This window comes from Bacillus sp. ISO11, from assembly GCF_003458115.1.
Classification (GTDB): domain Bacteria; phylum Bacillota; class Bacilli; order Bacillales; family Bacillaceae_G; genus Bacillus_A; species Bacillus_A cereus.
Genome location: NZ_QXCO01000006.1, coordinates 57,672 through 237,589 on the forward strand (window position 1 = coordinate 57,672; position 179,918 = coordinate 237,589).

A 179,918-nucleotide genomic window follows, 5' to 3' on the forward strand; every position below is an offset into this window, starting at 1 on the left:
TTTCATTCGGTTTACCGATGTAGCAAATTACAGTACCAGGCGGCACTCCTTCATCTTCACTTACAGCTATATCAAGTACCGTACCATCAGCTGGCGCTTCAATTTCCGTTTCAATTTTTTCTGAATTAATACTAGCAATCAGTTCTCCTTTTGCTACATTATCGCCTGCTTTAATATTCCAGCTCGTAATAATACCTTCTTTCATCGCCATACCTAACTTCGGCATTACAACTTCTACAGCCATGTGTCTCTCTCCCTTCTCATCGTTTTATTACACATGTAATAAAGATTGGTCTCCAATCATTTCTGATACAGTTTCAATTACTTTTTCTGGCGTTGGCAAATACAACTTTTCAAGTGGTGGTGAGAACGGAACAGGTGTATGTGGTGCTGTAATTCGTTTAATAGGTGCATCTAACAAATCAAAACCTTTATCCGCTACAATTGCCGCAATATCTGTTGCGATACTACATCTTGGATTCGCTTCGTCAATAACGATAAGACGATTTGTTTTTTCAACAGATGATAAAATAGTATCTTCATCAAGCGGTGATAAAGATCGTGGATCAATTACTTCTACTTCAAGCCCCTTTTTCGATAATTGCTTTGCAGCTGCAAGTGCTGTATGAACTTGTTTTCCGATTGCGACAATTGTTACATCAGAACCTTCTCGTTTAATATCTGCTTTTCCTAAAGGAATTGTATAATACCCTTCCGGCACTTCACCTTTCATATTGTAAAGTGTTTTATCTTCAAAGAAGATTACTGGATCATCATCTTCAATTGCTGCTAATAATAAGCCTTTTGCATCATACGGCGTGGAAGGAACAACAACTTTAATACCTGGTATGCTCGTAAATAATGCGTACAAACTTTGTGAATGCTGAGCTGCTGCACTAAAACCAGCACCATGCATCGTACGTACTGTAACGGGTACTTTTGCTTTACCTCCAAACATATAACGGAATTTCGCACCTTGGTTTAATACTTGGTCAAGACAACTACCAATAAAATCATTAAACATTAACTCAGCTATCGGACGTAACCCAGTTGCAGCAGCTGCCATCGCAGCTCCCATATAACCCGCTTCAGAAATTGGTGTATCCAATATACGATTTCGGCCAAACTCTTGTACAAGTCCTTTCGTAACACCAAGAACACCACCCCAAGCTTCATCATCTTGCAGATGATCAACTTGTGCACCGCCTGCAACATCTTCACCTATTAAAATTACATTTTCATCACGACGCATTGAGATTTTCATCGCTTCATTAATTGCAGTTGACATACTTACTGTTCTAGTCATAATTTTTCACCCTCCTCTTATTTGTAAGAAACGTATACATCTTTTAATAATTCTTCATCGTCTGGGTATGGACTATTTTCACTAAATTCAATGGATCTTTGTACTGCATCATCTACTGCTTTTTCCATATCAACAAGTTCAGATTCCGTTAATAAACCTTCATGAATTAAATGCTTACGGAAATTCACAATCGCATCTTTTTCATTTAAATGTTCTTCTTTTTCTTCTGATGTTTTATATGTTTGCGCTTCACCTTCAAAATGACCGTAATTACGATATGTCATACATTCAATAATTGTTGGACCATCACCATTACGCGCACGTTCCACTGCTTCTGCAGCAGCTTTATATACAGCTAGAAGATCTTTTCCATCTACTTGAACGCCTGGAATATTATAAGCTTTTGCACGATCCGCAATAGAATCACAACTTGAAGCATATTCAAATGTAGTTGCTTCACCGTAACCGTTATTTTCTGCAATAAAAATAACTGGTAACTTCCAAATCGCCGCTAAATTAACCCCTTCATGGAATGTTCCTTCATTATTTGCTCCGTCACCGAAGAAACAAACACTTACATCTTTTGTTCCTTTATATTTAGCTGTCAATGCTGAACCGCAAGCAAGTGGGAAACCCCCGCCTACAATGCCATTAGCACCAAGCATTCCTTTATCTAAATCCGCAATATGCATGGAACCGCCTTTACCTTTACATAATCCTGTCGCTTTCCCGAAAAGTTCAGCCATCATACCATTTAAATCACAACCTTTTGCGATACAATGTCCATGACCTCTATGTGTACTTGTAATACTGTCACTATCCGTTAAGTGGGCACATACACCAACTGCTACCGCTTCTTCACCTGCGTATAAATGAACGAAACCTGGCAAAACGCCTTGCGCGAACAATTCATGTACCTTATCTTCAAACTTACGAATCTCTAACATTTTTTCATACATCCAACGAGCTTGTTCTTTCGTAATTTCATTCCCTTTACTTTCAGTTGTTTTTAACATGTCCAGCCCTCCTATTTTCTTGTTCGTCTGTTATATTGCAAGTACCGTGCCAAATTCTAATCCTTGATTTAATAGGTTTTCTCTTTTCTTTCATAATAAAAAAGTGGACAAAATGAGACATCTGTCTCGTTTTGTCCACTTTTGTTCAACTAATTTGAGAACTATTATCTTATTCATTATCAAAGCTATGCTGTAATTTTCGGATGTAAATAATTTGCCCAATATGATATGCATTATGAGTTGTTACATTCGCTAACACTTCCCACCACTTTGCAGAAACAGGAAGTCCTACTACATCACTTTCAACCTTTTCTTCATTTATAAGATTTTGCCATTGTAACAGTTTTTCTAGTAGTTTTTCCCGTAATTCATCGAAAGTTTGATTATCTGAAAGCATAAAACTTTTGTTATTATCTCCAATAGCGGGTACTGCATTCACATTTGATTCTTTATACCTAGTTTGCCACGTTGAGTTCCAATACAGTAAATGTTGTACAATTTCAGCTATACTATTACTCTCTTCATTCGGTTTCCAGAAAGCTTCTCTCTCAGATAGATCTTTCACTGCATCTGAAAATGGAATATACCAACTGGGATCGTTTGCATTCGCCAACAATTGATCTGCTAATACATCCTTCACATGGACCATTTTTCTTCCCTCATTTCATTATCATATTAATATACACTACTCTATATACGCTCATTCCCTATAATCCCCTTTTTTACATACAAATTGATTTCATACTGAATGTAAGAATAATAGATTTTCTTATCATAACTCGTTATGATAAAAGAAAAAGAAAGCTGGCGGAAAATGAATAAAAAAATCGCAATAATTACAGGAGCCTCAAGTGGATTTGGACTATTAACTACACTCGAACTGGCAAAAAAAGATTATTTAGTTATCGCTACAATGCGGAACCTTGAAAAACAAGTGAACTTACTATCTCAAGCTACTCAACTCAACTTACAACAAAACATAAAAATTCAACAATTAGATGTAACCGATCAAAACTCTATACATAACTTCCAATTATTTTTAAAAGAAATACAAAAAGTAGACCTTCTTGTTAATAATGCAGGATATGCAAATGGCGGCTTTGTAGAAGAAATTCCAGTAGAGGAATACCGTAAACAATTTGAAACGAACCTATTTGGAGCTATATCAATTACCCGACTTGTCTTACCGTATATGAGAAAACAAAGAAGTGGAAAAATCATCAATATAAGCAGCATTAGCGGCCAAGTTGGATTCCCTGGTTTATCTCCTTATGTATTAGAAGGCTGGAGTGAATCGCTTCGCTTAGAAGTAAAACCTTTCGGAATAGATGTGGCTTTAATTGAACCAGGTTCTTATAACACAAACATATGGGAGGTTGGGAAACAACTCGCTGAAAACCAATCTGATACAACATCTCCTTACAAAGAGTATATGGATAAAATACAAAAACATATTAATAGCGGCAGTGATACATTTGGTAATCCGATAGATGTTGCTAATAAAATTGTAGAAATTGCTGAATCTAAGCGTACAAATTTACGATATCCAATCGGTAAAGGTGTGAAATTTATGATCTTTGCGAAGAAGATTCTTCCTTGGAGATTGTGGGAATATCTTGTTTTGAGGAGTTTTAGGAAGTTGTAAATAAAAAGAGTAACTATCAAGATAAATAATGGTAGCTACTCTTTTTAAATATTCATCATAAAAAAACAAAACGATATTAATATGTAGAAAGAGGATCAAAATAAAGTAACATTGAAACCATAAAAACAAATGCAAAGAATCCAATTATAGAAAGAATATATTCCTTTGTTTCTCTGTTATACTTCCATTCCATCCATACGCGTAATAAGGAAATTGCTCCAAAATAAGTAAGTACAGCAATTCCTATATTAGCATTTTCTACTTTGAACAGATAAATAAAACTTACTATAAGATATATGATAAAAAGACCTATTTCTAATTTTACATGTAAACCATTTATATGTTTATATATCCAAACATTCCCCTTTGGCATATTTAATTTTTTCCTTAAAAACTTTTCTAAAAAATATCCTCCAATTATCATACTAATAACTATAATCCAAATAGTAGAGTTGCCCATTGCATTCCCTCCTATTAAATTAATTATGTTTTCGTAACAAAGTGGACTATATAATTTTTTAATGTTTCGATAATATCTTCATTTTCTTTATGCTTACTTCTTTAGTAGTAGTTTTATCAAGACATGTTTTATGTATTGTACAACAACAATCTATTTCCCATCCTTTTCTTCGGGATGTATAACCTTTTTCTTGCTATTTTTTCAAAATGAATGTAGATAGTACTCATAAAATTAATAGAGTTATTTTTCTAATTGACAAAAAAAACTATCCTTTTATTTTCTTACTTTCATTTTCTCCGGCTGATCACTCGGATACGTAGCATTCCTTTTATTTTCTACGTCCCAACTAATAATTGTCGCACTATCACGTCCCAACTGATGATGCACGTGTTCTAAAACATTGTGAATATTTTCTTTAAGTGTTTTATCATTTCTGTTCATAGCATTATACAAATTTACAGGTATTTCATATCGGCGTTCCCCGCATTCTAATACTCCATCTGTCACCATTACAATTCGGTTCTTTCCAGTACGTAATTCACGAATACCTGATGAATAGCAAGGAACAGGTAAATCAAATGTGTTTACATTTCCAATCCATTCGTAAAAATGACGTTGATTTAGTGCATATTGTCCTAACTTATGTAACTCTTCATGAAATACATACACTAAACAATCACCGATAGAAAGCCACCATAAATAATTTTCTTTCCTTACACATAGTAAGCAAGCTGTTTCACCTTTAATTTTTTTGCACTTTTCCTTAAATGAAGATGACTGAAAAATTGTAAGTATATGATTTTCAACAGACTGAAATACTGAATTAATTGGTTCATTCAAAATTACTTTTATATTTTCATATTCTTTTTGGATTGTATTTACTACTAACTCAACACTTTCCGCACTATTATGTCCATCTAGAATAGCTGCAAATTCCCATTCACCATTTGACCAAACTAATGCACCATCTTCATTCTTTTTCGCTCCAGCACTTTTATTCCCGCCATATTTACCAAGTACAATATCACCATATTGTTTAACTGAAATTTCTCCTAAACACATTTCTATATTTCCAACCCATGAATATTGTGTATTATTTGTTGTATGCATACTCATTTACCATATACTTTCGTATTCTTTCACATAGTTTTTTTATTTTCTCTTCGTCACCATATGGTGCGCCAGTCCATTTCGCTATCTCGGTTGGTGACCAAAACTCTTTTGGTGTATTCGGATAACGCGGAATAATGTGCATATGCATATGTGGTACACCATTTCCTAAAACAAAAGTGTAAATATGCTCTGCACCTTCGCTTTCTTTTAGCGCTTTACTTACTCTACTTGTTATAAGTCCGAACGCTTTCGCTTCTTCATCTGTTAGTTCAGCAAGGCCAGGTACATGTCTTTTTATATCTATCATTACATAACCCAGGTATGTTTCTTCACTATCCCAGTGGACATGTCCAACGTAAACGAGTTCATCTTCGTAAATAGCTCCACCTGGAACTATAATATTTCCTATATGTTTTTTGCAAATGAAACAGCTTTGTTCTATTTGATTGTTTGTTGACATATCCATCACCTTCCTTTTCATATATAATATCACAAAAAAAGGAAAAACAGGTTTCTTATTCCGAATTTTCATTCTTTTGATACAACAATTTTTGAAATGAATTTACATCTCATTATTTCTTCAAAAACGCAATCCCAATTATAATCCCAATCACAATTCCGATTACTAAATTATTTGTAAAGTGCCCTTGAAATACACCAATTACAACTCCTATACCGACACCTATTGCCAAAGCATCATTTCTTTTTTTATTTTTAGCCAAAATCACATCTCCTCCCACCATTTCTCCCTAAATAACATACATTTACTTGAATGTATTAATATACGCACTATCTCGCTTAAATATTTCCAAAAAATGTACTGTAACTTCACATATAATATTTTCCATTTTCTGTACATACTCCTTTTATATTGGAAAATTTTCAAGTAACTATTAATTATACATAGGCATTTACTATAAGAAAGCTTCGTAATTTATTGAAGGAGGAACGATTCAAATGTATCCTCATTGGAATCCAAATATAAATCAACAGTATGTTTATTCCCCTCATCCCGCAAGGAATACATTGCATCATGATTCACAATATATGATGCAGCGTATTGCAAGTCTTGAAAATCAATTAACTAAATTAATCTCATTAATCGAGGAAAATAATCAATTAATTAAATCAATGGAACAACAAAAAAACCAAGTTTGTGCACCAGCTGGAGGTTCTGTTATCGTTCGTATGTGATCTGGATGCAATAAAAAACACACTTTGTAATATAAAAGTGTGTTTTTTATTCACTATTTTCTTTTCGTATGGAACCCTTGTGTAATTCGATCTAATATAATTGCGATTACTACGATAGCTAATCCAGCTTCAAATCCCATTCCGATATTAACTTGTGTTACAGAGCGATATACATCAACTCCAAGTCCTGGAGCTCCTACAAGTGATGCTGTTACAACCATCGATAACGAAAGCATAATGCTTTGGTTCACACCAGCCATAATCGTTCCGGTTGCAAGTGGTAATTGTACTTTAAATAGTTTTTGTGATGCTGTGGATCCAAATGCATTCGCTGCTTCAATTAAATCTTCTGGAACTTGTCTAATTCCTAAGTCAGTAAAACGAATTGTCGGTGGCATTGCAAAGATTACTGATGCAATAATTCCAGGTACTACACCTACTCCGAAAAATGTAATCGCTGGAATAAGGTATACGAATGCAGGCATTGTTTGCATAAAATCTAATGTTGGTTTTAAAAATTTTGAGAAACGTTCATTTTGAGATGCTAATATACCAATTGGAATTCCGACAATAATTGAAATAATAACAGACGTAAGTACGAGTGCCAATGTTTGCATCGTTTGTGCCCAGTAGTTAATATTCAAAATAAATAATAATCCAATAAGCGTAAAAATGACTAAAGATAATTTCCTCGTTGTGTACCAAATGAGGAAACATAAGATAATAATCATCAATATGGCAGGTATTATTGTTAAAAAATTAGTGAGTAAATCAACGAATCCGCCAATAATATAAGAGAATCCTCGGAATAAGCCTTCAAAGTGCTCATATAAACTTGCAACAAATGAGTCGACCCATTCCCCTAATGGAATCCGCGGTATACTATTCATCGTCTTTCACCTCTTCCTCAATGTTTCCTGCAAGAGCTTGAATGACACTTTCACGTTTAATAATTCCTCTTAGCCTTTTCTTCTCATCGATTACTGGCAACGGATATTTCATCTCTGCCATTTTTGCATATGTCTCTTCCAGTAAAGTATCCAAATACACATGCGGAATATCATTAAGTAATAAATCAGCAATCGGCCACTGTTTTTGTACTGCTTTACTCGCATCATCCGCAGTTAATATACCTAAAAACTCATACTTTTTGTTTACAACATATACAGTTGAGACACCTGCATTCCTCATAATTTGAAGGGCTACACGAGGTCCACGATCAATTAATAAAGTTTCTGGTCGTTTTAAAATAGACTCAGCCGTAATTACTTTTCCTAAATTCACGTCCGCAACAAACTTTTCTACAAATTCATTAGCGGGGCTCATCATAATTTCTTCTGGTGTTCCAATTTGGACAATTTCTCCATCTTTCATTAATGCGATACGATCTCCAATTCGAAGCGCTTCATCTAAATCATGCGTAATAAATATAATCGTTTTTTCCATTTTATCTTGTAACTCTAACAATTCATCTTGCATTTCTTTTCGAATAAGTGGATCTAATGCACTGAATGACTCGTCCATTAGTAATACATCTGGATTATTCGTTAGTGCCCTTGCGATTCCAACGCGCTGCTGCATACCACCACTAAGTTGACTTGGGTAATTATCTTTATGATGATCGAGTCCTACTAACTGTAGCGATTCTAACGCTTTTTTCTCTCGCTCTTCAACCGGAACTCCTTGTATTTCTAAACCATATGCAACATTTTGTATAACTGTACGATGCGGAAATAGAGCGAATTTCTGAAATACCATACTCATTTTCGTTCTTCTTACTCTCCGTAACTCTTCTTTTCCCATCGTTGCGATGTCTTCACCATCTATGTATATATGACCTGCAGTTGGTTTAATCAATTGATTTAACATACGAACTAGCGTAGATTTCCCGCTACCAGACAAACCCATAATAACGAAAATCTCTCCAGAGTAAACTTCAAACGTTGCTTTTTTCACCCCAACGTTCATTCCTGTCTCTTTTAAAATTTCCGATTTACTTTTTCCTTCTTTTAATAAGGAAAGAGCTCTTTGCGGATGTTTCCCGAATACTTTTGTTACGTTTTCAACACGCACCTTTGTATTATCCATGTCACTACTCCTTTTCTACCCATCTATTCACATAGTGTTGCGATTTTACAAAGAAATATTACATAAAAATGACATTCATAAGATTTCTTTAAAATTCTCGTTTCCGTTCATAATAAGAATGCTTACTTATACATTTATTTTATAAGGCAAACGTTACTTAGGAGGTTTTCGATGCGAAAGAAAATTTGGTTTATATGCCTTGCATTATTTATTACTATGATTTTCACTTCATGTAATGCAACAAATGCAAATTCGAAAGGAAAAATTAAACTTGGTGTAACAAGTTGGAAAGAAAATATTGCAACCGCAAACATGTGGAAAGTTTTATTAGAAGAAAAAGGCTACAAAGTTGAACTTATGTATTTAGAAAAAGCCGCAATTTGGACTGGTGTCGCTCGTGGTGATGTTGATGCTAATTTAGAAGTATGGCTACCCGTTACGGATAAGCCGCTAAACAATCGTTATAAAGATGATATTGTCTTAAAATCAAAATGGTACGAAGGTACTGGACTTGGTTTAGTCGTACCTTCTTATATGAAAAACATAAACAGTATCGAAGATTTAAATGCTCATAAAGATGAACTAGATAACAAAATTGTCGGAATCGAACCTGGCAGCAGTCTAATGAATTTAACAAATAAGGCAATGAAGGAATATGATATAAAACTAAAACTTGTCCAATCTTCTGAAGCTGCGATGATGAGTGAACTAAAGAAAGCATATACGAAAAAGAAACCAATCGCTGTTACGCTTTGGAATCCGCATTGGGGCTTTTCAGAATTTGACTTAAAATATTTAAAAGACCCTAAGAAAGTATATGGTGAAAAAGATGACATTTATTACTCTGTTCGTAAAGGTTTCGAAAAAGACCATCCGGATATCATAAAATACTTTGACAAATGGAAAATGAACGATGAACAGCTTGGTACGTTAATGGTCGAGTTAAATAAAACGAAAGATCCCGAAGAAGCGGCGCGAAAATGGATTAAGAAGAATCAAGCGCTAGTTGATGAATGGATAAAAGATTAATAAAAATAGGCTAGAGAGTTAGCATATCCTCTAGCCTGTTTTTAACTTATTTTTTCGTAACAACATCATCTACAATCCCATATGCCTTCGCTTCTTCTGCAGTCATAAAATAATCTCTTTCTGTATCATGCGCTACTCTTTCAATCGGTTGCCCCGTTTTTTCTGCAATCATTTTATTAATATCATGCTTTAACTTTAATATTCTTTTCGCAGTTATTTCAATTTCTGTTGCTTGCCCTTGTGCACCACCAAGCGGCTGATGAATCATAATTTCACTGTTAGGGAGAGCGAACCGTTTTCCTTTTGCTCCTGATAATAATAACAATGCACCGAATGATGCCGCAAAGCCCATGCATAGCGTTTGCACATCTGGTTTAATTAAATTCATCGTATCTAATATTGCAAAACCTGCTGTCGTTGAACCGCCAGGGCTATTGATGTATAAGAATATATCTTTCTCTGCATCTTCTGCTTCTAAAAATAATAATTGGGCTACGACACTACTCGCTACTTGATCATTAATTTCTGAGCCGATAATAATAATGCGATCTTTTAATAACCTTGAATATATATCATAGGAACGTTCTCCTAATTTTGTTTGTTCTACTACATATGGAATTGCATTCATTTTAAATCCCTCCAATACTTGTTATGCTGCGTAAAGCATATAACTGTAGGAAGAAGGGTTTTTCACATTAAATAATAAGACTGGCTGTTTAGATGGTAACTTAGTAAAATCTATTGTCGGAAGAAGCTTCGTTAATAATTCCGGTCTTTCCTCACGAATAGATGTTACAACAACTTCAATATCCTCTGTGAATTCGACTATCTCAATCCCTTCTTCACTTACAGTTTTCAGCCTATTTCTACTCCGAAATAAAGAAGCTTTCACTGCACCTTCTGATACAGAACACACTTTAGCAATATCAGCGATACTATATTGAAAAACATCTTTTAATAATAAAATTGCGGATTGCTGTACATTTAATGAAGACAATACTTTCCCTACCATTTCATGCAAATCTGCAATGTTCTCATGTGGTTCTTCAAATGTGATTTGTTCTCTTATTTTTTCATAAACAGACTTAGACTTCATCTGATCTAACCAACGATTTCTTGCTATTTTATAGACGAGTGTCATACAAATATCTTTATTTCTATATTTTTGAAGCACTTTACACACTGTTTCTTGGGCGAGATCTTCCCCATCCCATTTGTTTTTCGTTAAAAAAGTACAGTATCTTTTTAACTCTCCATATTGTTCAATTAAAAAGTTTATATTTGAATGATTCATATCGATATGATTCTTTAAAACATGAGTTACTTTTGTGCACAAAATAACCACTCCTTTTCAGCGCTTACTTAATAAACGATTCAACATTAAAAAAAGTTACGGGGATATAAAAAAATAATGTTTATGTTCAATAATTCGCGGTCATAAATATGTTATGTACAATTTTACGTGAGGAGGAACAAATTTGCCAAAATTAACAATTGAAGGTGCGGGAACTTTTGATGTGAAAGAAGGAACAAAGTTAGTATTAGCAATTGAAGATAGCGGTGTCAACATTCTTCATCGTTGCGGCGGGAATGCACGTTGTACAACTTGTAGAGTAGAAATACTAGCAGGTGATTTCTGTGAAGCGAGTGCGAATGAGAAACATGCAATGACGGAAAAAGGAATTGAAGATCATTTACGATTATCTTGTCAAATGCGTGTACATAAAGATATAGTCGTTCGTCCGGTACTTACAGTTGAAAATTCAGGTCTTGATGCTGGGCCACGCCCGGCGGAGTAAAGTGATGAATTTAAAACAGCTCGCTGGCGAATATGCTGCTAACTTTGTAAATGATGGCATGAAAATTGGGCTTGGTACAGGTTCTACTGTATATTGGACAATACAAAAATTAGGTGAACGTGTAAAAGAAGGATTATCATTTCAAGCTGTACCGACATCAAAGGAAACTGAAGCATTAGCACAGCAACTAAATATCCCCCTAATTTCGTTAAACGACGTACAAAGCCTTGATCTTACAATTGATGGAGCGGATGAAATTGATTCAAATTTACAACTTATAAAAGGCGGTGGTGGTGCATTACTTCGTGAAAAAATCGTTGCCTCTTCCTCTAAAGAACTAATTATCATTGCTGATGAATCGAAATTTGTAACACATTTAGGTAATTTTCCATTACCTGTTGAAATCATCCCTTTTTCATGGAAACAAACCGAAAATAAAATTCAGTCTTTAGGGTGTCAAACCACATTACGTTTGAAAAATGATGAAACTTATATAACCGATAACAATAACATGATTATCGATTGTATATTCCCTAATCATATTTCTAATCCTGCCCATTTACACACCCAATTAAAAATGATTACTGGTGTAGTTGAAACAGGGTTGTTTATAAGTATGACGAGTACAGCAATTATTGGTACTAAAAATGGGATAAAGAAATTGTAATAAAAGCTAACTTTTTAAAGTTGGCTTTTTAGTATGTTCTTCTTCTCTTAATAGTGCTTTATTATGATATACTAGGAAAACGCAAACTGATTACACTAGAAAGGACTGAACATTTTGCAATCCAAACTTATAACAGAACTTACTGATTTAGAAACTGCCTTTCATATTCGAAAAGAAGTATTTGTAAAAGAACAAGGAGTTCCTCTTACAGATGAATTCGATACATTCGATGAAATCGGAGAGCAATGTAAACATATTTTAGTTTATTATCATGATCTTCCTGTAGGCACAGGGCGTATACGATTTGTTGATGGTGTCGGAAAATTAGAACGTATTTGTATTTTAAAAGATTATCGTACATATGGATTAGGTAAAGTCATCATTCAAACGTTAGAAGAAATTGCTCGTAACGAACAAGCTACAAAAGTGAAGCTACACGGTCAAACACAAGCTGAAGGATTTTATAAAAAATTAGACTATCAAACTTCTTCTGATATATTTATGGAAGATGGCATTCCGCACATACTTATGACGAAAGTGTTATCATAATAAAAAGGGTAGTATATGAATCTTATGTATTCATACACTACCCTGTTTTATTAATAGAAAAGTGAATTCTCAAAATTACCTTTTGCATCAAAGCCCATCATCTTTTAGTTCATACCTAGGTAAAACTTACACTGTTTTCCATAATGATAATGCATAAATCCAGTTTGGATCACCATTTCCTTGATAACTCTGGACTGCTTCATATACTTTTCCTTCGTGTAGAACTCTATCTCCCTTTTTATATGCTTTTTTTGCATCCCACGCTTCATGTGAAGCGCTTTCAGTTTTTGTAGTAATTGTGAATATATCACTCTGTACGGATTCATTTCCAGCTACATCAACAGCTTTCACTACATATTTATAAGTAGTATTAGCGAGCAGATTTTTATCCAAATAAGAAGTTGTATTGGATGTTGCAATCTTTTTCATTGACCCTTCTGTTTCTCTATAAATATCATAATGGTCTACACCAATATTATCGTCAGATGGACTCCACATTAAATCCACACTTGACGCTGTCGTTCCCATACTATGTAATCCTTTTGGTTGTGTTGGTGCTTCTGTATCAGGAGTCTCAACTGTCGTTTTTACTGTAAGCGCTGTACTTTCTTTCGATACATTGCCAGCTGCGTCAATTGCTTTTACAGTATAAGAGTATTCTGTACTTGGTTGTAACTTCTTATCAATAAAATGAGTCCCTGGTACTGTATCAATCATCTCTCCGTTACGGAAGATTTGATATCCTTTTACCCCTACATTATCCGTAGAAGCGTTCCATGTTAGTTCTACACTATTCGCTGTTACTTTTTGCGTCTGAAGTCCATTTGGAATACTTGGCGCTTCTATGTCTGGTTTCACATCATTAATAAGATTAACATCAATTACATTATAGAATGCATTTGCTGTATCAGCTACATCCCATACTGCTAAAATCACATGATATCCACTACGATCAGTAGGTACATTGATTTTATGAGTTAAATTATTTGAAGCTGCAGAACCATCATGTTGTACAGTTCCAATTGGTTCGAAATCTGCTCTTGTTAGCGCTTTATTTGGATTCCATCCTTTTTTAGTAATATAGTAATGCCACTTACTCGTTAAGTGAGGCGCAGTATACTTCCAAGTAAATGTATTTTCCCCACCAGTGATTGTATTTTTAAACCAACGATTTGCTGTTTGTTGATCTAAAATACCACCAAATTTTCCGCCTGCTGAAGCAATTTGTCCATCTACTGGACCACCTTGTGGGAACCCTTTTGGAGCTTCTAAACTTTGTGGTTCATACATAACACTTCCACAGTTTACATTTAGCGCACCATAAGTTGGACTACATAAAGCGGATCGGCTACCGGGCTTTTCAACAAAACCGTGCGCATAAGCATTTTGAGGAATAAGTGTCGTACTAATAATTCCAGCTGTTAATGCTACAGCTCCTAAACTTTTTTTGTTCATTTTCATATTCTGTAGTTGTTTTAAAAATCGATTATTCATGCTCATGTCTCCTTCTTGTTATACTTTGTAGTGGAATGTGGGCTTTGATGTAAAAGAATAACAAGAGACAAACTTGTACCGATGTATGTATTAATTATGCATACACCGCAGTGAAAATATATTTTTTCCTTGTGAAACATTTCACTTTATGAATATATCATGACATAGAACTCGCCTAAGCATGTGCAGAAGTTGTGCAGAAACAGTGAAATTATTACTAACATATAAAACCACATCCTGAAATCATAAATTAAAACTTTAATTAGTTGGGGTTTTACGGTCGGTTAATACGGGATAAAATAAAAGTGTGCAGCAGAAATTGTAGACTTAGTTCTCAAAATTCACATTTAGTATTTTCATTTTTTCCATTTAAACAATTCTTCTCTTCCTACAACAGAAAAGTGTCTATATCATTTAATATAAACACTTTTTTCATGTATAACTTTATATTTATTACTGACCTACAAATGTAAAAATTTCATCAACAGCTTCCTTATATCCACCCGATGTTCGGAATGATTCCTTCAAATTCAAAGCAGCCTCTTTATATGAAGGGTTATTTAAAATTAACTCCACACTTTCACGCAATTTCTCCACGGTTAATTCATTCATATGTAATTGAACTCCTGCTCCAAGACTCTCCACTTGCTTTGCAATTGCTGGCTGATCTGCACTTTGCGGTATTACAACGAGCGGAACCCCGTTATATAATCCTTCATGCGTACTGTTCATCCCGCCGTGTGTAATAAATAGTTTCGTATAAGTAAGCAGTTCGGTTTGAGGCACATAGTTTTTCACAATGAAGTTTTTAGGGATTTCGCCTAGATCACTTATTTTTGTTTTATTACCAATAGACATAACAATTGTATGCTCACTATTCTCAAAGGCCTTCATACACAGTTTATAAAAGTCAATCGCTTCATTAAAAACAGTACCTAATGAAATATAAATCGGACTTTTTTCTTCAATTGAAGTAAAATCAACGTCTCTGTTTTTCATTTGTGCAGAGATAGATGGTCCTACAAATTTATATGTTTCATCAAACGTATCACCAAAAGGCTGAAACTCCTTAATTGTATACACAATAGTAAGGGGTGCAGGATTACAGAAAACTTCATACGATGATTTTATTTCAACACCATATTTTTCAGCAATTCCCTTCGTTAAGTTTTGAAAATCATTCTGTATTTTATCATGAATTTCTACTGGGATATTTTTTGACAGATGACCTAACATTTGCTCAAAGGATTTTTCATCCTGCGCAAAAGATGTGCATGAATTTATGGCTGGAAGTTTAAGAATTTGAGCAATTAAATGGCCACAACCAAACATAGAATCATGAATCATGTAATCAAAATGTTCACCTTCAATTTGTTCTAGAACGCTAGATATTACAATATCCGCTGTATGTAGAAGGCCGTTTATTCTTTCCTGTAAATAATTTCTGCCTCCAGATAGAAACGCTTTTATAAATTTTTGATCATCAATCGTTCGTACAGTAGCACCTGTCTTCTCAATCCGATCCCTGAAAGCTTCTATTGAAAAATAAACGACCTCTTCACCACGAGAAATCAATCCTTCTACAACTTGTAAAGTTGGATTTATATGTCCTTCTGATCCAGCGTTAATAAATAAAACACGCGCCATAATAAACACTCCTTACGTTAAATCGTTTCTATGTTGGCAAGAGTACGGATTTTCTCCATACTCTTTTCTTAGTTGTTCGTAGCATGTTCCTACTAAATTGACCTAGCGAGTCTAAAACCGAGATCATCTATATGAAATGTAGGATGGCTTCGACGACGACAAGTAGCGCCGCACCCTCTCGCTGTTTCAGCCCAACTACCACCACGAAAAATGCGATATGATCCGTACACTGTTTCATCATACAAATCATAACACCATTCCCAAACGTTCCCTAGCATATCATAAAGTCCCCATGCATTCGGTTCTTTTTGGCCAACGTCATGAATCTCTCCATTTGAATTTTCATTATACCACGCTATATCATGAAGTTTCCCGTATGTATATCCGGTTGTACTTGCTTTACATGCATATTGCCACTCTGCCTCACATGGTAATCGGTAGCCATTTGAATCTAAATTACATTTCACAATTTGACCACCATCACTAATAGAATAATATTCTTTTAATCCCGCTTTTTTTGAAAGTACATTACAAAACGCAATGGCATCGTTCCATGAAATATTGACAACTGGTTTATGATTTTTATCAAAATTATTTAATGGACTATTTGTAATAGCATCATATAGTTCCATTGTTACAGCATACTTCGCAAGAAGAAATGGTTGAATTTGCACTAGCCATTCTTTTTTTATTCGATCATCTCTTAATACTACCTCTCCAGCTGGAATATTTACCATTAATGAATCGATTGTTTGAATTAAATCATTAGTCATTTTCTATTCCTCCAAACGTTCATTTTATATGAATTTATAGTCATATACTCATTACAAAATACAATTTTCAAAAAGCGTTAAATTTTTCATAATAAAAAACGATTAGTTTAATTAAACTAATCGGTAAGATCCAAAAAGAATTGTTGTGTCACATTGTATTATTATATGTGCTCTAAAAATTTCCGAACCTCATTTGGAGATTTTAAAACAATAACCTTTTTCTCTTCGGACAATTGCTCTAACCCTTTTAAAATTGTAGGTCGTTTAGCATTAGGATATTTCCATATCCATTTAAAAAATTGCAAATCAAATCTTTCTTCACATCCCGCGCCCATATCTGGCCTTGTTTTATTCCGGTATTTTATAATTCTTTTAAAAGCACGATAAATACAAATTGTTCTATGAATATCAAGGAAGATAATTGTATCAGCTGCATTCAGTCTGATATCCATCGTCCCGCCATAATTCCCATCAATAATCCACTTCTCATCTTTAATTAAGTTATTTTGAACTGTTATTTGTTCTTCTCTCGGAACCCCTTCCCAATTCGGTTTCCAAAATAATGCATCAAGATGATGCACCTTAATATTTAATTTATTTCCTAACTGCCTTGCTAATGTAGATTTTCCTGAACCACCAGAACCAATTAATATTATTTTTTTCATACCTTTACGATACCTTCTATAACTTCTTCAATAGCTTTCTTATTAGCAAAAATCCAGAAGAACATTTCTTCATTTAAATTTAATAAATCTGGTAACTGGACAAAATAAGCAATAAAGATAATTTGAATTGAAAGCATAACATACCAAATGGCTTTTAGTTCTTCTTTCGTTAAATCATTTTGTTTATAATAACCTTCAAAGACTTTGCTAACGATATGTAACCATTTCCCTCTTAATCTTTCATCACTAAATAGCTCGCTTAATATACTTGTACAGCAATAACATACATCAAATATTTTTACATTATTTTCTAAAATCTCGAAATCTATAAAACCTTCCAGTTTATCATCTTTAAAGATTACATTTGATAGATGCATATCACGATGAATAATTTGTCTCGGTAATGGATGGACCGTTTCCTTGAAATCTGTGTGCATTCGCTCCATCTTTTGAATTACCTCTCGATGAACATGCTCATTCTTTTCTAAAATCGGTATAGCCCATTCAAATACCATCTTATATAAATCTCTTTTTATTAACTCATGGTCACTATTCACCGAATGTAATGCTTTGTGCAGATTAGCTATTTCTTCTCCAATTGTACTTGCTAGCCTTTCCAGCTTATCCGTATCTTTTATTTCTAAAACACTTCCGGCAACATACTCATATAAGCAATAACATTTTTCTTTATATAATACATATTGTTCATCATTTACTGTCTTTACTACTCTCTGTACTTTAATTCCCTTTTCATACAGTTGCTTCAAAACATCGAATTCAACTAGAAGTTGCTTTATCGATCCCGTTCTCTTTAAAATGTACTCTTTATTCTTGCATAAAACCTTCGCTACTTTTGGTTGCATTACAGTAGCTGTGACATGTTCATTTCGAAACCAAAGCTTTGCAATTTCCATTGCTTGTTCCATTTACAAATACCCCTTTTACAATTCTTATTTCTTCCGAAAAATAACCTCACACAGTATTCCCACTCCAACACCAATTGTATAAGCCACTACATCACTCCACAAAAAACCGTATCCCAACACGAGTCCGCCCAAAGTCGTTGCACGAATGCTATCTATCCATTCCGCATGATACAATTGGCTCGCTTCAATCCCGTAGCAAAACATTAAACTAGTAAAAGCCAACTTCTTCGTCTCTGTTTTAGGAAACAAAAATCCAAAGCCAGTGAAAATCATTAATGCCCATAATGCATCACCTAAATAATCATTTAATAGATGTGGTAGTGCAAAAGCAAACTTTCTTGAGCTAAGACCTAAAATAATAACAACTATAGTAAATAGTGCATATACTACTCTATTTCGTTTCGTATTCATTTTAAAGTCTCCTAATATGTAATGTAAAACTGTAAATAGCTAGTAAAACAAAGTTATTTTACTAGCTATTTATTGATTGCTTTTATGATAAGAAAATGTGGATTCATATTTAAATAATGATATGATTTTTCGCTTACTTCTTTCATTTTTTCAATTGCCTTCGGTTCCACTATCTCTTCTAATACAAAATAATTTGTAGTTTCATTTAGTATGTCTTGTAATGATCTTCTAAAAAACTTGACTTCAATAGTAATATTCGGTTTAACCCAAGTATCTATTAATAACTGTTTTTCAAAATAATTTTCACATGGAAACTTTGTGAAATCCATAAAAGGATGATGAATAGAATAAATCAGTTCTCCACCTGGCTTCAATACACGACGAAATTCTTGAAATACTTGATTCCAATTTTCTATATAATGAAGAGTTAATGAACTTACAATCACATCATACGTATTATCTTCAAATGGCAATGTTTCTTGCAGATCATGACAAAGGAACGTCGCTTCTTCTCCTATATTTTCTTTTGCTGCTTTTACCATTTCAGGACTTACATCAATTGCTGTAACATTTGCTCCTCTTCCTATGAATTGAGAAGTATACCATCCAGCTGCACATCCAGCATCTAATATCTTTTTTCCTTCTAGTTCCTTTGGAATAAGCTCCATTATCGCCGGTCTTTCATAATAACTGTTATATGGATTTGCGAAATCTAGATTTTCTTTATATGTACTCGCTAATTTATCATACGTATCTTTAATCGAATCTTTCATTACACACACTCCTAATACATATTAATCCATTAACTCCTGCTGCTTTTTCTTTGAAAATGATTGTAGTACTAAATCATACGACCAATCAATCATTTTATTAATTTGCTCCTGCTCTATACCCTTATGAATATAAACGGTATTCCAATGTTTTTTATTCATATGATACCCTGGAATAATTGTTTCTGGATAATCTTCTCTTATTCTTAATGCGACTTCTGGATCACACTTCAATGTAATCGCAGCCTTTTCACCTTCTTCATGATTTACTATCGCAAATATTTTATTATTAAGCCTCATACATGTTGCACTCCAGCCATCTGGAGAATCTTCTGTCGCTTTTCTTTTCGATAAACAGTACGCTCTTGTTGCATTCATTTTAATTGGTACCTCTTATTCTTTCCCTGTTTGATTACGATGCATCACAATTTGCTTCGTTGCTTGAAATTGCTGCTCACCGTAAAACTTTATTAGCTTCTCTCCGCAAAATAGACTAACAATATCAATATGAGATATTTCTCGAAGTAATATTGTAAGCATTTTCTCTCCAATACCTTTATTTCTTACATTCTCATGTACGACAACATCTTCAATGTATGCTCGAAAAACACCATCAGAAACGACTCTAGCAAATCCAACTAATTCATTTTCTTCCCATACTCCAATGGCTATACTATTCTTTAACATTTTTTTAATATCGACTTCTTTTCTTTCTGGCCACCAACCGACAGAATCATAAAGCTTCTTAATTTTTTCTGCACAGATTGGTTGTTCTTGTTGCAATTTATACGTGTACATATGCTTTCTCCCATCAATCAGTATACATAATATTATTATAATCTCTTTTCAAAAAAGTGCTGACTATGACCTTTTGGATGATCTTCAACGATACCATACTCTCGGTAACCGTGCTTTTTATAAAATTCTGGCGCTTGAAAACTAAATGAATCTAGCAATATTAATCTGCACCCTTTTTCCTTCGCAATTTCTTCAATTTTATGTAACAGTTGACTACCATAACCGTCATGACGAACTGATTTATCAACCCATAAAAAGTCGATATGAAGATGATAAAAATACATCGTACCTGTTACACCACCAAATATTTTTCCTTCTTCATTTTTTACTACGAGGCTTACTTTTTCCATCGGCTGTTTTACTTCATCTGTTAAGATGGACATATTATATTGAATGACTTTATTTTTAATGTATTCTCCTTCAATACGTGTACCGTTCTCTATATGTTTCATATACATTGCTTCCTTTCAGCTTAGTAAGCTACATTTTATTTTTCCTCTTTAAAATACTAATCAAAACGAATCCACCATATGTAACAAAGCATGAAAAGCCAATTATCCCTGGTACAGAGACATAGCCTAACCTTATGTAACTTATAACTGCAAAACAAGCGGTAGACAATAAAATAGATGGCCAAAATATAACAGCTATTTTTCTTGGTCTTCGTTTCGATGTACTTTCTTTCTCTTCAGAAACACGTGTGCCAAAAAGCAATACAATACAAATAAGGATCGCTGCAAAGTAAATTGTATTTAATGACAAATTGTGATCATATAGTGCGATTCCAACTTCAAGAGCAATAATCGTTAAAATTAAAATAATGATTGTTGAAGTCTTTAAGTTTCTTTTCAATCGCTCACTCCTAGCATGCTTTCACTATATTCTTTGTATATGTACTTTAAAACTACTGCAAAAGCTTCATCTACCTCTTTATTTTCACGGCGATTCGGTAAATCTTTTCCCCCAATCACATAAAGAAGTGGAAATTCGTTAAACATTCCTATTATACCAATAAATTCAATATCGAATATAAAAAACCTTTTCAGCAGCTCATATGAGCTATTAAAATAAGAAAAAGGTAGCATGAATTTTTTCTTGCTACCGAAAAATATTTATTCTTCTATAGGATTTTCAGGACCGTTAAGTTCCAGCTGATAAAAAGCTAAATCTAGCCATTTATTAAACTTATAACCAGCTTTTTTTATTGTTCCTGCATGAACAAATCCATAGTTTTGATGCAAGGCAATACTTTTCTCATTCTCTGCATCAATTCCAGCAATTAAGGTCATATACCCTCTTTCCTTTGCAATTTTGATTAATTCTTTCATTAATGAAGACCCAATGCCATTTTTTCTATATGCCTTATCTACATACACAGAATGTTCAACTGAATATTTATAAGCAGGCCACGCTCTAAATGGGCCGAATGTCACAAATCCTACTACTTTATTATCTAATTCATATACGATAATTGGATACTCTTCAGCCTTTTTTTGTTCATACCAATCTATTCTATTTTCAAGGGTTACAGGTTTATACGCATATACAGCTGTTGTATAAAGTATCGCATCGTTATAAATATCTAAAATGTATGCTAAATCTTTTTTCGTTGCTTCCCTTATCATTATTTTCTTCCTTTCATCATGTTCACCTTATTTTACTATCTTTTTAATAGTTTTATTTTATTGAAATTTCCGATTTTCATCTACATACGAATACTAGCTTTTCGGAAACCATCAAATATATTTATTGCAGCAGATAACATGTAGAAGAAAATTCCTCCCCCAATGAGCCACATTTTAAACTCCTCTGAGGAAATAGTAAATGCATTTGCCAAATACGTAATAAACCCTGCGTTAAATACATGTGGATTTACTACAATCACAATGAATACTATCGTCCCAGCTATTTGAAGAATAGCATTCCCAATCGCCAATCTTTGAGTCCATTGTCCCTGCACTAATTTATAAAGGGATATACATATTTCAAAAACGATCATAATTACAACGATTGGCCAGTACTGCAATAAAACATCTTGATTAAAAGTTGGCGAGACAAACTTCAGTCCATTTGCCGTACCATTATATACACCAACAAGATGATTCGCATAAAAGTAAAGTGTAGCCCAAACTGCTGTCCACATTAAACCTCCAAAAACTTCAAACTTCGAGATTACTTTTTTCTTTGGGATATACGAGATGTTTTTCAAATCATCTGGTGTCCATTTTTTTAAACTTGTCGTCAACGGCTCGATACCTTTGTCTTTATCTGTTCTTTCTAAAATAACAAACACAAGTGTCAACCAGAAAAATACATGGAGGCCCACTTCAAAAATTCCCCCAATGCCTTTACCTATCAATTGTAAAATAACATTTAATACCGCTTGATCACCACTATAGCCTATAAAATTTTCTGCAACCATTGATATGAGTGCAATGACAGCTGCGATTGGTATAATCATTTTTAACAACGTTGTATATACATCAAAATAACGTGGTCCAATTAAATGCATCGGTCTATCCAAATAACCATTAGCCAATGAAACCGGACTCCCCAATTTTTCGAGAACGCTCTTTACATCTTTCTCATTATAATCTTCAGGTAACATATCATCTATAGTTGACCTTAGTTCAAGTGTAATATCTTCACGATTTTTTTCAGGTAATCTCTTCGCAACCTCTTGGATATAGAGATCAATTAAATTCATTCTCTTCCTCCTCCTTTAATAAGTTATAAAGTTCTTTCGAATCCTTTATCCATTCTTTTTTCAACTGCAAAAATATTTCTAATCCATAATCACTTAAAACATAATACTTACGAGGTCTACTCTCCGTTTTATCCCAACTACTCGTCACTAATTCCTGCTTTTCTAATCGGCGAAGTAGTGGATATAAAGTACTTTGATCAATTGTAACCCCTGATTGCTCTAATAACTGGACAAGTGAATATCCGTACTGCGGCGTTCTTAATTGACTTAAAACAGCTAACGTTAATGTCCCTCTTCTTAACTCAGTAATTAACGAATTTAATAAAGTATCCATTCACTCACCTCATTTCCATTACTATATGTCATACAGTATGTGTTTTATACTATGTATCGTACAGTATTAATGTGACAAAAACTATAATTTTTTACCAAAAAACAGATAATGAACAGCTCAAATTATATGATTTGTGCTTTTTTAGCTAAGTTATATATAACACTCTATAAGGTAACAACCTTAACTACTAATTTTGAAGTTCCAGTAATGCTATATTAAGTTACAAATATCGTATACATATGATGTGAACATAACATCTCACTATAGGAAGCTATAAAAACGGCGAATTACCATGCTTGAATGAATTCCCGTTTTCAGCACCTAATCAACGTTATTTCCTTCATAAACTTCATCTTGTTCAAAATCTCAATTTTTGTTTGGTTTATTAGAGGAAAATAAAAAAACAATTAAATTAGGTTAATTGTTTTTCAAATACAAAATCTTTATTTTTTTAAATAACCTATGATATTCGAAAAGACAAATTCTCCAAATGCAAGTGGTATATAAATAAACCATAACTTTAATATTGCCTGTGTTTCTTTGTGATCAGAATCCCCCATTAAAACCAACCCTATCCTTTATTTTCAAATATTTTGATTTTAATTCCAATAATAAGAAGATTATACCATTTACAAATTTAATAGTCTATGTTTTCTAAAAATTAAATAAACACATTCCCTCAATATTCAGATAAACATAATAACTTTTTTACGTTTCATCTTCAAATTCAATAATGAGTCCTGTTAGAACCGCTACATTACCAATCGATTGGATCCCGTGACCAATAAAATCCATCTTAAATTCTTCCTACTTTAATTTCTGTAATGATATAATAACACTAAATTTTCAACACGTGCTTAATAGATTGGGGACTTATAGTGGATAAACCTCTCACTGCATTACAAACTATTATTATACATATGAATACAACTGAGCATTGGCATGATTTTATTTGTTACTGTCAGCATCGCGAAGCGGGACTTCGAAAATTAGCTTTTAAACATTTAGAGACATTTATTACAAATGCAAAGAAATGGGAATCAAAAGATCAAGAAGAGTTTGCCATTTCGCTGTTTACTATTTTAGATGCATTAAACGAAAAAGATGAGGTCTTAACTTTCTCACTAAATAGTTTTCTAATTGACATTCTATATAGATGGACAGAAAACAACCCATTTGATTCAAGACCTTTTAGATGGATAGGAATTTATATGGACTCTAGCAATAAAGAAGACGATTTAGAAAAATCCCTTCGAAAAGCGATTGAATTAGGTGGTGATACCGAACAAGAAGCCTTGATATACCTAGTTTCTAATTACATCAATACTTTAGAATTTGGTACACATGAATTCCCTTCAGGTTATTGCGGAGATTTAAGTGAATGTATAGAAAAACTTCCCTATATGCTTCAATTAATTGATAGAATTCAGAATAAGAACATAAAGGAGCAAAACATTGGGCAAATACAAGAACAACTACACCTTATTCTAGATTGGTTAAAACATACACAAACTCCAGTAGATGCCGTTCTTGTACGGGAAAAAGAACAAACTCAGGAATTAGAAAAGGTCATTGTATATTATTTACACAACAGCTCAAGTCGTTAATTCATCGTGTACAGAGATAATAAAGTTGTTTAAAAAACGCCAGTCATGTTATTCAACAATCGGGCTATATAACGGAATAAATCCTTGTAAAAATTAAAAATATTTGAAATAATCGTCATTACGTTGAAGTAGAGCGATTGCAGAAAAAGGTGATACGATTTTTTCTTACTTAATAATCGTACGATAGTTAAAAAATTCAACTAATTATATTCCGAAAGGGGGTGTGTAGTATCTTATCAACTAATGTTTTTACTTATAAATCTAAGGATGGAAAAACAATAATAATTAGAGAAGCTAAAGAACGGGATGCAGAAAGAATACTAGATTCTGCTTCAAAAGCTTTAATAAACGCTCCATACATGCTAAGTACGGTTGAGGATGTAAAAAAGGTGCGTATCGATGCTATTCAAAAAACGTTAAAAGCTTATTATGAAAATCCAAATTATGTACAGTTTATTGCTGAAGTTGATGGTAAGTTAGTCGGTGCAATAGATTTTAAGAACGGAAACAAAGAAAAAATTAGTCATCAAGGGGCTTTTGCGATGACCATACTACCCGAATATCGAAATTATGGTATTGGAAGAGCTCTTCTAGAAACGTTAATCAATTGGGCTAAAAATAACAGTAAGATTGAAAAAGTTTGTCTTGAGGTAATGGAAGATAATCTAGGTGCAATCCAGTTATATAAGAATCTAGGCTTCTTTGAAGAGGGTAGAAAAGCAAAGGGTGTAAAATTGGATGGTAGCTATCAAGATTTAATATTAATGGCTTTATTCGTTTAAAATTGAACATTAATTTCAATATAAAAAGAGGGTCTTCATAGTCATTTCCCTGTTAAGTAGACAGTAATAGAAACCCTCTTTTTATATTTATCCCACATTAGCTTGCAGTAAAACTCCCCACTGATTATAGTTTCACTTTATTTTAATCCTTTAATTAAAGGTGACGCTTCCCCACTATGGAAAATCCATAAGTCATGAAGTGATCTCGTACATCCGACATATAGTAACTTTGCATCATGTTTTGTGTTTTTGTAATGTTCCTCATCCACATCAATTAAAAGCACCGCATCAAATTCTAAACCTTTCGCTAAATAGACAGGTACTACTGATATACCACCTTCATATTTACTTTGGTTTGCTTCAATTACGTTTACCGTTAATCCTGCATTTGTTAATTTCACATATATATCACGGCATTCATCTTCTGTTCTTCCGATTACCGCAATTGTTTTCACATCTGCATTTTGCAAATGTTTTACCGTCTTCACAATTTCAGTAAATTGATTTTCCGCATGAATTACTTTCACATCTTCTCCACTGCGGAAGACTGGTGTTGCGAGTCCTACTGGGATTTCTGCATTTTTAATTATTTCATTTGCAAATTCAATAATTTCTTTTGTAGAACGATAACTTCTTGTCAATTCATAATAACCGGTTTCTTGGAATACTTCCTTAAAAGCATTCCAATCTTCAATTCCTTGGTAATCATAAATCGCTTGCGATAAATCACCTAATATAGTGAAAGAATTACCTAATGTAATTTCTTTTAATACATAAACTTGGAAAGGCGAAAAATCTTGCGCTTCATCAATAACAACGTGATGAAACTTCTGCCCGATTTCAATCCCTGTTATACGATGATGTATGTATATTAAAGCTGGTAAATCTTCTACATACACTTCTTTTTTACGACAACTCTTTTCTGTTTCTTTAACAAGTTCTTCAGGTAATACCTCGAGTATTTCTTTACTTTTTACTATTGAACTATACAGTGAAAGAGCACTCATTTTCGGCCAAAACTTCATATATGCGTTCAGTCTCTTAGTCGCTTCTTTTTTAAGTAATTTTTTCTCGTTTGTTTCCCCGAATTTTTTAAGTTCAATTTCAATCCAGCGCTTCATTCGTCCTACTAATCGTTCTCTTCTTTTCTGTAAAGGATAATGTTTATATTCAACTTGCATCCATTTTTTAATATCTTCTACTGGAATAATCACTCTATCCCACGCCTCAAAATCTTTTGTCGGAACTAACTCATTTTCAAATTGGATCATTCTCTCTTCAATAAACGTCTTAAATTCCAACGTACCCTTTAATTTACCTAGCATTATCTTCTTTTCATCACGATTAATTGAAAATGCTTCTTTCAATTTTTCTTCTGTCTGCTTTAGTTTCACTGAATCATCTAACGTACGTAATGCCCAATCCAGAAACGTTGTTTGACTAATATTCCCTACACCTAATTCAGGAAGTACACTCGAAATGTAGTCTAAAAACAGACTATTCGGCGCAAATACGATCATTCTTTCTGCTTCTAGTTGTTCACGATATTCATAAATTAAAAAAGCAAGGCGATGTAAAGCAATTGTTGTCTTTCCGCTCCCTGCAACCCCTTGAATAAGTAATGGTAAATTTCTTTCCGCTCGAATAATATCATTTTGTTCCGATTGAATCGTTGAAACAATATCCTTTAGCTTATTATCTTTATTCTCACCTAATCGATATAGAAGAAAATCATCGGCATGCGATACATCTTCATTTCCTTTTACATATGTATCAACAACACGTTCAAGTTCTCTTTTTCGAATGGAAATGTTTCGTTTTAAATACACATCACCTTCTACTAACCCATCTGGTGATTGATAAAATGCTAATTCTTCTCCACCGGTAAATGAATAAAACATACTTGCGACAGGCGCCCGCCAATCAATAATGATTGGCTTCATCGTGTCCATATCCGAAACCCCTACTTTTCCGATATAAATCGGCATAACTTCTTCTTTTCCATCTTCCTGAAAATCTAACCTTCCAAAGTACGGCTCTTGCACACCAATACGTAAGTTTTGTCTATTAGACTCCCTCATACTTTCAAGAATTTGCTCTTTAAAATCTTCTCCATAATAAACCGGGGTTTTTTCAAGCTTATCCAATTGCTCATCCATCGTATGTAAAGTATCCTTCATTTTTTGTAACTCATCTTCAAATATGTTGCTCATTTCGACGATTCCCTCCTGTCCGTTCTAATTTTTCAGTCGAAGTATCATTGTATTAAAAACCCAATCATAAAGTCAATAGTTTCCATTTAAATTTTCCGAAAAAACTTACTTTTCATCTTTCTAATTTAAAAAGAATATGCAACATCTAAATCACACAAATACACATATAGTATAGTGATGCATACAAAAGATACTACTTTCTATTTGTCTCCTATTTAATTTATCTATTAAAAAACATTGTAAAAATGAAAGACTTTAATCAATGGGCGTTTTACTGCCCATAAATAGTAGGATAAATAAAAGTAAAGGAGGCTCTTCGAATGAATATTTTTAATATTTTGAATCCATCTCAAGATTAAATATGCTTTTATCTGGCTGTATCCTTATGGTTTGTTGGTCAATTATGTATGTTGAAATATATAGACTTACAAAATCCGTCTGGCCATGTGTTATCATGCATGCAATCGAGGCTGCTGTTCCTACTGTTTTAGTTACAATAACAGGGATTATTACTTTTACAAACGGTAGTGATTTTTGGTTAAATCCTACTAGCGGGGTCGCTGCTACTGTTTTATTTCTCGGAATTGGAATCGTACTAAGAACTATAAGAATAAAAAGAGAACGCCAATTATTCACACAATAAAAAGCAGATAATGAATTCGTCATTATCTGCTTTCCAATTTTTAAAACTACCTTATTATATTTTTTGATACATAAGCCAGTCACCAGAGTCTATCACTTTCTTTAACATCTTTTTATTCTGAGCGATATACACATATGCCTCAATTTCCCTATCAGCAACATATACTGTTTGCGTGATTCGATCATATAAATCAGTCTCCGCATTACCTGTATATTCTTCTAGTTCATCTAACTTACACAATATCTCATCATTTACTACATAAACTTCTCCATACACCTGTTCTTCAATCGAATAAGTCATGGCCGGATATCCTTCATTCGTATCAAATAATTTTCCATATGTCCAAGCTCTGTCTGCGATGCATGTTGCACCTTGCATATAATGAGCATTCGTTTGTCCTCTTCTTAATGTGCCATAAACGAACACATGATACATAAATTCTTATCCCCTTTATATGTCTCTACTTTCTTATTTGTAAATAAGCACGAATCATAAAGTAACTCACTTCATTCGGAAGCTGTTCTTTAATAGATTTCAGCCCACCCTCTGCATTTTGAACGGCAGTTTCAATAAGAGATTCATACTCTGCTGGAACAAAGCTTTGCCAATCTACTTCCATTCCATCCTCATAGCAGCGAATTAAATGGTTTTCAATTGTTTGTCTTGATAAGTTACGTTCTTTTGCAATCTCATTCAAATCAATACCTTGTTTATACATTTCATATGTTTCTAAATGAGAATTTGCGGACGCTTTTCCTGACTTTTTACGCTCTGAAACTACTTCTGTCTTAATCGTTTCAGCATAATTTGGATTTTCCTCAATAAAATGCTGAACTGCTTGTAAGAAGTGCGAGCCATATTTCACAAGTTTGTGTTCTCCGATACCTTTTACCGTCAACAATTCAGAATCATTTTGCGGCATTTTCACACACATATCTTTTAATGTTTGGTCAGAGAAAATAACGAACGGAGGTACACCTTCTCCTTGTGCAATTTCTTTACGTACTTCACGAAGCACTTCAAATAAAGGATGGTCTTGAACAATTTGTCTTGTCTCTACTCGTTCTTTTCGTAAAACATTCTCTTTACCAAGTAATACTTCTTTCCCTTTTTCAGTTACTTTTAACGTCGGATAAGTGCCATGTTCAACTGCAATTAACTCGTCTGAAATTAAAAACTCAATAAACTCACTGACCTCTTTTACACTACGGTTCGATAAAAGCCCATACGTTGGTAAAGTATGAAAATTAAATTCAATAACTTTCTTATTCTTCGACCCAGTTAATACTTGCGCTATCATTTGCTTTCCAAAGCGTTGGTTCGTTCTAATCATGCATGATAAAACCATTTGTGATTCTCTTGTCACATCGATGCTCTCGCGATTGTCTGTACAATTACCACAGCGTCCACAATCTTCTTTCGGTTCTTCTCCAAAGTATTGCAAAATGAATGATTGTAAACATTGTTCTGTATGACAGTAATCGGTCATATTTTGCAATTTTTCAAGTTCATTTGAAAAACGTGATTCTCCAGTTGATTGATCAATTAAAAAACGCTGTACTTGTACATCTTGAGAAGAATATAACAATATACATGTACTATCTAATCCATCACGACCAGCACGTCCTGCTTCTTGATAGTAACTTTCCATATTTTTTGGAAGCTGATAATGAATTACGTAACGAATATTCGATTTATCAATACCCATCCCGAATGCAGATGTTGCTACCATTACACTTACTTCATCTCGTAAAAAGAGTTCTTGTTGCTCATTTCGATCACTATCACTCATACCAGCATGATATTTTGATACAGAAACACCTGCCTTCATCAAATCTTCATATAACTGATCGACTACTTTTCTAGTAGCTGCATATATAATCCCGGATTCCTTTTGATTTTGACGAATATAATCCGCCAAATATGCATTTCGATCTTGCCCTTTAATGACAGAAAACGATAAGTTCTCACGCTCAAACGTTGTCATAATTGTATTTTCTTGATTAATTTCAAGTGTGTTACAAATATCATCACGTACTTGCGGTGTTGCTGTTGCTGTTAATGCTAATACGAGCGGCTTTTCTGGAAGATAATCTAATATGCGATGTATATGTAAATAACTTGGACGGAAATCATGTCCCCACTGTGAAATACAGTGTGCTTCATCAATCGCAATCATAGGGATTTTCATATCGATAAGTTGATCAACAAACTCCATCGAATCAAGACGCTCAGGCGCCACATAAAGTAACTTGTAATGTCCTTGTTTCGCTAATTGAATTCGCTGATTTGCTTCTGCAATAGATATAGAACTATTAATATATGTAGCTGAAATGCCATTCTGTACCAATGTATCTACTTGATCCTTCATAAGTGATATTAGAGGCGATATAACCAACGTCGTTCCTTCAAATACTAATGCCGGAATTTGATAACAAATCGACTTACCGCCACCCGTTGGCATAATACAAACCGTATCTTTCCCATCTAGTACATTTTTAATTGTTTCATCTTGTCCTCTTCGAAACGAAGAATAACCAAAGTAGGACGCTAAAAGTTCTTGTGCTTTAGTAAACAAAAAAGAGTCACCCGCTTTTCTTTATCTTTCATCTACTTCTATTATATCAATCACTTATGCGACTTGAAAGGGATGATTAGATGCTTATTGTTTTTTCATTATTCTATGTTTCTTCACTTATTTAATATGAATTAGCATCATTATTTTATATGTTTTACAACATTTATAACGTAAATCCAGTACACAAGAAGAAAGAGTTTCAATTTAAATGTTCATTTTATTTCCCTTTCTTGAATACTACTAATCGTATACATATAAATTCAGGAGGTTACTATATGAAACATCGTAATATGAGTTCCATCAAGGCAAAAACGAAAACACAAAAACTCCAATTCTCTAATAATGATGCGTGGAAATATGAATCATACTATAAGTACCAGCCATTATTCTCTTATAAAAAGCTTTTTAATTTTCTTTCTCAACTTTTTAGACGTTAATATATGTGCAAAAAATATATCATTCACAGAATTTTTCTCAATATTAAATGTATAGACTTACTACAATTCAGTTGTTACCATATATAATAATCTGTTGGATAAACCCCTTAAGTTGACCTGCTTATATTAGCAGGTCTTTTTCATGATTACATACTTCTGTGTACCTCGATCTCACTTCCAAGTCTTTTCTCCATTTTATAACCATATTTAGATCCCAACAATTAATGATAATCATAAATTGTTGGGATTTAAATTGTTCACATATAATTATGCAATTCTTCTTTCTCAATACACAAAACACATTTTACTTGTTACTATAAAAGTACTCCAGATGAGTTTTTTGCTCATCGACATTATCTAGTTATTGGGGCCTGCCGCGGGAAGCAGGTCCCTTTGACTGTATGAAGGTCCCAATTTCATTTGGACACATTTACCAGGTTTTTTCAAAAGAATTTTATGATAACATTACGTAGTCGAGTCCGACATCTCGGCAATACCCTTTTGAGGGTCTGCAACTTCCCTTACAGACCCTCTTTTACTTTATATTCAATTTATTCATATATACCACAACACCATTCATTGAATTTCTCCATTTCAAATTCCCTAAAAATAATCTAGGACACGTAACTAAAAATAAATCTTCATCATACTTTGAGTTATACATGTTCAAAGGAGTGTTACTATTTATGTATTCTTATTGGCAATCGTATTACTCCCCCTACCATAACCCTTATGTAAACTATGATTTATCCGTACGGAACTACCGAATTAGTAAAAATGAGAATTTTTTAAAAGGGTATATGCGTTCTTTATGGGAACAACACGTCGCTTGGACGAGATTGGCTATTATAAGTATAGTATTTAATTTACCAGATGTTAATGTTACTGTTGGACGACTTCTACAAAACGCAACACATATGGGACTATCACTTGAACCATTTTACGGTGAGGATGCAGTGAAAAAATATAGTGCATTAATTAAAGATCACTTAGTAATTGCAGCGGATCTTGTTAAAGCCGCAAAAGCGGGTAATCAAAATGCAGCGGCCGCTATAGAGAAAAAATGGTACGCTAATGGTGACGCAATTATTGAATTTCTTAACAGTATCAACCCATATATAGATAAAGAAGAATTTAGAAAAATGTTTTATGAACATTTAGCACTAACGAAAGCAGAAGCACTTGCCTTCCTAAATAAAGATTATGAAGCAGGAGTAAAACTTTACGATAAAATTGAAAAAGAAGCATTAGAAATGGCTGACATGATAACAAACGCAATCGTAAAACAATTCCCGCAAGTCTTTCAATAAAGTGAAACTTTAATCAGTGAGGGGTTTGTTCATCCCCCACTGATTATCAGCTCTCACCAATCGGCTTATTTAGTTTTCTCTCCATGATATTTCACCTCTCCTCTTTACATTTAGCTTATATCGATATATTTTATTAATATCCGTTTTTTATAGGAGGAAATAGTTTGATTAACGCGATTGGTCTCGTTTTTATACTTACAAATAAACACGAAAAAAAAAAGAAAGTTTACTTAAATGAAAAATTTGCACTAATAGATATTATTGATTCTAAAGAAGTATTTGATGATGAAGGGAATCCTTTAGTAGAACTAACATGTAAATACAGTATATATTTAGATGAAAAATATTACTGTAAATCTCTCGATGATTATACCGGACAAGTCTTTCCTTTCTTAAGTGCAAAAATAGGAAAAGGTCTTCTAAGAAACTTAAACTACTACTTTTCTTACGTTGATGCCTATGATAAGAAACCACCAGTTAAAGAAATAAGATCACTTATGAAACAAGTAACTAACAGATAGCCAAAAATACCAAAAAAAGAAAGCATCTAACCCTGGATGTTTTCTTTTTTATTAAAAACTCATTAACTTTCATCCTCTTCTAAAAGTATGTATCCAAGCATATTTTAAATTAAAAACATTGGAGGATTAGAGTGAATGAAATACTCAGAAACAATTATAAGCAAACGACTTCGAATACTTAAAATGACGGGTATGTTTTTCATGCTAGTGTTAATAGCATGGATTGGCTATACAAAATTACTTTATGAAAACGGCTTTCTTCAAGAAAAAAAGAATTCAGTAGAAGTAATGAACACTAGCATTACAGGAGAAATAGAGCAGCTTTTTCATATAAACTTGCAAGGTTATCGAAAAACAACCCTTGATGCTGTTATAGAAGCCAGTAAAACCGATCCAAGTGAACTATCCTTAATTGAACTAGTCAACAAATCCTGCTCGCGAGATTGCATAGGTGAACCAGTTACATATGTAAACTCAAACAATGGATATATCTTTTATAAGGAATCTAATGGAACTAATGTAGCTATAACGGTTAAAAAGAAAGACACATGGGTAATTGTAAAGAAATCTGTTCAAGATGGAATATAATCACCCCAAAAAAGAGTACACATCGTACTCTTTTTTATTATTAATACCCTTCCTCTTCATGCCTACAATGGCATTTCGCTTTTGTTTTACAATGACATTTTTCACACTCACACCTCGGTTTCTCTTTGCAACAACACTCGTGAAAATCATTGCGCTTACATCTACATCTCCCAAACATTAAATCATCCCAAAATTTATTACAATCTTGAAAATGTCCACAATGACAAGTATTTCTCATAAATATGCTTCCTCCTTGATAGAATTCATCATATTCTATGTTTGAAAGTATACAAAGGCTTGTTTATTAGTCTATTTTCTCCATATTATAAGTAGAGTTAAAAGATTAAATAAAAATAAAAACCGTCACATGACGGCTCTTTATTTAGCACACTACTCTTTTGTATAAAAATATTTAATTCCTTTCGTATCTAACCAAGCAGTTGCTTTGTCCAGTTCGTTCCCTTGACGATAATCTGTTTCGAAATACACAAGCCCTTGGTTATCTCCACGAGATATTATTTTAGAAGTATATCCAAGCTTATCCATCATTTGAATCATGTCAGAAATTAAATTTACACCAAATTCATAAGTAACTACTTTGTTATATTTATTCACTATAATTCCAACCCCTTCTTGTTTTTTTATCGGCTCAACAATTTGATTTGTAAACCAAGCTAACGGCTTATTTCCAATCAGCTTATTTAAATCACATTTGCCGATACCAGCCACATTGCCTGTCTCTGTGTATTGCCAAATATCACATGGATACGCCGGTTTGTTACCACCATAACGAGGAATCCATACAAAATCACAATTGACATTTGCCATTCCAAATGGAGCATACATATGATGAGCAATATATAAACCGACTTTCTTAGCTCCTAATCTGCGTAATTCATCAATAAAAGCTTGTGCACCCGCTCTCATATCGTTCATTGTTCTTACTTCTACGTCAGCTACCCAAACTGTTGCATTTTTATCACCACGGTTCCAAAAGTCTCTTGCTTCTATCCGTGCATCCTCTACTGAAACGAAACGACAGAACGCATAATTACCAAACGGAATATTCCTTGCTTTCATTGCTTGTACATAATTTTTATATAAAGGATCTACATAGTTTGAACCATCTTGCACACGTGCAATTACGAAATCTAATTGTGGTGCTGCGATATCCCAGTTAATGTCGCCATTCCATTTCGAAATATCTACAATATAACCCATTATTTAACATATCCTTTTTCATTATTATATTCAAAGCTTGTTTTTTTGTTATTATCAACTAATAAATAGTATGAGAGGTATTATATTATTGGGTAATAATTTAAAATTCGGCTTATGTATTGAGAAAACAAAATATTATTACGGGTTTAATAAGTAAAGATTTACAAAACTCTAAACTATATAAAGTGAAACGATAATTAGTAGGAGGCTACGAGCAGTGTAATTCCCACCTAATTTCTTAGCTTCATCCGAATTTTGAGGTGAGAATTTTACTTCCCGCAAATAGCTTGATAAATAAAACCACCTTTCTGACAGGTGGTTTTGTGTACTAATTTACATATAAATTGTCCATATTTTTATAGTTACTTAATATACTTGTTAACTAAAAATAAGACAATTTTTAGTTTTTAATCAAACCAATTTTCGTTTTATCTCACGTACTCATAGTACCATTTACGTGCATCTAACCAAGCTGTAAATTTATCGATATTCCCGGACGGATAGCCATTCGTTATAGCATAACCAATGCCATCTTTTTGAACGACAATTTGTCCATCAATACCCGCATCAACCATAGCTTGAGCCAAAGCTTGTAAATTACTAAATGCTACACCACCAGTTTTTACTTTGAGCAAATTCGCTGCACCTCCTCCAGTTTGTCCTGTAAGAGCAAATACAATAGAATTAGCGATTTTATCAACATTCCATTTTGCCATGTCGGATTCATTATCAATAAACCCTAATTCAATAAGAATAGCCGGTGCCTTCGTTCCATTTAATACTGCTAAATCTGTACGTTGTTTCGCACCTCGATCACGCCATCCAATATCTTTTGCTAGTTGAGCTGAGATTTTAGCCGCCAAATCTTTCTGATCATAATATAAAACCTCAACACCCTGTCCATTTCCATCACTTGCATTAAGATGAAAAGAAATAACTAAATCCACAGCATGGGAATTGCTATTCCGAATGATATTATTTAAATTTTGTGATTGAGTTGCCCCTACCTCGTCCGTATCGTCATAAACCGTGTGTCCTAGGGCTCTTAACTTAGCCGTCACGGCATCTTTAACTTGCCTATCTAGAACGTGTTCTTTCCGATTCCCGAAATTAGCACCTTGAACAATACTATTGTGTCCTCCGTGCAAACTATATCTAGCCATTATTCATCAACATCTCCTTTCTTAATATCTTATTCAAAACTTGTCTTATTGCTATTCCCACTTACAATCTTAACTGTGCCCATACGTCCTATATTTTCTAAAAGTGACGCAATTTGTTTTCGATATAAAAAAGCTATCGCTTCATAAATCGAATGATTTATTCTCTAAATTACTTTTACATGAATGACGACACGAACAAAAAAGCATCACCCTTTCGGCGATGCCTAAAAACTCTATTTTACTTTTCAGCTCCCTAAATAAATAGAGTTTAAAATCACTGAAACTACACCTATATTTCCTCCCCTTCCTTCACAGCTTCTTTCAACCTCTGCAACATATACCCAATTCCTTTACACCCCTCTAGCGGATATGTAATCATTTCTTCTGGATATAACTTTGTCACTACTTTTTTATGCTTCTTCCCTGCTAGTAAGACGATTTCGTCAAACTGCAGTAAACTTTTATCTACCATCTGTTTTTGTAATTGCTCTATACTTATTACCTCATCGCTTTTTGAATCAAATGCAAGATCATAGTTTTCTAATACAATATCACTTGGTCTTAAAAATCCATGTTTCGCTGATAATATAACCCAGTTTTCGAAAAACATAGTTGCGTATGCCTGACATGCTTTTCCGAACGGACTAATATATACATCTTTTGCTTCCATCGGTCCGTAGTCTGAATGTTTATCCCAAATTTTCTTTTTTCCGCATGGAATTATACATAGCCTTTTCATATATATTTCTACTCCCTTTACTTTGGTAAATAAAATTCGTTATTTTGTACATTTTTTTCTCGAGATACTATATAATAATTCTAAAAGTTAAAATTACACATTTTACCATATGTGTACTATAGATTACTCTCATTGCAAATATTATAATACCATAAAAATTTTTTCATTTTTTCTTCAAAATAATGAAACTAAATTATAATACAAGTATGTATTGATAAAACAATAAAGGAGGTTCATAAAAATGAAAAATATTATCCCTGCACTATTAGTCTATTTTATCGTTTGCGTTATTTCCGTTATCATCCCAGCATCTGAAGGCTATAATTATGTCGGCTGGAAGTTATTTGTTGGACAAGTGTATGCGATACCTATTTTCTTCATTACTACGATAATCACATTTTATATAAACAAGAAAAAATCTTACGAATAAACGATTATAAGGATAGCTAACGCTATCCTTATTTTAATTCGTTAATCAAAACTTTATATCCTTTCTTCTAAAAAGTTAAACGCAACATCTGTATTTCAGCGTTTAAACGCAGTTCCTCCGAAATCCAGCTCTCTAATTTTGAAACAGATGCAATATTTTTTCAAAAAGCCCCTGTAATTTACTTTTCAATACTTCCATATCATTAAGCATACACAATGCGACTGTTTAAAAGTTAAAAATTTCTGCTTATTATAAATAAAAAAGGACAAGTAGCCAATCTGACTACTTGTCCTTACTGTTCATCTGTACGCAATACGATTAAGCTTGGAATGCTTCTGTTAATACTGGTACGATTTGTTTTTTACGAGATACAACACCTTTTAAAGTAGCTGTATTGTTTTCTAGTGATACGTTGTATGCTTTCTCAACAACGTTTGCTGCTTTACCGATCGCAAGACCGACAGAATCGTTAGTTAAGATATCAGTTACAACGAATAAGAATAGGTCTAAACCTTTTTCTTCTACTACTGCAGAAATTACTTTTTCAAGTTCCGCTTGGTGTACAAGAACGTCGTTTGTATCAACAGCGTTTACTTGTGCGATTTCAACTTTCGCATTATCCATTTGGAATTCTTTAGCGTCAAGAGAGATTAATTGCTCCATTGTTTTTCCGCTTAAGTCAGCACCAGCTTTTAACATTTCTAAGCCGTAGTTATCTGCATCTACACCAGCGATTTCCGCTAATTCACGAGCAGCTGCTACGTCTTGTTCTGTGCAAGTTGGAGATTTGAATAGTAAAGAATCTGAAATGATTGCAGATAACATTAAACCTGCAACTTCTTTACGAATTGTTACGCCATTTTCTTTGTACATTTTGTTTAAGATTGTAGCTGTACAGCCAACTGGCTCACAACGATAGTATATAGGATCGCTTGTTTCAAAGTTAGCAATACGGTGATGGTCAATAACTTCTAACACACGAACTGATTCGATATCGTTAGCACTTTGTTGACGCTCGTTATGGTCAACTAAAATAACGTTGTCCACTTCGCTTGCTACTGTCTCAACAAAACGCGGTCCTTCTACTTTAAAATAGTCTAACGCAAATTGAGTTTCACCGCTGATTTCGCCTAAACGTACAGGCTCAGCATTCATTCCTAATTCTTTTTTCAATTCTGCATAAGCAATTGCAGAACAAATTGCATCTGTATCTGGGTTTTTATGCCCGAAAACTAGTACTTTTTCCATGTTTTCCACCTCTTCATGAAAAGGATATCTTAAAGAAGCAAATATGACAATATTTAAAGCATATTTTTTTATAAATAATTGCACTTTCTTCTATATTTTTCATCATTTTCATAAAAAAAATCATCTAAAATGAATTAGATGATCGAAATGTATGTTTCAATTAAAATAGTGTAGGAGCTTGCACTACATTGTTAAAAGCGAAATTTGAGGATAAGCCATTATTCAAAAGGTTTACATCTATAACTTGATAAAACGCATTTCCAGTGTCTGCAATTTCCCAAACAGCTAAAATAAGATGGTATCCACTACGGTCAGTTGGTACATTTGCTTCGTGCGTTACTGTTGTCCCTGGTCTAGCTCCACCGTCATTTTTCACATAGAATGGCACTAAATCTAAATCTGATCGCGTCAAAGGTTTATTGGGATTCCAACCTTTTTTCGTAATATAGTATTTCCACTCTTTCGTACTATGAGGAGCCGTTAGTTTCCACTTGAATGTATTCGTCCCGCCATTTAACGTAACTTTCTTCCACCTATCTACAGTTTGAACATCTAAAGCGGGAAAATGACCAGCCCCTGCAATTTGTCCATCAGAAGGTCCTAGTTGTGGAAATCCACCTATCCCTTCTACACTTTGTGGTTCATATTGAATTGGTCCACAATTTACATTTACACCTTGCTTACATAAATAAGATCGGCTCGCTGGTGATTCTACATATCCATGAGCTGAAGCCTTTTCTGAAAATCCAAATGTTAATAATCCCGTAAGTAATACGCCACCACTTAAAATAACTTTCTTCATCTTTTGTAAACTATTCTTTTTCATACTTTCATCCCCTTCCCATAATAAAGCGAAAATAACTATAGTTGGCTAGTCATCTTCTCTACATTTATTATAAGACGAGAATCATTACTAAAAGAACCCTCTAAAAACTTTCTCAAATTCATTTAGTGTGTTAATTAGATTATAATTAACTATTTTAACACCGCCAGAAAAATATAGACGGTGTTAAAAATAGTCGTTTATTATTCACTTACTAATAATTAAGCACTCTCCCCGTTTGATTATAACTTAAATGTTTTTATAATAAATAACCGTAGCATCTAACTTTCCATTCGTAGAAATTGCATACCCTGGTATTGTTCCAACTTCTTGGTAGTCTAGTGATTTGTACAATTTATTGGAAGGATCTCCTTCTCTTGTATCTAATACTAAAAGAGACCTGTTTTCTTGCTTTGCTCGTTCCTCAGCTTTTTTCATAAGCGATCGTCCAATACCGTTACGTCTAAAGTTTGGATGAGTCATTAATTTGCAAATCTCAGCTCTATGAATTCCGTTAGGCTTTGTAACTAACTGTAATTGAATACTCCCTGCTACTTCGTTGTTTATTTTAGCCACATACAATATCACTTCTGGCGCTAATACTGTTTGCCAATACTTTGTTGCGTCTTTTTGTTCCAGTGGAGGCAAAAAACCAATTGATGCCCCATCATTTACAACCATTTTTAAAAGTTTCGAAAGTTCTTCCATATCATTTTCTAGTTGCTTAATTTCTTCAATTACTAAATTTCGCATTACTTTTCCCCCTTTTGTTTCATTGTAACAATTTTTAAAGAAGGAATAATGAAATAATAAGAGGAATTTATAGTAAGATATGATTTTTTGTGAAAGGATAACGATATGAAATATATATTAGATAGAACGTACGCAAAAGAATTACTCGAATGGGCATATGAACAAAACCCGGGCCCTTGGTTTGAACATTCACTACATGTTGCTCATGCAACTGAAAACATAATTATAGAACTTATAAAAAAAGGGTACAAGCTAGATGCTGACATAGCATATAATGCTGCCCTTTTGCATGATATCGGAAGATACAAAGGTTTTACCAAATCGGTCATTCATTCCTATGATGGTTATATGTATATGAATGATTTAGGGTATACAGGAAACGCTGTTATTTGTGTAACACACTCATTCCCATGCAAAAATGAACATATAGATATTGCAGCGGAATGGAGTCTCGTTCCTGACCATATGAGAAGTCGGTTAGTTGAAATATTAAATGAACATTGTAACTACGACTTATACAATAAAGTAATTACTCTTTGTGACGCTCTTGCTGATGCGGATGGCTTTACTACGCTGGAAAGAAGATTAATTTCTGTTGGTTTGCGTCATGGTACAACATCTCATACATCTTTACATTGGAAAGGGTTTTATGCGATTAAGAAAGAATTAGAAGCTTTAATCGGTAAGAGTATATACACAGTTCTTCCTGATGTAGAAAAATCTATTTATGAAGATATAGAATATTAAAGTGAATACAAATTGAAAACGATAAAATTTGTATGTATGTTTCTAAAAGACTCTTTCAAAAGTGGAGGGATTTCTTATTAGTAAAATAGGATTTGACTTGATAAACCTTGAGAGGAATTTTGATTTTGGATATGAAGATATAAAAGAGATTTCTATGAGATGTAAATTTTCTAACTGTTCACATACAAATGAACCAAACTGCGCGGTTAAAAGAGCTATATCTGACGGTGCTCTTTCTGAAGAAGTAGTTAACAGTTACTATAGAGATTTTAATGAGGCACATTATGTTTCTAAACAGAAAAACAAAACAAAAGCTATTGATTATATGAAACAATTGAAGCTTTTTACAAAACCTTAAAACTAAATAAATAGTTTTTATTTCTCATTCCTACTAAATTTAAAATTCTCCATTATTGTATAACCATAAATTGAACCCATCCTAGATAATTTTTATACTTAAATTTAATTTCACATAAAAAACGTTTTAAACATAAAGTTTAAAACGTTTTTTTATTCAATGCTTTTGATTTTTCAATTCTGTTAAACACTCTTGCACTAAAGTTACCGCTTGACTCATCGCAGCTCCGCCAGCAAATGCTGCTGAAACACCACATGCTTCTAGAATCTCTTTATCCGAACATCCTTGATCAAGACAACCTTTTGTATGATAAATTGTACAATACTCATCTTGCGTTGCTAAACTAATTCCTAATGCAATAAGTTGTTTTTCTCTTTTTGTTAAAGAACCCTCTTGAAAACAAGCTTGCGTGAACGCATTATATGTCTCAGCGATTTCAGGAATTTGATTTGTAAAACTACCTATACCTTCTTTATAATGATGTAGAATATCATTTATCGAACTATGTTGCTCATGTTCCATCTTATTCCCTCCAGTCATATTATCCATACTTATTGTAGTATGTGATGAAATGGAGGCAATATACCTTCTTTTAAATTAAGAATTTTCAATTAATTTTAGTTATAATTTTAAATTATCATCGACAATAACTTTTTCTCTAGAACTTTTTCTTTCAACCTCTTTACTTCTTTCTTCCCAAAATGTTAATCCTTCAATCCCCACATTTTTAGGATTAAATACTGGATCTTTCCCTTCTTTTTTCTGCGTTTCATAATCTTTTAACACTTTTAATGCGGTTTTACTTAAAAGTAAGATTGCGATTAAGTTTAACCATGCCATACTACCGATTCCTAAATCTCCAAGATTCCATAAAAGCGACGCTGATTCAACGCTACCGATGTAAACCATAATTAAAAATCCAAATTTCAAAACTGGTTTTAACCAGCCATACTTCAGTTGACGATCTAAATAAGTAAGTGTCGTTTCAGCGATATAGTAATAAGCGAGTAACGTTGTAAATGCAAAAAAGAAAATCGCAATTGAAATAAATATTGGACCAAACCCTGTTATCACAGTTTCAACTGCTTGTTGTGTATAAATTGGACCAGCTTCCACATTTCCTATGTTTTGTACAATGGCGGTTTTCCCTTCAGGTATAACATTATACATACCTGTTATTAAAATCATAAGAGCTGTCGCTGTACATACGACAATTGTATCGATATATACGGAAAACGCTTGAACTAATCCTTGTTTTGCGGGATGCGATACTTCAGCAGCCGCCGAACTATACGTCGCTTCTCCGACACCAGCAACGTTTGAAAATACAGCGCGTTTTACGCCCCATGCAATAGCTGCACCAACAATTCCACCAAACATTTCATTTACACCAAATGCGCTAGAGAAAATTAAAGCAAACATACTTGGAATCTCCGTTACATTCGCAATTAATATGATACATGTAACAATTACATAACCAATTGCCATAAATGGAACAAGCATTTGAGAAACGCCAGCAATTCTCTTTACACCACCAAAAATAATTGCTGCTAGTAACACGACTAAAAATATACCAGTTATATATTTGCTAATACCATTAGAGTTTTCAAATCCAACTGCGATACTACTAGATTGAATACCTGGTAATAACACGCCATATGAAAGTGTTACAACTACTGCTACAATGACTGCAAACCATTTCATTTTCAAACCTTTCTCAATGAAATATGGAGTACCGCCGCGATATTCATTCCCTACTTTACTTTTGTATACTTGAGATAATGTTGATTCTACAAACGCGCTCGCTGCCCCTAACAAAGCCATTACCCACATCCAAAATACAGCTCCAGGACCGCCGAAAGCAATTGCTGTCGCTACCCCTGCAATATTACCAATTCCAACTCTTCCTGATAAGGCTAAACAAAATGCCTGAAAAGATGATATTCCCGTCTCTGAACTCTTTCCTTCAAATAATAGTTTAATCATCTCTTTAAAATAACGGATTTGCAAAAAGCGTGTTGCAATCGTGAAATATACGCCTGCCCCTAATGCAAAAACAACTAAACCGATACTCCACACTTGCCCTACTAACCATTCTACTAAATTCTCCATCCAAATCCCCCTTATCATTCTTTGGAAAAGCAATTTTGTATATAAAAAAAACGGACAACTATTATCAAACTTTCTAGTTGTCCGCATCTTTCATTATTTCATCCCTCAATTTTTATCAGTAAAACGCCCTATTACTTTATATTTACCCAAACACTTTTCACTTCTGTATAATTATCAAGCGCATATGAACCTAATTCGCGGCCAATACCAGATTGTTTATATCCACCAAATGGTGTAGCTGCATTTTCTAAGTTATAATCATTAATCCACACTGTTCCTGCTTTTAATTTATTTGCTACTTGATGACCCGTTTTGATATTTTGCGTCCATACACCCGCAGCAAGGCCATAGGATGAGTTGTTCGCTCGTTCAATTACTTCTTCTGTCGAATCAAATGGAAGTACGACAACAACTGGTCCAAATATTTCTTCCTTAACGATTGTCATATTGTCTGTAACATCTGTGAATACCGTTGGCTTAACGAAATAACCTTTTTCAAGCGCACGTTCGCCACCAGCCGCAACTGTAGCACCTTCTTTCTTCCCTTGCTCAATATAATTTAACACACGCTCTTGTTGTTTTTTAGATACGAGTGGACCCATTTCCGTTCCTTTCTCCATACCTGCTCCAAGTTTTACGTTGTTCGCCATTTTCACAAGTGCATCTACTACAGTTTCATAATGTTTACGATGAACAAATACACGTGATCCTGCGCTACAATTTTGACCGTGATTATACATAATACCTTGGAATGCACCATTTATCGCTTCTTCCAAGTCCGCATCTTCTAAAATGATATTTGGTGATTTTCCGCCAAGCTCTAACGTTACATGCTTAATCATTTCTGCAGATTGACGCATAATATACTTTCCTGTAACAGTAGATCCTGTAAAAGCAACTTTATCAATGTCATGATGATTTACAATTGCAGCCCCTGCTTCAGGACCAAAGCCTGATACAATGTTTACAACGCCGTTTGGAAATCCAGCCTCTTTAAAGAGTTTCGCTGTATATAGTAAAGATAAAGGCGTTTGCTCTGCTGGCTTTAATACAATCGTACAACCTGTCGCCAGTGCAGCTCCCATTTTCCAAGAAGACATAACAAGCGGAAAATTCCACGGAATAATTTGTCCTACAACACCAACAGGTTCATGTCTCGTATAATTCAAGTAATCTTTTGAAATCGGGATTGTTTGCCCAATAATTTTTGTAGCCCATCCTGCGTAATAACGATAATTTTCTACAGTCGCTGAAATATCATCATCAAGTGCTACTTGATATGGCTTTCCATTATCTAAAGCTTCTAGTTGCGCTAATTCTTCTCTATGTTCTTCAATTAAATCTGCTAATTTATAAATAAGATGCGCTCTTTCAGCAGTAGTCATTTCTGCCCACGGGCCAGATTCAAATGCAGATCTTGCCGCTTTTACTGCGGCATCAATATCCTCTTCTTGCGCTTCACATACGACTGCTAGAACCTCTTCTGTTGCTGGATTGTACGTTTCAAACGTCTTTCCGCCAATAGCAGAAACAAATTCGCCATTAATAAACATTTTAATTTCTTCATTTAAAAACGCTTCCACTTTTGGTTTCAGCTCAATATTTGTCTTTAACATTATGTTCTCCTCCTTATTTAAACAGCTGCATGAGCTGCAATATTTGATAAAATCGTTTGAAGCTTTTGATCTTCTTCTACAGTTAACCCTAGTCTTGGATAGCGAGAAGGTCCTCCCGCTTGCCCATGTAATTCCATAGAACGTTTAACGATTTGAACATATTTCCCTGATCCTTCAAGAAACTCGCAAAGTGGTAAAATAGCATCGTTTATTTCCCACGCCTTTTCTAATTCACCATTTTGAAAATGCTCATACATTTTTGTAACGAGACCGGGAACAATATTTCCTGCTACTGAAACCCATCCCGAGGCACCAACTAAATATGATTCCATAACTAAATCTTCAGAACCACAGAAGACTTGGAAAGCCCCTTCACTTTGTCTTACTAAATCTCTCGCTTTTCGAATATCTCCGCTAGATTCTTTAATATGTGTAACATTTTCACACTCTTTTCCAATACGGAGCATTAGCTCTGTACTCATATCAACACCAGAAGTAAATGGATTATTGTATAACATAATTGGTATATTTACAGAGTTTGAGATTTCTTTAAAATGAAAATAAATCTCCTCTTCCTTTGGTTTACAATAGTAAGAGTTTATAATTAATGCACAATCCGCTCCGTGCGCTTCTGCATGTTTCGTATATTCAATTGTTTCTTTCGTCGTCTCTGCTGCAGTTCCAACAATAACTGGAATACGGCCATCAATTTCTTTCAACACGGTTGCTATCATTTTAAATCGTTCTTCTTTTGATAAACTTACAAATTCTCCTGTACTTCCATTAATGATGATACCTGCAACGTTTTGTTCGATAAAGTAATTTACATTTTGCTTTACCCCATCCCAATTAATTTCCTGAAATTCATCCATCGGTGTTATTAATACTGGAAATGCCCCTTTAATTTTTTGCATATTTATCTCTCCTTATCACATTTTATTTTAATAAGAAACCTGCCGGAAACGGATCCGTAGGGTCTAATAGAAACGTCTGCATCCCTGTAATAAACCCTCTACTTTCAAAACGGAAAATGTATCCTAGTTCCTCCTTCTTCACTTTCTCCACAGTTATAAAACTATTAAATATACTTTCATTTTTAAAAGGTTTATCCGCCATATAATCATTTTTAAATAACGCATGAACATAGGAAACAATAGTAGAAACAAAACCTGGCGAATGTACGATAAAGTTATCTTCATGAAATGTAATCGATTTTATATGGTTCTTTTCTTTTTGCGAAGGATCTACTAAAATAAGCCTTTTTATTAGCGACTGTTTTTGTATAGTCTGTAGTGTAGCTTCTCCCCATCTTTTCAATTCAGAAATGTTTTCCATGTGAATTTCTGGCGAATACGCACCTTTCTCTACAACTGCATATACTTTATCTGCTTGTATGAGAGAATAACTTACATTACCAACCTGTAAATTTCCCTCAATCATATAGCATAGTTTGCTTTCAAACGAAACCGATATAACTTCATCATTCTCTACATACGCATGAACTAAAAATATTCCACATAACGTTTCAATTTTGTATTGATTGGACTCTCTCTTTTTTAAATACCCACTTTCGAGTAACATCGTTATTACTGCAACAATGCCTCCATAATGAAGCGGAACCGAACCTTCATGATTAAAAAATAATACAGCTGCATCCACTTCGTTATAGATAGATGGAACGACAATACACCCATTCAAACCGATAAAACCACGTGGTTCATTTAATAAAAGCTTCATCTCTTCTGCTAATTCACCTGAAAATTGTTCATTTAATTGCTCCAAACTGTAGTAGTATTTGCATGGTACGTCTTTCATTACACGAAATGCCTCGCCATTTACATGTACGTCTACTGCTGTATACATTTTTTGAATGTTCATTTTATATCCTCCGTTTCATGTTCCATCGGCGGAATTAGCAAAAATCCTTCTTTAAGTGGATCCATTTCATTGTAAAAAAATCTATGCATACCCATAAGCCAAGCTGATCCCGTAATTTTCGTTATGACAGCTTCAATATTTTCAACATGTGTCGTATTCATGACATATCCTTTAAATAAAGAACCAACGATACTCTCATGAATGAACTCTTCACCAATTTCGATTTCTTTCTGAGCGTATAATACAGCTAGCTTCGCAGATGTTCCTGTACCGCATGGAGATCGATCTATTCCGCCTGGTGGTACAACAACTGTATTTTTCACATGCGCACATTCATGAGTAGGATCTGTATAAAATTCAACATGTGTTAATCCTCTTATAAACGAATACTCTGGATGAGTGATTTCAAACTTCTCATTAATTGTGTTTCTTATATGAATCGCCTTATCGATGATTGTAGATGCATTTTCTGGTACTAATTCTAGATCTACTGATTTCGCATCAATAATGGCATAAAAATTCCCTCCATACGCAATATCAGCCTCTATAGTCCCAATGTCTTTCACTTGTACAGTAATATTTTTCAATAAAAAAGCTGGTATGTTACAGAAAGATACTTCTTTTGCTTTTCCATCTTGAACAGCAATATCTACTTCAACTAAGCCAGCCGGTGTATCTAGTTTTAAAGAAGTAATCGGTTCAACTACCGGAATTAAACCTGATTCAACTAACGCTGTACATACACCGATTGTATCGTGACCACACATCGGTAAATATCCACCTGTCTCTATGTATATAACACCTATATCAGCCTCAGGATGACATGGGTCTGTTAATAATGCTCCTGACATTACATCATGACCACGCGGTTCATTCATTAACAATTTTCGAATCCAATCATACTCCTTTTTCATATGTAACATCTTCTCTGCCATCGTCTCTCCAATCAACTTTGGAAGTCCACTAATTAATGTCCTCGTTGGATTCCCACCTGTGTGTGTATCAATCGTCGTAAAGACTCTTTGTGACCTCATCCGTTTAACACCCTTTCTGTAAAACGACTCAAACGAAGTGGTTCAATAGGAATAATTGTCTCTTTTTCATTTAATAACTCTTCAATTACTTTTCCAGTAACTGCTGCAAGACTAATCCCATCACCTTCATGTCCAGCGGCAATGAAATAATTCGGAATATGTTCCACTCGTGAAATAATCGGTAAATGATCTTCTGTCCACGGACGTAAACCAGCGTAAGAACGAATTACCATCATATCTGCCATTTTCGGATAAAAGCGAATTGCTCTATTTGCGATACATTTAATGACTTCATTATTTATCCTCGTATGAAATCCTACAAATTCACGACTACTACCAATTAAGAAATTTTGACTTTCAGTAGGCTCAAATACGAGAGCAACCCCGTATTTTTCAGTTAAAGCATCCACTTTTCGTTTTCCGCCAAATTTAGAAATTAAATAACCGAATTCCATTACTTTACGGCATCCTACGTGTTGTTGCCTTGAAGCTACAATAATATGCCCTTTTCTCGGTTCAATTGGTATATTTATATTTAACATCTGACCAATCTTAGGAGCCCACACACCGGCTGCATTTACAACTTGTTGTGCTGTAAAAGTTCCATTCGTAGTTTCTACAACAAATGAACCATCCGTCTCTATTTCCATACTCTTTACTTCCGTCTGCTTAAAAGCTTTTGCGCCAAACTTTTGTGCCTCTGACAGAAGCGAGAAAGCAAGGAGATATGGATTCACAGTTGAATCCGTCGCACATTCTAAACCGCCTAATAAATCATCAGCAAAAAAAGGCGACTCTTCCCTTATATCTTGCCTATCAAGCATTCGAAACGGTAATCCAGCTTCTTTTTGCCGATTTACCCATTGCTGCGCAGCTTCCATCTCTTCGTCTGACTCACATACGAGAATACTTCCTGGTGCCCTATATTCAAATGAATGCTCTAATTCTTCACTTAAATCAGTTACTAATTTTTGACTTACTAAAGACATTTGACTATCAAATCCCGGGTCTTTATCAATGGCCAAAATATTCCCATCACACCGTGAAGACGTCCCGCTGACAAATTCCCCTTTTTCAATGATTGTTACGTCTCTTCCGTATTTTGAAGTGTAATAAGCGATAGAACACCCTATTATTCCACCACCTATAATTAAAACGTCGCAGTGCCTCACAATATACTCCTCCTTTCCTAGCCCTCTCACTTTCTTTTTATGCAATTGACGTGCCAATTCTGTACATATACAATTTTTATAAATAATATTTTTATTTGTAAAAATATTTTAAATTCATAGTAAATAGGTGTATTATTTTTTTATCACTGTCAAAATTTTTATACATAACAGGAGGACATTATGGAATTCTCATTTCCGACTATACAAGAATTTTTGGAAAGCGTTTTAATCAATCATACATGTAGCCTTGATCGCATTAAGAAAATAAACGAAAGGTTTTATTACCTCCCTTCTACTACAGAAGAATATAATTGCGCAATTATTTATGTAGATGACTCATTCACTGCATTAATTGACGCTTTTTCTTATGAATTAGCTGTTATCATCCTTAACGAAAACGATGAGCCGATATGCTGTATAACTTCTCAGCAAATGATTCCATTTCTTTATAAGTCCTACAATGAACTACAGTCATTTTATGACACTGTAATACAAACAACTGACTCTTCTGTTACAGTAATTGATAGTAAAGAATGCGTTCGAACTTGGACAGATGGTGCTGAAAAAATATTTTCAGTCAACCATAATGAGATTATTGGGCAACCGATTACTCGTTTTTTTGATTATAAAGACTTGGAAATTTTACAATCTTTACATGATGGAAAAAGCATAGTCGCTCAGTTCCATCAGCCTCGCCCCGATTTATTCGTATTAATTAATTCAAATCCAGTTTATTGTAATGATGAAATTATAGGAGCAGTCGTTTCAGAAACAGATGTTACAAATCAAGTCGCTTTAAATGAAAAACTATTTAATATGTCACATGAAATGCACCGTTTAGAACAAGAAGTGGCAAAGTATAAAGATGAATCCGATCCATTCCTTGCGATGAATGGAAAAAGTCCTGTTATACAAAGAACGATACAATTAGCTAGAAAAGTTTGTTCGGTGAAATCAACTGTTTTAATACTTGGGGAAAGCGGAGTTGGAAAAGAAGTATTTGCGAAAGCAATTCATGAAGCAAGTGAAGCAGCGAAGGCGCCTTTCATTTCGATTAACTGCGGGGCAATTCCAGAAGCATTATTTGAAAGTGAATTATTCGGTTACGAGCGTGGGGCGTTTTCTGGAGCAAATAGTAAAGGAAAAAAAGGTAAAATTGAACTCGCGCAAAGCGGTACTTTATTTCTTGATGAAATAGGTGAAATGCCACTTGATATGCAAGTAAAACTGTTACGTGTACTGCAAGAGCGAAAGTATTACCGAGTTGGTGGTGAAAAAGAAATTAATATTGATTTCCGTATTATCGCTGCTACAAATCGTGATTTACAAGAAGAAATGAGAAAAGGAACTTTCCGAGAAGATTTATATTACCGCTTAAATGTAGTTAGCTTGCAGATTCCACCGCTGCGCGAAAGACGCGAGGATATTATTGAATTAACCTATTCTTTCTTAAACGATTTTTCAATCAACTATAACAGACCAATTCGTGACTTACCTTCAAGCATTATGCATGAACTGCTTCATTACAATTGGCCAGGTAATATTCGCGAACTTCGAAACGTTGTTGAACGGCTTGTGGTATTCGCAACAGACGGAATTATAAAACAAGAATATTTACCATTTCATACGACTGAAACTTTAGACAACCATACAGCCCATTCCCTATTACTCAGCAACAATAATACAATCCTTTCTTTACAAGAAGAGATGGATGAGCATGAGAAAAAAGTTATTGAAAGGGCTTTACGAATTTTAAATGGGAATAAATTAGAATGCGCAAAACAACTTGGTGTAACAAGGGCTACTTTATATAACCGTTTAAAGAAACTTGGACTTCAATAAAGAATCAGTATGCACCGATCAGGCGTTTACAGGTAGCCCTCTCTCCCTCCTCTATATTGGCATGATTTTTGCATATATAATTTGTGAAAACCGAACTAGAGGAGGAATACACATGACAAATAAAAACAACTTAATCGTTTGTCGTTGTGAAGAGGTTACATATGGGCAACTTCAATCGACAATTGCTGAATATAACTGCTCGGCAAGAGAATTAAAACTAAGAACACGTGCTGGCATGGGATTTTGCGGTGGTCGCACATGCAGAATAATGATAGATCGAATGATTGAAAATGCGAAGCCTGACGTAACTCTTAATGAACTACCGTTAAAATATCAACCACCAATACGTGCAGTTACTTTTGGATCAGTAGGTGAAAGTAAATGAGTAGAATTACACATCACCCTATTTTAGGTACTTTACAAAGTAGTGAGCGTATTACCTTTCAATTTAACGGTCATCAATACGAAGCATATGAACATGAAACGATAGCTGCTGCCCTGTTAGCAAATGGAATTAGGACATTAAGAGTTCATGAAGATAGCGGAACACCGCGAGGTATTTATTGTAATATCGGGCACTGTTCCGAATGCCGCATGACAGTAAATAATCAAACAAATGTACGCGCATGCTTAACTGTTGTAGAAGAAAACATGGTTGTTGAAAGCGGGAAACAGCATCCGAATATCGTGAGAGAGATGGTGAAAAAACGATGAGTGATGTAATTATTATTGGTGCAGGGCCAGCGGGATTATCTGCTTCTATTTCTTGTGCTCGTTTCGGACTAAAAGTGCTCGTTATTGATGAATTTATGAAGCCGGGCGGGAGATTGTTAGGACAGTTGCATCAAGAGCCTACTGGAGAATGGTGGAACGGAATAAAAGAATCGAAGCGACTTCATGAAGAAGCAGAATCACTTTCAGTACATATCAGGTGCGGTGTTTCGGTCTATAATTTAGATAGAGATGAAAACAATTGGTTTGTACATACTAATATCGGTACGTTAGAAGCACCTTTCGTACTACTTGCTACTGGAGCTGCGGAATATTCTATTCCCCTTCCTGGCTGGACACTTCCAGGAGTGATGTCAATTGGAGCAGCTCAAGTTATGACAAATGTTCATCGCGTGCAAGTTGGAAAAAAAGGAATTATTATTGGTGCTAACATTTTGTCTTTCGCCATTTTAAGTGAATTGCAATTAGCGGGAATTACAGTAGATCATATTGTACTCCCTGAGAAAAGCGAGTTAAGTCAAAAAGCTGGTGAACCTGAAGAAGTTTTAAACTCTCTTTTAAATGCAGCTCACCTCGCTCCTTCTGCTTTCTTACGAATAGGTAGTCACTTTATGAAATTTGATTGGATTCGAAAAGCTGGATTAACATTCTATCCAAACAACGGAATGAAAATAAACGGAACGCCACTTCACCTTCGGAAAGCAGCTCTTGAAATTATCGGAACAGATCAAGTTGAAGGTGTACGTATTGCTAATATTGACTCTAAAGGAAATGTTATCAATGGAACAGAGAAAATATATGAAGCAGATTTTGTATGTATTGCCGGGGGATTATACCCACTTGCCGAACTTGCAGCTGTAGCTGGTTGTCCCTTCCATTACATTTCAGAATTAGGCGGACACGTTCCTCTCCATTCCGAAACAATGGAAACCCCTCTTCCTGGTTTATTTGTAGCCGGCAATATTACAGGCATTGAAAGCGGAAAAATTGCGATGGCGCAAGGAACAGTTGCAGGTCTATCTATTGCTAAATATGCAAGCAAAAAACGTGATATAGTCGACCAACAATTATCTCACGCCATTCAAAACGTTCACTTTGTTCGTCAGAAATCTGCAATTCAGTTTAATCCGATGGTAGATATCGGTAGACGAAAGATGAATGAAATTTGGCGTGATTACTCTTCTACATATGCACATACTAAAAAGAGCTGCTGAGATTATTCTCGACAGCTCTTTTCTCTATTCATCTGAGTTATTAAATTTCGCTAATGCGTAAATGCCTTCTTCATCATCTAATTCAAGTTGTAACCTCGCTGCGAATGGATTGACATTATATTCTCTGTCAAGCAATAAGCGTAAAGCTTCGATTAAGTTTGCTTGAATTAAAATTTGCTGGCGACCATTTACCTCTACTTCCGCAGAGAAACCGTAGTCGTCATCATACATGAGTTCAACTAATACTTCTTCTGGACCCACTTGTCTTTTTTCAGCGATATATATACAAAGCGCATTTATAAGCTCTTGTTCAGAAATTTTTATTGTTTCCATGCTACTTCATCTGCTTTCTTCTTACGTTGGTCTTTGAAGTATTTAAATGCACGAACTGCTAACATTACGATACCAGCCATTACTAACATATTTACCATAAACGCTAATACAGAACCAAGAGCTCCCATATTTGCAAATAAGCTACCCATTAGTAAACCACCAAGACCACCTAGTAATAAACCTTTCATAAAGCTTCCTTTATTACTTTTTGGTGCCGTGTTTGTTGCTTTCGTTTTTGAATCTGGAGTCGTTTTTTGAGAATTTACATTTGAGTCTTTTTTGTTTAAATCAACTTTTGACTTTTGACCTGAACTTGGTGTAAATGATTTTTTACCAGATTTGTAACTTTTCGCTGCTGCATGATCTACGAACATAAAGCTGCTAGCCCCAAAGATAACCATGAATGCTGTCATTACTGCTACAAGTTTTTTCAACATATTATATCCATTCTCCTTTTATATAGATATATGTGAAATCTATCTTTCTAGTAAATTCAGAATGATAGATTTGTTTTTAAGAACATTTTAAAGGTTCTTATGAACTTATTATATGAACTTTTATCGAAATATGCAAGTATTATTTACTTTCAACAGTTTGGTCACAAAGGAAAAATTAAGCAAAACAGAATTGACTTTAAATGAAACAAAACATATTATAAGTTCATAAGAACTTTTTATTATTTTGGAGGTGAAAAGATGGAAACATTTCATCTCACACGAAACGAAATGGCTACCCTTCTTCTATCACTAAGAGGATGGAATACGAAAAAGCCTCTCGGTATTTTACAAGAAGCTTGGGCAAAGTCACATAAAAAAGATATTGAAAGCGGACAAAGCGTTACAGCTTTTATTACTACCGCACTTTCACCTATTTTTGAAAAGCTGATTAAAATTGACGATACTGATGTCGGTTTTTCTTTAAATGAAATAGTTGCGCTTGGCAATCAGATTGAAAACACAAGTTTCTCTGTAACTGCTATGCAAAACTGGGTGAAACGAGATATAAAAGAAATGATTGGCTCTCCTCAAAAAGGGAAAAAATATTCAATCGAACAAGCAGCCTTACTATTTATTGTCGAAGATTTAAAAACAGCACTTGATTTTGAATCCATTCGTAAGCTATTACGCCTTATTGTAAATGACCCAGCCGATCGAAGTGATGATTTAATCAATCCTGTTCATTTATATGTAGCATACTCTTCTTTATTTGAAGAACTCAATCAAGGGAATTGCTTACAATTAAATGCAACAGATACCGTTCATACAATTGAAAACATCGTAAAAGAAAAAGCTGATAAAATCGCAAGTAAGTTCGATCAAATTAATAACGAACAACGCGAAGCAATTCGTAACGCTATTATTATTGCGACCCTTTCTGTACATACCGCTTATGTACAAATGTTAGCAAAGCGTTACGTAACAGCAACTTTATTTTTACAGAACTTAGATGTGAAGCCTTAAAAAAACAAGCATCCCCCCCGTCATATACCTAGGACAGGGGGATGCTTGTTTTCAATCAATATAAAATACAAAAATCATTTTACATCTAAGTTTCATTATAAAATAACTCTTGATTATGTATTATGTAAAAAACATTACTAACCTAACATTCAACAATGTTCATTTCTTTCTATTAAATTCCTATCACATTTTCTCGATAAACTTAATTACTTCATCTTTATAATTATATTTGTCATTAATTTCTTGTAATAATTCAATATCATGCGTATGAGTTTTTCCTGTCTCTAACAGCTCACGATATAAATCAATGTAAGGAAGATTTTTATTCATGGCATTTTTATATTCCTTTTCTACATCGTAAAAAACCTTTTTAAACCTCACATCAGTAATCCCTGCCTCATCAATTTCAAGACTTGCATACTGAGCACGCAAGTCAGAGTTTAGCTTATTCCACTTGTAAAAAGGTTGTCCAACTGTTCCTGGGTTAATAATTAATTGATCATTGCTACTATAGCGCAACAATTGATGGTGGGTATGAGCGTAAATCGCAATATCATAATCACGATCAAATAGCCGATCAAACTGTTCCTGATTATTAGTGGGCCACAAATCTCCTCCGTAATTTTTATTTTGTAGATTATGACTAATACTGATTGATAAATCATTAAACTGTTTTGTTATATGTAATGGTAAATTTTTAACATGCTTAATATAGTTTTCATCCAGGTTTTCACATTGATACTAAACTAATCTAGAAACATAAATATCAGTTGCGTTATCAATATCAATATTTTTATTAAGAACGTCAAGAAAACTATCTTCCCAGTTTCCTTGTACATAAGTATCAACGTTAATACTTTCTAATATTTCAAACAAATCATTCGATCCAGGACCAGGCATAATTAAATCTCCTAAAAACCAATAATCAGTCACACCTTCTTTCATAGAATCTTCGATAACTGCTTTTAAAGCAGTTGCATTTCCATGTACATCTGCCAGTACAGCAATTTTATGTTTCATGTATTTTATTCCCTCCTCTAAATTTACGTTTCCATCTCATTCATTTTTTATTTTCGAACCAAATCAAATTGAATAGGCATATTCTTTTTTAGGCAATTTTACTATCTCTTGAATGAAATTTGATTTCTCTAAAATGTCCTCTAACTGCCCCTCACTATGGACGTAAATACCACCTGCATATGAACTGTACGCCTTTTTCTCAGTTATTATCGCTAAATTGTTATTTTCCTTTTTAAAATCACCCTCCACTCCTTTTTCCACTCCTTTTTGAAATGATAAACTTTTAGTTGGTGAAACATAAAGTTGAATTAAAGATACTATTTCAACATCATCTGATTTTGCAAAGCACTGTATTTCATTTAAAATCATTTCATCTTGTAACGGAAGAAAGTCTTCTACTTCTAACTTCTCTCCTTTATGAAAGAAGTTTTGAAGTTCAGGAGTATAGAACGAAAGATTTTTCTCCTCTATCATTTTAAAAATTGTTTGCAGCAATATGTCTTTTCCTATCACAAACGGGTGGCCAAATCCATTATTGTAAAGCCCTTCTTTCATTTTCATTAATTGTTCGATGAAGGGGATTCCCGATTCTTCAATAACAAGTTTACCGTCAATTAAACGCATGTTAGCAATCAATCCTTCTATCTGTAAACCTTCTAATTCAAGCGACGAGTAATATAAATCTCTATTCCAAAAATCTAATTGATCCATTCCTAATGAATTAAATAAGAGCTCATCTATAATTGGAAAAACTCCATCTTCTGTTAAAGCTTTCGTTACATCATCTAATAATCTAGGTGTTTGATTTAAAATCGTACGTATTTCTTCGTCCTCTTGAATGATTCGTACCGTCCACTCACTATGATCTTCACCCGATATTTGCTGAAAACAATGTGAATATGGCCCATGTCCAACATCATGTAGAAGGGCTACAGTAGATACTAGCTTTCGTTCATATTTCGATAAATGTATGTCACCAATCTCAGTAAGATGTTCTATCACTTTATTTACTAGCACATATACACCTATCGAATGTTCTTTCCTCGTATGTATTGCGTTCTCATGTAAAAAATAAGTATGTCCTTGTTGTTTAATATTCGCCAACCTTTGAAATGCTTTTGTATCTATCAATCGAAGGATATCTCTATCACGAATAGAGATTGGTCCATAAATCGGATCTGTAATATACATACGTTCTCCTCCTATTTTTGTAAATGAAAGACCTATATCATTATACTTAATTTTCAGTCTATTATCATTGATATATGAGAAATTTTTAATAATCTTTTCATTAACCCTTCATGAAAACGTAGCTTATATACTTTACTATAATACTTATGAGAGACATAAAAGAATTGAAATAGCAATCCCCTATGTAAATAAGGTATAATCTACATATAGTGAACCTTTTACGTAATTAAATAAAAGGTTCTTATACTCAAAAATTCATAAACTAGAAGGTGCAACAATGTTAAGTAGTTTTATTCATTCAGTATTAACGTTTTTTGAAGGATTAGGTTATTGGGGCATTATGCTTGGACTTATGATTGAAATTATCCCAAGTGAAATTGTCCTTGCTTATGCAGGATACTTAGTATTCAATGGAAGTATCTCATTTATAGGCGCAGTTGTATTCGGTACAATTGGCGGTGTTATTGCCCAAATCTTTATTTATTGGCTTGGACGATACGGCGGACGCCCTATATTAGAACGTTATGGAAAATATATTTTCATACATAAAAAACAAATAGATGCTGCAGAAGATTGGTTTAATCGTTACGGAACTGGCGTCATTTTTACAGCACGCTTCATTCCAGTAGTGCGTCATGCGATTTCAATTCCTGCTGGTATTACAAAAATGCCTTTACTACGTTTCACTACATTAACAGCACTTGCGATTATCCCTTGGTCTATTATTTTCATTTATTTAGGTGAAAAACTAGGTGAAAATTGGGAAAATATTAACGATATTGCTGGTCCTTATGTGAAATCATTCGCAATTGGTGGCGTCGTACTTATACTTTTATACTTCGTTATAAAAAAATGGACAAAAAAGCGTAAAAATCTTGCTTAAGAATATAACAAAAACCGCTATAAATTCATTCGGAGTTATAGCGGTTTTTTATTTATATATGAATTAATCTTCAAGAATTATATAACACCTTTCCATCTACATTTACATGGATAAGCAACCGTTTGATCATTTCTTTCGTATATTATCTCAAAAAGGGGGGATTCCCCTATGCATTGGCAGCAAAAAATACCATACTTAATCGGACGCCCTATCGGTATTTCCTTCATAAATGGGCAAGGAACTTCTAGTGTATTATGTTCAGCTCATGATGGTCAATTATATGTGTATGAATACCTTTATCAAGCCCAGTTCGCAATGAAACATTATGATCATAGACAGATTCAAGATATACATGCATTCCCAAATTGTCCTCACCAAAATCCTCTATACTAAAAAAATCGGAACGGCTCATAGCCATTCCGATTTCTATACTTTATTTCTCAGAATTAAATTTCTGCACTGCTTCATCAAAATAAATCCAACCTTTCCAGCCCAAATGAATCGTATCTTTTAAGAAATACTTATCATATTCATGACCAGAGAAATCAACTACTGGATATCCTGCTTTCTCAACCTGTTCTCGAACTTTTTTATAATACACTTCACGGCGTTCTTTCGGGAATCCAGTATAATCATACCAAGGTCCATTGACAGGTACAGAAATAAAGAGTGGTTTGACATTTTTCTCTTTAAATAAATCTAAAATAATTTTTAAATCATCGTATTCTGGTGATTCATCATATGTTTCATTTGCTCTAAAGTTTTTTAAACCTTTTAGTTTTTTCTTCAGATTATTCTTATGATAATACGGATTTTCAATTCCGAATGTATTTGTAGTAGACTCTGCTTTACCTTCTTGTTCTGCGTGTTTACGTGCGTCTTCCCAAGAAATTGAACGAAGTCCGATATTTGTTTTCTCTTTCATCGGTTCGATTTTAAATAAAGAGTTAAATAAATCTCTATGATCTAAAATATTTCGATGCATATAAGCAAGTGGTTTAACTAAACCTGCTTTTATGTTATGTTTCGTATCATTATATACAATACCTTCTAATGAATTTTTTAATATATCATCTTCTTGAACAACTTTATAATCTAATAGCCGTTTCGCGATTTGCTTCTTCATTCCTGGATTTATCTCATCATTAAAAATAAAATGATATGCTTGTTGTTTGGAGAAATTATTAGTGAAATCCCCTTGTGATACACCAGTCTTTGTAAACCATTGTGGTGAAAGAACAAAGACTACTTTTTTACCTTCTAATTCATCCATAGTAGATGTCATATTTAAAATATGAGCTAAACTTTGTGTACCACCAGTTCCAATTAAAAACGGTGTAAAACCAGCTGGATTTACTTTGAAATAATTAGACGGATGATATGCATCCATTCGTAAAAATTCTGATGAACCGTACATCGGTAAATACTGTGAATTCTCTAACATTTTTTGCTGTAAGAAAACACTTTGTAATTTCTCTTTTTGTAAAGAAGTTGCCGCATCTTCTACCTTCTTATCACTAATAAGCGATACTAAACTTTTCGATGGGATTAGAATGATAATGAAAAAAAGCACACACGCTAAAATTATAGGACCAAAAGCATGCTTCATTTTCATCTTCTGTCCCTCTTTCTATCGTTATTAAATTGTAACCCTTGTTTTTGACACGTCATCTTTTCTCTCCTTTGTCTCTATACATGTTCCATTCTATTTATCTATTATATACATGTATGTATTTCCTTCCTTGTTCTATTAAGCCCTATATAAATAGCGCAAGAAAATGTTTCCATAGAAACATTTTAATTATACAAGATTCTACATAAATTTCACACTGGAATTTTAGTAATAATTTTATTTTTTAACAATGAAAAAATATATGAAATGTCTAGAATTCTTTGGATGATGTATGGAGTTCAAAATATGATAATAAGCGCCCGCTATGATCAACTTCATGAGTATATATAAACCCGAGCTTTCGTAAAAGTTTTTTCGAGCTCTCATTTGCTACTTTAACTCTAGCAATTATTCTTGTTACATTCAAAGTCTCTATTGCATATTTAATGGAAGCCTCTGCTGCTTCTAATGCATACCCATTCCTCCAATGTTCTGGGTCAAGAAGATACATAATTTCTATTTCACCTGTTTCATCTACCTTTCTTAAACCACAATGTCCTAAAAGCTTTCCTGTTTCACTATTAAATAACAACCATACCCCGAAGTCATACTGTTCCCAATGTAAGATAAGTTGCCCAATATAATCATTTGTTTCTTCCTTCGACATTCCTCTTGATTTAGCCAGCCATTTGCCAACAGTATCTTTTTTTAATATGTTATAAAACTGATCAATATCTTCTACAATTGGTTTCCTCATAAATAATCTTTTTGTATAAATTACTTTCTCTTCTTCAAACATAGACATCATTTTCCCTCCAAATACTGTTTACAGACTAATAAATTATACTATCAACTATTTTTCTAACTTTAAATAAGAAAAAACAGACTATCACATACGTGAAGTCTGTTTCCCCATTCTTTTATTTTTGTAAATCTGCCCATTTTAAACTTGTAGCTGGACCAAATTGATGTACATATAAATCTTTCACATATGGTTTTTGTAAGTAAGATAATCCACGCTGGAATACCGGTGCAATTACTGCATCATCAAGTAGCATTTTTTCAGCATCTTGCATTGCTTTCCAGCGAGCCTTTTCATCATTACCTAATTCTGTTTTAATCTTCTTAATTAATGCATCATATTCTGGATTTGCATATTCTGTATTATTAACACTGCTTCCAGAAAGGAATACTTCTAAGTAAGTCATTGGATCTGGATAATCTGGTAACCAGCGTGATAACGACATTTCATATTCTTTCTTCTTCTCAAGTGCTAATTTTTGCGTATGCGGCTGTAATTTCACATTCACTTTTAATCCTGATAAGTTTTTCTCAAGCTGCTCTTTAATGTACTCTCCAACTTTTTTAAAGTTTTCTAAGTCATAATTTAATAATTCTAAAGTCACTTCATTTGTACCTGTCTCTTGTTTTGCTTTCTCCCAATATTCCTTCGCCTGTTTTACATTTGTCTTATTAAACTCACCAGACGTACTTCTAAAATCTTTCTTATCTGGGCCCTTTAAAAATCCTTTTGGTACGTAATAGTTCGCTGCAACCGATCCATCATTTAAAAATGAATCTGCGAGTCCCTTCTTATCAAAAACTGTACTTAGCGCAAGACGTGCATTTTTATTTTTAAGAATCGGTACATTTTCATTAAATCGGAAGAAGTACATAACTGGATCTGTATATTGTTTTAGCTCTTTATTATTTTTATATTTATCTACGAATTCTGTAGAAATAACAGCTCTATCAACTTTATCTGTTTCATATAAATTTACCGCAGTTGAAATTTCTTTTACAATTTGATAGTTTACTTCATCTAACTTCACTTCTTTTTTATCCCAATACTTATCGTTTTTCTTCATTGTAAAGCTAGCTTCATGCTTCCACTCTGATAATGTAAACGGTCCATTATATACCGTTTTATTTGCTTCTAATCCATATTTATCACCTTGCTCTTTCGCATATTTTTCGTTAATTGGATAGAAGGATGGTAAAATTAATAATTTCGTAAAATACGGTACAGGATGTTCTAGCTCTACGACGAATGTTTTATCATCCTTCGCTTTTACTCCTAATTCATCTAGACCTAGTTGTTTTTTATTTATCTTCTCAGCATTTTTTACATCGTACGCAATGTATGCATATTGAGAAGCTGTATCTGGATTAATCAATTGCTTCCAAGCGTATACGTAATCATGGGCGGTTACTGGATCTCCGTTAGACCATTTCGCATCACGCAATTGGAATGTATATGTCTTTCCATCTTTACTCACTTCATATTTTTGTGCGCCGGCTTCAATTACTTCATCATTTTTCGATAGACGAAATAGTCCTTCCATTACGTTATTCAAAACGTTAAACGAGACTGCATCTGTTACTTTCCCTGAATTTAACGACGGAATTTCACCCGTTTCTAGTAACTGTAATACTTTCTTCTCATCTTTGGGCTTTGTTGCAGTTTTTTCTTTTGCGCAGCCAACTAAAAATGAAGAAACTAATAGAGTACTAACTAATGAGTAACGAACAACTTTTTTCATTTAAAAACCCCCTCTATTTTTAAGGTAAGTAACGACGAGCACCAGCGTATTCTTCTATATATCCTGGTGTATTTAGCGGTATAATCTCTACCGATCTTTCAGCTCTTGGTGAGTGAATCATATTGCCATCACCAATATACATTGCGACGTGATGGACACTACCTTTCCCTTGATCATGTGCAAAGAAAATTAAATCTCCTTTTTGTAGATTTTCTTTATCAACTGCAACTCCTGCTCTTGATTGCGGTCCAGAATCTCGCGGAATTGTAATGCCGTGCGATTTATAGATCGTATGCGTGAAGCCAGAGCAATCAAATCCAAAACCACTTGTACCAGCCCATATATACGGTAATCCTAAAAACATTTTCCCTGTGTTAATTAAATCATCAGCGGTCGGTTTTGGAATATCAGTTTGAGAACGGTAAACTGTTCCATCATTTTTTCGTAGCCATGCTTTCTGACCATTTGGCAACAATACACGGTATGAAATTGTGTCTTCACTTAATAGCGGCAGTCTTGTATTATAACTGACTTCAAGTGATTTATGTTTTTCAGAAGGATTTATATATAAAATCGCTGTTGGCTTTGTTATTAACACAAAAGGTTCATTTGTTTTATCTGCAAATTCTTGATTATATGTTAATTGCTTTTCAGGCATCCAGCCCGGATAACCTTCTTCATTTCGTGGTGTTGGCTGTCCATGCACTAATACCTTCACCCATTCGCCTTTCTTATCAATAACAGTTACTTCTTGACCGAGTAACGCTTGTGTTTCTAATTTATTTGCATTTGTTAACCATAGTTTCTCGTCAAGTGTCATTGATTTCGTCCATTTCCATAGATCCACTGGATTTGTTGTACTCGGTGTATCGATTGGCCTTAATGAATCAGGTACTGTCCATAACGTTGCAGCAGATACATCTATAAATGCTTTATTATCCTTCTTTTCTTCAGCATTTGCCGATGTAAACGATGAAAATATAAATAAAGTTGTTAAAAATGCAGTTCCTACTTTTTTCATATTTATCCCCCTTAAAAGATAGTTTACTAGTCTCTTCTCCTAAGACTTACTATTCACTGTCGATTGAAGGTTTACCTTTGATCCAGAATAAGTCATTCCTTCTGGCTCTTCCATTAACCAAAGCGGTGCATCAAGATCAAAATAATGAATATTAGGATGCGCTGCCGCTAAATGCGCAACAGCACTAACGGAAAGTGAAGATTCCATCATGCTGCCCACCATACACTTCACACCAGCTGTTTCTGCGATATCTGCAATACGCCATGCTTCACGTATACCACCACATTTCATTAATTTAATATTAATGAAGTCTGCATATCTTCCTTGAACGAGCTTTAATGCGTCACTTGCTGAAAATATACTTTCATCGGCCATAATTGGCGTTTGCACACGATCTTTGACATACTTTAACCCATCCCAATCTTTCGCGTGTACTGGTTGTTCAATAAATTCTATATTTAAATTACGATTTTCCATTTCTTGAATAATAGAGACCGCTTCTTTTGGACTCCAACCTTGATTCGCATCTAAACGTAATATCGTATTTCTTGGTACCACATTTCGAATTGCCTCAATACGTTCCAAATCTAAATGCGCCTCTTTACCCACTTTAATCTTTAATGTTTGAAATCCTTTTTCTATATGTTTCTTCGCTTCTTTTGCCATTAATACAGGCTCATCCACACTCACTGTAATATCGGTATGAATTTCTTTCTTCCCGCCTAACAAGGCATATAACGGCACATTTTGATATTGGCAATATACATCATATAAAGCGATATCTACCGCTGCTTTGGCACTTGAATTTCCAATACAACTCATTTGAATGCCCTGTAGTAACTGCTGAAACTGAATGATATTTTGACCAATTAAACATGAACGCATCGGTCCTAAAATCGCTTCTTCCATTCCGCTGGTGAAATCCCCCGTAATAACTGGCGTTGCGGCTGCAGCCCCCTTACCAATCACTCCTTCGTCTGTATGAATATAAACATCTATACTTTCAATTTCTGTTACAGTACGAAGCGCGGTTTTAAACGGTGTATGCAGTTTTACACGTCTACGATTTACTTTTACATCTGTAATTTTCATTTTGTTCATCCTTTCATTCTCCAATGAAGTGAAATTTTAATCCACCGGAGATTTATACCCACGGATTATTAGGTAAACCTATTGGGCATTTACTCTTCTATCTCTCTACTTTGTTTTCGTTCACTTTTGATGTAGGACGATAATGTGAAATAAAAAAATCCAGCCATAAGAATGATTCTTACGGCTGGATTTTGTCTATGATTGAGTAGACAAAGCAGCAATCTGATTATATTTTTTCTGTGCATCTTTTAGCGCTACAAGTAACGCTTTTTGAGAAGAACCGAAATATCGGTTCTTTACTTCCATTACTAACGCCGGGTCATTTATATTTTTATGTAGAAATAAATATTTAACAAATTGAGATGTTAATGCAATTGTCGCTGAGCAGTCTGCATCTACAATTTCCCCTGTATCCTTAACAAGTATAAATGCTACGAAATAGCTTTTAAACTTTTCAGTAATGGGATTATTTTGAGGTGCTTTCGCATCCCCTACGATATAAATTGTATTTGAAGCGTACACAGCTATCTTCCTTTCTTATACGAGGATAACGGGTTTCTTAATAGTCGTATGAGCGAGGAACTCAACGTTGATTAAAAAATGTATCCGCTTACCTTGTATTATAATATAATTGACAGAATTTTAACAACATTTATTTTAGTGCATATTCCATATTTATGAAAATAGCTTAAACTCTTCATTTCTACAATATGTGATTGTTCCTTGTACCATGACATTCATACATAAAAAACTGCACCCCCAATTGTTAGACGGTGTCTAACAATTGGGGGTGCAGTTCAATGGCTAACTGTTTTTATTACTTTGGCATCACAAATATAGTTTCATTTGACTTAGAAAATTGATACTCTTTTCTCGCTAACTTCAAAATTTCTTCCTCATCGTCTGTTAAATTTTCTATGTTAGTCTTTAAAGAATCTTTATCTTTCTTTAAAGATACTAATTGCTTCTTTTGATCCGTAATCGTATCTTTCTTTTTATCAATTACTTCTTGTTGTTTCGTTAAAATATATTGAACATATAGAGTAGTTGCCGCAATAAAAAGGACCATTAAAATAAGTCGCCTTAACTTCTTTTTATTTATCCTACGCTTGTCACTAGGTTGTGATAATTGCTCTGGTATATTAGGAACATTTACTCGCTCGAGTTTCCTCATTCAAATCCCCCTAACCCATATTTTTCACTACCATCGGCACGTTTTCTTACTAAACTAAATTCTATTCTTATAAAATAAACTCCTTCACAAAAATATCCCATAAATTAACCAATTAAAGATAGCATTCGACGACATTTCCATATTTACACCGATTTTTTTTATACATGCTGCTATAAAATAGTAGTTTCTGTAATTCTTTTTCTACTATTGTAGAAGAGTTTTTTCACACACAAAATTCCTTCCCCACATATCCATGTTATAACATGCTTACAAGGAGGGGGAATATGCATTACCGCACATTAGGTAAAACTGGAATAACTGTTTCTGAAATAGGTTTTGGCGCATGGGCAATCGGTGGTGATGAATGGGGACCTGTTAACGATAAACAATCTATAACCGCTATAAAAAAAGCAATTGAGTGTGGTGTGAATTTTATTGATACTGCGGATGTGTATGGTTTAGGACATAGTGAAAAGTTGGTAGCTACCGCGATTAAAGGACATCGTAATGATATTATCCTATCAACGAAAGGTGGTTTAATCGGACATCACTACGACCCTAATGGAGTTCCTGTATATGATACTCCCGAAAAAATCATCGCCGTATTCGAAACAAGTTTACAACGTCTTCAAACAGATTATATTGATCTTTATTTTTGTCATATTTGGTGGCATAATCGTAGAGAAACAGAAGCATTTCTACGTGCATTTGACATATTAAAACGTGATGGCAAAGTAAGAGCAGTCGGTGTTTCGACTCATGATTTACAATACATTCATCATTTCAATAACAACAACGAAATTGATATCGTACAACTTGATTACAATATATTAAATCGAAAACCAGAAAAAGATATATTACCATTCTTACAAGAGAAAAATCTAGGAGCTGTTATTCGTGGTCCATTAAAAATGGGCATTTTAACTGGAAAATTCACAAATAAAACAATTTTTCCAGATGGAGATTTACGCAAAGATTGGCCAAATGAAACTTGGTTTCAAGAAGACTTACAAACCGTAGAGAAACTTCGGCTGCTCTCAAATAAAAATCAGACCCTAGGGCAACTTGCACTTCGCTATGTACTCTCTCATCCGGCAGTAAGTGTTGTAATTCCTGGTGCAAAAACAGGAACACAAGCACAAGAAAATGCAAATGCATCTGTTCGCCCTATTTTGAGTGATGAAGAGCTTAACTATATTCATTCAATATAAAAAGCCCAATCCGGGCTTTTTAATTTGGCAAACTAATATCATACTCCATTCGCTTCGCTGTGTCCTCCGCAACATGCACACCTAACAAGTTTTTCACAATATGAAATGCCATATTAATTCCAGCTGAAATTCCGGCAGATGTTATAATATGTCCTTCATCTACAAACTTTACATTTTCTATAACTTCAACATTTTGAAACTCATTTTTAAACTTTTCAATACTAGCCCAATGTGTTGTTGCTTTTAAACCTTCCAGTAAACCTGCTTTCGCCAGTAATAGCGCTCCTGTACAAACTGAAGTCATCAGCTTTACTTCTTTCATTTGTTGGCGAATCCATTTTATTACTATTTCATTTTTTATTTCATATTTTCTAGCACCTAGCCCACCCGGAATTATTAAAATATCCACTGGTGGTAAATTTTCAATACTATAATCTGGCTGTACCTTCAATCCATTCCTTGCTGTAATCATTTCCCCATTCTCGCTAACTGTATAAACAGTAAATGTTTTTTCTTCATTCACCTCAGTTACAGAAAAAACTTCAAATGGCCCTGCAAAGTCTAACACTTCTACTTCATTAAATAAAAATATACCAACACTCCATTTATTCATCATAAGTTCACTTCCTGTTTCAAATGATGTAAAAGGTGATTATATCCTTTTTCTAATGCAATATCATACGCTGTTTTCCCATCATTTTTCTTAATCATCTTATTAGCTCCATTTTTAAGGAGCAACATAATTATTTCTTCATTTCCTAATAATGCTGCTTCGTGGAGTCCTGTCCAGCCACCACTTTGCATAATATTTACATCTGATCCTTTTTCAATTAAGAAAGCGACAAGTTCACTTTGCTTGTTCGCAATTGCCGCTTGCAAAGGTGTATTTTCATTTTCGTTTTTCGCTCTACTATGTATATCTGCACCGCTTTCTAAAAGAAAACTCGCTATTTCTTTCTGTCCAAAATAAGCTGCTAAATGAAGTGGTGTCCAGCCATCTTCACTACATTCGTTAACAATACTTGGACTCGCCTTTATAAACTTCACTACTTTTTCCTTATTACCACTTATAACAGCTTGTGCTATTGATTGTAAATGCTCCATAATAATCTCCCATCCTTCAAAATATTTAAGCATCTCCTTCTACATGTTCTATTAATTATTATATTTTCCTTTTAAAATCTTAAGTTTACATAATAATATTATATATATTACTTTTTTGTGCTTAATGGCTGAATAGCAATAATGTTAAAAATACTGCCTTTAAACAATGAAGATCATGATTTCATTAGAGTTACTGAAAAAGCAAGCAAAAAACTATACACATAGTTTTCATCATATTTGTTCAGTTTCATGAACTAAAACAGGTAATGTTTATTCTGCTATTTATGCTTTCAACATATCAAATAATATTATTCCAATAAAAAAACAATCCCTTTTTAAAATGGATTGTTTTTTTATTTCTTTTTTATACTGTTTATTTTATTTTTGTATTTTCAATGATGAAATAATTACATTTACAAAAATGAAACGATACTATCTTAAACCCTCTTATAGTAAATTTTTCGTTTGAAAACAAAAAACACACTTCTACCTTACGATTGAAAAAAACATATGTAAAAGTCTCTAAAACAGCTGCCTTATCATACTAATCTATAGCAATTCTGTCTTCTTCCCTTACCTGTTTCCTTTAACACATACGATTTTAAAACTAGCGCCGTTAATGAATCTGTTAATGTTTTATATGATAAATTTGATAATGCCAATAGATCGTTCGTATATAGCATTCTATGCTTCTCTAATAATAATAGTACTAATCGTTCAGACGGTTTTAATGCCTCATCACTTTCTAGTATAAAGTCTATATTTTTCATTTCTCTAATTATTACTCCTTATATAAAAAAATACTTTAGACGCTTATTTAATATAAAAATAATACATAACAAAATTATAAATATATTAAAATAGCACCATCTAAAAACACTATTATACTATAACATAGAAGTAGTGTTTCCCCAAATAGGAAATGCTTTTTTATATCGCTTATAAGATTCTTGCAAACCTACATAATATTTTGTACCATTACCCGCCAAGTTTTCTTCTAATTTCGCTGCTCATCCTGATGTATTTGTAATCAATGAAGTTCTTCTAAATTTATAAACAAATAAAAAACGGTTCGTCTATCATGCCCTAAACATGAATGACAACCGTTTTCCAGCTTCTTCTTAATTAACATGTTCTATCTTAAATATTTCTTGCAATATGCGGCTTACTGTAATGACTTGTTCCACCGCCACCAACTACTACTTTACCGCCTTTTTCGAAAATTAATAATTTACTTGAACCATCTGCAAGAAGCACTATTACTTCAGCATTATTACTTGTTGCTACATAAATTACATAACCACTCTTTGATATACAAGTTTCCCAATTCGAATCAAATTCTGATCTTACTACACGATTTGAATACACTTGATTTTCAATTCTATCTTGTTCTACGTTTTCCAAATTGATTCCTCCCACTTCACTAAAATAGCATTTATAGGAAAATAACAGCCCTATATAAAATAGTAGCCGACTTTAACATAAATAGTATATGTAATTAGTAGGAGAATGCTTGGGCAACGAAAACGAAATAGACTTCAAAAATTTCACAATTGAAACTTCTCTTTAATCATTTCCGCTACTTCTTTTGCACTCAAATACGTATTATTAATTTTTATATACTCTTCTTTTTCAATTTCACCATGAAGAGAGTTTAATCTATGCTTTTTCATCGTTTCTTTCAAATTATTTTCAGACCACTCAATATCTCTTTTTTTCGGTTTATGTTCTAATCTATTCGGGCTTTTATTTCGTTCTAATCTTTCATCTAATTCCGCTTCCAGCTCTACAAAATACACTGTTCCACCTTTTGATTCAAAAATACTTTCTACATGATGTATATAATCCCAATCCGCTTGGAGGTCAAATGCCCATATATACGTAAAAATCATTCCAGATAAATCACTTTTAGATACTTCTTCAAATATTTCATTACGAAATAAACTTACTAGTCTTTTTGCTTCTTTCGTACTGTAATCAAAAATTGGACTTACTAAATCAATTGTCATGTGGTTATGAAAAAGTTTTAAACCGGTTAATGTTGCTAATTCTTGCCCCACTGTCATTTTTCCAACTGCTTGTGGGCCAAATATTAATATAAGTTTCATTTATTTCCCTCCAATCTTTCTCTATAAACCATTACATAAAATAAAAAATAAGGCAGCCGATTTTAAATCGATTGCCTTATTTTTTATTCATAGTTTTAGTTCTATTCTTTTCGCACAGCTTCAAAAGTAATCATTTGATTTGCATTTGACGGTTCTTTTTCATAATCATATTCAGCAGAGCACGTAATATTAGAGAAACCTATACTTTCTAAAAGAAGTTTAAACTCTTCTATTCCATACCAGCGCAGCGCAAAGCGTTGTAGTTCTGTTTGTACTAACTGTCCTTTACTCCACTTTTCATATTTCAAATATGATACAGTAACTTGGTTCAGCCAATCTATTTCAATTGATTTATTTTCTAATGTGATTCCGTCTCCACTCGGCAAAGAGAAAGTCGATGTATGAATTTCCCCAGTCTTCCAGTCATGCGGAAGCATAATATCTACGATTAATCGTCCATCTGGATTAAGATGTTCATAAAAACATTTCAATGCATTTATAGAATCCACACAATTTTCAATTAAACAAAAAGATCCAGTAGGAATGATAATTGTGTCATATTTATGCGGAAGTGAAAATTGTTGCAAGCTTCCTTCATATAAATTAGGATGTAAGCCTCTCTCTTTACAGCGCTTACGGCAAGAATCTAGCATTTCAGGTGAATAATCTATCCCATCCACTTTAAAACCAGCCTCTAGAAGCGGAATGATGACACGTCCTGAACCTACTGCGGCTTCGAGGATTCTTCCTCTACAATCTTTTAAACGTTTTTTGTAATACTCAATATCACCATTTAAAGAATAACCGACTGGTTTTGTGTAATCATACAGTTCTGTACAAAGTGTACTATAAAAGCTAAACATTTATTTTCTCCTCCGTTTTTACGTACGGAAGATTTCAATTCAACTAATCTTCCTGCACCTCTGATTTTAATGATATTTCCAAAGAGCTGACTGTCATAATATATCACTCACTTTCCATAGAATATAATGATATTGTATTACATAACCTTCCAATTTGAAATATAAAAATTAAAAATTCAGACTACAAATTAAAGAGCTTACTTTAGTAAGCTCTTTAGAAAAAATATTTATTTCACAATCGGCAATGTCACTTCACTTAATTTCACTGTAAGTTTCGTGCCAGCTTTCGGTCTAATTGTATAATCATAATCACTTGCAATTAAAACAACTCCGATTTGATGCCCCGCTTTAAATACATAATCATCTGGCTGCATGTCCCATGTAAATGTATAATCTTTGCCCGGTTGAATCGCTGTTGAATTTTCTATACTCTTTAAGTTTTGTGGATCCATCCAGCCTCTCGTTACGATTTCCGGCTTCGCTCCTCCATAGTCAACAAGTAATGCTGTTAAATTTGATACAGATCGATCAATATTTCCTGTAATTGAAATCTTTGGTGTACCACTTATACGCGTATCTTTTTGCAGTACAGGCATTGTATATACTAATCGATTTGCTACTTCTAATTCTGGGTTTGCTACTAATTGGTTTGATTTCATTTGTGCATCATCTAAGAATGAGAAAACTTTATTAGCCGATCCCATACTTAATGGCAAATTGACTAATTTATTACTTAAATACATACGGATTTTTGAAGGTACAGCTGATGGATCTGGCCAATTTTTTATCTTTTGCCACGTTTTATTTTCTCTTTGCACATCAACCATTGGTTCATCCATAATTCCATTTTCAATTCCGTATAACCAATAATCTAACCATTTATTTTGTGTTTGCTGCCAGTTATTACTTGATGTCCCACCATGACCACCTTGATGTAGCCACATTTTACGAGGAACATTATTTTCTCCAAGTGCTTCCCACCATTGCGCGAACTGTTTTGTTTTAACATTCCAATCGTTTAAACCATGAACAACAAATACACTCGCTTTTACATTTTTAGCATCTTTTACATAGTTACGTTTATCCCAAAAATCATTATAATTACCTGTTTTTCTGTCTTGTCCAGCCGTTAACTCTTTTATAACTTGTCCGCAAACTTCAGGGTTTTCCCTTGTCAGTACTGCTTCTGCCATATTATCTGTATCTTCCCCTTGATATCCGCCTGGAGCAATGACTGCACCATTTGCACGATAATAATCATACCAACTACTAATTGCTGCGATTGGAATAATTGTTTTTAAACCTTCGACTCCAGTAGTCGCAACAGCATTTGGTAAAGTACCATTATAGGAAACTCCAGTCATACCTACATTTCCTGTAGACCAATTTGCCTGAACTTCCTCACCCTGTTCTGTAAATGCTTTCGCGCGACCGTTTACCCAATCAATAACAGATTTTGTCCCGAGTATCTCTTGTTCATCTCCAGTTGTAGGGCATCCATCTGATTTTCCAGTACCGATACTTTCGCCTAGAATAACTGCATAACCTCTTGGCACGTAATAGTTCCCATACGAACCAAGATTAACCGCTCCATACGGTTTTCCTTCATACGCATACAATTCTTCATCTACATTATATACAGGAACATCTTTTAATCCAGATCGATATGGACTCATTTCATAAATAACAGGAACTTTCACATTCGGATCTGTCTTTGGACGCATAACTTTTATCGATACTCTGTCTTTCTTACCGTCTCGATCACTATCAACTTCTGTCTCTACATATAAATTTTCGATAATAGCTTCATCGAGAGAATAAATCGGTTTTGTCATCCCATTTTCTAATTCAATTTTCGTACTTTTAGTCTCTTCCTTCTTCTCTGCATGCACATCCATAGTAAAGCTAGGTATAATTGTTGCAGATAGCATTGCTGACAGTGTAATTGCCATTTTCTTTTTACTCAAAATGTTCCCTCCCCTTATTCGTTCTCTTTACTATATAACAAAATAACTGAAAATTCAGTTTTATTTTATATAAAAGTTGAGAAACTCAAAGATTTCTTATTAAGTAAAATTTAATGCAGGTATGAAAGTATTTTCCCACTTCCTCCTTCTTTATAAAGTGAAACTTTAATCAGCCCTCACCAATTGGGTGTTTACGATCAGCAGGGCCACTTCTTTGCTTTCGCTGAATTTTGAGGTGTGGTCTTACTGCCCGGCAAATAGCGGGATAAATAGAGAAAAAGACAACCGATATTTCTATCGCTTGCCTTACATTCCATTTATTATTTTTCTAACTCTTTAAAGGTATCTTTCAAGTCTTTATCAGATACCTTTATATCTGCATTTTTAAGCAGTTCTCTAGTAACTTGTTGATGGAATTGAGGATCTTGTATACGTTGCTGTTCTAATTCTTTACGAATATTCTCTTTCTCTTCCTCATACGGTTTAAGCTCTTTTTTATCCGTTAGCTTAATAATATGATATCCGAAAGAAGATTTAACAGGTTCACTCAATTGACCAACTTCTAACTTATACGCAGCATCCTCAAATTCTTTCACCATCATACCAGGTCCAAATTCAGATAGTTCCCCACCTTTTTCTTTAGAACCTGGATCCTCTGAATATTGTTTAGCCAATGCCGCGAAATCTTCGCCACTATTTAATTTTTCTTTAATTTCTTTTGCTGTCTTTTCATCTTTTACTAAAATATGGCTAACTTGAAGCTTTGGCTTATAATGATCTTTAATATCTTTTTCCGTTACGGTTGCTTTAATAGCTTTTTCAAAAGCAAAAGTAAGCTTTAATTTCTCTTTCAACTGATCTTCATTTTTCACACCATTAGATTCCATATATGTATTAAAATTATCGCCCATCTTGTCTTTTAATTCTTTTAGTTGTTTCGTTACCTCTTCATCCGTAACTTTATATTTATCATTTAATACTTTTTCTACTACCATTTCAGATAAATTCTGTTTCCCGTAGTTTTCTTTTAATTTTTTGTTAAAATCACTTTCTGAAATGCTTCCTGATTTTGTCGTTACAATATTATCTGATGAACCACATGCAGATAAAGATAACGTCATACCCATTAAAATGCTACCAATTACTAATTTCTTTCTTTTCAAATCTGAATACCTCACTTCATTAAATTCAAATATAACTATGTAAATATAACGTTTTCCTGTGAACTTCACGTGAATTTAATGAAAGTAGAACATTTGCTAATTCTCCATTTAATACATCAATTTTGAAAATTATGGTGATTCATCCTGTATCGCTAATCTCTAAAGCTGCAAAAAGGACTAATATTTTCATTAGTCCTTTTTCACATTTATATAAAATTGAATTTCTCCATCTATAGAGGAAACTCCATATTCAAAACCATGCCTTTCTAAAATACTTTTCACTATCGCTAAACCTAATCCTGTACCTGATTTTTCTTTACTACGAGAAGATTCTAGTACATAAAAAGGCTCCCAAATTTTCTCTATATCCTTAATTTTATCCGTAGGAATGCCATTTTTTATTTGGAAATATATACTTTTATTTCTATCTTCTAATGTAATTATTATGTTTTGATTTGCTGTATATTTTATCGCATTAGAAATTAAATTTTGAAACACCATTCTCATTTTATTTAAATCTGCATAAACGATTGTATCGCCCGCATTACAATTTACTTGCAAGTTAATTTCTTTCGAATCCAGTTCAATCTGATGCTTATCTAATATACTCTGGACCAGTGGTTCAATGGGGAATTCTTCTTTTTGTAAAATATCTCTTTCTAGTTTAGAAAATCGTAATAATTCTTCAATTAAGTTTGATATTTGATCTGTTTGTTTAATAATTGTATCTACATAAGTCCCATCATCTAATCCATCTTTAATCCCCATAGAGTATGCTTTTACTAATGCGATCGGTGTCTTTAATTCATGCGTTACATCACCCATAAATCGTTTTAAATGTTCATTACGATCAGTTAAGTCTTGATGTGCTTCATGTAGTTTTTCACTCATGATATTAATACTATTGGCCAACTCTCCTATTTCATCATTCGTTTTCACTTTCGTTCTTTTAAACTGCAAATGTGAAATATCCTGAGCCACATCACTTAACTCTTTCAGTGGTGTCGTTATTATTTTTGAAAGTATCCACACAAGTAAAATAATAAGAAGGAGCGAGAAACATAGGATATATAAGTAAAATGTATTTAACGTATTTATAATTTCATTTGAATTCGCAATGGAAGTCCCAATTAAAATTATCGTATCATCTTTCGCAATATATTTAGCAAAAAAACTCGCTTTTACCTTTCCTTGATCGTACAGTTTATTCGATTGCCCTTCCGTCTTCACTTTCATAACTTCGTCTTTCGTAATCCAAAGCTTATTTAACGTTACTTTCTTTTTCGTAAGTTGCATGCGTAACGCGTCGTTCATAGCATCTTCTGACTGATTAATTGGCGTATACGCAATTGTAACATTATTTTCACTTTCAATTGTATGAATAACATCTTCTAAATCATTGACTGGCGCATTTTGTATTTGAGTTGTAAATTCATTTAAGTTTTCACGTGTTTTATAAATATTATATTTCGGCAGGAGAAAGTTAATTAATAATAAAGAAATTGTAAATATAAGAATAACGGTTAAAGAAATGCTGAGAAATAGCTTTTTCCCAAGTTTATTCACTTTGTTCCTCCAAACTATAACCCAGCCCACGATGCGTCTTAATAATATTTTCTCCAATTTTTTTACGCAGCCTTCTTACATGTGTATCAACCGTTCTCTCTTCTCCAAAATAGTCAAATCCCCATACAATGTCTAACAATTTTTTACGAGTTAAAATAGTTCCTTTATGATTTAAAAAGCATTTTATTAATTCGAGCTCTGTTTTTGTAATTTCTAACTCTATATCATTTTTATATACTTTATTTTTGGCGAAATTTATCTTTACATCTTGTACTTGAATAATATCATCATGCTGAATAAGTTTTTTCGCTCGTGTAATTAGTACTCCTGGATGAAATGGTTTTTTTACGTACTCATCTGCCCCACTTTGAAGCGCTGCTAATTCATCTTCACTTTCACTTTTCGCCGTAAGCATTAATACTTTTACGCTTGAATTCTTTTTTATTTCCTGACAGACAGTAATACCACTATGTTTCGGCATCATCCAATCCAAAATAGCTAAATCAATTTTTTCATCATAAAATATTTGAAGTGCTTCCTCTCCGTCTTTCGCTAATAATACTTCAAAGCCTTCTTTTTCAAAATAAGCTTTTAAAATCCTTAACATATCTTGTTCGTCATCTGCAATTAAAACTTTCATATTTTTTCCTCCATTGCTTTTAAACAAAAACCAATTGTATCATACAACATCTTTGTTACATGAATGTGACAGAAAAATATTTAAAGCTTTTGAGGGGATAGTAATGGTGAGGTGTTGTACTATGATAAAAAAAATCGGGGTCATTTCTCTTCTTCTATTTCTATTATCAACAAATGCGTTCGCAAATACAAATCAACAAATTGAAGTATTTGATTGTCAAAAAGAAATGGTCATTCAAAAACAATCTTTAGATCCAGTAATCCAAAAAGAAGCAGTTCAATACGCTAAATCAATTACTGGTCCATTTAAAAACTTAAATGTCGTTCCAAAAGATGGCTATATGATAAAAATCCCTTTATCTAAGCCGGTTTCTATTACTAATCAATGGTTACACACTACAATAGACGAAGTACTTATACTACTCCCACTAAAAGAAAAGCCTTATATTATGCTTTATGATGATGAAAATAACCCGCATTTTTATTATGTAAAAGGTAAACCAGGATTATTATTGAAACAAATGAACGTTAAAACATAATTGACTGAAAAGGAGTCACCTTATAAGCTAAATTTTAAAAGCTAAGGTGCTCTTTTTTATAATAACAATTTAGTAAATGAAATTATAAAAGTTGTCTTTTAATATAAGGATCGCAACTTCATATATCAGCGATTTTTAAGATATATCGATTTACCAACAAAAAACCTGTTCGTAGCTATTATTTGGATAGCAATCTCTATAATAGTTTGTAGTGACTCGATCCCTTATATAATCCCCCTTTTACAAATCCATTCGCAGTATAAAACACATCCCCTTGCTTCGTGTCAGTATGTAAAACAATCACTTCAAAATATTTTTCCGCATGACATAATAGCTGGTTTAATAATAAGTTCCCTAACCCTATACGCCGATAATCCCTTAAAATATAAAATCTCCTTAACCGCCCAATCTTATTGTCTTTTGTGTACGGATCTTTATTTAAACCTCCAACTCCGACTAACATATCCCCTTGGAAAATACCATATAAACATTCTCCAGTTTTATTGAATACATTTATTTTGTTTTTATATTCATTTATTAGCCTTATAAGGAAATTAAAGCCCTCTTCTTCACTGTCTTGAACGAGATGACTGAATTCATATTCCATTAAATTTTCTATTTGTTAAATATGTATATCTTTCAAGTCCATTCCCCCTAAGTACGAAAATACATAAAAATGCTCGAGAATCATTTATTCTGAGCATTTTTATGCTTATTACTTTATTTAATTCATAGTATGCATATACTTCACTTCATATGTAAATCGATAATACAGTTGATTAATTTTATTATGAAAATATAAGAGCCTTGTTACAATCTAGTGTGTCGTAAGGCTCTTTAAAGTTTTTTAATTCTTATTGAACTAAAGCATCTGTTTGTTTAAGTGTATACATTCACCATTTATAATTTCTCTCAAATATACTATCAGTTTATATATTCCTCATTCTTCTCTAGCAGGTATACGTTAAATTATAATTTGTTAATTGATATGCTTGTGTAACCACTGTTCAAATATCTTTAACTGTTCTTCGGTATGAAAGTAATGTTCACCCGTCTCCATAACTTCTAATTCACAACGATGTTTTTCTGTAAAATAGTTAATAGTTTCAAGTTCACACAGTTCATCCTTAGCTCCGTACATAATATATGTATCTGTATTCCATGTATGAATAGGATGCTCTTTTACATAGCATAAATAATCCCAATATAACTTTTGACCAATAGGTGTCTCTATAGTCATTTCTTTTTGCAAAAGCTCCGGTGTTACATTAAACCATTTCATCATATTTTCAATAATTCGTTCCATATTAACTACTGGTGATAAAAATAATGCCTTTTCTAGCACATCATTTTGATAAGCTAAAAGACTAAAATACGCCCCCATACTACATGCAAATACGTTTATTTCTTTCCAATGTACTTTTCCGTAGTTCATAATTATAGATAATTCATTAACACAAAACTGTACTTTACAAGGAGTGTTATCATTTTTTCTCTCTCCATGCTCAGGTAAATCAAAGCTTAATACTTGATAACCTTTTCGATTGGCTTCTTCAGCTAATATTTGAATAACTGCATCTTCCTTATTTGACATATTTCCATGTACTGCAATAAAAACTTTTTCACTCTTCTCTCCCCACAAAACCGCAGGAATATTACTAATTTTAAAATTATTTTTAAGCATACTCCCTCCATAAAATAAGACATATAGGACTTGGAAAAAATGCACACACTTTATTTACCTCTGTACAGCAGGCAGTATCCACTTTAACTCTATTAAATCATCTATTACTATATCAGCGTGAGCAAGTTCATCTTCTTGCGCAAAATCAAAATTGCACCCAATTGCAAGTAAACCGTTGTCTTTCGCTGCATTTATATCAGATAGCCGGTCACCAACTACCGCTGCCTCTTTTATATCATATTGGTTCATAATACTTTTAACTAAGTCACCTTTATTTAGCGATTGTATTTGTTCAATACTAAACGTTTCTGTCACCCACTTGTCTAAAGCATAATAAGTTACGATTGCTCGTAAATATTCTTTCAAACCATTACTAGCAATGTAAATTGAACAATTATTTTCTTTTACATATGTAAATATTTCTTTTACATTTGGATATAAAGCGCCTTTTCCGCTTTTTATGTTTTCAATTAGTCTATCTAAAAAATATGCATCTGTTTGCTCTCTTATTTCAATAGAATGGTCCGGTAATAAAGCTTCCCAAACTTTCGGTAGCGGCACACCCATAATTTCACGGTATTTTTCAATCGGTGTTACCGTATCCCATAATTGAAGTGATCTTAAGTGATCAAAAGTATCATCTAACGATAATTCTAAAATTTTATCTGTTTGAAATAATGTTCCATCCATATCAAAAATTAATGCTTGTAACATTCCTATCTCTCCTTTTGGACTATAGTTTTACCAGATATATTTTTAAGCATCTCAATAATAATTTCTGAGCAATAATTCGCAGCAGTTTTCGCAAAGTCATCATAAGAAACTTGAGCTTCATCATCTGCGCTGTCAGAAATACATCGTATAACAAGAAACGGTATATCATTTATGTAGGCGACATGTCCAATTGCTGCCCCTTCCATTTCTGTACAATGAGGTGCATATTCATCTATTAATTTTGCATTTAACTTTGAATCTTCAACAAAACATTCACCACTTACAATTCTTCCTTCGTGAGCTTGAATATTTGAACTATTACTGTTACATGCTTTACGTGCTAACTCTATCAATTCCTTACTTGCAATAAACTCCTCTTGAAACGGGAATAATTTTTTCATTTGATTTTTACTTACATCATGATGGGTAACGTGAGTTGAAATAACTAAATCGCCAACTTTTACACTTGGATGTAATCCACCAGCAACGCCCGTATTGATGATAGAGTCTACATTAAATTTATGAATTAATGTTTGCACACATGCAGCAGCATTTACTTCCCTACACCAGAACGTGTAATAATTACTTCTGTTCCCATGAATTCTCCAATATAAAATGGCATTCCCGCAATTGTCTGTTCTTCTTGTATTACTAGCTTTTTTAAAAGTAAATCTATTTCAATTTGCATTGCTCCGATAATGCCGATTCTGTTTATGTATGTAGTCCCCTTTATTAATTAATCCCTTTAATCCGCTCAGACATAACCGATAATAAAAATTTCGGAAGTACAAGTTGTCGCTTTAATCTTTTCGGCTGTGAGAGTAACCTATACAGCCATTCAGTTCCAGTATCCCTCATTATTTTTGGTGCTCTTTTTACAGTACCAGATATTATATCAATCATGCCTCCGATACCAATAGATAGCGGAACGTTTAATGTTTGTATGTTTTCATAGATGAACTCTTCTTGTTTTGGTGAACCTAGTCCTACGAGTAGTAAATGCGGCTTGAACTGCTTAATTTTCATTTTTATTTCCTCTATTTCTTCACCATTTACAAATCCATGCTGTCCTTTAAATTGTGCTCCTGGGAACTGCTCATTTAATTTTTCTAATGCCTTTTTATTACTTTCTGGCGCAGCTCCAAAAAGAAAGACACGATATTCATTGTCGTTACAATATTTTATTAAATCGTGAGTTAAATCCGCCCCAGTAACACGTTCTTTCAAAGTTCCTTTTAATATTTTCGAGCCAATTATGACACCAATCCCATCCGCTGTTATTAAATCCGCAGATAGTAACATCTTTTTAAATTCCTTTGATTTTTCCGTATTTTCCTTTGCAGACATAACAATTTCAGGATTTGCAGTTACTACAAACCTTGGTTTCTCTTGTTGTTCATGTAGCCAACCTTTTAATAAACTTATAGCTTTTGCATATTCTAAAGTTGAAAAAGGTATACCTTTTATAAACTGCTGATCCACTGTACTCTCCCCTTACATAAGCTGCAAATATTCATCAATGTCTTTAGAAATTTGAATAAAAGCTTTATTCCAAAATTCATAATTTCTTATATCTATTTCAAAATGTTTTTTCATAAGCTCCTCTACTGGAGCCTTTCCTGTTTCTCGTAAGAACTCTTTATATTTCGAATGAAAAGTACTTTTACCTTCTTGAGCTATTTCTAATAAGCTAAAACTTACTAAATATCCAAATGTGTATGGATAATTGTAAAAAGGAACATCTGCTATATAAAATTGAATATATTTCATCCATACAAACGGCTGGTATTCACTTAAAGCTTTTCCATAAGCTTCTTTTTGTGCAATTATAGATAATTTCTCAATTTCATCAGCACTTAAAGGACCCTCTTTACATTTTTCATAAAATGTTTTTTCAAACTGATACGATGCTCGTATTGCCATTACATAATTAAAACTATTTCTTATTTTCCAGCTAAGTAATGACTTTTTCATATCTTTACTATCCGTTGTTTCAATTAGATAATTTAAGAGTACCGTTTCAAAGAAAATAGATGCTGATTCAGCCGTACTCATTGGCAAATAATCATCTAAAAAAGATGTAGATTGTTCAAAACTCATATTATAAAAATGCCAAGCATGTCCTAATTCATGAGCGAGCACTCTTACACTATCTATACTCCCATCATAACGAATGGAAATTCGCGATTCTTTCTCACTGAAAAATGGAGCACAAAACCCACCTGGTGGTTTATTCTCTCTCGGTTCAGCATCTACCCAACCACTTTCTATCGCATTACGTGCAAATTCTGCTAATTCTTCATCAATATTCTTACATGCATCATAAACGTTTTGTATTGCTACTGAAAAAGGAATCATGATCTCATTACTTTCCTTTACCGTCATAAGTTCATGCCATGTAATTGAAGCTTTTCCTTTCTTATACACGTTTAAAGCACTTACTAATTTATCAAGGTTTTCTTCTGTCGCATTCCACATTGGAATAATACAGTTTCTGAAATGCCATTCGCATGAAAAGATTGTGTTAAAATCTCTCTATCTTCTATTTCATTACTCTTTGCATTACGCAATCTCCCTATTTGATTTAATACAGTAGCAAAGATTTCTTTTTCCTTATGTAAAGTACTTGTAAGTAACTCGAATACTTCTAATCTTTCCTTTTCATTATCACTATTCATTGCAATAGTATTTGCTTGTCCAAAGGATAATTGTTTATTATTGTGCTCTATTTCTATCCTATCCCGTAATTGTATGTACATATTTTCCCACGTATTAAGCTCATCTTTTATTAACTTAGTATTATCTGAAGTTTCCACTTCATTATGTTTTATTACTTGCTGTAATTCATTTTTTAGTTCCTTCACTTTCACGGTCAATTTAGTAAGGTAAGATGGTACACTTTCTTCAACTGATCTACAGTACAAATAGTATTCTGTTTTCTCAATAGCTTGTATTAGCTTTGAAAGAACCTCTACATCTTTTGTTACAAAATATTTCTCTTTCAACTCCAAAATTGGAAATAGAATATCCTCATTCAAATACAAGCGATTTAAATCCCATCTAGCAATTTCTTGCATTTTTATAGTCGCCTCCTATTTTTACAAATAGTTACAGATATTTCTCCCCACACAATTATATATGAAATGGCAAAATTTTGATATCTTCAAATATTTAAATTCCTACAAATACATTCTTATTTATACTCTTTTCTTCTACCATTAAGTATCATTCCACATATAAAAAATACTCCCTCTACAAAAGAGCAATTCATATAGGAAAACTTCAAAGATTTTATCTTCACCAATACCATATCGACCGGTAATCACAGATTAAAGAAAAAAGGATTGATCAAATGATCAATCCTTTACTCTACTTCATTTAAGAAAAATAACGTTATAACGCCAGGTCCTGTATGTGCTCCGATTGCTGCACCAATTGTATTTACGATAAATACTTCACAACCGAATCTTTCCGTAATTAATAATTTTAATGCTTCCGCTGTTTCTAAGTCATCACCATGAGTGATACCGATTGTTTGACCTTTAAGGTCTTTACCACGCTCTTCCATAATATCAACAATTCGGCTTAATACTTTCTTTTTCCCTCTTACCTTTTCAAGTGGTACAAGTTTTCCTTCTTCCACGTTTAAGATAGGCTTAATGTTTAGTAAACCACCGATAAAACCAGCTACTTTACTTAAACGTCCACCTCTAACAAGGTACTGTAAGTCAGCTACAGTGAAGATGTGCTCCATATGGTTCATTAGAAAAGCGACACGGTTTAAAATATCTTCTTTTGATGCGCCGTCTTTTGCCATTTTAGCAGCTTCTAAAACGACAAGACCTTGACCAAGCGAAGCACATTTCGTATCAATAATTTCTAAATCTAAATCTGCATATGTTTCTTTTACTTCCTCTTTAATGACAACTGATGATTGATATGTACCAGACAGTTCAGATGAAAAAGCTAAATATATACAAGGATTACCTTCTTTTGCATAAGAAACAAATTTTTCTTGGAAAGTTTCAAGTGAAGGCAATGACGTTCTATAAACAGCGCCTTCTCTCATTTTTTGCAATAATGTAACTGACTCTAATGTTACTCCATCTAAATACTCTGTTTCTGCTTCATCATATACACGGAGTGGAATTAAATCAATATCATATGCTTGCAGCAATTCTACTGGTAAATCCGCCGCACTATCCGTAATGATTTTAACACTCATTTTTAAACCTCTATTCTGTTATAAATATAAAATAATAAAATAAAAATAGTACTTTTAAATTATATACGTAAAACTTAAATGAAGAAAGGAAAACACTTTATATTGTATGCACTATTCTTCAAAACTTGAACTATTAATGAAAATGATTCTATTTTAAACACCTTTTTCTTATTATTTTTCTATAACACAAGTAATTTTATAAGTATTTTGTATCAGTATATTTTACTTCTTTAACTTAATATTATCTTTTCAAATTTATACTGTTTAAAATTTAAAAGCCAAATCCAATAAAGGAAATGGCTTTTAAATTTTCATAAAATAACCAAACTTTATTTTCCATCACATTGTTTGTTTACATTCATACTTTGGTGATGTTGAATATTAGTCCAGTTATGATAAATATTTATAGCCTGTACTATAATTAAAACAGTGAATATTTACCTGTAAGATGCACTATATCTAAAGAAGGTTAAACATTTTATAAAATATTTAATTTTACTAGTAAAGCTAATAAAATTTGGAGAAGAATTTGAACATTTACTGCTATGTCTGTATCTGTAGTCGTAACTGTAACATTTCTAGAATTTCTAATAACAGTTTCTTGTTTATTAATTTGTTTAATAGATGATTTTTGAAACAATTCTTGTGCTACACGGTCAGCTTTTTCACTATCTGCTATAGAAATACTTATTATAACCACGATAGCTGCTTGTAATGCAGCTTGAATAGATAACGCAGCTTTTGTATCTGTAGTCGTAACTTCTACATCTGCTGAATCTACAATTGTAATAGATTCTTCAGAAATTTGGTAAGTTTTACTTTCTTGTACTGCAGCTTCTGAAACGGTAGCATTTTTAAAAGATGGATGAGGATTTGAGGAGTCTAATGCACTCCACTTTTTATTTTCATCTGAATGACATGTTTTTTTCATACATTCACCCCCTTTCAATCTAAATAATTATTAACTTGTGATTGTATTTCAGAAACAATACTTTTAATTTGCTGCTTTTTTTCTGGCGATAAATTTTTTAGTTTTTCTTCATTTATCCCATGCCTATTAAAAATATCTGAGAGTAAAAGGTCTATAATTATATTCTTTTGATCCTTATCAAACTTAAAGGAAGAAAATTTATTTAAATCATCCATTTACAATATTCACTCCTATCAGTTTTCTATAAAAATTTAGATTAACTACCAGCATTATATGTATTTAAATAAAAAATGCTTGGACAAGTAACTTAATCTTTTATTTTCACGGCTTTTTACTAATAAAATCAAAAAGCTGTCTTCTAATACGAAGACAGCTTTCCTTTACTTCACATATATAAGTTTTATTCACTGTTAAATAATAGGTCCACCTTTGTTATTGTGTAGTTTTCCATACTTAATTTCCCATCAATTTTGAATATTAATTCAGTCATAATGAGAAAGTCCAAGCTTGTACCACATATTACAACAAAAAATATTTACTTAGAGTGAACCCTTATAGCTAAATATAAATAGGATAGACACTTTATAAAATGTTTAGTTTAACTAGTAACGCTAATAAAATTTGAAGAAGAATTTGAATATTCACTGCAATATCTGTATCAGTAGTTGTTACGGTTACGTTTCTGGAATTTTTAATAAATGTTTTTTGTCTATTAATTTGTTTAATAGATGATTTTTGAAACAATTCTTGTGTTATTTTATCTGCCTTTTCACTATCTGCTATAGAAATACTTACTACAACCACAATAGCTGCTTGTAACGCGGCTTGGATAGATAGTGCAGCTTTTGTATCTGTAGTAGTAACTTGTACATCTGCTGAATCTACTATTTCAATATATTCCTCAGAAACTTGATCGATTTCATCTGTTTGTATAGCTTCTTCTAAAAAATTTGCATTTTTACTAAATGAATAAGAATTTACTGATTCGGAATCCTGTTTTTTTGGTTCAGAACCCCGATTTAATGGATCACGTTTTTTCTTTCTTCTACAAACTTCACAATCACACATAAAATCACCCCTTTTAGTCTAAAAAATTAGCAATATAAAAATATTGGCTAACTACTAGCATTTTATGTATTTTCAAAAAAATTGTTTGGACAAGTAACTGAATTTATATTTTATTTCTAATTCTTTTTTGTAATAACAAAAAGCTGCCTTCTAATAAGAAGACAACCCTCTTTTATTTCACATTTATATAAAAGACCCATACTTAAATACACTTAACTTCATATGATATATTGCATCCTTTCTTTTTAGAATGAGTAGTCGTTACTGAAGGGCACTTTTCGAAGTGCTCTTATCTTTAATCCCCCTCTTTTTCAGGAAGAATTTTTTTTACTAAATCCTAATATGATTTGTATCACTAGGGCTGGCGATTACCACATTTCCTTAATAGCTTCAATGAATACAGTAGCTACTAATTAAAATAACCCTATGATTTTCTCTACACTTAAACAATCGTGCGTTACCGAACACATAAACTAATTTTTATTTTGACTATGTAACACTAAATTCACAAGATTATTATCCTATGTTTGGTGAAGCCATCATTTCAATGCCAGCAATCCCACACTTTTAACTAATAACTTAAACAAATGTGCTATCTCAAGGTTCTTTTGATATAGTATCTTATGTTCTATATAATGAAGAGAGCGCTAGTATTCCGAAGGAGGATGTATATGAGTATTCAATTGGCCACATCTAACGATTTAGAATGGATTAATAACCAATATGACTCAATAGGATTTGTACGGAGTGATTTAAAGAGAGATAAAGTTGCAATTATTACATATAACAACGAGTATGCAGGTGTTGGCCGATTAGTCCAAATAGATGAAGATACTTTAGAAATGGGCGGAATTTTTATTCTGCCTCAATTTAGAGGGCTACAATTAGCTGGTAAGCTTGTTTCATTTTTAGTAGAAACTGCAAAAAAATCACAAATACAAAATGTATATTGTCTTCCTTTTGAGGAATTAGAAAACTTTTATAAGAAATATGGATATACTGAAGTCGATACTACGAAAGAAGCAGTCCATCCAATCATTCTAAAAAAATATAATTGGTGTTTGGAGAATTACGATAAACACGTTCTACTCTTCAAATTGTAAATGTAATAAAAAAATATATTCTCAATCGTTTTTCTATCAGTACTCCTAATCGGAGCTAAGGATTAATCAAAGATATTTTATCTCTCCTTTTATAAATGGCTGATTAAAACTCAATGTTCTGTCAATACTATAGGTAACATGATTGTATTTCTCCAAGGGGGAATGGAGAAGAGCAGTTAGCTTTTGCTAACTGCTCTTTTATTTTTTCAAAAAGTCACATAAATATCTTTAATTCCAAACATTCAAAAGATAAAATGTGATAAAATTGTTATGAAGATATTTACCAACTAATACATGCGCCCTAGACTTACGTACTAGGGCGCATGTATTTTTTAGTATGTAACTCCTTCACTCATCTATTATCTACAAAATAAGTATCATATGCCTTATCAAATTCATATCCTAACTTTTCTGCTAGTTTAGCAGATGTAGTATTCGCTGCGTCCCAGTTTGGATACTTTCCATTTTCTAAGCAATCCAATATAATAGCTGCACTAACTACAGTTGCCAAGCCCTCTCTTCTATGATTGTGATCAGTCGCAACTTCAATTTCAATCCCATCATTATAAATACTATAGGAGGATGCACCGCATACAACTTCTCCATTATATAAAATGCTATAACCTATACCACGGTTTATATAATCTTCTATCGAATGAAATTGACTTGTAAAATCTTCAGATATCTTATGTAATTTGGGGCTATTTGCGATATGCTCATCTATTCTTCTTAACTCATATTCTTTTGGAAGTGCTGATATAAAAGATTGTAATTTTGAACGATTAAAAACTTCTGGATTTCGTTTGAATTTATAACGTAAAAACTTATCTATTTTTCTTTCATGGAATGTTTCTAAGCGTTGTTTCCACTCTTCACTATTTACGATAACTAAAATTCTTTCTGGAATATTACGTAATAACTCTTCTGTTTCTTTCGTATTTGGGTCTCCAGCGTAAAATGTAAAAATTCCTACCGTAACTTGTGCTACTGTTGGATTTTCAAGATCATTTACCCAAGCAGTACCCATATGCCCTTGTAAATAAGAAAGTAAAACAACGTTATTGAAATCCTCAAACATAGAAACTAGTTTTTTTCTTGTATGTATATTCGCTTCATATATCATTTACATTCCCGCCTTCTTTAGAATCAACCACTCTTAACATTTTCATGAGCGCTCCATAATTCGTATTCATATACACACCCACCTGTTCATCATAAAAGCAATTGACTATTAAATTGAAACTTCGAATATTTATAAAATATCAGTAAACATAAAATGATTATAACATCTACTAACTATGAAATGATCAACCTATAAAATAAGTCAACAATAAATATATTTCTTACTCGTTAACAAATGGCTTAAAGGACCAACATAATTAATTATGTAACAACCCTCAACAATAGTTTGAGGGTGCATTTAAATACATGTATTATAACTCATTTTTATAAATAAAAGATTCCGTCTCACCGTTCTTATATACTTTAGTCAATTTAACAACTGACTTGTACGTATTATCGTCATCCTCTATCATTTTTTCATCTCTTCTATTTCGGCATCACCAGTTCCGCCCTCTATTTTTAAACAGTTCGAAATGGCAAGGTATCCGCTTGATGCCAATATAAAAATAAAAATCGTATCAGGAAAATTAATAAATAATAATCCGTAGTTTAAAGGGTCTCCAGCTGGATGTGATAAAAGTAATCGAAAACCTACCAGTTCAGGTACTTGAACAAAATCTCTAGAAACTCTCGGTTCACAACCCACTTACACTCCATCCCTTCTCTATATAGAATTGCTACTACATATATATATGAGAAGAAAATAAGACAAGCTTGGACAATATAACTTTAACGTAACATTATCGTTACCTACTTGTACATTTATATGGAAATTACACCAATTTTGAGTAATGACACATAATTTTTACTATAAATACATATAACAATTTCATCTTTCATAAAAAAAACGTTATAATGAGGTGTAGCCTCTACGATTACGTTATAAAGGAGATTAAAATTATGGCTAAAATTAAAGTGTACCAAGCAAAAGAAGAAAATATGGATGCAGTAAAAAATATCATTGATGTTGAGGAACAAAACCCAACTACTGAAAATTTACAAAATCTATATGCGTGTGTATTAGATACTGAAGATATGGCATTGCCTGAATCATATATTGAAGAAGATATCTTAATTGATTCTATTGAAGTTATGGTTAACGCTTCTCAAAGCAAAGTAAGAGACTTAGGCGCATACGATGTAATCGAAGTTCAAAACAAAGGCAAGAAAACGCAAATTTTATTACTTGCAGACGAAGAATACGAAATTATCGAAGGCTAATCTAACACCGTACATACGAAAAATCTCCTTTCCAATTGGAAAGGAGATTTTTCATTACGCTTTTGATGTTTCACTCTTTTTATTCATTTGTTCTTTCTTAATTACCATACGCTCATTTCCCATAAAGAAAATGAATATGAATGCTAATCCAGCTGGTACCAATGCCCACATGAATGTTTGAACAATTGAACTAGAAAGAGCGTCAATAATCTTATCTAATATTTGCGGAGGGATTTGAGATCTTGCCGATTCTGATAAAATGGCTCTTGAATCCCCTAATTTTGTATTCATTCCCCCGCTCATCCCTTTAAATGCTTCTTCTAATTGATCTTGGAAACCTGTTCTTTGGATCATTCCGAAGATTGTAATACCTAGTGTCATTCCTAATGAACGAATGAAGTTACTCGTTGAAGTCGCAGATCCACGCTGTTCCATACCGAAGTTATGAATTGAAGCCATACTTAGTACAGAGAATGAGAAACCTACTCCAAATCCGATAATAATCATATAAACCGTTAATAATGCACGACTTGTTTCTGGCGTTAATGTACTTAATAAGAATAATCCGATTAACATAATAACAGCAGAAATAATCATAATGTTTCGGTAGCTCAGCTTAGTCGTTAAAAATCCACCTAACTGCGCTGTTACGACTGATCCTAGCATCATAGGTAAAAGTAATAATCCTGAGTTTGTTGCAGTCCCGCCGTATACACCTTGAATGAATAACGGAATGTAAACAGTTGCTGACATAAATGCAGCACCGTAACATAATGCAATAATTGTACTCATTCCGAATAAGCGCTGCTTAAACATCTCAAATGAAATAATTGGTTCTTCTACTTTTCGTTCAATAAAAATGAATGCGATGATTAAAATAGCGAATCCACCAAATAAACTTAAAATAAAGCTAGAATCCCAATCATATTTTTGTCCGCCTAGTTCAAGCGCAAACATTAAAGAAACTACTGCACCAACTAAAGTAATTGCGCCAAACCAATCAATCTTTTGCTTTCTATGAACGCGTGATTCTTTATAAAAGAATGTAATAAAAATAAGTGCTAAAATGCCAAGTGGTAAGTTAATATAAAATACCCAGTGCCAGCTAATATAATCGGTAATATATGCGCCAAGTAATGGCCCGAAAATACTAGATAATCCAAATACAGCTCCGAATAAACCACCCATTTTCCCGCGTTTTTCAGGTGGAAAAATATCAAAAACGATAGTAAACGCGATCGGCACTAATGCCCCGCCGCCAATACCTTGAATGGCACGATAAATACCTAACTGTGTAATATTTTCAGCAGTACCACAAAGTGCCGAACCAATCATAAAGACAATTAAACCGAAAATAAAGAATCTCTTTCTACCATACATATCTGATAGCTTACCGAAAATAGGCATGCCTGCCATTTCTGCGACCATATAGGCAGAAACGACCCATACAAAGTTTTCGAGGCCTCCTAAGTCACCAACGATTGTTCCCATCGCCGTTACGACAATGGTATTATCCATCGATGCCATTAAAATACCTAGCAATAAGCCCGCCACAACAAAGCCGAGCTTATTATTCTTCTCAACCATATCTCTTGCTCTCCCTCATACTACTTATATTTGTTTATGTTCTTTTACGACTGCATTACCTTTTTGATTAAAACTAGTATGATATTCTACAACACTAATTTCACATCCAGGACCAATTGTGACGTTGTTGCCTCTTACAACTTCAGCAATCGTATGTTCTAAATAGATATCATCTCCTTCAACAATTGAAGTTTGGAGGTTTCCAGCATGACTAGTAAAAGGAATAAATCTCGCTTTTTTACGAACGGTAATTTTTTTACCACCAATTTCTCTTACCTTACTGCCTTCATAACGAAGTGAGATTTGAATATTTTCAGCATTAAGTAATCCATCACTTTCAAGACCACCAGTTAATGATAAATCTTCTACTTCAATATCTCCCTTTACATTTAAAGCACCTTTTACATCTACGAAATCACCTGAAAACTTTCCTTCAATATCTATCATACCTCTAACTTTTGTTTTTTCAATATGAGCATCACCATGAATTTGTGTATTACCATATACTTTTACATATTCCGCATCTACATTTCCTTGTACTTCGTTATCTCCATACACGACATAGTTTTTCACTTTCACATTACCGCGTACATCACTCGTTCCGTACGTTTTAAACTCATTGCAACTCATATCATTCGTAATTGTTCCTTCACCGCGAATCTTCACTTTATTATAATCTCCGCCTGCTGAATTACCAGAACCATTTACTGTGAGACTATGTGGATGTTCCATACTGATTTCTCCCTTCCGTTAAACCTGCTTAATTTCTTTTACATTTGCATTTTTATCAACAGTAAGAACACCGGTATATTCAATCAGTTCAATCTCACAGTTTGCTCCTACTGTAACATTGTTTCCTCTTACCGTTCTTATGTGAGCATAATCAATATCGATATTGTCACCTTCTAATAGTTCAGCTTCTAACTGCAAGCCAAATACTGTTTTAAATAGCCTACTAAATGTACCTGATCTATGTCTTACTTTAATCGTTTGACCACCAATTTCTTTCGCTCGACATGTACCGTGAATATTTATATTAATTTCATCTGCGCTTAATAAACCACCGATTGTAAATTGTCCTTCTGAAGAAAAAGTATCCACTTCACAATTACCGTCAATTGTAGCTTGACCATTGACTTTAAATTCTTCACCAGTGACATTTCCACCTATCGTACCTTTTCCTGCAATTTTCAAACTGTTTGCTTTTACATTTTGCGTAATTGTTGCTTTTCCATCAATTCGCATCGTTTCAGCATGAACTGTGCCATCAACTTTACCAGATCCGCTAATTCGTGCACTGCTACTTTTCAAATTGCCAGTAACTGCACCGTAACCGTTACATTCAAATTGCTCACATTCAACATTTCCATTCACAGTTCCTTTTCCGTTTAATTGCACTTTATGAAACTCGCCGCCATTCGATGAACCGTAACCATTTATAATCAAATTATCTGTACGCATACTTTCTCCTCCACTACAACAATTTAGTTTTTAATGCTTCGGTATATTTCATAATCGCTTCGCGTAAAACGATTTTGGTGCCTTTTTCAAAAATTAAATCGTCCACGTTTGAAACTAATAAACATGTAGAAATCCCTAACTTTCGGACAATGATTAAGTCACAAGTTTTATGTTTAATTGCTTCATAATTTTCACGTAAAACTTGCAAGACCATTTTTCCTTCTTCTAAACTAATCTCTCCTGATTGTAGTAATTCTTCTAACATGTACACATAAAGAATATCTACAAATTGAAAATCTGCTCTTTTATTCGTTTGTTCTATGAAAAATTGTAAAACTGGTTCTGATGCAATCCCCTTGCGTAAAATGTCTTCCTTTGTTAAAAGAATTTCTCTCACACTCGGTGAAAACATGTTAGCTAGTTCATCAAGTGATAAATCCTCTTTCATCGTTTGGATTTTATCGATACGCTCTAATATCTTTTCTTTCGGAAAAAATGTCTCTTGACCTGTAAACGTTGATTTTCGTACAAACCAATCTTCCGGAATTAAATTTTTTCTTTTCCACCTATATAACTGTCCATATGAAATACCAGTTAGTTCTAATAAATCTTTTTTTGAAATTAAATCTGTACTCAACTGTATAACACTCCTTCCCGATAACAATGTAACATAACACTGTTACGCTGTAAATAGACTTTTATCACAAGTAGCGTAACAATGTGTAAAACAAACCTATTCCTACATACAAAAAAGGCTCTTACACACCTTATGAAAATGTGCAAAAGCCCTTATATATCAAGACTTAAACCAAATATTATAAAAATCAATCCAACCTTGTGAATTAATCATTATATTTTGAACTTTTTCATGTGTACTTACCTCTTGTTTATTACGATATAAAGGAATAATATGAATTTGACGTAACAAAGTATCCTCGATATCGCGTAACAGTGTAACTCTTTTCTCTAATTCTTCTTGTCTAAAATAAGGAGACAACTTTTCATGAAAGTCCATGCTGCTTTGTCCATGAATAAAACTATTTTTTGTAAGAAACATATATAATAGACTATCTTCTATTCGTTCACTGATTGTGGCACTATCATGCATCATATCGGCCTTTTGTATCGTACTTACTTCCAATAGCTCTTCTATATCAAGAAAATTATTTTCTACACGAATCCCATATTTCGCACACTCTTTTTGTATCCACTGTGCATCTTCAACATGATCTCGTCCTGTAAATGTGTAGAGTTGTAGCACTTCATTATGATAAGTACTCCTTTTAATTAAACTTTCTACATCTTCCTCAATCTCTACAATGCTTTCACCTGCTAATATTAGTTTTTTTGCCACTTCTTCACGTTCTCCGCCGAGTTCTTGAACGATTGTATAACCATGAATGATGTTATATAACGCTTTCCGAAATAACTCATCTTGCATTGGTCCTTCTTTCGTAAGATTACATGTTATATATGTCACGTTCGACTCAAGCCGAGACAATTCTTTATTATGTTTTTCTTTATCTTTATACTGCGCCTTTACTAAAACATCGTATGTACCTACACCTTGTTCTACATTCCACAACTCAACACGATCTAAAAAAGGTCTTTCACGAAAATATAAAGGATGTCCTTCTAAAATGAACAGATTTTCATTACTTTTATATAATTGAAAAGGCCCGGTTCCAATTAGCCCTCCTGCTTCATCTTCATTCACGATAGAACACTGTTCTGCACTTAGCATATGTAAAAACATTCGATTTTCTGTATGTAATTGAATTTCGAAAACGTAGTCATCCACTGAACGGATACTTTCAACGTGTTGTAACATCCATGCGTGTGCATTATTTTCCAGCTTTATAAATCGATTCAACGAGTATATAACATCATGTGCAGTAAGTTGTTTTCCATTATGAAAGTGAACTCCTTTTCGTAAGTAAAACGTCCATATTTTTTCAGCGTCATTATATTCCCAGTGAAATGCAAGTCTTGGCTCTATAATGTTTGTATTACCGTCTACATACACGAGTGTGTCGAATATATGTTTTACCATATGGCATTCTGAGCGCATTGTAGCGTATACAGGATTTAATGTGATATCTAAATTCATTTGTACTTGCAACCGGAGTACATCTCTTCTCCCTTCAGATGTCATTTCAACCTTATGACCAAATATTGAATCCACCCAGGAATGATATTCTCCCTTTACTGATGGAAAATGTGAGCTATAGCGTTCCACAAATATACTTCCGCTTTTCACATCCCCTTTTTTCGTTATTTCTTTTCCTCTATCTAAAATTAAAGATATCGGGTGCTTTTGAAATATTAACTTAGACCGATTTCCTCTGCCGCGACCTGGAAACCACTTGATCCAATTTAACTCATCTAATTTTTTTATAATTAATTTACTATTGCGCTCTGTACAAAATAATGTACCAGATATATTTTGCACTGTTACTTCCAATCGTTCTCCCTCTTTTTTTCCTTTTCCATAAGCAATCCATAGTTCAATGTATTGATCTAAAATAAACATCATACTCCCCCTAAAAGGTGAAAAATCCTCCCTATAGTCTCTACCCTTTTTCCAACTCTCCTTTCATCTTATCATTTCAATATAGAAAGGAGGAATTAATATTGAATTATCTCTTACTTCGTTACAATAAACCTATTTTTATTAGATTGTGTGGTGAATTATTAACCCGAACGACTGAATCTATGTTAGCTCTCATTATGATTATTTACGTCAATAAAATGTTAAACGGCAATGTAATTATAACTATGCTAATTTTCGGATTACAGCCACTTTCAGACATTTTATTTACACTTATTGCTGGAGGAATTACTGATAAATATGGCCGAAAAAAGATTATGTTACTCGGATTATTACTACAAGGTGTTGCAATCGGCAGTTTCGTTTTCGCTCAATCTGTTTATATATTTGCACTGTTATATGTCATTAATGGTATTGGCCGTTCCTTATACATTCCAGCTCAGCGTGCACAAATTGCTGATTTAACAAAACAAGAGCAGCAAGCAGAAATTTTTGCTCTCCTACAAACGATGGGAGCAATTGGATCCGTAGTCGGCCCTTTAATCGGTGCATGTTTTTATAATACTCACCCAGAATATTTATTTATCGTGCAAAGTGTAACCCTTACGATATATGCCGTTGTTGTTTGGACCCAGCTCCCAGAAACCGTTCCACCTATGAGTAAGTCGAAACAAACAGTTGAGGCAAGTTCACCAAAGCAATTTATTTTTAAACATTATGCTATATTCGGTCTTATGGTTTCTACACTTCCTATTAGCTTTTTTTATGCACAAACTGAGACGAATTATCGTATTTTTGCAGAACATGTATTTCCTAATCTCGTATTCATACTCGCATTTATTTCAACATGCAAAGCCATTTTGGAAATCATACTACAAATCTTCCTCGTAAAATGGTCTGAACGATTTTCTATGGCGAAAATCATCCTTATTTCTTACGCCTGCTATACAATAGCTGCAGTTGGCTTTAGTTATTCAACGACGTTATTGTCGTTATTCTTCACCTTACTCTTTTTAGTCATTGGAGAAAGTATTGCTCTAAACCACTTATTACGATTCGTTTCAGAAATTGCACCTCACAATAAACGTGGTTTATATTTTTCAATTTACGGTATACACTGGGATATATCTCGAACGTGCGGACCAGTTATTGGTGCAGTTTTATTAAGTAAGTTAAATGGAAGTATGCTGTTTTATATTTGTGCTAGTTTCTTATTAATTGGAGGTATTGTTCAAGCACTGTTTGTTCAAAATTTAGAACGTAAAAAAATCATGAACCAGCCTACACATAATTTATAGGTTACTACTTTTTCAGTAGATCAATATTTCTTATTGGATGAATATTAAAAAACAAAAGTGAAGTATTTCGCGTATGAAAGTATGTTTTATATGGCAGGAGACGTTCCTTATTTACAACTAAAAACACCTCACTTAAGGAAAGTGAGGTGTTTTTGAAATCACTTAATTTCTTATCCTGCCATTTTATTAATACTATCCTCTGGTGAAAATACAGAAATATGATCTACCTTACCAGTCGATTTTGGAATGACAAATTTCAGCTCATACTGGTTATTTACTTTGTATACATATATTTTATCTTCACCATTCTCTTTAACTGAAGATGGTTTTCCTAATGCTTTTTCAATTTCTTGTAATGTAATCAATTTTAGTTCTGCATGATATGAGCGTACATCAAAAACTTGTGACCCTTTATTAAATCCGAAAACAATATTTTTATTTGTAAAAGTTGCGTACATTCCGTTCCCTGCATATTCGGTTTTATTTGCTTTCCCCCACGCTTTTTCAATTTCTTCAATATCCCCTGTATGGGCTCCAAATGGTACATTAGGTACTTTTCCTTCTTTTGCGAGTTCAAACAAATCTTTAACGTGGTTAATTGATTTTTGATTAAGTGTTCTATTTTTCGAATCTGGGTCAGGCGATGGTTTTGTTGTTTTTTCATTGCTTGGTTTTGCTTCAGGATTTTTCTGTTCTTCTGAAAAATTACTTTGTTCATTTTTATTATTTTCCGAGGTTGGATTTGTTTCCTTTTTTTCGTCTGTCCCTTTACATGCGACTAGCGCAAACATACATGTAAACACCAAAAATAACATAACTATTTTTAAATATATTTTCATCATTTTTACCCCCTATTGCATCTTATTCATTTCGTTAACCAACCCATTACATTACTTTTCAAATTATGTTTGTTCCAAAAAGTCAGTGCTTCACTCTCTCCAAAAGCTTGTACAAAATATATTACAAAAGCTGTTTCTAAAAAGTAACCAAGTCTGTTATATCCGAAGTAACTACCTCTTGATAAACGAAACCATTTTCATCTCCTTATTTAAACCTTCTCTTCTCAATGATAATATCCTCTATCTATAACTTAAAACATGCTCTCACAACAGCTCCTTGAAACAGAAAAAAACCAGTAGGAAGTGATTACTCTTTTCCTACTGATTGAAATAAAATTATACGGTAAATCTTAGCTTCTTAAAAAATGTAGCGATAGTATTTTTTACAGTTTCAAAATTATAAGCAAACGTGTTATCTCCACTTAATGATGAAATACATGTTAAACCTGCAGCTTTAATAAAAGCTTTTACATCTACAAGCATAGAATTAGCCTCCATGAATTTAATTACAATCATTATAACAGGTGTTTTACGATGCTAACATGAAAGTAATAAATAAATTTCTATTATTAATTTATCCCGCTATTTACCGGGCAGTAAGATCCCCACCTCAAAATTCAGCGGAAACAAAGAAGTTAGGTGGGGGCCCTGCTGTCCGTAAAAGCCCGATTGGTGAGGGCTGATAATCAGTGGGGATGAACAAAACCCCCACTGATTAAAGTTTCACTTTATTTAGCTCACAGTACACCATTCTAATGTCATATAAAAAAGCTGCCCAAAAAGGGCAGCTTCAAATATGTATATTACACTTCGATTGATTTACCATCTTCAACAATATGATAAAGTAAATGCGCTAAATGATGAATTGGACCGTATTCTTCCTCTTCCTCATCTGTTTCACCTTGGAACTCAAGATCGTTTAAGTACAGTGCTAAAAATTGATAGTATAGTTTTAAATCAAATCCGTAGCACGCAGTTGGCTCTTCATGATCACCTTCGTATTGTAACATTAAGTATTGATCGTTTCCTTCTGCATCTTCTGCGTCAAAGAATACGAAGAATCCAACGTTTGTATCTAAATCAAATAGATGACGAGTGCCTTTTTCTGTTGCTTTGTTGAAGTCCTCTTCACTTAATTTATGTACTGTTGTCGCTTTAGCATTATCTTCTTGATGGAAATTTACTGTAAATGTTTTCAATGCTGACACCTCCTGATTGTATAATACTAGCATAACATATAAAAAGGACTGCTTACAAATGTAAACAGTCCTTACATTCATTTTCGCATTGCTCGTAATAAGAAGCTTACAATGAAAATTAAAATGATCGCACCGATTAAAGCTGGAATAATTGCATATCCGCCAATGACTGGACCAAAACTACCAAGTAATTTCGAACCAACCCAAGAACCGATAATACCAGCAATAATATTACCAATGACACCACCAGGTACGTCCTTTCCAGTAATTAAGCTCGCAAGCCATCCTAATATACCACCGACGATTAAAGACCAAATCATATAATAACCTCCTTTACATTTCACCAATCAAAATATAATTAGAAACAATTGCTTACCATTAGTTATGTGACATTTTTCATAAGTTATTCATGTTGTTCAACTTTAAGATTTTTGAGAATAATACACACAGATTAAACCTTTTTTTTAAACTAACGATTTATCCGACTTGTTATTACACACATTAAGGACAATCTGGCTTCAATATTGTTCGCATAAACTCTTCTTTAAAAGCTGCATAGTTAAAACCAACAGCAATTCTTTGAATCGGCCGATTATCAAACCTTGTTGGCTCAGCTATTTTTCTAAAGTCTGCTACACTTTGGCCCCTAGTCACATCATTTGTCGTACTAATCCACACTGCCGATTTTTTATATTCGAAAATACTGTCATCTATAAACGAGATAAACGGTAGTAAATCGTGTATAGGACTTCCACCAATACCCGGATATTCTTTTTTATAAAAGTTCTCATAATAAAAATCAATCATTGGTTTAATAAGTTTCGCCTGTCCAGTTCCTTGTTTATCTATTATATTGGCCATTTCAGGCGTAATAAGCGCGCCCTGTGTTACATTTAACGGGTATATGCTAGCGTTTTTCGCATATTTCATAACAATATTTGCTGCAATTGGATCACCATAAAAATTCGCTTCAGATACTGGTGTGACATTACCTGGAAATAGGAAAGCGCCGCCCATTATATAATACGAACAAATACGATCCATTATATTTGGATACAATAAAAATAACGTAGCAAGCGTCGTTAGTCTCCCTGTCGCCACAATTATAATATCTTCTGGACAAGGTTCGATTAATTTGATTAATTCACAAAAATTTTCTCGTTTACAAATTCTCATCTCAGGTGGAATAATAGGACCTAAACCGTGATCCCCGTGGATTTCAGGGAAAAACAAAGGCTCTTCAGCTGTCATCGGTCTACTCGCACCTTCAATAATTTTCACTTGTGTAGCATAATACCTTTCTAAAAAATAAACATTTTCCGTAACGATATCTCGTGATACATTCCCGTACTCAGCAACAATACCTAGAATATCTAATTTACATGTTTTATTTGCATAAATTAACGCTACGGCGTCATCAATACCAAAGTCTCCAAAAAAGATAATTTTCTTATTAACTATTCTCACCCCTCTTCAGCATAATCTACTATTATTATTATGTGAAAAAGACAAGGCGGTGAAACAGCGCAAACTAAAAAAGCCGCCTATTTATTGGCGACTTCAATCTTTTTATAAGACAAATATGCAAGTACATTTTTACTTGAATCGTATTTCGGGTTATTTCCTTTTCTCGGCTCTCTCATATGTGTCTTTTCAAATCCAGGAATGTCTGGCATTTTCCCCATAAATTCAAGCATTTCTTCCTCAGTACCTTCAATGCGTACACGAATCATTATAACTATTCCTCAATTCTCAGTTTCTCTGTACTAAGTATATCGTACTTCAGAAAGACTGCAACACATTTATCTTTTTAACGTTGTACTTTTTTTACATATAAACATAGCCATTTCAGTATAGAACGATTCTACTTTATTATTTTTAAATTGAATATTAAAATATCCCTTCATTTCGTTTGGTGCTTTCATCATACATTCTGTTAATTTTTCACGCTTTTGTAAAGGGACATCCATCATATTACACCACCAGTCAAAATCAAACTTCTTATCAAAAGTAAGACATGACTGCATTTGCAAACCGTTTTTTTCTAATAAAGTAAGCCATTCTGTCTTTTTTAGAGCTCGTTCATGACTTGGGTCACGCTTTTTTTCTATAAAATTATAAAATGTATCATATTCATTATTTTCTGGCGAAACATTATCTATTAAGATGAATAATCCATTATCCTCCAACGTACGATTTACTTCATAAATAAATTGAGCCGGACTCGTAAAATGATGGGCTGCAATCCGGCATGTAATTGTATCAAAAAAATGGGCTGCAAATGGTAAATTCTCTGCATTTCCTGCTACAAAAGATACATTTTCATGACCATTCTGCTTTATAAAAACTTTTGCTTTTTCTAACATCTGTTCTGTTAAATCAAGTGCAACTACTTCTTCAAACATAGGTGCTAACATATTTGCCACATGCCCGCCACCAGTAGCAACATCAAGAAGACGATTATTATGACGAGACTCAACTTGTTGAACTACATATTGTAAATCCAGTCCTTTAGCATGTATTTTACTATTTACATATTTATCTGCATTGCTGCCAAACTGTTTTTTCACAAGCTCTTCTTTACTCATATTATCATCTTCTTTCTATTGTTATTTACATATACGACTCATATAATTATTACAATTCTCTTAATGTATTTTCAAATCCTCTTTTCATCTCACTTCTTATCATATTTACCTTTCATTAAAATAATATAATTTTGCATTTTATTATTAAACAAAAAAAAGGCTATGGGAACTTCCCCCCTAACCTGAATAAATATTTACTACATTTTTATTTCTTCGTATATATCTATATAATATAAATCCTCTTTCAACTTCATAATAACATCTACTTCGTTATAAGTAGCCTCACGAGCATGTAAACCAAATTGATCCATACCAATCCATATCCACCCAGGTGTAAGATATAAAACATCTATATTAAAATAATCTAACTTAGTAAGCTCCGATGTAATAAATTTATCTTTATTAGCGATTTGTTTATCTATTAAACCGTATTCTTTCCCATTTTCAAATAGCGATATAAATTTCCCTACAATCGGATGTTCACGAACAATAAAATGATATTCTTTTTCTTCTATATTTACCACAATCAAACGAGAAACAGATAAATCAGGCCCTGAATTCGACATATTTGTTTATTCACCTCCTTATATAGGCTTCTTAAATATGATAACAAATGAATATTCAAATTAAGTTAATATAATGTAAAAAATAAAAAAGCTGATTTCCCTTTAGAAATCAGCCTTTATAATTTGATCAACTTTATTCTTTTACAAATTATTATAATGTTTCTTTTTCCTCATCATTTCCAGAAACTAAATTTCCTATAGCATCCGCTGTTACTTCCACTACAAATTCACAAATACCAGCCACAACTTCTCCAATTATTTCATCCATCTTTTTACCCCCTTATTTTATGTAACCTATTTGCATTATAGAAGAGACTGGTAAATACAAACTATCGAAAAAGGTGACATAAACCTTACAGAATTGTAAGCTCTTTCATCTCTTTACTTATCCCCTTTGAAACTCCAAGTATTTTTAGCAGACATATAGGCCATCATAATATGAAGCAAGTAATAATCTAGTGTCAGGAGGCGTTTAATATGTATTACGTAAAATTAATTAAAGGTCAATCTTTCTACGCTTTTGATCATCGTTTCTTAGTGTCTGAAGAAGAAGAGGTTTCAGAGAAAATTTATAATTACTTACGACGTAATGAATTTTTTGAAGTACGTAAAGAAGAATATTCTGCTTAATTACAAAAAGCATTAAGAAAAATATCATCTTATTGTGATATATTCTTAATGCTTTTATGTGAATTTCTTCTTTTCAATAATTATTGTTGACTCTATTAAATAATCTAGTATTTGTCCAAACTAATTATTCACTATTTTCATATTCTAGTATATGAGGAGGTGAAGAATATGACTCATATCATTGATTACCAAGCTACTCAACCTATTAGTAAAACTGGTGAAACAACTTTTGCAATCCCAGCTTCTCCAAATAAAGCAATTTTAGCAAATTTGAAATTGCGAATTTCAAGTAGAGATTCACGTAATAATCGAGTAGAATTAATCGCTACAATTGGTGTAGAAGGTATAACTGAGACTTCACAAGTTTTATTCCGAATTTTCCGTGATAATATTGAAATTTTTAATGCACAAGTAGGTATTGAATCTACAGATTCTGAACAATTCTATGTACAAACATTTCAAGCTATAGATCAAAACGTTAGCAGTGGAACACACGAATATTCATTAACTGTAGAAAACCTTACTAGTGGTGCAAGCGCAGAAGTTGTTGGCCCACTATCTTTTAGCGCTTTAGCTATTGGACAAGAGCGTAAATGTTGCTAAGTGAATCTAATATTTAATTTTGTACTTGAGAAAAGCGAGGCGTAGTTATACGTTCTTGCTTTTTTATATGTCCCCTTACTTTCTATTAGCTTTAATCATAAATTTTTTACGTTTTGATTCACTTATTTCATCAATTAACACATCAAGTTTTTGACAAATCAAAAAGATTGAAATCCAATTATGAAACACGTAATATAGACTCTGACTCTAAAAAAGTTCGTATAAAAATACTACATAAATAAGGAGGTTTTATATACGCGTTTTTCATTTTAAAAGACGGAGAGGTTTTATGTTATGTGGCGTAATAAAAACGTTTGGATTGTTCTAATTGGGGAGTTTATTGCAGGTCTAGGATTATGGCTTGGTATTCTTGGCAACCTTGAATTTATGCAAAAATATGTCCCTTCTGATTTCATGAAATCAGTTATATTATTTATCGGACTATTAGCCGGTGTTCTAGTTGGACCTATGGCTGGCCGTGTCATCGATCAGTATGAAAAGAAAAAAGTTCTTCTTTACGCTGGGTTTGGTCGAGTTTTAAGTGTTATTTTCATGTTTTTTGCTATTCAATTTGAAAGTATCGCATTTATGATCGCATTTATGGTTGCTCTTCAAATTTCAGCAGCATTTTATTTCCCTGCATTACAATCTGTAATTCCACTCATCGTACGTGAGCATGAGTTATTACAAATGAACGGTGTACATATGAATGTTGGTACAATTGCTCGTATTGCAGGCACTTCACTAGGTGGAATTCTTTTAGTTGTGATGAGTTTACAGTACATGTATGCCTTCTCAATGGCAGCATACGCCTTATTATTCCTCTCGACTTTCTTCCTACAATTCGAAGACAAGAAATCAACAACACCAAGTAAACAAGCTGCAAAAGATAATAGCTTTATGGAAGTATTTCGTATTTTAAAAGGAATTCCTATTGCTTTTACAGCACTTATATTAAGTATCATCCCTCTATTATTTATAGCTGGGTTTAATTTAATGGTTATTAACATTAGCGAAATGCAACATGATCCTACGATTAAAGGGTTCATATATACAATTGAAGGTGTCGCATTTATGTTAGGTGCCTTCGTAATTAAACGTCTATCTGATCATTTCAAACCTGAAAAATTACTATATTTCTTCGCAGTTTGTACTGCTTTTGCACATCTGTCATTGTTCTTTAGCGATATAAAATGGATGGCTCTTACATCATTTGGTTTGTTTGGGTTTAGTGTTGGCTGCTTCTTCCCTATTATGTCGACGATTTTCCAAACGAAAGTGGAAAAAAGTTATCACGGTCGCCTCTTCTCATTCCGTAATATGTTTGAGAGGGTTATGTTCCAAATCGTCTTACTTGGCACAGGCTTCTTCTTAGATACAATTGGGTTACAATATATGGTTCTCATCTTTGGAGTCGTTTCATTATTGATTATTTCTATTTCCCTTTCTAAGCAGAAACATTATGAAAAACAGCATTCGCAACCTGCAAATTTATAAAATAAACAAAGAAGTATGGGTCTAAAATATTGAATCCATACTTCTTTGTTTTATAATACGCCTATTTATTACGTTTATTCAAATTACCTAAAGGAGTATCCCCCTTTTATTTCGAATAGATTATAAAAAGTACTCTTTATAAAAGGAGTGGTAAAATGTCTGATGGCATCCAAGTATTTATTGTCCTGCTCTTTGCAATTGCTCTGTTTAGCATCCTAAACTTTTTAGCCATTTCCTTATCTGGACATAGTTTTAAAAAAAGAATCGTGGCAGGTTTCATATTTTTACTACTGACTCCCATTATCTTTTTGACTATCGCAACATTTGCTTCTATATTCGATAAAGCAGGATTTGGCGCAGGTACGTTAGCCTTTATGATCGCAAGCGTATATATATTAAATGGAATAGTAATTCTGCTTTCCTCTTTATTTATCCTCAAAAAAGACATAACATAGGCTATAGTACTAGCATGAATCTCACTTTACACTAGATTCATGCTTATTTAATTTCTCCTAAATTTTTATATGAAATTAAATAATTCTTTAAAAAAATTTAAACTTTATTTATTATAATATCCCTATCGTATTCGCACGTTTATTCAAATTTAAAAGAAAGGAGCACAAAATGAAAAAGGTTCTACTTACAATTCCTATACTAATCATCCTACTTAGTGGATGCAGCAATAACAATATATACGGTTCTTGGGAAGTCGTTGACAATAAAAAAGGTGAATGCCCTGTATATTATAAATTTGAAACAGTTGTCAAAAAAGAAAATAAAGAGGAAATTGTGCAAAATTTAGTAGAAATGCAAACAACAAAGAATAAAGACGATTTATACAAAGGCTCATTTGTCAAAAATTCTAATATATATCACATTGATTATGGTAATTCATTTACATCGGACCAAACTTTAAAAGTTGCCGACGGTACATTAAATGTATACTTTTTGACAGCCGAAAAATTATGCACATATAAAAAGAAATGATTACATTTCAGAGGAGACGCAGAAAATATTTTCTGCGTTATTTCACTTTAGAAATCGTCCACAAAAATAGCCCTTGTTTTCGTATTCTTTTTCATTCAAAACATGAGAAATATACTTAATAAAAACTAGAAAATATCTTAAGTTATATAAAATGAATCCTATAATAGACATTTCAATTAACACATCTACGCTATTTACATCGTTACTTTTCAAAATAGGCTAATCCTTCCTCTAAATTTGTCAATCGTTTTAATTTTCATAAAAAAATGATAAAATGTAAACATGTGTTTTCAGAATAATTAAAAACGCAGAATGAAAGCACTGTTTTTAGGAGGGGTTTTGATGACTTACACGTTAGCAACTAGAATGAAAGCATTCCAATCTTCTATATTTAGTGAATTAGGAGCCTATAAAAAAGAAAAAATTGCAGCAGGTCATAACATGATTGATTTGAGCATCGGAAATCCTGATATGCCGCCCGCTGATTTTGTAAGAGAAACAATGGTACATACAGCGAGTGAAAAAGAGAGCTATGGGTATACATTATCAGGTATTCAAGAATTTCACGAAGCTGTAACTGAATATTACAACAACGCTCATAACGTTTTATTAAATGCGGATAAAGAAGTTTTATTATTAATGGGTTCACAAGACGGGCTCGTTCATTTACCTATGGTTTATGCAAATCCAGGTGATATTATATTAGTTCCTGATCCAGGATATACAGCTTATGAAACAGGTATTCAAATGGCTGGTGCAACATCTTACTACATGCCTTTAAAGAAAGAGAATGATTTCTTACCAGACTTAGAAGTCATCCCTGAAGAAATTGCCGATCAAGCGAAGATGATGATTTTAAACTTCCCAGGGAATCCCGTTCCAGCAATGGCTCATGAAGATTTCTTTAAAGAAGTAATCGCATTCGCGAAAAAGCATAATATTATCGTTGTCCATGATTTTGCTTATGCTGAATTTTATTTCGATGGTAATAAGCCAATTAGCTTTCTCTCTGTACCTGGTGCTAAAGAAGTTGGTGTAGAAATCAATTCTTTGTCAAAAAGTTATAGTTTAGCAGGTAGCCGTATTGGATATATGATTGGAAACGAAGAAATTGTTCGTGCACTTACTCAATTTAAATCTAATACCGATTACGGTGTATTTTTACCAATTCAAAAAGCGGCATCTGTAGCACTAAGAAATGGCGCTGCATTTTGTGAGAAAAACCGCGATATTTATCAAGAACGGAGAGATACTTTAGTCGATGGATTCCGAACATTTGGCTGGAATGTCGATAAGCCAGCTGGTAGTATGTTTGTCTGGGCTGAAATTCCACAAGGATGGACTTCTCTAGACTTCGCTTATGCATTAATGGATCGTGCGAATGTCGTTGTTACACCTGGTCATGCATTTGGACCTCATGGAGAAGGCTTCGTACGTATTGCACTCGTTCAAGATAAAGAAGTATTGCAACAAGTTGTTGAAAATATTAGAAATAGCGGCATTTTCGTCCTTGAAAAAGTAGATGAATTAGTTAAAAATTAGTTCCCACTCCCCTGCTTAACTTTAGCAGGGGTATTATTAATTGGAGGTACTTTCATATGCATATTAAAGACACGCTTCCCCATCGTTATCCATTTTTAATGATTGATAAAGTAACAAATGTAAAACAAGGTGAATCCGTTACAGGATATAAACTCATTACAAATAACGAATGGTTTATAAATGATAGTCAAAAACATATGCCTCATATGTTAATTGTAGAATCACTTGCCCAGCTTAGTGCATTTGTACATACAAGTGATTCTGAAGGACTAGGATTTCTCTCCTCTTTAGATGGAGTTGAATTCCACGGAAAAGCATATCCCGGTGATAAACTTGATTTACATTATGAGCTAACGCGCAATCGCCGAGGTTTTATTCTTAGTAAAGGTATTGCAACTGTAAACGACCAGCCTATTGTAACTATAGAAAAACTATTAATATATCAAGCAGATTAAAGTGTTCCTTATATCAGTTGGAAATATCTATTCTCAACCAATTAAGTAAATAGGAAAACATATTACGTAGTTAGGAGCAGGAAAATGGAACGTACTATCGGTATCGATGCTGGAGGCACATTAACGAAAATAGCTTATTTTAACGAAAAAAAGCTATTAACTTTTGAAAAATTTTATTCACATGAACAACATAAAATAATAGATTGGATTAAAAACAACAATGGCATAAAACAAATATGTATTACGGGTGGTAAATCGAAACTATTACAGCATCTGCTTACAGGTTCATATAAAATAATAGAGCTAAACGAATTTGAATCTACTCTTGCAGGTGTCCAATACATATTAAAAGAAGAAAAGCACACTATAAACAATTTTATTTTAACCAATATCGGTACAGGTACTTCTATCCATTATGTTTATAATGAACAATATATTCGCGCTGGTGGAACCGGAGTTGGCGGTGGGACTATTATGGGACTTTCAAAATTGTTAACAAATATAGATCATTTTGAAGATGTAATCCCTCTAACAAAAGTAGGATCTAGAAAAGAACTAGATATTACGGTTGGAGATATTTATAGTGGTATTCTCTCACCTATTGATAATAGCTTAACTGCTAGCAATTTTGGTAAAGCCGCTATTTTAGAATCGAAATATAATAGCTCAGACATACTTGCTACTATACAAGGACTTGTCGGTGAAGTCGTTACTGCATTAAGCCTTCAATTCGCTGAAACAAAAAACATTGAACATATTATTTATATTGGTTCGACTTTATGTAATAACGTACAACTTCAACATATTATTAGTAGCTACACCGAATATCAAAATAAAACACCAATCTTTTTACAAGATGGTGGTAATAGCGGTGCAATTGGTGCATTACTTCATGCTACGAAATAAAAAGCTGACTTTTGTCAGCTTTTTAAAAATGGCACTTCAAATTCAATAATTGATTCCCCATTCTCTCCAATTCGCTCCACGCTTATTCTATCAATTACACAATTTAACTTCCCATGAAAACTAGGAATCTCCTTCACTACTTCAGCAGCTAATTCGGCACTTTCTTTTCTTCCGACTGTTACATGTGGGATGTACGGAATGTCTTCTTTCAAAAATTGTAATAAAGGTCCTGTATTCTATGATAAAAAATTTTGTATACTAACTCCATCTTCTCCCCTCCATTATTTCAACTGGCTCACTGGATATTTAGCAAATAAAGATTTCCGAAAATCTTTATCTTCCACAAGCATTTTAATTTTTTCTTCATTGCCGTTAAAGAACTTTATAACTTTATTTTTATCCCATATATCTTTTTCTTTTGGAAAATCATCGAATATTCTATGCAAAATTGATAACATTTCTTCCCTCATTATCTTAAAGTTTTTATTCTCTACCTGAAACTCATAAATTTTTGCATTTGGCACTAAAATCACTAAATATATAGCATTAAAGAAAAAATTCTTCTTCATCGTATCCTTCTCATCAAACCAATACGTCTCAATCATTTCTTCTGTAAGAGCCCCACTTTCTTTTGCGCCATAGTTCACTTTTATATTTTCATTTTCTAAACTTATACTTTGAACTGTTCCACCACCGGGTAAATGATTAACAATTGCAACCACATCTGAATTATTACCAACGTATGTCCCAGTATATTTCTTAAAATCATCTGACCTAATATCATATATATCTTTTATTCTTTCTCCATTAGAACAAGCCGCAATGAATAAAAAAATTGTTAGCATAACGATCATGTTATGATGCATATATTTCATTTAGCATCCCCCATTTTTATCGATATTTCGTTAATTACAATATTTACTTTCAAATCCCTTTTAAATATACGCATTTTAATCAAAATTAAAAATTTTCATTTTTTATGTTTACAATTATCCATTAATTGTATATACTTACTAACGTAAGAAAAAAATTCTAAAAGGAGGTCGAAGGAAATGATGAAATTACAATTACATGCATTAACTTTAGCGTTAACTGCACCTGTGTTTTCTGGACAATTAAATATGAATTCGACCACCCTAATGGAGAATTGAAAATCGTACTTTATTTCATTTAATTCATAAATTCGCCACAGGAGGCCGTATACTTTCCTGTGGCTTTTTCACGCCCAGCCATAGGAGAACTGTATCTTCCTGTGGTTTTTTTGCGCGATTTTTTAGTCTCTTACATTATTTTTCTAAGAAAGGAGCAACATTCAATGACTATTAGCGTATTGTTTTTAAGTATTACGATTCAAAGAAATATAATTTCCAAAGATGAACTTCTTCATAATGAGCAAATTGAAAAAGCTATGAATGATGTTAAGGAGCGCCAAGCACTTTACTGTGACCACCTGTAATTCCTTTTCGAAAGGAGGAATTCATTTATGACTTTTCATATTTTCTTTTTTACGACTGTACTTCAAAAAAATACTTTATCTGAAAATGAAATTAATCGTAAACAACAGTTAAAACAACTGACTGATAAAATAACTGACATTAAAAGTTCATACTACACTCAAATGTATTAAAAATATATTTTAAAGGGGTAATATATTCATGAAATTTAAAGCATTCTTTTTAACAATCACTATTCAAAAACGTAAGCTCTCACAGAAAGAGATTTTACGTGAACAACACATTCAAAACATTATGGACGAAGTAAAAGAGCTTCAATCTTCTTATTACACTCGTCTTTTCTAAACCACTTATAAAGGGGTAATTATCCTATGAAATTTAAAGTATTCTTTTTAACCATTACCATTCAAAAAAATAAATTTTCCGAGTCTGAAATGCTTCATGAGCGACAAATTAATCAGGCTATGGATTCTGTAAAAGAAAGACAAAGTCATTACTGTAGTCACCTGTAATTTCTTATTACACTCGTTTTTTCTAAATCACTTATAAAGGGGCAATTATTTTATGAAATTTAAAGTATTCTTTTTAACCATTACCATTCAAAAAAATAAATTTTCTGAGTCTGAAATGCTTCATGAACGACAAATTAATCAGGCTATGGATTCTGTAAAAGAAAGACAAAGTCATTACTGTAGTCATCTGTAATTCCAATTCGAAAGGAGGAATTCACATATGAAGTTTCACCTATTCTTTTTAACGATTACGATTCAAAAAGAAACAATATCTCAAAATGAATTAAAACAAGAAAGACAATATAAACAAGTTATTGATGAAATTCGAGATCGTAGAAGCAAATACTACACTCACCTTTAATCGTTTAACTATATAGAATTGAAAGGAGTCGATTATGATGATGATAGCACGCTGTAAGGAAATGATTTGGATAGTTCAGAGGGATTCCACATAGTTTTATAGAGCTTATATCACACAAGTTCATCGCTGAATTTGATGTATAAAAAATATATAATAAAATCAAATCAACCCGCTTTTAATTATTTTTTTATAAACAAAAGATACACCACTTAAAAAGAGGTGTATCTTTCTCAGGTTTTACTATTTCCGATTACTTCTCTTCGTTTTAAACAATCTCACTAAGTTTGAAACAACTGTTTTTGTTACTGCATAAACTGGTACTGCTAAAATCATTCCGATGATTCCAGCAAAGTTACCTACCCCTAAAATTAGGATAATAATTGTTAATGGGTGGATGTTTAATTTCGAGCTCATAATACGTGGTGAAATAATATTACTTTCAAACTGTTGTACAATTGTTACGATAATAATTACGTATAAGGCTTGCATCGGAGATACGAACAGTCCTACAATAACAGCTGGTGCTGCTCCGATAAATGGACCTAAGTTAGGAATGATGTTTGTAAATGCTGCAATAATTCCTAAAACGAAAGCGTACGGTAAATCGATAATTAAATAACCGATAAAAGTAAACGCACCTACAAATATACAAACGAGCGCTTGCCCTTGAATATATGCAGATAATGTTTCGTTCGTTTCCTTAATGATACGAAGCCCCTCTTCACGGTAAGACTCTGGTAATAAACTTACCGCTTTTCCTGGAAAGGCATGTCCATCTTTAAACATGTAAAATAAAATGAACGGTACAGTAAATACAACTAATGCAACGTTCGTGATAATACCAAATAAAGCCGTTGCACTCGACGTAATTGTATTTGGTATATCTCTTAAGTATTCAATCGCATTTTTTTCAATTGTTTCAATGGAAACGTAGTTTTGTGTAGATAACCATTCAAACAACCTATGATGTGATAATTCTTGTATGTATACTTTTCCTTCTTTTATGTAGCCTGGCATATTTTTTACCAAGTCCATTAGCTGTTGTGAAATCGTAGGAACAACTACTCCAACGCCAACCGCAGTTAATGTTATGATAAAAAGATATAACAGCAATATCGCTAAATTTCTAGGTACTTTTTTATTCTCCAAAAAGATTAATACAGGATTAAATATAAAGTATAAAAAAAGCGCGATTAAGATTGGGAAAAATAATGTTGATATGAAGATACCAATCGGTTGAAATAAAAATGATATTTTTGTGCAAATAAATATGATTCCTACAACCATTAGCACTTCTAATGTCCAAAAGTGCACTTTTGATTTCAAAAAAATGGCCTCCTTTAAACTAGCACTTCTCTTCATTGTACCAAAATAAGTATGAATTTCACATATTATTTTCCTTTACAATATTCCAAAATACCAATAAATACACTACAATGAGATTACATACAAATTTGCAGGTAAAGGTGATAAAAATGACACAATGCATCATTTGCAGAAAAGATACGAAAGAACTTAGTGAACAATATGTCATTCCAGAAATATTATGTGGATATTATTTCACAAACTCAATTTGTGATACTTGTCATGAACAAATGACAACAAATATTGATCGTCCTTTAATTAGGCATAAATTGAGTCAATTTAAGATTGAACAAATGAAAAGACAAATTGATTCCCCACTCTATACGAATGAGCACGGTGAGGAACTTGCGGCTGCTGAGACTGATGTTGTCGAAGTAAGCGACGAAATTCTTTATTCTAATGCATTAATTATGAAACTATGTAAAAAGCACGATATTTCCTTACATAATGAAATTTGGAAAGAGGAACGTGTAACGAAAGTAGCCAGTTCTATTCAACGTGAATTGCTATTGGATAACCGTAAATATAAAATGAGTATATTAAAAATGGCTTATACATTCGCTGTACAAACAGTTGATGGCTACTTTGAAGATCAAGATGCGATTGATATCTCTACCATTCTCTCAAATGCAGATTTCGTGGAACTAAAAGAAAAAAGCATTGTACGTGATTTAAGCAAAAGTTCTTTATGGAATACGCTAAATACAAGTAGTGAAAATCATTACTTTATTTTACTTAGCGATAAAGACGGTCTGTTTTGCTTCATTCGTTTGTTTGACATTTTTGATGTTGTCGTTCATTTATCAGAAAAAAGATTTGACCTTCCATCACCCATTGTCGGTGTAAATAATGTGAATACACAGAAATTTTATGTCCAAAGTTTAAAACAGTATATGGATGGGCTGTTTAAAGAAAAAGCACCTACTATATAACAGAGACCAGAACATACGGTCTCCTTTCTTGATGAAAAGACACTGTGTTATAATGAGTATGAAAAGAACAATACAATCACATAAACCAATTATAAATTGTATATAAATAAAAAAGACTAGTGTGCGGCTACACACTAGTCCACGTAACTTAGCAGATTGGATTGTTCATTTATCCTATTTGTTTCTTACAAACAAAACAACCCACATTCTATAGGCATAGGTGGGTTGTTATTTTTTGAGCTTGTCTATTAAAACGACGACAAACGTTAACAATGCAACGAGAAACAGTCCACCCTGCAGTAGCAACGCTATTTCACTCACGTATTATCACCCCCCTCCTACTCGGAGAAGTGATAATTGAACAACCAACCGCACCTTAAGTTACCCTTTAATTTTACCATATTTTCTAATAATTTACGATGAAAACCCGCAAGCGAATAACTTGCGGGTTTTTTATCCTGTGTTAACAGGCAGTAAACAAAATGAAGCAATAAATAAGTGAAACTTTATTTCTCACTATTTTTTTAATGCATATGCATCAGCAATCATTTCACCAACAATTTTATTTTCTTCTTTCTTCTCGTCTTTCAATAATGGGAATAACAATTCTGCCACTTCATACGCTTCTTCTAAATGCGGATATCCTGATAAAACAAACGTATCAATTCCTAACGATTCATATTCTTTTATCCTTTCTGCTACTGTATGCGGATCGCCTACAAGTGCAGTACCTGCCCCACCTCTTACAAGTCCGATTCCAGCCCATAAATTAGGGCTTATCTCTAACGACTCTCTCGTACCTTTATTTAAATGGGTCATCCGTTTTTGACCAACCGAATCATATCTTGCAAATGTCTTTTGAGCAAGCTCAATTGTTTCATTATCCACATATTGAATTAAACGTTCTGCCTCTTCCCATGCTTCTTCTTCTGTTTCTCTTACAATTACGTGTAATCTAATGCCAAATCGCACTGTACGCCCCTTCTCTTCTGCAAGTTTTCTTACTTCTTCTATTTTCTCTTTCACTTGCTCTGGCGGCTCTCCCCACGTTAAATATACATCACTATGTTCAGCTGCTACTTCTTTTCCAGCAGCTGACGATCCTCCGAAATATATAGGAGGATATGGTATTTGAACTGGTGGGAATACAACTTTACTATCTGTAACTTTAATATGTTTTCCTTCTAAAGAGATCGTTTCACCTTGCAATGTCGATTTCCAAACTTTTAAAAATTCATCCGCTGCTTCATATCTTTCATCATGATCAAGATATAATCCATCTCCTTGTAGTTCAACTGGATCTCCTCCAGCTACTACATTAATAAGCAGCCTCCCATGTGAAATTCTATCAAATGTAGATGCCATCCTCGCTGCAACTGTAGGGGACATTAGTCCTGGTCTCACTGCTACTAAAAATTTTAGTTTTTCTGTTTCAGCAGCAAGAGCTGAAGCTAACACCCAAGGGTCTTCACATCCTTGACCAGTTGGAAGTAAAACACCCGTATATCCTAAATAATCAGCTGCCGCAGCAACTTGCTTATAATAACCATATTCAGCTGCTCTTCCTCGTTTTGTCGTTCCTAAATATCGACCATCTCCATAAGCCGGAATAAACCATAATAATTCCATACCTTTACACACCCCTTATTTATTTTGAATCGTATACTAACACATTCTATATAAATTACCCCTAATAATTTATATGTTAATTCCCTGTCTCACCTTTAAAGTTATCTCGCCATCTTAAAAACTTCACTTCTAGTAAACGTACTAGAGAGTCAGAAAACTTCCCAACAAATGCAAATATAATTATGCCGACAAATACGATATCTGTATTTGAAAATTGCCTTGCATCCATAATCATATAGCCAATACCTTCTGTAGACCCCATAAGTTCTGCTACTACTAAACTCACCCATGCAACACCTAACGATAACCTTGCTCCTAGTAAAAGGTTAGGCAATGCAGCTGGTAAAATTAGTTTCGTAATTAATTTTCTTTTACTAAACTCTAACACTCTCGCAACATCAAATAACTTTGAATCCACACCTCTAATACCTAAAAATGCGTTTACGTATAAAGGAAAAAATGCACCATCTGCAATTAATAACACTTTCGATGTTTCACCAAAACCGAACCATAATACGAAAAGCGGTGCAACAGCTAAATGAGGTACAGTTCTTAACATTTGCACAGATGGATCTAAATATTGCTCACTTCTCGTTGAAAATCCAACAATCGTTCCTAAAATGATTCCTAAGCCCCCACCAATAAAGAAACCAGCCGCAGCCCTGAATACACTAATACTTAAATGGCCGAATAACTCTCCTGTTTTAATAAGCTCTTGGAAAGCTAGAAAAATATCTAATGGTGTTGGTAAAACTGTTTTAGAAACAAGACCGAATACACCAGCTAACTGCCAAATTATTAATATAATAACCGGTATAGTAATCGCCCTTACTAAAACTTTTACATTTAACTTTCGCACCTTCTTGACGCTGTTTTTCTCAATCGTTATACTCGCTGGTTTAATAACAGCTTTCGTATTTTCCACTTTACAAAACCTCTTTTCACTTCGCTTTCAATGCTTTTCTACGAAAGAATTATCTACAACTTTTTCCGTCTTAATTTCTTTCTTTATAGAACCGAGCTTATATTGAAAATCCGCTGTCTTTTGTTGTTCTGCTATTATTTCCTTCGTTACTGGAACTAAAATTGGTTTGTCGTGATTAAACACTTCTTTTACGATCTTCGCATCTATCTTTTTTACAGAAGTATATACTTTTATTGCTTCATCTAAGTTAGCATCTTGCCATACACGTGCTTTCTCATAAACTTTGAGGAATTTCTCAACTAATTCTGGATGTTCTTTCGCAAATTTTGTTCTCGTAATTAAAAATTCTGGTGAAGAGACATTTAATGTTTCACCGTCTGCAATCACCTTCGCACCTTTATTTAACGTATGTAATGATATGAAAGGGTCCCAAATCACCCATGCATCTACTGATCCTGATTCGAATGCAGGCTGCGCTTCATCTGGTTGTAATTGAATGACATCTACATCTTTTGAATCAATCCCTTCTTTATCAAGTGCTCGATATAATAAATTAAAAGCACTACTTCCTTTTGCTACTGCAATTTTTTTACCTTTCAACTCTTTTACACTCGCAATTTTGCTATCTTTTTGAACGAGAATTCCAGTTCCTTTTCTCGCATAACTTGTATTGGCGATTTCGGTAAATCCAATACCTGCTGCTTGCGCTGAAATGACTGGAGAATTCCCTACTTCACCAAAGTCTAATCGGTTTGATGCGATTGCTTCAAAATAAGGAGGTCCACTTTGGAACTCTGTCCATTTCACTTTAACTCCTTCTTTTTTAAACTCCTCTTCAAACCACCCCTTTTTCTTTGCTAGTAATAGCGGGCTTAATCCTTGTTGTATACCAATTTGTATTGTTACATCTTCTTTTTTTCTACTTGCTTTACTTTTTTCACATCCTAACAAACATACTGATATAGCTAAAGCAAAAGAAAGAATTTTTAATTTTTTATACATATAAAATCACCCCTTTCCTATATACTTGTTTGAATCAACCCTCCATATTCAAACTGCTGTAATACTTTCGTTCGAAGTTGTTGGAACGATTGAGAAGTTTTATTTCGCGGATAAGGCAAATTATTTTCAATCACTTTATGTATTTTCCCTGGTTTTGCACTCATAATGATGATTCGGTTTGAAAGATATATCGCTTCGTCTATATCATGTGTAACGAATATCATTGTTGTTTTCTTCTGCTCCCAAATATCTAGCAATACTTCTTGTAAATGACTTCGAGTAAAAGCATCCAGCGCTCCAAAAGGTTCATCAAGTAATAATACATTTGGATCTCTTAATAACGCTCTCACTATCGCAACACGTTGTGACATCCCGCCTGAAATTTCTTTTGGATACGATTTTTCAAAGCCATCTAACCGAACGATTTCAACCCATTCTCTTACCTTATCTTTCACATACTTATCTTTTAACGATAAATCTGCCGCTATATTTTCTTCAACTGTTAACCATGGAAAAAGCCTATGTTCTTGAAAAATAAAACCTTGTTTCTTGCTCGTTTTTAAGATAGGCTCCCCGTCAATAACAACTTCACCTTCAAAATCATTATCTAGACCTGCAACAATTTTTAGTAATGTACTTTTTCCGCACCCACTCGGACCAATTACTGTAACAAAATCCCCTTTCTCTAATTGAAAATTAATATTCTCTAGCACTTGAACCGTACCAGTTTGTTTCAAAAAATATTTTGATACCCCATCAATTGAAACAGTCATTTCTTCCCCTCCTTAAAATGATTCATATAAATGAACAGATTCAGTATTTGTGCAATAAAAAAACCAAAGGCATTTTATCTGTTGATAAAATGCCTTTGGTTTCTCCAATCAGCAATACGTTATGGAATTAAGTACATATTATACAAATATTTCCGATAAGTCAACTGGGTTTTATTAAAACATACATATGATTTGTTTGAACATTTTACTTTTGTTTATTTAAACGATATCGTTTACTTACTATTTTTTCTGATCTTTAATCCACTGTAACCAATAAGAAAACTCACACGCTAAATGCATTTGATGGGATTTAATAACTAAGCGACGAAATTTCTACAAAAAAAAGAGTAATTTCAAGAAATATGCTACTAACCTTAGATTTATTAAAAAAGTTAGATCATATAACTTGAGACTACTCATTCCCATTCAAAATATTTATGTAATTAAAGTTTATTTCCTCTGCACCCTGGCTGTCTCCAAAACTATTGGTGGCAGCTCTTTTTGAATGATTTCTTTTAATCCATAAAGAGCTTTCCTCACATACCCACCTTCGAAATTTCCTAATGGTTCTGGTAATTCATCTTCATCCAATATGAAGTATTCTCCATTTGGAAATACCATAATATCGATGATTAAATCTTCAAAGGAAACCACTTCATCTTTTATTTGTGTGTTTTTTACGATATTAAAATAGGAACCTAAATACTTTCCTTTTATATCTCTCCATACGTATAAATTGTACGGACGATCTTTCCAGTAATATGCGATTGTATAACTTCCTTTTGGGATTGTTAACTTAGTATCATTTGCAGTCATTGTAAATGAATACTGCACCTCGTGAAATAAAACGATACTTTGTGATTGCTTTTCAAGTAATAAGCAATTGTGATCTACTATTGTTGAGTTATACCGGATTTTTCTTTCTATAATTTCAATTTTCGATGTAAGTAACTTATTCATTATTTTGTTTCCCCTTATGCTAGTTCTATCCTCAATTATATCCATTTATGTAGTGATAAAGAAGTGTATAGTTTTTTATATAATGATTTATAAAAGTACATAATAAAAACTCCTTCTTATTTAGAAAGAGTTTTTCACTATCCATGTTTCATATTTTTTCACTTCTAACGGAAGCTCATTTGTTTTTATGTAACTAACAGCACTATTACTCATGTTTTAACTTTTCCTTAACCGCATCATAAAATTTTCGTTCTTCATCAACATTTAAGTAAACACGACTTACTGTTTTAGAAAAGCCGTATAACAACTGCGCTTTCACTGGCTCTTTTAATGTTATTTCAAAAGTAGCAGGTTCTTTTATGAACTCCATAACAGTTGCATCCAATACCTGTTTCCTTTCTTTTGCCGTTAGCAATTCACCCTTGTAGAACGCAATATTATCAATTTGTGTAAATGGCATAACAATTTTCTTTCCTAATCCGATTTGAATGACTACTTGTTCTTCTGTTACGACAAGGGGATTTTTGCGCATCGCTTGTATTTCAGCTATAAAATAAATCATCGCGTATACATTTAAAATAAGTAAAATCCATGCTATTACTGGATTCCACTGATGTAGTAAATAATGAAAACCAATGCTTTCAATTATTGTTGCATGAATAATCATGATATACACACCTATAGCACCAGTCTTTTTATGATATGAGTATACAGATTTACCTGTTGGTACTTTTTCACGCCACGATAAAAACGCATAATAGATTAACTTACACTCTGTTAGAATGACATCTACTAACTTACTTCTTTTCATAGTGGCGTCAAACGCTGCATCAATTGCATAAGAAAAGGAATAATTTTCTCTTCTATATTCTTTATATTTTTTTATTATTTTAGGAAGCACTCTAACAATTTTATAGAGAAGGAATAATTCTAGACCTACAAATGCAATTTCAGCCGCAACAATAATATAAGAGATGAATGAAAAAGCTTGTAAATAGTCACTTGGAATAATAAATCTTGCAAAAATATAACCAGCTATTACAACAGGAACTATATACGTTAACGAGTATCTTTTTCGAATAATGAAGAAATACGTGATGATTGGAATGACAAACATGCAATCTAATAATGACCCAAGCACAACTTCTTTCGGCGCAACTGGTACAATTGGAAGGGCATACAATAAATAGTTTAATAGCATAATTAAAGATACGAGTCCAATCCAAACACCTTTTCGCCTTCGTGATAGTGTAACCTCCATACGTTCACTCCTTTATTTAAAAACCTCATTTAAATGGTCTTTATAAAATGAAATGGCACGTTCAAATTCTTTTACTTCCTCTACTTTCACGACAGTTTCAAGTAATAATTTCATCGCTGATTCGTGATCGTTTACGTTATATTTTGCTAATGATAAAAATACTTTCATCGGAGCGTTCTCTGGGAATTTTTTCACCCCAGCTTCTAATACTGTAATTGCCTTTTCATATTCCCCTATACAACGATATGTACTTCCTAAACCAATATAAGCACCGCAAAGCGATTCGCCATCAAGTCCATTTGCGATTGCCTGCTCATAATACGGAACTGCTTCTGTTTCTAGCCCCATTACATCATGTATCCACGCACACTGATACAGTACTTCTGCATCCTTTGTAAAGTTTGTTAATCCTATAAGCATCTCTTTAGACTGCGCATATTTCTTTTCGTTTCTAAGTTTAATAGCTTGCTTTAATAAATGTTCCATAGAATCCACTCCTCACCAATTATTCTGTGTATAGCTCTTGATTGGTATACGCTTCACATTCGTGTAAAAGTAAAATTCCCACCAATTAAAGTTTCGCTTACTTATTACTATGCGGATTCATTCTCATCTAAAAACTTAATTTTAAAAAGCAGTGACACGATTACATAATACCTCTAAGCTTTTGACAATTTCTTTCGCTGTTTCATCTTTCCCATTACACAACTTCCCTTTACCATCCTGTCCAATTACATAATGCACAGCTCCGCGCGAATATAAAGAATGTGGTGAATTCGCAATCATTACATTCGCCCTTGCTTCTTTCATTCTATTTTTTGCTCTTTCAAACAGTTCTTCTTCATTTAAATCACTTTCAAGTTTAAAACCAACAAGTACTGTTTCTGGGTCCCATTCTTTTATTTGTTTTAATACTTTTGGAGCCTTTTGAAAGTGAATAATCGGTGCTATATCACTTGAAATTTTTCCGTTCATATTAAGAACATTACCATCTTGATCACAAATTTTCTCCACAATCCAATCTGATCCAGCCGCTGCCATAATGACTGCATCAATCTTTTCATGTGATATGATACTTTTCATTTTATCTTGTAAATCAACGATTCCTTCAAATGGATGTAATTCTAACCCTCTATGTACACCACTCGGTTTCTCCGCAAAATAACCGTGTAAATATATAACATGTGCCCCTTTAGCTAGAAGTTCTTCTGCGATTATCCTTCCGATTGTACCTTTGGCCATATTCGTATGCCCGCGTACTTGATCCCATTTTTCTAGACAACCACCGCTCGTAATTAATACCTTTTTCCCCTTCATTGTAACCATCCCTTACTAATTTTTCTTACGAAACCATTCTGTTCCAAAGTCAACTATATCACGCTGTTTCATTAGACGACACGTTGCATTCCCTATCTTCCCAATTTTTACAGTTCCTTTTCGCTCAAACTCCACACCAATTTCTACAAACTTCTCAGATTCATAATCCATTTCAACAAACTCTTTCCACACTCTTTCACCGTTTTCTATAATAGGTGCTCCTACTTGTATTAACTCACATGCACCAGAACGCACCTCGGATAAATGAACAGACGTATTGGAATCATATCCAACACCAATTAATAATACGTACCCGTCTAAATCATATATTTTTCTTAATGGAGATTCTTCTCCAAAGCTCATTGATAACGAATGGTTCATTGTTATTTCTACTGCATGTTTTCCCCATGCAGCAAAACTTCCTAACGGATGATTACTACGTACTACATTCGGATATGTACGAAAACATTCAACTATTTCACCCATTCCCCTTGTTGGGGTTATACGTGAATCAAATGCTGGGACGTTATCTCGGATAATTTGCCACCAGTCTTCCGGTACAGGTGGTCTTGACCAATGTTTCGGATCGGACAAATCCGAAGATTGCGTTGGCATTATTATCGTTCCTTCTTCCGTAACAACTTTCATTAATGCTTCTACTACAGCAACCGCACCACCAGATATCCACCCGATAGAACTTAGTGATGAATGAACGATAATTGTCATTCCTTTTTCGACTCCTAATGCTTTTAAATCTTTTGTTATTGTTTCGATTGTATTTGGAAATTGTGTACTTGCTACTATTTCATTCATTTTCATATTGGTTCCCCCACTAGCTACGTAAATTTAAACTTTTATATAAATATATTATCATATTTTTCTTAATTTTTAACTTAATCATTTTTCACATCTATAAAAAATAGTAATATTATTACACAAAAAAATATTCGAATTATAATATTCAGATTTAAAACACAAAAAGAAAGTGAAGATTTTACATCCAACCATAAAAAGCTGTTTTATACATAGACGAAAGAGCTCATCACAAATGATGAGCTCTTTGTTTACTTTATCCTTCAATTGTAACCCCAGTAAACATTGATAAGTTTCCCGTTATTTTCTCACCTACACGTAAAAATAAGCCTGCTGCTCTTCCACTTATACAGTGAGAGCCAATTAATAGTTTACCAGTATATGGACCATCCCATGTGTCAATGGTATAGTCAGGCATTTCTATGTATTGCTGGTATATCTTCCTTTGTTCAAAGTAATACTCTGTTTTATCTTCAGCTAATAATTCATCATTTTCGTATATAGATACTCCGCCACCTTCACGACCAAATACAGGTTTGGAAACGTATGATTCATGTCTTTCTAGAAATCGCTTATTTGAAAAATATGTTGGTAGAAAGTATTTATAAATAATGTCTTGCTCTTCTTCTGTAAAGAAAACACTTTCTTCATAAAGCTTCCAAATTAGTGCGAGTACACTTTTGTTTTGCATAACAAATGCGGCTGGCGGATTAATAATTTTCACTCTTTCTTGCGCAATATGATCTAAAAATTGTAAACCAATCCTTTTTCCATTCTTATCAACGTCCGTTACTAAATACTCTATTGGATACAGTCTATATAAATATTTTATTTTTTCTCCACTCGGCGTATATATACCATCTTCCGCAACGACAATGTCTTGTATTCCTACATAGTCCGTTGACTGATTTAAGCAATACGTTCTTAAAAACTGAACCGTTTGACTATCTTCATCGTGCCAATCATAACTAGTAAAATATATCGTCTCTTCAGGGCCTATATGATAGTCATGTTTAATTTGTTCCCATGCCTGCACAATATGCTCTTCTATATGGTTTGGGTGATTTACATCATGATAACGGCATAACACTTCATTTGCGACAGACGGTTCTAAATAGCCTGTTGGCGTATCACAATTTACTTCTATTAATTTTATATCGTCACCATTTACGATAAAATCAAACCTTGTAAAATATGAAAATAAACCATTATGTTTCATTCTCGCCATTTCCCACGCTTCAGCTGGGAATCCAAGTTTTTGAAAATCTTCTGTCGTATTTACAATATATTGATACGTTCTATATAACACATACATGATTTCTTCTGTCGCTTTTGAGATAGCAGTATAAGTTTTTGCTGGCATGCGATACATCCCTGTTGCCATATATTGATTCCATTCTTCATTCTCTAACAGACTAGGCCAAGTGAAACCATTCCTACTAGCCTCTTCTGCAAGTGAAAACCATACTTTCATATACTCTTCTTGCTCTCGTTCTGTATACATTACTCCATTACCCTTTCGTTTTAGGATCCTGCTGGCGCTTTTGCGTTTCCAATTCCACTTGAACCAGAGTTTACTTTCGGTGTTTGCGTAGTAGATGATTTTGGCGTATTTGTATCTGGTGTTACTTTATTGGATGGATTTGGCTGCTGTTTATTTAAATCTACTTTATTGGAAGTATTATTGTTACCGTTAGAACCACCAGTATAACCACCGCTACTACCGCCACCTGTTCTACGCTCATCTTTTTCACGATATGGAATAACATTATTTGCATACGGTTTCTTCATTAAATTTGGTTTTGCTGTATAATTCATATTTGAAGTTCTACTCGCTAATAAATATCCTGCTACAAATGGAAGTATCGGTAAATGAGAGTTTTCATGATAAGATGAAAATGACGGATTATTTTCCTTGCATAACTCATCTTTCTCTACATTTTCATTGGTTGGGGCTTTATCATCACAATTTAATGTTTCTTGCTCATTTCTTTGTTTTGCACCATCTGTTTTAACAGCTGTACTTTCTTGCTGAGCAGTTTCTTCTTCATAATCACCACAACCTGTTAATAAAAAAGATGACACCCCTATTGAAGTAGCTATTTTTATAAACTTACTTTTATCCATTCTCACTTGTTATACACCTATCTTCTTTTATCTATATTTTTCCAGATACCTATATTATATAATGAAATTATTATTTTTTTCAAACTATATTCAATATGTACAATTGTATATTTTCATGCTATTTTTCCATGTAACAATGAAATCTTTCTATCCCTGGATATTTTTCTCCTAAACTTTTAACTTGAAAACCAATTCTTTTATAAAATTCTACCGCCCCATCGTCTGTCTCTGCTTCTATATAAGTCAATTGATATATCCTTACCACTTCTTTAATCATTTGCAGTGCAATTCCTTTTTGACGATAATCTGGAGCCACTGCTATATGACATACTCGTGCTTTAGTTGCTCCGATTACTTCAATACCTAGACAAGCTTTTTCTTCATATTTGTACAAAGTCCCTTTATTACTTTGATAAAATAATACTGCTTTCTTTAAGCTTATTTCATTTGGACCGACGGCATATTGTAGCACATTTAATATTGAATCTTTTTCAATTTGTTCAACACGCTGTAAATTCATATTTTCATCCCTTTCTATGAAAAAAAGACTAACTCTTAATAAAAAGAGCTAATCTCATTACGCCGTTATTTTTTCTTCTTTTTTTACAACGACAGCCACATAACTATGAAGTATCATTCCAATAATAACGAGACTCATACCAATCCAAGATAATGATGACGGAATTGGTGCAGATAACCAGATCAGCTCTCCTACTAGCGCAAATAAAACTTCACCAGACTGCGTCGCTTCCACTGTTGCTAATTTTTGCGGATCATCTTTCACAAGATCTGTTGCAAAGAAAAATAATACTGTCGCGATTAACCCAGAGCTAACTGCTACAATAAAACATTGAAAAACTTGGCTACTTGACGGTAATCCGCCTGTTGATACTTCGTAACCAGATAATAAAAACCAAAATGGTAAACTTGCTAATGTCATACCAAGTACTCGCTGAAATACATCTAATTCCCCTTTACAAACTTGCATCATTTTTCTATTTCCAAGAGGATACGCAAATGCTGCAATAAGTACAGGAACTACACATAACACGGTTTCACGAATACCTAATGAAGAAGCATGCTCTACTTGCATGAGAACAACACCGAATAAAATAATGCCCGACATAACTAATTCCTTCATCGGAAGTTTTTTATGTAGTGGATCCACCGCAAAAAATGGTGTTAACAAAATTCCTGCAACGATTGTAATTTGCCATGTTGATGCAACGAGCCAACCTGGTCCGAACGCTCCAGCAAAACTAAGCGGTGCATAAAAGAGACCAAATCCAACGATACTCCATACTAACCATTCTTTCGCATTGTTTTTCATATATTGAAAGAGTTGCTTTAAGTCCCCTCTATACATAACAATAAGTAATAGCATTGGAACCATAAAATAATACCGTAATGATGCACTCCAAATCCAGCTTCCACCTTCTAAGTCCATTGCCCGGTTTAAAACAAAGGTAAAGGCAAAGAAAAATGATGCCAGTATCCCTATAACAATTGCTTTCATTGTAAAACCCCTTGTATTTAATTTTTAATCTCTATAACATATATTTTAGTATACGCGATGAAAAATCTACATACAAACTTACATTTCACTTTGGGATGATGAAGGAATTGTAGTAGATTTACATGGGAATAAAGTGCATTGGTATGAAATCGAGGCCATTACATATCAAAATTTTCAAGGGTCAAAATCTACTTTAATCTCGACCCACTATACTCACCATGAAAATATACGCATCCGCTATAAAAGATGGCTACCAACTATTGCACATTCAATTTACTGGTTTTCTATTGAGAAACCAAAAGATTATCATAAAAATTTAATGATAGCTTGGGAAGAAAAGCGAACAAATAAAAACAAACGCCTCCTTTAATTATTATTTAGGGGCGTTCGTTCATTCAAAAATTAAAGAATATGTAGTTTATATTCTCTGTATAATTTCCTCAAACGACTGATATGAGCTTGATGATACCGATTATGATCTGCTATATGCCATATTCCCCATCTTATTGTCGCAGTTTCGTCTTTTTCATACAAAACTTCCTCTCTTAAAAGAACAACACCATATGTTCATCATCACTATACACACCATTTATTTTTATAGCCCTTTTTTCAATTCCGTATGTTTTAAATCCCATCGATTCATATAAGTGTTTGGCTGGTTCGTTCGTTGACACAACCCCTAAATTCAATTGCTCTAGCTTCATCTCTTTTGCCCTTTCAATTGCTTTACGTATTAAATCACGTGCAAGACCACTTCTTCGATTTTCAGTATCTACATACATTGCAACAATATGTCCTTTATGCTTATATGCGTCCTTTTCTTCTGTTAATAAAGTAACAATCCCAACTAAACGATTTTCATTATTAAAAGCACCAAATGTAAAACTACTGTTGGATGAAAGATTACTAGCAACTCGTTCAAGAGGGTTTTCTTGACGTACTGCTTCTTCATAAGTCGTTATAAATGCTTCTGGATTTACTTGTAATGCTTGTAAACGTAACTCCCAATATTGTTTTGCATCCGCTTTTGTAAGTAATCGAATCATTTTATCTTCCCCTTTTTAATTTACATAATATTTTTATAGGCTACTTTTTTTGATTCATACTCTTCTTTTAATATACTGTAACGATTGCGATGAATGAACTTCCCCTGTCTCAATCGATCATTTCTCATTAACCCTTCGCATACAAATCCGGCACTTTCATAACTCTTTTTAGCTTTTGTATTATCTTCATCTACACGTAACCAAATTTTCTCCAATTCAAACTGAGAAAAACCTATTTGTAACATGCTGTTTAGAGCTGCCATTCCAAATCCTTTACCCCAATAGTCTTTATTTCCAATCGCAATTCCTAGTTCAGCATTTTTATTTGTTTTATCAAAATTTTTAAGGTCTACCCATCCAATATGTATACCTGCCTCAGTAACGATTGCCCTTTGTTCATAACCATTTTTTCGGCTTATACAAGCTTCAATCCAGTTTCTCGTATCTCCACGAGTGAACGGAGGATATTGATCTGGTACGACTAAATGGTTTGTTACATCTCTATCTAATGACCATTGATAGCGATCTTCTACATCATCTAGTGTCAATTCTCTTAATTGAACATATGGTACATTCATTTTTCTCGCCCCTTTTTATTTACCAATAGAAAATCCTTCGAACACTCTTCCACCATACTGTTCTAACGTCTTTTCTATAAAATGAATTAATTCATTTTTCTCTCCCGTTTTATAAAAATGATCAAAAGCGGCTACAAATTTGTTTGCATATTGCTCATCATATCTTCTTAGCACTCTAATAAACCATTTTGAACTCCCAAGCCACTTACCATTTACTCTTAATACATATTCATGTACTAAATCCGCTAATAAATTAGCGATAAACAATTCTTCTTCTCTTTTTGTTGCACCAATAAAGTCATCTAAAGTATCCGTAATAAAATATCGCTTCTGCTTAATCGTTTCTTCGGTCCATTTAGCTGGTCCTTTATGTAGTAAATCATTCGCTTCTTTTTTTAATTTCTCAACAATTTCCTTTTCCCCTTTTAATGCAATCCCTTCCGAAACTAATTGTGGTAACGACGGTCTCCCTCGATCACAATCCATTTTGAAAAAGGTTTTATATGTTCCAAAATTATGAACAAACACCTCAACAGGCCATCCATTACTATAGAAAGATTCCCTATAGCAAGAAGTTAAACTTTGGTCAACTATTACAATATCAAGGTCAGATGTTTTTGTCGCTTCTCCTCGTGCAACGCTTCCGCCGAGTAAAGCTACATCACAATTCGGAAATTGTGATGTAATTATGTTTTGTGCTGCGTCAATTGCTTTCATAACCGATCCTCTTTTCTTATTTCACTTTCTTTTTTTCAGCTCTTTCTCTCGCTTTTTTTATATAGCTTTCTGCATCTGGTGTTTTACATGATGTTGCACCGTGATCAACCTCTACTTTTCCAATTTCACGTGCAATTTCAATCGCTTGTCGCTCTAAGTCTTCATTACGAATTCCTATTGCGATTAAAGCACTATTCATCGCTTCTTTTTTTCTATTTTTTTCATTATGTATATTTTCTTTAATCTCTTCTAAGTACGGAGAGAAGAAATCATCATGTAACGTTTTATTTTTAATCGCTATATTTGCTAATAAAGACCAGCCAGCTCTTCCAATCCATTCATCATTAGACTTTGTCCACTCTTCCATTCTTTCTATTGCAATTGGCGAAGTACATATAGATGTCATAAGAACATCCATCAAACAGTAATAATCAACATCCTGAATCCAACTATTAAGCTGTTCTGTCGTTATTTTTTTCGGGTCTAAAATATAAGTTGCTAATGTCATTGCGTCCATATTTTTCGTTTCCCACAATCCAACTGCTAAATCATGATCTTTTTTTATCTTCTTTTTTAACAATTTTAAATTCGCAAAACTAACTCCAAATAACGGCTCTTTCGCTCCGTGGTTTTTATACGTTTTTCGATTTTGTTCTGTTCCATATTCCTCTAGTTGCTGCATTACTTCCTCAAGTAACATATACCCACCTCTTTATCTTTTATGTTGACTGTATATATGTATGTACGATATATTCTACATTACTTTTTGGTTTTCCTATATTTATTTTTAAAATACGGTATGTGAAATTTTTAAACATTGCACAGCTACACCATCAAAAAACTATACATGTTAAACATACAGTTTTTTGATGGTATCACTTTTCCGTAGAATAAGATATAAACTACGAAAGAACTTTTAGTAATCCTCTCTATTATTTGATTTATCCCCTATTTGTTTTAACTAATTTTTTTACATCTGACCACTCTTCTATTGACCCTGCATCCGGAAAAACTGTAACTACATTAAACTTCGCACCTTTTTCTTTCCCAATTTGTTTAGCAGCTAATAAGTTTGCTGCCGCAGACGTTCCTATTTTCATACCAGTATCCTTATAAAAACGGGCCATTTCATACAAGGTTTCTTCATATGAATAAGTCCATTGCTTTTCTATCAAATTTTCTTCCTTTTCTATGAAATGTTGTTTCCGTCCTAGGCCGAATCCACCTGATCCAGCATATTTCTTTAAATCATTTGGTGGTTGTTCCGAGCCATAAGGTAATTCAGCAGGCATTACTAAATGTAGTTCAACATTTTTTGTATAATTCTTTATTGCTGTATAGACCCCCATTAGAGTTCCACCAGTACCAGCAGATGCTACCCATGCATGTATTCGTTTTCCAATCATTTGTGCAATAATTTCTCGCCCTGTACCTTCTATATGACTTACTAGATTTGCATTATTATAATGTTGGAATAAAAAGTATAATTCTGGCTTTTGTTTGCTAATCTCTATTGTTTTCTCCATTACTGCGTAGAAACCTTTACATTTATCAACTAGGATTACGTTAGCACCATAACGATTAAGTTCATTTAATAGAGATTTACCGATTCCAGAACTTAAAACTAACGTGCATTGAATCCCTAAATAATTACAAATACACCCAATTGACCTCGCTAAACTTCCACCACTATACTCTAAAATATTTTGTTTTTCGTCCGCTTCTTGTAAATATTTATTAATCATTCCAAGTGCTGCCCTATCCTTAATTGATCCTGTAGGGTTATGCCATTCACATTTAGCATAGATAGAAAGGTTCTTCGTTTCTTCGCATTCTAATTTAATGAGAGGTGTATTCCCGACATTTTTAGAAAACTCATACAAATGTTTTAATGTCATACTTCTATACCTCCTGCATAAATGATATTGATTACATTTATTCTTAACCAAAATACTTTCTACATTTTAATAATTCTCTCAATAAGATTTTCTTATATAAAAATCCCTACAAACGCTGTAGGGATTTATGTCTAAATCATTTTGCTACACTCTATTTCATATGAAAATAGTTTCCTTATTCAGATGCATTCATAAGCACAATTCTCCAACCATCTGGATCCTCTATTGTGGTTCCTTTCTCTATCCAATACGGGTTTTCTGGTTCCACCTCATGATAGCCCATATTACTTAATCGATTCACTATCTTTTCAATTTCATCTTTATTAGGCATATAAAAAACTAGTAAATTATCTTTTGTCGGTGCCGGACATGGACTTCCATTAACATGTGTAGTAAACTCCAAATGATACTCTTCATCTGGTAATCCAAACATAACCCCGTCATATCCTTCATGATTGTGAAATTCCCCTATACGTTTTAGTCCTAATCCTGTTTCATAAAAACTGATCACTTCTTCAAATTTATCTGTTGGTCTTGCAATTCTAAATTGAACCCAATTCTTCATGCAATTCTCCTCCTTTTCATTTTTCAAAGCTTTATAGTAATTAGTATAAGTTACATATATTCCCTTTAACATCCCTCATTAGTGTGAGCTTCCTAAGTTGAAAGACCTATTAGTTAATAAACAATAGGACTTTAGTATAAATTGCTATTTTGCATTGTTTCTAATGTTATCCATGACTGCCCAATTTGATTAACATATGGCCTTTCCTCATTACAAATTTTACAGCGAGAAGGTGCTTCTTCATTTTCGGGATACTGTACTCCACATGTAGTGCCAATATAATTATTCATATTCCCGCTCCTTTTTTCATGTAATTGTTTCTTTATCAATATTTGGAACGAAAACGAAGTGATACGAAAGTATGATTTGGTGATTGAAAGTTTAAATAATAAAGTTTCAATTCATTCTATTTTTCAAAACTGCAATTGATATAAAATCTTGCATACTTTTGAGTAAACTTTTTTACACTTGTAAAAAAGTTTTTTTGCATTTCCCTACCTATAATTGCTAATATAGTAGAGTAGAACTTTTATAGAGAGAAGGAAAATTATGCACAATGGAATTCGAATGACAACTTTAGTAAAAAGGGCTATGTTAGTTTGTGCGGGGGTATTATTCACATACGAAGTGGCTTTTGGATCAGTACATACTGCTCTAGCTAGTACAGAGGATGAAGCAAAATCTGTTCAACTTGTAAGTGAGATTCAAACATCTCTTGCTCCGAAAGAAGCTCCAAAACATTATAACGGGCAAGTTAGAAAAGTCGCTTATTTAACATTTGATGACGGTCCTGGAAAATACACAGCTGAGCTTTTAGATATGTTAAAGAAAGAAAATGCAAAAGCAACATTCTTCCTAATTGGTTCAAACGTAAAAGCTTTCCCTGATCTTGTAAAACGCGAAGATGCTGAAGGCCACTACGTTGGGATGCACAGTATGACTCATAACTACAAGAAACTTTACACTGAAGGTCATTACGTAGATGAAATGAAGGAAGACCAAGGCTTAATCGCTGGTGTTTTAGGTAAATCACCAGTATTAACTCGTCCATCTTACGGCTCTATGCCAGGATTAAACGAAGCTCTTCGCAACAAAGTTGTAGAAAATGGCTTAAAAGTTTGGGATTGGACAATTGATTCTTTAGACTGGAAATATAACAAAATGCAAGTTGATGCTGCATCTGCTAAAATTGTAGAAAACGTGTTACATGGTGCTACAAATCCAACAGAAGTTATCCTTATGCATGATATTCATCCACAATCAGTAAAAGCAGTTCCTGGAATTATTAAAGGACTGAAAGAAAAAGGATATGAATTAGAAGCATATAATGAGAACGAACACTTCCCATTAAACTTCTGGCATGATAATCGTATGTAATGAAAAGACTTGATTCCCTCTAGTAGGTTATCAAGTCTTTTTTATCGTTTTTAGAATTTCCTTATAGAGAAAACCTATACACGCTTGCACCATATCAATATTATACGTCCCTTCCCTTTTATCAAATAAATTTAACTTTGAAATATCACATGCTATCTTTAACCTAGTTTAAATAAGTAGATGTTATATAATCGTATTTATAGTGCAAACTGAAGAAGCTTGGAATCAATTTAAGAAAGAAACGCGATAAGTAAAAAACTACAAAAGCGACTTATTCAAAATAAAAACATACATATCAGAATACAGTCAAAAAAGGATTGAATATACAATTTCAATCCTTTTTTTATATTATCAACACTTTAGCACATATTACTCTTAAGGAGTGATATGTATATGGATTTTCTTTCATCTGAATATTTGTCTGCCTTGCTTGCCATTATTGTAATCGATTTAGTGTTAGCCGGAGATAACGCCATTGTAATTGGATTAGCAGCAAGAAGATTACCGAAAGACCAACAAAAGAAAGTTATCATTTGGGGAACCATTGGAGCAATCGCTATTAGGGCCCTCGCTACCTTAGTTGTCGTTTGGTTATTAAAAATACCTGGATTACTCCTAATTGGTGGTGTACTTCTTATTTGGATCGCTTACAAGCTGATCGCTGAGGGCAAAAATCATGATATTAAAGCCGAAGAAGGATTTTGGTCTGCTATTAAAACCATTATTATCGCTGATGCGTTAATGGGCATTGATAATGTACTCGCTGTTGCAGGAGCTGCCCATGGTAACTTTTCTTTAGTAATCATCGGACTATTAGTGTCTATTCCAGTAGTCGTATGGGGCAGTACATTAATTTTAAAATGGGTGGATCGTTTTCCTGTCATCATTACGATCGGAGCAGCCGTTTTAGCTTATACTGCCGCGAAAATGATTGTAGATGAGAAGTGGTTCGCTGGATTTTTCGAAAGTAACCCTTTCGTTAAATGGGCATTTATCATTATTATCATCGTCGGTGTAGTTTTCTACGGAAAGGCAAAACAAAAAGCAACAACTGGTTCTGTCTCATAATGATGGTATATTTACAAATAAAAGGCGCTATTCATATGAATAGCGCCTTTTATTATTTAGCTTCCCCTTCCGGAGTCGTTTTTACCTTTGTTTTGTTTTTATCACGGTTGTTATAGTTATACTTCGAACGATCTACTGGAGTGAATCCTTCCGGTGTGTAGAATCGTAATAAGTCACCATTTACGACTTGGTCAGAGTATTTTAGTGAGTTTTGAACCATTTGTTCATTTTTCTTTATTTCATCTGTAAATTCTACAGGTTTTCCAGTAGTTGTATCATAGTATTTGCCGTTTAGTGCAGTAACTGTTGGGCTTACGTAGTTACCGTTACGGAACGCAACGACTTGTTTATGATCTGGTGATAATAAATCAGAACCGAATTGAACATAATTCTTTGTATCTGTACCTAGTAAGTGTAATAGCGTTGGAAGAACGTCAATTTCACCACCATATTGATGTTGTACGCCACCTTTCACTCCTGGTACACGAACGATTAATGGTACACGTTGTAACTGTGCATTTTCAAATGAGTTCATTTCTTTACCCATTACTTTTGACATTGCTGCGTTATGATTATCTGAAATGCCGTAATGGTCTCCGTACATAACAATAATTGAGTTATCATATAAACCAGATTGTTTCAAGTAATCGATGAAGCCTTTTACAGATTCGTCTAAATAGCGTGCTGTTTGGAAGTACGTATCTACTGATGAATCACCTGTTGTTGCTGGTTCAATCGTTGCTTCTGCCTTATCGATTGGATAAGGGAAATGGTTCGATAACGTAATAAACTTCGTATAGAACGGTTGTTTCAACGTTTGTAATAACGGAATAGATTCATTAAAGAACGGTTTATCTTTTAATCCGTAGTTTACTACGTCTTTTTCATTCATATCGTAGTATGACGCATCAAAGAATTTATTAAAACCAAATGATTTATAAATATCATCACGGTTCCAGAATGTTTTGTAGTTACCGTGGAATACTGCTGATGTGTATCCTTGTTGTCCTAAAATAGCTGGTGCTGATTGATACGTATTATGAGATTTCGTTGTAAAGACAGAACCTTGCGGTAAACCAAACATTGAATTCTCTAACATAAACTCCGCATCAGATGTTTTCCCTTGTCCTGTTTGATGGAAGAAGTTATCAAAATAAAGTGTATTCGCATCTTTTGTAAATGAGTTTAAGAACGGTGTAACTTCTTGACCATTTAATTTGTAATCAATTAAGAAGTTTTGGAATGACTCTAAATGAATGTAAATTACGTTCATTCCCTTTCCTTTACCGAAATACTCAGGATTTGGACTTGCATAAGTTGATGTTAAATAATTTCGTACTTCTGTCATATTATCACCATCAGCTAATGCTCGTTCTGTCGATGCTTTCGCACTTTGAATTCCATCATAAATTGTGTAGTTGTATGCACCTAAATATTTCACAATATAATTACGGTCAAACGTTCTTGTTAATAATTCAGGACGGTCAGACTCTGCAAGACCTAAGTTAACACTGAATAATAAAATACCTGCTACAAATACTAGAGATAATTTATGCTTCGCAACACGAATTGGTTTTGGATTTGCAAATTTTGTTGCGACTAACACAATTAATATAATCGTGTCTAAGAAGTATAATGGATCATAAAGATGTAGCAATGCAAGAATACTACCACCTAAATCTCCAAAGTTATTCGTTTGTGTTAATGTCGGGAACGTAATAAAGTCACTGAAAAAGCGATAGTATACTACGTTTGCGTATAAAAGGATCGACAATAACAAATTAATGATAATTAACCAAATATAAGATCGTTTCCCTTTTGCAAATAATGCTAGTCCTAAAAATAGAACTGCTGAACTAAGCGGGTTAAAAAACAGCAAGAATTTTTGGATTGTGTTTGAAATTCCTAAATTGAATTCTGTTACATAAGCTGCATATGTTTTGAGCCACAATAAAATAACGGCAAACAGAAAGAATCCAAAATGATTGCTTAACACACTTTTGCTCTTTAATAAGAACTGTTTCATTTCTCCACCTCTTTTGATCATCCAAGGCTTATTTTTTTATAAGTCTGTCTCTCTATTCAAATTTTCTTCTTCAAATAGATTATCTTTATTTAACTATATGAAGAATATTAGTAATTATAATTTGAAGCTAGTATTTATTCAACTATTTCTTTCTAGACATTTTGACCTTGGTTTCTATTTAACAAAATAAATTTGTAACATTTCCTGTTTTCTCCCAAGATTCATCCACTAATTATGACACCCCATACTATATACCTTTATAAACTCATTCGCAAACTATTCTATCTCCAAATTTGGTACATATTTCACATGACAAAATAATACGATTTGATTATATTACTCCACTTATATTTCCCTTCTTCAACTAACTCTTTAAATCTTAAAGTCATTACATCCCTTCCATACATGAAAGAATTCTCCTGTTCATTAATATTATATTTGAATAATTATTCATTTGACCGACCAGCGATGTTACATTTTCTCGACAAAAAAACTCGCTCTTTTTAGAGCGAGTTTTTTCATTATATATTATTGACCTTTGTACATTGCATCTACTTGTTTTTGAAGTTCCTCATTTTCTAAGAACTCATCATAAGTAGCCTCTTTATCGATTACACCGTTTGGTGTTACTTCGATAATGCGGTTTGCAATTGTTTGCACGAACTGATGGTCATGAGATGTGAATAAGATTGTACCTTTGAATGCAATTAAACCGTTGTTTAATGCTGTAATTGACTCAAGGTCTAAGTGGTTCGTTGGATCGTCAAGTGTGATTACGTTCGCACCACTTAACATCATTTTAGATAACATACAACGAACTTTTTCGCCTCCAGATAATACAGAAACGTTCTTCTTAACTTCTTCACCTGAGAATAACATACGGCCTAAGAAACCACGTAAGAAGCTTTCAGACTCATCTTGTGGAGAGAATTGACGTAACCATTCAACTAAGTTGTAATCACTGTTCTCAAAGTACTTAGAGTTATCTCTTGGGAAGTAAGATTGAGAGGTTGTAACACCCCATTTGAATGAACCGCTATCCGGCTCCATTTCACCCATAAGAATTTTAAATAATGTTGTCATCGCAATATCGTTACGGCCGATAAATGCAACTTTATCACCTTTATTTAAAGTGAAGTACACATTATCTAACACTTTTTCACCATCAATTGTTTTAGAAAGACCTTCAACAGTTAATAAGTCATTTCCTACTTCACGCTCAGGTGTGAAGCCAACGAATGGGTAACGACGTGATGACGGTCTAATATCATCTAATGTAATTTTGTCTAATAATTTTTTACGAGAAGTTGCTTGTTTCGCTTTAGAAGCGTTTGAACTAAAGCGTGCAATGAAGTTTTGTAACTCTTTTACTTTCTCTTCTTTTTTCTTATTAGCATCTTGTGTTAATTTTAAAGCTAATTGGCTTGACTCATACCAGAAGTCATAGTTACCAACATAAAGTTGAATTTTACCGAAATCAAGGTCAGCCATGTGCGTACATACTTTATTTAAGAAGTGACGGTCATGGGATACTACGATAACTGTGTTTTCAAAGTTCATTAAGAAGTTTTCTAACCATTGAATCGCTTTTAAGTCCAAGTGGTTGGTAGGCTCATCTAATAATAGAATGTCAGGTTGACCGAATAAAGCTTGAGCAAGTAATACTTTTACTTTCTCTGCCCCAGTTAATTCTGACAATTTCTTATCATGAAGGTCTTCACCAATACCTAAACCTTTAAGAAGAATTGCAGCTTCTGACTCAGCTTCCCAACCGTTAAGCTCAGCGAACTCACCTTCAAGTTCAGCAGCGCGCATTCCATCTTCATCACTAAAGTCTTCTTTCATGTAAATAGCATTTTTCTCTTGCATTACTTTGTAAAGTTGCGTGTGACCCATAATTACTGTTTCTAATACTGGGAACTCTTCATATTCGAAGTGGTTCTGTTTTAATACTGCTAGACGCTCACCTGGCGTAATATGTATGTCACCTGTTGATGGTTCAATTTCTCCAGATAAAATCTTTAGGAATGTAGATTTACCAGCACCGTTTGCTCCGATTAAACCGTAGCAGTTACCTGGCGTGAATTTTATGTTAACATCTTCAAATAATTTGCGATCCGCGAAACGCAAACTAACGTTACTTACTGTAATCATTTGTGTCCTCCTACTAATACCGCTTATTTCAGCGTTTTCTCACCGATTGTCTTAAAAAATCGCATATTGCGACTCAATTATTGTAGACTATAGCTATTATATAGTAGAAGCTGGATGAATAGCAACGGTTGATTACCTTTCTACAATGAAATCGGATAGTTTTTGTCCATTCCCCTAGCTATTGTATGTATATCATCGACCTCTTTCTCATATAACCTTTCACTGCTCATTCTGTAATATATCGGATTCATTTTCATCTGAAATATTATATACTGAAAAAACTGTAGAGAAATCATTCCCTACAGTCTCTTCTTATTTCGTATTTATTATTTTTTCTTTGTAACTCTTCATTTTACTCGTTAACCCTATTAACGCCGGTAATAATATCGGCATCACAATTAAAGCTAATAGAAGAAGTGCAACACCAACTACTGACGCAACTTGTATAAGTGTTAATACACCTGATGGAATTAATGCTGCAAATGTCCCGCCTAAAATTAGCGCAGCTGATAATACAACTCCTCCTATATGACGAGATGCAGTTACAATTTTCGTTACCGAATCCCCTTCTATCTCGTTATAGCGCATCATTACGAAAATACTATAATCCACTCCTAAAGCGACAATCATAATGAAGCTAAAGAATGGAACATTCCAGCTTAATGACTCTACATGTAATACATGTGCACTAATTTGTTCGCTTATACCGAGTGATGCAAAGTACGCCAATAGTAATGAGCCAATAATAAATATTGTGTTTAGTAATGAGCGTGTAATTACGATTAATACAATCGCAATGCCAATCAACATAATCGTAGCTGTACGTAAGAAATCTTGCCCTGTTACTTCTTTTAAATCAACGTTTCTAGCTGTTGTTCCGCCAATTGCTGTTTTCGCATCATGTAATTCCGTTCCCTTTACAGTGCCATCGATTGTTTTATTGATTTCTTGAATAATTGGCATCGCTTCTTTTGAATACGGATTTACATCTAAAATGATAGTCATTTTAGCAATTTTTCTATCCTGTGACATGTACGTGTTCAATGCTTTTTGGAAATCTTCTCCCTCTAGCACTTCTTTTGGAATATAAAACTTCTCAGAGCTCTTCGATTCATTGAGCTCCCCTAAATATTTCTGTGCGTCATGCAGGCCATTACTTACTTTTCCAAGCCCTTCTGTACTTTTAGATAAACCGGATTGTAATTGGCCCATCTTTTCCTGCAGGTCTTTAAGGCCCGTTAAAAGTTGTCCCTGCCCATCGTTTATTTTCGTTAATCCAGATTGTAACTCAACTGATTTATTTGCAATTTGTTTTGAACCTGAAGAACCTTCATTTAATCCATTTTTAAGATCGGCTGCTCCCTTTTGTAACTTATTAACTCCATTGCTCATTTCTTTTAAGCCGTTATCCACTTTCAGTAACGATTGATTCGCTTCTTTAAATGAACTCATCGCCGTTTTGTGCTGCGTTGCTAATTGATTTAATTCATTTGAAAGTACGCTTAATTTTCTTTGAGCCTCTTTAGCAATTCCTATCGTTTGTTGTATGTTTGGATTATTCGCTAATTCTGGTTTCGTTTGAACGAAATTGGTCATTAACATTTCAATTTGTTCATATCCCTTTTTCGCACCATCAATCGCTTGAGAAATACTTCCGAAGTATTGATCGTAAGAGTTTAAACCTTTTTCTAACTGTGCATAACCAGCATGCAGCTGCGACGTTGCATTAGATAGAACATTTATATTTTCGTTTACTGAAGCTAAACCACTCTCAATTTGCTGTGCTCCTTGTGCACCGTCGTTTATGCCATTTGATAATTGATGTAAAGCTGTTCCTAATGCTGATACCCCGTTTTTCGCCTCGTTCGTTCCATCAATTAATTTTTGAACATTCGCAAGACTATTTGAATCATTACTTCCCATTTTATTTTTCGCATCTGTTAATCCATCATTAATTTCCTTTATGCCACCATCGGCATCTCCTAATCCTGTATTCAATTCTCCCGCTTGCTTATTTAAATATAATTCTTTTATCTTCTCACCAGTTGGACGTGTTGGTGCATATACTTCTGACACACCTTTAACTTTCGAAATTTTATCAGTTAATTCGTCTAAAATTTGTAGAGAAGTTCCTTCATCCAGCTTTTTATCAGATTGAATGACTAATGTACTCGGTGAAGAGAAACCAGGCGGAAAATGATCCTCTATTACGTTAATACCCATCTTGGATTCATACTTATTATCCACTTCAAATAAATCATTGTAATTAAGTGTATTAGAGTATTTTAATACGAAAGGAATCGATATTACGAATACGATGATTAAAGCGACAAATGGCCTTGCTACTGAGTTCTTCGCAAAGAATCCCCATAAGCGACTATCCTCATGACCTTTAAATGTTTTAACTGGATAAAACATTCCTTTTCCTAAAAGCACCATGAAAAATGGATTTAAAGTCGTTAATACGAGTAATAATACTAAAACACCAATTGCTACCGCTGAAGTAGATTGATATAATTTAAAACTTGCTAAAGCAAGTGATGCAAAACCAATTAACACCGCTATTCCGCTATATAATACAGTTTTACCTGCTGATTTGAATGTTTCTTTCGTAGCTAAAAATGCATTTTCTTGTTTACTTAATTCTTCTTTAAACCTCGTATATAATAAAATGTTATAATCTGTTCCTACCCCAAACAGGACGACGACTACGAACACTTGTGTAAAGTTTGAGAATGGAAAATTAAATTGATCTACAAGCTGGGCAATAATCCCCATTGAAACTAAATACGATATACCAACTGTAAGAAGAGAAACAATTGGAACAACTGGTGAACGGAATACGAGGATTAATACTACAAGAATGAAAATGATTGAAATAACTTCTGTCTTTTTCACTCCCTCTTGAGAGGATTTAAGAAAATCACCCGCTATTAAGTCACTTCCTGTTAAATACGTTTTTACCCCTTTCGTTTGCACTTTTTCATGAAGATTATTTGAAACTTTTGATATTTCACCATGTTTTTTATCTATCGATATTTGCGTTAAAATAGTCGTATTATCTTTAGAAACTAATTGTTTCTCCAAGTCTTTATTGTCTAAATGTGAAACAACTTCCTTAATTCCTAATTGCTCTTTTTCATTTTGCAGGGCGTTGATTGTTTTTGTTATTTCCTTTTTTTGTTCATCTGTTAAAGCTGCCTTATTGCCACTATTAAAAACGGCTATAATTTCATACTTTTCAACCCCTTCTTTATCCATCTCTTTCAGCATCTTGTCAGCAATACTGCTTTGCTTTGTATTAGGGATTGTAATTTTCCCTTTTTCTTTCACTAATTGATCCATATTAGGCATCGTTACGACCATTGTAATAGTAATAACTATCCATAATAGAAAAGATAAACTTCTCCAACTTTTTAACTTGCTCATTTGAATCATCTCCCGTTTTGAAAGTTTCACGTTAGTAACGGAATGAACGTTCATTCCTATTATTCTATTACATTATTTTGTAAATTCTATTAAACTAGTCTTTCCGGAATGAATGTTCATTCCCTTAGTTACACAAACATCCTTTCCTACTCTCATTTTTTAAATCTATTTAGGAATGAATATTCATTCCTTTCCTTATAAAGCTATAGAATCAAATGATTCTAATAGCGTTCCAAGAGCTTTCTTCTAATTCTTTTACTAACTCTTTCGAGTATTCTAATTGCCCTGTTGCAATTACTTTCGTTAATTTTTCTAGCGGTTGATATACAATAATAATTAAAGCAACTGGAGGCAATGGACGAAGAAAACCTTTTGCGATTCCATCTTCAATAATATTCATAAAGAAGCCTATAAAATCATCAAATATTTTCTTACTCTGTTCATCAAGAAAGTAACTATCACAGTGAGAATTTGTAAATAAAAAAGCATCTACATTGTTTCTCGCAAATTCAAATAAACGGTTGTACGTATGACTAAACTGTTCACGAATATTTGCTTCAACAGGAAAATCCGTTTTTATCATTTCAGAAAGCTGTAACATACTTTTTGAAAATAATGAGTTAACAAGTGCCTCTTTATTGGCAAAATAGCGATAAATAGTACCCGCACCGACATTTGCTTTTTCAGCGATCATTGGAATTGTCGTACCATCGTAACCACGCTCTGCAAAAAGTTGCATCGCAGCATCAAAAATATCCTCTTGTTTGTTTTTAGCCATTTTTTCCACCTCTATTTCCAGGAATGAAAATTCATTCCGTTTTTAATTATAAATTACATGGATTAAAAGTCAAGTGCGTGACAAAGTATAGTTGCGTTTTAGTGAAAAAATTATATCAACGATTATTAGAATATATCAGCGCAAGTCTAATTATATCAGCGATTTTCAGGATATATCTACTTACCGACAACCAAAGAGAAAGCTGTCCCAAAAATTGTTTTTGGGCAGCCCGATTTTCTATTGAAAACTTAAAAGAAATCATAAATAAATGCTTCTCGTACCGGAACTATTTTCTCAAACGCTTGTATTTCCTCTTCACTTCCGCTAATTAATTCTAATTCATTCAGTTGTAACGGACGTTTATAGCCGAACATTATTGTAGATAACTCGTTTATATCCAGTTTGATGCCTTTATCTATTGTTTCCTCTTTTATTATTGTTATTTCATGATTTGCAAACCTCACTGATACGTTATTCCACGGTGCAAATGAATCTGTAATATGTAAAATTAGTTCTTGTTGTACATTGTTCCAGTTTAATTCATATTGTTTAAAGAACTGCTCCACATCTACAATTCTTCCCATAAAATATGGTTTTATTTCTGTCTTCACGCGCGGCTCTTGCAATGAATATAATAACGGTTCGCTTTCACTTACTGTCATTTCAATTTCTTTAATCATAGAATCATGCTGACAAATAAAGTTCCACAGACCATTTCGTGCTTCATTATGCAGTGGTACAAATTCTTCTACTGTCATTTTATAGTTTTCTATTTTGTATAACATGTAACCTGCTGCCTTTTTATTTTCATCATAGTAAATCGCTAATGTTAAATCATCATAAACCGCTTGTAACCACCAGTTCTTCTCTCGAACTAACATACATGAAAAACGTTCTGCAAATGCTTCATAGAGCTTCTCGACTTCTTCTGGATGATTTTCTTTATTAAAACGTTTCACAGTACCATTTACTTGTTTTTTCATCACTAAATCGCTCTTACTTATATGACATTTGAGTAGATTCGCACAAAGTTCCCAGCCGTATTTACGATAAAATGAAACAGCAAATGGATGTAACATAGAGACTGTATAGCCATCTTTTTTCATTGTTTGAAGTGAATGTTGAAGTAGCTCTTTTACATACCCACTTCTTCTGTACTCTGGATACGTCGCTACTCCTGCAACGCCACCCATTTTAAATTTTTCTTTACCTATGTAAATATGAAACGGAATGAGGTGTAGTTTTGCAGCTAAGTCTTCCCCTTCCATAATGCCGTATATTTCATGACTTTCCTTCATCTTTGTAAGTTGCTGCTGTAATCGTTCCTCATCTACTTTATATTGAAAAGCGTATTCTGATAAACGTAATGCTTCTCTGAACTTATCTTCTTTTAATTGTATGACATTCATATAATTCTCCTCCATTCCCTGTTTGAATTGTATCATAATTCTTACTATTATAGTTCGGTAAGTGAAACTACAAGGACGTTTTAACAAAAAAAGCAGATACATCACGTATCTGCTTTCCATCCTTTTTATTTAGCTAATTTTTGAAGTTCGTCAAAGAATGTAGGATATGATACACCTACTGCTTCTGCATCTTCAATAATTGTTTTTCCTTCTGCCAGGCAACCAGCAATTGCAAGCATCATTCCGATACGGTGATCACCATAACTATTTACTGTATTGCCCTTTAAAGCTGATTTTCCGTAAATGATCATACCGTCATCAGTTGCTTCTATGCGAGCTCCTAGTTTCGTTAATTCAGCAACGACTGTATCAATACGGTTTGTTTCTTTTACTTTCAATTCATGTGCATCTTTAATTACTGTAATTCCTTCTGCTTGCGTTGCCGCTAATGCGATTACAGGAATCTCATCGATTAATCTAGGGATAATATCTCCGCCAATTTCAATTCCTTTTAATGAAGATGTTTCGATTGTAATATTTGCAGCTGGTTCCGATGCCCCTTCGTTAATTAGATCTACAGTGAACGTAGCACCCATTTTTTCTAAAACATCAATAATACCTGTACGGGTTGGATTCATCCCTACATTTTGTAATACTAGTTTACTATTTGGGATGATTGCACCTGCTACTAAGAAAAATGCTGCTGATGATACGTCACCTGGCACTTGAATGTCTGTTGCTGTTAATTTTTGTCCACCTGACAGCTTCACTGTTTTCCCTTCGCGAGTTACTTTAACACCAAATGCTTCGAGCATTCTTTCTGTATGGTCGCGTGAAATATGTGGTTCTGTAACAGCTGTTACACCTTCTGCACGAAGACCTGCAAGTAAAATAGCCGACTTTACTTGTGCACTTGCAACAGGAGAAATATATTCAATTGCTTTTAAATCTCCGCCACGTATTGTTAACGGTGTAAATGTTCCTTCTTCTCGGCCGTCTATGTTTGCGCCCATTTGTTTTAATGGGTTTGTTACACGCTTCATCGGTCTTTTTGCGATAGATTCATCACCTTGTACGCAAGAGAAAAATGGTGTGTTAGCTAATATACCTGACATTAATCGGATTGTTGTACCAGAATTACCAACATCTAATACAGCTTTCGGTTCTTGTAAACCTTCTAATCCTTTACCAACTACAGTAACCTCATCACCGTTTTGCGTAATTTCTACTCCCATTTCTTTAAAACATGAAATCGTACTTAAACAGTCTGCACCGGGCAAGAAACCTTTAATTGTTGTTTTCCCTTCTGCAATAGAACCGAACATAACAGCACGGTGTGAAATGGATTTATCACCTGGGATTGTAATATTGCCATTCAATCCGTTATTAACAGGTTGTATTGTTCTTTCTTTCACGTTTTTCACCTTCTCATTTAAATTGTTTCATAAGTTTGGTATTCTTCTTCTCCAAGCGCTAGCTTTGCTTTCATACGATCTTCTTCCCTTTGGAAGCTAATACGTAATACCCCAAGCAGTCCTTCACGCGCTTCTAATATTTGCAAGTTTGTAATACTAATTTCCTCGCGCGCCAAAATACTCGTAATATGAGCCAATGCCCCCACCTTATCTAATACATCGACGTATAAGTCATGATAGGCAGGAATTGCCCCTCTCTTTCTTACTGGTAAAGAATCACGGTATTCTTTCGCATCTGCAAAATAGTTTTGAATCTCGCATGCATCTCCGGTAGAAACTGTTTTATATAAATCTTCCATTTCAGAGATCCACTCTTTTAATAATACCATTAAATGCTCTCGATTTTGCTTTACAATATCACTCCACATTTTTGGACTACTAGATGCGATACGTGTAATGTCTTTGAAACCTCCAGCAGCTAGTTGATGAATGAGCGGATTATCTCCTGCATGTTTCTCAACTTGCTTTACTAAACCTGCTGCGATAAGGTGTGGAAAATGACTAACGATCCCTGTTACATAATCATGTTCTTCCGTATTTAAAACAAGAAAATGTGACCCTGTTCCTTTTAACCATACTTTAAGGTCTTCCACTTGTTTATTTGGCACGTGATTCATCGGTGTTAAAATGTAAAATGCATTTTCAAATAAATGTGCCTTTGCACTTTCAACTCCCGTTTTATGAGAACCCGCCATCGGATGTCCACCAATGAAAGAAACATCCTTTGAAAATAAAGCTTCCGCTTCGTTCATAATAGACCCTTTTGTACTACCAACATCAGTCACTATAACATCTTCTCGTAAACGGAATGACGCAAGTTTGTGTAATAGCTTCTTCGTTTCTTCAACTGGAGAAGCAAAAACAATTAAATGTGCCTCTTCACATGCACGCTGTAAATCAACTCCTATTTCATCTACTACGTGTAATTCTTTTGCACGCTCTACTTGCTCTTTAAATATATCGTACCCTGTTATCGTTACATCGTGCTCTTTCTTAATTGCTAATGCGAGAGAGCCTCCTATTAAACCTGTTCCAATTAATACTACCTTTTTACGCATTTGCCTCATCTCGAGACTTATTTTTTTTATTTTCAAAGTGTTGTTTTAACACTGAAATCACTCCTTCATTTTGCTCCCTTGTTCCAACTGTAATACGGACACCCTTTGGGAATGGACGAATAATAAATCCTGCATGTGCACAAGCTTCATAAATCTCTCCAGCATTATCTACCGGTAAGAAGATGAAATTAGTTTGTGACGAATAAAATGGTATACCGTTTTCCTTACAGAAACTCTCGTATTGCTGTAATCCTTCTGTATTCATGTGAACTATTTCTTTAATAAACTCGTCATCACCAAAAGCAATCGTCGCTGCTTTTTGCGCTAATGAAGATACGTTAAATGGTAAACGTACGACATTTAATTTCCCAATTAGCTCTTCCTGTCCGATCGCATATCCAACGCGGAAAGAAGCTAATCCGTATGCTTTAGAAAACGTTCTAAGTACAAGAATGTTTTTATGTTTTTCTAAAAGCGGTAATGTCTCAGGGAAATCTTTTGCTGTTACGTATTCATAGTACGCTTCATCAATGACAATTAACATATTTTCACTAATGCCTTCAATAAATTGAGTTAATTTTTGCTCATTCACATATGTGCCCGTCGGGTTGTTCGGATTACAAATCCATACGATTTTCGTATTATTATTTACCGCTGACGAAATTTCGTCTAAATCGTATACACCTTTATTTAAAGGAATTTCTTTCACTTCACACCCTTCAATAATCGCATGATGGCGGTACTGCGGGAATGTTGCACCTGCTGTTACAATGTTATCTCCCGCTCGTAATACGGCGCGGCTTATCATTTGAATGATTTCATCTAAACCACTACCACAAAGTACTTGTTCCATTTGCACATGCAACTTATCTGCGATTGTTTGACGGAGCGTTGTAGCACCTCCGTCAGGATATAAAGCATGTTCCAACCAAGAGTTTTGCAACTCTTCTAAAACTCTCGGTGAACAACCAAATGGATTTTCATTCGATGCTAATTTCACAAACGAATGATCTCCGTACACTTCTTTCATTTGTTCTGGTGATTTACCTGGTTTATATGGTTGTAATGATGATAGTTGATCTTTTACTTGCACGTTAAACCCACCTTTTTATTAAAATTCTTTTGCGTAGTTATTGTGTTGCATAATGTTTTGTTTTAATAATTCCATACGATCTTTTCCGAATTGTTCGACTAGTGCATCTGCAAGTTCCCATGCCACAACAGATTCAGCTACTACACCCGCTGCTGGTACTGCGCAACTATCAGATCTTTCAATACTCGCTTGGAATGCTTCTTTCGTATCAATATCAACGCTTGCTAACGGTTTGTATAAAGTAGGAATTGGCTTCATCACGCCTCTTACGATAATTGGCATACCTGTTGTCATACCGCCTTCTAAACCGCCGGCATTATTCGTTTTTCTCGTGTATCCTTTTTCTTCATCCCACAGAATTTCATCATGCACTTTGCTTCCTGGTTGTCGTGCCGCTTCAAAACCTACGCCGATTTCAGCACCTTTAAATGCATTTATACTCATAATTGCACCAGCAAGTTTTGCATCTAATTTACGATCGTAATGAACGTAACTACCAACGCCAATCGGCATACCTTCTGCAATGACTTCCACAATACCACCGATTGAATCTCCACTACTTTTTGCGTTGTCAATCGCATTCATCATTTCTTGCTCTACTTCTTCATCTAAACATCGAACTGGTGAGTTTTCAGTAATTGTTTGAATTTCTTCAATTGATAAGTTTGAAATATGTTTTGCTTTTACTCCACCAATTTCAAGAACATGTCCTGCAATTCCCACGCCTAATTCGCTTAAAATTTGTTTTGCAACTGCACCAGCAGCTACACGAACTGTCGTTTCTCTTGCAGATGACCGCTCTAATACGTTTCTTATATCACGATGACCATATTTAATTGCTCCATTTAAATCTGCATGTCCGGGACGTGGTTTTGTAATTGTACGTTTCATGTCTTTACTTTCTTTTTCCGAAATTGGCTCTGCACCCATTACTTTCGTCCAATGTTTGAAATCATCATTTTTTACAATTAACGTAATCGGTGATCCAAGTGTCATCCCGTGACGAACACCACTTACAATTTCAACTGTATCTGTTTCAATTTGCATACGTCTTCCGCGTCCATGACCTTTTTGTCTTCTTAATAATTCTTTATTAATATGTTCCGCCGTAAGTGTCAAACCTGCTGGTACACCTTCTAAAATAACTGTTAACTGCGGTCCATGTGATTCTCCAGCTGTAATGTATCTCATTTCTCTTGCCCCTTTACTATTTTTTTGTACAAAAAAGTCCCTACTGAGCGCTCAGTAGGGACGATGTTTATCGCGGTACCACCCTAGTTGTAGACTTCTTTCGTCTACCTCTCTTCTTCTTTAACGATCGTTCGACCGTCTTACCCTCCAAAAGTTGTCGGGAAAGATGCTCCAAGGCTGTAATTCATGCTTACCTTTGTACTGATTCACACCGACCATCAGCTCTCTTTAACAGTGAGATAAGCACTACTGTTTCCTCTTCAATGCATATATGATATGGAATTAAGATAATTTATTTTTGAAACCTTTTAACTCATCCATGAATCTATGGAATTCTGGAATGTCCATTTGTTGTGCAGAATCTGATAATGCAACTGCTGGATCTGGATGAACTTCAGCCATTACTGCATCTGCACCAATTGCAAGTGCCGCTTTCGCTGTTGGTAATAATAAATCTCTGCGTCCAGTTGAATGTGTTACATCAACGATAACTGGTAAATGTGTTTCTTTCTTTAAAATTGGTACTGCAGAAATGTCTAATGTGTTACGTGTTGCTCTTTCGTATGTGCGGATACCGCGCTCACAAAGAATAATTTGATCGTTACCTTGCGCAATGATGTATTCCGCTGCGTTAATGAACTCATCAATTGTTGCTGCTAATCCACGTTTTAATAATACTGGTTTGTTAACTTTACCTACAGCTCGTAATAAATCGAAGTTTTGCATGTTACGTGCGCCAACTTGAATTACATCAACGTAGTCTAATGCCATTTCAACATCGTTCGGATTTAAAATTTCACTAATAATTGCTAAGTCAAACTCGTCTGCTACTTGACGTAAAATTTGAAGTCCTTCTACTCCTAAACCTTGGAAATCATATGGAGAAGTTCTCGGTTTGAATGCACCACCGCGCATTAATTTTAAGCCTTGGTCTTTCATCGCTTGCCCTACTTGACGAACTTGTTCTAAACTTTCTACTGCACAAGGTCCCATGATGAACGTTTGTGTTCCGTTTCCAATCAATTCACCTTTTACATCAACAATTGTATTTTCTTGTTTCTTTTTACGTGATACTAGTAACGCTTTACGGTTATCATCTTCTTGTAACTCTAAGCTTGCTTTGAAAATCGTTTTGAAAATATGTTGAACTGTTGATGTTTCGAATGGTCCTTCGTTATGCTCTGCAATCATATCCAGTACTTCACGCTCACGTACTGGATCAAAGCGTTTCGTGCCTTGTACTTGCTTTTGCTCTCCAATTTTTTGAACAATTTCACCACGTTTGTTTAAAAGGTGTAATAGTTGTAAGTTAATTTCATCTACCTGTTTACGTAATTGATCTAATTCATGATTTGCCATTTGGAAATCCTCCTCTAATGTTTTAAAAGTATAGTAAGAGAATAAAAAATTCTCTATTTTCTGAACTGACTAATTATACAAATTTATAGTGGAATCGATACCTCTTCTTATTTTAAACTAATAATTCGTACAAAGACATGAACTACTAGTTAAAAACCCACTTTTTTGTACAAAAAAGCCCTACTGATTCAATCAGTAGGGACGATATTTATCGCGGTACCACCCTAGTTGTAGACTTCTTTCGTCTACCTCTCTTCATTGTTAACGATCATCTGACCGTCTTTCCCTTCATAAAGACAATACTATCTTTACTACGAAAAAGATGCTCCAGGACTGTAATTCGCTCTTGTTTATGTACTGGTTTGCACCAACCACCAGCTCTCTGTTACAGGGAAACAACAACTACTGCTTTTCCTTTCAATGCATGACTATTTAATTTTCAAGTTGAACCACTAAAATACAAAAAGTCCCTACTGAATAAATCAGTAGGGACGATATTTATCGCGGTACCACCCTAGTTGTAGACTAACTTTCCGTCTACCTCTCTTCACTGTTAACGATCAATTGACCGCTTTTTCCTCATAAAGACAAACTATCTTTATTACGAAAAAGATGCTCCAAGACTGTAATTCATGATTATCCCTGTACTGGTTCACACCAACCACCAGCTCTCTGTTACAGTAAGACTAACCACTACTGTGATCTCTTCATTGCACTTTGTTTATTCAAATGTTTTTGAAATTGAATAAGTATGATTCGTATTATAGAACGCTTTTCAAAACACTGTCAACAACTTTTTATATATTTTTTTAAATTCCACTTTCGTCCTATAATTCTTTTTGTAAATCACCCATTACAATTCCTATGCGAATTATTTCATTTTCTAGTAAATGTAAAACATATTCCTCTACTTCATACTGAACTAATAATTCTTTTATTTGTATGATTTCTTTTTCAAATAAAACGGCTTCGTGACATGTTTGTAGTAAAATAAAAAACACATTTGCAAACATTTCTTTATGCGCTTTCATACTTTCTTTTTTATGAAGCATTTCAATCAATAACCGCTTCATTTCCTCACCTGTACATTTACCATGTACACTTGAAAATGCACGAGACATAATACATAATCCTTTTTCTAATATTTCATCCATGTATAAAATAATACGTAAAAGCATCACATATTCTCTCGCAGTTATCTCACCCATTTTTGGTCGTTCTCGCAAAAATACACTGAGCCAAGCTGTCCAAAACTTTTGTTGTTCTTTTACACTTAATGTTTTGACGTAATAGCATAAAAACTGCATAAACTTAATTTTATTTTCTTCATTTTCTAGTATGAGTAACGGGTATAACCAATTTGTTTTTTGCTCCCAATATAGTACACATTTAATAAATACAAAGCTAAGCCACTTCAAGAAAGCTTCTCTCGTATGCGGATGTAACACTTCCAAATGTTCTATCGCATACTTAATAAATCGCTTCATTTCTGTAAATAAAGGTAAATTTATTTGCGTGTAACATAAGCCGGCCCATGCATATTCCGTAATCTCATTTTGTTTTTTTAAATCTAAGTATGGTAACAAATATTTTCGGCACCATTGTTTTTCAATATGATATAGAAATGTAATATCTGCTATTAAACGAGCAAACATAAAGTTTGTTCGTTCCGAATTAACTCTTACTTGTTCTTCAAATAAAAATAAATATTCATATACATTACGATCGTATAAATGATCATATGATAACAACTTTAATAATACAGCCGTCATTTTTCCAACTGGATGCTGAATTGATTCATTATAAAAATCTTGTTTCCCAAGCTTAAAGTCTGTATCACTCTTCATAACTTGAGGGAACACTGAAAAAGCAAATCGTTTTACAACACGTATACTATTCTCTTCTAACTCTTCTAGTCGATTACTAATTTCATATAGAAAACTACTAATTAACCAATGAAAAGAAGTATTTCTAACAAATTTCTGCAATAGCGGAATAATTTTTTGGATTTGCTCATTCGTCAATCCTCGATTATTTCGCCATTCTCTAATACAAACAAACCATACTTCATTACTTATTTCTTGCACTCCTACTAATTGGTATGCAAATGAAATACTCCACTCTGTGTTTAATTTACATGCTTTTGATAACATCTCTAAAAAATGGCGTTGTTCAAAAACACCATCTTGCGAAAATTGCTGAACTTGCTTCATAATTTCAACATCTTTCAGCTGCAATAATCCGTCAGCAGTTACATTACAAGTAATGCTTTCTGCTGTATCTTCTTTCTTTTGTACACTGTATCGTTCAGAATGAAAATGAGGATGCTTTTGCTTCATTAACTCATACCCATTTGCCGTAGATGGGCTATTCGAATCACACTTGAATAATAAGTCTAATACGAGACATGCATCAAATACCCTCTCTTCTGTAAGATGCTTTATTACAGTTCGAGTGACTTCTTCTTTTGTTTTTTCTAAACAATGTGCATAATGCCTTTTTAAAAGTTGAAAAACTTCGTGTTTATAAGTGAAATCTAAAAGAAGTCCTTCATGTAACAACCATTTCATTTTGTCATCTACACGAACAAAAATATTTTTATTCATCGCATCAATTGCAATTCGCTTTTGAAGTACACTATTTGCTTCTATCATTTCTGTAATATAATAATCCGCTTTTTTCTCATTGTTTTCGCATAAATAAGTTAGACACTCTTTTACAATTCGTATTAAAAATGCAAGATCATTTTGATGAAACTCTTTCTCTACATTTTCCTTATTTCTTTTTTTTAGTGCCGTTTGTCTTAACGACAACATTCTCAATTTTTCTAATCCAATCATCATAATTGGAACAGCATAATAAGCGATATATGGCCTCATCTTTTCGTTCCAAATTTGCTCCACATGAGAAAATGTAGATACTGGTAAGCGACTCGATTCCTCGAGTTCTATTGATTCTTGCGTATCATTTCCCCATTTTCTTACACGTTTCAACTTCAGTTTTCCGTCTAAAATAAAAGTTAGTAACAATAAGGCAATTTCTTTATGCTCAGGAAAAGAACATTTTTGCAGTAACTTAGAAATCTTTTCTATAGAGCTACTATCTTTTTCAGCTGTTTCTAATAAAAGGAGTGTCCACCTTGCAAACAACAGCGGGTCCATCTTACTCTTCGTTTCGTTTAAGTAGTTACAAATTGTTCTCCATAATAACGGTGATATTTTAGAATAGTTTTTATAAATTAATTGAAATAATTCTTTCTGATGACTAAAAAGAAATTGTTCCACTAACCATTCTGCAAGTAATTCATCTACTTCATTATAGTTTGGCGTAAGCATAAACAAATTTTGTAATTTACCTTCTGCTTCTAACCATTCGACCCATTCATAATCATGAGCAAATTCCACAAAGTAACGTACTGTTTCAATTTTTTTAATCGATTGCTTTATGTATGATAATTGTTCCTGTTCTACTGACGGGGGAACCGTTACAATATCCCGAATACGCATTCTTTTCGTAATATAATTATCACCCATTAATTCAGCCCAGCGTTTTACCGCTTTTACGAGGGATTGATGATTATTCACCTTATTCGGATACACAATTGGTCTTATCCCTAAATGTTCCCAATGGTACGTATTTTCTCCTTGTGCGACAAAAGCAAATCGTCTTGTACTTGGTGGTAAACCAGTTGCTAAATATTTCATTACTGGGTCATTATGACTATATCCAACGAATAAAACGGTGTAATTTGAGAATAGATCAACTAAAAATCTTCTCGCCCACCCTTCTGTTAAGTAAGCCCTTCCAAAATCACCATCTGTTAAAATTAAAGCCTCTTTCTCCTGTTCTACATTACCATGTATGTAAGCAAGACCTTTAAAAGCTCTCCCAGTCGGTAAAGCTGGAGCGTAATAAACATTGATATCTCTATTTATTTCTTTAATTGCTGTTGTAAAATGTTGATCAAAATTTGTTGTTACAATGCGGATATCTGTATCTAAAGGAAATAGCCTTGGAATTGCATAATGCAATGGATTCGGTTTTGATTTCTCTATATGAACAAGATCTCTTGCGACTTGATGTACATCTTTTGTTTTCGCAATTTTACCAAGATAATAATCATGTGGTTCTGTTATTTCACGTTTTTCGACATATAACGTTTTTGCAATTTCATCAACTAAATCATCAAAATTCGGTAAGTTTGATTTCCCTTTCATAGAAACTCCCGCTCCAACAAATAACACTAACTTTCCTTGCTCAAGGTGATCAATTAACTCATCTGGAATTTCTACTTCTGAAGTAATCCACATCCTGGATTCCCCCTTACCTAAAAATGTCATACACTCTCATTTTACTATAACATTTTTTCATTGTTTTTATAATATTTAGACTAAATTCCGAACATGAAAAAGTTTTATGTAAATAAATCCGTTACAATGTATGAACTCCAGAATTTATTGAAAAACTATGTATAAATCGGAGGTGTAAATTTTGAATGATTTCACAGTAGTGCTTATCAAGTTTATATCGTGCATTATCGCATTTAGCATTGGGCTTGCTTTATTTTTCCCTGCAACGTTTGTTCAAATTATTTCATTCAGTCTCTTTGTTACAATCGTATCCTACATGTTCGTTGATAAAATCATTTTAAATCGAATTGGCAATACTGGTGCCATTATGTCGGATTTCTTATTAACATATTTAAGCGTATGGATTTTCGGTAATATTTTATTAGACAACTATATGCAAATTGCATGGGGCAGTATCCTTTCTGCCATCGTCTTCACTTTATCTGAAGTAATCGTTCATCGCTTCTCTAACTCTCATACAAGGCACAACAATGATAACATTCGTATTAATCGTCGCTTTGCATATGGTACAGAGTTTGCTGAAGAACAAAATATATTGGATAAAGATAAAAAAAAGTAACGTTTTAATACAGGAGCGCCCTTTTTAATTATGTGGTGCTCCTTTTTTGTATTTTTTCATTATGGTACGTGAAATTATATAAGTGATTATTTCAAAATACCGACTTACTAACAATATTTGACGCTATTTTTTCTAATAAAAAACTGCCTCTTATTTAGAGGCAGCCACTTTTAAGTCTTTTACTTCAACAACATCCGCAAACGCTCCCAATACTGCGTTATGATGTTTCACAATATCTTCAGCACGTAACACTTCTGTATTAAATGTACTATGTGCATCACTCACTAACGTTACTTTATATCCTTCACTACATGCTCTGCGCGTTGTCGTATCTACACAATACTCTGTTTGCATTCCCGAAAGAATAACGTGTTCAATTCCTTTCTCTTGTAACACTTCGCTTAAGTTTGTATTATGGAATGAATCTGGAGTCGTCTTTTCAACTATATTATCTCCTTCTTGCGGAGCGATGGCCGCATGGATTCGCCATCCATCCGTACCTTTTTCTAACGGATGATCTTTAGGACCGTTATGTTGGATATAAATAACTGGAATATCATTTGAACGACATTCCCTAATAAGCTCTTGCAATGTTTGTAAAAACTTTCCCCCATTATGTACTGGCATTCCAGCTGTATACATACCCGCTTGCACATCAATTACGATTAATGCTTTTTTCATTTCACACATCCCCCTTTGTTTGTATAAGCCATTATTATTGTTTATATTCCATCATCCAACAATCTTCTAATTTCCCCTCATGCAACTCATGTTCCTTTAAAATCTTTACTTTTTTAAATCCACTTTTTTCATAACACTTTATTGCTCGTTCATTATTTACTTTCGGATCCATTGCAATTGCTTCTGCTCCCATTTCACCCATAATATATGTAATTGCTGCCTGAACGAGTTTTGTTCCAATTCCCTTTCCCCAATAGGCTGGTTCACCGATAAATTGGTCCATTCCCCATACATTTTGTGATTCTTTATAGCCATATAACGCTTTCCACTCTGAATCCACTGGGTACATTTGTATGTAACCAATCGGAACCGTATCAAATTCTATTAAACATCTTTTTTCATTACTGTTTGGACTATGTATAAAATGATTAAGCACCTTTTCTACAGATTGCGGATTATCTCGTCCTTCGTAATACCGCAGGACTGCTGGGTCCGTTAACCATTTAGAAATGATAGATGCATCATCTTCCATTACGTATCTAATCAATAAACCTTCTTTTTGAAAAAGCATATTATACCTCTATTATTCCTTTATATTTTTTCTTGCTGTTACATCTTTCATTGCACCTACTAATGCATATGGTAGTAATGTAATTGCAAAAAATGCTGTAAATACGTTAAATTGCGGGATTGTATAGAGTGTGAACCATTCAGTGAAAAATTGAGAATTTAATATTCTATTAAAAAACTCTCCGCCTGGCCTAAAGTTTGGTGCCCACCCAGTGATTTCACACAAAATAAAGTGAAACTTTAATCAGTGGGGGTTTTGTTCATCCCCCACTGATTATTAGTTGAACCAATCGGGCTTTTACGGGCAGTTGATCCCCCACCTAACTTCTTCGCTTTCGCTGAATTTTGAGGTGGGGGTCTTACTGCCCGTTAATGCGGGATAAACAGTAACTGAACAATAAAAAATGCCCCTAGATAACGAAACCAAGTCCGTTTCCATATAGGTTGTGCATTTTTTAATATATCCCCCATCTTACCCCCTCCTTAAATATCCATCATATTGATTATACACTTTCCTTACTTTATTTGTTAAAATTTTCTATATAATTAATACTGTTGGGGGGAATACATTATGTCTAATCCTATATTTACATCCACTTTAATCATTCTTAGAGGAAACTCCGCAAGTGGTAAAACAACGATTGCAAAACAACTACAAGAACATTTCGGACAAGGGACACTTTTAGTATCACAGGATGTTGTACGTAGAGATATGCTTAGAGTACACGACACAATGGGTAATTTATCACATGATTTACTATTTGAAATTACGAAGTACGGAAAAGGAAAATGTGAATTTGTTATTTTAGAAGGTATATTGAACAGTCATAGGTATGGTGAGATGTTAAAAGAATTAATTCGTTATTTTGATGAAAATGCATTTGCATATTACTTTGATTTATCATTAGAGGAAACTATTAGACGACATAACACAAGGGACAAACGACACGAATTTGGTGAAGATTCCCTACAAAAATGGTATAATCCGCACGATACTATTAAGGTTGCCAGAGAAACTATTTTTACAGATAACTTTACGCAAAAAGATATATTTGATGCAATTCTTAATGATGTTGCGATCAAAAAACAAGCCTAACATAATATGTTAGGCTTGTTATGTATTTTGTATTTCAGTTTTTATAATTGAACAATCTATACATAAATAATAGTATATATTCATTTCTCCAAACTGGAAATTAACTACTGAAATAAGTCCACGTTCCTCAATATCTTGAGTAATTGTAGCAACATATTTCATCTCTTTCGCACAAGTTGGACACGCCAAATCCTTTGGAAGATCATCATATAACGGTACCCCTAATAATCTACATACATATTCAGAACCGAACAAGTCAAAAGCTTCCCAGTAACTATCTTCATCTGTAGGTATATCTTCATTTTTCATATTTATAAGCTTTACCGTTGTTTTTGGTAATAAAACTGGTAACTTATATTCCTCTTCCATTATCCATTCTTCTGTATTTTGCTGCTGTATGATTTGAACAGTTTTCCCTCCATCACTTAACTGAAAATATTGCGGTTCCCATACCATCGCGCAGTTCAAACATGAAACGAATGGTAAAATATTTAGTTCATTACTTTTAAGTTCAGCAAGTCTCCCATCTTTTAAATCACAACAGAGAATTTGATGCATCTTTTCACCGCATAACTTACATACTGGCAAATTACAATCTTGACCGCCAAAGTAATGATTATATGAACCTCTTCCTTCAATTACTCTATACCCTTTCCGTTCTTTGCAATGTGCACCATATAATTCTGTTGTCATATTCTATCCTCGCCTTTTATAAGAATGATTCACAAAATGATAATAATTAAGACTAAAAAACATCGTCTTCCTGAATAGTTTCCATAATAAATTCTTTTAAACTCGGAGATATTTCTTCCATTTCGTCATCCGCGTGATACCAAATGTATATTTCATCATCCATTTTTCCATTATTTATTTTAAAGCACAATTTATCCCCTGAACCATCGTCACCAATTATGATAAGGTTTTCTGGCATATACTCATCTCTCATGTCAACATTTTGTCTAACTATATCATCCCAAGTTTTCGTTACATTTCTATTATCTTTAACCGGATATAGTATCCATTCCCCTATTTCAGCATTATTAACTAATTTAATAAGATCCCTATATTGATTTGGGAAAGCAGCACCTAACTTTTCTTCAGTTTCTTTTATTTGCAACTCTAATACACCTTGTTTCTTTGTTTCAATATATTCTCTTACTTCTTTCATGAAATACACCTATCCTTTGAACTTAATTACACTATTATGATTGAAAGTGTTTAGTAAACGATTTGATCCGATTTATATATTTCATTATACGTTAACCCTTCGTTTTCAACATACTATTCTTCTCTACTTCTCAATAACCTTCTGTTCTACTTCCTTACCTCATTCTTAATAGTTTTTCTAAACATGAGACAATTTTTATGTTTTATTACAGGTTTATTAATAAGTCATTTAAAAATCCTATTATACTTCCACTAAAAAAATAAAAGCCAGCCTCAATAAAGAGAACTGACTTCTATTTGGATAATTATTGTTATTATAAAATTTTCACTTTAACAGTTTGTCTTCCCCAATTCATAGCTTTACTTTTTGAACCCATTAAAACATCAATACGATTACCTTTAATTGCACTTCCAGTATCACCAGCGATAGCTTCTCCATAACCTTCTACCCATACTTTAGATCCTAATGGGATTACTTTCGGGTCAACTGCGATAATTCTCATATTCGGATTTGCCGTTAAATCATGCCCCATCGCAGTTAAAACGCGTCCACCATATGTACCATTTTCACTTGGATCAGCAGTATACGCTGTCGCTACTACCGTTAATTCACGTTTAGCAGACTGTATGTTGTTTTTAGATGCTTCTTTCGCTCTCTCTTCTTCTTTAGCCTTTGCTACTTCTCTTGCCTTCTCTTCTTCTTTAGCTTTTGCTATTTCTCTTGCTTTCTCTTCTTCTTTAGCTTTTGCTATTTCTCTTGCCTTCTCTTCTTCTTTAGCTTTTGCTATTTCTTGTACTTTTTCTTCTTCTTTAGCTTTTACTATTTCTTGCGCTTTCTCTTCTTCTTTGACTTTTGCCTCTTCTTTAGGCTTTACTATTTCTTGCGCTTTCTCTTCTTCTTTGACTTTTGCCTCTTCTTTAGGCTTTACTATTTCTTGCGCTTTTACTTCTTCTTTGACTTCTACTTCTTCTTTAACTTTTGCTTCTTCTTTAGGCTTTACTATTTCTTGCACTTTCGGTTCTTCTTTGACTTTTACCTCTTCTTTAGGCTTTACTATTTCTTGCGCTTTCTCTTCTTTTTTAACTTTTACTTCTTCTCTGACTTTTACCTCTTCTTTAGGCTTTACTATTTCTTGTGCTTTCGTTGTTTCTTTCGCTTTTGCTACTTTCTGCGTCTTTACTTCTTTCTTTTCTTTAACTGATTTTTGTACTTTCGCTACTTGCTTCGTTTTCTCTTCGGTTTTCTTTTCAGTTGGTGCTGTACTTGATAGGAAAGAAACGGTTGCATAAGCAGTTTTTCCTTTATACTCAAATTGCAGCCATCCGTCTTTTACTTGATGCGTTGATTCAATTACATCATCTTTTTTTAGTCTGCCAAGAATTTCTGAATCCGTGTTTGCTTCAGTACGTACATTTAACAAATTCGCCGTTACATGATATACATCTTTTGTAAATTCCGAACTTACAAACACTTCTTTACCATTCAACTCAATTTTTGACCAGCCATCTTCGGTATTTATGACTTTTAACTCTTGCCCATTCTTTACTTTTTCGACCACTTTTGATTCTGTAGTCGGTTTTTCACGTACGTTAAGTACATCTGCTGTTACGATTGTTTCTGCGGTAGCAGTTGAGGTAAACGCCCCCAATCCAAAAATAGTTGCTGTTGCTGCGCCAATTACTTTTTTCATATTAGCCTCCATTATATTTTTTCGAATTTTATCAAATGTCTCCGTAAAATTGTATAATTTTACATAATATCAAAACATTTGCAACAGTATATTAATATTGTTTAATATACTGTTATTAAAACTCCTTACTCCAATACTATCAAATTCTCATTTCTAATTCTATATATTATAAATCTCCTTATCTTTTATAAAAGCTCCATGCTCTTCTTCACACTAAATAGTTGTAGCAATTCCCGCCAAAAATAAACTTACGATTGCTAAAATTTGAGTAGCGACAATAGCCCCTCTTAAATGAAACTTATAATCTTTATATCCTTTCATACCTTCCGTACTAGGAATCACAACAAACCTTGGAGTAATCCAGCAAAAAATTAGCCAATCAATTATAAGTAAATCTACTAAATTGAAAATCATTAAAATACCAAAAGTGTGTAAATAGGCATCCATATACATTAACTTTTCATGCTTATGTAGTATATATGTAGAAACGAAAGGACTACCGAAAAGAATAGTATTATATACAATATTAAAATAAATGCTTTGCTTTTTTTCATGAATCGATTTTGGAAAAACTACTTTTTGAATATCTTTCGGATAATCAGTTAACGAAAGTCGAGGATTATAATATAAGGACCCTAAAATCATTACAGATAGTACAATAGACATGATGACACCAACGTACATCATTTGTTCAAATTGATTCATATACTGTATTCACCCTTTTCTGTAATTACTATGATGGTCATTCACTTAATTACATATTGTATGTACGTACATAATCAAAAATTAACAACTAGCTTTAATAGCAAAGCAAAATTGTTGCAATGCAAATTTAATACAGTGGAAGCCTAATTGATACAGATAGGATTGGTGAAACCTATGAAAATTGAACATATTGCAATTTGGGTAAATGACTTAGAATGTATGCGTGATTTTTATATAAAATACTTTAATGGTAAAGCAAACTCGTTATACCATAATGAAATGAAACAATTTGAATCTTATTTTATTACGTTCGAATCTGGAGCAAGGCTTGAACTTATGCGTAAAAAAGGGGTTGAAAATAAGCCTAATTTAAACATAACTGGCTATGCTCATATGGCTTTTTCTGTCGGTAGTGAAGAACGAGTGAATGAACTGACAAAGGTGATAAAAGATGCTGGTTATCCTTTATTAAATGGACCACGTTTTACTGGAGATGGCTATTATGAAAGTGTAATAGGTGATCCAGAAGGCAATCAAATAGAAATTACGATTTAACTTACCCTTTTTTACCACCTCCATAATTTCCCACGGATTAGGCGGTGCTGTTGCTGAGGTGCCAAATGGGGCGACTGCTTACTTTTACCGAAAAGCACTATCAAACATGTCAATATTCGCTACTTGGGAGCAACCAGAAGGTGCTGGTGGAAGTATTCGATGGGTTGAAGACTTCCGCTTAGCAATGCTTCCATTTACAAAAGGTGTCTACGTTAATACGCCTGACCTATCCATTAAAAATTGGCTAGATGCATACTTCAGTTGTAACTTTGACCGATTAATGAAAGTAAAAGCGAAATATGATCCGAAAAATGTTTTTAACTTTCCGCAAAGTATTCCGCTTTTTTAAAATATACACTCCACCTAATCTATCTAAATGCAAAACATCCATTTTTTAAAATGGATGTTTTGTAAAAAGAAGTTTACATAATATAATTATCAATTGCTTATACCGAATAACTATTCAATCATCGAAAGTAAAACGTTCTCAAGCTCTTTTTTAGACAGCATACTATCATTTATATACACTTGATATGCATTTCTCCCTTCCCTTGCTGGCACAACTATTTTCATAGCCCTTACATTCGATTTTTTATACTCACCGAATGTAACGTCATAGCCATTTAATTTATATTTCTTTATATCTCCAGTAAAATTAGGCCCTCTTTCAGATGGTTTATCAAATGGTCTATCAATAAAGTAATCTTTATATTCTCCTTCAACAATTTCTAATTCATGAATTGTAAAACCTAATTCTGCCTCTGAAATATGTGGCTGTTTTTTTACATTTTGATTTTCATATCTCATCGTAATAAGTGGCATAGGTTTTCCTAGTGTTGCTTCAGCTTTTACCTCTTCAAATACTAATTGATGTCCAACCGGAATATATGTTGGATGCTTGATTGGAAAACCAGTTATTTGTTCAGCTTGTTCAAATGTATAGGTAAAATGTTGATCTATTCTTTCTTCATATGTATGTAATTGTTCCATTACCGCTCTTTCTCTCATTTCTTCATCAGCATTTAGACGATTTGTAGCTGTATATTGTCTCTCACCATTCTCTACGACACTTACTTTTTTATAAAAATAGTACGATTCCTGTAATAAAGTTCCATACTTATCAAAATCCTTTTCTGTAAATATACTTTTAGCAATTTCTATACGTTCCATTACACCATTATAACCATCCTCAGTCATTCCCATATCTTGTCTTGCTTTTTCTGGTGTCCCTACAATTTTATCCATTAATGTTGTACCTGCAAAAGTACCGGTCGGTATTAAAATTGCCGCAGCTACAAATCCAAGCAATAATTTTTTCTTCATAGAAATCTTCCTTTTTATTTTCGATAGTTGGTATTTATAAAAAGAGTTTTTCACTTGATTATCTAGATTTGGAGACGGGTCTAGACTCTCTGCTTTTCTTTTTAGTTCATTCGTTACATATCTCTCAAAATCCATTTACTTCTTCCTCCCTTTCGTTTGGCATTTGTTCCATTTCCATTCTTAATCGTTTTAGTGCTGTGTGTAGTCGAGATTTCACTGTACCAATAGGGATTTGAAGAAGTGTAGCAATTTCATCCAAGCTATATTCATGGAAGTAACGCATAATGACTACTTCACGATGTTTATAAGATAAATTTTGTACAACTTCTACTAATTCACTTCGTGTTTCTTTATGTAAAATAGCTTCATCCATTATGTAAGGCCGATCTTGTTCATACATTTTCTTCTTTTCAAAGATTCGAAATCGTCGCCACGATTTACGACGCCAATCCTGTACTTCCTTGACAACTAGTCCATGTAACCAAAAACGAAATGAACGATTTATATCATAGTTTGTTATGGACTTCCCCATATTGATGTACACTTCATTAACTATATCGTCTACATCTTGGTTTTGACTTCCTACTAAAAATACTACTGTTCTATAAATATCTTTACATGTATATTCATAAATAATTTGAAAGGCTTCTTGGTCCCCAGACCCCATTTTATATAGCCATTCCTTTAATTGTACTTCATCCAAAGCTCCGTTCCCCTCTCATGATCTTTCACACTATATTCGCTCGTTTTTCACAAAAGGTTCATTTTACATGAAAATTTATTTATTACAATAAAAATATAAGGTATATTTTTATGAAAAGGAGAAATTCAAGAATGAATACAGAGGATAAAATTTACGCTGAAAAAGTGTTGAAAAATCTCTTTATCGGATCACAAGTTGATGGATTACAATTTGGTATTTCTCCAGGCGCTATAAAGATTCATTTCACAAACTTTCACGACTCAGTTGATTATGACGGACAATTATATATCAATATCGAATCCAAATGGTGTTTATTTAATAAACCTCAAAAAAGCTACCCATTAAATGAAGATGAATTTGAAGTTTATTCTGAGAAAGAAGAATATGAAAGAATATTTAAGATAAGAAGACAAAAAGTTACCGATATACAACTTGGCTTAGAAATCCCTCATTTAATTATTACATTAGATAGTGGACAAATTATTTTTTTAAATGGTTTTCATGATTATTATGAATGTTGGCAAGCTGGTGTCCTATGTGAGCAATGGCTTGTAGTCGCTGCACCTGGGAATGAAACCGCCACTTGGACTCCTGATGAGTTTATCGATAAATAAACTGTTTTCACGAAGAAAAACCGAAAATATTTTATGAACTACATAACTATTTCTATTACACTTAAACGAATAGACATTTTACTTTAATAGAAATCATTTTATTAAATTTGAAAGGATAATAATGATGGCATGTGTCCATGATTTTGGAATAATTGACGAATTTAATTCTCAAAAAAGTTACAATGATTATACACCAGAGAAATATCATTGTATTTCTGTTAATGATGATATTATCAGTAGTTTAAATCAAAATTTATCAATTATGAAAACTTACTTTCATACAGTCAAAAATCAGGAATACGGTTTAGCTTATTGTGGTATTACAATTATCCCTCCTGAATCTTTAGCAATTTTCTATGAAACAGTTACATCTTCAAAGTTCTTCAGAAAATCTGATGAGCTGAATGAGTTAGCTTCAAAAATTGTACAAGCTGCAGCAGAACAGAAGTACATGATCCATTATGGGGTTTAAATGTAATTCAAAAAATGCTTAGGATTTCTCCGAAGCATTTTTTGTATGTTACTAATACATTTATTCCTTAACCATTTAGTCAATGCTTGAGCCTATGGTCCCTTCTTTTACAAGTGAGGGCGCCCCTATTAATCTAAATAAGCGTCTCATTTCCAATCTTCCAGCTAAACCATCTCCCGTGTCCTTCTGTTTCTCCAACCGTTTCACGATATTCGTTTCCGTTAATATAATAATCAATATGAAGGTCACGATCCCACATGTTGTTATACAGGTGGAATACATCACGTTTTGCGCCGATTTCTTGTATTTGTTTTTCTAATTTATGTTTAACTTGTTCTGGTATTTGATTTGCGACGTGTGTATGGAAAATACAAATAACAGCTTCTTCACTTATTTGTTCAATAATAGATGATAATAGCTCTACACCGTCTCCTTCTATTAATTGGACAGATTCATTTTTCACTAAAGATGCAGCTTGATCAAACATCTCAAGCCTTTCTTTATGTTCTGGCCAAATTAAAGCACGTAACCATAAATAATCTTCCTCATTATGTAAATCATTCACATGTAAGTCCAGTCCGATTCTTTCTACGACAGATGGGCTTTCTTTTAGAAAATGCGGTACATTCTCCCCTCTTATTTCAGAAGTTACATGCACATTTGAATTTATATTTCCGTACATTTCATCCGTCCCGTACGAATAACGATATTGGTCCCAGAACAGTTGCAACCCAGAACTTGTCCCAATTTCAATTAACGCTAACGGCTTCTTCACTTTGTTAAATATGTAGCAGAAACTTGGGTATAAGTATGCGCACCGTCTTACTTCATTTGTTTGAACGAGTTTCGTTTGTAACAAAGTAATGATTTCTTCTCGGTACTCTTTACAGAAATCTTTAAAATGATTAAAAGCTTTATCTAAATTTGTATCAGCATTTTCAACTAAACTACTATAATACGTTTTTAAATGATGTTCTTTCCCTGCTAGCAATAAATACTGTACTGCACCTAATAGTAAGTTTGGGACTGGTTGACCTACCTGAGCATAGGACGATAGTGTAAGTACTTCCTCATCTTCAGCAATTTTCATTGATAAATATTCATATAAATCACTTGACCCTTTACATTCCTTTATTGAAAAGTTTCGAAATAAGTTTGAAATTTGTTCTTTTGTACACATTAGAGTCCCTCCTTTTTATTTTTCAGAATAATCTTACCATTGCAGAAAGAATAATCCCATAAAAAGGTACTCGATTTAGTCACTTAAGGATACGTAAGCTTTTTCGAGATAATTTCAAACTGTAATTTTTTTCTATTTACCACCTTAAAAGAGCTTGTTAAATAAGATTTTTAGCGAATAAAACGTTAAATAGTTTAAAATTATCAGATAACACTAGATATTTTAGTCTATTAATTATTATAATAGAGTATGAGATGGTTATATAATTGAGACAAAAAAGGTATACACCTAGGTGGGGCCTAGGCGGTGTTTCTCTTTTACGGCTTAGACATAGAAAACACCTACACTTTTTTGCCAATATAGGGGATGGAGAGATTATCATGAGCAACATGCAGCAAAAAACAGACGTTATCTTAATTGGTGCAGGAATTATGAGTGCAACATTAGGCTCATTACTAAAAGAATTAGCACCAGAATGGGAAATTAAAGTTTTTGAAAAACTCGCAAGTGCCGGGGAAGAAAGCTCTAACGAATGGAATAATGCAGGTACAGGGCATTCTGCGCTATGCGAACTGAACTATACTTCCGAAAAAGCTGACGGATCTATAGATATTAGTAAGGCTGTAAAAGTGAATGAGCAATTCCAGCTTTCAAGACAATTTTGGGCATATCTTGTAAAGAGCAAATTAATTCGTAATCCACAAGATTTTATTATGCCACTACCTCATATGAGTTTAGTACAAGGGGAAAAAAATGTTGAGTTTCTAAAAAACCGTTTTGAAGCGCTTTCAAAAAATCCACTGTTTCAAGGAATGGAATTTTCTGATGCTCCTGAAACATTAAAAAAATGGCTTCCACTCATTATGGAAGGTCGCACATCTAATGAACCGATGGCGGCAACGAAGATTGACTCTGGAACAGATGTTAACTTCGGTGCATTAACACGTATGTTGTTTGATTACTTAAAAACAAAAAATGTCGAGCTAAACTACAAGCATAGTGTCGAAAATATTAAGCGCACGAAAAATGGTTTGTGGGAAGTAAAAGTACACGATATGAATAGTGGTAAAATTGAGCATCATACTGCTAAATTCGTCTTTATTGGCGGCGGTGGCGGTAGCCTACCTCTACTTCAAAAGACTGGTATCCCTGAATCAAAGCATATCGGTGGCTTCCCAGTAAGTGGACTATTTATGGTATGTAAAAACCAAAAAGTTGTAGAGCAGCATCATGCGAAAGTGTACGGTAAAGCTAAAGTTGGCGCTCCGCCAATGTCTGTACCTCATCTAGATACGAGATATATAGACAATAAAAAAGCTTTACTGTTTGGACCATTCGCAGGCTTCTCACCTAAATTCTTAAAAACTGGCTCAAATCTTGACTTAATCGGTTCTGTAAAACCGAATAATGTCTTAACGATGTTAGCCGCTGGTGTAAAAGAAATGGGACTTACAAAATACTTAATTCAGCAAGTTATGTTATCACATGAAAAACGTATGGAAGAATTACGCGAATTCATTCCGAACGCGAAAAGTGAAGATTGGGATATTGTAGTTGCTGGACAACGTGTACAAGTAATTAAAGATACTGATGCTGGCGGTAAAGGAACACTTCAATTTGGTACAGAAGTAGTAAGTGCAGCTGACGGCTCAATCGCCGCATTACTAGGCGCATCACCAGGTGCTTCTACTGCTGTTCACGTCATGCTCGAAGTATTAGAAAAATGTTTCCCAAGCCGCATGGTAGAATGGGAAGAAAAAATAAAAGAAATGATTCCTTCATATGGCATTTCACTAACTGAAAATCCAAGATTGTTCCAAGACCTTCACACTTCTACTGGTCGTACACTTGGATTAAACGAAAAAGAAACTGTTCATAATTAATGCAGAAATAAAAAAACGTCCGATATATTCGGACGTTTTTTTGTCTACTAAAAATTATACTTATCAATATTATCTTTCGTAAATACAACTCGTTCTGGTAATACGATAATTCCATTCCCTTCTGCCTCATAATCATATCCTTGAATGGAGTTTGGCTCTACTTTCACTTTTCCAATTCCTTTTACTTCGAAGCTATCCCCTACTTTTAACTTCTTCCCTTTTACAACAATTTCATTTGCTACATAAGTTGCCAACGCACCTTGCTGTTTGACATCCCATAATCCGAATTGTTGTACTGTTCCTCGTTTTATATAATCACGCATAACGTTCGGTGTAGAAAATCCAGTTACCACTACTTTTTTATCCATTTTTAAGTTTTCAGCTGCTTGCGCTATGGCTGGGAGTGCTGTTGCATCTGGACAAATAACTGCATTAATATCTGGATACGTTTTTAATATATTCTCCCCTACGGATAAAGATTTTTGTGCATTATTTTCACCGTACTGCGTCGTTACAATTTCCCAGTTCGGATATTTCTTTTTAATAATTTCTTTCGCTTTCGTTACCCATTGGTTTTGATCTGTTACTGTTGGACTAGAATAAAAAAATGCTACTTTCCCTTTATCTCCAATTTGCTTGGAAGTCATTTCAATTAATAAGTTAGCAAGTTGGTCTGGTGTTCCTTGGCTTATATAAAAAGAACGATCTTTCGGATTCACATCAGAATCCCATGTTAAGACGGTCATTCCTTTTTTCTTAGCACGTTGTAGTGATTGCGATAAACCATCAACTGATGTAGAGGAAACCATAAGTGCATCATAGTTTTGGTTAATAAAATTATTTATATACTTTACTTGCCCTGATACACTCGCTTCAGACGGCCCATCATATTTCACTTGTACGCCTAGCTTCTCTCCCATCTCCTTTGCTCCTTCACCTCCCGATGTGAAGAAACCAACTCCTGTTAATTTCGGAATAAATGCAAATTTCACATCATCAGCCTTTTTCTTATCTGCCGTTTGGCTAGAACACGCAATTAAACCGATTAAACAAATACATACAATCAATACAATCCCTAGTTTTCTCTTCATGACATTTCCCCCTTATGCAAACTCTGTCTTTTCCCCGCTAAAAATTGATGTAATTTGAAATGTCTCATAATAACTGAAAGAATAAGGATAATACCTATTACTACATTGGATTGTTCATTTGTTAAACCCGTCATTTGCAAGCCATACTGCATGAGCCCAATGAAAATACTCGCCAGTACAGTACCGAAAATACTTCCTTTTCCACCTGTAATAAGTGTCCCGCCTAATACAACTGCTGTAATGATTGGTAATATTGTTTCGCTTCCTATATCAGCACGTGCAGAACCGAAATATGCAGTTAAGAAAGCTCCTCCTAATCCACCTCCTAACCCAGAAAGTATGTAAGCAATGATTACTACTTTCTTCGTCTTAATCCCGGTATATTTTGCTGCATTTTCATTCGCGCCTGTTAATTTTACGTGGCGCCCATATATCGTTCGGTGAAACAAAATCGTGCATACAATTGTTAATAAAATAAGTAGCCATAATAAATTGGGTATTCCTATAAAACTACCATTTGCTAGTTGTACATAAGTATCAGGTAAACCGCTTATCCCTTCATATCCAGAAGCACCTGCCCCTCCTGAAATGACGAGTGCAATTCCTCCGTATAAAAACATCGTTCCGAGTGTAACGACTAGTGGTTCTACATCTGTCAATTTTATAATGAGCCCATTTAAAGCTCCTGCTAAGCAACTGACTATAAGTGCCATTATTACTGCTAGTAAAATATGAATTCCATTCATCCAAAACACACCAATTAAAATCGAGGTTAGCCCCATAATTGATCCTACAGATACGTCAATTCCTCCTGTTACAATAACGAAAGTCATTGGAATTGCCGCGATTGCTATGAATAGAAAATCATTTGTACTAAAAAGGAGATTACTAATATTTAAGAAATCACTATTTATTAAACTAAAAAGGATGAATTCTACAAGAAGTAATACAATTAGAACCCCTTCCCATCTATATACATACTTCATAGATTCATCCTCCTTTCTGCCTTCCACTTTTTCATAACACTATCTAATATGATGATAAGTAATAATAAAAAACCTGAAATAGCATTATTCCAAAATGCTGGTATTTTTAAAAAGATAAGTGAACTGCTTATCACTTCTAAAAACAATGCTCCTAGTGCAGCTCCAAATATAGAACCTGTTCCTCCTTTTAGATGAATTCCTCCTAGCACAGCAGCTGCAATCACCTGTAGTTCCATTCCTGTACCAGTTTGATTTGGAACGAACCCGATATTCATAACAAATATGCAACCAGCGAGCGCAGCGCTTATGCCTGAAATCATAAACGCATATATCTTCACTTTATTAACAGGTATACCAATAAGCCTCGCGCCATCTTCATTATCACCTACCGCATAAAAGTATCTTCCCAATGGCACTTTTCTTAAAAAGAAGTATAGTAGTAGTAAAATAATAAGAACGAACCATACAGTTATAGGTAAACCAAGAATGATGATAGATGACAGCTGCTTAAAATCGTTTGGAATATCTTCAATCCACTTCCCGCCTGTGAAAATTAACATTGCACCTCTAACAATTCCTAACATGCCTAATGTCATAATAATGGCTGGTACCCGAAACTTCGCAACTCCAATACCATTTACGAAACCGATAATGGCCCCAAGTATAATAGCTACAAATATCGACAAGAATGCACTATACCCATTCGTTAACATCATTCCGCAAACTGCTGCACTTAATCCCATGCTTGAACCAACTGATACATCTATATTTTTCGTAAATAAGACGAACGATTGACCGATTGCTAGCACGACTAAATTAACGCTTGATTTCATCAGTAAAGATAACGAGGTAAATTGAATAAAACTAGGGTTTATCATCCCTACAATAGCTATATAAATTAGTAGTAACATTATGATAGACGTTTCGTGCATTTTATACATACGTTTCATTCCGTTACACCTCCGTATGCAAGGCGTGTAACTTCATTCACACTCAGTTGTTCTTTTTCCATATGAGAAACAAATCGCCCATTTCTCATTACATATACACGGTTTACTAATTGGACAATTTCTTCAACATCTGAAGAGATTAATAAAATTGCGAGTCCTTCCCTTTTCATTTTTTTTATCGTCTCATACACTTCAAGCCTTGCTTTCGCATCAATTCCGCGAGTCGGCTCATCAAGAATAATAATTTTAGGATTACATGCAAGATACTTCGCAAGCACGACCTTCTGCTGATTACCTCCTGATAAAGATGCCAATTCTTTATTCATATTCTGTACAACAATTCGGAACTGTTCTATAAACGAATTAACTAAAGCGCTTTCTTTTTCTTGATTTATAAAAAAGCGATTATTTTGATATAAACTTGCTGCTGCAATATTTTCTTTAACAGAAGCAATTGAGAAAATTCCATTCCTCGCCCTATCCTCTGGCACATAAACTAGTCCTTCGTCTAGCCTTTTATGCAAAGAACACGTATCAATTGATTTTCCCCCCAATAAGATAGACCCTGATTTTATAGTTTTCAATCCAAATATCGCTTCTGCTAATTCCGTTCTGCCAGATCCTATAATGCCAGCAACACCTACAACCTCACCCGCATGTACAGTGAATGATATATTTTCGAATGCGTGACCATTTATATCAACCACTTCTAATATTTTTTTCGTCTTTGCTGTCTCTTGAACTACTTCTATTTTCTCTTTCTGTTTATATCCTTTTGGCAATAGTCCCTCCATCAGCATGTCATATGTATAGTCACATACATCACCTTGGCTTACAACCATTCCATCACGTAGTATTGCTACTTTGTTGGCAATTTCAAAGATTTCTGGAAAACGATGCGTAATATAAATCATCCCAATTCCTTTTTCTTGTAAACTTTTCATCAACATAAAAAGACTCTTAATTTCGTGTGTTGTTAATGTCGATGTTGGCTCATCTAGAATAAGAATCTCAGCTTCTCTTATTAATCCTCTAACGATTTCTACTAACTGTTGTTGCGCAATAGATAACGATTCTCCCTGTTCATTAAGATCAATATCCCAACTTAAACTGTCAATTAATTGCTGAACTTTTACTTTAAGCTTCTTTCTATTCCCCTTTAATCCAATACATATATTTTCTTCAATGGTCATATGCGGAAAAATGAGCGGTTCTTGTGGTATTAAATAAATCCCTTCTTGGTGTGCTTCTTTTGGATTTGCAAACTGCTGTCTCTTTCCTTTCACATACATTTCTCCACTATCATACGAATATAACCCCGTTAATATTTTCATTAATGTCGATTTCCCGGCGCCATTTCCACCAACTAAAGCGTATATATCACCATGCTCTACTTGTAAGTTCACTTCCTTTAGCACAAGTTGATTCGAAAACGCCTTACTCATTTTCTTCACTTGTAATAAGGGCACATTCTCCACATGATGTCACCTGCCTTTACCCAGAACATTTTTTGAGAAAATGATTATTTGTTCTACTTGTTTTGTAGCATTGTATATTCCTTTTTTCATATCTAGAACACTTTTTTCAATGTACTATTAATCGTTTCAACTGGAATAAACAAAATATGTGACACATATGTTTAAGCATTGGTCAATTGTTGAAAGGGATGAAGAGTATGTCACAGCTGAACTTTGAAGAAAATTTATTAACTAAAGTAGCCTGGTACTATTATAAAGATCAATTAACACAACAAGAGATTGCTTCACTTCTTCATATTTCAAGAAATAAAGTCGTCCGGTTATTAGATAAGGCACGCAGTGAAGGTATCGTTACATTTCACGTAAAAGGAACCGGTTTGCATTGCTTAAGCATTGAACGTGACTTAATGAAAAAGTTCCACTTAAAAGATGCTTTCATTATCCCTACACCAATAAGCAATTATGCTACTTCTCTCGGAAAAGCCGCTGCACAATATTTAGAAACTCATCTCCAACAAGGTGATTTACTCGGCATCGGCTGGGGTGAAACGATAAGTAAAATGCTAGAAAACATTCATTTTGAAAGTTCTATTAATCTTTCATTCGTAACGCTAACAGGCGGAGTAAACCACTATCTCCCAAGAAAACAAAACTATTTACACTACATGCAAGGTGATCTTCATATTATTCCTACTCCTTTTCTAGCATCTTCTACTGAAATGGCACGAAGTATTTTATCAGAACCAAGTGTGAAAGATATGCTTCATGTCGCTTCACTTGCACATACAGCAGTTGTCGGTATTGGCGGGTTATCTCAAGACGCTACAATTGTAAAAGAAGAAAAATTAACGCTACGTGAAATGACATATATTCGAAGTCAAAACGGGGCGGGCGATATTTTAGGACAGTTTTATAATACGAATGGTGAGTTATTAGAGCTCTCGCATCATAATCGTCTAATTGGCACGCCTCTCTCTATTTTGCGCAATATGAATCATGTCGTCGGTGTTGCTGGAGGTATAGAAAAGATAGATGCAATTTATGGTGCCTTAAAAGGAAAGTTTATTCATACATTAATTACCGATGAGGAAACTGCCCTCTCCTTATTACGAAAGGATGGTGATTGTTAATGTCCAATTTATTAGCTTTCGATGCTGGTACAGGAAGCATTCGAGCAGTTCTTTTTGATTTACATGGGAATCAAACTGCAGTAAGTCAAAAAGAATGGATTCACAAATCTGACCCTCGTTATCCAGGCTCTATGAACTTTGATGTAATAGAAAATTGGAAGCTAGTACAAGAATGTACGAAAGAGGTTCTTCAAAAAAGCAATACCCCTGCCTCTTCTATTCTTGCTATTAGCGCTACAAGTATGCGAGAAGGTTTTGTTTTATATGATAAACATGGGCAAGAAATATGGGCATGTGCAAATGTTGATGGCCGTGCATCCGCTGAAGTTAGTGAGCTAAAAGAAATCCGCTCACATCTTGAAAAAGATTTATACAGAAAATCTGGGCAAACTTTTTCATTGGGTGCTTTACCACGTCTACTTTGGATTAAAAAACATGAACCAGACGTCTATAGCAATATTCACTCCTTTACGATGTTAAATGATTGGATTTTGTATAAATTAAGCGGCGTACTGCAAATCGACCCTTCCAACGGTTGTACGTCCGGAATCTTTGATTTACAAAATAGGAATTGGGATAACGATGTCGCTAAAGAGTGTGGTATAAATTTGCCATTTTCACCAAAAGTAAATGAAGCTGGCACTGTGATTGGTAATGTTTCAAAAGAGTGTGCAGCACTAACTGGTTTACTTGAAGGGATTCCTGTCGTCGCTGGCGGCGGTGATGCTCAAATGGCAGCACTCGGGACTGGAGTCGTAAAACCAAATCAAACTTTAATATGCGGCGGCAGCTTTTGGCAACAGGAAGTGAATATTACAGAGTCAACAACGGATCCAAATGCTGCAATTCGAGTAAATTGTCACGTCGTTCCGAACCTTTGGCAATATGAAACGATTGCCTTTTTCCCTGGCCTCGTTATGCGTTGGTTTCGAGACGCTTTTTGCCAAGAGGAAAAGAAACTTGCTGACAAACTCGGTGTAGATGCTTATGAATTATTAGAAGAACAAGCGAAAGACGTACCTGTCGGTTCATATGGTATTATCCCTACTTTTTCAAACGTTATGAACTACATTTCTTGGCGTCATGCCGCACCTTCATTCTTAAATTTAAGTTTAGATGCTGACAAATGCGGAAAAAAGGAAATGTTCCGTGCTATTGAAGAAAATGCCGCCTTCGTTACACTTGGAAACTTAAAACTAATTGAAAATCTTACTGGTACATTCCCTTCTGAAGTCGTTTTTGCTGGCGGTGCCGCTAAAGGGAAACTATGGCCACAAATTCTATCAGACGTACTCGGCATTCCTGTAAAAGTACCCGTTGTGAAAGAAGCAGCTTCTTTAGGAACTGCGATTGCTGCTGGAGTTGGTGCTGGCATATATTCATCTATGGAAGAAACTGCCGAAGAGTTTGTACAGTGGGAGCAAACATTCGAACCAGTTACTGAAAATCACGAACTATATAAAGAGTTCTATGAAACATGGAAAACTGTATATGACAGTCAGCTCGCTTTAGCTGATAAAGGGCTCACCTCACATATGTGGATTGCGCCTGGTGCACTGTAACACATTACATAAAGGAGTGAACTGTATGTTAAAAGCGAATGAAAATGACTTCTCCTATCGCTTCGGTGATAACGGGCCGAAATATTTAATACAAGGTCCAAATATTGATCTTGGCCTTGTTGTCATTCAACCGGGCCAGGAGTTTCAAAACCATTATCATACGACGTGCGAAGAGGTCTTTTATGCATTAGAAGGTGAAATAGATTTCTATGTGAATAATGAAAGAGTTCCAATTAAACAAGGTGATGTCCTGCAAGTTCGTCCTCATGAATCTCACTATCTTATTAACCATTCTGACAAACCTTTTAAAGCTGTTTTTATTAAGTCACCACATTTACCAAATAAAGATACTGTACAAACGGAAAATCCAACATTAACGAAGGAGTGATTTGGAATGACTTGGGGATTTAAAAATCGATTAAATACAATTTTACCTGATGGCAGAGCGGTAATGTTAGCAATAGATCACGGTTATTTCTTAGGACCAATTCACGGACTAGAACAACCACTTGAAACAGTTAAAAACTTACTTCCTTACACGGATTCTCTCTTTTTAACGCGTGGTGTACTTAGCTCCTGTATTCCTGAAAACTGCAGCACACCGATGGTTATGCGTGTATCTGGCGGCGCTACTGTCGTCGGTAAAGATTTAGCGAATGAAACAATTGTTACACCTGTGAAAGAAGCAGTAAAACAAAACGCAATTGGCGTCGGCGTTTCTGTTTTCATTGGATCAGACTATGAAACACAAACTGTTACAAATCTCGCAAATGTAGTTTCTGAAGCTCATGATTACGGCCTGCCAGTACTCGGCATTACCGCAGTCGCAAAAGAATTACAAAAACGTGAAGCTCGCTTTCTAGCACTTGCTTCCCGCGTATGTGTTGAAATGGGTGCTGATATTATTAAAACGTATTACTGCGAAGGATTCGAAAAAATAACGAGCACATGCCCTGCCCCAGTAGTCATCGCGGGCGGCCCCAAACTAGATTCAATTGAAGACGCATTAAACATTACGTACAATGCGTTGCAAGAAGGCGCAATTGGAGTAGACATGGGCCGAAACATATGGCAATCCGAGCATCCAGCTGCGATGATTCAAGCAATACATGGCATTGTAAAAAATGGATTGAATGTGAAAGAGGCACTTGAACTTTATGATGATGTGAAGAATTAAAGTAAAAAAGACAGACTATTTATTAGTCTGTCTTTTTTACTTTACAGTGAAACTTTCATAATCCGTCTTCTAATATGATACATACTTAAATTCTATACACCTTCAAATGATTACTCTTGATGATTACTATTAAGCTTGGAAACTTTCTTATCTTCTCTATAATCAAGACAAGACACTTCAATTAATAAGCCATTAAATACTGTAAAATAAAAACCATAACTACTACCTCTCATCGAATAAGGTTCCTTGTCTATTTCAATGCCGCCGGCTACTAAACGATTATACGCTTGATCCACTTCACTTGATGTATCCACTAAAAAACCAATATGAAAAGCTTCCGGATACGTAACTTCCTTATTCCCTTTAAATGATTTTGGATCACTTAGCACAAGTATAAATCCACTCTCATCACTCATGACTACAAGTGCTTTCCCTTTTTGTTCCAAAAATTGAAAATCAAAAAATGTTTCAAAGAAATGTCTCGCTTCCGATAAATCATCAACACATAAATTTAAATGATTCAGCTTCATGTACTCATCTCCTTTTAAACAGAAGGTATATAGACTCATTTTCATAACACTTAAATATGTAAGGCAAGATATTCAAGCGTTCCATCTAAGACTATGCTTTATAAGTCTAATATTTTTTTCTATAGCCTAGAACGTTTTTTATGACTGTAATTCCATAAACTGTTCGACGCGAAATATTATTTTACCTATATAAAATAGCCACATTATTTATTTTTCAAATTGTGTAAAACCCACTCAATCAAGAAAATTGCTGCAGAGGTACGTTCTGTCGTATCACCTAAAAACAGTTTATTTATAAAACCTTTAAAATGAGTTGGTACTTTAGATAATGTTTCAATATACTTCAAAACAGATCCCGCTGGTGGTATAGGCTTATTATTAACAGCCCATATCCCATCTAACAATGTCCAAGTTGAAATTTGAACTATGTATGAAGCTTTTAACTCATCATTTGCTTTCAAGGCAGATTGAATTTTAATTAATGAACTATGCAACCAATGAGAAATGCCCTTCATTTTGTCGCTAGAAACACGATAGTTTTCAAATTCATATGTAGCTATTTCCTTTAACTTTTTCAACTCACCGCTTTTATCAAACAAAATTTCCCCTTCTAGAAATGAGTAAAATTCCATCGGATTGTTTTTAAAGTTTACTTGAATTTGATTAAAATCTGCACTCTTATATTCAACTAAAATATCATCTCTCGTTTCAAAATGAAATTTTTTCTTTTGTCCTTCTTCTAAAATAATATAGAAGTCTAAATCAGATTCAGGATATGCATCGCCTCTTGCGACAGATCCAATTAGCATGAATCCATTTACTTTATCTCTAAATAAATATTCATTTAAAATTGTTTGTACCAATTTTTTATGTTTTTCATTTGTAATGAATGAAAAACTCTCCATCATTTCCATCCCCCATTACTACAAAAAGAGGATACATGTTAGCATCTACAACATGTATCCTCTACTTATATATTACGACTGTTGATAAGCCGATTTCGATGATTTCACATAATAAACCGCATGATCCACATTAATAATATGATCTGGTTTTGGTTTACCACGGCCCGCTCTATGTCCAGCTAAGTGTTCTTCACTTGTTTCCCAGTTTTTCCATGCTTCTTCCGATTCCCAGCGAATCATTACGACAACTTCTTCGTCGCCGCGTCTTACTTTTTTCACGAGAACACTTAAATCGATGAAGCCTTCAAATTTTTCAATAATACCTTCTCCAGTGAAACGTTCTACAACTATATTTGATGTACCTTCTTTTACTGTAAATGTTTTCGTTTCGATAAACATATATTCCACTCCCTCTTTGTTATACGAATACTAGTATTCTTCTATTATAATTGATTATGATAATTATTTTCAATTGTAAAGTTTTAATTTTTCGAATTATGCTGATTTCTTTTCTATCGCCTCATCTAAAAATTTGAAATATGGAAGTAACATCCCTATTAAAGATGTAACACATATAACTGCACCGATAATTACATATAGCGCTCTTACTCCCCACATTTCACTCAATATTCCCCCTACTAACACACCTAATGGCATAGCGGATCGTATGAAAAATAAACGCACTGAAAATACTTGTCCTATCATATTATTTGGGACGATTTGTTGGCATATTGTTGTGTTATGAACATTGAAAAATGCAATACAAATCCCTGCTATTACTTCAATTAGTATTGCAATGATAATACTATGATTGAATCCTAATGAAATGTATGTGAGTCCCCCTATAAACAATCCTCCAAGCATAAGTATACGCCGGCTTTTATATGTTACTTTTCCGACTAATACTGAGCCAATTACGTAGCCAAGTGGAAAACCTGCCATAAAATAGCCGTACTCTGCATATCCCGCTAACAGCTCGTCTTTTATATAAGGAAGATTTGTGACCATCGTTACCCCTACTCCAAACTGCACGAAAGTAAGAAATATACCGAGCCAAACGATGATTGGTTTTGTAAAAAAATATGTAAAACCTTGAAGAAATTGTTCTAGCCACGTTTTTCGTATATCTGTTGTAGTTCTCTTTTCTTTTATATAAAGTAAGAAAGCACCACTAACAAATAGACAAATACATACGAAAGATAATGTAAGTTCTGTTCCAATGAAATGAATTACTACTCCACCTAATACTGGCGCAAGAAACATCATGAGACGAGTCATTCCATCAATATACGCATTTGCGTCTTGAAGTTGTCCTTGACTTACAATGCTCGGTGTAATTGCTTGACTTGCAGGTGTATAAAGAGGTGTAATAAGTCCCACTACAATTTGAACAACATAAATGTGCCAAACTTCTATACTACCTGTAACTAGCATCACCAAAGGTAATAAGAATACGGACGCCCGTATCCATTGTGAAAAAATCATAATCCACTTCCGGCTCCATTTATCAATAAATGGGCCACTTATTAATTGCAGTATGAGTGATGGGATGAAATATAATAGCCACATACTACTTAAAGCCATTTCCGATCCTGTTAACTCATATACTAGAATTGAATTACATAACGTTCCGAAAGCCCCTCCTAATTCAGAGATTGCACTACCAATCCACATAAAAAAGAACGAACGATTTTTCAATATATTTTTCAATTTCACACACCAACTTTTCTTTTATATTCCTCCCTTTATGTACATTCTCGTTGTTAATTATCTATTCAAAAACATATCTAATTCTTTCGCTAAAGACTGTACTGCTTTCTTTCTTAATACATATTTTCCGTCATGTATATCAACTAACTTCGCTGCACGTAACAATTTCAAATGATGGTGTACAGTCGATTTACCAAGCTGTAATCTTTCCGTTATTTCCTGTAATGTACGTTCTTTTTCAAATAACATTTTTACAATTCGCAATCTCGCCTCATCCCCAAGAGCCTTATGTTTTTGAACTAAAAAATAATTCGGTTCATACGGATCTTCAGGATGAATGCTTTCATTCGCAACTGGATAATGAAATACTTTCGTATCATCAATATCCGCTTCAATATTCCACGGTCTGTACGTCATTTGCGGAATAAGAAGTACGTGATGAACACTTGGCTCTGGCATATAGTTCACTCCGCCAGTCGCCCACTCGACAAACTCTTCCGGCTTCATCTTTTTATTCATTTCATTTTTCGCTTCATAATCTCGTTTTAATATAGAAAGTATTTGTTCTTCCTCTCTTTTAATAACACTCTCATACCAACCTGTCATAACAGCGATTAAATGCGATTTCAGCACTTGTACATCTACATTACATATAAAGCTAATATAAGTAGAAAAAAACTGATGATTATCTGTTAGTTCCTTTAGTTCGTGTATTGCACATACAACTCCCGTTGCAGCTAAACGTCTTTTCTCTTCATACTTCTCTCCTAAAAACGGTAAACATATAAATTTCAAATCTTCTTCTGAAAATGAATCAATTTTAAAATTAAACTGCGATAAATCTTGAAAATCCTCTTCATACAATAACTGGAGTAATGCTTTCCACGTATTATGTTCTTCTACAAACTGTAAGTGTTCTCTCATTTCTTCTGTTAATGCTTCCTTAATTTCTTCCCATTCATTTTGACTCTTTTCAAGAGTATCAATTAACCTTTTATGAGTAATCGCTGCAATGCCAAGTGCACATTCGAAAAGTATCGAATATTTCACCTGAACGTTGTATGTTTCCCTTTTTCTGCTCGTTATGTGATAGACCTCCATTTTTATCCCCTCCTTGTTTGCTATATAACATATTCTATTTTTATCGAATTTTACCTTCTATATTTTTAGAACCGTTTTGCAACTTTAAAAAAACTTTAATCAATGAGCAAACAGAAAAAGGTTTATACTCTTTTCATTCTGACTCAATGAAAGCCTTGATTATTAAATATCATATTAAAAATGAGATTTTTTAATGGCTCAATTATACGTTGTATTTCACTCTCTTGTTCAACTATAGAGAAGGTTTATTGAAGAGAAAAGCGAACGCTTCAAGTACATGATGCCTTACAATCTTCATTAACCGCCCTTCAAGAAGCAGAACTAGATCAACTAAGTCCTTCTCTACCAGTTTGGCAACAATATATGAATATCCTTTTACATGATGCTTATCATACAGGACAAATTATACAGCTTCGGAAACTTCAAGGTTCATGGCCAACTCACCGTTCTTATTTATAAAGTGAAATTTTAATCAGCTCTTACCAATCGGGATTTTGTGGGCAGCCCATCCCCACTTCACTTCTTTGCTTTCCCTGAATTTTGAGGTAAAAGTCTTACTGCCCGTTAATCCGGGATAAACGATGTTTAAAATCGCATACGTTTAATATCCAACAAAACAATTGAAAACAACTAATTGTTCGATAATTACTGCCATTGCTCAAAATAAAGCAAATTAAAATACATTGATTCCTAACATAACTTACATGCTTCATAACTTCTAATCATAATCCAAATTTGGAAGAATAGATGCTTTTTTATATACAAATAATAAGCCTCAAGGAGTTGTTGACATGCATTTCATATTGAATATGTTAGGGATTTTCGTTGTCATATTAATCGTTTTCTTATGTTCGCCTAATAAAAAACATATAAAATGGAGACCAATTGTAATTCTCATCCTATTGGAGCTTTTTATTACATGGTTTATGTTAGGCACAAAGCTTGGCAGTATTATCATTAATAAAATTGCGTCATTTTTCAGTTGGCTACTAGCATGTGCGAATGAAGGTATTCGATTTGCATTTCCTTCAGCTATGGAAAGTCAGCACATTGATTTCTTCTTTAGTGCGTTACTTCCTATCATTTTTGTTATTACTTTTTTCGATATTCTATCTTATTTCGGAATCTTAACTTGGATTATTGATAAAGTAGGTGCAGTTATTTCAAAGATTTCTCGTTTACCAAAGTTAGAAAGTTTCTTTTCGATTCAAATGATGTTTTTAGGAAACACCGAAGCACTTGCGGTTGTTCGTGATCAATTATCTGTGTTAAAAGAAAATCGATTATTAACTTTTGGAATTATGAGTATGAGTAGCGTTAGCGGATCCATTCTTGGCGCTTATTTATCAATGGTGCCAGCAACATATATTTTCAGCGCCATTCCATTAAATTGTATTAACGCATTAATTTTAGCCAATGTATTAAATCCTGTGGAAGTTTCGAAAGAAGAAGACGTTGTTTACACACCTTCAAAACATGAAAAAAAGGATTTCTTTTCTACTATTTCAAACAGTATGTTAGTTGGGATGAATATGGTTATCGTTATTTTAGCTATGGTAATTGGTTATGTAGCTTTAACAGCATGTTTAAATGGGATTTTGGGATTTTTTGTAACGGGGTTAACAATTCAAAAAATCTTCTCCATTATCTTTAGTCCTTTTGCATTTTTACTCGGTTTATCAGGCAGTGATGCTATGTATGTAGCTGAATTAATGGGGATCAAAATAACGACGAATGAATTTGTTGCAATGATGGATTTAAAATCAAACTTAAAGTCGCTACAACCGCATACGGTTGCGGTTGCAACGACATTTCTAGCTTCTTTTGCTAACTTTAGTACAGTAGGTATGATTTACGGAACTTACAATTCATTATTTGGCGGAGAAAAATCATCAGTCATCGGTAAAAATGTTTGGAAGCTTCTTGTTAGCGGGATGGCTGTTTCTTTATTAAGTGCTATGCTCGTTGGGCTATTTGTATGGTAAATAATTTTTATAATAAAAGACACCCAAGCCATAATCTGTACCCTTTGTAAAGGACATTTTGAAAAAAGTTAGGCAACATCAAGAAGATGATTTCTGTATCCAACAGGAGTCATCTTTTTTAAATTCCATTGATATCTATAATGATTATAATACGTCAT

Annotated in this window: 193 protein-coding genes, 13 pseudogenes and 3 other annotated features (1 of these 209 only partly in view); of the genes and pseudogenes, 57 read left to right on the forward strand and 149 right to left on the reverse strand. The window is 33.7% G+C overall.

The genetic code is table 11. From position 1 onward, the window contains the following. From D1166_RS08075 to D1166_RS08090, 4 genes are all read right to left on the reverse strand, one after another. Positions 1-244, reverse strand: partial view of a dihydrolipoamide acetyltransferase family protein gene (locus D1166_RS08075; RefSeq protein WP_097855992.1) — the start only. Its footprint begins 956 nt before the window's first position; only the first 244 of its 1,200 coding nucleotides appear in the window; it begins with the start codon at positions 242-244; the stop codon falls past the left edge of the window. A 27-nt stretch (positions 245-271) separates the two neighbouring features. Then, positions 272-1,306: an acetoin:2,6-dichlorophenolindophenol oxidoreductase subunit beta gene (gene acoB, locus D1166_RS08080; protein ID WP_000198898.1), complete on the reverse strand. Its 1,035-nt coding sequence runs from the start codon at positions 1,304-1,306 to the stop codon at positions 272-274. Positions 1,307-1,323: 17 nt separating this feature from the next. Further along, positions 1,324-2,322: an acetoin:2,6-dichlorophenolindophenol oxidoreductase subunit alpha gene (gene acoA, locus D1166_RS08085; protein ID WP_000921275.1), complete on the reverse strand. Its 999-nt coding sequence runs from the start codon at positions 2,320-2,322 to the stop codon at positions 1,324-1,326. A gap of 169 nt (positions 2,323-2,491) precedes the next feature. Next, on the reverse strand, positions 2,492-2,971 hold the full coding sequence (locus D1166_RS08090) for a DinB family protein (protein WP_097855991.1): 480 nt from the start codon (positions 2,969-2,971) through the stop codon (positions 2,492-2,494). Positions 2,972-3,136: 165 nt separating this feature from the next. Between D1166_RS08090 and D1166_RS08095 the strand changes: the two genes are divergently transcribed. Then, positions 3,137-3,967 carry an oxidoreductase gene (locus tag D1166_RS08095; protein ID WP_217992566.1) on the forward strand — a complete coding sequence of 277 codons (831 nt, stop codon included), beginning with the start codon at positions 3,137-3,139 and terminating at the stop codon, positions 3,965-3,967. A gap of 76 nt (positions 3,968-4,043) precedes the next feature. Here D1166_RS08095 and D1166_RS08100 read toward each other — a convergent pair whose 3' ends face one another. The 4 genes from D1166_RS08100 to D1166_RS08115 all read right to left on the reverse strand — a co-directional run bounded on the left by D1166_RS08100 (position 4,044) and on the right by D1166_RS08115 (position 6,280). After that, positions 4,044-4,427, reverse strand: a complete 384-nt coding sequence (locus D1166_RS08100) for a DUF4181 domain-containing protein (RefSeq protein ID WP_000528450.1) — start codon at positions 4,425-4,427, stop codon at positions 4,044-4,046. Between the two features lie 273 nt (positions 4,428-4,700). After that, positions 4,701-5,537, reverse strand: coding sequence for a PP2C family serine/threonine-protein phosphatase (locus tag D1166_RS08105; protein WP_118043271.1), 837 nt, complete (start codon positions 5,535-5,537; stop codon positions 4,701-4,703). After that, positions 5,521-6,021, reverse strand: a complete 501-nt coding sequence (locus tag D1166_RS08110) for an HIT family protein (protein ID WP_170953985.1) — start codon at positions 6,019-6,021, stop codon at positions 5,521-5,523. The genes D1166_RS08105 and D1166_RS08110 overlap by 17 nt, the downstream gene beginning before the upstream one ends. A gap of 91 nt (positions 6,022-6,112) precedes the next feature. Continuing rightward, a complete protein-coding gene (locus D1166_RS08115) occupies positions 6,113-6,280 on the reverse strand; it encodes a glycine zipper domain-containing protein (protein WP_000508470.1) in 168 nt (55 codons plus the stop codon). A gap of 217 nt (positions 6,281-6,497) precedes the next feature. Between D1166_RS08115 and D1166_RS08120 the strand changes: the two genes are divergently transcribed. Continuing rightward, entirely contained in the window at positions 6,498-6,734 is a 237-nt protein-coding gene (locus D1166_RS08120) for a hypothetical protein (protein WP_000283222.1), read from the forward strand. A 53-nt stretch (positions 6,735-6,787) separates the two neighbouring features. Here D1166_RS08120 and D1166_RS08125 read toward each other — a convergent pair whose 3' ends face one another. Next, complete coding sequence (locus D1166_RS08125; protein ID WP_001084760.1) at positions 6,788-7,624, reverse strand: ABC transporter permease; 837 nt, start codon at positions 7,622-7,624, stop codon at positions 6,788-6,790. Continuing rightward, positions 7,617-8,822 (reverse strand): quaternary amine ABC transporter ATP-binding protein, encoded by a 1,206-nt coding sequence (locus tag D1166_RS08130; RefSeq protein ID WP_000370606.1) that lies wholly within the window; start codon positions 8,820-8,822, stop codon positions 7,617-7,619. Before D1166_RS08130 ends, D1166_RS08125 begins: the two co-directional genes overlap by 8 nt. A 171-nt stretch (positions 8,823-8,993) precedes the next feature. Between D1166_RS08130 and D1166_RS08135 the strand changes: the two genes are divergently transcribed. Next, positions 8,994-9,851: a glycine betaine ABC transporter substrate-binding protein gene (locus D1166_RS08135; protein WP_097855988.1), complete on the forward strand. Its 858-nt coding sequence runs from the start codon at positions 8,994-8,996 to the stop codon at positions 9,849-9,851. A gap of 46 nt (positions 9,852-9,897) precedes the next feature. Here D1166_RS08135 and clpP read toward each other — a convergent pair whose 3' ends face one another. Both clpP and D1166_RS08145 read right to left on the reverse strand, forming a co-directional pair. Then, a complete protein-coding gene (clpP, locus tag D1166_RS08140; RefSeq protein WP_000991610.1) occupies positions 9,898-10,479 on the reverse strand; it encodes an ATP-dependent Clp endopeptidase proteolytic subunit ClpP in 582 nt (193 codons plus the stop codon). Between the two features lie 21 nt (positions 10,480-10,500). Then, positions 10,501-11,187: an RNA polymerase subunit sigma-70 gene (locus tag D1166_RS08145; RefSeq protein ID WP_088066326.1), complete on the reverse strand. Its 687-nt coding sequence runs from the start codon at positions 11,185-11,187 to the stop codon at positions 10,501-10,503. A 142-nt stretch (positions 11,188-11,329) separates the two neighbouring features. On the opposite strand from D1166_RS08145, the gene D1166_RS08150 reads away from it, so the two are divergent. The 3 genes from D1166_RS08150 (at position 11,330) to D1166_RS08160 (ending at position 12,866) form a co-directional block, all read left to right on the forward strand. Further along, a complete protein-coding gene (locus tag D1166_RS08150; RefSeq protein WP_001125388.1) occupies positions 11,330-11,650 on the forward strand; it encodes a 2Fe-2S iron-sulfur cluster-binding protein in 321 nt (106 codons plus the stop codon). Positions 11,651-11,654: 4 nt separating this feature from the next. After that, positions 11,655-12,317 (forward strand): ribose 5-phosphate isomerase A, encoded by a 663-nt coding sequence (gene rpiA, locus D1166_RS08155; protein ID WP_001049987.1) that lies wholly within the window; start codon positions 11,655-11,657, stop codon positions 12,315-12,317. Between the two features lie 114 nt (positions 12,318-12,431). Further along, the gene (locus tag D1166_RS08160) at positions 12,432-12,866 is read left to right on the forward strand and encodes a GNAT family N-acetyltransferase (protein ID WP_001190880.1); all 435 of its coding nucleotides are present in this window, start codon (positions 12,432-12,434) and stop codon (positions 12,864-12,866) included. Between the two features lie 126 nt (positions 12,867-12,992). Here D1166_RS08160 and D1166_RS08165 read toward each other — a convergent pair whose 3' ends face one another. The 16 genes and pseudogenes from D1166_RS08165 to D1166_RS32300 form a co-directional block, all read right to left on the reverse strand. Beyond that, positions 12,993-14,360 carry a lytic polysaccharide monooxygenase gene (locus tag D1166_RS08165; protein WP_097855987.1) on the reverse strand — a complete coding sequence of 456 codons (1,368 nt, stop codon included), beginning with the start codon at positions 14,358-14,360 and terminating at the stop codon, positions 12,993-12,995. A 453-nt stretch (positions 14,361-14,813) separates the two neighbouring features. Beyond that, positions 14,814-16,007, reverse strand: coding sequence for a macrolide family glycosyltransferase (locus tag D1166_RS08170; protein ID WP_118043273.1), 1,194 nt, complete (start codon positions 16,005-16,007; stop codon positions 14,814-14,816). Between the two features lie 92 nt (positions 16,008-16,099). Further along, positions 16,100-16,780 (reverse strand): formylglycine-generating enzyme family protein, encoded by a 681-nt coding sequence (locus tag D1166_RS08175; protein WP_000180359.1) that lies wholly within the window; start codon positions 16,778-16,780, stop codon positions 16,100-16,102. 161 nt (positions 16,781-16,941) lie between these two features. Next, positions 16,942-17,445, reverse strand: a complete 504-nt coding sequence (locus D1166_RS08180) for a DNA topology modulation protein (protein WP_058839821.1) — start codon at positions 17,443-17,445, stop codon at positions 16,942-16,944. Next, positions 17,442-18,371, reverse strand: a complete 930-nt coding sequence (locus D1166_RS08185) for a phosphotransferase enzyme family protein (protein WP_097855986.1) — start codon at positions 18,369-18,371, stop codon at positions 17,442-17,444. The genes D1166_RS08180 and D1166_RS08185 overlap by 4 nt, the downstream gene beginning before the upstream one ends. Positions 18,372-18,395: 24 nt before the next feature. Further along, positions 18,396-18,782 (reverse strand): ribosomal maturation YjgA family protein, encoded by a 387-nt coding sequence (locus D1166_RS08190; protein ID WP_006918662.1) that lies wholly within the window; start codon positions 18,780-18,782, stop codon positions 18,396-18,398. 65 nt (positions 18,783-18,847) lie between these two features. After that, positions 18,848-19,555: a class I SAM-dependent methyltransferase gene (locus D1166_RS08195; RefSeq protein WP_097855985.1), complete on the reverse strand. Its 708-nt coding sequence runs from the start codon at positions 19,553-19,555 to the stop codon at positions 18,848-18,850. Positions 19,556-19,576: 21 nt separating this feature from the next. Further along, entirely contained in the window at positions 19,577-19,930 is a 354-nt protein-coding gene (locus tag D1166_RS08200; RefSeq protein WP_000994622.1) for an MmcQ/YjbR family DNA-binding protein, read from the reverse strand. A gap of 15 nt (positions 19,931-19,945) precedes the next feature. Further along, positions 19,946-20,350 (reverse strand): GNAT family N-acetyltransferase, encoded by a 405-nt coding sequence (locus D1166_RS08205; RefSeq protein ID WP_097855984.1) that lies wholly within the window; start codon positions 20,348-20,350, stop codon positions 19,946-19,948. A gap of 35 nt (positions 20,351-20,385) precedes the next feature. Further along, positions 20,386-20,802 (reverse strand): GNAT family N-acetyltransferase, encoded by a 417-nt coding sequence (locus D1166_RS08210; RefSeq protein WP_000680418.1) that lies wholly within the window; start codon positions 20,800-20,802, stop codon positions 20,386-20,388. A gap of 28 nt (positions 20,803-20,830) precedes the next feature. Then, positions 20,831-21,202, reverse strand: coding sequence for a hypothetical protein (locus D1166_RS08215; protein WP_118043274.1), 372 nt, complete (start codon positions 21,200-21,202; stop codon positions 20,831-20,833). Then, positions 21,199-21,348 (reverse strand): hypothetical protein, encoded by a 150-nt coding sequence (locus D1166_RS08220; protein ID WP_000481400.1) that lies wholly within the window; start codon positions 21,346-21,348, stop codon positions 21,199-21,201. Before D1166_RS08220 ends, D1166_RS08215 begins: the two co-directional genes overlap by 4 nt. A gap of 114 nt (positions 21,349-21,462) precedes the next feature. Next, a complete protein-coding gene (locus D1166_RS08225; protein ID WP_097855982.1) occupies positions 21,463-21,975 on the reverse strand; it encodes a GNAT family N-acetyltransferase in 513 nt (170 codons plus the stop codon). Between the two features lie 80 nt (positions 21,976-22,055). Further along, positions 22,056-23,057 (reverse strand): HAAS signaling domain-containing protein, encoded by a 1,002-nt coding sequence (locus D1166_RS08230; RefSeq protein WP_097855981.1) that lies wholly within the window; start codon positions 23,055-23,057, stop codon positions 22,056-22,058. Next, on the reverse strand, positions 23,044-23,391 hold the full coding sequence (locus D1166_RS08235) for a PadR family transcriptional regulator (protein WP_000380301.1): 348 nt from the start codon (positions 23,389-23,391) through the stop codon (positions 23,044-23,046). The genes D1166_RS08230 and D1166_RS08235 overlap by 14 nt, the downstream gene beginning before the upstream one ends. Positions 23,392-24,102: 711 nt before the next feature. Then, positions 24,103-24,177 (reverse strand): annotated as a pseudogene (locus tag D1166_RS32300) (DUF6944 family repetitive protein); the annotation flags it as partial. Between the two features lie 92 nt (positions 24,178-24,269). Here D1166_RS32300 and D1166_RS08240 point away from each other — a divergent pair. Both D1166_RS08240 and D1166_RS08245 read left to right on the forward strand, forming a co-directional pair. Beyond that, positions 24,270-24,998 carry a hypothetical protein gene (locus tag D1166_RS08240; protein WP_097855980.1) on the forward strand — a complete coding sequence of 243 codons (729 nt, stop codon included), beginning with the start codon at positions 24,270-24,272 and terminating at the stop codon, positions 24,996-24,998. Between the two features lie 221 nt (positions 24,999-25,219). Further along, complete coding sequence (locus tag D1166_RS08245; protein ID WP_170953986.1) at positions 25,220-25,780, forward strand: GNAT family N-acetyltransferase; 561 nt, start codon at positions 25,220-25,222, stop codon at positions 25,778-25,780. A 137-nt stretch (positions 25,781-25,917) separates the two neighbouring features. On the opposite strand, the gene D1166_RS08250 is transcribed toward D1166_RS08245, so the two are convergent. Next, on the reverse strand, positions 25,918-27,993 hold the full coding sequence (locus D1166_RS08250; protein ID WP_097861598.1) for a HelD family protein: 2,076 nt from the start codon (positions 27,991-27,993) through the stop codon (positions 25,918-25,920). Between the two features lie 334 nt (positions 27,994-28,327). On the opposite strand from D1166_RS08250, the pseudogene D1166_RS08255 reads away from it, so the two are divergent. Continuing rightward, positions 28,328-28,636, forward strand: a pseudogene (locus D1166_RS08255) (CPBP family intramembrane glutamate endopeptidase); the annotation flags it as partial. A gap of 54 nt (positions 28,637-28,690) precedes the next feature. Here the strand turns inward: D1166_RS08255 and D1166_RS08260 are convergent. Both D1166_RS08260 and recQ read right to left on the reverse strand, forming a co-directional pair. After that, positions 28,691-29,071: a gamma-glutamylcyclotransferase family protein gene (locus D1166_RS08260; RefSeq protein WP_000274915.1), complete on the reverse strand. Its 381-nt coding sequence runs from the start codon at positions 29,069-29,071 to the stop codon at positions 28,691-28,693. A gap of 25 nt (positions 29,072-29,096) precedes the next feature. Beyond that, complete coding sequence (gene recQ / locus D1166_RS08265; RefSeq protein ID WP_000494270.1) at positions 29,097-31,214, reverse strand: DNA helicase RecQ; 2,118 nt, start codon at positions 31,212-31,214, stop codon at positions 29,097-29,099. A gap of 1,123 nt (positions 31,215-32,337) precedes the next feature. On the opposite strand from recQ, the gene D1166_RS08270 reads away from it, so the two are divergent. The 3 genes from D1166_RS08270 to D1166_RS08280 all read left to right on the forward strand — a co-directional run bounded on the left by D1166_RS08270 (position 32,338) and on the right by D1166_RS08280 (position 34,070). Next, a complete protein-coding gene (locus D1166_RS08270; protein WP_000287727.1) occupies positions 32,338-32,961 on the forward strand; it encodes a hypothetical protein in 624 nt (207 codons plus the stop codon). 164 nt (positions 32,962-33,125) lie between these two features. Beyond that, positions 33,126-33,482, forward strand: a complete 357-nt coding sequence (locus D1166_RS08275) for a cytoplasmic protein (RefSeq protein WP_097855978.1) — start codon at positions 33,126-33,128, stop codon at positions 33,480-33,482. A gap of 135 nt (positions 33,483-33,617) precedes the next feature. After that, the gene (locus tag D1166_RS08280; RefSeq protein WP_000877575.1) at positions 33,618-34,070 is read left to right on the forward strand and encodes a hypothetical protein; all 453 of its coding nucleotides are present in this window, start codon (positions 33,618-33,620) and stop codon (positions 34,068-34,070) included. On the opposite strand, the gene D1166_RS31210 is transcribed toward D1166_RS08280, so the two are convergent. The 4 genes from D1166_RS31210 to D1166_RS08295 form a co-directional block, all read right to left on the reverse strand. Then, positions 34,071-34,244, reverse strand: a complete 174-nt coding sequence (locus tag D1166_RS31210) for a hypothetical protein (protein ID WP_165851660.1) — start codon at positions 34,242-34,244, stop codon at positions 34,071-34,073. A 216-nt stretch (positions 34,245-34,460) separates the two neighbouring features. After that, the gene (locus D1166_RS08285) at positions 34,461-35,291 is read right to left on the reverse strand and encodes a GH25 family lysozyme (protein WP_097855977.1); all 831 of its coding nucleotides are present in this window, start codon (positions 35,289-35,291) and stop codon (positions 34,461-34,463) included. Between the two features lie 428 nt (positions 35,292-35,719). Further along, positions 35,720-36,454, reverse strand: coding sequence for an N-acetylmuramoyl-L-alanine amidase (locus D1166_RS08290; protein ID WP_097861597.1), 735 nt, complete (start codon positions 36,452-36,454; stop codon positions 35,720-35,722). A gap of 289 nt (positions 36,455-36,743) precedes the next feature. Beyond that, a complete protein-coding gene (locus tag D1166_RS08295) occupies positions 36,744-37,193 on the reverse strand; it encodes a DUF6884 domain-containing protein (protein ID WP_000824872.1) in 450 nt (149 codons plus the stop codon). Between the two features lie 241 nt (positions 37,194-37,434). On the opposite strand from D1166_RS08295, the gene D1166_RS08300 reads away from it, so the two are divergent. Next, positions 37,435-37,623, forward strand: coding sequence for a DUF4017 family protein (locus tag D1166_RS08300; protein ID WP_000789486.1), 189 nt, complete (start codon positions 37,435-37,437; stop codon positions 37,621-37,623). 318 nt (positions 37,624-37,941) lie between these two features. Here the strand turns inward: D1166_RS08300 and ppaC are convergent, their stop codons facing one another. The 3 genes from ppaC to D1166_RS08315 all read right to left on the reverse strand — a co-directional run bounded on the left by ppaC (position 37,942) and on the right by D1166_RS08315 (position 40,447). Next, a complete protein-coding gene (gene ppaC / locus D1166_RS08305; RefSeq protein WP_097855976.1) occupies positions 37,942-38,871 on the reverse strand; it encodes a manganese-dependent inorganic pyrophosphatase in 930 nt (309 codons plus the stop codon). A 160-nt stretch (positions 38,872-39,031) separates the two neighbouring features. After that, positions 39,032-39,697, reverse strand: a complete 666-nt coding sequence (locus D1166_RS08310; RefSeq protein ID WP_000742279.1) for a lytic polysaccharide monooxygenase — start codon at positions 39,695-39,697, stop codon at positions 39,032-39,034. Between the two features lie 246 nt (positions 39,698-39,943). Next, a complete protein-coding gene (locus D1166_RS08315) occupies positions 39,944-40,447 on the reverse strand; it encodes a GNAT family N-acetyltransferase (protein ID WP_097855975.1) in 504 nt (167 codons plus the stop codon). Positions 40,448-40,552: 105 nt separating this feature from the next. On the opposite strand from D1166_RS08315, the gene D1166_RS08320 reads away from it, so the two are divergent. Continuing rightward, positions 40,553-41,194 (forward strand): HD domain-containing protein, encoded by a 642-nt coding sequence (locus tag D1166_RS08320; protein ID WP_000874109.1) that lies wholly within the window; start codon positions 40,553-40,555, stop codon positions 41,192-41,194. Between the two features lie 61 nt (positions 41,195-41,255). After that, positions 41,256-41,552 (forward strand): P-loop NTPase family protein, encoded by a 297-nt coding sequence (locus D1166_RS08325; RefSeq protein ID WP_000398282.1) that lies wholly within the window; start codon positions 41,256-41,258, stop codon positions 41,550-41,552. A gap of 156 nt (positions 41,553-41,708) precedes the next feature. On the opposite strand, the gene D1166_RS08330 is transcribed toward D1166_RS08325, so the two are convergent. The 7 genes from D1166_RS08330 to D1166_RS08360 all read right to left on the reverse strand — a co-directional run bounded on the left by D1166_RS08330 (position 41,709) and on the right by D1166_RS08360 (position 49,364). Further along, entirely contained in the window at positions 41,709-42,101 is a 393-nt protein-coding gene (locus tag D1166_RS08330) for a carboxymuconolactone decarboxylase family protein (RefSeq protein WP_002005224.1), read from the reverse strand. Between the two features lie 72 nt (positions 42,102-42,173). Next, positions 42,174-43,664: an alanine/glycine:cation symporter family protein gene (locus tag D1166_RS08335; protein WP_016110139.1), complete on the reverse strand. Its 1,491-nt coding sequence runs from the start codon at positions 43,662-43,664 to the stop codon at positions 42,174-42,176. 131 nt (positions 43,665-43,795) lie between these two features. Further along, positions 43,796-45,280: an aldehyde dehydrogenase family protein gene (locus D1166_RS08340; RefSeq protein WP_097855974.1), complete on the reverse strand. Its 1,485-nt coding sequence runs from the start codon at positions 45,278-45,280 to the stop codon at positions 43,796-43,798. Positions 45,281-45,297: 17 nt separating this feature from the next. Next, positions 45,298-46,194 carry a 4-hydroxy-tetrahydrodipicolinate synthase gene (gene dapA / locus D1166_RS08345; protein ID WP_097861596.1) on the reverse strand — a complete coding sequence of 299 codons (897 nt, stop codon included), beginning with the start codon at positions 46,192-46,194 and terminating at the stop codon, positions 45,298-45,300. Positions 46,195-46,216: 22 nt separating this feature from the next. Next, on the reverse strand, positions 46,217-47,158 hold the full coding sequence (locus tag D1166_RS08350; protein WP_097855972.1) for a proline racemase family protein: 942 nt from the start codon (positions 47,156-47,158) through the stop codon (positions 46,217-46,219). After that, entirely contained in the window at positions 47,155-48,192 is a 1,038-nt protein-coding gene (locus tag D1166_RS08355) for a proline racemase family protein (protein ID WP_001257540.1), read from the reverse strand. Before D1166_RS08355 ends, D1166_RS08350 begins: the two co-directional genes overlap by 4 nt. Continuing rightward, the gene (locus tag D1166_RS08360; RefSeq protein ID WP_016118066.1) at positions 48,189-49,364 is read right to left on the reverse strand and encodes an NAD(P)/FAD-dependent oxidoreductase; all 1,176 of its coding nucleotides are present in this window, start codon (positions 49,362-49,364) and stop codon (positions 48,189-48,191) included. Before D1166_RS08360 ends, D1166_RS08355 begins: the two co-directional genes overlap by 4 nt. A gap of 180 nt (positions 49,365-49,544) precedes the next feature. Between D1166_RS08360 and D1166_RS08365 the strand changes: the two genes are divergently transcribed. The 4 genes from D1166_RS08365 (at position 49,545) to D1166_RS08380 (ending at position 53,152) form a co-directional block, all read left to right on the forward strand. Beyond that, positions 49,545-51,206 (forward strand): sigma-54 interaction domain-containing protein, encoded by a 1,662-nt coding sequence (locus D1166_RS08365; RefSeq protein ID WP_097855971.1) that lies wholly within the window; start codon positions 49,545-49,547, stop codon positions 51,204-51,206. A gap of 112 nt (positions 51,207-51,318) precedes the next feature. Continuing rightward, on the forward strand, positions 51,319-51,591 hold the full coding sequence (locus D1166_RS08370; protein WP_118043275.1) for a (2Fe-2S)-binding protein: 273 nt from the start codon (positions 51,319-51,321) through the stop codon (positions 51,589-51,591). Beyond that, the gene (locus D1166_RS08375) at positions 51,588-51,920 is read left to right on the forward strand and encodes a (2Fe-2S)-binding protein (RefSeq protein ID WP_097855969.1); all 333 of its coding nucleotides are present in this window, start codon (positions 51,588-51,590) and stop codon (positions 51,918-51,920) included. Before D1166_RS08370 ends, D1166_RS08375 begins: the two co-directional genes overlap by 4 nt. Then, positions 51,917-53,152, forward strand: a complete 1,236-nt coding sequence (locus tag D1166_RS08380; RefSeq protein WP_086410487.1) for an NAD(P)/FAD-dependent oxidoreductase — start codon at positions 51,917-51,919, stop codon at positions 53,150-53,152. The genes D1166_RS08375 and D1166_RS08380 overlap by 4 nt, the downstream gene beginning before the upstream one ends. Before the next feature lie 24 nt (positions 53,153-53,176). On the opposite strand, the gene D1166_RS08385 is transcribed toward D1166_RS08380, so the two are convergent. Next, a complete protein-coding gene (locus D1166_RS08385) occupies positions 53,177-53,485 on the reverse strand; it encodes a YxcD family protein (protein WP_000447747.1) in 309 nt (102 codons plus the stop codon). Beyond that, a complete protein-coding gene (locus D1166_RS08390; RefSeq protein ID WP_000914478.1) occupies positions 53,473-53,922 on the reverse strand; it encodes a hypothetical protein in 450 nt (149 codons plus the stop codon). The genes D1166_RS08385 and D1166_RS08390 overlap by 13 nt, the downstream gene beginning before the upstream one ends. 258 nt (positions 53,923-54,180) lie before the next feature. Between D1166_RS08390 and D1166_RS08395 the strand changes: the two genes are divergently transcribed. Further along, entirely contained in the window at positions 54,181-54,945 is a 765-nt protein-coding gene (locus D1166_RS08395; protein WP_000447231.1) for a DUF1836 domain-containing protein, read from the forward strand. A gap of 183 nt (positions 54,946-55,128) precedes the next feature. Here the strand turns inward: D1166_RS08395 and D1166_RS08400 are convergent. Both D1166_RS08400 and D1166_RS08405 read right to left on the reverse strand, forming a co-directional pair. Next, positions 55,129-55,965: pseudogene (locus D1166_RS08400) on the reverse strand (metallophosphoesterase family protein). A 63-nt stretch (positions 55,966-56,028) separates the two neighbouring features. Next, a complete protein-coding gene (locus tag D1166_RS08405) occupies positions 56,029-57,156 on the reverse strand; it encodes an HD domain-containing protein (protein WP_097855967.1) in 1,128 nt (375 codons plus the stop codon). Between the two features lie 277 nt (positions 57,157-57,433). Here D1166_RS08405 and uptA point away from each other — a divergent pair, with 277 nt between their 5' ends. Then, positions 57,434-58,039: an undecaprenyl phosphate transporter UptA gene (uptA, locus tag D1166_RS08410; protein WP_000952913.1), complete on the forward strand. Its 606-nt coding sequence runs from the start codon at positions 57,434-57,436 to the stop codon at positions 58,037-58,039. Between the two features lie 168 nt (positions 58,040-58,207). Next, positions 58,208-58,432 (forward strand): hypothetical protein, encoded by a 225-nt coding sequence (locus tag D1166_RS08415; RefSeq protein WP_097855966.1) that lies wholly within the window; start codon positions 58,208-58,210, stop codon positions 58,430-58,432. A 40-nt stretch (positions 58,433-58,472) separates the two neighbouring features. Here the strand turns inward: D1166_RS08415 and dltD are convergent, their stop codons facing one another. The 7 genes from dltD to D1166_RS08450 all read right to left on the reverse strand — a co-directional run bounded on the left by dltD (position 58,473) and on the right by D1166_RS08450 (position 65,481). Continuing rightward, positions 58,473-59,654: a D-alanyl-lipoteichoic acid biosynthesis protein DltD gene (gene dltD / locus D1166_RS08420; RefSeq protein WP_097855965.1), complete on the reverse strand. Its 1,182-nt coding sequence runs from the start codon at positions 59,652-59,654 to the stop codon at positions 58,473-58,475. 268 nt (positions 59,655-59,922) lie between these two features. Then, positions 59,923-60,456: a GNAT family N-acetyltransferase gene (locus tag D1166_RS08425; protein WP_000061613.1), complete on the reverse strand. Its 534-nt coding sequence runs from the start codon at positions 60,454-60,456 to the stop codon at positions 59,923-59,925. Positions 60,457-60,571: 115 nt separating this feature from the next. Beyond that, positions 60,572-62,194, reverse strand: a complete 1,623-nt coding sequence (locus D1166_RS08430; protein ID WP_097855964.1) for a peptide ABC transporter substrate-binding protein — start codon at positions 62,192-62,194, stop codon at positions 60,572-60,574. 19 nt (positions 62,195-62,213) lie between these two features. Beyond that, positions 62,214-63,215, reverse strand: coding sequence for a C40 family peptidase (locus tag D1166_RS08435; protein ID WP_050821894.1), 1,002 nt, complete (start codon positions 63,213-63,215; stop codon positions 62,214-62,216). 39 nt (positions 63,216-63,254) lie between these two features. After that, entirely contained in the window at positions 63,255-64,316 is a 1,062-nt protein-coding gene (locus tag D1166_RS08440; protein ID WP_001038458.1) for a dipeptide epimerase, read from the reverse strand. 186 nt (positions 64,317-64,502) lie between these two features. Next, the gene (locus tag D1166_RS08445) at positions 64,503-64,829 is read right to left on the reverse strand and encodes a DUF3870 domain-containing protein (protein WP_000271312.1); all 327 of its coding nucleotides are present in this window, start codon (positions 64,827-64,829) and stop codon (positions 64,503-64,505) included. Positions 64,830-65,124: 295 nt separating this feature from the next. Then, positions 65,125-65,481 carry an FtsB family cell division protein gene (locus D1166_RS08450; RefSeq protein ID WP_001228371.1) on the reverse strand — a complete coding sequence of 119 codons (357 nt, stop codon included), beginning with the start codon at positions 65,479-65,481 and terminating at the stop codon, positions 65,125-65,127. A 284-nt stretch (positions 65,482-65,765) separates the two neighbouring features. Here D1166_RS08450 and D1166_RS08455 point away from each other — a divergent pair, with 284 nt between their 5' ends. Continuing rightward, the gene (locus tag D1166_RS08455) at positions 65,766-66,692 is read left to right on the forward strand and encodes an aldo/keto reductase (RefSeq protein WP_000559359.1); all 927 of its coding nucleotides are present in this window, start codon (positions 65,766-65,768) and stop codon (positions 66,690-66,692) included. Between the two features lie 19 nt (positions 66,693-66,711). Here D1166_RS08455 and D1166_RS08460 read toward each other — a convergent pair whose 3' ends face one another. The 10 genes from D1166_RS08460 to D1166_RS08505 all read right to left on the reverse strand — a co-directional run bounded on the left by D1166_RS08460 (position 66,712) and on the right by D1166_RS08505 (position 76,103). Next, on the reverse strand, positions 66,712-67,308 hold the full coding sequence (locus D1166_RS08460; RefSeq protein WP_000981432.1) for a DJ-1/PfpI family protein: 597 nt from the start codon (positions 67,306-67,308) through the stop codon (positions 66,712-66,714). Beyond that, a complete protein-coding gene (locus D1166_RS08465) occupies positions 67,305-67,796 on the reverse strand; it encodes an ankyrin repeat domain-containing protein (protein ID WP_000400681.1) in 492 nt (163 codons plus the stop codon). Before D1166_RS08465 ends, D1166_RS08460 begins: the two co-directional genes overlap by 4 nt. A 539-nt stretch (positions 67,797-68,335) precedes the next feature. Continuing rightward, the gene (locus D1166_RS08470) at positions 68,336-68,566 is read right to left on the reverse strand and encodes a hypothetical protein (RefSeq protein ID WP_000789031.1); all 231 of its coding nucleotides are present in this window, start codon (positions 68,564-68,566) and stop codon (positions 68,336-68,338) included. A gap of 370 nt (positions 68,567-68,936) precedes the next feature. Further along, positions 68,937-69,200, reverse strand: coding sequence for a hypothetical protein (locus D1166_RS08475; RefSeq protein WP_000432429.1), 264 nt, complete (start codon positions 69,198-69,200; stop codon positions 68,937-68,939). A 143-nt stretch (positions 69,201-69,343) separates the two neighbouring features. Beyond that, complete coding sequence (locus D1166_RS08480) at positions 69,344-69,904, reverse strand: AAA family ATPase (protein WP_000767062.1); 561 nt, start codon at positions 69,902-69,904, stop codon at positions 69,344-69,346. Between the two features lie 101 nt (positions 69,905-70,005). Beyond that, complete coding sequence (locus D1166_RS08485; RefSeq protein WP_097855963.1) at positions 70,006-70,767, reverse strand: class I SAM-dependent methyltransferase; 762 nt, start codon at positions 70,765-70,767, stop codon at positions 70,006-70,008. Positions 70,768-70,994: 227 nt separating this feature from the next. After that, positions 70,995-72,734 (reverse strand): Xaa-Pro dipeptidyl-peptidase, encoded by a 1,740-nt coding sequence (locus D1166_RS08490; protein WP_000038302.1) that lies wholly within the window; start codon positions 72,732-72,734, stop codon positions 70,995-70,997. A 320-nt stretch (positions 72,735-73,054) separates the two neighbouring features. Continuing rightward, positions 73,055-73,897 (reverse strand): peptidylprolyl isomerase PrsA, encoded by an 843-nt coding sequence (locus D1166_RS08495; protein WP_002103226.1) that lies wholly within the window; start codon positions 73,895-73,897, stop codon positions 73,055-73,057. 189 nt (positions 73,898-74,086) lie between these two features. After that, entirely contained in the window at positions 74,087-75,463 is a 1,377-nt protein-coding gene (locus D1166_RS08500) for a sensor histidine kinase (RefSeq protein ID WP_001037252.1), read from the reverse strand. Then, positions 75,456-76,103 (reverse strand): response regulator transcription factor, encoded by a 648-nt coding sequence (locus tag D1166_RS08505; protein ID WP_000865979.1) that lies wholly within the window; start codon positions 76,101-76,103, stop codon positions 75,456-75,458. The genes D1166_RS08500 and D1166_RS08505 overlap by 8 nt, the downstream gene beginning before the upstream one ends. A gap of 121 nt (positions 76,104-76,224) precedes the next feature. Here D1166_RS08505 and D1166_RS08510 point away from each other — a divergent pair, with 121 nt between their 5' ends. After that, positions 76,225-76,641, forward strand: coding sequence for a hypothetical protein (locus D1166_RS08510; RefSeq protein ID WP_000591773.1), 417 nt, complete (start codon positions 76,225-76,227; stop codon positions 76,639-76,641). A gap of 196 nt (positions 76,642-76,837) precedes the next feature. On the opposite strand, the gene D1166_RS08515 is transcribed toward D1166_RS08510, so the two are convergent. The 10 genes and pseudogenes from D1166_RS08515 to D1166_RS08560 form a co-directional block, all read right to left on the reverse strand. Then, positions 76,838-77,248 carry a GNAT family N-acetyltransferase gene (locus D1166_RS08515; RefSeq protein WP_240523644.1) on the reverse strand — a complete coding sequence of 137 codons (411 nt, stop codon included), beginning with the start codon at positions 77,246-77,248 and terminating at the stop codon, positions 76,838-76,840. Positions 77,249-77,620: 372 nt separating this feature from the next. Continuing rightward, a complete protein-coding gene (locus D1166_RS08520) occupies positions 77,621-78,325 on the reverse strand; it encodes an alpha/beta hydrolase (protein WP_097855961.1) in 705 nt (234 codons plus the stop codon). A gap of 54 nt (positions 78,326-78,379) precedes the next feature. After that, on the reverse strand, positions 78,380-79,039 hold the full coding sequence (locus D1166_RS08525; protein ID WP_097855960.1) for an HAD hydrolase-like protein: 660 nt from the start codon (positions 79,037-79,039) through the stop codon (positions 78,380-78,382). Between the two features lie 2 nt (positions 79,040-79,041). After that, a pseudogene (locus D1166_RS08530) lies at positions 79,042-79,754 on the reverse strand (5'-methylthioadenosine/adenosylhomocysteine nucleosidase). Positions 79,755-79,771: 17 nt separating this feature from the next. After that, entirely contained in the window at positions 79,772-80,521 is a 750-nt protein-coding gene (locus tag D1166_RS08535; protein ID WP_000372655.1) for a WecB/TagA/CpsF family glycosyltransferase, read from the reverse strand. Positions 80,522-80,533: 12 nt separating this feature from the next. Next, positions 80,534-82,116: pseudogene (locus tag D1166_RS08540) on the reverse strand (M3 family metallopeptidase). Positions 82,117-82,403: 287 nt separating this feature from the next. Further along, positions 82,404-83,264, reverse strand: coding sequence for a DegV family protein (locus D1166_RS08545; RefSeq protein WP_097855958.1), 861 nt, complete (start codon positions 83,262-83,264; stop codon positions 82,404-82,406). 478 nt (positions 83,265-83,742) lie between these two features. Further along, positions 83,743-84,195, reverse strand: coding sequence for a spore coat protein (locus tag D1166_RS08550; protein ID WP_097855957.1), 453 nt, complete (start codon positions 84,193-84,195; stop codon positions 83,743-83,745). A 14-nt stretch (positions 84,196-84,209) separates the two neighbouring features. Continuing rightward, a complete protein-coding gene (locus tag D1166_RS08555) occupies positions 84,210-84,410 on the reverse strand; it encodes a spore coat protein W (RefSeq protein WP_000342253.1) in 201 nt (66 codons plus the stop codon). Between the two features lie 367 nt (positions 84,411-84,777). Then, a complete protein-coding gene (locus D1166_RS08560; RefSeq protein WP_000332786.1) occupies positions 84,778-85,263 on the reverse strand; it encodes a spore coat protein in 486 nt (161 codons plus the stop codon). Positions 85,264-85,934: 671 nt separating this feature from the next. On the opposite strand from D1166_RS08560, the gene D1166_RS08565 reads away from it, so the two are divergent. Next, complete coding sequence (locus D1166_RS08565) at positions 85,935-86,366, forward strand: GNAT family N-acetyltransferase (protein WP_097855956.1); 432 nt, start codon at positions 85,935-85,937, stop codon at positions 86,364-86,366. Between the two features lie 352 nt (positions 86,367-86,718). On the opposite strand, the gene D1166_RS08570 is transcribed toward D1166_RS08565, so the two are convergent. Together D1166_RS08570 and D1166_RS08575 are read right to left on the reverse strand one after the other, a co-directional pair. Then, on the reverse strand, positions 86,719-87,489 hold the full coding sequence (locus D1166_RS08570) for a GNAT family N-acetyltransferase (RefSeq protein WP_000638734.1): 771 nt from the start codon (positions 87,487-87,489) through the stop codon (positions 86,719-86,721). Positions 87,490-87,799: 310 nt separating this feature from the next. Then, a pseudogene (locus D1166_RS08575) lies at positions 87,800-88,125 on the reverse strand (BC_2878 family exosporium-associated protein); the annotation flags it as partial. A gap of 263 nt (positions 88,126-88,388) precedes the next feature. Here D1166_RS08575 and D1166_RS08580 point away from each other — a divergent pair. Then, on the forward strand, positions 88,389-88,709 hold the full coding sequence (locus D1166_RS08580) for a hypothetical protein (RefSeq protein WP_001062731.1): 321 nt from the start codon (positions 88,389-88,391) through the stop codon (positions 88,707-88,709). Positions 88,710-88,763: 54 nt separating this feature from the next. Here D1166_RS08580 and D1166_RS08585 read toward each other — a convergent pair whose 3' ends face one another. From D1166_RS08585 to D1166_RS08605, 5 genes are all read right to left on the reverse strand, one after another. Beyond that, positions 88,764-90,296: an MDR family MFS transporter gene (locus D1166_RS08585; protein ID WP_000229618.1), complete on the reverse strand. Its 1,533-nt coding sequence runs from the start codon at positions 90,294-90,296 to the stop codon at positions 88,764-88,766. A 24-nt stretch (positions 90,297-90,320) separates the two neighbouring features. Then, complete coding sequence (locus tag D1166_RS08590) at positions 90,321-91,028, reverse strand: polymer-forming cytoskeletal protein (protein WP_000400908.1); 708 nt, start codon at positions 91,026-91,028, stop codon at positions 90,321-90,323. An 18-nt stretch (positions 91,029-91,046) separates the two neighbouring features. Then, positions 91,047-91,757 carry a bactofilin family protein gene (locus D1166_RS08595; protein ID WP_097855955.1) on the reverse strand — a complete coding sequence of 237 codons (711 nt, stop codon included), beginning with the start codon at positions 91,755-91,757 and terminating at the stop codon, positions 91,047-91,049. A gap of 13 nt (positions 91,758-91,770) precedes the next feature. Next, positions 91,771-92,394, reverse strand: coding sequence for a YhbD family protein (locus D1166_RS08600; RefSeq protein ID WP_000102244.1), 624 nt, complete (start codon positions 92,392-92,394; stop codon positions 91,771-91,773). A 159-nt stretch (positions 92,395-92,553) separates the two neighbouring features. After that, positions 92,554-94,290 carry an ABC transporter substrate-binding protein gene (locus D1166_RS08605; protein ID WP_097861594.1) on the reverse strand — a complete coding sequence of 579 codons (1,737 nt, stop codon included), beginning with the start codon at positions 94,288-94,290 and terminating at the stop codon, positions 92,554-92,556. Between the two features lie 101 nt (positions 94,291-94,391). On the opposite strand from D1166_RS08605, the gene D1166_RS08610 reads away from it, so the two are divergent. Beyond that, positions 94,392-95,606 carry an MDR family MFS transporter gene (locus D1166_RS08610; RefSeq protein WP_097855953.1) on the forward strand — a complete coding sequence of 405 codons (1,215 nt, stop codon included), beginning with the start codon at positions 94,392-94,394 and terminating at the stop codon, positions 95,604-95,606. 170 nt (positions 95,607-95,776) lie between these two features. On the opposite strand, the gene D1166_RS08615 is transcribed toward D1166_RS08610, so the two are convergent. The 9 genes and pseudogenes from D1166_RS08615 to D1166_RS08655 form a co-directional block, all read right to left on the reverse strand. Then, positions 95,777-96,448, reverse strand: coding sequence for a YjgB family protein (locus tag D1166_RS08615; RefSeq protein WP_002098287.1), 672 nt, complete (start codon positions 96,446-96,448; stop codon positions 95,777-95,779). A 23-nt stretch (positions 96,449-96,471) separates the two neighbouring features. Further along, positions 96,472-96,642, reverse strand: a pseudogene (locus D1166_RS08620) (aminopeptidase); the annotation flags it as partial. A gap of 139 nt (positions 96,643-96,781) precedes the next feature. Continuing rightward, positions 96,782-96,928, reverse strand: coding sequence for a hypothetical protein (locus D1166_RS08625; RefSeq protein WP_000959548.1), 147 nt, complete (start codon positions 96,926-96,928; stop codon positions 96,782-96,784). 320 nt (positions 96,929-97,248) lie between these two features. Then, the gene (locus D1166_RS08630; protein WP_000847587.1) at positions 97,249-97,644 is read right to left on the reverse strand and encodes a hypothetical protein; all 396 of its coding nucleotides are present in this window, start codon (positions 97,642-97,644) and stop codon (positions 97,249-97,251) included. Positions 97,645-97,721: 77 nt separating this feature from the next. Further along, positions 97,722-97,964, reverse strand: coding sequence for a GlsB/YeaQ/YmgE family stress response membrane protein (locus tag D1166_RS08635; RefSeq protein ID WP_000638306.1), 243 nt, complete (start codon positions 97,962-97,964; stop codon positions 97,722-97,724). Positions 97,965-98,145: 181 nt separating this feature from the next. Next, entirely contained in the window at positions 98,146-99,111 is a 966-nt protein-coding gene (locus D1166_RS08640; RefSeq protein ID WP_001223680.1) for a nucleoside hydrolase, read from the reverse strand. 77 nt (positions 99,112-99,188) lie between these two features. Next, a complete protein-coding gene (locus D1166_RS08645; RefSeq protein ID WP_000621885.1) occupies positions 99,189-99,377 on the reverse strand; it encodes a DUF3970 family protein in 189 nt (62 codons plus the stop codon). Positions 99,378-99,446: 69 nt separating this feature from the next. Then, positions 99,447-100,232: a class I SAM-dependent methyltransferase gene (locus tag D1166_RS08650; protein WP_097856301.1), complete on the reverse strand. Its 786-nt coding sequence runs from the start codon at positions 100,230-100,232 to the stop codon at positions 99,447-99,449. Between the two features lie 197 nt (positions 100,233-100,429). Continuing rightward, positions 100,430-100,798, reverse strand: a complete 369-nt coding sequence (locus tag D1166_RS08655; RefSeq protein WP_000071478.1) for a hypothetical protein — start codon at positions 100,796-100,798, stop codon at positions 100,430-100,432. A 477-nt stretch (positions 100,799-101,275) separates the two neighbouring features. On the opposite strand from D1166_RS08655, the gene D1166_RS08660 reads away from it, so the two are divergent. From D1166_RS08660 to coaW, 8 genes are all read left to right on the forward strand, one after another. Next, positions 101,276-101,428 (forward strand): YqbF domain-containing protein, encoded by a 153-nt coding sequence (locus D1166_RS08660; protein ID WP_000291905.1) that lies wholly within the window; start codon positions 101,276-101,278, stop codon positions 101,426-101,428. 168 nt (positions 101,429-101,596) lie between these two features. Then, on the forward strand, positions 101,597-102,031 hold the full coding sequence (gene exsC, locus D1166_RS08665) for an exosporium protein ExsC (RefSeq protein ID WP_000148797.1): 435 nt from the start codon (positions 101,597-101,599) through the stop codon (positions 102,029-102,031). 294 nt (positions 102,032-102,325) lie between these two features. Continuing rightward, complete coding sequence (locus D1166_RS08670; RefSeq protein WP_118043276.1) at positions 102,326-103,528, forward strand: MFS transporter; 1,203 nt, start codon at positions 102,326-102,328, stop codon at positions 103,526-103,528. 155 nt (positions 103,529-103,683) lie between these two features. After that, complete coding sequence (locus tag D1166_RS08675) at positions 103,684-103,983, forward strand: hypothetical protein (RefSeq protein ID WP_001279473.1); 300 nt, start codon at positions 103,684-103,686, stop codon at positions 103,981-103,983. Positions 103,984-104,152: 169 nt separating this feature from the next. Continuing rightward, complete coding sequence (locus D1166_RS08680; protein WP_097856299.1) at positions 104,153-104,515, forward strand: hypothetical protein; 363 nt, start codon at positions 104,153-104,155, stop codon at positions 104,513-104,515. Between the two features lie 342 nt (positions 104,516-104,857). After that, positions 104,858-106,057, forward strand: coding sequence for an LL-diaminopimelate aminotransferase (locus D1166_RS08685; protein ID WP_118043277.1), 1,200 nt, complete (start codon positions 104,858-104,860; stop codon positions 106,055-106,057). Positions 106,058-106,113: 56 nt separating this feature from the next. Next, a complete protein-coding gene (locus tag D1166_RS08690; RefSeq protein WP_053514308.1) occupies positions 106,114-106,512 on the forward strand; it encodes a 3-hydroxyacyl-ACP dehydratase FabZ family protein in 399 nt (132 codons plus the stop codon). An 84-nt stretch (positions 106,513-106,596) separates the two neighbouring features. Continuing rightward, positions 106,597-107,418, forward strand: a complete 822-nt coding sequence (gene coaW, locus D1166_RS08695; protein WP_097856297.1) for a type II pantothenate kinase — start codon at positions 106,597-106,599, stop codon at positions 107,416-107,418. A 14-nt stretch (positions 107,419-107,432) separates the two neighbouring features. Here coaW and D1166_RS08700 read toward each other — a convergent pair. Together D1166_RS08700 and D1166_RS08705 are read right to left on the reverse strand one after the other, a co-directional pair. Beyond that, positions 107,433-107,651: pseudogene (locus tag D1166_RS08700) on the reverse strand (2'-5' RNA ligase family protein); the annotation flags it as partial. Positions 107,652-107,699: 48 nt separating this feature from the next. After that, positions 107,700-108,293 (reverse strand): DUF4825 domain-containing protein, encoded by a 594-nt coding sequence (locus D1166_RS08705; RefSeq protein WP_097856296.1) that lies wholly within the window; start codon positions 108,291-108,293, stop codon positions 107,700-107,702. A gap of 440 nt (positions 108,294-108,733) precedes the next feature. On the opposite strand from D1166_RS08705, the gene D1166_RS08710 reads away from it, so the two are divergent. The 6 genes from D1166_RS08710 to D1166_RS08735 are packed head-to-tail and all read left to right on the forward strand — an operon-like array spanning position 108,734 to position 109,745. Beyond that, complete coding sequence (locus D1166_RS08710; protein WP_097861607.1) at positions 108,734-108,874, forward strand: YrzI family small protein; 141 nt, start codon at positions 108,734-108,736, stop codon at positions 108,872-108,874. A 27-nt stretch (positions 108,875-108,901) separates the two neighbouring features. Continuing rightward, positions 108,902-109,045, forward strand: coding sequence for a YrzI family small protein (locus D1166_RS08715; RefSeq protein WP_016110163.1), 144 nt, complete (start codon positions 108,902-108,904; stop codon positions 109,043-109,045). 28 nt (positions 109,046-109,073) lie between these two features. Then, positions 109,074-109,217 carry a YrzI family small protein gene (locus D1166_RS08720; RefSeq protein WP_000668961.1) on the forward strand — a complete coding sequence of 48 codons (144 nt, stop codon included), beginning with the start codon at positions 109,074-109,076 and terminating at the stop codon, positions 109,215-109,217. A 26-nt stretch (positions 109,218-109,243) separates the two neighbouring features. Continuing rightward, positions 109,244-109,384, forward strand: a complete 141-nt coding sequence (locus D1166_RS08725; protein ID WP_000669805.1) for a YrzI family small protein — start codon at positions 109,244-109,246, stop codon at positions 109,382-109,384. Positions 109,385-109,436: 52 nt separating this feature from the next. Next, on the forward strand, positions 109,437-109,577 hold the full coding sequence (locus D1166_RS08730) for a YrzI family small protein (protein ID WP_000669805.1): 141 nt from the start codon (positions 109,437-109,439) through the stop codon (positions 109,575-109,577). 27 nt (positions 109,578-109,604) lie between these two features. Further along, positions 109,605-109,745, forward strand: a complete 141-nt coding sequence (locus D1166_RS08735; protein ID WP_000668497.1) for a YrzI family small protein — start codon at positions 109,605-109,607, stop codon at positions 109,743-109,745. Between the two features lie 240 nt (positions 109,746-109,985). Here D1166_RS08735 and D1166_RS08740 read toward each other — a convergent pair whose 3' ends face one another. Beyond that, positions 109,986-111,071 carry an AI-2E family transporter gene (locus D1166_RS08740; RefSeq protein ID WP_097856295.1) on the reverse strand — a complete coding sequence of 362 codons (1,086 nt, stop codon included), beginning with the start codon at positions 111,069-111,071 and terminating at the stop codon, positions 109,986-109,988. Between the two features lie 149 nt (positions 111,072-111,220). Between D1166_RS08740 and D1166_RS08745 the strand changes: the two genes are divergently transcribed. Continuing rightward, complete coding sequence (locus D1166_RS08745; RefSeq protein WP_000189710.1) at positions 111,221-112,042, forward strand: HNH endonuclease; 822 nt, start codon at positions 111,221-111,223, stop codon at positions 112,040-112,042. A 228-nt stretch (positions 112,043-112,270) separates the two neighbouring features. On the opposite strand, the gene D1166_RS31740 is transcribed toward D1166_RS08745, so the two are convergent. The 22 genes and pseudogenes from D1166_RS31740 to D1166_RS08855 form a co-directional block, all read right to left on the reverse strand. Beyond that, positions 112,271-112,363 carry a putative holin-like toxin gene (locus tag D1166_RS31740; RefSeq protein WP_001289320.1) on the reverse strand — a complete coding sequence of 31 codons (93 nt, stop codon included), beginning with the start codon at positions 112,361-112,363 and terminating at the stop codon, positions 112,271-112,273. Positions 112,364-112,558: 195 nt separating this feature from the next. After that, complete coding sequence (gene ssuD, locus D1166_RS08750; protein WP_053514306.1) at positions 112,559-113,671, reverse strand: FMNH2-dependent alkanesulfonate monooxygenase; 1,113 nt, start codon at positions 113,669-113,671, stop codon at positions 112,559-112,561. A gap of 76 nt (positions 113,672-113,747) precedes the next feature. Then, a complete protein-coding gene (locus D1166_RS08755; protein ID WP_000432109.1) occupies positions 113,748-114,596 on the reverse strand; it encodes an ABC transporter permease in 849 nt (282 codons plus the stop codon). A 27-nt stretch (positions 114,597-114,623) separates the two neighbouring features. Continuing rightward, positions 114,624-115,598 carry an aliphatic sulfonate ABC transporter substrate-binding protein gene (locus D1166_RS08760; RefSeq protein WP_097861593.1) on the reverse strand — a complete coding sequence of 325 codons (975 nt, stop codon included), beginning with the start codon at positions 115,596-115,598 and terminating at the stop codon, positions 114,624-114,626. Between the two features lie 17 nt (positions 115,599-115,615). After that, a complete protein-coding gene (locus D1166_RS08765; RefSeq protein WP_097856293.1) occupies positions 115,616-116,371 on the reverse strand; it encodes an ABC transporter ATP-binding protein in 756 nt (251 codons plus the stop codon). A 450-nt stretch (positions 116,372-116,821) separates the two neighbouring features. Next, positions 116,822-117,331, reverse strand: coding sequence for a ribonuclease FAU-1 family protein (locus D1166_RS08770; protein WP_097856292.1), 510 nt, complete (start codon positions 117,329-117,331; stop codon positions 116,822-116,824). A 205-nt stretch (positions 117,332-117,536) separates the two neighbouring features. Next, a complete protein-coding gene (locus D1166_RS08775) occupies positions 117,537-118,592 on the reverse strand; it encodes a hypothetical protein (protein WP_097856291.1) in 1,056 nt (351 codons plus the stop codon). 12 nt (positions 118,593-118,604) lie between these two features. Continuing rightward, positions 118,605-119,078 (reverse strand): tetratricopeptide repeat protein, encoded by a 474-nt coding sequence (locus tag D1166_RS08780; RefSeq protein WP_000400636.1) that lies wholly within the window; start codon positions 119,076-119,078, stop codon positions 118,605-118,607. A gap of 141 nt (positions 119,079-119,219) precedes the next feature. Then, on the reverse strand, positions 119,220-119,909 hold the full coding sequence (locus D1166_RS08785; protein WP_097856290.1) for a phosphopantothenoylcysteine decarboxylase domain-containing protein: 690 nt from the start codon (positions 119,907-119,909) through the stop codon (positions 119,220-119,222). Between the two features lie 15 nt (positions 119,910-119,924). Then, the gene (locus D1166_RS08790) at positions 119,925-120,728 is read right to left on the reverse strand and encodes an AAC(3) family N-acetyltransferase (protein WP_086409559.1); all 804 of its coding nucleotides are present in this window, start codon (positions 120,726-120,728) and stop codon (positions 119,925-119,927) included. A 250-nt stretch (positions 120,729-120,978) separates the two neighbouring features. Then, on the reverse strand, positions 120,979-122,226 hold the full coding sequence (locus tag D1166_RS08795; protein WP_000287883.1) for a glutathionylspermidine synthase family protein: 1,248 nt from the start codon (positions 122,224-122,226) through the stop codon (positions 120,979-120,981). 20 nt (positions 122,227-122,246) lie between these two features. Then, entirely contained in the window at positions 122,247-122,855 is a 609-nt protein-coding gene (locus tag D1166_RS08800; RefSeq protein WP_001242170.1) for a hypothetical protein, read from the reverse strand. Positions 122,856-122,967: 112 nt separating this feature from the next. Beyond that, the gene (locus tag D1166_RS08805) at positions 122,968-123,369 is read right to left on the reverse strand and encodes a GNAT family N-acetyltransferase (RefSeq protein ID WP_001053322.1); all 402 of its coding nucleotides are present in this window, start codon (positions 123,367-123,369) and stop codon (positions 122,968-122,970) included. A gap of 57 nt (positions 123,370-123,426) precedes the next feature. Continuing rightward, positions 123,427-124,365, reverse strand: a complete 939-nt coding sequence (locus D1166_RS08810) for a DMT family transporter (RefSeq protein ID WP_097856288.1) — start codon at positions 124,363-124,365, stop codon at positions 123,427-123,429. 402 nt (positions 124,366-124,767) lie between these two features. Next, a pseudogene (locus D1166_RS08820) lies at positions 124,768-124,914 on the reverse strand (DinB family protein); the annotation flags it as partial. Then, positions 124,911-125,411, reverse strand: a complete 501-nt coding sequence (locus D1166_RS08825; protein ID WP_086409557.1) for a GNAT family N-acetyltransferase — start codon at positions 125,409-125,411, stop codon at positions 124,911-124,913. The pseudogene D1166_RS08820 and the gene D1166_RS08825, both read right to left, overlap by 4 nt. A gap of 20 nt (positions 125,412-125,431) precedes the next feature. Beyond that, the gene (locus tag D1166_RS08830; protein WP_001102503.1) at positions 125,432-125,989 is read right to left on the reverse strand and encodes a GNAT family N-acetyltransferase; all 558 of its coding nucleotides are present in this window, start codon (positions 125,987-125,989) and stop codon (positions 125,432-125,434) included. Positions 125,990-126,004: 15 nt separating this feature from the next. Further along, complete coding sequence (locus D1166_RS08835; protein WP_000643685.1) at positions 126,005-126,706, reverse strand: nucleotidyltransferase domain-containing protein; 702 nt, start codon at positions 126,704-126,706, stop codon at positions 126,005-126,007. 16 nt (positions 126,707-126,722) lie between these two features. Continuing rightward, on the reverse strand, positions 126,723-127,406 hold the full coding sequence (locus tag D1166_RS08840) for a DNA alkylation repair protein (protein WP_000923455.1): 684 nt from the start codon (positions 127,404-127,406) through the stop codon (positions 126,723-126,725). Between the two features lie 241 nt (positions 127,407-127,647). Next, complete coding sequence (locus tag D1166_RS08845) at positions 127,648-128,604, reverse strand: PLP-dependent cysteine synthase family protein (protein ID WP_097856287.1); 957 nt, start codon at positions 128,602-128,604, stop codon at positions 127,648-127,650. A 175-nt stretch (positions 128,605-128,779) separates the two neighbouring features. Further along, entirely contained in the window at positions 128,780-129,169 is a 390-nt protein-coding gene (locus D1166_RS08850) for a VOC family protein (RefSeq protein ID WP_000800670.1), read from the reverse strand. 134 nt (positions 129,170-129,303) lie between these two features. Beyond that, positions 129,304-129,459: pseudogene (locus D1166_RS08855) on the reverse strand (hydrolase); the annotation flags it as partial. A gap of 259 nt (positions 129,460-129,718) precedes the next feature. On the opposite strand from D1166_RS08855, the gene D1166_RS08860 reads away from it, so the two are divergent. Together D1166_RS08860 and D1166_RS08865 are read left to right on the forward strand one after the other, a co-directional pair. Continuing rightward, complete coding sequence (locus tag D1166_RS08860; protein ID WP_000551452.1) at positions 129,719-130,546, forward strand: peptidoglycan-N-acetylglucosamine deacetylase; 828 nt, start codon at positions 129,719-129,721, stop codon at positions 130,544-130,546. A 393-nt stretch (positions 130,547-130,939) separates the two neighbouring features. Next, on the forward strand, positions 130,940-131,614 hold the full coding sequence (locus tag D1166_RS08865; RefSeq protein ID WP_097856285.1) for a TerC family protein: 675 nt from the start codon (positions 130,940-130,942) through the stop codon (positions 131,612-131,614). 52 nt (positions 131,615-131,666) lie between these two features. Here the strand turns inward: D1166_RS08865 and ltaS are convergent, their stop codons facing one another. From ltaS to D1166_RS08920, 11 genes are all read right to left on the reverse strand, one after another. Further along, positions 131,667-133,640, reverse strand: a complete 1,974-nt coding sequence (ltaS, locus tag D1166_RS08870) for a lipoteichoic acid synthase (protein ID WP_000808770.1) — start codon at positions 133,638-133,640, stop codon at positions 131,667-131,669. Positions 133,641-134,168: 528 nt separating this feature from the next. Further along, the gene (locus D1166_RS08875; protein ID WP_000633864.1) at positions 134,169-135,794 is read right to left on the reverse strand and encodes an ABC-F family ATP-binding cassette domain-containing protein; all 1,626 of its coding nucleotides are present in this window, start codon (positions 135,792-135,794) and stop codon (positions 134,169-134,171) included. 312 nt (positions 135,795-136,106) lie between these two features. After that, positions 136,107-139,223, reverse strand: a complete 3,117-nt coding sequence (locus D1166_RS08880; RefSeq protein WP_118043278.1) for an MMPL family transporter — start codon at positions 139,221-139,223, stop codon at positions 136,107-136,109. Positions 139,224-139,434: 211 nt separating this feature from the next. Then, the gene (locus tag D1166_RS08885) at positions 139,435-140,001 is read right to left on the reverse strand and encodes a TetR/AcrR family transcriptional regulator (protein WP_001107306.1); all 567 of its coding nucleotides are present in this window, start codon (positions 139,999-140,001) and stop codon (positions 139,435-139,437) included. Positions 140,002-140,249: 248 nt separating this feature from the next. Next, on the reverse strand, positions 140,250-141,410 hold the full coding sequence (locus D1166_RS08890) for a GNAT family N-acetyltransferase (RefSeq protein WP_001100917.1): 1,161 nt from the start codon (positions 141,408-141,410) through the stop codon (positions 140,250-140,252). Positions 141,411-141,535: 125 nt separating this feature from the next. Then, complete coding sequence (gene aroA, locus D1166_RS08895) at positions 141,536-142,825, reverse strand: 3-phosphoshikimate 1-carboxyvinyltransferase (RefSeq protein ID WP_000664630.1); 1,290 nt, start codon at positions 142,823-142,825, stop codon at positions 141,536-141,538. Between the two features lie 17 nt (positions 142,826-142,842). After that, a complete protein-coding gene (gene tyrA / locus D1166_RS08900; RefSeq protein WP_001228130.1) occupies positions 142,843-143,943 on the reverse strand; it encodes a prephenate dehydrogenase in 1,101 nt (366 codons plus the stop codon). Further along, on the reverse strand, positions 143,936-145,036 hold the full coding sequence (gene hisC / locus D1166_RS08905) for a histidinol-phosphate transaminase (RefSeq protein WP_097856282.1): 1,101 nt from the start codon (positions 145,034-145,036) through the stop codon (positions 143,936-143,938). The genes tyrA and hisC overlap by 8 nt, the downstream gene beginning before the upstream one ends. Before the next feature lie 18 nt (positions 145,037-145,054). Then, positions 145,055-146,227, reverse strand: coding sequence for a chorismate synthase (aroC, locus tag D1166_RS08910; protein ID WP_001269427.1), 1,173 nt, complete (start codon positions 146,225-146,227; stop codon positions 145,055-145,057). 53 nt (positions 146,228-146,280) lie between these two features. Beyond that, positions 146,281-146,500: a binding site (T-box leader), on the reverse strand. A 9-nt stretch (positions 146,501-146,509) separates the two neighbouring features. Then, complete coding sequence (locus tag D1166_RS08915) at positions 146,510-147,586, reverse strand: bifunctional 3-deoxy-7-phosphoheptulonate synthase/chorismate mutase (protein ID WP_001273575.1); 1,077 nt, start codon at positions 147,584-147,586, stop codon at positions 146,510-146,512. Positions 147,587-147,780: 194 nt separating this feature from the next. Further along, positions 147,781-148,016: a binding site (T-box leader), on the reverse strand. Positions 148,017-148,070: 54 nt separating this feature from the next. Then, positions 148,071-148,306: a binding site (T-box leader), on the reverse strand. Positions 148,307-148,413: 107 nt separating this feature from the next. Next, positions 148,414-151,896: a DUF4020 domain-containing protein gene (locus tag D1166_RS08920; RefSeq protein WP_118043279.1), complete on the reverse strand. Its 3,483-nt coding sequence runs from the start codon at positions 151,894-151,896 to the stop codon at positions 148,414-148,416. Positions 151,897-152,077: 181 nt separating this feature from the next. Here D1166_RS08920 and D1166_RS08925 point away from each other — a divergent pair, with 181 nt between their 5' ends. Next, on the forward strand, positions 152,078-152,515 hold the full coding sequence (locus D1166_RS08925; RefSeq protein ID WP_000997702.1) for a YndM family protein: 438 nt from the start codon (positions 152,078-152,080) through the stop codon (positions 152,513-152,515). Positions 152,516-152,665: 150 nt separating this feature from the next. Here D1166_RS08925 and D1166_RS08935 read toward each other — a convergent pair whose 3' ends face one another. The 4 genes and pseudogenes from D1166_RS08935 to D1166_RS31555 form a co-directional block, all read right to left on the reverse strand. Then, a complete protein-coding gene (locus D1166_RS08935) occupies positions 152,666-153,196 on the reverse strand; it encodes a cysteine hydrolase family protein (protein WP_000709540.1) in 531 nt (176 codons plus the stop codon). Positions 153,197-153,230: 34 nt separating this feature from the next. After that, complete coding sequence (locus D1166_RS08940) at positions 153,231-153,767, reverse strand: GNAT family N-acetyltransferase (RefSeq protein WP_097856280.1); 537 nt, start codon at positions 153,765-153,767, stop codon at positions 153,231-153,233. Positions 153,768-153,779: 12 nt separating this feature from the next. Further along, positions 153,780-153,998, reverse strand: a pseudogene (locus tag D1166_RS08945) (YfzA family protein); the annotation flags it as partial. 155 nt (positions 153,999-154,153) lie between these two features. Further along, positions 154,154-154,237 (reverse strand): annotated as a pseudogene (locus D1166_RS31555) (YfzA family protein); the annotation flags it as partial. Between the two features lie 100 nt (positions 154,238-154,337). Between D1166_RS31555 and D1166_RS08955 the strand changes: the two are divergent. Further along, on the forward strand, positions 154,338-154,862 hold the full coding sequence (locus D1166_RS08955) for a kinase (RefSeq protein WP_000070081.1): 525 nt from the start codon (positions 154,338-154,340) through the stop codon (positions 154,860-154,862). Positions 154,863-154,880: 18 nt separating this feature from the next. Here the strand turns inward: D1166_RS08955 and D1166_RS08960 are convergent, their stop codons facing one another. From D1166_RS08960 to D1166_RS08975, 4 genes are all read right to left on the reverse strand, one after another. Further along, a complete protein-coding gene (locus tag D1166_RS08960) occupies positions 154,881-155,555 on the reverse strand; it encodes a hypothetical protein (protein ID WP_118043280.1) in 675 nt (224 codons plus the stop codon). A 52-nt stretch (positions 155,556-155,607) separates the two neighbouring features. Next, positions 155,608-156,030 carry an SMI1/KNR4 family protein gene (locus D1166_RS08965; RefSeq protein WP_086409541.1) on the reverse strand — a complete coding sequence of 141 codons (423 nt, stop codon included), beginning with the start codon at positions 156,028-156,030 and terminating at the stop codon, positions 155,608-155,610. 313 nt (positions 156,031-156,343) lie between these two features. After that, complete coding sequence (gene entB, locus D1166_RS08970) at positions 156,344-157,720, reverse strand: cell wall-binding protein EntB (RefSeq protein WP_255422435.1); 1,377 nt, start codon at positions 157,718-157,720, stop codon at positions 156,344-156,346. 213 nt (positions 157,721-157,933) lie between these two features. Beyond that, the gene (locus D1166_RS08975; protein ID WP_001071233.1) at positions 157,934-158,425 is read right to left on the reverse strand and encodes a hypothetical protein; all 492 of its coding nucleotides are present in this window, start codon (positions 158,423-158,425) and stop codon (positions 157,934-157,936) included. A 174-nt stretch (positions 158,426-158,599) separates the two neighbouring features. Between D1166_RS08975 and D1166_RS08980 the strand changes: the two genes are divergently transcribed. Both D1166_RS08980 and D1166_RS08985 read left to right on the forward strand, forming a co-directional pair. Next, positions 158,600-158,980, forward strand: a complete 381-nt coding sequence (locus D1166_RS08980; RefSeq protein WP_000687533.1) for a VOC family protein — start codon at positions 158,600-158,602, stop codon at positions 158,978-158,980. Between the two features lie 58 nt (positions 158,981-159,038). Next, positions 159,039-159,329: a BBE domain-containing protein gene (locus tag D1166_RS08985; RefSeq protein WP_002005328.1), complete on the forward strand. Its 291-nt coding sequence runs from the start codon at positions 159,039-159,041 to the stop codon at positions 159,327-159,329. Positions 159,330-159,439: 110 nt separating this feature from the next. On the opposite strand, the gene D1166_RS08990 is transcribed toward D1166_RS08985, so the two are convergent. Together D1166_RS08990 and D1166_RS08995 are read right to left on the reverse strand one after the other, a co-directional pair. Continuing rightward, on the reverse strand, positions 159,440-160,438 hold the full coding sequence (locus tag D1166_RS08990; RefSeq protein WP_097861696.1) for a hypothetical protein: 999 nt from the start codon (positions 160,436-160,438) through the stop codon (positions 159,440-159,442). Continuing rightward, positions 160,428-161,006, reverse strand: a complete 579-nt coding sequence (locus D1166_RS08995; RefSeq protein ID WP_097856277.1) for a sigma-70 family RNA polymerase sigma factor — start codon at positions 161,004-161,006, stop codon at positions 160,428-160,430. Before D1166_RS08995 ends, D1166_RS08990 begins: the two co-directional genes overlap by 11 nt. A gap of 131 nt (positions 161,007-161,137) precedes the next feature. Here D1166_RS08995 and D1166_RS09000 point away from each other — a divergent pair, with 131 nt between their 5' ends. Both D1166_RS09000 and D1166_RS09005 read left to right on the forward strand, forming a co-directional pair. Continuing rightward, positions 161,138-161,620: a hypothetical protein gene (locus D1166_RS09000; protein ID WP_118043282.1), complete on the forward strand. Its 483-nt coding sequence runs from the start codon at positions 161,138-161,140 to the stop codon at positions 161,618-161,620. A gap of 121 nt (positions 161,621-161,741) precedes the next feature. Continuing rightward, positions 161,742-162,092 carry a hypothetical protein gene (locus D1166_RS09005; protein ID WP_002152719.1) on the forward strand — a complete coding sequence of 117 codons (351 nt, stop codon included), beginning with the start codon at positions 161,742-161,744 and terminating at the stop codon, positions 162,090-162,092. 133 nt (positions 162,093-162,225) lie between these two features. On the opposite strand, the gene D1166_RS09010 is transcribed toward D1166_RS09005, so the two are convergent. Then, positions 162,226-163,272 (reverse strand): DUF2332 domain-containing protein, encoded by a 1,047-nt coding sequence (locus D1166_RS09010; RefSeq protein ID WP_097861697.1) that lies wholly within the window; start codon positions 163,270-163,272, stop codon positions 162,226-162,228. A gap of 380 nt (positions 163,273-163,652) precedes the next feature. On the opposite strand from D1166_RS09010, the gene D1166_RS09015 reads away from it, so the two are divergent. Further along, positions 163,653-165,155, forward strand: coding sequence for a malate:quinone oxidoreductase (locus tag D1166_RS09015; protein WP_000069138.1), 1,503 nt, complete (start codon positions 163,653-163,655; stop codon positions 165,153-165,155). A gap of 47 nt (positions 165,156-165,202) precedes the next feature. Here D1166_RS09015 and lsrB read toward each other — a convergent pair whose 3' ends face one another. The 4 genes from lsrB to D1166_RS09035 are packed head-to-tail and all read right to left on the reverse strand — an operon-like array spanning position 165,203 to position 169,660. Next, positions 165,203-166,246, reverse strand: a complete 1,044-nt coding sequence (gene lsrB, locus D1166_RS09020) for an autoinducer 2 ABC transporter substrate-binding protein LsrB (protein WP_097856275.1) — start codon at positions 166,244-166,246, stop codon at positions 165,203-165,205. Then, positions 166,243-167,232, reverse strand: a complete 990-nt coding sequence (locus D1166_RS09025) for an ABC transporter permease (protein ID WP_000878527.1) — start codon at positions 167,230-167,232, stop codon at positions 166,243-166,245. The genes lsrB and D1166_RS09025 overlap by 4 nt, the downstream gene beginning before the upstream one ends. Beyond that, positions 167,229-168,182 (reverse strand): ABC transporter permease subunit, encoded by a 954-nt coding sequence (locus tag D1166_RS09030; protein ID WP_097856274.1) that lies wholly within the window; start codon positions 168,180-168,182, stop codon positions 167,229-167,231. Before D1166_RS09030 ends, D1166_RS09025 begins: the two co-directional genes overlap by 4 nt. After that, positions 168,179-169,660: a sugar ABC transporter ATP-binding protein gene (locus tag D1166_RS09035; RefSeq protein WP_118043283.1), complete on the reverse strand. Its 1,482-nt coding sequence runs from the start codon at positions 169,658-169,660 to the stop codon at positions 168,179-168,181. Before D1166_RS09035 ends, D1166_RS09030 begins: the two co-directional genes overlap by 4 nt. A 197-nt stretch (positions 169,661-169,857) precedes the next feature. Here D1166_RS09035 and D1166_RS09040 point away from each other — a divergent pair, with 197 nt between their 5' ends. From D1166_RS09040 to lsrF, 4 genes are read left to right on the forward strand one after another with little or no spacing between them, the layout of a single operon-like run. Continuing rightward, positions 169,858-170,790 (forward strand): sugar-binding transcriptional regulator, encoded by a 933-nt coding sequence (locus tag D1166_RS09040; protein WP_097856273.1) that lies wholly within the window; start codon positions 169,858-169,860, stop codon positions 170,788-170,790. Beyond that, a complete protein-coding gene (gene lsrK / locus D1166_RS09045; protein WP_118043284.1) occupies positions 170,790-172,352 on the forward strand; it encodes an autoinducer-2 kinase in 1,563 nt (520 codons plus the stop codon). Before D1166_RS09040 ends, lsrK begins: the two co-directional genes overlap by 1 nt. A gap of 25 nt (positions 172,353-172,377) precedes the next feature. Next, positions 172,378-172,740, forward strand: a complete 363-nt coding sequence (locus tag D1166_RS09050) for a cupin domain-containing protein (RefSeq protein ID WP_000909986.1) — start codon at positions 172,378-172,380, stop codon at positions 172,738-172,740. Positions 172,741-172,746: 6 nt separating this feature from the next. After that, positions 172,747-173,529 (forward strand): 3-hydroxy-5-phosphonooxypentane-2,4-dione thiolase, encoded by a 783-nt coding sequence (gene lsrF, locus D1166_RS09055; protein WP_000219770.1) that lies wholly within the window; start codon positions 172,747-172,749, stop codon positions 173,527-173,529. Between the two features lie 110 nt (positions 173,530-173,639). Here lsrF and D1166_RS09060 read toward each other — a convergent pair whose 3' ends face one another. The 5 genes from D1166_RS09060 to D1166_RS09080 all read right to left on the reverse strand — a co-directional run bounded on the left by D1166_RS09060 (position 173,640) and on the right by D1166_RS09080 (position 177,775). Beyond that, positions 173,640-174,059: a VOC family protein gene (locus D1166_RS09060; protein WP_065228994.1), complete on the reverse strand. Its 420-nt coding sequence runs from the start codon at positions 174,057-174,059 to the stop codon at positions 173,640-173,642. Between the two features lie 203 nt (positions 174,060-174,262). After that, entirely contained in the window at positions 174,263-174,967 is a 705-nt protein-coding gene (locus D1166_RS09065) for a nucleotidyltransferase domain-containing protein (protein WP_088066257.1), read from the reverse strand. 69 nt (positions 174,968-175,036) lie between these two features. Further along, positions 175,037-175,363 (reverse strand): heme-degrading monooxygenase HmoA, encoded by a 327-nt coding sequence (gene hmoA / locus D1166_RS09070; RefSeq protein WP_000469498.1) that lies wholly within the window; start codon positions 175,361-175,363, stop codon positions 175,037-175,039. 96 nt (positions 175,364-175,459) lie between these two features. Next, positions 175,460-176,680 (reverse strand): MFS transporter, encoded by a 1,221-nt coding sequence (locus D1166_RS09075; protein WP_080450943.1) that lies wholly within the window; start codon positions 176,678-176,680, stop codon positions 175,460-175,462. Between the two features lie 51 nt (positions 176,681-176,731). After that, the gene (locus tag D1166_RS09080) at positions 176,732-177,775 is read right to left on the reverse strand and encodes an ArsR/SmtB family transcription factor (protein WP_097856271.1); all 1,044 of its coding nucleotides are present in this window, start codon (positions 177,773-177,775) and stop codon (positions 176,732-176,734) included. 258 nt (positions 177,776-178,033) lie between these two features. On the opposite strand from D1166_RS09080, the pseudogene D1166_RS09085 reads away from it, so the two are divergent. Both D1166_RS09085 and D1166_RS09090 read left to right on the forward strand, forming a co-directional pair. Continuing rightward, positions 178,034-178,234 (forward strand): annotated as a pseudogene (locus D1166_RS09085) (DinB family protein); the annotation flags it as partial. 332 nt (positions 178,235-178,566) lie between these two features. Beyond that, the gene (locus D1166_RS09090; protein WP_000545484.1) at positions 178,567-179,760 is read left to right on the forward strand and encodes a NupC/NupG family nucleoside CNT transporter; all 1,194 of its coding nucleotides are present in this window, start codon (positions 178,567-178,569) and stop codon (positions 179,758-179,760) included. Positions 179,761-179,828: 68 nt separating this feature from the next. On the opposite strand, the gene D1166_RS09095 is transcribed toward D1166_RS09090, so the two are convergent. Continuing rightward, the coding region (locus D1166_RS09095) for an IS3 family transposase (protein ID WP_093998161.1) at positions 179,829-179,918 on the reverse strand (90 nt) is incomplete at its 5' end.

Bases quoted from the DNA above. Each gene is read 5' to 3' on its own strand.
- D1166_RS09015 (WP_000069138.1), top strand. From the start codon at position 163,653: ATGAGCAACATGCAGCAAAAAACAGACGTTATCTTAATTGGTGCAGGA.
- D1166_RS08685 (WP_118043277.1), top strand. From the start codon at position 104,858: ATGACTTACACGTTAGCAACTAGAATGAAAGCATTCCAATCTTCTATA.
- D1166_RS08920 (WP_118043279.1), bottom strand. From the start codon at position 151,896: ATGTGGATTACTTCAGAAGTAGAAATTCCAGATGAGTTAATTGATCAC.
- D1166_RS09025 (WP_000878527.1), bottom strand. From the start codon at position 167,232: ATGAAGTATGTATATAGATGGGAAGGGGTTCTAATTGTATTACTTCTT.
- D1166_RS08095 (WP_217992566.1), top strand. From the start codon at position 3,137: ATGAATAAAAAAATCGCAATAATTACAGGAGCCTCAAGTGGATTTGGA.
- D1166_RS08835 (WP_000643685.1), bottom strand. From the start codon at position 126,706: ATGAAAGCAATTGACGCAGCACAAAACATAATTACATCACAATTTCCG.
- D1166_RS08365 (WP_097855971.1), top strand. From the start codon at position 49,545: ATGGAATTCTCATTTCCGACTATACAAGAATTTTTGGAAAGCGTTTTA.
- D1166_RS09040 (WP_097856273.1), top strand. From the start codon at position 169,858: ATGTCACAGCTGAACTTTGAAGAAAATTTATTAACTAAAGTAGCCTGG.
- aroC (WP_001269427.1), bottom strand. From the start codon at position 146,227: ATGAGATACATTACAGCTGGAGAATCACATGGACCGCAGTTAACAGTT.
- D1166_RS08520 (WP_097855961.1), bottom strand. From the start codon at position 78,325: ATGCTTAAAAATAATTTTAAAATTAGTAATATTCCTGCGGTTTTGTGG.
- D1166_RS09030 (WP_097856274.1), bottom strand. From the start codon at position 168,182: ATGAAACGTATGTATAAAATGCACGAAACGTCTATCATAATGTTACTA.
- D1166_RS08955 (WP_000070081.1), top strand. From the start codon at position 154,338: ATGTCTAATCCTATATTTACATCCACTTTAATCATTCTTAGAGGAAAC.
- D1166_RS08550 (WP_097855957.1), bottom strand. From the start codon at position 84,195: ATGAAAAAAACATGTCATTCAGATGAAAATAAAAAGTGGAGTGCATTA.
- D1166_RS08200 (WP_000994622.1), bottom strand. From the start codon at position 19,930: ATGAATGCAACAAGAGCGTACTGTTTATCGAAAAGAAAAGCGACAGAA.
- D1166_RS08595 (WP_097855955.1), bottom strand. From the start codon at position 91,757: ATGCGTACAGATAATTTGATTATAAATGGTTACGGTTCATCGAATGGC.
- D1166_RS08975 (WP_001071233.1), bottom strand. From the start codon at position 158,425: ATGAATCAATTTGAACAAATGATGTACGTTGGTGTCATCATGTCTATT.
- D1166_RS08110 (WP_170953985.1), bottom strand. From the start codon at position 6,021: ATGAAAAGGAAGGTGATGGATATGTCAACAAACAATCAAATAGAACAA.
- D1166_RS08660 (WP_000291905.1), top strand. From the start codon at position 101,276: ATGTATTACGTAAAATTAATTAAAGGTCAATCTTTCTACGCTTTTGAT.
- D1166_RS08195 (WP_097855985.1), bottom strand. From the start codon at position 19,555: ATGAAAGATTCGATTAAAGATACGTATGATAAATTAGCGAGTACATAT.
- D1166_RS08805 (WP_001053322.1), bottom strand. From the start codon at position 123,369: ATGAATTTACAGCGTGTTGAACAAATTGAAAAAGATTCAATATTAAAT.
- D1166_RS08745 (WP_000189710.1), top strand. From the start codon at position 111,221: ATGACACAATGCATCATTTGCAGAAAAGATACGAAAGAACTTAGTGAA.
- D1166_RS08105 (WP_118043271.1), bottom strand. From the start codon at position 5,537: ATGCATACAACAAATAATACACAATATTCATGGGTTGGAAATATAGAA.
- D1166_RS08790 (WP_086409559.1), bottom strand. From the start codon at position 120,728: ATGAAAATGAATGAAATAGTAGCAAGTACACAATTTCCAAATACAATC.
- D1166_RS08175 (WP_000180359.1), bottom strand. From the start codon at position 16,780: ATGACTAATGATTTAATTCAAACAATCGATTCATTAATGGTAAATATT.
- D1166_RS08675 (WP_001279473.1), top strand. From the start codon at position 103,684: ATGTCTGATGGCATCCAAGTATTTATTGTCCTGCTCTTTGCAATTGCT.
- D1166_RS08965 (WP_086409541.1), bottom strand. From the start codon at position 156,030: ATGAAAGAAGTAAGAGAATATATTGAAACAAAGAAACAAGGTGTATTA.
- D1166_RS08165 (WP_097855987.1), bottom strand. From the start codon at position 14,360: ATGAATAATCGATTTTTAAAACAACTACAGAATATGAAAATGAACAAA.
- D1166_RS08710 (WP_097861607.1), top strand. From the start codon at position 108,734: ATGACTATTAGCGTATTGTTTTTAAGTATTACGATTCAAAGAAATATA.
- D1166_RS08120 (WP_000283222.1), top strand. From the start codon at position 6,498: ATGTATCCTCATTGGAATCCAAATATAAATCAACAGTATGTTTATTCC.
- D1166_RS09060 (WP_065228994.1), bottom strand. From the start codon at position 174,059: ATGAAGCTGAATCATTTAAATTTATGTGTTGATGATTTATCGGAAGCG.
- coaW (WP_097856297.1), top strand. From the start codon at position 106,597: ATGGAACGTACTATCGGTATCGATGCTGGAGGCACATTAACGAAAATA.
- lsrF (WP_000219770.1), top strand. From the start codon at position 172,747: ATGACTTGGGGATTTAAAAATCGATTAAATACAATTTTACCTGATGGC.
- D1166_RS09080 (WP_097856271.1), bottom strand. From the start codon at position 177,775: ATGGAGGTCTATCACATAACGAGCAGAAAAAGGGAAACATACAACGTT.
- D1166_RS08690 (WP_053514308.1), top strand. From the start codon at position 106,114: ATGCATATTAAAGACACGCTTCCCCATCGTTATCCATTTTTAATGATT.
- hmoA (WP_000469498.1), bottom strand. From the start codon at position 175,363: ATGTTTATCGAAACGAAAACATTTACAGTAAAAGAAGGTACATCAAAT.
- D1166_RS08765 (WP_097856293.1), bottom strand. From the start codon at position 116,371: ATGACTGTTTCAATTGATGGGGTATCAAAATATTTTTTGAAACAAACT.
- D1166_RS08210 (WP_000680418.1), bottom strand. From the start codon at position 20,802: ATGAAACATATAGAGAACGGTACACGTATTGAAGGAGAATACATTAAA.
- D1166_RS08780 (WP_000400636.1), bottom strand. From the start codon at position 119,078: ATGGAACATTTATTAAAGCAAGCTATTAAACTTAGAAACGAAAAGAAA.
- D1166_RS08125 (WP_001084760.1), bottom strand. From the start codon at position 7,624: ATGAATAGTATACCGCGGATTCCATTAGGGGAATGGGTCGACTCATTT.
- D1166_RS08170 (WP_118043273.1), bottom strand. From the start codon at position 16,007: ATGGCGCGTGTTTTATTTATTAACGCTGGATCAGAAGGACATATAAAT.
- D1166_RS08185 (WP_097855986.1), bottom strand. From the start codon at position 18,371: ATGGAACAAGCAATGGAAATTGCAAAGCTTTGGTTTCGAAATGAACAT.
- lsrK (WP_118043284.1), top strand. From the start codon at position 170,790: ATGTCCAATTTATTAGCTTTCGATGCTGGTACAGGAAGCATTCGAGCA.
- D1166_RS08270 (WP_000287727.1), top strand. From the start codon at position 32,338: ATGTATTCTTATTGGCAATCGTATTACTCCCCCTACCATAACCCTTAT.
- D1166_RS08830 (WP_001102503.1), bottom strand. From the start codon at position 125,989: ATGAATGTACCATATGTTCAATTAAGAGAATTGACACTAGATGATGTA.
- D1166_RS08285 (WP_097855977.1), bottom strand. From the start codon at position 35,291: ATGGGTTATATTGTAGATATTTCGAAATGGAATGGCGACATTAACTGG.
- D1166_RS08545 (WP_097855958.1), bottom strand. From the start codon at position 83,264: ATGAGTGTTAAAATCATTACGGATAGTGCGGCGGATTTACCAGTAGAA.
- D1166_RS08570 (WP_000638734.1), bottom strand. From the start codon at position 87,489: ATGATATATGAAGCGAATATACATACAAGAAAAAAACTAGTTTCTATG.
- D1166_RS08940 (WP_097856280.1), bottom strand. From the start codon at position 153,767: ATGCTTTTTCAAAAAGAAGGTTTATTGATTAGATACGTAATGGAAGAT.
- D1166_RS08330 (WP_002005224.1), bottom strand. From the start codon at position 42,101: ATGGATAATATGACTGGAGGGAATAAGATGGAACATGAGCAACATAGT.
- D1166_RS08825 (WP_086409557.1), bottom strand. From the start codon at position 125,411: ATGATTCGATTACTTACAAAAGCGGATGCAAAACAATATTGGGAGTTA.
- uptA (WP_000952913.1), top strand. From the start codon at position 57,434: ATGTTAAGTAGTTTTATTCATTCAGTATTAACGTTTTTTGAAGGATTA.
- D1166_RS08435 (WP_050821894.1), bottom strand. From the start codon at position 63,215: ATGAAAAAAGTAGGAACTGCATTTTTAACAACTTTATTTATATTTTCA.
- D1166_RS08650 (WP_097856301.1), bottom strand. From the start codon at position 100,232: ATGAGTAAAGAAGAGCTTGTGAAAAAACAGTTTGGCAGCAATGCAGAT.
- D1166_RS08340 (WP_097855974.1), bottom strand. From the start codon at position 45,280: ATGTTAAAGACAAATATTGAGCTGAAACCAAAAGTGGAAGCGTTTTTA.
- D1166_RS09000 (WP_118043282.1), top strand. From the start codon at position 161,138: ATGAATACAGAGGATAAAATTTACGCTGAAAAAGTGTTGAAAAATCTC.
- D1166_RS08335 (WP_016110139.1), bottom strand. From the start codon at position 43,664: ATGGAGAATTTAGTAGAATGGTTAGTAGGGCAAGTGTGGAGTATCGGT.
- lsrB (WP_097856275.1), bottom strand. From the start codon at position 166,246: ATGAAGAGAAAACTAGGGATTGTATTGATTGTATGTATTTGTTTAATC.
- D1166_RS08380 (WP_086410487.1), top strand. From the start codon at position 51,917: ATGAGTGATGTAATTATTATTGGTGCAGGGCCAGCGGGATTATCTGCT.
- D1166_RS08320 (WP_000874109.1), top strand. From the start codon at position 40,553: ATGAAATATATATTAGATAGAACGTACGCAAAAGAATTACTCGAATGG.
- D1166_RS08190 (WP_006918662.1), bottom strand. From the start codon at position 18,782: ATGAATACGAAACGAAATAGAGTAGTATATGCACTATTTACTATAGTT.
- acoA (WP_000921275.1), bottom strand. From the start codon at position 2,322: ATGTTAAAAACAACTGAAAGTAAAGGGAATGAAATTACGAAAGAACAA.
- D1166_RS08935 (WP_000709540.1), bottom strand. From the start codon at position 153,196: ATGAAAAAAGCATTAATCGTAATTGATGTGCAAGCGGGTATGTATACA.
- D1166_RS08720 (WP_000668961.1), top strand. From the start codon at position 109,074: ATGAAATTTAAAGCATTCTTTTTAACAATCACTATTCAAAAACGTAAG.
- D1166_RS08460 (WP_000981432.1), bottom strand. From the start codon at position 67,308: ATGATGAATAAATGGAGTGTTGGTATATTTTTATTTAATGAAGTAGAA.
- entB (WP_255422435.1), bottom strand. From the start codon at position 157,720: ATGAAAAAAGTAATTGGCGCAGCAACAGCAACTATTTTTGGATTGGGG.
- exsC (WP_000148797.1), top strand. From the start codon at position 101,597: ATGACTCATATCATTGATTACCAAGCTACTCAACCTATTAGTAAAACT.
- D1166_RS08370 (WP_118043275.1), top strand. From the start codon at position 51,319: ATGACAAATAAAAACAACTTAATCGTTTGTCGTTGTGAAGAGGTTACA.
- D1166_RS08405 (WP_097855967.1), bottom strand. From the start codon at position 57,156: ATGTATATTACAGATCCGATTTATGGACCAATCTCTATTCGTGATAGA.
- D1166_RS08725 (WP_000669805.1), top strand. From the start codon at position 109,244: ATGAAATTTAAAGTATTCTTTTTAACCATTACCATTCAAAAAAATAAA.
- ltaS (WP_000808770.1), bottom strand. From the start codon at position 133,640: ATGAAACAGTTCTTATTAAAGAGCAAAAGTGTGTTAAGCAATCATTTT.
- D1166_RS08840 (WP_000923455.1), bottom strand. From the start codon at position 127,406: ATGTTACTTGAGGAAGTAATGCAGCAACTAGAGGAATATGGAACAGAA.
- D1166_RS08355 (WP_001257540.1), bottom strand. From the start codon at position 48,192: ATGAGGTCACAAAGAGTCTTTACGACGATTGATACACACACAGGTGGG.
- D1166_RS08180 (WP_058839821.1), bottom strand. From the start codon at position 17,445: ATGAAAAAAATAATATTAATTGGTTCTGGTGGTTCAGGAAAATCTACA.
- dapA (WP_097861596.1), bottom strand. From the start codon at position 46,194: ATGCAAAAAATTAAAGGGGCATTTCCAGTATTAATAACACCGATGGAT.
- D1166_RS08605 (WP_097861594.1), bottom strand. From the start codon at position 94,290: ATGTTTATTTTAGATCAATACATTGAACTATGGATTGCTTATGGAAAA.
- D1166_RS08425 (WP_000061613.1), bottom strand. From the start codon at position 60,456: ATGTCTATGTTTGAAGAAGAGAAAGTAATTTATACAAAAAGATTATTT.
- D1166_RS08515 (WP_240523644.1), bottom strand. From the start codon at position 77,248: ATGGAATATGAATTCAGTCATCTCGTTCAAGACAGTGAAGAAGAGGGC.
- tyrA (WP_001228130.1), bottom strand. From the start codon at position 143,943: ATGCGTAAAAAGGTAGTATTAATTGGAACAGGTTTAATAGGAGGCTCT.
- D1166_RS08865 (WP_097856285.1), top strand. From the start codon at position 130,940: ATGGATTTTCTTTCATCTGAATATTTGTCTGCCTTGCTTGCCATTATT.
- D1166_RS08090 (WP_097855991.1), bottom strand. From the start codon at position 2,971: ATGGTCCATGTGAAGGATGTATTAGCAGATCAATTGTTGGCGAATGCA.
- D1166_RS08455 (WP_000559359.1), top strand. From the start codon at position 65,766: ATGCATTACCGCACATTAGGTAAAACTGGAATAACTGTTTCTGAAATA.
- D1166_RS08655 (WP_000071478.1), bottom strand. From the start codon at position 100,798: ATGTCGAATTCAGGGCCTGATTTATCTGTTTCTCGTTTGATTGTGGTA.
- D1166_RS08230 (WP_097855981.1), bottom strand. From the start codon at position 23,057: ATGAATTTAATTGATCTCTATATCCAAGAGGTTGCGAAGAGATTACCT.
- D1166_RS08875 (WP_000633864.1), bottom strand. From the start codon at position 135,794: ATGATTACAGTAAGTAACGTTAGTTTGCGTTTCGCGGATCGCAAATTA.
- D1166_RS08990 (WP_097861696.1), bottom strand. From the start codon at position 160,438: ATGGATTTTGAGAGATATGTAACGAATGAACTAAAAAGAAAAGCAGAG.
- D1166_RS08470 (WP_000789031.1), bottom strand. From the start codon at position 68,566: ATGAAAAATATAGACTTTATACTAGAAAGTGATGAGGCATTAAAACCG.
- D1166_RS08295 (WP_000824872.1), bottom strand. From the start codon at position 37,193: ATGAAAAGGCTATGTATAATTCCATGCGGAAAAAAGAAAATTTGGGAT.
- D1166_RS09090 (WP_000545484.1), top strand. From the start codon at position 178,567: ATGCATTTCATATTGAATATGTTAGGGATTTTCGTTGTCATATTAATC.
- D1166_RS08860 (WP_000551452.1), top strand. From the start codon at position 129,719: ATGCACAATGGAATTCGAATGACAACTTTAGTAAAAAGGGCTATGTTA.
- D1166_RS08770 (WP_097856292.1), bottom strand. From the start codon at position 117,331: ATGAATAAGTTACTTACATCGAAAATTGAAATTATAGAAAGAAAAATC.
- D1166_RS08880 (WP_118043278.1), bottom strand. From the start codon at position 139,223: ATGAGCAAGTTAAAAAGTTGGAGAAGTTTATCTTTTCTATTATGGATA.
- D1166_RS08450 (WP_001228371.1), bottom strand. From the start codon at position 65,481: ATGAGGAAACTCGAGCGAGTAAATGTTCCTAATATACCAGAGCAATTA.
- D1166_RS08635 (WP_000638306.1), bottom strand. From the start codon at position 97,964: ATGATTTGGTCTTTAATCGTCGGTGGTATATTAGGATGGCTTGCGAGC.
- D1166_RS08135 (WP_097855988.1), top strand. From the start codon at position 8,994: ATGCGAAAGAAAATTTGGTTTATATGCCTTGCATTATTTATTACTATG.
- D1166_RS08980 (WP_000687533.1), top strand. From the start codon at position 158,600: ATGAAAATTGAACATATTGCAATTTGGGTAAATGACTTAGAATGTATG.
- D1166_RS08510 (WP_000591773.1), top strand. From the start codon at position 76,225: ATGATAAAAAAAATCGGGGTCATTTCTCTTCTTCTATTTCTATTATCA.
- D1166_RS08705 (WP_097856296.1), bottom strand. From the start codon at position 108,293: ATGAAATATATGCATCATAACATGATCGTTATGCTAACAATTTTTTTA.
- D1166_RS08395 (WP_000447231.1), top strand. From the start codon at position 54,181: ATGGAAACATTTCATCTCACACGAAACGAAATGGCTACCCTTCTTCTA.
- D1166_RS08525 (WP_097855960.1), bottom strand. From the start codon at position 79,039: ATGTTACAAGCATTAATTTTTGATATGGATGGAACATTATTTCAAACA.
- D1166_RS08795 (WP_000287883.1), bottom strand. From the start codon at position 122,226: ATGTATACAGAACGAGAGCAAGAAGAGTATATGAAAGTATGGTTTTCA.
- D1166_RS08220 (WP_000481400.1), bottom strand. From the start codon at position 21,348: ATGTTTAACGAATTTCCACTTCTTTATGTGATTGGGGGAAAAGATTTA.
- D1166_RS08280 (WP_000877575.1), top strand. From the start codon at position 33,618: ATGAAATACTCAGAAACAATTATAAGCAAACGACTTCGAATACTTAAA.
- D1166_RS08580 (WP_001062731.1), top strand. From the start codon at position 88,389: ATGGCTAAAATTAAAGTGTACCAAGCAAAAGAAGAAAATATGGATGCA.
- D1166_RS08485 (WP_097855963.1), bottom strand. From the start codon at position 70,767: ATGTTTAGCTTTTATAGTACACTTTGTACAGAACTGTATGATTACACA.
- D1166_RS08645 (WP_000621885.1), bottom strand. From the start codon at position 99,377: ATGATTCGTGTACGCATTGAAGGTACTGAGGAAGAAATGCTTGAATTT.
- D1166_RS08385 (WP_000447747.1), bottom strand. From the start codon at position 53,485: ATGGAAACAATAAAAATTTCTGAACAAGAGCTTATAAATGCGCTTTGT.
- D1166_RS08565 (WP_097855956.1), top strand. From the start codon at position 85,935: ATGAGTATTCAATTGGCCACATCTAACGATTTAGAATGGATTAATAAC.
- D1166_RS08250 (WP_097861598.1), bottom strand. From the start codon at position 27,993: ATGAGCAACATATTTGAAGATGAGTTACAAAAAATGAAGGATACTTTA.
- D1166_RS08715 (WP_016110163.1), top strand. From the start codon at position 108,902: ATGACTTTTCATATTTTCTTTTTTACGACTGTACTTCAAAAAAATACT.
- D1166_RS08100 (WP_000528450.1), bottom strand. From the start codon at position 4,427: ATGGGCAACTCTACTATTTGGATTATAGTTATTAGTATGATAATTGGA.
- D1166_RS08130 (WP_000370606.1), bottom strand. From the start codon at position 8,822: ATGGATAATACAAAGGTGCGTGTTGAAAACGTAACAAAAGTATTCGGG.
- D1166_RS09065 (WP_088066257.1), bottom strand. From the start codon at position 174,967: ATGATGGAGAGTTTTTCATTCATTACAAATGAAAAACATAAAAAATTG.
- D1166_RS08555 (WP_000342253.1), bottom strand. From the start codon at position 84,410: ATGGATGATTTAAATAAATTTTCTTCCTTTAAGTTTGATAAGGATCAA.
- D1166_RS08290 (WP_097861597.1), bottom strand. From the start codon at position 36,454: ATGGCTAGATATAGTTTGCACGGAGGACACAATAGTATTGTTCAAGGT.
- D1166_RS08735 (WP_000668497.1), top strand. From the start codon at position 109,605: ATGAAGTTTCACCTATTCTTTTTAACGATTACGATTCAAAAAGAAACA.
- ppaC (WP_097855976.1), bottom strand. From the start codon at position 38,871: ATGGAAAAAGTACTAGTTTTCGGGCATAAAAACCCAGATACAGATGCA.
- D1166_RS08680 (WP_097856299.1), top strand. From the start codon at position 104,153: ATGAAAAAGGTTCTACTTACAATTCCTATACTAATCATCCTACTTAGT.
- acoB (WP_000198898.1), bottom strand. From the start codon at position 1,306: ATGACTAGAACAGTAAGTATGTCAACTGCAATTAATGAAGCGATGAAA.
- D1166_RS08625 (WP_000959548.1), bottom strand. From the start codon at position 96,928: ATGCTTGTAGATGTAAAAGCTTTTATTAAAGCTGCAGGTTTAACATGT.
- D1166_RS08310 (WP_000742279.1), bottom strand. From the start codon at position 39,697: ATGAAAAAGAATAGTTTACAAAAGATGAAGAAAGTTATTTTAAGTGGT.
- D1166_RS09005 (WP_002152719.1), top strand. From the start codon at position 161,742: ATGATGGCATGTGTCCATGATTTTGGAATAATTGACGAATTTAATTCT.
- D1166_RS08440 (WP_001038458.1), bottom strand. From the start codon at position 64,316: ATGAACAAAATGAAAATTACAGATGTAAAAGTAAATCGTAGACGTGTA.
- D1166_RS08205 (WP_097855984.1), bottom strand. From the start codon at position 20,350: ATGTACACGTATAAATTGCAACAAGAACAACCAATCTGTGCAGAAAAA.
- D1166_RS08235 (WP_000380301.1), bottom strand. From the start codon at position 23,391: ATGGATACTTTATTAAATTCGTTAATTACTGAGTTAAGAAGAGGGACA.
- D1166_RS08375 (WP_097855969.1), top strand. From the start codon at position 51,588: ATGAGTAGAATTACACATCACCCTATTTTAGGTACTTTACAAAGTAGT.
- D1166_RS08315 (WP_097855975.1), bottom strand. From the start codon at position 40,447: ATGCGAAATTTAGTAATTGAAGAAATTAAGCAACTAGAAAATGATATG.
- D1166_RS08845 (WP_097856287.1), bottom strand. From the start codon at position 128,604: ATGACATTAAAACATTTGTATGAGTTTTCTAAAAATGTCGGGAATACA.
- D1166_RS08260 (WP_000274915.1), bottom strand. From the start codon at position 29,071: ATGTATCATGTGTTCGTTTATGGCACATTAAGAAGAGGACAAACGAAT.
- D1166_RS08760 (WP_097861593.1), bottom strand. From the start codon at position 115,598: ATGTATAAAAAATTAAAAATTCTTTCTTTTGCTTTAGCTATATCAGTA.
- D1166_RS08810 (WP_097856288.1), bottom strand. From the start codon at position 124,365: ATGAAAGCAATTGTTATAGGGATACTGGCATCATTTTTCTTTGCCTTT.
- D1166_RS08505 (WP_000865979.1), bottom strand. From the start codon at position 76,103: ATGAAAGTTTTAATTGCAGATGACGAACAAGATATGTTAAGGATTTTA.
- D1166_RS08560 (WP_000332786.1), bottom strand. From the start codon at position 85,263: ATGTGTGATTGTGAAGTTTGTAGAAGAAAGAAAAAACGTGATCCATTA.
- clpP (WP_000991610.1), bottom strand. From the start codon at position 10,479: ATGAATGCAATTCCATATGTAGTAGAACAAACAAAATTAGGAGAACGT.
- D1166_RS09050 (WP_000909986.1), top strand. From the start codon at position 172,378: ATGTTAAAAGCGAATGAAAATGACTTCTCCTATCGCTTCGGTGATAAC.
- D1166_RS08730 (WP_000669805.1), top strand. From the start codon at position 109,437: ATGAAATTTAAAGTATTCTTTTTAACCATTACCATTCAAAAAAATAAA.
- D1166_RS08350 (WP_097855972.1), bottom strand. From the start codon at position 47,158: ATGAACATTCAAAAAATGTATACAGCAGTAGACGTACATGTAAATGGC.
- D1166_RS08225 (WP_097855982.1), bottom strand. From the start codon at position 21,975: ATGATAAGGGAAGCAACGAAAAAAGATTTAGCATACATTTTAGATATT.
- dltD (WP_097855965.1), bottom strand. From the start codon at position 59,654: ATGAAAATGAAGCATGCTTTTGGTCCTATAATTTTAGCGTGTGTGCTT.
- D1166_RS08915 (WP_001273575.1), bottom strand. From the start codon at position 147,586: ATGGCAAATCATGAATTAGATCAATTACGTAAACAGGTAGATGAAATT.
- D1166_RS08670 (WP_118043276.1), top strand. From the start codon at position 102,326: ATGTGGCGTAATAAAAACGTTTGGATTGTTCTAATTGGGGAGTTTATT.
- D1166_RS08615 (WP_002098287.1), bottom strand. From the start codon at position 96,448: ATGATGAAAATATATTTAAAAATAGTTATGTTATTTTTGGTGTTTACA.
- rpiA (WP_001049987.1), top strand. From the start codon at position 11,655: ATGAATTTAAAACAGCTCGCTGGCGAATATGCTGCTAACTTTGTAAAT.
- D1166_RS08300 (WP_000789486.1), top strand. From the start codon at position 37,435: ATGAAAAATATTATCCCTGCACTATTAGTCTATTTTATCGTTTGCGTT.
- D1166_RS08960 (WP_118043280.1), bottom strand. From the start codon at position 155,555: ATGACAACAGAATTATATGGTGCACATTGCAAAGAACGGAAAGGGTAT.
- D1166_RS08480 (WP_000767062.1), bottom strand. From the start codon at position 69,904: ATGAAACTTATATTAATATTTGGCCCACAAGCAGTTGGAAAAATGACA.
- D1166_RS08785 (WP_097856290.1), bottom strand. From the start codon at position 119,909: ATGAAGGGGAAAAAGGTATTAATTACGAGCGGTGGTTGTCTAGAAAAA.
- D1166_RS08390 (WP_000914478.1), bottom strand. From the start codon at position 53,922: ATGTTGAAAAAACTTGTAGCAGTAATGACAGCATTCATGGTTATCTTT.
- D1166_RS09010 (WP_097861697.1), bottom strand. From the start codon at position 163,272: ATGTGTACAAAAGAACAAATTTCAAACTTATTTCGAAACTTTTCAATA.
- D1166_RS08415 (WP_097855966.1), top strand. From the start codon at position 58,208: ATGCATTGGCAGCAAAAAATACCATACTTAATCGGACGCCCTATCGGT.
- D1166_RS08885 (WP_001107306.1), bottom strand. From the start codon at position 140,001: ATGGCTAAAAACAAACAAGAGGATATTTTTGATGCTGCGATGCAACTT.
- D1166_RS08430 (WP_097855964.1), bottom strand. From the start codon at position 62,194: ATGAAAAAAGTTGTTCGTTACTCATTAGTTAGTACTCTATTAGTTTCT.
- D1166_RS08890 (WP_001100917.1), bottom strand. From the start codon at position 141,410: ATGAATGTCATACAATTAAAAGAAGATAAGTTCAGAGAAGCATTACGT.
- D1166_RS08850 (WP_000800670.1), bottom strand. From the start codon at position 129,169: ATGAAGAATTGGGTTCAATTTAGAATTGCAAGACCAACAGATAAATTT.
- D1166_RS08465 (WP_000400681.1), bottom strand. From the start codon at position 67,796: ATGGAGCATTTACAATCAATAGCACAAGCTGTTATAAGTGGTAATAAG.
- D1166_RS08585 (WP_000229618.1), bottom strand. From the start codon at position 90,296: ATGGTTGAGAAGAATAATAAGCTCGGCTTTGTTGTGGCGGGCTTATTG.
- ssuD (WP_053514306.1), bottom strand. From the start codon at position 113,671: ATGGAATTATTATGGTTTATTCCGGCTTATGGAGATGGTCGATATTTA.
- D1166_RS08775 (WP_097856291.1), bottom strand. From the start codon at position 118,592: ATGGAGGTTACACTATCACGAAGGCGAAAAGGTGTTTGGATTGGACTC.
- D1166_RS08590 (WP_000400908.1), bottom strand. From the start codon at position 91,028: ATGGAACATCCACATAGTCTCACAGTAAATGGTTCTGGTAATTCAGCA.